This is a genomic window from Stappia taiwanensis (assembly GCF_014635285.1).
Lineage (GTDB): Bacteria > Pseudomonadota > Alphaproteobacteria > Rhizobiales > Stappiaceae > Stappia > Stappia taiwanensis.
In genome coordinates this window covers 1-219,955 of the sequence record NZ_BMCR01000002.1, presented here as the reverse complement: position 1 = coordinate 219,955, position 219,955 = coordinate 1, and the positions used below count along the sequence as shown (strand labels likewise).

Below are 219,955 nucleotides of genomic sequence, written 5' to 3'. Positions count from 1 at the left end.
TGCCGGTAGACGTTTCTTGCGTGTGCCGCAGATTGGAACGCCGGTCCAAAACACGTGGGTTCTTGTTTGGGGTTGCGTTGCCGGTGCGTGAGCGCCCTATGGTGGCGGTCTGTTCTGCCGGCGCATGATGGCGTTCCGAACAGGAAGACTTCAGGGAAAGATTTTCTTTTCTGCGCAAGCGAAATTGAGAGGAATTGTCTCGCATTTGGGAGCTTGGTAAAGATTGCGAGTGTTGCGCCAAGGAGGAGCCAAGGCGCGGCGAGCTGAGAACGGCAAAAGCCACCAGCTTTTCAGAGGGATCACAGGGAAGATGGAATATTTTTTCCAGCAGCTGATCAATGGCGTCACGCTGGGGTCGATCTACGGCCTGATCGCCATTGGTTATACGATGGTCTACGGGATCATCGGCATGATCAACTTCGCACATGGGGACATCTTCATGGTCGGCGCCTTCATCGCGCTGATCCTGATCGTCGCACTGGGCATCACCGCGGCGACGCCGCTTTTGTTGCTTATCCTCGCCCTTGTGCTCGTGCTTGTCCTGGCCATGGCGCTGACGGCGATCTGGGGCTGGACGGTGGAGCGGGTCGCCTACCGGCCGCTGCGCGGGTCGTTCCGACTGGCGCCGCTGATCACCGCGATCGGTGCCTCGATCGCCTTGCAGAACTTTGTCCAGATCTCGCAAGGGGCGCGCAACAAGCCGTTGCAGCCGCTGATCTCGGGCGGGTTCTCGCTGAGCGACAGCGCGTCGGGCGGCGCGGGATTCGCGGTTCAGATCAGCTACATGCAGATCCTGATCATCGTCGTCACCGTGGTTCTGATGGCCGGTTTCACCCTGCTGATCAACAAGACCTCGCTTGGGCGGGCGCAGCGTGCCTGCGAGCAGGACCGCAAGATGGCCTCCCTGCTCGGCATCAACGTTGACCGCACCATTTCGCTGACCTTCGTGATGGGCGCGTCGCTGGCGGCGGTCGCCGGCCTGATGTTCCTGCTCTACTACGGCGTGATCGATTTCTACATCGGCTTCCTGGCCGGGGTGAAAGCCTTCACGGCGGCGGTTCTGGGCGGCATCGGCTCACTGCCGGGCGCCATGCTTGGCGGGTTGCTGATCGGCCTGATCGAGACCTTCTGGTCCGGCTATTTCTCGCTGGAATACAAGGATGTCGCGGCGTTCTCGATCCTGGCGATCGTACTGATCTTCATGCCTGAAGGCCTGCTGGGCCGGCCCGAAGTGGAGAAGGTCTAGGATCATGGCAGCGCAAAAAGACACCCTTCTCTCCGGCTCCGTGAAGGATGCCGGCATGGGCGGACTGGTGGCCTTCGGCCTGTTCTCCCTGATGATCGGCATGAAGACCGAAGTCGATATCGGCGGGTTGGCGATCGAGTATCGCTGGGGCGCCGTCGCGACCGCCGTCGCCGTCGTGTTCTTCGGGCGGCTCCTGCTCAATCTGTTCGTCTGGAAGAGCGAACGGCCGGTCACTGGCGTCGTCAGTGGCTTGATGCCGAAGGCGAGCGCCTTTTCCTCGGTCGCGCATCTGGTCACGCCGGTGCTGTTCGTGCTTGCCGTCACCCTGCCGTTCCTGCTGATGTACTGGCTGGGCGCGCGCGGATCGCGGCAGTATCTCGATCTGGCGATCCTGGTGACCACCTATGTCATGCTTGGCTGGGGGCTGAACATTGTCGTCGGCCTCGCCGGCCTGCTCGATCTGGGCTACGTCGCCTTTTATGCGGTGGGCGCCTATTCCTACGCGCTGCTGGCGCAGTATTTCGGGTTCTCGTTCTGGATCTGCCTGCCGCTCGCGGGCATCCTGTCGGCCTTCTGGGGGATCATTCTCGGCTTCCCGGTGCTGCGCCTGCGCGGTGATTATCTGGCGATCGTCACCCTGGCCTTTGGCGAGATCATCCGGGTGGTGCTGTTGAACTGGTACGAGTTCACCGGCGGTCCGGACGGGATTTCCGGAATTCCCCGACCGTCCTTCTTCGGCCTGGAGTTCACCCGGGGCGAGGGCGGTTTCGCCGCTTTCTTCGGCCTCGACTACAGCTCGATCCACCGGATCATCTTCCTCTATTACCTGATCCTGATCCTGGCGCTGGTCACCAACTTCGTCACCATGCGGCTGCGCAAGCTGCCGGTGGGGCGGGCCTGGGAAGCCTTGCGCGAGGACGAGATCGCCTGCCGCTCGCTCGGCATCAACACCACCAACACCAAGCTGACGGCCTTCGCGCTCGGGGCGATGTTTGGCGGGTTCGCCGGCTCGTTCTTCGCCACCCGGCAGGGCTTCATCTCGCCGGAGAGCTTCACCTTCATCGAATCGGCGGTGATCCTGGCGATCGTGGTGCTCGGCGGGCTCGGGTCGCAGATCGGCGTGGTCATCGCGGCGGTGGTGATGATCGGCGGCTTCGAGTTCTTCCGCGAGTTCGAGGAATACCGGATGCTGGTGTTCGGCCTGTTGATGGTGCTGATCATGGTCTGGAAGCCACGTGGTCTGATCTCGACCCGCACGCCATCCATTACCCTCAGTAAGGGCAAGGCCAAGGGCATTTCCGCAGATCTGGTACAGGAGGGCCACGGATGACCCGCTGGGACAACGATCCTGTGCTCACCGTCGAGCATGTCACCATGCGCTTCGGCGGCCTGGTGGCGGTGAACGATCTGTCGTTCAACGTTGGCCGGGGCGACATCACCGCGCTGATCGGCCCGAACGGGGCCGGCAAGACCACGGTGTTCAACTGCACCACCGGCTTTTACAAGCCGACGGAGGGTTGCATCACCATGCGCCGCAAGGCGGGGGCGCGCCATCTTCTGGAGCGCATGCCGGACTTCAAGATCTCGGCTACGGCCGGGGTGGCGCGGACCTTCCAGAACATCCGCCTGTTCGGCGGCATGACCTTGCTGGAAAACCTCTTGGTGGCGCAGCACAACCCGCTGATGGTGGCCTCGAACTACACCGTCGGCGGCCTGTTCGGCCTGTCCGGCTTTCGCAAGGCGGAAGGGGCGGCGGTGGAGCGGGCGCGCTACTGGTTGGCCCGTACCGACCTGCTTGCCCGCGCCGATGACGCGGCCGCCGATCTGCCCTATGGCGACCAGCGCCGGCTGGAGATCGCCCGGGCGATGTGCACCATGCCGGAGCTGTTGTGCCTGGATGAACCAGCGGCGGGCCTCAACCCGAAGGAAAGCGCGGACCTCAATGCCTTGCTGCATTACATCCGCGACAATCACGAAACCTCGGTGCTCTTGATCGAGCATGACATGTCGGTGGTGATGGAAATCTCCGACCATGTGGTCGTGCTCGACTATGGCGAGAAGATCTCCGACGGCACGCCGGAAGAGGTGAAGAACGACCCGAAGGTGATCGCCGCCTATCTCGGCGTTGCCGATGACGAGGTCGACCAGATCGAAGAGGAGGTGGGGCTGTGATGGAAAGGGAACCCCTTCTCAAGGTCCGGGGCGTGGAAACCTATTATGGCAAGATCGTTGCCCTGCGCGGCGTCGATATCGACGTGCATGAAGGGGAGATCGTCACGCTGATCGGCGCCAATGGCGCCGGCAAGTCGACGCTGATGATGACGATCTGCGGCTCGCCGCAGGCGCGCAACGGCAGCATCACTTATCTGGGCGAGGACATCACCAACCTTCCGACCCACGAGATCATGCGCAAGGACATTGCCCAGTCTCCGGAAGGGCGACGCATCTTTCCGCGCATGTCGGTGATGGAGAACCTGCAAATGGGCGCGGCGGTCGCCGACCCGGCGCATTTCCATGCCGATCTGGAGCGGGTGTTCACCCTGTTTCCCCGGCTGAAGGAACGTCAGGAGCAGCGCGGCGGCACCCTGTCCGGCGGCGAGCAGCAGATGCTGGCGATTGCCCGGGCGCTGATGGGGCGGCCACGGCTGTTGCTGCTTGACGAGCCGTCGCTGGGGCTTGCGCCCCTGATCGTCAAACAGATCTTCGATGCGATCGCCGAGTTGAACCGCACCGACGGGCTGACGGTCTTTCTGGTCGAGCAGAACGCCTATCATGCGCTGAAGCTCGCCCATCGCGGCTATGTGATGGTCAATGGCACCATCACCCTGTCGGGAACGGGCAGCGAGCTTCTGTCGCGGGAGGAGGTGAAGGCGGCCTATCTGGAAGGCGGTCGTCACTGAGGTTCGGGTTCGTGCTCCGCCCGGTGCCCGGGAGGATCCGGCATCGGGCGGGCGCGGCCCGGGAGCGCCCATGTGGGGGCGGCTCAAGCGATGTGCTGGAGCCACCCCGCGGCGGGCGAACACCACTGATCCACGGTCTGGCGACTGCCTGCGTTATCGCCGTCGCCGCGTGATCCTGGGAGGACGAAGATGGGTTTCCTCTACGATACGAGCCTTGCGGGCTTCATTATTCTCACGCTCGTGCTCGGCAGCATGGCTGCCTGGGCGACGGGCCGGGCCTGCGCAATGACCTGGCGGCCCTTGCGAACGTTGGTGTGGTTCACCTTCCTGCTGTCGCTGGCGGTGCGGTTCCTCAGCTTTGCGCTTTATGAGGGCACGCTGCTGTCCGTTCAGCACTGGCTGGTGGCCTTCGTGCTGCTGCTTGGCGTGTCTCTGACCGGCTGGCGGGTGACCCGCACGGCGCAGATGACCCGGCAGTATCGCTGGCTTTACGAGAAGACGAGCCCGTTTTCCTGGCGCCTGAAGCCGGGCGCGCGGGACGTGGGGGCCTGAGGGCCTTGTCATTTTCGCGAGGGGCGTTTCGCGTCTTTCGCGGAAAGCTGCCGAAGTGCTCGACTTTGACGGAAAAGGCGATACTCTTTCGGCACATGGCGGAAAAATCCGCCGACTTGCGGACAAACGGTCCGCGACCAGAGTGGTCCAGCAACCGGCCCGATGGGGGCCGCGAAATGCATCTGGAGCAAGGGGAGATTATTTTATGAAAAAGGTTCTTCTGGCGAGTGTCGCCGCCGTTGTCGGCATGGGTGTTTCGAGCGCCGCCTTCGCCGAGATCGTCATTGCCACCGCCGGTCCGATGACCGGTCAGTACGCCTCTTTCGGCGCACAAATGAAGGCCGGCGCCGAACAGGCGGTTGAAGACATCAACGCTGCCGGTGGCATCAACGGCGAAATGCTGGTTCTGGAAGTGGGCGATGACGCCTGCGATCCGAAGCAGGCGGTTGCCGTCGCCAACCAGATGGTGGGCAAGAACGTGGCGCTGGTCGCCGGCCATTTCTGCTCCGGGTCGTCGATCCCGGCCAGCCAGGTCTATGCGGAAGAGGGGATCATCCAGATCTCGCCGGCCTCGACCAATCCGAAGTTCACCGACGAGCGTCCCGGACCGGGCGTGTTCCGCGTTTGCGGCCGTGACGACCAGCAGGGTCAGGTCGCCGGTGCGTTCCTTGCCAAGAATTTCGCCGACAAGAACATCGCGGTGATCCACGACAAGACCGCCTATGGCAAGGGCCTTGCCGACGAAACCAAGAAGTACATGAACGAAGCCGGCAAGAAGGAGACCCTCTACGAGGCCTACACCGCCGGTGAAAAGGACTACACCGCGCTGGTGTCCAAGCTGAAGTCGGAGAACATCGGCGTTCTTTACGTGGGCGGCTATCACACCGAGGCCGGCCTCATCAAGCGCCAGATGGCCGAGCAGGGCATGGACACCATCCTCGTCTCCGGCGATGCGCTGGTGACCGACGAATACTGGTCGATCACCGGTGATGTCGGCTCCGGCACGCTGATGACCTTCTCTCCGGATCCGCGCAAGAACGAGATCGCCGCTCCGGTGGTGAAGGCGCTTGAGGCCGCCGGCCGGACCGCCGAGGGGTATTCGCTCTACACCTATGCGGCGATCCAGGCTTGGGCCGATGCGGTGCGTGCCGCCGGCTCCACCGATTATGACGCGGTGACCGAGAAGCTGAACGCCGGCGAGTTCGCCACGGTGCTCGGCAGCCTGTCCTTCGACGACAAGGGCGACGTGACCCTGCCCGGGTACGTGTTCTACGAGTGGAAGGACGGCAACTACGACTACCTGAAGTAAGACTGCCATTCGGGGCTGTCATGGCCCGGGACTGCGAAGCCCCGCCCGGTTTTCCGGGCGGGGTTTTTCGTGTTTGCCCCCCGCGGCGACGAGCTTGATAACCTTAACAAGAGATTTCACGAATCGTTTGTACTGCCCGTCTGCACTTTCCCGTAAACTCTTTGTCAAGGATAAGCGGGGTGTCGTCATGCACAAGGTTATCTGGGGCTTGGTGGCGATCTACGTGGTGATCGGTGTCATCTTGTGGACCGGCGCGGCCAGCGCTGCACCGGATCTGGTGGCCTTTCGCGATGCCCGGTTCGCGCCGGGAACCATTGTCGTTCACAACAGCGAGCGACGGCTCTATCTGGTGCAGCGCGGCGGTACGGCCCTGCGCTACCCGGTCGCGGTCGGCAGGCGCGGCAAGGTCTGGCGGGGCCGGACCTATATCAAGGGGATGCACGTGCGCCCGGCCTGGTCGCCGCCAGCGGAGGTCAAGCGCGATCTGCCGCATCTGCCCGCGGTCATCCCCGGCGGGGCGCGCAACAATCCGATGGGCGTGGCGGCGATGACGCTGGCCGGCGGGGAATACGCGATCCACGGCACCAACCGACCGGGCCTGATCGGCCGCGCGGTGTCCTATGGCTGTATCCGCATGAACAACGCCGATATCGCCGATCTGTTCCGCCGGGTTGGCGTGCGCACGCCCGTGGTGGCGATCAACTGACACAGCTTTTTGCGGGGCTCTGGCTCTTGGCTGGTCTCTGGCTGAGGGGGCTCTCCTGCCGCGCGTTGGGATGCGGCGGGTTTGCGGGTTTTTCCGGATATATAGAATTCATTTATTCGAATATTATTTAGTTATAAAAATCATAGGAGCCTGTCATGCTGTCGCTCTCCAAAAGACATTGGTCGCCTTACGTGGCGGGCATTGTGATCGGTTTGCTGCAAATCCCCGCCTTCCTCCTGGTCAATACGGCGCTTGGGGCGTCGTCTTCCTTTGTCACGGCCGGTGCCTGGGTGGCGAGCCTGTTCGATGCTGGGGCTGCCGACATCGCCTATTTCGCCAAATATATGAGCGCGGACAAATACATCTGGCAATCGGCGCTGGTGATCGGCATCGCCCTCGGGGCGCTGCTATCGGCCCGGGCGTCGGGCAGCCGGCGAGCGGCGTTTTCCCCTGCCTGGACCCGCCTTACTGGCGTGACGTCGCTGGGGTCGCGTCTGGCGCTGGGCTTTGTCGGTGGCTTCGTGCTGCTGCTGGGCGCACGGATCGCCGGAGGCTGCACCTCCGGTCACGGCATTTCCGGCATGGCGCAACTGGCGGTCGGATCGACCGTCGCGGTTGCGGCGATGTTCGCGGGCGGCATTCTCACCGCCGCCTTGATGAAGAAGATCTGAGGAGGCATCGACATGTCGACAATCTGGCTCGTGTTGCTCGGCCTCGCCATGGGGGCCATTTTCGGGGTCGCGCTTGAGAAAAGCCGGGTGATGGAACCGGGGGTTCTGGTCGGACAGTTCCAGTTTCGCAACTTCACCATGCTCAAGATGTTCCTCGCCGCGACCATCACCGGTCTGGTCGCGCTTGCGGTGCTGAACGGCGCCTTTGGCGTTGCCTTGCATCCCAAGACCTTCGCGCTCGGTCCGGTGCTGATCGGCGGGCTGATCCTTGGCGTGGGCATCGCGCTTGCCGGCGCCTGTCCGGGCACGGCACTGGCGCAGGCCGGTGCCGGGTATCGCGACGCCTATGCGGTGATTGCGGGCGGCATCGCCGGGGCGATCTTCTACGGCTACAACATCGACTGGATCGGCGCGGCCCTGTCCTTCGGCAGCTATGGCAAGATCACCTTTGCGGATCTGCTGCCGCTGCCGTTCTGGGGGCTGGCCCTGATCCTTGCGGCGATCCTTGCAGCCTTCCTCCTCGTGGTGCTGGAGCGGCTGGTACCCTGGCAGGCGGATATGGACAAGGCGGAAGCGCTTCTGGACGTGGACGCGGTTCAGGCCGGGCACGGCTACTCGGCCCCAGCGGAATAACGCCGGCGGGCTTGCTGCCTTTGCTCACCTGAGGATCCCTTTCCTCCTCCTTCATCTGAAGGGGAGGGAAGGGATTTTTCGTGTCCGGGGTCAACGGTCGTCGGGCTTGTCGCAGCGGGGGCGGGGCGTCACTCTCATGTCTGCCCTTTTTCAAACAAGCCATGTGGCGGGAGACAGCTTGATGCTTGGCGCGCTGACCGTGATCCTGTGTTGCCAGCTTGCCGGCGAAATGCTGGTGGCGGGCACCGGCCTGCCGGTGCCCGGGCCGGTGGTCGGCATGGTGCTCTTGTTTGTCGGGCTGGTGCTGCGCAGGGGCATTCCGGTGGCCCTTGCCAGGGTCGGCGATACGCTGCTCGGCCATCTGGCGCTGTTGTTCGTGCCCGCCGGCGTCGGCGTTGTCCTGCACATCGGCCTGCTGGGGCGGGAGGGGGCGGCGCTGTCGGTGTCACTGCTGATCAGCACCTTGCTGACCATCGCGGTCACCGCCGGGATCATGCGCCTGTGCCTGCGCGGCGGGGCAGGTGATGGTGGGGTGGGCAAGGGCAAGGCGCCGGAGGCCGGCCAATGACCGATCCACTCGCCGAAATCTGGGTTTATCTGTCGGCCAGCCCGCTGGCGGCACTGACGCTGACCCTCGTTGCCTATCAGGTCGGGCTGGCCCTGTCCCGTCGCCTCGGCGGCCATCCGCTGGCCAATCCGGTGCTGATCGCGGTGGCGCTGATCAGCGGGCTGCTGCTGGCGAGCGGTACCGATTACGCGATCTATTTCGATGGGGCGCAGTTCGTGCATTTCCTGCTCGGGCCAGCCACCGTGGCACTGGCGCTGCCGCTTTACCGTCAGCTTGCCACGGTGCGCCGCTCGGCGCTGGCGATTGGTGTCAGTCTCGTTGCCGGCTCGCTTTGCGCCATCCTGTCGGCGGTCGGCATTGCCTGGGCGATGGGGGCAGGCATGCAGACCCTTGCCTCGCTCGCACCGAAATCGGTGACGGCGCCGGTCGCCATGGGCATTTCCGAGGCGCTGGGCGGTCTGCCATCGTTGACCGCCGTTCTGGTGATCCTGACGGGCATTCTCGGCGCGGCGCTGGGGCCGTTGCTGCTCGATCTTCTGCGGGTGCGCGATTGGCGTGCGCGCGGTTTTGCCATCGGTGTTGCCGCCCATGGCATCGGCACGGCGCGGGCGCTTCAGGTCAACGAGACCGCCGGCGCCTTCGCCGGGCTGGCAATGGGGCTCAATGCCATCGCCACCGCAATCCTGCTGCCGCTTCTGTGGCAGCTCTTCGTGTCACTGTAGCCGGGCAAGGTCTTACCTGACCAAGCGGGTCAGGCGCGGGCGCGTTCGGCCCGGTCGGCGGCGCGCAGCCAGGCGCGGGGATCGGTGCTCTCGCCGCCGTCGCCGCTTTCCCCGCCGAGCGCCCGGCAAAGGTCGGCCACCGCATCGAGCGAATGCACCGCCCGGAATTCGTCCACATGCGGGAGCATCGCCCGCACGCCCTTGGCGCGGGCCTCGAAGCCATCGAAGCGCAACAGCGGGTTGAGCCAGATCAGCCGCCGGCAGGAGCGGTGCAGCCGGTCCATCTCCCGGGCCAGATCCTCATCCGTGTCCCGTTCCAGCCCGTCGGTGACGAGCAGCACCAGGGGGCCGCCGGAGAGCACCCGGCGCGACCAGTGCTTGTTGAAGTCGGCGAGCGCCGTGGCGATACGGGTGCCGCCGGACCAGTCCTCGACCCCTTGCGAACAGGCGATCAGCGCCTCATCCGGGTCTTTCATGCGCAGCTGCCGGGTGACATTGGTCAGCCGCGTGCCGAACAGGAAGGTGTGGACGTTGCGCCGCTCCTCGGTCAGCGCATGGAGAAAATGCAGGAGGATACGGGTGTACTGGCTCATGGAGCCGGAAATGTCGCACAGGGCGACGATCGGCGGGCGCCGGGTGTCGGGGCGCCGGTGCTTCAGCGCGATCATGGCGCCGCCGGTGCGCAAGGTGGCGCGCAGGGTGCTGCGCGGGTCGATGCGGCCACGGGCCGAGGCCACCAGCCGGCGCTGGCGGATCTTCTCGATCGGCATCACCATGCGCCGAAGCTCAGCTTGCGCGGCGCGGATCTCCTCCGCGTTCATCTGCGCGAAGTCCCTGTGCTGCAGCAGTTCCCGGCCGGAGACGGTGAAGCGGGCGTCGATCTCCAACTCTTCCTTTTCGCTCTGCGACCGCCGGTCCCGGGTGGCCTGAAACGCCTGGGCGACCCGGGTCTGGCCGGCCTTCGGCTTGTCCGGCTCGGCGCGCGGCGGCGCCACGGGCGAGAGGATCGACAAGAGCTTTTCCACCAGCCCGCGCGATTTCCAGTAGATGCGGAAGGCCTCGTCGAAGATCACCCGGTGGTCGTGCTTGCGCACGAAGACGGCATGCAGCGTCCAGTAAAGGTCCTCCCTGCTGCGAATGCCGGCCAGCTCGACGGCCCGCACCGCATCGACGACGCTGGCCGGTCCGACCGGCAGTCCGGCCTTGCGCAGGGTGCGGGCGAAATGGACGATGTTGTCGGCGATCCGCCCACCGGGAGAGGGGGCGCCGGAGGACGGGCCGCTGGGCGGGGGGCTGTCGAGCGGGGGCATCGCCGTCAATCCGCCGCCGCTTCCCGGTCGAATTCGGCGCGCAGCTCATCGATCATGCGCCGGGCGGTGGAGCCGCGCACCCTGTCGATGTCGTCCTGATACTTCAGGAGGACGCCAAGGGTGTCGGAGACCATGTCCGGATCGAGGGCGATTTCGTTGAGCTCGGTCAGGGCGGTGGCCCAATCAAGGGTTTCGGCGACCCCGGGCTGCTTGAACAGATCCTCCTCGCTGCGCAGTTTCTGCACGAAGGCGACAAGCTCGCGGCTGAGCCGTTCGGCGGCGCCCGGCACCTTGCGCCGGACAATTTCCAGCTCCCGCTCCGCATCCGGGTAGTCGACCCAGTGATAGAGGCAGCGGCGCTTCAGCGCGTCGTGGATCTCGCGGGTGCGGTTGGTGGTGATGATGACGATGGGCGGCGCCTCGGCATGGACAACGCCCAGTTCCGGAATGGTCACCTGATTGTCGGCCAGCACCTCCAGCAGGAAGGCCTCAAAGGCCTCGTCCGCCCGGTCCAGCTCATCGATGAGAAACACCGGCGGACCCTTGAGGGACGGTTGCAGCGCTTGCAGCACCGGCCGGCGGATCAGGAAGCGCTCGCTGAACACATCCTTGGACAGGGCCTCGTGATCGGCATCGCCAGCGGCTTCCGACACCCGGATCTCCACCATCTGTGCGGCGTAGTTCCATTCATAGACCGCGGTGGAGACGTCGAGCCCCTCATAGCATTGCAGGCGGATCAGGTCGCGGCCGAGCGCACTGGACAGCACCTTGGCGATCTCCGTCTTGCCAACGCCGGCCTCGCCTTCCAGGAACAAGGGGCGGTTCATCCGCAGCGCCAGATGCAGCACGGTGGCCAGGGCGCGGTCGCCCACATAACCCTGGCTGTCCAGAAGCTTCTGAGTGTCGTTGATGGAAGCGGGCAGGGGCTGCGAAGTCATCTGACCTCCCGAATGCTGGTAAGGATGAACAGGCGCCGTTGCGCGTTCTCCGGATCATAAAGGCCTTTTGCCCGAATTGGCAGGGCGGAGGCGGACAGGACGCGGCCTCAATCCTTCCCGGTCACGATCAAGTGTTCGGCAGGCTACTGCGACTGTCCTTTAACGTCTCGTTAACCATATTCTCAAGAGACTGAAACCTGGGAGCGATGAACGGTCTCGGGGGTGGGGAAACCTTAGGAGGTTCGATCATGAAGACTTCGGACTTTTCCCGTCAACTGGAGGGATACGGGCTGCTGACGGCGCAGATCCTGTACCATATGCCCGACCATCCGGATCTGTTGCAGAGCTTTCTCTGGCAGACCTTCGACAAGGCGCCCAGATTCCCCGAATTGAGCCGCTTCCTGCATTTTTGGCAGCGCGATCTCGACGGAAAGCTGCATTCGGTGATGGTGGCGCATCGGGACCTGATCGGTCCGACCGACTGGCGCCTGCTCGACGCGGAATTTCCGATCCACTGACTGAATCAGAGCGGTGCCCCAACCAGAGCGATGAATGGCTTCAGCGCGGCGGCAGGGAGAGCCCGGCGCCGTCGCGCATCACCGCGCGGGCTTCGCGGGTGAAGTCGGAGCCGGTGCCTTCGTGCAGTACGAAGCCCGGTAGCAGGCGCAAGGGGGCGCGACTGGCGCGGATCGCGCGGATCAGGATCCGGGTGGCCGCCGCCTCCGGGCGTGGGCGCAAGGGAATAACGTCGATGGCGCCGAACCGGCCCGGCAGCACCTCAAGCAATTCGCCAAGGCCATCGGCACGGAAGATGACGGTCAGGCTGCCGCCTTCCTTGAGGATGTCGGTCGCCACCCGGGCCCAGGGCTCCAGCCCTTCGGCCTCCAGCACATGAGCCCCGGCTCGGGCGCTTGCCGGCGAGGCACGGAATCGCCCGCCCGTGTAGTAGGGCGGGTTCATGATCACGTGATCGGCGAGGGAGGGCGTCAGGCCGGCGGCGTGCCGCTCTCGTCCCTTGGCGGCGATATCCGCCTCCAGCAGCGCTGTCCGTCCGGCAAAGGCCGCATTTTCAGGCAGCTCCTGCGCCTCGCGGGCAAGGGAAAGCGCCTGCCGGTCGCGGTCGACCAGCGTTACCCTGACATCGGGAAGCCGTGCGGCGAGGCAGAAGCCGGCCGTGCCCACGCCGGAGCCCAGGTCCACCACATGGCCTGTCGTCGTCGCCGGCACGGCGGCGGCAAGATAGACCGCATCGAGGCCCGCCCGGTGAAAGCCCTTGGCCGGCTGCAGGATCTGCACCTGTCCGCCGAGAAAGGCATCCTTGGTGATGTTTCGGGCGGCGAACGAGGCGGTCGCGGTCTCGCTGGTCGCGCTCATTTGCCAGGGCCGCCTGCTGTCGGGGCGGTGTCCGCGCCGAGCTCATGGCCAAGGCCGGCGTCGCGCAGGATGCGCCGGGCGCTTTCGAGGTCTTCCTCCTCGACCATCAGCCGGCGCGCAAGGATGCCAAGCGAGCCCTCGACCACGCTCATGTTGCCGTCGAGGACGAAATGGGCAATGCCGGCATCGGCAAGCAGCGCTTCGACAAAGGAGATCAGCACCATGTCATTGGTGCGAAGCAACGGGACCATGCTGTGTTACCATTGGGTGATTTGGTGATGGGAAGGATAGAGCGCCGCCGCCGGGAAGGAAACCGTTGCTCACGTGGCTCTTGCCGGACCGGTCGGGTGCGGCAATTTACTCCACCGGTTGTCTTCCGGGGTGGGTGCAGCGAAAGATGGCTTGCCCGACGTTGATGCCGGACCTATTGTCCCGGCGAACCGTCAAGCAAAAAAGGTTTTCAAGGTGGGTGTTGTCGTTCCTCTCCGCGAGACGCGGTCCGACGCGGCGAGTATTCAACGGTTGGTCGATCTGACCTCCGGAGGAATGTCCGCCGTGAACGAGCTCATCCTGTCGAAGGCCGGCTCGAATGTCGACCTGATACCGGAAATCGCGCGCCACCTGATCTCCTCCGGCGGCAAGCGGCTTCGGCCGATGCTGACGCTGGCGATGGCGGAGCTGTGCGGCTATCGCGGCGACGGGCATGTGGGGCTGGCGGCGAGTGTGGAGTTCATGCACACCGCGACGCTGCTGCATGACGATGTGGTCGATGAAAGTGACATGCGGCGCGGCAAGCTGGCGGCGCGCAAGCTCTGGGGCAACCAGGCCAGCGTTCTGGTCGGCGACTATCTGCTGGGCCAGGCCTTCAAGATGATGGTCGATGTGGGCTCGCTGGATGCGCTGCGCATCCTGTCCGGCGCTTCGGCGGTGATCGCCGAAGGCGAGGTGATGCAGCTTGGCGCGGCGCAGGATATCGGCACCACCGAAGCGCGCTACATGGATGTGATCGAGGCGAAGACGGCGGCGTTGTTCGCCGCTGCCGCCGAGGTCGGGCCGGTGATCGCCGAGGCTGATGCATCGGTGCGTGCTTCGGCGCGCAACTATGGCATGGCGCTGGGGCTGGCCTTCCAGCTTGTTGACGATGTGCTGGACTATGGCGGCTCGGCGAGCGATCTGGGCAAGGATACCGGCGACGATCTGCGCGAGGGCAAGATCACCCTTCCGGTGATTCTCGCCATTCAGCGCGGTCAGGAGGCGGATCGTGCCTTCTGGCGCCGCTGCCTGGAAGAGCGGGACGTGCGCGATGGCGATCTGGAGCAGGCGGTGGCCTTGATGCGGTCGACCGATGCGCTGGCCGATACGGTGACCCGTGCCCGTGACTTCGGCGCCGAAGCGCTGGCGGCGCTGGACGGTGTTCCGGCGGGTGCCCATCGCGATGCCCTGGCCGAAGCGGTCGATTTCTGCATCGCCCGGATCAGCTGACCGGCTGACACGCGCTTCCTGACAAAAAACGAGAGAGGCGGCGGCCTGCCGCCTTCGTCAGGTGCCGTCGGCGGTGCCTTGGCTTGAGGTGGCCGGGGCCGAGCGAATCCACCAGGTCGGGTGTTGCGCGGCGAGGCGCGTGGCGATTTCCCCCGCCTCTACCGGGTTATCCACAATCGCGAAACAGGTCGCGCCGGAGCCGGACATACGCGCCAGCCGGATCGGTTGATGCTGGCGGAGTGCCGCAAGCACCTCGCCGATCACCGGGGCGGTGTCGATCGCCGGCGGTTCGAGATCGTTGCGGGTTTCGCCGAGCCAGTCGACAAATTCCTCCAGAGAATCAAACCCGCCGCGTGGCAGATCCGGCAAGGGCGGATTGTCGCGCTGCGTCAGCGCCTTGAAGATGGTTGGCGTGGCGACGCAGGTGCCCGGATTGACCAGAAGCAGGGTGTGATCGGGCAGCGGCGGAATGGTGGTGACGGTTTCGCCGATGCCGGTGATGCGCGCCGGCCGGCCGTTGAGGCACATGGGCAGATCCGCGCCGAGGGCAAGACCGATCCGGGCGAGTTCCGCATCGGCAAGGGCCGGTGCCCAGAGATCGCGCAAGAGCTTGAGCGTGGCGGTGGCGTCGCTGGAGCCGCCACCGATGCCGGCGGCGATGGGCAGGCTCTTTTCAAGGGTCAGATGCAGCCCCTGCGGTGCGATGCCAGCATGGTGTGCCAGCGCGCGCGCGGCCTGCAGCACCAGATTCTCCGCCATGTTGCCGGCCTCTGCCAGCGTTTCGGCAAAGGGGCCGGTGACCACAAGATCGAGCCCCTCTGTGGCCGGGCGGGCAGTCACCGTATCGCCGATCGCGGGAAATCCGACGAGACTGTCGATCAGGTGATAGCCATCGGCGCGCCGGCCGGTGACATGCAGGGCGTAGTTGACTTTCGCAGGCGCAAGACGGCGGCGTTCGGCGGAGGAAGGTGCCATCGGTTGACCCTTTCCGTCAGCCGCCACTTCCCGACGGGTCCGCCTTGGTGGTCGGCAGCGGCTCCGCCTCGGCCATGCCCTTTTCGATCTTTTCCAGGATCAGTGGCAGGATGTCCTCTTCCGGGTTCAGATCGCGCGCATGGTTCCATTGGAACCGGGCTTCGAGCCGGCGGCCGACCTGCCAGTAGGCATCGCCCAGGTGATCGTTGATCACCGGGTCTTCCGGGCGCAGTTCCACCGCCTTTTCCAGCTCGCGCACCGCATCGTCGTACCGACCGAGCCGGTAATAGGCCCAGCCGAGGCTGTCGACGATATAGCCATCCTTGGGGCGCAGTTTGACGGCCTTGCGAATCATTTCCAGGGCCTCGTCGAGCTTCTTGCCCTGATCGACCAGCGAATAGCCGAGATAGTTGAGCACCAGCGGCTGGTCGGGCCAGAGGTCGAGGGAGAGGCGGAAGTCGGCTTCCGCCTCGTCCCACATCTTCAGCCGTTCCCGGCAGATGCCGCGATAATAGAACAACGTCCAGTGCTTGCCTTCCGGCTTTGCCAGGGTGGCGATGCCGGTGCTGTAGGTCTCCTCCGCCTCCTTGAACATCTTGCGGGCGCGGAACACGTTGCCGAGGGCGGACACCGCCTCAATATCGGACGGGTCGCTCTTGACCAGAGCTTCCAGATGGGCGCGGGCGTCCTCGAGCCGGTCAAGGGCGTTGTAGTTCAGGCCGATCTGGATCTCCGCATCGCGCTTCAGGGGCGAATCCTCGCGCACCCCCTCCAGCACGTCGATGGCGCGCTGCGGATTGCCGAGCCGGTCGAACAGCGCGGCCAGAGCGATGGAGGCTACATCCGCATCCTCATCGAGATACAGCGCCAGTTGCAGGAACACCGCCGCCAGTTCCTCGCCGCCGTCGCGGCCAATCGCGGCGCCAAGGCCGTAAAGCACCTCCGCCGCTCCGGCGGCCGGGGTGGCGGCCATGCGGGCGGGCGTTTCGCCGTTTTCGATCAGCTTTCGGGTCGCCGTGAGGGAAGGGTGATCGGGCACGATCTTGTCGTATTCGGCCAGCACCTCGAGCGCGGCCTGAGGCTCGCCATTGGCCGCCAGGGAGCGGGCATAGGCCTCGATCACCCGCAGCGCGCCGCGATCGGTCTCGTAGGCGTCGCGGAAATTTTCCAGCGCCGCCGCGCTTTGCCCCACCTGCTCCTGGATCAGGCCGGTGTGATAGCTCTTGAACACGGTGTACCAGCTCGGCCCTTCAAGTCGGGCGATGACATCGAGCGCGCGCGACGATTCGCCGGTCGCCGCCAGCGCCCAGGCGCGGATCAGTCCGGAGGAGAGCTCCGCCAGCGGACCGCGTGCCTCGCTGTCCAGCAGCGTGTTCGCGGTTGTATATTCGCCCGCGCGGAAGGCGTCGGTGGCCAGGAGCAGCCGGGCGATGAAATGATCGGACTGTTCGATCTGCAGCCGCTGCGCCAGTTCCAGCGCTTCCTGAATGTCGCCATTGGCCAGTTGCAGCACGAAGGCGCGGTCGAGCAGGAACGGGTTGCCCGGATCCGCGCTCAGCGCCTCGGCAAAGAAGGCGGCGGCATTGGCCAGGTCATTGGTCTGGCCCGCATAGCGGCCGGACAGATAGCTGCCGCTCAGCGTGACCGGCAGATCCTCGGCGGTCCCGGTTTGTTGCGGAGCAGCTTCCGTCCAGCCCGACGCGGGGGCGGCAAGAAGGGCAAGAGCGAGGCCGGTCGCGACGGCGCGGGCGGCCCGTGCGCGTCTGGTGACCTCACGTTTGTGAGGCGCGGGGCACACGGGGCGGCGGAAAACGGGGCATCGCATCATGATAGGGGACTTGCTGACCTTTGCTGCCGTGAGCGCGGAACCGACTCATTTGCATCAATACGAGACCTGAGGATGGCCTCATTGTGACCGCGCCGCAAGACGGCGGTCCGCCCTTGCGGAATGCCGACCTCCCTCGCTCCCGGACCGTTCCCGGTGCGGCAGAGGGAAGGGGGAGCCAAAAATGTCATAAAACCGCGACGTTCACTTCCCCTGAACCGCAACGTTCACTCCCTCTGGATATGGGCACGCGGGGGGCGGTGGCAATGTCTCGCGCCCGCCTTTTGTGCGAAAAACCTTTGTTTCCCGCAGCGCATCATTTAAGTGGGGGCCCATCCGGGGCGGGAGTGGGCCCGGGCGAAGCGGTGCGTGCGTGCCGTCAGGACAAGAGGATGCAGGCAATGACCAAGTGGGTCTACGGCTTTGGCGACGGCAAGGCCGAGGGAACCGCCGGGATGAGGAACCTTCTCGGTGGCAAGGGCGCTAATCTCGCGGAGATGAGCAATCTCGGACTGCCGGTTCCTCCCGGATTCACGATCACCACTGAAGTCTGCACCTATTACGATCAGAACGGCCAGACCTACCCGGACGGGCTCCAGGGGGAGGTTGACGCGGCGCTGGAGACGATCGGCCGGATCACCGGCAAGCGGTTCGGCGACACGCAGAACCCGCTCCTGGTGTCGGTGCGCTCCGGCGCGCGGGTGTCGATGCCCGGCATGATGGACACGGTGCTCAATCTCGGCCTGAACGATGCGACCGTGCCGGCGCTGGCGGAGGCCTCCGGCGATCCGCGCTTTGCCTATGACAGCTACCGCCGTTTCATTCAGATGTATTCCGACGTGGTGATGGGCCTCGACCACCACGCCTTCGAGGAGATCCTCGAAACCTTCAAAGGTGAAAACGGCCATTCGCTCGACACCGACCTCAGCGCCGAAGACTGGGGCCAGCTGATTACGCGCTACAAGGCGCTGGTGGAGGAAGAGCTCGGCCGGCCTTTCCCGCAGGATCCGCACGAGCAGCTCTGGGGCGCGATCAGCGCCGTGTTCGCCTCGTGGGAAAGCGCCCGGGCGATTACCTATCGCCGGCTGCACAATATTCCCAATAACTGGGGCACGGCGGTGAACGTGCAGGCCATGGTGTTCGGCAACATGGGCTCCGACTCGGCCACCGGCGTTGCCTTCACCCGCAACCCGTCCACCGGCGAAAAGGCGCTCTACGGCGAGTTCCTGATCAATGCCCAGGGCGAGGACGTGGTCGCCGGCATCCGCACCCCGCAGGATATCACCGAGGCCGCGCGGATCGCCGCCGGCTCCGACGCCCTGTCGCTGGAGCGGGCGATGCCGGAGGCCTTTGCCCAGTTCACCGAGATCTGCGAGCGCCTTGAGGCGCACTACCGCGACATGCAGGATCTGGAATTCACGATCGAGCGCGGCCGGCTGTGGATGCTGCAGACCCGGGCGGGCAAGCGCACCGCGAAGGCGGCGCTTAAAATCGCCGTGGACATGGCGGACGAGGGGCTTTTGACCCAGGCCGAGGCCGTGATGCGCGTCGATCCGGCGGCGCTCGACCAGTTGCTTCATCCGATGATCGACCCGAAGGCGGCGCGCGATATCCTCGCCAGCGGTCTGCCGGCCTCGCCCGGTGCGGCCTCCGGCGAGATCGTGTTTTCCTCCGACGACGCGGAAGAGGCGAAGGCGGCGGGTCGCGCTGTCATCCTGGTGCGGGTGGAAACCAGCCCGGAAGACATCCACGGCATGCATGCGGCGGAAGGGATCCTGACCACGCGCGGCGGTATGACCAGTCACGCGGCGGTGGTCGCGCGCGGCATGGGCAAGCCCTGCGTCTCCGGTGCGGGCATGCTGCGCATCGACTATCGCTCCGGCACGGTGATCGCCGCCGGTCGCAAGTTCTCCCAGGGCGATGTGATCACCATCGACGGCACCACCGGCCAGGTTCTGGCCGGCGAGGTGCCCATGCTGCAGCCGGAAATGTCGGGCGAGTTCGGCCGGCTGATGGAGTGGGCCGATGGGGCCCGCCGCATGGCGGTGCGCACCAATGCGGAGACGCCGGCGGATGCGCGCGCGGCGCGGGCGTTCGGCGCGGAAGGCATCGGCCTGTGCCGCACCGAGCACATGTTCTTCGATGGCGACCGGATTCTCGCCGTCCGCGAAATGATCCTGTCGGACAGCGAGGAGGGCCGGCGGGCGGCGCTTGCCCGGCTCCTGCCGATGCAGCGCGGCGATTTCTCCGAGCTGTTCGAGATCATGCAGGGGCTGCCGGTCACCATTCGCCTGCTCGATCCGCCGCTGCATGAGTTCTTGCCGCATGGCAGTGAGGAAATCGCCGAGGTGGCCGAGGCGATGGGCATCGACGCGGACCTGTTGCGGGACCGGGTCGCCAGCCTCAACGAATTCAACCCGATGCTCGGTCATCGCGGGTGCCGGCTGCTGGTGAGCTATCCGGAAATCGCCGAGATGCAGGCACGGGCGATCTTCGAGGGGGCGGTTGCCGCGGCCAAGGCCACCGGCGCGCCGGTCACCCCGGAGATCATGGTGCCGCTCGTTGGCATGAAGGCCGAGCTGGATCTGGTGCGGGCCCGCATCGACGCGATGGCCGAGGCGGTGTCGCGCGAAAGCGGCGTGACCATCGAGTATCAGGTGGGCACGATGATCGAGCTGCCGCGCGCCGCACTGCGTGCCGGACAGATCGCCGAATCCGCCGAGTTCTTCTCCTTCGGCACCAATGATCTGACCCAGACCACCTTCGGCATCTCCCGCGATGATGCCGCCTCCTTCCTCGGTGCCTATCAGCGCCTGGGGCTGGTCGAGCGCGATCCGTTCGTGTCGCTCGATCAGGAAGGGGTTGGCGAATTGGTCGAGATCGGTGCGGAGCGGGGGCGCGTGACCCGGCCCAACCTGAAGCTCGGCATTTGCGGCGAGCACGGCGGCGATCCGGATTCGATCTCCTTCTGCGAGCGGGTTGGCCTCGACTACGTGTCCTGTTCGCCTTTCCGCGTGCCGATTGCCCGGCTGGCGGCGGCGCAGGCCGCCCTTGCCCGTGGCGACGCGCAGCAGCGAGACGTATGAGCCGCCGGCCCGCCACCATCAATGCACTGCGCCAGGGCGGCAAACCCGCTCTGGCGCGGGCGCTGTCCGCGATCGAGACCGAACGCGGCTCCATGATGCTTGCCGGGTTTCTCGACGCGGCGGCGCGTGCGGCCCGGGCAACGGTGCTGGGGCTGACCGGCCCACCCGGCGTGGGCAAATCCACCCTGACCAATGCACTGATCCAGGCGTGCCGGGCGCGCGGCGAGCGCGTCGGCGTGATTGCCGTCGATCCCTCCTCACAGATTACCGGCGGGGCGCTGCTCGGCGACCGCACCCGTCTTGCCACCGATCCGGAAGACGACGGCGTGTTCGTGCGCTCGATGGCGGCGCGCGACCGGCTTGGCGGCCTGTCGGACGATGCCATCGCCGCCGTGGTGTTGATGCGCGCCGTGATGGACCGGGTGATCGTTGAGTCGGTCGGCATCGGTCAGTCGGAAGCGGATGTGGCGCAGGTCGCCGATACTCTGGCCCTGTGCATTCAGCCCGGCTCCGGCGACAGCCTGCAATTCATGAAGGCCGGCGTGATGGAACTGCCGGACATCGTTGCCGTGACGAAAGCCGACATGGGCGCCCTGGCGACCCGCGCAAGGGCTGATGTGGCGGGCGCGCTGACCCTGACCCGGCCGGTCGGCGCAAGCGATCTGCCCGAGGTGGTGCTTGTTTCGGCGGCGAGCGGCGAGGGGATCGCTGAATTCGTCGATCACTGTGACCGGCTTGGCGCGGAGACTGTCCGCTGCGGTGCGCGCGACAGACGGCGGGCGGAACAGCAGCGTCACTGGGTGCGCGATGCGATCACCCGCCGTTTTGGATCGGTCGGGCTGTCGCTCTGTGCTGTCGACGAGATGATGGCCGAATGTCCGGGACCGTTCAGTGCCATTGGCGCGCTGGATCAGAAGATGCGTGAACGGCTCGGCCTGGTGGCGCCGATCGACTGATCCTCACGGCCCCGGGGCGCGAGTGTTCCGACGGCTCAGGCGCTGATGGTCAGGGCGGGGCCGGTGGCGGCATCCGGCTGCGCGGCTGCCAGTCGGTCCTCGACCCCACGGATCTGTTCCGGTGGTACCGGCCGGGACATGAAAAATCCTTGCAGCTTGTCGCAATTGGTGCGCTGCAGGATCGCCACCTGGTGCGCCGTTTCAATGCCTTCCGCGACCACCTTCATGCCAAGCGCCTCGCCCAGGTCGATGATTGTCGACAGGATCGAATGGGCATGGGCGCCGATTTCGAGATCGGCGATGAAGCTGCGGTCGATCTTGAGCGTGTCGAACGGAAACCGGCGCAAGTAACTGAGGCTGGAGTAACCGACGCCGAAATCGTCGAGTGCCACGCGCACGCCCATCTCCTGCACCCGGGTCAGGGTTTCCATGACCTCCGGGCTGCTGGTGGCGAAGACCGTCTCGGTCACCTCGATTTCCAGCCGCGCGGGGTCGAAGCCTGCCTGCTCCAGCGTTTCCCGCAGGTCGTCGATGAAGCGGGGATGGCGGAACTGGGTCGGGGAGACGTTGACGGCAAGGCCGAGATGCGGCCAGGCCCTTGCGTCGGTGCAGGCCTGACGCAGCACATAAAGGCCAAGGTCGTTGATCAGGCCGGTTTCCTCGGCAATCGGCACGAACACGCTGGGGCTGATCGCGCCCATGTCCGGATCGGTCCAGCGCAGCAGCGCCTCGACGGACAGCACGGTGCGCCCGTCGATGGTGGTTTGCGGCTGGTACAGCACATGCAGACTTTCGGTGTCGATGGCGCGGCGTAGCGCGTGGGCGAGGTTCTCGCGGGTGCGTACCTGCTCTTCCATGCTCTGTTCGAAGAAGGCCCAGCGGCCGCGCCCGTCCGCCTTTGCCGCGTAAAGGGCGATGTCGGCCTTGCGCAGGAGCTCACCCATCGACAGGCTGTCCTCCGGCGCGATCGCGGCGCCGGCGCTGAGGCTGATGTAAAGATGGCTTCCGCCGATGTACATCGGCACGGCGAAGCGGCTCTGCATGCGCTTCAGAACCGCCTCCAATGCCTTGCGGCCGGGGCAGCCGGGCAAGAGCAGGGCGAATTCATCGCCGCTGATACGGGCGATGGTGGCATTGTCGGGAACGAGAATGCGAAGCCGCCGCGCCGCCTCGCGAATGACCTCGTCGCCGGCGGCATGGCCCAGGGTGTCGTTGATGTCCTTGAAGTGATCGAGATCGACGTAGATCACGCCAATCGCGCCATTGGCTTTCTGCCATTCGGCCAGTTCCTCGCGAAAGCGGACGGCGAAGAAATCCCGGTTTGCGAGACCGGTCAGGCCGTCATGCATCGCCGCGTGCTGGGCGCTGGCCTCGCTGCGGGCAAGGCGGCGGGTGGTCTGGCGGATGTAGAACAGCACCAGCCCGGTGAGCGTGGCGATGGCGGCGGCGAGCAGCAACAGAACCGGGCCGACACCGGACAGGATCGCCGAACCGGGCGTTGCCGAGCGCCAGACCAGCCGGCCGGCGATCTGTCCCCGGGGATCTTTCAGTATATATGTGCCGGTCTCGTGCGGGACGGAGGGGAGTGAGGAAGCCGCCGAGGAGGCAACCTGAAGCCGGTCGATGCTCGACATGCGGGCCAGGGCTTCCAGGCGGCTTGCGTCCAGCTTCTTGATGCTGACCAGCACGGCGGGCGGGCGGCGGCTGGCGACGAAGCGTTTCACCTCCGGGGCAATGGCCGTCACGGAGACGAGGGCGGGGGCGTCATCGAGTGCGACGAAGCCCATCTCGTGGATCGAGCGGGTGAAGCCGGCGGCGGGGCGTTCCAGAACCTGCATGCCAGAGGAAAGCCGGGTGTAGCCATTGATGTAGCGGGCCCGCGTGCGGGCGATCAGCGGCCAGATCGCCTCAACGAGTTTGCCAGTGTCCGCGGGGCGCTGCCACAGGCCGTTGGCGGCGCTGTAGATCACAGACCGGTCCTCTCCAATCACCAGCGTGCGTTCATGGCCGTGGTTCTGGAACAGCCAGCGGCCGATGTTGATGTCGAGCCAGGCGCTGTCGAGGCTTTCGGGCCGGGAATGAACAAAGGTCTGATCCCAGATAGCGACCCCTTCCTGCTCCTTGGCCATCTTCTGGAGCTGCAGGCGGGTGCTGCCGCGCAAGAGGTCCCGTTCGCTGTGCATGGCAGCGATATCGGCCGATCGCGACGTGTAGATGATCAGTGTCACGGAAAACGCGATGGCGACGAACACCAGTCCCACAACCGGGAACAGGATGGTATTCGCCAGGCGCGTGCCGTCATTTGCAAACTTGGGCGTCATCCAGACCTCACCTGAGTGTCGGCAAGGTTGCATGGTAGTTTTAACAATTAGCGTGGAGGCGTGGTTAACCTCTGTTTAGGGTCCAGACTCATAAATGAGCTCGAAATGGTTTGAGGCGGATTGCTTCTGATCAAGAAGCGGAAGCGCAGGAAATGTGGTTCATTTTCAAGCCTTTCGCGACGTGAGAGCAGGCGCAATCCGGTCAAATCCTGCAGGACATGGAAATGGCTTCACCCTGCGTCGTCAGCGCGTTTGACCGGGCAACAAGCCCGCTGCGCACGCCCTTCCTCGCAATCTCTTGCCATTTCCCATGCCATGTCAGCCTCATCTATGGGTCTGGACCCTAAAAAGGCGGGTGCTTTTCCGGCGGTGCGTGGCGGGAGAAGGCCGGTCGCTTCCCTTGGGGGGAATTCGGTTTGCGCCTCGCAGGGTCTGGCATTCGCGGCCGTGAGCGATTAGTGCAACAACGAGATGAGTTTCAGCCATGTTCTCCCGCGTGGGCAGCAGGTTGCGCCTTTCCCACGAGCTTGGTCAGGTGAGGGGCGCGCCGGGCAGGTCAGCTCAGAGCAGGTCTGGCATTGCCGGGGCGGGAGCACGCAGACAGGAGAATGGTGTGTCGAGCGCCGTCGATGAAATCCTTGCCGGACGGGAACCTGGTGGCCACGAACAGCCGGCGCACCATCGGTATATCGTGACGGTGTTCGGCCTTTACGGCCGGCCCGCTGGCAAGGTCATACCGGTTGCCGCATTGGTGCGGCTTCTTTCCGAGCTCGGCTACGAGCCCGCCAGCGTGCGCTCCTCGATTTCCCGGCTGAAGACGAAAGGGGTGCTAGCAAGCCAGAAGATCGGCGGAGCCAATGGCTACATGCTCTCAAGCGATCTTGAGCCGCACATGGTGGCGGGCGACGAGCGCATCTTCTGTCCGCGCGCGGCGAGTATCGGCGATCCGTGGCTGTTGGCCTCGTTTTCGGTTCCGGAAAGCGAGCGTAGGAAACGCCACAAGATTCGTGCCGGGCTGGCGCGGATGGGCTTCGGCACGGTTGCCCCCGGTCTGTGCATTGCCCCCATCCGCCTGCGCCGGGAAGCGCTCGAATACATGCGGGAGCATGATCTGGCCGACTATGTCGAATTCTTCGTCTCCGAGCCGATCGGCTCCGGCGATTTGCGGGCCAAGGTTGCCCGGTGGTGGAATCTCGACGAACTGGCCAGCGACTACCGGGCTTTCCTCGATGCGTTTGAGCCGGAGGTGGCGCGCTGGACGTCGTTGCCGCCCGATGGCAAGGAGGCCCAGCGCGAGGCCTTCCGCCTTTATGTGCCGATGGTGACCCAATGGCGCCGCCTGCCGTTTCTCGATCCCGGCCTGCCGCCCGAGCTGTTGCCCTCCGACTGGATCGGCATAACCGCCCGCAGGGTTTTCGCCGATCTCAACCGGGTGCTGAAGCCGATGTCGGAACGCTATGTCGATGAGGTCATCGGCGCCTGATCGCGCGGCGCCTCTCCCGTGACGAAGGCAACCAGGCTGCCGATCAGCCGGCGGGAGATCGCTTCGAATCGTTCCGCATCACACCCTTGCAGCATCGGGGCATCGTCCCAGGCACATCGCCGGCCGAACTGAAACGGCAGATCGAGGCAATGGCCGCTGTGCAGGCCCGGCATGGCGCTCTCTTCCGTGAAGATCTCCAGCTGGGAGCGACGGCCCTTTTCGCGCAAGGCCGCGTGGTACTGTGCCGGAAACCGCTGGAACTGGCGCCAGGAGGAGGCGGCGACAAGCTGGCGATAGGGTGAAAGGCCGCTTGCCGCGCCGGCGTAAGCCCCATCAGGGCAAAGCGCGGCAGGCAGATCTTCAGGCGCCCAGGCCGACAGGGCTTCGTTGACCTGCGCTTGGGTCGCGTTTTTGTGGTTCGGCGATGTGAAGAGGAACATGGCGCTCTCATCCGCCGTCGTGCGCAGACTGACCGCCTCGGCATGGCACGCCTTGGCGGCCCATGCCGGGTTGAGCAACCGGTCCGGAACCGCCGCGCTGGCGACGGGCAGGAAGGCGGAAGGGGCGTGCCCGAGGGCAGGGGGCGCGGCTGTGGCGGCGAGCGCCTGAAGTCCCGCGCGCATCACCTCGTCCACGGGCGCATGGGCGATCTCCGCCGCGCCGAGGTATTTTGATGCCTTGCGGGTGACATCCGCCTGCCGTCGCGGCGACCACGGGCGCCGCGTCCCCATGCTCATCAGGCTGACGCGATGGAGCAATCCGTGCGCTTGCGGCAGAACCGAGAGCAGATGGGCGTACCAGCCACCCGCCGATTGTCCGGCCACGGTGACGCGATCCGGATCGCCGCCGAAGCTGTGAACGCGGTCCCGCAGCCAGAGCAACGCCTGTAGCAGATCGGCGGCCGGCAGCGGCAGCGCATGGGCATCGCTTCGCCCCAGGTGGCCGAGCGCGCCCAGGCGATAATTGACCGTGACAACGACAAGGCCTTTGGAAGCCAGAACCTGGCCATCGTACCAGTCCATCGCGCCGCCACCGGTCATCCAGGCACCGCCATGGACAAAGAGCAGGACCGGCAAGCCTTGCGCGTCCGAGGGCGCCCAGACATTGGCAAAGAAGGCGTCTTCGGCTTGCGGGTTGGGGCGTCCGGTCCCCATGGCCGCCGCCAGCCGGCTGGGACGCTGGGGGAAGATGGGGACCTCACTCAGCGTCTCCACCTCCAGTCGCCCCCCCGCTGGTGCGGGGGGCGCGAACCGGGCAGGCGTTTGCGCGTATCTCAGCCCGTACCACGCATCGACTTTCACGCCATCGTGTTGCAGGCGCGCGGAGGGACGTCCGGGACGGTCAGCCATTAGAGCTTCAGGGAAATGTAGTCGGTGCCGGTCTGTCCGTTGCCGTGCAACTCGTAGCCCATCGGTGCGGTGATCGAGGCGTGGCGGGTCCCGGTGTTGATGTCGCGCCACATGCGGCCAAGCAGGCTGTTCTCGGCGAAGGCGGCGGTGCCATGGAGCCAGCACAGGTCATTCACCGCGTCGACGAGCTCATGTCCGGCGTGGCCGATCCCGGCGCGGTGACGGGCGCGCACCGCAAGCGGAATGGGGTCGGTGCCGGATGCGGCGGCGTCGATCTGGGCTGCCGCCCGCTCCAGCAAGAGCCGTGCGCCATCGATCTTGATGCTGGCGGCTCCAAGGTTCTGGACGAATGCGCCGGAGTCGGTCTGCTTGGCGTAGCAGGTGTAGGTGATGCCGCGTTTGTGGGACATCTCCGTCACGTAGTCGAGGGCGGCATAGGCGGCGCCGAGCGACGGAGACTGGATTGTGGTCGACATCGCCAGATGCGGGGTCAGTCGGCGGCCGAAGGTGGCGTGCGGGTCACGCTCCGGCCCGGTGCCCATGAGATCCTCGAAGGTGATCACGCGGTTGTTGGCAACCCACAGATCCTCCGCAACCATGGTGTTGGAGCCGGTGCCGCGCATGCCGAGGGTGAACCAGGTGTCGTTGACCTCGTACTCGCCGCGCCGCATCAGGACAAAGCCGACCTGGGGCTCGCTTTCCGCATCGCGTTTGATGAAGAGAATGCCGAGCGCCCATTCGGAATGGGAGCTGTTGGAGGCGAAGGGCCATTTCCCGTTGATCCGCCATCCATCGCCGTCGGGGACGGCCGTCCCCTGGGGCTGGGCGAAGATCGAGGCGGCTCGGACCGGGCCATCGGCGAAGACCTCGTCCAGCGCCTCGTCGCTGAAACGATTGGCCAGCATGACGGAGCCGTTGGAAATCACCACGCACCAGGCTGCCGCCGGGTCGTAGTAGCCAACCGCCCTTGCCACCTCAAGAAGCATGGAGGCGCCGCCCTCTTCCCCGCCATAGCGCTTCAGGGTCGAGATGCGCCAGGCGCCGGTCGTTTCCAGCGCGTCGACGCTCTCCTGAGGCAGGACCCGATTGCGATCGGCGAGCAGCGCGTTTTCACGCAGCAGCGGGCCGATCCGATGGATGTTCTCGACAATACGGGCGGTGTCCTCAGCCGAGGGGGCGTGCCGCATGGTCACAGGGCTGAGCTGGGAAGCAAGAGCGTGAGACATTGTGTTCCTCCTGTCGCAACGTCTCCGGCGCCAAGCGCCGGGTTTGATGAAAATGGCTGGGGGCGACGGTCCTTCGCCGCGATGCGGTCCTCTCCCCGAGGCCCCCGGTCACAGTGGTTTGGAAATGTCGGTCCAGACCCTAGGGCGCCGGGGCGGTCGCGGCATCGCAGACGATGAGCCCGTCGATGTAGCGCTCCATGAAGTCCTGAATTCTTCGGTGCATCCGAGACGCCTGATAGCGCTCATGGTCCGCCGCCGTGTCGAAGCTGGACAGGATCGCCCAGTCGTATCCTGACGACCGGCGCGCCTCGTTCCTCACGAAAGCGTAGCTACGGACGAAAGGAAGCTCTTCTTTCAGCTCTGAGATGAGCGCCTCGGTCTTGCTGTGAAAATCCGCGTCCAGTCCGGACAGCTGCAGCAGGACGATATGGGTGTACATGAGATCGAACCCGTCTTTGGCGTGGGGCCTCCGTCGGGAGGACGTGCCACGACATCCTCCCAAGATGCAGCGCGCCGGAGGTCGCTCCCCCGGCGCGCTGATGTTTTCCGGAGCGATCAGATCGCCTGGGGGCGGGTGCCGGGAGGGCCGATCAGCGTGATGCCAAAGCGATCGCAGGCATCGGCAAGGCGCTTTTCCGTGGCCTCGTCCATCTTCCATCCCGCCTGCGGTGCGGCGTAGTCGGCGGGGATGGCCACCGCCCGGAAGAACTCGTCAAGGCCTCCGGGGGCGGACATGACCAACCATTTCGCTTCCGAATCCGGGTCGACCTGGAAGACGTGCGGCACGTCCTTGGGCATGAGAATGCAGTCGCCCGGCCCCAGCGTGACGGCGGCATCGGCCGACCAGAAGGAGATCTTCCCTTCCAGAAGGTAGAAGATCTCATCCTCTCCATTGTGTTCATGCAGCGGCGGTTCCGACCCGACCTTCGAGCGAGTCAGGGCGAGCTGAAAACGGCCCTCTGTCATCTGCGTCGTGATGATCGGCTGGATGAGATCGCCAAGGAACCAGAGGTTTTCTCGCTCCGCCTCGCGGATCACGAAGATTCGGTTTTCCGGCTTTGTGGGGTCGGTGGTCATGGCTTCTCCTCTCCTCCGCCGCCAATCGGCGTCCGTTTTTAATATGTCAAAAATATTGCGAACGCAAATTAAATGATATATTAGACTTAAACTATCGAACGTTCGGCTTGCCAGGCTGCTCTTGAGGAGGGGCGGGTTGCAAGGCGTTCCGTAGGCAGATCCAGGAATTCGCTTCTGCGATGCAGCTCGCGAAGATGCGGGTGCGGAGATCATCTTGCCGGGTGAGCTTTTTGGATCTGGCGTTCCAAGTCGTCCTGCGCTCCGTGGAACGGGACACGCAGGAGTGGGTTGTAGGGTTGTAAAAATCTGACGCCCGCAAAAACTTCGGAGTGAATTTTGACTGCTCGCGGGGGCGGCTTGGCGCCGGGAGCATGGGAGTTCGAGGAGGAGGAAATTCATCATGACTGTCGCGTTGGTGTCTGCCATTGGGCAGCAGAGGTTGCGGGAGGCGTTCAGCCATTTCCCGTCCGGGGTCGCGGCCCTGGCGGCGGAGATCGACCGGGAACCACAGGTCCTGGTGGCATCGAGTTTCACGGTCGGGGTTTCGCTGGACCCGCCGCTTGCCGCAGTTTTCGTTCAGAAATCGTCGTCCACGTGGTCCTTGTTGTCCCGGGCCGAGCGCATTGGCGTCTCGATCCTCGGTGCGGATCATGCGGAAACCTGCCGGCAACTGGCGGGGCGCGACAGATCGGAGCGTTTTTCCGGCGTTGAGAGAGTTGCAAGCCCGACAGGGGCGATCCGCATCCTGGGGTCTGCCGCCTATTTCGAATGCAGTGTCCATGATGTGCATGCGACGGGCGATCACGATGCCGTCCTGCTGTTCATTCACGACCTTCACGTGGCAAGAGAAACCGCGCCGCTGGTGTTTCACGGCTCCCGGTTCACGCAACTCGCCATGGAACCGGCGGGGATGACGGCGCAGTAGCGTCACGCGCGCGTGGGAGAAGGCGTGACGCGCGCCGGCGGGCGGCAAAGATCTGCCTGACAGGCATCCCGGAGTATCCGTTTCCGGGGCGGTTGCCTGACCGGCTTTGTCGTCTTTGGCACCAGCGTGCGCTGGGCGGTGCGTCGCCTGTTTTCCCACCATCACGTCAATCGGATTTCCGCGCGCCTGTGTGCCGCGCGTCACCTGCCTTTGGCGGGAGCGCTGTCGCTCGGCTGTCCGGTGCCCCGCCGCCTATCGCTTGCGGGACCGGGGAGCGCTCGTGGTCCTTTGCCTTCAGGTCATGGAGACATGCTATGACAACAGCTACTTCACGCACTCAGACCTCTGTTTCGTCCGCGCCGCCGAGCGGCCGCGAGAAGCGCAAGATCATTGTCGGCGTCGGTGTCGGCAACGCGCTCGAATGGTACGATTGGGCGGCGTATTCGATCTTCGCGCCGTATTTCGCGCGTCAGTTCTTCCGCAGTGACGATCCGCTGACGGATCTGCTGGGAACGCTGGCGATCTTCGCCGCCGGATTTTTCATGCGCCCGCTGGGCGGGGTGTTTTTCGGCTGGTTCGCCGACCGTCGCGGACGCCGTCCCGCGATGACCTTCGCCATGCTCCTGACGGCGGCGGGAAGCCTGCTCATCGGCATCTCGCCCACCTACGGCAGCATTGGTGCCACTGCGGCCGTTTTCCTTCTCCTGGGCCGTCTGCTGCAAGGGTTTGGACACGGCGGTGAGGTCGTCTCTTCCTTCACCTATGTCACCGAGATGGCGCCGGCGAACAGGCGGGGGGCGTGGTCCTCGACCGTGTTTGTCTTCGTGACCATCGGCGTCATGTCCGCCACCGCGCTCGGCGCGGGGCTGACCAGCACCGTCGGGGCGAGCGGGGTCGAGGAGTGGGCCTGGCGTATCCCGTTCGTGATCGGCGGCGTTCTCGGGGTCTATGCGCTTTACCTGCGTCGCCATCTGGATGAGACGCCCATGTTCCGCGCCAAGGCCGAGGCGGCCGAGCGGGCGGCGGCCGTACCGGGGCGCGCCGCGCGTCAAGGAGGCTGGGCCAATGTGTGGAAGTATCGCCGGGCGTGTCTGCGCATCTTCGCGCTTTCCGCCGGCGGTACGGTTCTCTACTACGTGTGGGCGGTGATGGCTCCGACCTTCGCCATCGGGGCCCTCGGCATGGATCCCGGGCCGGTGATGTGGGTCGGCGTGGCCGCCAACATCTTCTTCATTCTCTGCCTTATGGCCTGGGGCCGCATCTCGGACCGCTATGGCCGGAAGCTGAACTGGTATGTCTTCTCGATCGGGTCGATGATCGCCATCATCCCGCTGTCGCTGATCCTGTCGGGCGGCGAGGGTGAGATCTGGCGCCTTGCCGTTTACATGGGCGTCGGCATGCTGCTGATCTCGGCGCCGACCGCAATCATGCCGGCATTTTTCCCCGAGCAGTTCCCAACCCATATCCGCGCCGTGGCAATGGGGCTGCCGTTCTCGGTCGCGGGCGCCGTGACCGGCGGAACCGCGCCCTACCTGCAGGCATGGCTCTATTCCTCAGGGCAGCCCTGGCTGTTTGAAATCTATCTGATCGTGCTCTGTTTCCTGGTTCTGGTCGCCACCGTGGTGTCGCCGGAAACCAACGGCAAGGATCTGAGCGATGACAGCGTGGAGGAGGCCGATCTCTCTGGCGTCAGCCTTGCCGAGCGCCCCGCAGCCTGACGGCGGGCGGGAAACGCAACCGAACTGATGGCTCGGTGTGGGCCGGCCGGTTCTTCGGAGCCGGCCGGTCTTCCTACAGCAGTTGCAGCCCGCGGAAACTGGCGTGGCCCTCGCGTCCGACGATGATGTGGTCGTGCAGGACGATGCCGAGCGGCTTGGCGATCTCGGCGATTTGATTGGTCATCTGGATGTCGGCACGCGAGGGCGTCGGGTCGCCGGATGGATGGTTGTGGACCAGCACGATGGCGCTGGCGGACAGCTCCAGCGCCCGCTTCAGCACCTCGCGCGGATAGACCGGCGTATGGTCGACCGTGCCGCGCTGCTGCACCTCGTCGGCGATCAGCGCGTTCTTCTTGTCCAGGAACAGGATGCGGAATTCCTCGCGATCGGAAAAGGCCATGGCCGTGCGCACATAGTCCAGCACGGCGGACCAGGAGGAGAGCACCCGCTTGCCCTGGACCTTCACCCGCAGGAAACGCTCCGCCGCCGCATGGGCCAGCTTCAGGTCGTGAACCACCCGGTCGCCGACACCGCGCACCTCCTTGAGCCGGGCAGGCGGGGCGGCGAGTACCTCGGCGAAGGAGCCGAAGCGGGCGATCAGCGCCTTGGCGATCGGCTTGGTGTCCGCCCGCTTGATCGGCGCGAACAGCAAGAGCTCCAGCAGTTCGTAATCCTGCAAGGCCTCGTGCCCGCCATCGCGAAACCGCTGGCGCAGCCGGTCGCGATGGCCATGGTAATGCGGCTGACCGGCGGCTTCGGCAAATCCGCTGTCATCCTCGCTCATGGCCGGTCTCCGTGAGGCAGGGCTGGGCGGGGACATCCTTCTCGGAAGGGCCAGCCGGAGGTGATGCCCGCATCTGGATCATCATCCGCAGCGGGTCCTCAGCTTGCCGGGCGATCTACCGGATTGTCCAGCCCTGCCGGCGACAGGGTGAAAATCTGGCAGCCATCGGCGGTGATGCCGATCGAATGCTCGTATTGCGCCGTCAGCGAGCGATCACGGGTGACCGCCGTCCAGCCGTCGGACAGAACCTTCACATGCGGCCGGCCGAGATTCACCATCGGCTCGATGGTGAAGATCATGCCCGGCTTCAGCTCCACGCCCTCGCCCGGGCGCCCGTAATGCAGGATGTTCGGCATGTCGTGAAACAGCCGCCCGACCCCATGGCCGCAGAAATCGCGCACCACCGAGCAGCGCTCCGCTTCCACATAGGTCTGGATCGCCGCGCCGATGTCGCCGGTGGTGTTGCCCGGGCGGGCGGCCTCGATGCCGCGCAGGAGCGACTGGTAGGTCACGTCCATCAGCCGTTCGGCGGCGCGCTTCGGCTTGCCCACGGCATACATGCGGCTGGAATCGCCATGCCAGCCGTCGAGGATGTAGGTGACGTCGATGTTGACGATGTCACCTTCCTTCAGCGGCTTGTCGTTGGGGATGCCATGGCAGACCACATGGTTGATCGAGGTGCAGCAGGACTTGGTATAGCCGCGATAGTTCAGCGTTGCCGGGATCGCGTTGTGCTGGGCGCCGAAGTCGAAGACGAAGGCGTCGATCTGGTTGGTGGTGACGCCGGGGACGACGAAATCCACCAGCGCATCGAGGCACCTGGCCGTCAATTGTCCGGCCCGCTGCATGCCCTCGAAATCCTCCGGTCCGTAAAGCCGGATCTGCCCGGTGTTCTTCAGCGGTGCCGTCGCGGCGTCAATGTAAGTGACCATCGTGATCCCGTGTGCTGTCTGTTGCCTGGCGAGCGCTTGCGTTCCGCAAAAAGGCGTGCCGCCTTCGGTGGAACCGCGTTCCTTCACCCGGTTATCGGGCCTTCACCCGGATTTCGGGCGCGGACCTCGTGTCGCGAGGCCGCTGCGAGCGCGTTGCGGGAGCGCCAGAGTGTCCCTTCTATATAGCCATAAATCGGCGATGCGGGAGGTGCAATCGGGTTGAAGGGCGGTGCGGCCTTATTTCCTTGTCGCGGACGTGGTGCTCCTGCCTCTTGCGCGGGGGGCGTCCTGCGGGTAGGCAGGAGACGCGCGGACGTGGTGGAACCGGTAGACACAAGGGACTTAAAATCCCTCGGCCATGCGCCGTGCGGGTTCGAGTCCCGCCGTCCGCACCAGGTGCCCGCCCAGCCGGGCGGACAGTTTCAACAGCCACGCTGGTGGCAATGGCAATCGGTTCGGGCGACATGCTTCGCTTGGCGGCATGTAGACGACGAGGGACGATCCGGACGTGATTTCATTGCGCCCTGTGCTGAACGTTCTCGGCTTCCTTTATGTGGGGCTGGCGACCGCCATGCTGATTCCGGCGATTGTCGACGTCGCCGCCCGCAATGCGGACTGGCAGGCCTTCGTCATGTCGTCGCTGGTCACCGGACTGGTCGGCCTGTTGCTGTCGGTCGCGGTCGGCGGTGCGCTGGCCGAAGGCCTCAACATGCGGCAGACCTTTGTGTTGACGACCCTGGCGTGGATGTCGCTGCCGGCCTTCGGCGCGCTGCCGTTTCTCTGGCTCGGCGTCGGCTATGCGGACGCGGTGTTCGAGGCGGTGTCCGGCTTCACCACCACCGGTTCCACCGTGCTCTCCGGTCTCGACGGCTTGCCGCCCGGGCTTCTTGTCTGGCGCTCGCTGATGCAGTGGATGGGCGGGGTCGGCATCATCGTCATGGCGATCGTGCTGTTGCCGTTCCTGCGGATCGGCGGCATGCAGCTGTTCCAGACCGAGAACTCGGACCGGAGCGAGAAGATCGTCGCCCGCTCCATCGAGCTGGTGCGGCTGATCGGCGTGTCCTATCTGTTCCTGACCGTGATGTGCGCGCTGGCCTTCTGGGGCACCGGCATGAGCGTCTTCGACGCGGTCAATCATGCCTTCACCACCATCGCCACCGGCGGCTACTCGACCCATGACCTGTCCTTCGGCTATTTCGCCAATCCGGTGACGGCCTGGGTCGCCATCACCTTCATGCTGATCGGCTCGCTGCCGTTCGTGCTGATCATCCAGGCGCTACGCGGTCAGCCGATCGCCCTGTGGCGCGATCCGCAGGTGCGCGCGTTTCTCGGCTTCGTGGCACTGGTTTGCATGGTGGTGACCGTCTATCTGGGGCTGCAGCACCGGGTGCCGTTCGGCGACGCGTTGCGAATGGCCACCTTCAACATGATCTCGGTGGTGACCGGCACAGGCTACGCCTATGGCGACTACACCACCTGGGGGCCGCCGATCATCGTTCTGGCCCTGCTTTTGAAATTCGTCGGTGGCTGTACCGGATCGACCACCGGCGGCATCAAGGTGTTCCGCTTCCTGGTGTTCTTCGGCACCGTCCGGGCGCATCTGCGTCGCATGGTCCGGCCGAACCGGGTGCTGGCAGAGGAATACGGCAAGACCCGGCTGACCAGCGAACTGTCCTTCTCGGTGCTGGCTTTCCTGGTGGTCTACATGGGCACGGTCGGGGTGATCACCCTGATGCTCGCCAGCTTCGATCTGGACCTGGTGACCGCGCTGTCTGCCGCGGCGACCGCCGTCGGCAATGTCGGGCCGGGGCTGGGCCCAATCATCGGTCCGTCGGGGAATTTCGCCTCCCTACCGGACGGCGCCAAATGGATCCTGTCCTTCGCCATGCTGATGGGCCGGTTGGAGCTGTTCACGGTGCTGGTGCTGCTCGACCCGGATTTCTGGTCGCGCTGATCGTCTCCCGGAAACCTCTCCGGGGCGGCGGCGATTGCCGCATCAACCGGCCGGCAAACGCCGTAAGGTGGGCCTTGGCCGGTCGCGATTCGGCGATGTTTCCCACTGGAGGTTCCCGCACGTGCTGTTTCCCGCTCCCCTGATACCCGGGCGGCTGTTGCGCCGCTACAAGCGGTTCCTCGCCGATGTGGTGCTCGACGGGACCGGTGAGGAGGTCACCGCCCATTGCGCGAACCCGGGCGCGATGCTGGGGCTGAAGGACGAGGGCGCGCGGGTTTTTCTGTCGCAATCGGACAATCCCAAGCGCAAGCTGAAATACTCCTGGGAGATCGTCGAGGCGGATGGGGCCTTCGTCGGCATCAATACGGCCCATCCCAACCGGCTGGTGGAGGAGGCGCTCCACGCCGGGTTGATCCCCGAGCTCGCCGGTTTCGCCGGCCTGCGCCGGGAGGTGAAATACGGCCGCAATTCCCGGATCGACATCCTTTTGGAGGATGAGACGGGTGGCGTGACGTATGTGGAAGTGAAGAACGTGCACCTGATGCGCACGCCCGGCCTTGCCGAATTTCCCGATTCGGTGACGGCACGCGGGGCCAAGCATCTGGATGAGATGGCCGATATGGTCGACCAGGGCGCGCGGGCGGCGATGGTCTATCTGGTACAGCGGCCCGATTGCGAGCGGCTATCGCTGGCGCGGGACATCGACCCGGCCTATGGCGCGGCCTTCGATGCGGCGCGGCGGCGCGGGGTGGAAGCCTATGCCATCGGCTGCCGGGTCACGCCGCAGGAGATCGTCGCCGACCGGCTGGTCAGTGTCGCCGCCCTTTGACGAAACGTCTCGGGGCGGCGTTTGTCATGAACGGATGACGTCAGGCGGCGCCGCCCTGGATGACCACGATCGGCGAGTTGTTCGGCACGCGGGAGGCCAAGTCGATCACGTCCTGGTTCAGGAGCCGCACGCATCCGGAAGAGACCGCCTTGCCGATGGTCCATTCCTCCAGCGTGCCATGCACCCGGTAGATCGTGTCCTTGCCACCCTGGAAGATGTAGAGGGCGCGTGCCCCCAACGGGTTTTGCAGGCCCGGCTCCATGCCGTTGCGGTACTTCTCCAGCTCCGGCTGACGCTGGATCATGTCGGCCGGCGGGGTCCAGCGCGGCCAGGCGCGCTTGTAGGCGATCCGCGCCCGTCCGCCCCAGGAGAAGCCGGCGCGGCCGATGCCGACGCCATAGCGCAGGGCCTTGCCGTTTTCCTGAACCAGATAGAGAAACCGGTTGGGGGTATCGACCACCAGCGTGCCCGGCCGCTCGGAGGTGGCGTAGTCGACCACCTGGCGATAGTAGATTGGGTCGACGCGGCGCAGGTTGACGGCCGGCACAGGGAATTTCTCTTCCGGCATCGGCCCGTACATCGACAGGTAGTAGGGGTCCTTGGGGCTGAGGACCGGGCCGGCCGGTTCGGCCGGCAGCAGGCGGCGTTCGGTGTTGGTGCAACCGGCAACCGCAAGGCTGGCGGCGGCGCCGGTGATCAGCGCGCGGCGCGAGAGACGAGGCGTGTCGGCGTCTTCGATATGGATCATCGGATCAAAGGCTCATCAAGGTAAGGGGTAGCGACGCGCAGCCGCTGGGTGTGGCGCGGGCCGGTGATGCTGGCCAGCGGGTGATTGCCCGCCGGTCTCACCGGGGAGGTGGGGTGGCAACCGGGCGGGGCAGCGCCGGGCCCGCCCGGTCGGGCCGGGCTTCGAACACGGGGGACGGAGCCAGGAATGAGATCTGGCCGGCGTCGCTCGCCGGCAGGAACGGTGCACAGAGGCCGCCATTGCAGCGCTGTGTCGTCATGGACCGCGTAAGCATTCCTTCCGGCCGCGCCGCATTGGCCCGGTCGGTGGCGTTTTCGGTGTCGCCCTCTGGGGCGATGATGAGTCCCGGCGCAGCCGCCAGCCCGTCCGTGGACCGGGCAAGCGCATGCGTCGCCCCTGCGTTCAGCAGGGCGGTCAGCACGAGCAGCAGGGTCAGGGCGCGCCAGCGGCGGCGAAGCAAGATCATCATCGCTCAGGTATAGGCGTTGCAAATGTGCCGAAATAGGGGCGCGGTTTCACCTTTGCGCGGCCTGCGGATCACCTTTGCGCCAGCCGGGAAGCTCTGTCGCTACCCTTGCGTGCTGTGCGCGATCGGCGGCTGGAATTGCCAGCCCATGTCCCAGGGGAAGTAGATCCAGGTGTCCTGGGAGACCTCGGTGACGAAGGTGTCGACCAGCGGCCGGCCCATGGGCTTGGCGTAGACGGTCGCGAAATGGGCGTCAGGCAGCATTTCGCGGACCACCCGGGCGGTGCCGCCGGTGTCGACCAGATCGTCGATCACCAGCACGCTGGCGCCCTTGCCGCCATCCAGGTTGATGACCCGGTTGTCGACGGACTTGATGACCTGCAGTTCGCCCTGTTCCTCGTAGTCGTGATAGGAGGCGATGCAGACGGTCTCGATCATGCGGATGCCCAGCTCCCGGGCAACAATGGCGGCCGGCACCAGCCCGCCACGGGTGATGCAGACGATGGCTTCCCACTTGCCCTGACCCGACAGGCGCCATGCGAGGGCGCGGCTGTCGCGGTGGAACTGGTCCCAGGAAACGGGAAAGGCCTTGGGTTGCTGGTTTTCCATGAATTTGTCCTGTTTAGGAGGCGCTGGCGGCGGCGATGGCGGTTTCGACATCGCGCGCGGCCGCGTCGAGAAGGGCGGTATCGCGAGCGCGCACCACGACTTGCGTGGAAAAGCGCCCGTCCTTGGAGCGCGGGTAGGAGCCGATCATCACGCCGGGGTGGGCGGACTGGATTTCCCGCAGGGCGGTGGCGATCCGGCTTTCCGGCAGGTCGGCATCGAGCGCGCGCGACTGAAGGCGCGGACCGGTGGTCAGCGTCGGGCGGATCGCCTCCAGCATGGCCTGCATGATCGCCGGCACGCCGGCCATCACATGCACGTTGCCGATGCGGAACCCCGGCGCCTTGGACACGCTGTTCTCGATCAGCTCGGCGCCGTCGGGAATGCGGGTCATGCGCTTGCGCGCATCGGTCATGCCGCCTGCGGGATAGAAGGCTTCGAGAATGGCGATGGCGCGCGGGTCGAAGTCGATGCCGACGCCGAAGGCGCGGGCAATCGCATCGGCGGTGATGTCGTCATGGGTCGGGCCGATGCCGCCGGAGGTGAAGACATAGGTGTAGCGCGGCCGCAGGGCGTTGACCGCCTCGACGATCCGCTCCTCGATATCGGGAACGATCCGCACCTCGCACAGGTCGATGCCGATCTCGGTCAGGAAATCGGCGAGTGTGCCGATGTTCTTGTCCTTGGTCCGGCCGGACAGGATCTCGTCGCCGATGACGACGAAACCGGCGGTGACGATTTCCTCAGTGGCGCTGGCGGTCATGGGCACGCAGGTCTCCACGGTTGCAATGAGGGCGGATGGTGACCTTCCGACCCGTGATCTCCGGCTTTAGCGGAAGCGGGCGGCCTGCTCAAGATGTCACGGCGCATCGTCATTCCGGCGGGCGCCAGCCGTAGAGCCAGTCGAAGCGGGCGAGAAGCCGTTCCGGCGGCAGGGAGCGCATCACCGCGTCGCGGGCAAGGGCAAGCGGGCCGCCCAGGTGATAGACCCGGTCGTTGGAGCGGGCGAGCCGCAGCACCCGTTCCGCCCGGTCCTGGCGCTCTGACTGATAAGCGTGGAACGCTTTGACGGGATCTTCGGCGCGGGCGAGGTTGCGGGCGATGGCCGCGCCATCCTCGATCGACATGGCCGCGCCCTGGGCGGCGAAGGGCAGCATCGCATGGGCCGCGTCGCCGAGCAGGGCAAAGCGGCCGTTGATCCAGCTCATGCCCGGATCCATGCCGCACAGCGCCCACTTCAGCCAGCTTTCGGGCTGCTCCAGCAAGGTGCGGCAGGCCGCCGGCCAGCCTTCGAAGCGGGCCAGCAGATCGGCGCGGGCGGCCGGGGCCGACCAGGTTTCCTCGTGCCAGTCTTCCTTGACGAGGGCGACGATGTTGAACTGGCGACCGCCGGAGAGCGGGTAATGCACCACATGGGCATCGGCGCCGAGCCACAGGCCGGTGACCTTGCGCCATTCCTCGGGGATGGTGTCGATCGGGATCACCGCCCGGTAGGCGGTGCGGCCGGAAAACACCGCTTGCCGCAGGCCCATGATCCGCCGCCGGGTCACGGACCAGACCCCATCGGCGCCGATCAGCGCGGCGCCGGAGAGATGATCCTTTCCATGGGCGGTCTCGATGTCGAGGGTCACACCGTCCGGGCTTTGCCGGGCGTCACGCAGGTCCGCGCCGAGGCGCAAGGTGATGTCGGGGCAGGCGCGGGCTGCTCGCAGCAGCGTTTCCTGCAGGTTGCCCCGGTGAATGACCAGATAGGGCGCGCCGTAGCGGGCCTCGGCATGGGCTCCGAGCGGAATGCGGGCAAGGTCCTTGCCGCTGCGGGCGGAGAGGATGCGGATCGCTTCGGGCGCGACGGCGTGGCGGCGCAGCTCCTCTTCCAGTCCGAGGCCGCGCAGCACATGCATGGCATTGGGAGAAAGCTGCAGGCCGGAGCCGACCGGGGCGAGGCTCTCCGCCCGTTCCAGCACGGTGACGGCGCGGCCTTCGCGCGCAAGGCAAAGGGCTGCGGTCAGCCCGCCGATGCCGGCACCGGCGATGAACAGCCGATCGTGAGGATCTGCCGTATCGGCGTGTCGGGACGGGCTGGTTTCAGGTGCTGACATCTGGTGACGGTTCCCGGCCGCTGCGCGCAGGAGAAATCCCCCGCGCGGGAGTGTCCGGCGTCGTCAGGCCGCCTTCGGCGTCCAGACGCAATCGGCCGGCTCGGCCGCGCCCGCGTCCAGCTTCGGATTGAAGCGGTAGAGGGTCGAGCAATAGGGGCACACGATCTCGGTCTCATGACCCATGTCGAGAAAGACATGAGGATGATCGAACGGCGGGCGCGCGCCGATGCACTGAAACTCCTTGGCGCCAACCTCGATCATCTCGATGCCGCGATCGTTCTGGAAATGTGGGACGACACCGTCTGCCATCGGACCAACCCGTGTTGCTGATGTTGATTGTCTGATGGCGCGGACCATACGCAGGAAGTCGCGGTTTGAGAAGAGCCAAGCGGCGCTTTTTGCCGTGGGAAATCGGTGCCGCAGGCGCCCGGATGCCCGCAGCGCCGGCAACCGGCCACGGGAAGGGCCCCCGCAGGCGGGGCTTTCCTTGCCGGCGGGTTGGCACTATCGTATGCGACCTGTCATTTTACGTTTACGTCAAGGTCATACACGAAATGCCGTATTTCGACTCCAACGGGTTGCGTCTCGCCTATCTCGACGAGGGGGAGGGCGCGCCGATCCTGCTGATCCATGGCTTCGCCTCCAACAAGGATGTCAATTGGGTCTATCCCGGTTGGGTCGATCTGATGGTCAAGAACGGGCGCCGGGTGATCGCGATCGACAATCGCGGTCATGGCCAGAGCGAGGGCAGTCACGACCCGGACGATTACGGCGCCCCGGCGATGGCCGAGGATGCCCGCCGGTTGCTGGATCATCTCGGCATCGAACGCACCGATGTGATGGGCTATTCGATGGGCGCGCGCATCACCGCCTTCTTGACGCTGAACCACCCGCAGCGGGTGCGCAGCGCCATCTTCGGCGGGCTTGGCTACGGCATGATCACCGGCGTCGGCAATCCGGAGCCTATCGCCCTGGCGCTGGAGGCGGCGCGGCTGTCCGATGTCACCGACCGGACCGGTCGTGCCTTCCGGGCCTTTGCCGAGCAGACCAAATCCGACCGGCTGGCGCTGGCCGCCTGCATGCGCTCCTCGCGGCAGCGCATTTCCGAAGAGGAAGTGGCGCGCATCGTCCAACCGGTGCTGGTTGCGGTCGGAACCCGGGACGATATTGCCGGCTCGCCGCAGAAGCTGGCGGAGCTGATGCCCAATGCCAAGGTGCTGGAGATCCCCAATCGCGACCACATGATTGCGGTCGGCGACAAGGTGTACAAGGCGGGGGTTGTCGACTTTCTGGAGGAGAGAGCATGAGTGCGACAACGGTGGAACTGAGCGGGGCGGATGGCAATCGCCTCGTCGCCGATGTCTATGGACAGAGCGGACGGCCGGCGTTGCTGCTGCATGGCGGCGGGCAGACCCGTCATGCCTGGGATGCGGCCGGTCAGCGCCTCGCGGCCCTTGGCCTGCGGGCCTGGAGCCTCGATCAGCGTGGCCACGGCGACAGCGCCTGGGTCGAGGATGGGCGCTATGAGTTCCGCGACTATGGCCGTGACGTTGTTGCCGTTTCCGATGCGCTGGCCGCCGAGGGCGGGGAGCGCCCGGTCGGCATTGGCGCCTCGCTCGGTGGCATTGCCTCGCTGCTGGCGGAAGGGCACTTGCGGCCCGGCACCCTGTCGGCGCTGGTGCTGGTCGATATCACGCCGAGGGTTGATCCGGGCGGGGTGAACCGTGTCATCTCGTTCATGGCCGAGCGGATGCATGAGGGCTTTGCCAATGTGGAGGAGGCGGCGGACGCGATCGCCGAATACCTGCCGCACCGGGCGCGTCCGTCCAGCCTCGATGGGCTGGCCAAGAACCTGCGCCTGCACGACGACGGTCGCTATCGCTGGCATTGGGATCCGCGTTTCCTGACCCAGCGCGATATCCGCGAGGCGGAACCCAGGCATATCGAGGAGCAGCTGATGGCGGCGGCGCGGGCGCTGGAGATCCCGGTGCTGTTGGTGCGCGGCGCCCGCTCCGAGCTCGTTGCCGACGAGCATGTGGAGGAGTTTCTGTCGCTGGTGCCCCATGCCGAATACGCGGATGTGAAGGGAGCCGGACATATGGTGGCCGGTGACCGCAATGACGCTTTCGCCGGCGCCGTGGAGACATTTCTGTCGAAGCTGAAGGCGGCCTGATCGGCTGCGTCCGCCTGCCGACAAGGGGCGAAGGTGCCCCCCCCCGGCGTCATCCCAGGCAAGCTTTGGCGTGCCCTAGGGTCGGGGAGCCGAAAGACGAACATTTGCAAGCGGTTGGAGCCGGCAGTTGGTGCGTCCTCGGTCCCGGATTGCGGCGCGGCAGTGTTCGGGAGGACGCCCCTTCCTTCTGAGGCTAAGGGGCTTTGTCATCACACTTAGGCAGCCTGACCAGTGGCCCGCTTCAGGCGTTGCATGAGTTGGCCTCGCGCGGCGCTTTAAGTGCGCGCGGAAATGCGAGTCCCGTCAGAGGGTTGCGCTGGCGTGTTGAAGTTCATGTAAAGAATGAGGGTTCCGTTCATCTGTTGGATGAACGGCTTCACGCAAAATCTGAGCGGCGGTCCGGGCGCGGGGCGCCGGGCCGGAAAAGACGCAAGGGTGAGAATCACTTGCCGCGCCGTTTCGATACCGAATCATTTCGCTCCGGTGTCGTCAAGCGTGGATGGCGGCGGCGAGCGCCGCGCCTGTGCCCCCTCAAGCAACCTGATGTTGCACGCTGAGGGTTAACAAATCGCTTTCGCAGGGCGGATCGGTTGCAGTTTCCGCCGGGGCGCGGGCGCTGCACCCCGGCTGTGACCTGCCGCCTCCCGGGCGCCGCTACCGCCCCTGGAAGACCGGATCGCGCTTTTCCATAAAGGCCGTCCGTCCTTCGGCGAAGTCGGCGCTGTCGAAACAGGCGTTGGCGAGGGCTTCGCAGCGGACCAGATCCGCCGGGGCGAGGCTTGCGGTCAGCGCGTCGATGGCGGTCTTGGAGGCCTTGATCGTCAGCGGCGCTCTGGTGGCGATTTCCCGGGCGAGGGCGGTGGTTTCCTCTTCCAGCGCGCCATCGGCGGCGAGCAGGTCGATCAGGCCGAAATCCAGAGCGGTTTCGGCGGCGATGCGGCGGGCGCTGAAGTAGAGCAGCTTGGCCCGGGAGGGGCCGATCAGCCGGGTGACGTCGGCGATGGCGCTCGGTGGGTAGCCCACGCCCAGCCGGGCGGCGGGAATGCCGAAGCGGGCGGTGCTGTCCGCGATCCGCATGTCGCAGGCGGCGGCGAGGCCGAGGCCGCCGCCGAGGCAGAAGCCGCGGATCATGGCGAGGGTCGGCAGCGGGCAGTTGCGAAGAGCGGCGAAGGCGGCGGTGTTGGAGGCCTCATAGGCGCGGGCGGAGGCGGGCTCGCGGTGGGTGGTCTCGAACTCGGAAATATCCGCACCGGCGACGAAGATGCTGTTCCCTGCGCCGCGCAGCACGATGATGCGGGTCTCAGCTTGCGCGCAGAGCTGGTCCACCGCCTTGGGAAGCGCCTTCCACATGGCCAGGCCGACAGCATTGCGACGTGCCGGATTGTCGATGGCGATCCAGCCGATCGGCCCCTCCCTCCACACGGAAATCTTGCCGGGGGCGGTCGCATTGGCGGCGGTGTCGGTCGTGGATGCGGTGGACATGGTTCCTCCAGTCATGTGGCTGCAGTGTCGGCGAAAATACACGCAATGGTGGTTTTGTCAGCCCGAAGCCGGGTTGTCCATCCGTGCCGGTGGCGCCGATGCGCGCGTCTGGCGCGGGAGAAAATCCCGAAGCGGGACGGCGCCAGTGCCTTGATACCATTTTCCGGCGGGGCGAACCTATGGTCATTTGGGGGGCAATCGCTATATCATCCGCTGAACGTTGCTGGCCCGCCGGCGGTCCCTGAGAGGGGGCACGAGGGCGGCTGCGACACATCACAGGTCGGACCGGACATGCCGTGACAGGGCGGGCCGGTCCCAGAATGCGAACGGCCCGCCGCCTGCGAAACGAGAGCGCGGGGACGGCGAACAGGAGGCCAGTATGCCGCAATCCACCCCTTTGACGGACGCGGCGACGTTGCCGCGCCATGACCCTGTTTGGGAGCGCCTGCGCGCCGAAGCCGAAGCGATGGTTCATTGCGAGCCGGCGCTTGCGTCCTTTGCCTATGAAACGGTTCTGAACCACGACCGGCTGGAGGAGGCGGTGGTCCACCGCCTTGCCGACAGGCTCGGCCACGTGGTGGTTTCACCGTCGTTGATCCGCCAGACTTACCTGGAGGCCTTGGCAGATGCGCCGGAGATCGCCGACACCTTCCGGGTCGATCTGGTTGCCGTGTATGATCGTGATCCGGCCTGCACGCGGTTTCTGGAGCCGTTGCTCTATTTCAAGGGCTTCCACGCGCTGCAGACACATCGGCTGGCCCATTGGCTGTGGCAGCGCGGGCGCAAGGATTTCGCCCTCTACCTGCAAAGCCGTTCCTCGGAGATCTTCCAGGTCGACATTCATCCGGCGGTGCCGGTCGGGCGCGGGGTGTTCATGGACCATGCGACGGGCATCGTCATCGGCGCCACGGCGCAGCTGGAAGACAATGTCTCCATCCTGCAGAACGTGACCCTGGGCGGCACCGGCAAGGAGGGGGGCGATCGCCATCCGAAGATCCGCGCGGGCGTTCTGATCGGTGCGGGTGCCAAGGTGCTGGGCAATCTGGAGATCGGTCATTGCTCCAAGGTGGCGTCCGGCTCGGTCGTGTTGAGCGACGTGCCGCCGAACTCCACCGTGGCCGGGGTGCCGGCACGGGTGGTGGGGCAGGCGGGCTGCGACGAGCCGTCACGGACCATGAACCAGTTGATCGCCGAGAACGGCGAGAGCAAGGAAAGCTGACCCGGCGCGGGAGGCTTTTGCCGCCGCGCCGTTGGTGTGGGGATAGGCAAGGCATTTGCCTTGGCAGCGCCTTTTGAATGTGTAGGGTGCGGTCACGCGCCGGGCCCTTATCCGCGAGCGCGGGCAAGGCGGCGATCCCCGTTCGGATCGCCGCTTGTCTTTGATGGCCATCAGTTGGCCGCGATCGGGACGCAAGGGTGCTTGCCCGCCCGATCTCCGGGTCCGGATCTTTTCGCGCCGTCGCCAGGCTGCGGCGGCCAGGATGCAACAGGAGGCGCATGTGAAGCCCGACGAAATCCGCAAGCTCGAAGCTTACCTGCAGAAGAAGTTCGAACTGTCGACGCTGACTGTCCGGGCGCGTCCGAAGAAGGACGATTCCGCCGAGGTCTATATCGGCGATGAGTTTATCGGTGTGATCTACCGGGATGACGAGGATGAGGACCTGAGCTGGAATTTCCAGATGGCCATTCTCGAATTCGATCTCGAAGAGGCCTGATCGGGTCTTTTCCTGCGACCAGCGCGGGTTTCGCCTTTCTCGACGAGGCGGCCCGCCGTCGCCGGCGACATTGTCGCTTTCAGGTGTCCCCCCCCACGCTCAGGCGCGGGATGTGCCGCTCAGAGCGGCGCGCCGAAGGACGTCACCAGCGCCGAAATGCGCGCGTCCAGGGCCTGCCAATCCGCCAGATGGGCCTGGCGGAACCGGTAGGTCAGCAGCAGCTCTTCTCCCAGCCGTACCGTTCTTTCGCAATTGGCTGCCAGCGCCTTGTCGCGCGGTGTGAAGCAGCGGGCCGCGTAGGCCGGACCGCTGGCGCCGGTGGTGGTATGGGCGACGAAATCGGTTCCGGCGGTGCCATCGCCGGACAGGGGCAGCAGGGACAGGCCGCCCGGTCCGGGCAGCGCCTCGCCGGCGGCGAGCGAGCGCAGGACCCGGGCGAAGCGCTCGTCCGTATCCATCGACTGATCGTCCGCCTGCAAGGTGACCAGAATCACCGGTGAGGTATCGCCGGTGTTGCTGAAGTCGCGGGCGGCCGCGGCCGAATAGCCTTCGCCGGAGGGCCAGAGCATGGCGAGGTCGAGCCGGTCGAGCCGCGCGCCGGGCTTGCGCTGCTCCGGATGGCGGATCAGGTTGGCCGGGACGTTGAGCGTGGTATTCGCCAGTTCCAGAGAAATGGTTTCGGCGCTGCCGCTCCAGCGCGAGCTGTCGCCCGTATAGGCGATCCAGCCGCCGATGATGTGAAACAGAAATGCGACCCCGGCAAGCGCAAGCGCCACGACCATCGGCGTGAAGTGCCGAGCGCGCATCCCCGTGCTTTCCGGAAGGGTCAGAGGCATCATGCGGCGCCTCCCGGGCGACGAGCGCGAACGGGAGGGCGCTTGATCCGCCCGCCTTGCCGCGTGTCCCGTCGCGGGACATCGATCCCACAACGATACGTCACGCGGGACATGTTGCTCGCCATTTATGGTTACCAGTTCGTTATCGGTCCGACCTGCCCGGCACGCAAATTGCTGGAGCCCCCGTAGCGTAATTGATCAAGCATTCCTGCTGAATGGTTAACGGGGGGTTAACGCGCGATGAGCGAATTGGCAATCGCCGCCTATATCGGGTGTGCCGGCTTTGTGGCGGCCGGCATTCTCGGCAGCTTCTATCAGCTTGTCACGGGGGAGCCGCCGAGGTTCTCGATTTCGGTGGAGACCTGGCTGAAAGGGCTGGCGACCTGCCTGATGTGCCTTTTCGCCGGGCCCTTTATCATCATGCGGCATGCGATTCGCGGCCGGCGGATCGAGCAGCGGCCGCTGGGCTGGCTGGTTGCGTCCTCCACCATCGCCGGAATGTGGAGCGTCTGCTCCGGGGTGCTGGTGATGCATCTGGCGCTCATCATTCTGCTATAACGGCGGCTGGCGGGCGGTGTGCCGGCCAGATTTCGTCAGTTTCACGGACGTGAGGAGTTGCCCGATGCCGCTTTACCGCCTCGATGACCGCCAGCCGGCGTTGCCCGAAGAGGGCGACTACTGGATCGCCCCGGATGCGGTGCTGATCGGCAATGTCATTCTGGAGGCGGAAGCCAGCGTCTGGTTCGGCGCGGTGCTGCGCGGCGACAATGAGGCGATCACCATCGGCGCGGGATCGAATGTCCAGGACGGCTGCGTTCTGCATACGGACATGGGCTATCCGCTGACGATTGGCCGCAATTGCACCGTCGGCCACAAGGCGATCCTGCATGGCTGCACGATTGGCGACAACAGCCTGGTGGGCATGGGCGCGACCGTGCTCAACGGCGCCCGGATCGGCCGCAACTGCATCATCGGCGCCAATGCGTTGGTCGCCGAAGGCAAGGAAATTCCCGACAATTCCCTGGTGGTCGGCATGCCGGGCCGCGTCGTGCGGACCCTTGACGATCCGTCGGGCGAAGGAACGGCGGCATCCGCGCGCGGCTATGTGCGCAACTGGCGGCGCTACCGGGCCGGCCTTCAGCCCGTTACCCCCTGATCGGTCGTCGCAAACCGGGACGTTGCAGGCCGTCAATCCCCAGTCAAGACAAGAGCCGGTCCCGAAGGACCGGCTCTTCAACCCGGCCCGATTGGGGTGGGGAGGGGACGTGGCCGGGTCGATATCGAAGCGGTGGCGGCCGGGCCGCCTCCGGGGTGCTTATTCGCTGATGCTCGCCACGGTGCTGACGCGCTCGTCACTGATCGCGGCCCACCGGGCCGGGTTGGTTGACGATTGGCGTTTGACGAAGCGATAGGGGGCCGAATACCAGGGAAGGACCGCTTCCATCTGGTTGTCGAGGATGATGTCGCCCTGATCGGTCCGCACGGTCAGCACCGCATGGCCCGCATTGTTGGTGTCCTTGACCACGGTGATCAGAAGAGCGCTTTCCGGCCAGCCTCGGGCCTTCAGAACCCGTTGCTTTTCAAGAACATATTCTTCGCAGTCACCGGCGCCCCGGTCCGGGTAGGTCCAGTATTCCTCGACGCCGAACAGCTCGATGTCGGTGACCGGACGAACCCGTTCGTTCACCTCGGCATTGACCGCCAGAAGTTCGTCCCAGCGCGAGCGGTCGAGCTTGACGACGACGGGCTTGTTCGTGCCGCCGCGACAGGCGCTCGGGTTTTCCGAACAGAACCCGGTGTGCCCGACCGGAGCGCGGGCACCGCCGGAAATGGTCATGAAACGGCCGGTGCTTTGGTCCGCGAGAGCGGTTCCAGCGGCCCAGAGTGTCATGGCGGCAAAAGCAAAAGTCAGTGCGAATTTCGAGTTTCTCATGTTGAAGCCCTCCCCAAGGCTGGCTTCACTATGTCTTTCTCGATTTTATCGCGATCTAAGCGGCGTCATTGCATTTAGTTCAAAGTACGCGAGAAGTAGAGATAAGTTTTATTCAAATTGAATTCTGATTTTAATAAAATTTGACTCAATTTTTTATGGCAATGGGAGGCCGCGCCGGCACGCGCCTCACAGGGTTCGTCGCGGGTTCTAAAAAATATTGTGAATCAATGGATTGCCGGATTTACGTCATGGGGCGGACGCCGCCGCGATGACATCCCGGGTCGCGGCAGGGCAGGGCCGCGCGCGGCCATCTCCCGGCGGTCAGGCGCGTGCGCGCTCTGTTTTGTGGAGCTGGAAGGCTGTGCAAATTTTCGAAAAATTGTTCCTGGCGCCGGACAATATCCGGGCAGGCGGTGCCAATTCTGCGTCAAGACGGCGGCTCTGGCGCATCGCGGTCTCAGCTGTGGCGACCGGGGATAAGCGCTGGCGGGAAACGCAGGGGAGAAACGCCTTGGCGGGCCTCAGGAGATGTGCTGCTCCAAGAGGTCCCGATTCTGGATATGTGCGAATTCCACGGCGATGCCATCCTCGAAATGGCGCACGACCCGGGCCCGCATCTTGCCGAGCTGGATCGACATGCCGATCTCCGGTTTGACCTCTGCCTTGAGCGAGGCGCCGGACAGGGAGACGTCGACGATCCGGCAGCGGTAGCTGCGGCCATCGGCCAGGACGATCTGGGTGACCGGGTTCTTCGGCGTGAACCGCTCGTGCCGGCGATCTTCCTCAAGATTGAGGCTGTCGCGGTTGGCCAGCCAGGTCAGCACATTGGCGAGCTTGTCGCGCTTGCGCAGCGGTGCGTTGATGCGCATGGCGAAGCCGCCCTGGATCTCACGCACCACCTCACCCTCGATCCGGCCGATATGGTCGAGATAGGCAACCACCCGCTCGCCGAGCTTCGCCTGGACCGGAGCGATCAGGGCCGCGCCGCCGGGCGACATGTTGATGACCTGACAGGGATACTCCCGCCGGTCTTCCAGCATGAAACGGCCGAGAACATTGACGGCGACGCGGCTGTGACGGCGTCGATCGAACCGCTTGGCGGGCGTCTCTTTGTCAGGTTGTGTTGCTGTGGCGTGTGCCATCCATGGTCAGCCTTGTTCCCGGTGCCAACGGCAGGATGCACCGCGCGGACACTGCGAGATCAAAAATACGCAAGGAGGGTTAACAGAGGGTAATATCGCCCGGCGCGCAAGGCACGCCAACCCACCACTTCGGAAGGGATAGGGGGGATTGGCCGCTTGCCGTGCCAGGGTCGGCGGACGCCTGGCCCGCTGGCTACTCCCGGTGAGGGGGCGCTACTGCTTGCCGCCGTCGATCACGGTCAGATGCTGGACCTGCCGGGCGCCGAACGTCGGGAGCATGGCGCTTGCCGCCTCGGCGGCGGTGACGGCGGGCACGACGCCGGACCGGGGCAAGTGCGACTGCGGCGCGGACGTGCTGAGGAAGGCGGGCCGCTCGTCCGGCCACAACAGGCGCACGCTCCTGATGGTCTGCGACAGGATCGGATGCATCCCGGCCCAGTAGGGCTGTTCCAAAGCGACACAGGAGCCGAGCACCCGGCTGCACCCCTCGCCGGGAATGTGCAGCGGCAGCAGCAGCATTTCCATGTCGACCGATTGACGGCGCTCGGTGTAGCCGGTCAGGCCGATGACGGCGGCGGCGGCATCCTCGCTGGTCGCGGCCAGCAGGGTGCTGAGCGCTTCATGGTCTTCCTCGGACCAACCCCGCAGAATATTGCGGTTTTTCAGCTCGCGGCAGTGCAGCGCGCACAGCCGGGTGCCGGCAAGGCGGAAGCGATAGGTGTCCTGCCCCAGCACCTCCAGAATGAAGGTGTCGCCGAGAATGTTGCGGATCCGGCTCGGCTCGATCTCGCTGCGGTCCGGGGCGGGGCGGGCACCGCGCAGACCGTCCCAATATTCATAGAGCCGTTGCGTCACTGGATGTTTCATCGTCCCTGTCCCCCGGAAGTTTCGGTCTGTTGCGCCCCGCCTGTCCCGCAACGGGACAACAAACGGGACGAAAGAGGTTCTGCCGCTCTACGAAGCAGGGGACGTGCCAGCCCGGGCGGAGAGGGGGCGTTTAACCCCTTGTTAGGGTTAACGAAGGGTGAAGATGGCCTCTTGGGCCGGTTCGCGCCGGGCCGAGGCGCTTATCTCTTTGAAGACGGCGGCAAATCCGGGGAGCCCGTCCGTTGGGCACCGTGGGCGAGGAGGCGGCCGCCGACGGGGCGGGTGAACGGCCCCGGCTTGATCGGCCCGGCGGAGTTGCGTAAGGGAGACTGTCCTCAGCTCTCAGGCAGGCCCATGACCGATCCCGTTTCCGCCGATCCGCAACCGCCCGCACCGGCTGGCCCCGACGCGCCGGAGCCGGTGTTCAATCTTCCCGGCGTGGTGACGGCGCTGGCCGTCTTGCTGATCGCGATCCATGCCATCGATGGCTGGTTGCCTATCGGTCTGTCGCGGGAGGTGCTGCTCACCTTCGCCTTCCTGCCGATCCGCTACGACCCGGCGCTGATGGGCGGGATGACGCTGCCCGGCGGCGCGGCGGGCGATGTCTGGACCTTCCTGACCTACGCCTTCCTGCATGGAAGCTGGTCGCATGTGTTCGTCAACGTACTCTGGATGACCGTCTTTGGCAGCGCGGTGGCCCGCCGGTTCGGCCCCTTGCGGTTTCTCCTGTTGTCGGCGGTCTGCGCGATTGCCGGTGCACTGGTGCATCTTCTGGCGCATTTCGGCGAGGCGGTGCCGATGATTGGCGCCTCGGCGGCGATCTCCGGCCAGATGGCGGCGGCGACGCGGTTCGTCTTTCAGATGGGCGGGCCGCTTGGCGCGATACGGCGCACGGATGCGGCCGCCTACCGGGTGCCGGCGACCGGGCTTGTCGCCTCGCTCGCCAATCCCAGCGTGATTGCCTTTCTGGGGGTGTGGTTCGCCATCAATCTTTTGTTCGGCCTGTGGTCGGTGCCGCTCGCCGGAGAAGGCGGCAGCATCGCCTGGGAAGCGCATATCGGCGGTTTTCTCGCCGGCTTCCTGCTGTTCCGGCTGTTCGACCCGGTGCGCGCCGGCCGCGGGTGAGCGACGCCCGCGTGTCGCCGGCCCGCGCGATACACATCGCCAATGCGGTCTTTGCGCATTGCGAACGCACGCAGATTTGTCATGATGGGGCATTGGAGCCCTGTTCGCATGCGGGTGTTCGCGGCAACGGGGGGGAGCAGGCGAGGAGGCGCGTATGACGGTCGCATCGATACTGAACGAGAAGGGGCGTGAGGTAACCACCGAGCAACCGGCGACACCCTTGCGGGAGATCTGCGCCATTCTTTGCACCCGGCGGATCGGTGCCATCGTGATCACGGACGACAAGGATAGGATCGTCGGCATCATCTCGGAGCGGGACGTGGTCCGGGCGGTGTCGAAGGATGGAGTCGAGGCGCTCGACAAGCCGGTGTCGGCCTATATGACGAAGAATGTGGAGACCTGCGAGGGGCAGGAGACGGTCAACTCGGTGATGGCGCGGATGACCGGCGGGCGGTTCCGCCACGTGCCGGTGGTGCAGGACGGCAGGCTTGCGGGCCTGGTGTCCATCGGCGATGTGGTCAAGCACCGGATCGCGCAGATCGAGCGTGAGGCGGAGGACATGCGCAATTATATCGCCATGACCTGACCAGGCCATGACCTGACCGGGCGTCGCGCCGGCCGGGGCAACTCCGGCCAGCGCGCGTTCTCAAGCGTTCGGAGCGGAAACGCGGTGGCTCTCCGGTCCCGGATCTTCGCTTGCGCTTACGTAAGGGAGGACGCGGAGCGTGAGGCGATGTCAGGAGCAAAACAGTCCTTGCCCCGCGCCTCGGCGTCATCCCGGCCCCGAGCCGGGATCGGAGAGCCGAGGGGCAATCGTTTTGGTGGATTGACGCCGAGCAGCCGTGCGCGCCAGATCTCGATCAGCCGGCGCCGTAAACGGTCGCCGGATCGTAGACCCGCTGCGCGCCGGTCGATTCCAGCGCGGGTTCTCCGTCCGGACCTTGCACCACCTTGCGGTAGAAGCACGAGCGATAACCCACGTGGCAGGTGGCGCCATTGCCGGCGACCCGCACCTTCATGACCAGCGCGTCCTGATCGCAATCGGTGAGGAGTTCCACCACCGACTGGACCTGCCCGGAGGTGCCGCCCTTTTTCCAGTATTCCTGGCGCGAGCGGCTCCAGTACCAGGCCTCGCCGGTGTCGATGGTCCGGCGCAGCGCTTCGGCGTTCATGTAGCCGACCATCAGCACGGTGCCGTCATCCGCATCAGTGACAACACAGGCGATCAGCCCATCGGCGTCGAACTTGGGTTGGAAGGCCGTGCCCAGTTCGATCTCGGTCTTGCTGGTACGCGGGGCGAAATGGGTGTGTTCGGTCATGGATTCGGCGGTCGTTTTCGGTCGGGTCAGGCGCGCCGGGGATCCCGAACCAGGCTCATGAAGCGCGCCTGTTCGTTCGGGTCGTCCTGGAAAACGCCGGTGAAGCGGGTGGTGATGGTGGAGACGCCGCGCTTCTGCACGCCGCGCATGGTCATGCACTGATGCTCGGCTTCCAGCATCACGGCGATGCCGCGGGGCGCAAGGTGGGTGTCCAGCGCGCCGACGATCTGCGCGGTCAGGTTTTCCTGGGTTTGCAGGCGCTTGGCGAAGATATCGACCACCCGGGCGATCTTCGACAGGCCGACCACGCCTTCGGACGGGTAATAGGCCACATGGGCCTCGCCAACGAAGGGCAGCATGTGGTGTTCGCAATGGGAGAAGAAGGGAATGCCGCGCACCAGGACGATGTCGTCATAGCCGCCGACCTCCTCGAAGGTGCGCTTCAGATGCTCGGCCGGATCCTGCGTGTAGCCGGAGAAGACTTCCTCCTGCGCCTTGACCACCCGCTTGGGCGTGTCGAGCAGCCCTTCACGGGTGGGGGATTCGCCGATCCAGGCCAGAAGTGTCCGCACGGCGGCTTCCGCTTCTTCGCGGGAAGGGCGCGCGGGCGTGGTTGCCGCAGGCTCGCCTTTTTGCGCGAGTGGCTTCAAGATGGCATCCATTGCGGGCTCTCCCGTTTTGACTTTCTGTGGCATTCTCTACGCCATCCCCGCCATTTCGGACCATTTCTATCGTGTCTGACGCGCGACCTGGCGCGAAGGCCGAGTGACATGCCAGTCTGGCTGAATTGCGGCGCCGTATCCCTTATCCCCGCGTCTTGCGAACGGCAAGTTGAGGGCAGACCGTTTCATTCCCGCATGTCTCCCTATATAAGGAAGCGGTGAGGGCTGTGAAGCCGGTTATCGGAATTCACGCGTTCTCGAAGAGGCGCATATGCTTGATGACATCTACAATTCCCGGATTCTCGAGTTGGCCGGCAACATTTCCCGCCTTGGCCGATTGGACGATCCCGACGCCACCGCCAAGGCCCACTCCAAGCTGTGCGGCTCGACGGTGGTGGTCGATCTGAAGTTGCAAGATAAAGTTGTGACGGATTTTGCGCACGAGGTCAAAGCCTGCGCACTCGGTCAGGCGGCTTCGGCGATCATGGCCAGGCATGTGATCGGTGCCACGGTGGAGGAATTGCGGGCGCTGCGTGACACCATGCGGGCCATGCTGAAGGAGGGCGGACCGCCGCCGGAGGGACGGTTTGCCGAATGCGCCTGTCTTCAGCCGGTGCGCGACTATAAGGCCCGGCACGCCTCCACCTTGCTGACCTTCGAGGCGGTGGTCGACGCCATCGACCAGATCGAGGCGAAACGGACGGCCGCTGCCTGACGGGAGCGCCTGACAGAAGCACCCGAAAAGATCGCCTCAATTGACGGTCCGAGCCTCCGGCGCACCGGGGTCCGGCTTCGGTAGAAAGCATTGCCATGTGCCCGCCGCAACAATCGCGAAACGCCGGCCGCCCCGGCCCGGTGGCGTTGATCGCCCTCGGGCTGATCCGTCTTTATCAGCTCACCTTCTCCATGTTCCTGGGACGGACCTGTCGCTACGCGCCAACCTGTTCGGAATACACCGCCGATGCGATCCGGCGGTACGGGCTGTGGCGCGGCGGCTGGGTCGGTCTTGCCCGGGTGCAGCGTTGCCGTCCGGGGGGCGGCAGCGGCTATGATCCGGCGCCGGAGGCCCTGCCGAAACAGGCGCGCTGGTATGCGCCCTGGCGCTACGGGCAGTGGAAAAGCGATCATATCGACCCGAAGACGCGGCTGGACTGAGCCGGGCGGGCCGGCGGCTTGCCCCTGGCGCGCAAATCCCCTACATGAGGGCCTTCCCACGACAGCATTGCTTACCTGCCTCGTTTGCAGGAGTGAGCCGGAGACAGACATGATTCATCTGACCTTCCCTGACAATTCCGTGCGCGATTTTGCCGCTGGCACCACCGGCGCGGAGATCGCCGCCGGCATTTCCAAGTCGCTGGCCAAGAAGGCGGTTGCCGTTGCGCTCGACGGCGCGCTCGCCGATCTGTCGGAGCCGATCACCGGAGACGCCCGGCTGGAGATCGTCACCCGCGACGATCCGCGCGCGCTGGAGCTGATCCGCCATGACGCGGCCCATGTGATGGCCGAGGCGGTGCAGGAGCTGTGGCCGGGCACCCAGGTCACCATCGGCCCGGTGATCGAGAACGGCTTTTATTACGACTTCAAGCGCGACGAGCCCTTCACCCCCGAGGATCTGCCGGTCATCGAGAAGAAGATGCGCGAGATCATCCAGCGCGGCGACGCCTTCACCAAGGAGGTCTGGTCGCGCGAGGAGGCCAAGCGGTTCTTCCTGGAGCGCGGCGAGACCTACAAGGTGGAACTGGTCGACGCGATTCCCGCCGGCGAGGATGTGAAGATCTACCGCCAGGGCGACTGGCTCGACCTGTGCCGTGGTCCGCACATGGCCTCCACCCGGCAGATCGGCGACAGCTTCAAGCTGATGAAGGTGGCCGGCGCCTATTGGCGCGGCGACAGCGACAACGAGATGCTGACCCGCATCTATGGCACCGCCTGGGCCAATGACGCGGAACTGAAGGCTTACCTCCACATGCTGGAGGAGGCGGAAAAGCGCGATCATCGCCGCCTTGGCCGGGAAATGGACCTGTTCCATTTCCAGGAAGAGGGGCCGGGCGTCGTGTTCTGGCACGCCAAGGGCTGGAGCCTGTTCCAGAGCCTGGTGTCCTACATGCGCCGCCGGCTGGCGGAGGACTACGACGAGGTCAACGCGCCGCAGATCCTCGACAGCTCCCTGTGGGAGACCTCCGGTCACTGGGGCTGGTACAAGGAGAACATGTTCTCCGTGCAGTGCGCCGACACGGAAGCGGAAGATACCCGCCTGTTCGCGCTGAAGCCGATGAACTGCCCCGGTCACGTGCAGATCTTCAAGCATGGGCTGAAGAGCTACCGCGACCTGCCGCTGCGCATGGCCGAGTTCGGCGCGGTGCACCGCTATGAGCCCTCCGGCGCCATGCACGGCCTGATGCGGGTGCGCGGCTTCACCCAGGACGATGCGCATATCTTCTGCACCGAAGAGCAGATGGCCGAGGAATGCCTGAAGATCAACGACCTGATTCTGTCGGTCTACGAGGACTTCGGCTTCCATGAGATCGTCGTCAAGCTGTCCACCCGGCCGGAAAAGCGGGTTGGTTCGGACGAGCTTTGGGATCACGCCGAAAGCGTGATGGAGAAGGTGCTGCAGCAGATCGCCGACCAGTCGGGCGGGCGGATCAAGACCGATATCCTGCCGGGCGAGGGTGCGTTCTACGGGCCGAAGTTCGAATACACCCTGCGCGATGCCATCGGCCGTGAATGGCAGTGCGGCACCACCCAGGTGGACTTCAACCTGCCGGAGCGCTTTGGCGCCTTCTATGTGGACAAGGACGGCGAGAAGAAGACCCCGGTGATGATCCACCGGGCGATCTGCGGCTCGATGGAACGTTTCCTCGGCATCCTGATCGAGAACTTCGCCGGCCATTTCCCGTTGTGGCTGGCGCCGCAGCAGGTGATCGTCACCACCATCACCTCCGAGGCGGACGAGTATGCCCGTGAGGTGCTGGCGGAGATGAAGGCGGCGGGTTTGCGGGCGGACATCGATCTGCGCAACGAGAAGATCAACTACAAGGTCCGCGAGCATTCGCTGGCCAAGGTGCCGGTGATCGTCGTCTGCGGCAAGCGCGAGGCGGAAGAGCGCACGGTCAACATTCGCCGTCTGGGCTCCAAGCACCAGACGCCGATGGCGCTGGCCGAGGCGGTGTCCTCGCTGGCCGAGGAAGCGGTGGCGCCGGACCTGCGGCCCGCCGCCGAGTGATCGGCCTCTGACGACAGGCAAGGCAGACCCCAGGCCGGCGCGAGGACAGACCTTCGCGCCGGCCGTTTTGTGTCTTCTTGCTCGCTCCAAGAGCGCTGCTGTCGTCTTCCTGTCACAAGGACGGAGGCAGGGTGCGGCCCGAAAAAACTGATGACATGCGAACGGAACCAGCGGTGCAGGACACGGAACTCAGTTATGCCAACGCGGATCATCCGCCGGTCAAGCGCTGGCTGATCTCGGCGATCGAGCGGCTGTCCGGCCGGGAGCACCTGCTCGGCTATTACCGATCCTGGCGCGACGCGCTCATCGCCGGGTCCTCCTGCATGTGGAGCGATCTTTTGGCGCTGGTCGGCATCTCCGTGGTGGTGGAAGAGGGGGTCTGGCCGCCTGCGGAGTTGCCCGAGGGGCCGCTGGTGATGATCGCCAACCATCCCTACGGTCTTGGTGACGGGCTGGCGATCCTGTCGCTGGCCGAGCGGCTGGGCCGGCCTTTTCGCATCCTGATCAACAACGAATTGATGAAGGCGCCGGAAATCCGCCCCTTTGCGCTGCCCATCGATTTCGAGGAGAGCGCGGAGGCGCTGCGCACCAACATGGCGACCCGGCGCGAGGCGCTGCGCCTCATCGGGGAGGGGGTGACGATCATCGTCTTTCCCGGCGGCGGGGTCGCGACCGCGTCGCGCCCGTTCGGCCCGGCGCGGGAACTGCCGTGGAAGACCTTCACCGCGAAGATGATCCGCGCATCGCGGGCGACCGTGTTGCCGCTTTACTTCGAAGGGCAGAACTCAGCGCTGTTCCATCTGGTCTCGCGCCTGTCGCTCACCCTGCGGCTGTCGATGTATGTGCATGAATTCCGGCGCATCATCGGCTCGGAGCTGAAGGTGCGGATCGGCGCGCCGATTCCCTATGGTGAGCTGGCCGCACTGCCGGATCAGCAGGCGGTGATTGGCCATCTGTACCGGCGCGTGATGACGCTGGCGCCGGCGCGCGCGCGGGATCAGTTGCTGAGCGGTTCCTGAGCGATCACCTCGACCTCGCCATGGCGGCCGGTCACCACGTTAAACTCCCGGGAATAGATCGCCGCGTTGTTGCGGGCAAACACCTGGTATTCGCCATTGGCCAGCACGAAGGAGGGGAAGGCACCGTTGCCTTCCGCCACCACGTCGCCGCCGGGGGTGAGAATCGACCAGGCGGTGTTGGCGATGGCTTCGCCGCCGGGCTGGTTGACCAGCTTCAGGGTCACCCGCGCGGCATTGTGGTAGACGGTCGCCTCGGTCAGCTTGCCCGGTTCGACGTGAATGTCGGCGCGAACCGTGGCGTTGACCGAGCCATAGCGGCTGACCACATGGTAGGTGTCCGCGTTCAGGCGGACGATGGCGCCCGGGGCGATGTTTCGGGCGACGATCCGGCGCTCGCCCCGGCTGTCGAATTCCCGCTCATAGATATCGAACACCACCTTGCCGGTCTTGATCGGCTGGTGGCCGGCGAATTCCGCATCCAGCTTCATGCCGCCGGCATTGAGCAGGACCGTCTGGCTGGTGGGTTGTCCACCGACGGTGATGCGGGTGGTCCTGCCGGCAAAGCCATAGCCGGTGTGTACAAGGTAGTTGCCGGGGGCGAGACGGAAATCGGCGTCGCCGCCCTTGGCGGTCGCCACCAGCTCCAGCTTGCCCTTGTCGCCGGGGCGGTCGGAGTAGACGCGCCAGGCAACGCCATCGGTCAGGGCCGGACCGCCGTCGCTCAGCCGGGCCACCAGATAGACCGGAAGGTTTTGCTGCGGGCCGGGCATGCCGGTCTCCGGCAGGGAGGAGGGGGCGTAGGGGACCGCAGCGACACCGCCATCGGGGGCCAACCCCTCAAGAAGCGGATCGAGCGCCGGTTCGGCCGGCTGGTCAGCCAGAAGGTCGGTGGCGGCGCCTTCGCCGCCGATCAACGGGCCAAGCGGATCCTCCGCCGCCGGAGCGGCAGGGGCGGCGGAGGGGATGTCGGGCTTGGCCGTCGGGACGACCGAAACCTGCGCCAATGCCGCCGGGCCGTTCAGAACAAGGCCAAGGCAACCTGCTGCCATCAGGAGCATTCCGCGCATCAAAAACTCTCCGCCATGGGTGTGCCGGTTCGCAAAGCGCGAACCATCCCCCTGCAAAGACCAAAACTGGGGCGATTTCAAGTCTCCTTGCTGTCAGCGGCCGCAAGGTGAGGCGACGCGCGGCGGGGGGCGGAGGATTGACAGCAGCGAAATTGTGATTAGGTCAGGTGTCCAGACGCTGGAGCATCCCACGGTCGCCAAACCCAGATACGGTGCTCTCCCACTCCACACCGAGATGACGATCATCAGCCCTGGCCCGGTCGGTCGCGACCCGGCGAGGCGCCGATCCGACAAGGACAGCCATGACCGCGGACCTCTCCCCGACGCTTTCTTCCGAAGCGCTTCCCTCGCCGATGCTGCAATTGCTGCTGACCCGCCGTTCCCATCTCGCCCTGACGCTGGCGGAGCCGGCCCCGTCGGACGAGACGTTGCGCCTGTTGCTCACGGCCGCCGCCCGGGTGCCTGACCATGGCAAGCTGGCGCCCTGGCGCTTCATCGTGCTGCGTGGTGCGGCGCGGCAGACCTATGGCGACCGGCTGGTGGCGCTGCTGGAGGCGCGCGAAGGGCCGCTTTCGGACGAGCGCAAGGCCCAGGAAGCCGGGCGGTTCGTGCGCGCGCCGCTGGTGGTGGCCGTGGTGAGCTGCGCCGCCGAGCATCCGAAGATCCCGCTGTGGGAACAGGAGCTTTCCGCCGGTGCCGTCTGCATGAACCTTTTGACCGCCACCCATGCGGCGGGCTTCGCCGGCCAGTGGCTCAGCGAATGGATGGCCTTCGATGATGAAGCGGCGGCGCTGCTTGGCGTTGAGGGGACCGAGCGGATCGCCGGCTTTATCCACATCGGCAGCCCGACGCACACGCCCGCCGACCGGGCGCGGCCGGACCTCGACAGCCTGATCACCGAATGGACCGGAGCATGAGCATGTATTCCTATGAGGTCGCCGACGGCCATGGCCTGAAGCACAATCCGTTCAAGGCGATCGTCTCGCCGCGCCCGATCGGCTGGATCTCCACCCGGGGGGCGGATGGCACCGTCAATCTTGCGCCCTACAGTTTCTTCAACGCCGTGTCGGACACGCCGCCGATCGTGATCTTCTCCTCCTCCGGCTACAAGGACACGGTGAGCAACGCGGAAGCCACCGGCGCCTTCGTGTTCAACCTGGCGACCGAGGATCTGAAGGACCAGATGAACCTGTCTTCCGCGCCCTATCCGCACGGGATCTCGGAGTTCGAGAAGGCCGGTCTGACCCCGGCGGCGTCGAAACTGGTGGACGTTCCTCATGTGGCGGAGGCCAAGGCGGTGATGGAATGCCGCTACCTGCAGACCGTGCGTCCGACCGGGCTCAACGGTCAGCCCGCCGACAACTGGGTGGTGTTCGGCGAAGTGGTCGCGGTGCATCTGGCCGAGGACGCGCTGGTCGATGGCCGGTTCGATGTGACGGTGGCCCGGCCGCTCTCGCGCCTTGGCTACAAGGATTACGCGGTGGTCGACAGCGTGTTCGAGCTGGACCGGCCTCGGGGCTGAGGCCCGACCGACGCGCCGTTAACCGGCCTGACGTTTTTTCCCGCTAGAAGAGATCCGCGCCGGCGGCCGCCGGTGCGGATCTTTTTTTCAGGGGGATTTCATGTCGCACGCCAGCCATGGCTCCATTCCGCGCTGGTCCTGGCTGGTGCCGGCGGCGGCTGCTCTCGTCCTTGCGCTCATCATGACAGATGTGCTGCCGGAGGACTCCGGCGCGGTGCTCGGGCTCGTCACGCTGTTGCTCGGCGGCGCGGTGTTCGCCTCCGTGCATCATGCGGAGGTGCTGGCGGCGCGGGTCGGCGAACCCTTCGGTTCGATCATTCTTGCGGTCTGCGTCACCGTGATCGAAGTGGCGCTGATCGTCTCGATCATGCTTTCGGGTGCGGAGGGCAACGAGGAGGTGGCGCGTGACACGGTGTTTTCCGCCATCATGATCGTGCTCAACGGGGTGATCGGCCTTTGCCTGGTGCTCGGCGGTCGGCGCCATCACGAGCAATCCTTCCAGCTCAATGCCGCCTCCGCCTCTCTGGCCGTTCTCGGCACCCTGGCCACGGTCTCCTTTGTGCTGCCGAATTTCGTTCTGGCCGGCGGCCAGGGGCAGTTTTCCATTTTGCAGCTTCTGGTGATCGGCGTGGTGTCGCTCGGGCTCTACGCCACCTTCGTTTTCGTGCAGACCGTGAGCCACCGCGACTATTTCATGGAAGTGGAGCGTGGGGCGCTCGTTGATCCGGAGGCGGAGCCTGAGCTTTTGCATGGGGTGGCGGATGAGGTTCCCTCGCGGGCGGTGACGCTGGTCAGCGTGGTTCTGCTGCCGGCGGCGCTGCTGATCGTGATCCTGCTCGCCAAGATCCTGTCCCACCCGCTCGACACGGCGGTCGCACATGCCGGATTGCCCCAGGCGGTGGTCGGCGTGGTGATCGCTGCCATCGTGCTCTTGCCGGAAGGCATCGCCTCGGTGCGGGCGGCCCTGCACAATCAGTTGCAGAACAGCGTCAACCTGGTGCTCGGCTCGGCGCTGGCCAGTATCGGCCTGACCATTCCGGTGGTGGCGGCGGTGTCGGTCACCATGGGCAAGCCGCTCGTTCTCGGCCTGGTGGCAGAGGACATCGTGCTGCTGGTGCTGACGCTCTTTGTCAGCACCCTGACGCTGGGCACCGGGCGCACGACCATCCTGCAAGGGGCCGTGCACCTCAGCATTTTCGCGGTCTTCCTGCTTCTCTCCGCGATTCCCTAAGGCGCGGGAGCTGCGGCCATCCGGGCGCGGGCGATCACCTTTTCCGCCCGGCGCAGATGCGGGCGGTCCAGCATCTCGCCGTCGAGACCGACAACGCCCGGGTCGCCGGCGGCGCGGAACGCCTCAATGATCCGTTCCGCCCGGGCCACCTCCTCCTCGGAGGGGGTGAAGACCGCATTGATCACCGGCACCTGCGCCGGGTGGATCGCCATCTTGGCGGTGAAGCCGTCACGCAGGGCATCGAGCGCTTCAGTGCGCAGGCCCTCCATGTCGCGGAAGCCGGTGAAGACCGAATCGATCGGCATGACGCCGGCCGCCGCCGCGCCGAACAGGCACAGGCTGCGCGCAAGGCGATAGGGATCGGTATAGGCACCGGAGGCGTCCCGGTTGGCCAGCGCGCCGATATCGGCCGAAAGGTCCTCGCCGCCCCAGGTCAGCCCCTCAAGACGCGGGCTGGCGTCCTGATAGCTGCCCAGATTGAACAGGGACGCGGCGGTTTCCGTCGCCACGACCAGGATGCGGGTGGCGCCATCGGCAAGGCCGCACTCGGCCTCGCGCACCGCCAGCTTGGCATCGAGGTGCTGTACATCGCGGCCGGAGATCGACTTGGGCAGCATGATGCCGTCCGGGGCGCCGGCCATCACCGCATCGAGATCGCCGTCGGTCAGGCCGGTGTCGAGGGCGTTGACCCGCACATAGAGCCGTGGCCGGCTGGCGGTCTTGACGTTGGCGGCGAGAAACGCGGCGGTCACCGCGCGGGCGGTGTCCTTGTTGTCGAGCGCAACGGAATCCTCAAGGTCGATCAGCAGGCAATCGGCGCCGCTGGCAAGGCCCTTGGCGAGCTTGCGCTCGCTGTCGCCGGGCACGAAGAGCAGGGACCGCATGGCTCAGGCTTCCGGCGACTTGCGGCGCATGAAGGCCTGGCGGCGGCACACGGCGACCAGATCGTTGTGCTGGTTGAAGGCCTTGTGCTCGAACTCGACGATGCCGGCATCCGGGCGGGAGCGGGACTCGCGCTTGCCGATCACCTCGGTGGTGCAATGGACGCTGTCGCCCTGAAACAGGGGCTTGGGGAATTTCACGTCGTTCATGCCGAGATTGGCGATGGTGGTGCCGACCGTGGTGTCATTCACCGAAATGCCGATCAGCAGCCCGAGGGTGAACAGGCTGTTGACCAGCGGCTGGCCCCATTCGGTTTCGGTCTCGCAGAAATGCCGGTCGATGTGCAGCGGCTGCGGATTGAGGGTCATGTTGGAAAACAGCATGTTGTCCATCTCCGTCACTGTCCGGGTGAGGCTGTGATGGAACACGTGACCGACGTCGAATTCCTCGAAATACAATCCTGGCATCTGCGCTGTCCTCCCGCGAGTCGCGCCGGGATGTGTCAATTCCGGCGCCTCCTGTCTCCGGCTTAACGCCGGAAAATGCAGTGTGCAACGGATGTTGGCAGGCGTTAACCACTCGTTAACCACTTGCACCGGATTGTTAACCAAATCCTAAGGGTCCTGTCTTCAGGGAGAGCGGAGCATGAAAGTCGGCGAACCGTTCTCGATCGCGTCCCGGATCGAGCAAGCGTTCCAATCCGCCAGCACGACCACGGGAACCTCCTTCGACTATCTGGTGCGCACCGCCCGGCGGGAATCGAATTTCGATGAGGATGCCAAGGCCGGCACGTCCAGTGCGTCCGGCCTGTTCCAGTTTATCGAAAGCACCTGGCTGGAGACGGTCAAGCAGTCGGGCCACAAGCATGGCCTTGGCCACTATGCCGACCAGATCAGCCGCACCTCCAGCGGCCGCTACAAGGTGAGCGATCCGGCCATGCGCCGGGAAATCCTGGCGCTGCGCGACAACGCGGAAGTCGCCTCGGTGATGGCCGGGGAACTGACCCGGAAGAACAGTGACTATCTCACCGCCAAGCTCGGCCGCCAGCCAAATCAGGGCGAGCTGTACATCGCCCATTTCCTCGGCGCGGGCGGGGCGAACAAGCTGATCCGGCTGGCGGAGAGCCAGCCGACCCTTGCGGCCGATCAGGTGTTTTCCCGCCAGGCGAAGGCCAACCGTCCGATCTTCTATGAGCGGGACGGGAGCCCGCGCTCGGTCGCGGCGGTCTATGCCAATCTCGTTGCCAAACATGGCGGCACCAGCGTGCCTGTCACCGGCACGACACAGGTTGCCGTGCTGCCGACCGCCAAGTCGGATGCGCTTTCGGGGCGGATGGAGGCGCGCGCCGGTGCGAGCGTCCCGGCCAATCTCGATATCCCGGCAAGCGGGCTGTCGATGGGCGATCCGACCCGCCGGGTGCTGAATGCCTGGTCGGCGACCGATGACGTTTCCTCGCCGTTTCATGCCCTGTTCCGCAACGGGGTGGAGGCGAAACGTGCCTCGATGAATGCGACCTTCCTCACCGCCTTCGCGGCGCAGGAGGCAGGGCAGCGGGACGTTGCCCGGCAAGCGTTCAGCCGCGAGGCCAACGCGGGGGAAACCGATGCCTACAGCGCACGGCGCATGCAGATCCTGGCCCAGGCCAATACGGCGCCGGTACCGGTGGCCCGCGAAAGCCGGCCGATGGACCTGACCGGCTTCCTCAGCTACCGGCCGGCGCTGCAGCAAAAGGACCTGCTGCCGCCCGCCTGATCCGCCCCGTTTTATGGTGAACGAAACATTAAGCGTTTCCCCGGCATACTTTCCCCTTGAATGCGGAAAGTGCCGTGAGTTGGGAAGTCGCACCATGATCGTTCAGCAGTTCCTGCGGTGGATGGCCGATGCGCCGGCGCCGCGCCGGGCGGAGGCCACCAGTGCGCTGGCACGGGCCTATCTTTATTCCGATCTGGACGAAAGCGAGCGCGAGGCCGCGCTGTCGGCGATGATCTTCCTGCTGGACGATCCGGCTCCCGGCGTTCGCCGCGCTATGGCCGAGGCGCTGGCGCGCAGCGAAGCGGCGCCGCGCGAGGTGGTGCTGGCGCTGATGTCGGACCTGCCGGAGGTGGCAACCATTGTGTTCAGGCATTCGCCGGTGCTGCTGGATGCGGAACTGGTGGACGCGGTGGCCGGGCTTGCCGATCCGATCCCGGTGGCGGTTGCCCGCCGGGTCGGCCTGTCGGCGCCGGTTGCTGCCGCCATCGCCGAGGTCGGCTCGTTGCCCGCCTGTCTGGCGCTCCTGGAAAACGAGCATGCGGAGATTGCCACCTTCAGCCTGACGCGGCTGGTGGAGCGGCACGGCCACGCGGCGCCCCTGCGCGAGGCCTTGCTGCGGTGGCCGCAAACGCCGATCGAGATCCGGCAGATGCTGTTGCAGGCGGTCGGCGATGTCCTGCGGGATCACCCGCTGGTGCGCCGGGGCCTTGCGGGCAATCGGGCCGAGGCGGTGGTTGCGGACGCGCGCGAGCGGGCGACCGTGGCACTGGCCCGGGCGGCGGACAATGGCGAAATGGCGGCGCTGGCCGAGCATTTGCGCCAGTCCGCGCAACTGACCCCGGCCCTGTTGCTGCGCGCGGTCTGCACGGGCAACATCCTTCTGTTCGAAGCGGCGCTGTCGCTGCTCTCCGGAATGGCGCCGCCGCGCGTCTTCACCGTGCTCGCCACGGGGCGGGCGGCCTCCGTGCGCGCCTTGCTCGCCCGGGCGAAGGTGCCCGCGCGAATGCACACCCTGTTCGTCGTTGCCGTCGAGGTGTGGCGCGAGGTGGAAGATGAGGGCGCCGATTTCACCGATCCGGCGACCGCCCGGCAGGTGATCGAGCAGGTGCTGGCGCGCTACCAGGCGGCGAACGGGGCCGAGGTGGACGACCTTCTGGTCATGCTGCGGCGGGTGTCCTCGGAGACCGCCCGCGAGGCGGCGCGGGCCTATGTCGCGCGGGCGCTGGCGGCCTGACCGGCGCGCGCTGGCAGGTCGTCGCGCCTATTTGGCATCCGACTGGCGGGTGATGAAATCATCGGTCACGTCGGCGAGCCGGTCGACCAGCGCGCGGGCGGTCGGATTGTCCTCCTGACGCGCCTTTTCCTGCACCATCGCGCGAATCGCATCCACATGCTGGGCAACGAGCGTGAGCGGCAGGGTGGGCGTGTCCACATGCTCCATCAGGTGACAGAGATTGCCGGCGACCGCGCCCACCAGCGGGTAGCCCAGCGTGCTGGCTTGACCCTTGATGTCATGGGCGGCGCGAAACAGCACCTGACTTCTGTCTTCGTCAAGGCCATCGGACTGGATGTCGGCCCAGGCCGAGGCCAGCGTGCGGACCTCGTCCTCCATCCAGTTCTCGAAATCGCCGGACAGGCGCTCAAGCGCCGCTTCGGCCGATTTGACCGGGTCGAACTGGGCCGCCTCGCGTCCGCTCAGCACCCGAACCTTCGACCGCAGGTCGCGCGGCGGCTTGACCACCTCGTTGCGGCCATCGGGATCGATTGGTTCTCTCGCCATCTTCAAACAGTTCCCTGACCTGATGTCCTGACCTGTCGCACGGCAGCGGCGCCGCGCCGTGACGGGTCGGACGCGCCGGCTCGCCCGGTGGCGACGGCCGCGTTTTCCTGACTTTGTGACAGTTCCCCGGTCTCGTCCAGTGTATATCCGTCGGCGATACCGGTGCCGCGTCGCTCGGTCCCGTTGTGCAGCGGCGCCTGGAAGCGGCGCCGGTCGGGGCCGAAGAAGGAGGGGCTACGCACGAAGTCGCGCGGGTTCAAGATACAATTGGCGATTCTGAGGTAGAGCCCTCGGGCGGAGACCGGCTTGCACATCACCTCGGTAATGCCGCTGTCGCGGGCGGAGAGGATCCGGCGCTTTTCCGTGTGGGCGGTGATGGCGATGATCGGCAGGAAGCAGGCCGGAGCAGGCATCTGGCGAATCATCCGCGTCAGCTCGGCGCCATTGACGATCGGCATCAGCCAGTCGGTCAGCACCAGGTCCGGGGCACTGCTGGCGACCAGTTCCAGCGCCTCCGCGCCGTCCTCGGCTTCGAACACGGATCGCACCCCGTAGCCGGTCAGCATCATGCGCAGGATCTGGCGCATGTACGGGTTGTCCTCGACGATGAGAACCCGAAGCTCGCTGAGATCGAGGGGGGGGAGTGGCATGGCGGGTGTCCCTGGGGCTGGTCGGGGGCAGTGAAAACAAGCGGACGCGAAGCGTCTGCCGGCGAACCGGCGGTGGAGATGTCAGTAGCGGAACATCTCCGTCAGGATTCGTTCTTCCCAGTTGTGATCCGCATCGAACAGAATGAGACTGCTCGACGTTTTGTCCTCATGGATCTCGACCTCGGTCACGTCTCGGATTTCGGTGTAGTCGGCGGCCGCGCTCACCGGCCGCTTGCCGTTTTCCAGAACGGAGATCCGCACCTTCACATGATTGGGGACCAGCGCGCCGCGCCAGCGCCGGGGGCGGAAGGCGCTGATCGGGGTGAGGGCCAGAAGCTGCGCGTCGATCGGCAGAATCGGGCCGTGAGCGGAGAGGTTATAGGCGGTGCTGCCGGCAGGTGTCGCCACCAGAACCCCGTCGCAGATCAGCTCTTCCATGCGCACCCGCTCATCGACGGAAATGCGCAGCTTGGCCGCCTGATGGGTCTGGCGCAGCAGCGACACCTCGTTGATGGCGAGGGCGGAATGAATGTGGCCGGAGGTGTCGGTGGCGTCCATCACCAGCGGGTGAATGCGGCTGACCACGGCGGTGCGGATCCGCTCGACAAGATCACCCTCGCCAAACTCGTTCATCAGAAAGCCAACCGAGCCGCGGTTGAGGCCATAGATCGGCTTTCCGGTGTTCATGTAGCGGTGCAGGGTCTGCAGCATCAAGCCGTCGCCGCCGAGGGCGACGATCACATCCGCCGTTTTCGGATCGTGGGCGCCGTAGCGGCGCTCGAACATGTCGCGCGCGTCATCCGCCTCGCAGGTCTCGCTGGAGACAAACGCCAGTTTTTCGATGTTGCCCAGTTGCAAGTCCATGCCGCCCCCTTGCTGTTGGCCTAGCACGTCCCGGGACGGCAGGCCATCCGCAGGCGAATTGTCGCCGATCATCCCGCGACTACGGCTGCTTCGGCAGCGCCGGCAAGGATTTCAGATAGGCGGCGACCGCCTCCCGGTCGCTGGCGGCAAGATTGTGCCAGTTTTCCTGGACCGCTGTCATGCTGCCGCCGACCGAATCGAACTCCGGCGTGAAGCCGCTTTCCAGGAAATAGGCGATGTCCGCCGCGCTCCAGCTGCCGATGCCGTCGCTGGAAGGGGTGATGTTCGGCACCCGGCCGTCGCCGCCTTCGGGATCGGGCGCGCCGGCCATCCAGCGGTCGTGCTTCAAACCGCCGAGCAGGCTGCGCGGGGTGTGGCATTCGGCGCAATGGCCCGGACCTTCGGCGAGATAGGCGCCAAGCGCCACGGTCTCATCGGCGCCGGCGGGCGGGGTGAACGGCTTGCCATCGAGATACAGCAGCTTCCAGAAGCCGAGGCCGCTGCGGAACGAGAAGGGGAAGGCCAGATCGTGAGCGGCGACTGCGTTGTCGGAGGCGGGCAGGGTGTCGAGGAACCCCTTCAGGTCGATGACGTCTTCCACCCGCATCCGTTGATAGGAGGCATAGGGGAAGGCGGGGTAGTAGTGCTGGCCCTCCGGCGAGGTGCCGCGCAGCATGGCGTTGATGAAATCGTCGCGGCTCCAGTCGCCGATTCCCGCTCCCTTCGCCGGAGAGATGTTGGGCACGCGAAAGACCCCGAAAGGCGTCTTCAGCTCCACGCCGCCGCTGAGAATCAGCTTGGCCTCGCCCTTGGCGCCGGGCGCGGCGTGACAGGAGGCACAGCCACCGGCCCAGAACATGCGCTCGCCGTTGGCCAGATCGGGAGTGTGGTCCGGAATGGTCTCCGGCGCCACGCGGTCGGGTGTCGTCAGGTAGAGACCGGCCGCGATCAGCAGCAGGAAGACACCAAGGGAACGGCGGATGGTCCGGCGGGACATAGAGGCCTCCAGGTCAGCATGAGGCCCGCCGGGGGCGCCGGAAGAAACCGGCGCTGGCGGGCCATTCCCTTGATAAATCAGTTTTTCTGGATGCGGTAGCCTTCGTGACAGGCCTTGCAGTTGCGCGCCACCGAGCCAAACGCGCCTTTCAGCTGGTCAAGCCCGCCGGACGCGGCCGGAATGGCGGCAAGCGCGGCCATCTCCATGTCGGCGGCGATTTTCTCGAAGCCGGCGCGGTCTTCCCAGATCTTCGGGCTGGCCTCGGTCTTGCCGCCGGTCTGCGTGCCGTCGGGAAACTGATGGACGAAGCCGGAGGGCGCGGTGAACAGCACCCGCATGGCCATGTTGGCGGCGGTCGCATCGTAGGGAATCTCGCCCTTGATCATCTTGCCGAGCGTCCCGGTGGCCGCGCCCACGGATTTCATGATGTTCTGCCGGGTTTCGATCGGGTCGGCAGCGGCGGGGCCAGCCAGCAGGGCAAGGGGGAGGGCGATCGCCAGACCGCGTGCACAAAGCTTCAGCATCAGTTTCTCCTTCGACTGCGGCGCGATGCCGCGAACTGGGGACGATCCACACTTCCCCGCGCGCACTCAAGGCAGGAATTGTCACGAATATGTGACGGGTACAGTGTCGCGCACCGAAATCGCAGGTCAAGAGGCGCGCGTTAAAACACGCATGACGGGAAATGGTGGGCGGCGCGCGACGCCGGGGCGGGCCCGTCAGGTCGCCCGGGGAGGCGAAGAGGCAGGAAGGTGAAGCGTCGGGATGGTTGCGCGCCAGCCGCTGTGCCGCGCTGGCGAAGAGCCTTCCGGCGACGTCGTCATGTGCGATGCCGCCGGAGGAGAAACGGCAGGTGCCGGGATCAGACCGAGATTCGGTCGACCCCGCCATTGGCGCCGGACCAGGCGAGCGGATCGTTGAGGAATTCCTCCACCGCGGCGAGGGTCTCGGGCGGGAAGTGGTTGCCCTCGCGCGCGGCGGCCAGCACATCGCGCCAGGTGGCGAGATAATGCAGGCGCAGGTCATGCTTGGCGAGCGCCTCGCGGGTGTCGGGGAAGATGTCGTAGAAGAAGATGACGATTGCGTCGGTGACGTTGGCGCCGGCGGTGCGCAGGGCCTCGGCGAATTTCACCTTGCTGCCGCCGTCGGTGGTCAGGTCTTCCACCAGAAGTACCCGGTCGCCCTCGCTGAGCACGCCCTCGATCTGCGCGTCGCGGCCAAAGCCCTTCGGCTTCTTGCGCACATACTGCATGGGCAGGCCCATGCGTTCGGCGATCCAGGCCGCGAAGGGAATGCCCGCGGTTTCACCGCCGGCCACCGCGTCGAGCGATTCGAAGCCGACCTGGCGCAGGATGGTCGCGGTGGCGAAATCCATCAGGGCGGCGCGCAGGCGCGGGTAGGAAATCAGCCGGCGGCAGTCGATGTAGACCGGGCTTACCAGGCCTGAGGTCAGCTTGTAGGGCTCGTCGGAGCGAAAATGCACCGCCTTGACCTCCAGCAGCATCTTCGCGGTTTGCCGGGCGATGAAATCGGGGTCCGGGAAGCTGATCGGGGTCATCTGCCTGTCCTTTGCTGCGCCATGTGCCAGTCTGGTCCGTCGGTCTGCTCCGTGGGAGCGGGTCGTCTGCCGTCTGGCCTGCCGCGGCGGGGGCCGCTGGTTGTGCGCGTTCGCGCCTTGCGGGCAGGCATGCCCGCCGGGCGGCGGCTTCAGGGGCAGTGTCCGGTGCCCATGAGTCAAAGGCGGCAACCGGCGCAACGAGGCCAATCGGGGGAACTGTGGTGCCGGCAGCAGGATTCGAACCCGCGACCCCCTGATTACAAATCAGGTGCTCTACCAGCTGAGCTATACCGGCAAACGGGGCGCTTCTAACACAGGTTCGCTGCGTGCGCATCCCTGTTTTGTCATGCAATCGGCGGTGAATTGCATGGCCTGTGGCTTATCCCGTCGGCGACAGGGCGCGGCGCACCACATAAAGCGCAAGAGCCGCCGCATTCGAGACGTTGAGCGACTGGATCGCGCCGGGCATGTCGAGCCGGGCAAGGGTATCGCAGGCCTCGCGCACGCCCGCGCGTACTCCCTTGCCTTCGGAGCCGAGCACCAGCACCACCTTGTCGCCGAAGGCGGTGGCCTCCAGGGTCTCCGGTCCGGCGCTGTCGAGGGCGACGCACTGGAAGCCGGCTTCGCGCATCTCGCCAATGAAGCGGGCCATGTTCTTCACCCGCACGTGACGAATCATGTCGAGAGCACCGGAGGCGGATTTCGCCAGCACCGGGCCTTCCTCGGGCGCGTGCCGTTCGGTGGTCACCACCGCATCGGCGGCCAGGGCCACGGCGGAGCGCAGAATCGCACCCACATTATGCGGATCGGTGACCTGATCGAGGGCAAGCACCAGCCGGGCGCGGCCCAGGTCCTCCGCGCCATAAGGGGGGAGGGGATCGGCCTCCAGCACCACACCCTGATGCACCGCATCGCGCCCGACCATGCCGTCGAGCCGGCGCGGGGTGACGCTTTCCACAGGAACATCGGGGCGCACGCCGCGCTCAGCGAGGCGGTTGAGCGCATTGTCGGTGGCGAACAGACGGTGCCGGCGGCGGTCCGGATTGGCGAAGGCCGCTTCGACGGTGTGCAGGCCATAAAGGAGAATCGGCCCGTCGCTCCCGCCCTGCGCGCCGCCGCGCCGGCGATAATCCCCAGGTCCGCGTCCGCCGTTTTTGCCGAAGCCGCCTTTGCGCGCTCGCGCGCCCGCGTTAGTCTTGAGTGCTGGTTTTGTCATGTTGCTGCGCATATCCCGGCCTTGCCGGGCGGGCAAGCGGAAAGGCAAAAGCGTGGAGAAACCGATTTTGTGTCAATGAACGGCAAATGGGCGTTGACACCCATAATCGGGTTCTGCATAAACGCGCCACGGAAGCGGCCTCGCGATTGTTTTGCGGGGCGTTTTCGTGAAGCCATCCAGAACGCTTCGGCGACGGGGACGGTGACTCGGAGGAGTGCCCGAGTGGTTAAAGGGGACGGACTGTAAATCCGTTGGCTTAGCCTACGTTGGTTCAAATCCAACCTCCTCCACCATCCCCCCGGCCGGCGGCGGGTGTAGCTCAATGGTAGAGCAGCAGCCTTCCAAGCTGACGACGAGGGTTCGATTCCCTTCACCCGCTCCACTTGTCGAGTTCAATGCCCGTAAGGCGATGGCGGCGCGAAAGCAGTGTGCTTGCCGGGCCAGAGATATCCGCCGCCCTGAGGTGGTCGGGTCTTTATCGAGTTTGATAGACTTAACCGCAAGTTGGACAGAGAGCGACGCCGATGGCGAAAGCAAAGTTTGAGCGGACGAAGCCGCACGTGAACATTGGCACGATCGGCCACGTCGATCATGGCAAGACGACGCTGACGGCTGCGATCACGAAGCAGTTCGGCGATTTCAAGGCGTATGACGAGATCGACGGCGCGCCGGAAGAGCGTGCGCGCGGCATCACGATCTCGACGGCGCACGTTGAGTACGAGACGGAGAACCGTCACTACGCTCACGTGGACTGCCCGGGTCACGCCGACTACGTGAAGAACATGATCACCGGTGCGGCGCAGATGGATGGCGCGATCCTGGTTTGCTCGGCGGCCGATGGCCCGATGCCGCAGACCCGCGAGCACATCCTGCTGGCGCGCCAGGTTGGCGTTCCGGCGCTGGTGGTGTTCCTGAACAAGGTCGACCAGGTCGACGACGAGGAGCTCCTGGAGCTGGTCGAGATGGAAGTGCGCGAGCTGCTTTCGTCCTACGAGTTCCCGGGCGACGACATTCCGATCATCGCCGGTTCGGCGCTTGCGGCTCTGGAAGGCCGTGACGATGCGATCGGTTCGGAGAAGATCGCCGAGCTGATGGCTGCGGTCGACGAGTACATCCCGACCCCGGAGCGTCCGGTTGACCAGCCGTTCCTGATGCCGATCGAGGACGTGTTCTCGATCTCCGGTCGTGGCACGGTCGTGACCGGCCGCGTGGAGCGCGGTGTCGTCAAGGTTGGCGAGGAAGTCGAGATCGTCGGCATCCGCGACACCAAGAAGACGACGGTGACCGGCGTTGAGATGTTCCGCAAGCTGCTCGACCAGGGCGAGGCTGGCGACAACATCGGCGCGCTGATCCGCGGCATCGGCCGTGAGGACGTTGAGCGTGGTCAGGTGCTTTGCAAGCCGGGTTCGGTGACGCCGCACACCAAGTTCAACGCCGAGGCGTACATCCTGACGAAGGAAGAGGGTGGCCGTCACACGCCGTTCTTCACCAACTACCGTCCGCAGTTCTACTTCCGCACGACCGACGTGACGGGTGTGGTTGAGCTGCCGGAAGGCACGGAGATGGTGATGCCGGGCGACAACGTGTCGGTTGTGGTGACGCTGATCGTGCCGATCGCGATGGAAGACGGTCTGCGTTTCGCCATCCGCGAAGGTGGCCGCACCGTTGGCGCCGGCGTCGTCGCCTCGATCATCGAGTAACAAAGCGAGACCCGCGGAGCCGGATACCCGGCACCGCGGCCCGCATCGAAATTTGAACGCGCGATCGGGCGACCGGTCGCGCGTTTTTTGTGTCAGGCGTTGCGTCATGCGTCGCGGGTGGTCTGTTCTCGGTCGGCGATGCGGATCGCGGCGCATCTTGTGCGGCGCCGGGGCGGGCAGTGTCCTGGCGAGGGGGGCGCGCGAATCGGCGCTGCCGCCGGGCATATGCGCCGCCGAATCAATGGGATAGGCAGCCGGCGAATCATCCGAGAGGTCGGGAATCGGGGCCGGAGGCGTCTGCTCAGGCGAGGCGGAGTGGGGTGGTGCGGGCTGGCGGATCGGAATCCGCCGCAAGGTGTCGATGATTTTCGCGTTTTACCGCGCTTCCGCATGTCGTGACCGGCTGCGGTGTGTTCTGCGTCCTTCTAAAGCAAGGGCGCACACAGACAAATTCGGCAGGAAACCGGCAAAAAATCTCAGGCCTGTGAATTTCTTTTCATTCGGGCGACTTCGCGCTTGATGCGGGAGGGGTTTTTCTCTAAGACGTCCCCATCCAGAGAAGGTCTAGGGGTGTAGCTCAGTTGGTAGAGCATCGGTCTCCAAAACCGAGGGCCGGGGGTTCGAGTCCCTCCGCCCCTGCCACCTTTGCTCTTGATCGACGGGCCATTCGGCCTTAATTAGGACTTCCGACCAAGGCGCGTGGATACGTCCGCGCGCCCGCGCGTCGTGAAAAGACCGGCAATTGAATGGCGAAGACAAATCCTTTCACGTTCATCCAGCAGGTGCGGTCCGAAACGTCGAAGGTGACGTGGCCGACGCGCCGGGAAACCGCTGTGACCACCGTCATGGTGTTCATCATGGTGTTTCTCGCCGCCATCTTCTTTCTGCTTGCTGACTGGCTGATGGGCCAGGGAGTCGGCTTGCTCCTCGGTCTCGGCAATTGAGCCGGACCGGATCACAAACGGATTGAGAGGCTATGGCAAAGCGCTGGTACATCGTCCACGCCTATTCGAACTTCGAGAAGAAGGTCGCGGAAGCTATCCGCGAGAAGGCGGCGCAGCAGGGGCTTGAAGACCTGTTTGAGGAAATCCTCGTTCCGACCGAGAAGGTCGTCGAGGTGCGTCGCGGCCGCAAGGTCGACGCGGAGCGGAAGTTTTTCCCGGGCTATGTCCTGGTGAAGATGGAGATGACCAACGAAGGGTTTCATCTCATCAAGAATACCCCGAAGGTGACGGGTTTCCTCGGAGCGGATCAGAAACCGATCCCGATTTCCGAGGCCGAGGCGCACCGCATCCTGCATCAGGTGCAGGAAGGCGTCGAGCGCCCGAAGCCGTCCGTCAGCTTCGAGATCGGCGAGCAGGTTCGTGTGTCCGATGGGCCGTTCGCGTCCTTCTCCGGTCACGTCGAGGAAGTCGACGACGAGCGGGCCCGCCTCAAGGTGGCGGTTTCGATCTTCGGTCGGGCGACGCCGGTCGAGTTGGAATACGGTCAGGTCGAAAAGCTCTGACTTGCCGGAACCTGGTTGGCGTGTCCCTGAGGGGCGGGCGGGCCGGGTTTGAAGCGATTTCCGGCGAGTGATCGTCGGATGTCACCTCGCAAGAGGTGAAACCAGGAGCTTCGGCTCCGCTCCCGGGTGGGAGGTGAGGCGCGTATCCTTCGCCGGACGCGCCAGGCCGAACCACCTGATCTGAAAAGCCGGTTCGCCGGCAACGCCAGTTTGGAGAGATTCATGGCGAAGAAGATTGAAGGCTACATCAAGTTGCAGGTGCCGGCCGCCTCGGCGACGCCGTCGCCCCCGATCGGTCCCGCGCTCGGTCAGCGCGGCCTGAACATCATGGAGTTCTGCAAGGCGTTCAACGCGCAGACCCAGGATGTGGAAAAGGGCGCTCCGTGCCCGACCATCATTACCTACTACTCCGACCGCTCGTTCACCTTCGAGGTGAAGACGGCGCCGGTGGCTTTCTTCCTGAAGAAGGCGTCGGGCGTGAAGTCGGGCCACAAGACGCCGGGCAAGGGCGGCTTTGTCGGTAAGGTCACCCGTGACCAGGTTCGCGAGATCGCGGAAGCGAAGATGAAGGACCTGAACGCAAACGACATCGATTCGGCCATGCTGATGGTTGAAGGGTCCGCCCGGTCGATGGGTATCGAGGTCACGGAGTAAGACGATGGCGAAGGTAGGAAAGCGCATCCGGGCCGCTCGCGAGGGCCTTGACCGGAACAAGCTGTACGCACTGGATGAGGCGCTGGCTCTCGTCAAGGAGCGGGCAACCACGAAGTTCGACGAGTCCGTCGAGATCGCCCTGAACCTGGGTGTCGACCCGCGTCACGCCGACCAGATGGTCCGCGGTGTCTGCTTGCTGCCGAACGGCACCGGCAAGACGGTGCGCGTGGCGGTGTTCGCCCGTGGCGACAAGGCCGATGAAGCCAAGGCCGCCGGCGCCGATATCGTCGGTGCGGAAGAGCTGGTGGCGGAAGTCCAGGCGGGGAAGATCGATTTCGATCGCTGCATCGCCACGCCGGACATGATGCCGCTGGTTGGCCGTCTGGGTAAGGTTCTGGGTCCGCGCGGCCTGATGCCGAACCCGAAGATCGGCACGGTGACCCCGGACGTGACGACGGCTGTCAACGACGCCAAGGGCGGCGCCGTGCAGTTCCGCGTCGAGAAGGCGGGTATCGTCCACGCCGGCGTCGGCAAGGCTTCGTTCGACACGGACAAGCTGAGCGAAAACATCAAGGCGATTGTCGATGCGGTCATCAAGGCCAAGCCGACGGGCGCCAAGGGCACCTATCTGAAGCGGGTTGCGATCAGCTCGACGATGGGGCCCGGCCTGAAGATCGATCCGTCGACCGTCAGCGCCTGATTTGCTGCGGCGCCGGTTTCAGCGCCGCCCAAGAATTCCGTCCGGCCGAGCCGGGCGGATCGCCTGCCGGAAACGGCAGGTGTCCTGTCCGAGACTGCAGGTGCAGGCCGGTGGCTGGTCCATCGGTCGGTTTAAGCCTCAAGGGGCCTGCATAGACGGGTGCGAACCGATCATTGCGGCTTGCCGCACGGTTCGAACCGTTTGTCCTTGCCGCGCCGTATGGCTCGCGAGGGGGCAGGATCCTCGGTGTTGTCCGCCGGAGTTCCTGATCGTCAGGGGCGCCGACGGGCGGCAAAGACAAACCGGCGGCATTTGCCGCCAGATGGAGTAGGCAAGTGGAAAGAGCGGAAAAGCGCGAGTTCGTTGCGTCGTTCAACCAGGTGCTCGGTAGCACCGGTGTTGTCGTCGTTGCGCACTACGCTGGCCTTTCGGTGTCGGACATGACGGCCCTGCGGGCCAAGGTTCGTGAAGCCGGCGGGTCGGTGAAAGTCGCCAAGAACCGTCTTGTGAAACTTGCCCTTCAAGGCACCGAGCTCGAACACATCGCTGATCTTTTCAGCGGCCCGACCGTGATCGCCTATTCGGAGGATCCGGTTGCCGCTGCCAAGGCAACGATGGCGTTCGCCAAGACCAACGACAAGCTCGTGGTTCTGGGCGGCGCATTGGGCTCGACCAACCTGGACGCAGACGGGGTGAAGGCGCTTGCCGACATGCCGTCGCTGGACGAGCTGCGGGCAAAGCTGGTGGGCATGATCTCCACCCCCGCAACCCGTATCGCCCAGGTTGTCAACGCACCGGCCGGGCAGCTCGCCCGGGTGTTCGGCGCGTATGCCAAGAAGGACGAGGCCGCATAAGGCGGAATATCAACACACTGTCGAAACCGATTCCGGTTCGAACCAGAAGGTACTTGTAAAATGGCTGATCTCGAAAAGATCGTTGAAGAACTGTCCTCCCTCACCGTCATGGAAGCTGCTGAGCTGTCCAAGATGCTCGAGGAGAAGTGGGGCGTGTCCGCCGCAGCTCCCGTCGCCGTGGCCGCTGTCGCCGGTGGCGATGCCGGTGGCGCCGCTGCCGAAGAGAAGACCGAGTTCGACGTCGTGCTGGTGGACGCCGGTGCGAAGAAGATCAACGTCATCAAGGAAGTCCGCGGCATCACGGGTCTTGGCCTGAAGGAAGCCAAGGACCTCGTCGAGGGTGCTCCGAAGACCGTCAAGGAAGCTGTGGCCAAGGACGAAGCCGAAGAGCTGAAGAAGAAGCTCGAAGAGGCCGGCGCCAAGGTCGAGCTGAAGTAAGCGGAGCTTTGCTCCCTGCGGCTCCGGTTTTTGCCGGAGCCGCTTTCCCTGACCCCGGCGGGAGTTCCTGTCCGGGGTGTCCGTCCCTACAAGGGACGGTTCTCCGAAGGGCCGCGTCGACGGTTGTCGTCAGGCAGTTGAGCCGGTTCCGGCTTTTCGGAGAGCCGTGTTTGATCGAAACGAGGAGCGACAATGGCGCACACGTTCAACGGTCGCAAGCGGGTCCGTAAGGTCTACGGATCGATCCGCGAAGTCGCCGCGATGCCCAATCTCATCGAGGTGCAGAAGGCGTCCTATGACCAGTTCCTGCAAGTCGACCGGCCCGAGGCCGGGCGTCTTGCCGAGGGGCTTGAAGCGGTGTTCAAATCGGTGTTCCCGATTTCGGACTTCGCCGGGACCGCGCTGCTGGAGTTCGTCAGCTACGAATTCGAGGCACCGAAATACGATGTCGAGGAATGCCGCCAGCGCGGCATGACCTTCGCCGCGCCGCTGAAGGTGACGCTGCGCCTGATCGTATTCGATGTCGACGAGGACACCGGCGCCAAGTCCGTCAAGGACATCAAGGAGCAGGACGTCTACATGGGCGACATGCCCTTCATGACGGACAACGGCACCTTTGTGGTCAACGGCACCGAGCGCGTCATCGTTTCGCAGATGCACCGGTCGCCGGGCGTGTTCTTCGATCACGACAAGGGCAAGACCCATTCGAGCGGCAAGCTGCTGTTCGCCGCGCGCATCATTCCGTATCGCGGTTCCTGGCTCGATATCGAGTTCGACGCCAAGGACATCGTCCATGCGCGTATCGACCGCCGGCGCAAGATCCCGGCAACCTCGCTGCTGAAGGCGCTCGGTCTCGACGGCGAAGAGATCCTCAACACCTTCTACAATCGGATCGAGTACACCCGCGCACAAGGTGGCGGATGGCGTGTTCCGTTCGACGGCGATCGTCTGAAGGGCAGCAAGGCCTCCTTCGACCTGATCGACGCCGACAGCGGCGACGTGGTGGTCGAGGCCGGCCGCAAGATCACCGCCCGCACCGTGCGTCAGCTCGGCGAGAAGGGCGTCACCGCGCTGAAGGTCACCGACGAGGACCTGCATGGTCAGTATCTGGCCGAGGACATGGTCGATCCGGCGTCGGGCGAGATCTATGCGGAAGCCGGTGACGAGATCACCGAGAAGATGCTGATCGAGCTGGTCGATCGCGGCTATGACGAGATTGCGGTTCTCGACATCGACCACGTCACCACCGGTGCCTACATTCGCAACACGCTGGCCGTCGACAAGAACGAAAGCCGCGAGGATGCGCTGTTCGACATCTACCGGGTGATGCGCCCGGGCGAGCCGCCCACGCTGGACACGGCCGAGGCGATGTTCCAGTCGCTGTTCTTCGATTCCGAACGCTACGATCTGTCCGCGGTTGGCCGCGTGAAGATGAACATGCGCCTCGACCTTGAGTGCGAGGACACGGTGCGGACCCTGCGCCGGGAAGACATCCTGGCGGTGATCCGTCTGCTGCTCGACCTGCGCGACGGGCGCGGCGAGATCGACGACATCGACAACCTCGGCAACCGCCGGGTGCGTTCGGTCGGCGAGCTGATGGAAAACCAGTACCGGGTCGGCCTGCTGCGCATGGAGCGGGCGATCAAGGAGCGGATGTCCTCGGTCGAGATCGACACGGTGATGCCGCAGGACCTGATCAACGCCAAGCCGGCGGCCGCGGCCGTGCGCGAGTTCTTCGGATCCTCGCAGCTGTCGCAGTTCATGGATCAGACCAACCCGCTGTCGGAAGTCACCCACAAGCGGCGTCTGTCGGCGCTTGGCCCGGGCGGTCTGACCCGCGAGCGCGCCGGCTTCGAGGTGCGCGACGTGCACCCGACCCACTACGGCCGTATCTGCCCGATCGAGACGCCGGAAGGCCCGAACATCGGTCTGATCAACTCGCTGGCCACCTTCGCCCGCATCAACAAGTACGGCTTCATCGAAAGCCCGTATCGCCGGGTGAAGGACGGGGTGGTTACCGCCGACACCGTCTATCTTTCGGCGATGGAAGAGGCGAAGTACCACATCGCCCAGGCCAACGCCGAGATCGGCGAGGATGGCCGTTTCGTCAACGACCTGATCACCTGTCGCCATGCGGGCGAGAACATGCTGCTGCCGCCCGAGCGGGTGGAGTTCATGGACGTGTCGCCGAAGCAGCTGGTGTCGGTTGCCGCCGCACTGATCCCGTTCCTTGAGAACGATGACGCCAACCGCGCCCTGATGGGCTCGAACATGATGCGTCAGGCGGTGCCGCTGGTGCGTGCCGAGGCGCCGTTCGTCGGCACCGGCATGGAATCGGTGGTGGCGCGGGACTCGGGCGCGGCCATCGGCGCGCGCCGGACCGGTGTGGTCGACCAGGTGGACGCCACCCGTGTGGTCATTCGCGCGACCGAGGATCTCGATCCGTCGAAGTCCGGCGTCGACATCTATCAGCTGATGAAGTTCCAGCGGTCGAACCAGAACACCTGCATCAACCAGCGTCCGCTGGTGCGGGTCGGCGACATCGTCCAGAAGGGCGACATCATCGCCGACGGCCCGTCGACGGATCTGGGCGATCTGGCCCTGGGTCGGAACGTGCGCGTCGCGTTCATGCCGTGGAACGGCTACAACTTCGAGGATTCGATCCTGCTTTCCGAGCGGATCGTGCGCGACGACGTGTTCACGTCCATTCACATCGAGGAATTCGAGGTGATGGCCCGTGACACCAAGCTCGGCCCGGAAGAAATTACCCGGGACATTCCGAACGTGTCGGAAGAGGCGCTGAAGAACCTCGACGAGGCCGGTATCGTCTACATCGGTGCGGAGCTGCACCCGGGCGATATCCTGATCGGCAAGATCACGCCGAAGGGCGAAAGCCCGATGACGCCGGAGGAAAAGCTTCTGCGCGCCATCTTCGGCGAAAAGGCTTCGGACGTGCGCGACACCTCCCTGCGGCTGCCGCCGGGGGTTGCCGGCACGGTTGTCGAAGTGCGCGTCTTCAACCGCCACGGGGTGGAGAAGGACGAGCGCGCGATGGCGATCGAGCGCGAGGAAATCGAGCGCCTGGCCAAGGACCGCGACGACGAGCAGGCGATCCTGGACCGCAACGTCTACGGTCGTCTGGCCGAGATGCTGCTGGGCAAGGTGGCCATTGCCGGACCGAAGCAGTTCAAGAAGAACGCCGAGGTCACCGGCGATGTGCTGAACGAGTTCCCGCGGTCCCAGTGGTGGCAGATTGCCGTCGAGGACGAGAAGTTGATGAGCGAAGTGGAAGCGCTTCGCGGTCAGTATGACGAGAGCCGTCGCCGGCTTGAGCAGCGCTTCATCGACAAGGTGGAGAAGCTGCAGCGCGGCGACGAGCTGCCGCCGGGCGTGATGAAGATGGTCAAGGTCTTCGTCGCGGTGAAGCGCAAGATCCAGCCGGGCGACAAGATGGCCGGCCGGCACGGCAACAAGGGCGTGGTGTCGAAGATCAATCCGATCGAGGACATGCCGTTCCTTGAAGACGGCGAGCATGTGGACATCGTCCTCAACCCGCTCGGCGTGCCGAGCCGCATGAACGTCGGCCAGATCCTGGAGACCCATCTGGGCTGGGCCTGCGCGGGCATGGGCAAGCGCATTGGCGCGCTCTACGAGGAGTACAAGCGGTCGGGCAAGCTCGATGCGCTGAAGCAGGAGATCGTCGAGGTCTTCAGCGACACCACGAAGAGCGAGCCGGTCGCCGACTATGACGACGAGTCGATGCTGCGGCTGGCGGATCAGTTGAAGACGGGCGTGCCGATCGCGACGCCGGTGTTCGACGGTGCGCGCGAACCGGACATCGTCACGATGCTGGAGCAGGCCAGGTACAACGGATCGGGTCAGTCGACCCTGTTCGACGGCCGGACCGGCGAGGCGTTCGATCGTCAGGTGACCGTGGGCTACATCTACATGCTCAAGCTTCACCACCTGGTCGACGACAAGATCCACGCCCGGTCGATCGGACCGTACTCGCTGGTGACGCAGCAGCCGCTTGGCGGCAAGGCCCAGTTCGGTGGCCAGCGTTTCGGCGAGATGGAGGTCTGGGCGCTGGAAGCTTACGGCGCGGCCTACACGCTGCAGGAGATGCTGACGGTCAAGTCGGACGACGTGGCCGGCCGGACGAAGGTCTACGAGGCCATCGTGCGCGGCGACGACACCTTCGAGGCAGGCATTCCGGAGAGCTTCAACGTTCTTGTGAAGGAAATGCGTTCGCTCGGGCTCAATGTTGAGCTGAAGGACGAGAAGACGGACCTGCCCGACGACCAGGGCGTGCCGGCTGTCGATGCGGCGGAATGATCCGCGCTCTATGACGGTTGGCGACACCAGATGCTGCATTGCCGGAGAGGGGAGTGGGACACGATCCACACTCCCCGTCCGCGCATTCGAGGAGAGAGCCCATGAATCATGAGGTCATGAACCTGTTTAATCAGCAGGCTCCTGCGCAGACCTTTGATCACATCAAGATTTCGATCGCGAGCCCTGAGAAAATCTTGTCGTGGTCGTTTGGCGAGATCAAGAAGCCGGAAACGATCAACTATCGTACGTTCAAGCCTGAGCGCGATGGTTTGTTCTGCGCGCGCGTGTTCGGACCGATCAAGGACTATGAATGTCTTTGCGGTAAGTACAAGCGCATGAAGTACAAGGGCGTCATCTGCGAAAAATGCAGTGTCGAGGTCACCTTGTCGCGCGTGCGCCGCGAGCGCATGGGCCATATCGAGCTTGCTGCCCCGGTGGCGCATATCTGGTTCCTGAAGTCGCTGCCCTCGCGCATCGGCCTTCTGCTGGACATGACGCTGAAGGATCTGGAGCGGGTGCTCTACTTTGAGTACTACGTGGTGATCGAGCCGGGCCTTACGCCGCTGAAGCCGAACCAGCTTCTGTCGGAAGAGGACTTCATCCGCGCCCAGGATGAGTATGGCGAGGATGCCTTCACCGGCATGATCGGCGCCGAAGCCATCCGCGAATTGCTGATGGCGCTCGACCTGGAAAAGGAACGGGACCAGATCCGCAAGGAAATCGCCGAGGCGACGACCGAGCTGAAGCCGAAGAAGCTGGCCAAGCGCCTGAAGATCGTCGAGGCGTTCATCGAATCCGGCAACCGTCCGGAATGGATGATCATGACGGTGATCCCGGTGATTCCGCCGGACCTGCGCCCGCTGGTGCCGCTGGATGGCGGCCGCTTCGCCACCTCCGATCTGAACGATCTCTACCGCCGCGTCATCAACCGGAACAACCGCCTGCGGCGGCTGATGGAACTGCGCGCGCCGGACATCATCATCCGTAACGAAAAGCGGATGTTGCAGGAATCGGTCGATGCGCTGTTCGACAACGGCCGTCGCGGCCGGGTCATCACCGGTGCCAACAAGCGTCCGCTGAAGTCCCTCAGCGACATGCTGAAGGGCAAGCAGGGCCGCTTCCGTCAGAACCTTCTGGGCAAGCGCGTCGACTATTCGGGCCGTTCGGTGATCACCGTGGGTCCGGAGCTGAAGCTGCATCAGTGCGGCCTGCCGAAGAAGATGGCGCTGGAGCTGTTCAAGCCGTTCATCTATTCGCGGCTCGACGCCAAGGGCTTCTCCTCGACCGTCAAGCAGGCGAAGAAGCTGGTGGAGAAGGAGCGTCCGGAGGTCTGGGATATCCTCGATGAGGTGATCCGCGAGCATCCGGTGCTGCTCAACCGCGCGCCGACGCTGCACCGTCTCGGCATTCAGGCGTTCGAACCGACCCTGATCGAGGGCAAGGCGATCCAGCTGCATCCGCTCGTCTGCGCGGCGTTCAACGCCGACTTCGACGGTGACCAGATGGCCGTGCACGTGCCGCTGTCGCTGGAAGCGCAGCTCGAAGCGCGCACGCTGATGATGTCGACCAACAACATCCTGCACCCGGCCAACGGCTCGCCGATCATCGTGCCGTCGCAGGATATCGTTCTCGGCCTCTACTACCTGTCGCTGATCGCCGATGGCGAGCCGGGCGAGGGGATGGTGTTCGGCAACATCGGCGAGCTGCATCACGCGCTCGAAACCAAGACGGTGACGCTGCACAGCAAGATCAAGGGGCGGGTGCATTCGGTCGATGCCGAGGGCAACCCGGTCAGCCAGATCGTCGAGACGACGCCGGGCCGGATGTTGATCGGCGAACTGCTGCCGATGCACCACGAAGTGCCGTTCGACGTGTGCAACAAGCTGATGACCAAGAAGGACATCAGCCGCATGATCGATGCGGTCTACCGTGCCTGCGGGCAGAAGGAGACCGTGATCTTCTGCGACCGGATCATGGGTCTGGGCTTCGGCCATGCCTGCCGCGCCGGCATTTCGTTCGGCAAGGACGACATGGTGATTCCGGACACCAAGGCGGGCTTGGTCGACGAGACCGCCGCCCTGGTGAAGGAATATGAGCAGCAGTACAATGACGGCCTGATCACCCAGGGCGAGAAGTACAACAAGGTCGTCGACGCCTGGGCCAAGTGCACCGACCGCGTCGCCGACGAGATGATGAAGCGGATTCAGTCCGTGCAGCGGGACGAGGAAACCGGCCGGCAGAAGCAGATCAACTCGATCTACATGATGTCGCACTCCGGTGCCCGTGGTAGCCCCGCGCAGATGAAGCAGCTCGCCGGCATGCGTGGCCTGATGGCCAAGCCGTCGGGCGAGATCATCGAGACGCCGATCATCTCGAACTTCAAGGAAGGCCTGTCCGTGCTGGAGTACTTCAACTCCACCCACGGTGCGCGTAAGGGGCTGGCCGATACCGCGCTGAAGACGGCGAACTCGGGGTATCTGACCCGGCGTCTCGTCGACGTGGCGCAGGATTCGATCATCCTTGAGGAGGATTGCGGCTCGGAGAACGGCATCACCGTTCAGGCGATCGTCGATGCCGGTCAGGTCATTGCCTCGCTCGGACATCGGGTGCTGGGCCGGACCGCGGCCGAGGACATCGTCAATCATCAGACGGGCGAGGTGATCGTTCCGCGCGGCACGCTGATCGAGGAGAAAGAGGTCGAGCTCATCGAGGCGGCCAACGTCCAGATGATCAAGATCCGCTCGGTGCTGACCTGCGAGACCAAGCGCGGCGTCTGCGCGACCTGCTATGGTCGCGACCTGGCACGCGGCACGCCGGTCAATATCGGCGAGGCGGTGGGTGTCATCGCGGCGCAATCGATCGGCGAGCCGGGCACCCAGCTCACCATGCGTACCTTCCATATCGGTGGTACGGCGCAGGTGGTGGACCAGTCGTTCATCGAATCCAACTTCGATGGCAAGGTGCAGATCCGCAACCGCAACGCCGTGCGCGACTCGGAGGGCAACCTCATCGCCATGGCCCGCAACATGGCCGTCGTGATCATTGATGCCGACGACAACGAGCGGGCGGTGCATCGGATCGCCTACGGTTCGAAGCTGCATGTGGACGATGGCGACCAGATCAAGCGCGGCCAGCGGATCGCCGAGTGGGATCCCTACACCCGGCCGATCCTCACGGAGGTCGATGGTATCGTCGATGCCGAGGATCTGGTGGAGGGCGTGTCGGTTCAGGAGACCACCGACGAGGCGACCGGTATCACCAAGCGCGTGGTCATCGACTGGCGCACCTCTCAGCGCGGCAACGATCTGAAGCCGGCGATGGTGGTCAAGGACGCCTCAGGCGGAATTGCCAAGCTGCCGCGTGGCGGTGAGGCCCGGTCCCTGCTGTCGGTGGATGCGATCCTGTCGGTGCAGATCGGGGCCGAGGTCAAGGCCGGTGACGTTCTGGCGCGTATTCCGCTGGAAAGCGCCAAGACCAAGGACATCACCGGTGGTCTGCCGCGGGTGGCCGAGCTGTTCGAGGCCCGTCGTCCGAAGGACCACGCGATCATCGCCGAAATCGACGGCACGATCCGGTTCGGACGCGACTACAAGAACAAGCGTCGGATCATCATCGAGCCGCATGACGAGAGCCTGGAGCCGGTCGAGTACCTCATCCCGAAGGGCAAGCACTTCCATCTGCAGGAAGGCGATGCCATCGAGAAGGGTGAGTACATCCTCGACGGCAACCCGGCACCGCACGACATCCTGGCCATTCGCGGCGTGGAGGCTCTGGCGGCTTATCTCGTCAACGAGATCCAGGAGGTCTACCGGCTGCAGGGCGTGGTAATCAACGACAAGCACATCGAGGTGATCGTTCGCCAGATGCTGCAGAAGGTCGAGATCACCGACGCAGGCGAGACCGAGTTGCTCAACGGCGAGCAGGTCGACGGTCTGGAGCTGGACGAGATCAACGAGCGGGCGATCGACAATGCGCGCAAGCCGGCTTCCGGCGTGCCCGTGCTGCTCGGCATCACCAAGGCCAGCCTGCAGACCCGGTCCTTCATCTCCGCTGCCTCCTTCCAGGAGACCACGCGGGTGCTGACGGAAGCCGCGGTCAACGGCAAGCAGGACACGCTCGAGGGTCTGAAGGAAAACGTGATCGTCGGTCGGCTGATCCCGGCCGGTACCGGCGGCATGATGACCCGGATCCGCCAGGTGGCGCAGCACCGCGACGACCTGATCCTGGAGGCGCGCAGGGCCGCGTCGACCGCGGCTCAGGCGGACCCGATGCTGGAGGATCTGTCCGGGGTTGCCGAGTAACCCCGGTCATTACGAGTGTCGATACGGACGGGGCCGCCATTGTGCGGCCCCTTCTTTTTGAGAAGGCGGCTTGGCCCCGCAGGATGCGGCCGGTCAGCAAGGAGCGAGAAATCATGTCGAACGAGAGCATCTTCGATGAGGGCGACGCCCCGGTGGTCTACATCATTCTTGGTCAGGCCCGGGAAGAGGCGGACGGGGAGCCGGCGCCTGATGTGGCGGTCAACATCCTGTTGTGCGCGCCGGACGAGGACAGCGCGGTGCGCGCCGCGCTGGAGGCGTTGGCCGGGCAGGGGTTCGTGGAGGCGGACCTCGACCGGATCGGTGTTCTGACCGAGATGCCGGAGGATCCGACCTTCGAAAGCGCCTACAGCGACGCGCTCGACGGTGAGGTCGCGGTGATCACCTATCGGGACTAGCTCCTCTCCGGCGAATCCCGCCGCGCCGGAGAATCGAAGGGGCTCGGAATCATTGATACTTTCTGAAGATTCCCGTTCTGATGCGTTTGCTTGACGCCGGACAGGCGTAAGGTAGGAAACCGGTCGGAGGCCTGTCGGTTGATCCGGCAAGAAATCACCCGCCAGTCTTTCCGAAAATTACCAAAATCGGCGCGCTGGCCATGGATTTCTCCTGGTCGGTGTGCCCGAGGGCCGGGAGGCAGAAAATTCCACGCCGCACTTGACGGAAGGCGGGGGTATCTGTAGGTTCCGCGCATCCCGAAGGCAGGCGGTAAGTACCAGTCAGATCCGACGCGACAGGCATTGGATCCATCCGGACTTAAACGCTGCCGGGATTGCGAGGCGAAGAAACGTCGAATGGACGACCGCTGAAAAGTGGTCCTCTCGGTCTGCAGCGCCTTTCCCGCTTGATGTGCGGGAAGCGGCGCGATTTCGCATGTGGATGCGAGGTCGCTGTGTTCCAGGGGGTGGTGAAGGCTCCACTCTTGGCCGCTGCGCTTCGTCTGGCCCGGTTCTTCCGGGCAACCAAAGGTTTGCATCCGCCGAAAGGCTGGATGCGTGAAGGTTCAGGGTGGTCCTTTCGGGCTGCCGGGTTAGCGCAAAAAGGCCAGCCCCAGGTTGGTACTTTGGGAATTCAAGGTCTGAGGATCTGCCATGTCACGCCGTCACAGGGCTGAAAAGCGCGAAATCATCCCCGATCCGAAGTTCGGAGATGTTGTCGTAACGAAATTCATGAACTCCATCATGTATGATGGACGGAAGTCGGCCGCCGAAGGCATTGTCTACGGCGCGTTCGATATTATCGAGGACAAGGCCCGGCAGAATCCGGTCGAGGTCTTCCACAATGCGCTCGACAATGTCATGCCGCAGGTGGAGGTTCGCTCGCGCCGTGTTGGTGGTGCCACCTACCAGGTTCCCGTCGAGGTCCGTGCGGACCGCCGTCAGGCGCTGGCCATTCGCTGGCTGATCGCCGCCGCGCGCGGTCGGAACGAGACGACGATGGTTGATCGCCTGTCCGGCGAGCTGCTGGACGCGGCCAACAACCGTGGTTCCGCTGTCAAGAAGCGCGAAGACACGCACCGGATGGCGGAAGCCAACCGTGCCTTCTCGCACTATCGCTGGTAATCGGACCGCAAGAGGCTGGCACGATGTCACGCACGCACAAAATCGAAGACTACCGCAATTTCGGTATCATGGCCCACATCGATGCGGGCAAGACCACGACGACCGAGCGGATTCTGTTCTACACCGGTAAGAACCACAAGATTGGGGAAACCCATGACGGTGCGTCGACCATGGACTGGATGGAGCAGGAGCAGGAGCGTGGTATCACCATCACCTCCGCTGCGACGACTGCGTTCTGGCGCGAGAAGCGTCTGAACATCATTGACACTCCGGGTCACGTCGACTTCACCATTGAGGTGGAGCGCTCCCTGCGCGTGCTGGACGGTGCCGTTGCGCTTCTCGATGCCAACGCCGGTGTCGAGCCGCAGACCGAGACCGTGTGGCGTCAGGCGGACAAGTACAACGTCCCGCGCATGATCTTCGTCAACAAGATGGACAAGCTCGGCGCCGACTTCTTCCGTTGCGTCGACATGATCAAGAAGCGTCTCGGCGCTACGCCGCTGGTGCTGCAGGTGCCGGTCGGTGTCGAGAGCGACTTTGCCGGTCTGGTCGATCTTCTGAAGATGAAGGCGCTGATCTGGCGCGACGAGGCGCTCGGTGCCCAGTGGGACGAGGTCGAGATTCCGGAAGACCTGGCCGACAAGGCTCAGGAATACCGCGATCTCTTGATCGAGACCGCCGTTGAGGCCGATGAGGCCGCGATGGAGGCTTACCTGGAAGGCAACGAGCCGACCGAGGAAGAGCTCAAGGTGCTGATCCGCAAGGGGACCATTGCTGGCGATTTCGTCCCGGTGATGTGCGGTACCGCGTTCAAGAACAAGGGCGTGCAGCCGCTGCTCGACGCGGTTGTCGATTACCTGCCGAGCCCGGTCGATGTGCCGGACATCAAGGGCATCGACGCCAAGTCCGAGGAAGAGGTTACCCGTCGTTCCGACGACGATGAGCCGCTTGCTCTGCTCGCGTTCAAGATCGCCAACGATCCGTTCGTCGGCTCGCTCACTTTCTGCCGCATCTACTCCGGTGTGCTGAACAAGGGCGTGTCGCTGCTGAACACGGTCAAGGGCAAGCGCGAGCGTATCGGCCGCATGATGCAGATGCACTCCAACTCGCGTGAGGACATCGAAGTCGCCTATGCCGGTGACATCGTGGCCGTCGCCGGGCTGAAGGACACCACCACGGGCGACACGCTGTGCGACGCCAACAAGCCGGTGATCCTGGAGCGTATGGAGTTCCCGGACCCGGTGATCGAGATCGCCGTGGAGCCGAAGACCAAGAGCGACCAGGAGAAGATGGGCCTGGCTCTCAACCGTCTGGCCGCCGAGGATCCCTCCTTCCGCGTCAAGACCGACGAGGAAAGCGGTCAGACGATCATCGCCGGCATGGGCGAGCTGCATCTCGACATTCTGGTCGACCGCATGAAGCGGGAGTTCAAGGTCGAGGCCAACATCGGCGCGCCGCAGGTGGCTTACCGCGAGACGATCACCCGTCAGGCTGAAGTGGATTACACCCACAAGAAGCAGACCGGTGGCTCGGGCCAGTTCGCCCGGATCAAGATCGTCATCGAGCCGAGCGAGCCGGGCGAGGGCTTCTCCTTCGAGAGCACCATCGTCGGTGGCGCGGTGCCGAAGGAGTACATCCCGGGCGTCCAGAAGGGCATCGAGAGCGTCATGACCTCCGGTCCGCTGGCAGGCTTCCCGATGGTCGACATCAAGGCAACGCTCATCGACGGTGCCTACCATGACGTCGACTCCAGCGTGTTGGCCTTCGAGATCGCCGGCCGTGCCGGCTTCCGCGAGGCGATCGCCAAGGGGGCGCCGAAGCTTCTCGAGCCGGTCATGAAGGTCGAGGTGGTGACGCCGGAAGACTACATGGGTGACGTGATCGGCGATCTGAACTCCCGTCGTGGGCAGATCACCGGCACCGAGAACCGGGGCGTGGTGACCGTCGTCAATGCGATGGTGCCGCTGGCCAACATGTTTGGCTACGTCAACAACCTGCGCTCCATGTCGCAGGGCCGGGCACAGTACTCGATGGTGTTCGATCATTACGAACAGGTTCCGCAGGCCGTCGCGCAGGAAGTTCAGGCGAAATTCGCCTGAGTGCTGTCAACGCCACATCAATTGAAGAACGAAGGTACGGAGAAATCCGATGGCGAAAGCAAAGTTTGAGCGGACGAAGCCGCACGTGAACATTGGCACGATCGGCCACGTCGATCATGGCAAGACGACGCTGACGGCTGCGATCACGAAGCAGTTCGGCGATTTCAAGGCGTATGACGAGATCGACGGCGCGCCGGAAGAGCGTGCGCGCGGCATCACGATCTCGACGGCGCACGTTGAGTACGAGACGGAGAACCGTCATTACGCTCACGTGGACTGCCCGGGTCACGCCGACTACGTGAAGAACATGATCACCGGTGCGGCGCAGATGGATGGCGCGATCCTGGTTTGCTCGGCGGCCGATGGCCCGATGCCGCAGACCCGCGAGCACATCCTGCTGGCGCGCCAGGTTGGCGTTCCGGCGCTGGTGGTGTTCCTGAACAAGGTCGACCAGGTCGACGACGAGGAGCTCCTTGAGCTGGTCGAGATGGAAGTGCGCGAGCTGCTTTCGTCCTACGAGTTCCCGGGCGACGACATTCCGATCATCGCCGGTTCGGCGCTTGCCGCTCTGGAAGGCCGTGACGATGCGATCGGGTCGGAGAAGATCTCCGAGCTGATGGCTGCGGTCGACGACTACATCCCGACCCCGGAGCGTCCGGTTGACCAGCCGTTCCTGATGCCGATCGAGGACGTGTTCTCGATCTCCGGTCGTGGCACGGTCGTGACCGGCCGCGTGGAGCGCGGTGTGGTCAAGGTTGGCGAGGAAGTCGAGATCGTCGGCATCCGTGACACCAAGAAGACGACGGTGACCGGCGTTGAGATGTTCCGCAAGCTGCTCGACCAGGGCGAGGCTGGCGACAACATCGGCGCGCTGATCCGCGGCATCGGCCGTGAGGACGTTGAGCGTGGTCAGGTGCTTTGCAAGCCGGGTTCGGTGACGCCGCACACCAAGTTCAACGCCGAGGCGTACATCCTGACGAAGGAAGAGGGTGGCCGTCACACGCCGTTCTTCACCAACTACCGTCCGCAGTTCTACTTCCGCACGACCGACGTGACGGGTGTGGTCGAGCTGCCGGAAGGCACCGAGATGGTGATGCCGGGCGACAACGTGTCGGTTGTGGTGACGCTGATCGTGCCGATCGCGATGGAAGACGGTCTGCGTTTCGCCATCCGCGAAGGTGGCCGCACCGTTGGCGCCGGCGTCGTCGCCTCGATCATCGAGTAACAAAGCGAGACCCGCGGAGCCGGATACCCGGCACCGCGGCCCGCATGGGGACTGAGACATGAACGGTCAAAACATTCGGATCCGTCTCAAGGCGTTCGACCATCGCGTACTCGATGCGTCGACCCGCGAGATCGTCAACACGGCGAAACGGACCGGTGCACAAGTGCGCGGCCCCGTGCCGCTGCCCACGCGGATCGAGAAGTACACCGTGCTTCGCGGCCCGCATATCGACAAGAAAAGCCGTGATCAGTTCGAGATGCGCACGCATAAGCGCCTCCTCGACATCGTTGATCCGACGCCGCAGACGGTGGACGCGCTGATGAAGCTCGACCTCGCCGCTGGTGTCGACGTCGAGATCAAGCTGTAAGGCGCTCACAAGGGGACACGTCGATGCGTTCTGGAGTGATCGCACAGAAGGTGGGCATGACCCGCATTTATAATGATGCGGGAGAGCATGTGCCGGTAACGGTGCTGAAGCTCGAAAACTGTCAGGTTGTTGCTCACCGGACGGAAGAGAAAAATGGTTACACCGCGCTGCAGGTCGGCGCTGGTCTGGCCAAGGTTAAGAATACGCCGCGGGCAATGCGGGGCCACTTCGCGATCGCGAAGGTGGAGCCGAAGCGCAAGCTGGCCGAGTTCCGGGTCTCCGAGGAGAACCTGATCGAGGTGGGTGCCGAAATCACGGCCGACCACTTCGTCGAGGGACAGTTCGTGGATGTCACGGGGACCTCGATCGGTAAGGGCTTTGCCGGTGCCATGAAGCGTCACAACTTCGGTGGCCTGCGCGCCTCGCACGGTGTGTCGATTTCGCACCGTTCGCATGGTTCGACCGGTCAGTGCCAGGACCCCGGCAAGGTGTTCAAGGGCAAGAAGATGGCCGGCCACATGGGTGCCGAGCAGGTGACGACGCAGAACCTGAAGATCGTCCGCACCGACGTGGAGCGCGGCCTGATCATGATCCAGGGCGCTGTCCCGGGATCGAAGGGTGGCTGGATCGTCATTCGCGACGCCGTCAAGAAGGCGCTGCCGGAAGGCGTGCCGATGCCCGGCGGGTTTCGCGCTGCTGAAGCAGCCGTGGCGGTCGAGAAGGAGAGCGAGTGATGGAACTTGAGGTAAAGACCCTCGAAGGGGCTGCCGCCGGTTCGATCACGGTGTCGGATGAGATCTTCGGTCTCGAGCCGCGCACCGACCTGATCCACCGCGTGGTGCGCTGGCAGCTTGCCAAGCGCCAGGCGGGCACGCACAAGGCGCTGCAGCGTTCGGAAATCAGCGGCACGACGAAGAAGTTCGTCCGCCAGAAGGGTACCGGCGGCGCACGTCACGGTAACAAGAAGGCTCCGCAGTTCCGCGGCGGTGGCAAGGCGCACGGACCGGTGGTCCGCAGCCATGCCCATGATCTTCCCAAGAAGATCCGCGCGCTCGGCCTGCGTCATGCCCTCTCGGCCAAGGTGAAGTCCGAAGGCCTGATCATCGTCGACGAGGCGAAGGCGACCGAAGCCAAGACCAAGGCGCTGAGCGCCCGTCTGGACAAGCTCGGCTTCTCCAACGCGCTGGTGATCGATGGCAGCGAGATCGACGGCAACTTCCGCCTGGCGGCTCGCAACATCCCGGCATTCGACGTGCTGCCGATCGAGGGCATCAATGTCTTCGACATCCTGCGGCGCGAGAAGCTGATCCTGACCAAGGCTGCTGTGTCGGCTCTGGAGGAGCGGTTCAAATGACGACGCTGAAGCACTTCGACACGATCGTCTCGCCGGTGATCACCGAAAAGGCGACCTTCGCATCGGAACAGAACAAGGTTGTGTTCAACGTTTCCGACACCGCGACCAAGCCTGAGATCAAGGCAGCGGTCGAGGCCCTGTTCGGGGTCAAGGTGACGGCCGTGAACACGCTGGTCCGCAAGGGCAAGCAGAAGCGGTTCCGCGGGCGCCTCGGGCAGCAGTCCGACGTCAAGAAAGCGGTTGTGACGTTGCAGGACGGTCAGTCCATCGACGTCACCACGGGCCTTTAAGGGCGGGGTAAGGAAACATGGCACTCAAGACCTTTAATCCGACATCGCCCGGTCGCCGCCAGCTGGTTCTCGTCGACCGCGCGGCGCTCTACAAGGGCAAGCCGGTCAAGACGCTGACCGAAGGACTTTCCAAGTCCGGCGGTCGTAACAACACCGGTCGCACCACCTCCCCGAACCGGGGCGGTGGTCACAAGCGGCGGTACCGGGTGATCGATTTCAAGCGCACCAAGGTGGATGTCTCCGCCACGGTGGAGCGGATCGAATACGATCCCAACCGGACCGCGTTCATCGCCCTCATCAAGTATGAGGACGGCGAGTTGTCCTACATCCTGGCTCCGCAGCGGCTCGCCGTCGGGGACAAGGTTGTGGCCGGCAAGTCGGTCGACGTGAAGCCGGGCAACGCGATGCCGCTGGCGTCCATTCCGGTCGGCACCATCGTCCACAATGTGGAGATGAAGCCGGGCAAGGGCGGTCAGATCGCCCGCTCCGCCGGCGCCTACGTTCAGATCGTCGGTCGCGACCAGGGCTACACCACCATCCGGCTGATGTCGGGCGAGCAGCGCCGGGTTCTCGGCACCTGCATGGCCACCATCGGCGGCGTGTCCAACCCGGACCATGGCAACGTCAATCTGGGCAAGGCCGGTCGGTCGCGCTGGGTTGGCCGTCGCCCGCATGTTCGCGGTGTGGCCATGAACCCGGTCGATCACCCGCATGGTGGCGGTGAGGGTCGTACCTCCGGTGGTCGTCATCCGGTTACCCCGTGGGGCAAGCCGACCAAGGGCAAGCGCACACGGCGCAACAAGGCCACGGACAAGTACATCGTCCGCAGCCGCCACGCGCGCAAGAAGTAAGAGGGGCCGGTCATGGCACGTTCTGTTTGGAAAGGCCCGTTTGTCGACGGCTTTGTGCTGAAGAAGGCAGATAAGGTCCGCGCCTCCGGGCGCAACGAGGTTATCAAGATCTGGAGCCGGCGGTCGACAATTCTGCCGCAGTTCGTTGGTCTGACCTTTGGCGTCTACAACGGCCAGAAGCATATCCCGGTTCTGGTGTCCGAAGACATGATCGGTCACAAGTTCGGTGAGTTCTCGCCGTCCCGGACCTATTACGGCCACGGCGCCGACAAGAAGGCGAAGAGGAAGTAACGATGGGCAAGCCGAAGGGCGAGCGCGCGCTCGCCGACAACGAGGCAAAGGCGGTCGCCCGCATGCTGCGCGTCTCCCCGCGCAAGCTGAACCTTGTCGCGGCATCGATCCGCGGCATGAAGGTCGAAAAGGCTCTTTCCGACCTGACGTTCTCGCGCAAGCGGATTTCCGGGGATGTCAAGAAGGCGCTGATGTCTGCGGTCGCCAATGCCGAGAACAACCATGATCTCGACGTCGACAACCTGGTCGTCGCCGAGGCACATGTGGGCAAGGCATTTGTTATCAAGCGGTTCCAGGCCCGCGCCCGCGGCCGTGTCGGTCGGATCGAAAAGCCGTTTTCGAACCTGACCATCGTCGTCCGCGAAGTCGAGGAGACTGCCTGATGGGACATAAAGTCAATCCGATCGGCCTGCGTCTCGGGATCAACCGGACTTGGGATTCCCGCTGGTACGCCGACAAGGGCGAGTACGGTCAGCTGCTGCACGAGGACTTCCGCATTCGGGAGTACATCCTCAAGGCGCTGAAGCAGGCGGCGGTCTCCAAGGTCGTGGTCGAGCGTCCGCACCGCAAGTGCCGCGTCACCGTTCATTCCGGTCGTCCGGGTGTGGTGATCGGCAAGAAGGGCGCGGACATCGAGAAGCTGCGCAAGGCTCTGTCGCAGATCACCAACTCGGATGTGCACATCAACATCGTTGAAGTGCGCAAGCCGGAGGTGGACGCTCAGCTGGTGGCCGATTCGATCGCACAGCAGCTGGAACGCCGCGTGGCTTTCCGCCGGGCGATGAAGCGTTCGGTGCAGTCGGCGATGCGCATGGGTGCCCAGGGCATCCGCATCAACTGCGGCGGCCGTCTCGGCGGTGCGGAAATCGCACGGACCGAGTGGTATCGCGAGGGCCGGGTGCCGCTGCACACGTTGCGCGCCGACATCGATTATGGCACAGCAACCGCACACACGGCCTATGGCACCTGCGGCGTCAAGGTCTGGATTTTCAAGGGTGAGATCCTGGAGCACGATCCGATGGCGTCCGAGCGGCGCGCGGTCGAGGGCGATGGGTCGAACCAGGGCGGCGGACGCCGCGAGCGCGGCCGCGCAGCCTAACGGCGCCGGTCGGGTCTTGGACAAGAGAGAAGCGAGAGAAGAGCGATGCTGCAACCAAAGCGAACAAAGTTCCGCAAGCAGCACAAGGGCCGGATCCATGGCACTGCCAAGGGTGGCACCGATCTCAATTTCGGCGCCTTCGGCCTGAAGGCCGTTGAGCCGGAGCGGGTGACCGCTCGTCAGATCGAGGCGGCCCGTCGTGCCATGACCCGACACATGAAGCGTGCGGGACGTGTCTGGATCCGCATCTTCCCGGACGTGCCGGTGTCGTCGAAGCCGACCGAAGTGCGTATGGGTAAGGGTAAGGGTTCGCCGGACTATTGGGCCGCCAAGGTCAAGCCCGGTCGGATCATGTTCGAAATCGACGGAGTGCCGGAAGACACGGCACGCGAAGCGATGCGCCTGGCGGCTGCGAAACTGCCGATCAAGTGCCGTTTCGTTCAGCGGATCGCCGACTAGGCGTGACGAGGAGATAAGTGCCATGAAGGCAACGGACGTTCGGGCAAAGACCCTGGACGAGCTGGGAACCGATCTGGAAAGCCTGAAGAAGGAGCAGTTCAATCTGCGCTTCCAGCGGGCGACCGGCCAGCTTGAGAATACGGCGCGTGTGCGCCAGGTGCGGCGCGATATTGCCCGCATTCAGACGATCATGCGCGAAAAGCGCGTGGCGACTAGCGCGTAAGGAGACCGAGATGCCGAAACGCGTGCTGCAGGGCGTCGTGGTGAGCAACGCCAATGACAAGACGGTAACGGTTCGTGTGGAGCGTCGCTTCACCCACCCGTTGTTCAAGAAGACCGTTCGCCGCTCGAAGAAGTATCGGGCGCATGACGAGACCAACGCACATCAGGTCGGGGACACCGTCTCCATTCAGGAATGCGCGCCGATCTCGAAGAACAAAACCTGGACCGTTGTCGAAGGCTCGACTGCGGACTGACGTGACGTCCGGCGTCCGGTCACGGACGCGGTGAAAGAAGAACAAGGCGGCCAGTCATGATTCAGATGCAAACAAACCTCGACGTGGCGGATAATTCCGGCGCCCGTCGTGTCATGTGCATCAAAGTGCTCGGCGGCTCGAAGCGGAAATATGCCAGCGTTGGCGACATCATCGTCGTCAGCGTCAAGGAGGCAAATCCGCGCGGGCGCGTCAAGAAGGGCGACGTGATGAAAGCGGTCGTCGTGCGTACGGCGAAGGATATCCGCCGGGCCGACGGCTCAGTGATCCGATTCGACCGCAATGCGGCGGTTCTGGTCAACAACAACAAGGAACCGATCGGGACCCGTATTTTCGGGCCGGTTCCGCGGGAACTGCGTGCGAAGCAGCACATGAAAGTGATCTCGCTCGCACCGGAGGTGCTCTAATGGCCGCTAAGATCAAGAAGGGCGACAAGGTCGTCGTGCTGACCGGTCGCGACAAGGGCAAGACCGGCGAGATCGTGCAGATCCTGCCGAAGGAAGACAAGGCGCTGGTTCGTGGCGTCAATGTCGTCCAGCGGCACCAGCGCCAGACCGCTCAGGCGGAAGGCGGTATCATCAGCAAGGAACTGCCGGTTCATATCTCGAACCTGGCGCTTGCCGATCCCAAGGATGGCAAGCCGACCCGCGTCGGGTTCCGTGTCAACGACGACGGCACCAAGGTGCGCGTGGCCAAGCGCTCGGGAGATCTGATCGATGGCTGAGACCAAGACCGCGCCGCGGCTGAAGACGGAATACGTTGAGAAGATCCGTCCGCTGTTGCAGGAAAAGTTCAACTACAAGAATCCGATGCAGATTCCCGCGCTTGAGAAGATCGTTCTCAACATGGGTGTCGGCGAGGCCGTCGCGGACAGCAAGAAGGCGAAGATCGCCGCTGAGGACCTGGCGATGATCGCCGGTCAGAAGCCGGTCATCACCACCGCGCGCAAGTCGATCGCGACCTTCAAGGTGCGCGAAGGCATGCCGCTCGGCGCCAAGGTGACGCTGCGCGGCGAGCGGATGTATGAGTTCCTCGACCGGCTCATCACCATCGCCCTGCCTCGGGTGCGTGACTTCCGCGGCCTGAACCCGAAGAGCTTCGACGGGCGCGGCAACTACGCGACGGGCATCAAGGAACACATCGTTTTCCCGGAAATCAACTACGACAAGGTTGATCAAATCTGGGGTATGGACGTGGTGGTTTGCACCACTGCCGACAACGATGACGAGGCGCGCGAGCTTCTGCGCGCGTTCAACTTCCCGTTCCGCAAATAATCGAGCGGGAAAGAACGAGGACAGACGATGGCGAAGAAGAGCGCGATCGAGAAGAACAAGCGGCGCGAGCGGCTCGTTAAGAAATACGCGGACAAGCGTGCTGAGCTGAAGGCGCAGTCGAAAGACGAGACGCTGACGCTGGAAGAGCGCTATGCGGCGCGGCTGAAGCTGGCGAAGCTGCCGCGCAACTCCGCACCGATTCGTGTGCGGAACCGTTGCGAGGTGACCGGGCGTCCGCGTGGTTTCTATCGCAAGTTGAAGATGTCGCGCGTGGCGCTTCGCGAACTGGGCTCCAAGGGCTTGATCCCTGGCCTGGTCAAGTCGAGCTGGTAAGGAGACGTTAGATGGCGCTTTCCGATCCCTTGGGCGATATGCTCACCCGGATCCGCAACGCTCAGATGCGGCGCAAGAGCAAGGTCTCGACCCCCGCGTCAAAGTTGCGTGAACATGTACTCGACGTTTTGGCTGCTGAAGGGTATATCCGCGGTTACTCTACCGTGGAATACGAGGGCGGCAAGTCCGAGCTCGAGATCGAGCTGAAGTACTTCGACGGCGAGCCGGTGATCCGCAGCATCGAGCGGGTCTCGAAGCCGGGTCGGCGGGTGTATTCTTCGGTGAAGAATATTCCGCGGGTTTCGAACGGTCTCGGGGTTTCGATCCTTTCCACGCCGCGTGGCGTGATGAGCGATCACGATGCCCGGGAAAACAACGTGGGTGGCGAGGTCCTCTGCCGCATCTTCTGATGCGGCCCTAGAGGACTCGCGGAACGAAAACTGGACAGGTTGGTCATATGTCTCGAATTGGCAAGAAGCCAGTCCCCGTGCCGAGCGGGGTAACGGCAACGATCAACGGTCGGAATGTTGAGGTCAAGGGCCCGAAGGGACAGATGTCCTTCGTGCTGAACAGCCTCGTTCTGGCCGAAATGACGGATGAGGGGATCAAGGTCGATCCCAGCGTCGACAGCAAGCCGGCGCGTGCGATGTGGGGTATGTCCCGCACCATGATCGCGAACCTGATCACCGGCGTGAGCGACGGCTTCGAAAAGAAGCTGGAGATCACCGGTGTCGGTTACCGCGCTCAGGTGCAGGGCAAGAACCTGCAGCTCGCGCTTGGCTTTTCGCACGACGTCGTCTACGCGGTGCCGGAAGGCATCGAGGTGAAGTGCCCGAAGCCGACCGAAGTCATCGTGTCGGGCATGGACAAGCAGCGTGTCGGTCAGGTCGCGGCGGAAATCCGCGCCTACCGTCCGCCGGAGCCCTACAAGGGCAAAGGCATTCGCTATGCGGACGAATTCATCGTTCGCAAGGAAGGCAAGAAGAAGTAACGGACCGGATCATGGCGAAGACAAATTCAAGCTTCGAGCGCCGCCGCGACCGCGTCCGTCGTTCGATCAAGAAAGTGATGAACGGCCGCCCGCGTCTGTCGGTGTTCCGCTCTTCCAAGCAGATTTACGCGCAGATCATCGACGATGCGAAGGGGCACACGCTGGCCTCCGCCTCGACGATCGAGAAGGACGTCCGCGAGGGTCTGAAGACCGGCGCCGACTCGGCCGCTGCCGCAGCGATCGGCAAGCTGATCGCGGAGCGCGCGAAAGCCGCCGGTGTCACCCAGGTCGTGTTCGACCGCGGTGGCTACATCTATCATGGGCGTGTCAAGGCGCTGGCTGATGCCGCGCGCGAGGGCGGGCTGGAATTCTGATCGTCCCCCTGCGAGACGCTCACAGATAAACGGAAGCGAAAATTATGGCGAGACAGGACACACGGGATCGCGGCGGCGAGCGTGACAGCGAGTTTGTCGACAAGCTCGTTCACATCAACCGCGTCGCGAAGGTCGTGAAGGGTGGTCGCCGGTTCGGATTTGCCGCACTGGTCGTTGTTGGCGATCAGAAGGGCCGGGTCGGCTTCGGCCATGGCAAGGCGCGTGAAGTGCCGGAAGCGATCCGCAAGGCGACGGAAGCTGCCAAGCGGTCGATGATCCGGGTTCCGCTGCGCGAAGGCCGGACCCTGCATCACGATGTCGCCGGACGGCATGGCGCGGGCAAGGTTTTCCTGCGTGCGGCCCCGGCCGGTACCGGTATCATCGCGGGCGGCCCGATGCGCGCCGTGTTCGAGACCCTCGGGGTCCAGGACGTGGTGGCGAAGTCGATCGGCTCGGCGAACCCCTACAACATGGTGCGTGCCACCTTCGAAGCCCTGAAGAAAGAAGACAGCCCGCGCTCGGTTGCTGCGCGTCGCGGTCTCAAGGTTTCGCAGATCCAGGCCCGTCGCCGTGACATCGACGATGGGGCACAGGCCGCTGCCGAGGCTTGATCCTCGGCACGTTTGACCCCAGCTTAGAAAGGCTTGGTTTGATGGCGAACAGCGAAAAGACCGTCACGGTCGAGCAGATCGGTAGCCCGTTGCGGCGCCCGAAGGACCAGCGGGCAACGCTCGTCGGCCTCGGCCTGAACAAGATGCACCGCCGCTCGACGCTGAAGGACACGCCGGAAGTGCGTGGCATGATCCGCAAGGTTCAGCATCTCGTGCGCGTCGTCGAAGACGCGTAAGGGATCGGGAGACAGAACATGAAACTCAATGAACTCCGGGACAATCCGGGCGCGACCAAGGAACGCACGCGCGTCGGTCGCGGTATCGGTTCGGGCAAGGGCAAGACCGGTGGCCGTGGTGTCAAGGGTCAGAAGTCCCGCTCGGGCGTCGCGATCAAGGGCTTCGAGGGCGGCCAGATGCCGCTGCATCGTCGCCTGCCGAAGCGCGGCTTCACCAACATCTTCGCCAAGTCCTTCAACGCCGTGAGCGTTGGTCGGGTGCAGAAGGCGATCGATGCTGGCAAGCTCGACGCCTCGCAGACCGTGACGGTCGAAGCGCTCAAGGCCGCCGGTGTCGTCCGCCGGGTGAAGGATGGCGTCCGCCTCCTGTCGAACGGCGAGCTGACCGCCAAGGTGACCTTCGAGGTTGCCGGCGCGTCCAAGGCGGCCATTGCCGCGGTCGAAAAGGCCGGCGGCAAGGTTGCGATTATCGGATCCCAGGCTGAATAAGCCTGGGGTTCCCCCTTTTCTGCCTGCACATAGTGACCGGAGCCCGGAATGGCATCAGCGGCCGAACAGCTTGCGGCTAATCTGAATTTTTCAGCTTTCGCAAAAGCCGAGGAATTGAAGAAGCGTATCTGGTTCACACTGGGTGCGCTTCTTGTGTATCGGTTCGGCACCTATGTGCCGCTGCCCGGAATCAACCCGGAGGCCTTCGCACAGGCCTTCGGCCAGGCGCAGCAGGGCATTGTCGGGCTGTTCAACATGTTCACCGGCGGTGCCGTGGAGCGCATGGCGATCCTGGCGCTCGGCATCATGCCGTATATCTCCGCCTCGATTATCATCCAGCTTCTGACCTCGGTCGTTCCCTCGCTTGAGCAGCTCAAGAAGGAAGGGGAACAGGGCCGCAAGGTGATCAACCAGTACACCCGCTACGGTACGGTGGTTTTGGCGACCTTCCAGGCCTACGGCATTGCCGTCGGGCTTGAAGGGGCGACCAATGTGGTGGTCGACCCGGGCTGGTTCTTCCGCATTTCGGCAGTGATCTCGCTGGTTGGCGGCACCATGTTCCTGATGTGGCTGGGTGAGCAGATCACCGCGCGCGGCATCGGCAACGGCATCTCGCTGATCATCTTCGCCGGCATCGTCGCCGGTCTGCCGGCCGCCATCGTCTCGACGCTGGAGCTGGGACGGCAGGGCGCTCTGGCGACGCCGATCATCCTCGGCATCATCCTGTTGTCGGTGGCGGTGATCGCGTTGATCGTCTTCATGGAGCGGGCGCAGCGCCGGCTGCTGATCCAGTATCCGAAGCGGCAGATGGGCAACCGCATGTTCGAGGGCAACACCTCGTTCCTGCCGCTCAAGCTGAACACCGCCGGTGTGATTCCGCCGATCTTCGCCTCGTCGCTGCTGTTGGTTCCGGCCACCATTTCGGGCCTTGGCACCACCGGTGGGGAAGACAGCATGCTGACGACTGTGACGGCATTGCTCGGCCATGGCCAGCCGCTGTACATGCTGCTCTACGCGGCGCTGATCGTCTTCTTCTGCTACTTCTACACGGCGATCGTGTTCAATCCGACCGATACGGCCGACAATCTGAAGAAGCACGGCGGCTTCATTCCGGGCATCCGTCCGGGTGAGCGGACCGCGCAGTACATCGATTACGTGCTGACCCGGATCACCAGCGTTGGCGCGATCTACATCGTCCTGGTCTGTCTATTACCCGAATTCCTCATTTCCGCGACTGGCGTTCCGTTCTACTTCGGTGGCACCTCGCTGCTGATCGTCGTCAGCGTGACCATGGATACGGTTTCCCAGATCCAGGGCCATCTGCTTGCGCATCAGTATGAGGGACTGGTGAAGAAAGCGAAGCTCAGGGGGAAGCGTAGATGAGGCTGATTTTTCTTGGCCCGCCGGGGGCCGGAAAAGGGACGCAGGCCACGCGCCTGGTGAAGAAGCACGGTATTCCGCAGCTGTCGACGGGCGACATGCTCCGCGCGGCGGTGGCGGCGGAAACGCCGATCGGGCTCCAGGCCAAGGCGGTGATGGAATCCGGCGGGCTGGTCTCCGACGAGATCGTGATCGGTATCGTTGCCGACCGCATCGAGGAGCCGGACGCGGCCAAGGGGTTCATCCTCGACGGGTTCCCGCGGACGGTGGCCCAGGCCGAGGCGCTGGACAAGATGCTGGCCGAGAAGGAGCTGAAGCTCGATCTCGTGCTGGAGCTGCAGGTCGACCAGACCGCGCTCGTCGACCGGATCGTCAAGCGGGCGGAAGAAGCCCGGGCAAACGGCGAACCGGTGCGCAAGGACGACGATCCGGAGATCTTCCGGCAGCGGCTCGATGCCTACAACCGGGATACGGCGATTGTCGCGCCGTACTACCGGGAGCGCGGCCAGCTTAGCGCCATTGACGGCATGCAGTCGATCGAGGCGGTGGCCGCCCAGATCGACGCCGCACTTGACGCATGTGTCGTGACCGGCTAAGGGTCGCGGCCTGCTAGACAGATTGCCGCCGTTTCCGCGTCCCCGGACGCGGGGCGGCATTTGTTGTGCATGAATTTCCTTCCCGCAGGGGCCGGGCTCCACCGGACGCGGGAGCAACCCAGGTGGCCGCCAATCGTGGCGCCACAAGACATGGAGACGGCAGTGGCCCGTATCGCAGGTGTAAACATTCCGACCAACAAGCGCGTTGTGATCGCGCTTCAGTACATTCACGGCATTGGCCCGAAGTTCGCCCAGGAGATCATCGAGAAGGTGAACATCGCTCCGGAGCGCCGGGTGAACGAGCTTTCGGACGCCGAAGTGCTGGCGATGCGCGAGACCATCGACCGCGACTATATCGTCGAGGGCGACCTGCGCCGTGAAACCGCAATGAACATCAAGCGTCTGATGGACCTTGGCTGCTACCGCGGCCTGCGCCATCGTCGCGGACTTCCGGTGCGCGGCCAGCGTACCCACACGAACGCCCGTACCCGCAAGGGTCCGGCGAAGCCGATTGCCGGCAAGAAGAAGTAATTCATCGGAAATCGGCCCGGTGGAGCCGCCGAGATACGGCGGTGACGAGATCGAGCGAAGGAAAGCAAAATGGCAAAAGATACCACGCGCGTCCGGCGTCGCGAACGGAAGAACATTTCGTCCGGCGTTGCGCATGTGAACTCCACGTTCAACAACACCATGATCACCATCACCGATGCCCAGGGCAACGCGATCTCCTGGTCGTCCGCTGGCGCGATGGGGTTCAAGGGCTCGCGCAAGTCGACGCCCTACGCGGCGCAGATTGCTGCGGAAGACGCGGCGAAGAAGGCTGCCGAGCATGGCATGCGCACCCTCGAGGTTGAGGTTCGCGGTCCGGGTTCGGGACGTGAGTCGGCTCTGCGCGCGCTGCAGGCTGCCGGGTTCATGGTCACCTCGATCCGCGACGTGACGCCGATCCCGCACAACGGTTGCCGTCCGCGCAAGCGTCGCCGCGTCTGATCGACCGGTCCATTCACCCTGATTTCCCAGGCATAGCATGGCCGGTCCGGTGGGGCTGGCGGGACAGCCGGAGGAAGACATTTGAGCATTCACAAAAACTGGCAGGAACTCATCAAGCCGACCAAGCTTGAGGTGAAGCCGGGTCATGATGCGCGCTTTCAGGGCGCGGTCGTCGCGGAGCCGCTGGAGCGTGGGTTCGGCCTGACGCTTGGCAACGCGCTGCGTCGTATTCTGCTGTCCTCGCTTCAGGGCGCGGCGGTCACGGCGGTGCAGATCGACGGTGTCCTGCACGAGTTCTCCTCGATTCCGGGCGTTCGCGAGGACGTGACCGACATCGTGCTGAACGTGAAGGAAATCGCGCTGCGGATGCAGGGCGAGGGACCCAAGCGGATGGTTCTGCGCAAGCAGGGTCCGGGCGCGGTGCTGGCCGGTGACATCCAGACGGTGGGCGATGTCGAGGTTCTGAACCCCGATCTCGTTCTTTGCACCCTCGACGAGGGCGCGGAGATCCGCATGGAATTCACCGTCAACACCGGCAAGGGCTATGTTGCGGCCGAACGCAATCGCCCGGAAGACGCCCCCATCGGGCTGATCCCGGTCGACAGCTTGTACTCGCCGGTCAAGAAGGTGTCCTACCGGGTGGAAAACACCCGCGAGGGGCAGGTTCTCGACTATGACAAGCTGACGCTGACGGTGGAAACCGACGGCTCGGTCACGCCGGAAGACGCGGTCGCTTTCGCTGCCCGCATCCTGCAGGATCAGCTTTCGATCTTCGTCAACTTCGAAGAGCCGCGCCGCGAAGTGAAGGAGGACACCGTCCCCGAGCTCGCGTTCAACCCGGCGCTTCTCAAGAAGGTCGACGAGCTGGAACTGTCGGTCCGTTCGGCCAACTGTCTCAAGAACGACAATATCGTGTATATTGGCGATCTGATTCAGAAGACCGAAGCGGAGATGCTGCGGACGCCGAATTTCGGACGCAAGTCGCTGAACGAGATCAAGGAAGTTCTCGCCCAGATGGGTCTCCATCTCGGCATGGAGGTCGCCAACTGGCCGCCGGAGAACATCGACGATCTCGCCAAGCGCTACGAGGATCACCAGTACTAGGACGCGGCCCTTCGCGTCTTCCAAAGGCAAAAGGCGGATCGGTCCGCCGTGATACGAGAAGGAGAGAGCCATGCGCCACGGCAATCGCGGCCGCAAGCTCAACCGTACATCGAGCCATCGCAAGGCGATGTTTGCGAACATGTCGGCATCGCTGATTCAGCATGAGCAGATTGTAACGACGCTTCCGAAGGCCAAGGAACTGCGGCCGATCATCGAGAAGCTGATCACCCTGGGCAAGCGCGGCGACCTGCACGCCCGCCGTCAGGCGATCGCGCAGGTTCGCGACGTCGCCATGGTCGGCAAGCTGTTCGACGCCCTGGCCGAGCGCTACAAGGACCGCAACGGCGGCTACACCCGTGTCCTCAAGGCCGGGTTCCGCTATGGCGACAACGCGCCGCTGGCCGTGATCGAATTCGTCGACCGCGACGTTTCGGCCAAGGGTGCGGCTGACCGCGCCCGCACCGAGGCGGAAGCCGAGACGGAAGCGGCTGCCTGATCCAGTCGGGCAGACGTGAAGAATTGGAAAAGGCGGCCTTCGGGTCGCCTTTTTTGTTACGTTTCTGATGGTTGAGGGATGCGCCGCGAGTCGCGGCTCAAGCGGCGCGATCATCGGCAAGGCGGGTGCGAAGGTGGAGTTGTTCATGAGAGGGTATGGTGTCGCGGGGCGGTGTTTCGCCGTTGCGGTGGCCGCGCTGGCGCTTTCGGGGCCGGTAACCGGCACTGCACGCGCCGAGGATCGGGTGGCGCCGCGCAGCGCGGCGGAGCTTCGGCTGTCCTTTGCGCCCATCGTGCGCGAGGCGGCGCCGGCGGTGGTCAATGTCTATGCCAAGCGCACGGTGTTGCAGCAGCCGGTCTCGCCCTTCTTCAACGATCCGTTCTTCCGGCGCTTCTTCGGCGCTCCGGGACAGAACTTCGGCCGGCCGCGCGAGCGGGTGGAATCCTCGCTCGGCTCCGGGGTGATCGTCTCCGCCGACGGGGTGATCATCACCAACAACCACGTGATCGAGGGGGCGGACGAGGTGCGCGTGGCGCTCGCCGACCGGCGGGAGCTGGACGCGGAGATCATCCTCAAGGACGAGCGCACCGATCTGGCGATCCTGCGGGTTCGCGATCTCGACGAACCGTTGCCCCATCTCGCTTTTGCGGACTCCGATGAGCTGCAGGTGGGTGATGTGGTGCTGGCGATCGGCAATCCGTTCGGCGTCGGCCAGACGGTGACCCAAGGGATCGTGTCGGCGCTTGCCCGGACCCGGGTCGGAGTGACCGACTACCAGTTCTTCATCCAGACGGACGCGGCGATCAACCCGGGCAACTCCGGCGGTGCGCTGGTGGACATGAAGGGGCGGCTGGTCGGCATCAATACTGCAATCTTCTCCCGCTCCGGCGGGTCCAATGGCATCGGCTTTGCGATTCCCTCCAACATGGCGCATTTCGTGGCCATGGCGGCGGAGGGAGATGGTATCATTCGCCGGCCCTGGCTGGGGGCCGGGGTGCAGGCGGTGAGCGCGGATATCGCCGAGGCGATGGGGCTGGACCGGCCGCGCGGGGTGCTTGTCACCAGCATTGCCGAGGACAGCCCGGCGGATCGGGCCGGCCTGAAGGTCGGCGACCTGATCACCCGGGTGGGGGAGGCGACCGTCGCCGATCCGGATGGCTTCGGCTATCGCTTCGCCACCCGGCCGATCGGCGGCAGCACCTCCTTCACCGTGCTGCGCCAGAGCGGCGAGGTGGAATTGACGGTGACGCTGGAGGCCGCACCGGAGACCGTGCCGCGGGATGCGCGGGTGATCGGCGGCCGGTCGCCCTTTGCCGGGGCGACGGTGGTGAACCTGTCGCCGGCGGTGGCGGAGGAGATGCGTCTCGACGCCTTTGACGAGGGTGTGGCGATCCGTGAACTGGAGCCGCGCTCGACTGCGGCGCGCGTTGGCCTGCAGGTCGGGGACATCATTGTCTCGGTCAATGGCCGCAAGGTGAAGACGACGCGGGGGCTGGAGCGGATTGCGGCCGGGGATCCGGGCGTCTGGCGCTTGGAGATCCAGCGCGGCGGGCGGATCCTGCGGATCGCGCTGCGCGGCTGACGGGAACGAACGGAACGGGAATGGTCGATCTTTTCGAAAGCGCGGGCCTGGACAAGGACGGCGTCCGGCCTCTGGCCGACCGGCTGCGTCCGGCGGCGATTGCCGACGTGGTCGGGCAGGATCACCTGCTCGGTCCGGACGGAGTGCTCGCGCGTATGCTGGAGACCCGCAGCCTCGGCTCGCTGATCTTCTGGGGGCCACCGGGCACGGGCAAGACCACGGTCGCCCGGCTTCTGGCCGATGCCACCGATCTGCATTTCGAGCAGATCTCGGCGATCTTCACCGGGGTCGGCGATCTTCGAAAGGTGTTTGAGGCGGCGCGGGCGCGGCGGATCGGCGGCCGGGGCACCTTGCTGTTCGTCGATGAGATCCACCGCTTCAACCGGGCGCAACAGGACGGGTTCCTGCCGGTGATGGAGGATGGAACGGTCACGCTGGTCGGTGCGACCACGGAAAACCCCAGCTTCGAGCTCAATGCGGCGCTGTTGTCGCGGGCACATGTGCTGACGTTCCACTCCCTCGACGATGAGGCGGTGGCGCGGCTGCTGACACGGGCGGAAGAGGAGGAGCGGCGGGCGCTGCCGCTCGACGAGACCGCCCGGGCGAGCCTGGTGCGCATGGCCGATGGCGATGGCCGCTCGGCGCTGACGCTGGCAGAGGATGTGTGGCGCGCGGCACGTGGCGGCGAGGTCTTCGATGCGGACCGGCTGCAGGCGATGATCCAGCGGCGCGCTCCGGTCTATGACAAGTCGCGGGACGGGCACTACAATCTGATCTCGGCGCTGCACAAGTCGATCCGGGGATCGGATCCCAATGCGGCGCTCTACTGGTTCTGCCGGATGCTGGACGGCGGCGAGGATCCGCTGTTCCTGGCCCGCCGGCTGATCCGCATGGCGGTGGAGGACATCGGCCTTGCCGATCCGCAGGCATTGGTTCAGGCCAATGCGGCGCGTGATGCCTATCAGATGCTCGGCTCGCCGGAGGGGGAGCTGGCGCTGGCGCAGTCGGTGGTCTATCTGGCGACCGCGCCAAAATCCAACGGCGTCTACACCGCCTACAAGGCGGCCGTGCGGTCGGCCAAGCAGAATGGCTCGCTGCCGCCGCCCAAGCATATCCTCAACGCGCCGACCAAGCTGATGAAGGCCGAAGGCTACGGCGAGGGCTACGCCTACGACCATGATGCGCCGGACGCGTTTTCCGGGCAGGATTATTTTCCGCAATCCCTTGGCCGGGAGGTCTATTATGATCCTCCCGACCGGGGGTTTGAACGGGAGATCCGCAAGCGGCTCGATTACTGGGAGCGTTTGCGGCGCAGCCGGCGGGGCGAGGGCTGAGGTCAACGAGGGACCGGCGTTTCCGGCCGGCCCCGGCAATCGCGGAACGGGAAGGGATGTTGCAAGCCGCATCGTCAGCCACAAGGACGAAACAGGTGGAGGTGCGGCTGGCGCTGGTGCTCTACGGCGGCGTGTCACTCGCCGTCTACATGCATGGTGTTTCGCGGGAATTCCTGAATATCGTGCGGGCCTCCCGGCGGCTCGAACAATCCGTCGATCTTGAGCCGGGCAGCTGCATCGAGGCCTATGCGCATGTCTTGAAACTGTTCCGGCCCGAACTCGATCTGCGCGTGGTGGTCGACGTCATTTCCGGCGCCTCGGCCGGTGGCGTCAACGGGGTGATGCTGGCGCGCGCTCTTGCCCATGACCTGTCCATCGACCGGCATCGCGAGTTGTGGCTCGACAATGCGGATGTGACCCGGCTGGCCAACGAGCCGGTCGGTCTGACGCGCTATCTGAAAAGCTCGATCGCGCCGGTGCTTGACCGGTTGGTGTCGATGGGCCTGAAATCGGAACTGACCGATCCGGAAACCCGCACCAAGCTGCGTCAGTTCATGCAGGCGCGTTGGTTCACCCCGCCCTTTTCCGGTGAACGCTATGTGGGCTGGATGCTCGATGCTGCCCGCCAGATGGAGCCGGAGGAAAAGGAGGACGTTGAGGGACGCGACTGTCCGCCAACCCTTATCCCGCAAGGCCAGTCGCTCGACCTGTTCGTCACGCTCACTGATTTTCACGGTGCCCGCCGCCGCTTCGAGATCGACGACCCGCCCGAGGTGGAGGAGACCGAGCATCGGCTGATCCTGCATTTCGCGGCCACCTGCCGGGGCGGAGGCGAGTTGCAGTCGCAGTTCACCGACCGGGAAATTCCCGATCTCGTGTTCGCCGCGCGCGCCACCTCGGCCTTTCCCGGGGCCTTCCCGCCGATGACCCTCGGCGAGATGGATCGGGTGATGGGTTTGCGGGGGGCGCCCTGGGCGGGCCGCGGCGCGTTTGTCGCGCGCGCCCTGTCGGTGCCGGGGCATAAGCCGGAAAACCGCGTCTTCGTCGATGGCAGCGTTGTCATGAACAAGCCGTTCCAGCCGGTGCTGGACGCGATCAATGGCCGGCCAGCGGCGCGGGAGGTGGTGCGCAAGGTGATCTATGTGGATCCGCTGATCCCCGAGCCGGAAGAGGACGAAGCGGCGATAGAAGCGGAAGAGGCGGAGACGCTGACGCAGGTTACCAATGGGGAACCGGGGTTCTTCCGGGTGATCCTCGCCTCGCTGGCGCATATTCCGCGCAATGAGCCGATTGGCGACGCGCTCGACCAGGTGCAGGACTACAATCGCGAAATCCGGCAATTGTCCGACGTCATCGCCGCGGCGGAGCCGGTGGTGGAGCGAGAGGTGGGGGCGATCCTGCGTCCCGTGATCGACCAGCCGATGACCCTTCGTGAACTCAGCCGATGCCGGGTGATGGCCAATGAGCGGGCGCATTCGGCGGCCGGCTACGCCTATCTTGGCTACCAACGGCTGAAGCTGGCGAGCATCGCGGAGAGCCTTGGCGGGCTGCTGGGACGTCTGCGCGGGCCGGAGCGGCAGTCGCGCCTGGCGACGCTTGCCCTGACGCGGCGGATCAATGCCCTGCACAACAGGCTGCTCGCGGGCGCGCGGGCGAATGGCGCGCAAGGGTATTATCCGGAGGTGTCGAGCGAGCCGGTGATCTCGTTCCTGCGCGGGCTCGATGTGGACTACCGGATTCGCCGGCTTCGCTTCGTTATCAGCCGGCTCAATCGGCTCTATCGCAGCGCCGCGCCGGAGGCGGATACCGAGCCGAAGGAAATGGATGAGCTGAAAAGCACGCTCTATGAGCAGATCGACCATCTGCTGATGCGCTGGTCGCCGTCATTTTACGGGGACGAAACGGTGGCGGCTCTGGAGCGGGTGCTGGCGAGCGAGCCGGCCGATCCGGCGGCCGACGATCCGGAGCTGGAGGCGCTGCTCTCCGGCCTTGCCACGCGCATGGGGCTGGGCGATCTCGACCGGCTGGCGGACGATGCCTTTTCGGTGATGGCCTATAATTACCTGCCACCGCGCCTGCGCATGTCGCTGGTCAGCGCCTATATCGGCTTTGCCTATTACGACCTGGTGACCCTGCCGGTATCGCAGCGCCAGGATGTGACCGAAATCAACGAAATCCGCGTTGACCGGATCAGCCCGAACGATACCCATATCCTGCGTCCGCACGGGGTGCGGCTGAAGGGCCGCAATCTCAACGCCTTTGGCGCGTTCTTCAACCGCCGCTGGCGCGAGCATGACTATCTGTGGGGGCGGCTTGGCGCGGCCGACCGTCTGATCACCATGACCCTGCGGGCGGCGCGGGGCATGTCGGCCCCCGATCCGGAGGCGGTGCGCGCCGCCCGGCGCAAGCTGCTTCTGGCGATCCTGCGGGAGGAGGAGCCTCATCTCCTCGCCGATCCGGAGCTGGTGCCGGACCTGATCCAGGAGGTGGAAGCCGCGCTCGACACGGTGGAGCCGGAGTAGCACCCGGCGCCCCGCTGGCAGCGGCACCCTCAGGGGCGGTCGCGCGTCAACTCGACGCTGACCTTGCCGGCGGCGATCGGCAGCGGCGCGCCCGGCTTGTACACCCGCACCCGAACCCGCTGCACCTTGGGCGCGGCAGCGAACACGGCTTCGCAAACCGCACCGGCGAGCCGTTCGATCAGCTTGAAGCGGGATGTGGTGACGACTTCCTCCACCGCGCGCACCAGGCTGGCGTAGCAGACCGTCTCGGCATAATCGTCGGAGCTGGCGGCGGCCGAGAGGTCGAGCCAGCAGCTCAGGTCGATGTGAAAACGCTGGCCGAGGCGCGCTTCTTCCTCGTGCAGCCCGTGAAACGCATAAAAGGCGAGGTCTTCAAGGTGGATGGCGTCCATCGCGGCGTTCCGTTTCTTCTGCGACAGGAAGGGGCCGCCGGTCTGCCCAGCGGGCAAAGCTCCAGCGGTATTCTGGCTCATAAAGCAGATCGGTGCAGGCGTTGAAACCGGAAAAAGCGGGCCGAATGGCCGCTATCCGCGCTGCGCGCGGGTAGGGCGCGGGACGAAACCCGGAAGGGTTGTGCAAAGGCTGGCCGCCGGCGCGTCGAAGTCCGTTTTCGCTTCCTCAATCGGGCGGCGCGACCTGAACGGTCGGGCCGAACCGCTCCTCGAAGGTGCGCTTCAGCACCAGATCGACATCGGCAAGGGTCACCGGCAGGCCGAGATCGACCAGGCTGGTCACCCCATGCTGGGTCACGCCGCAGGGCACGATCCCGGAAAAATGCTCAAGGTCCGGCTCGACGTTGAGCGACATGCCGTGAAAACTCACCCATTTGCGCATGCGAATGCCGATGGCGGCGATCTTGTCTTCCCGGTCGATCCCCTTGTCGGGACGGCGCACCCAGACGCCGACCCGGTCCTCGCGCCGCTCGCCGCGCACATGATGCTCCCACAGGGCGCCGATCAGCCAGTCTTCGAGACTGGCGACGAAGGCGCGCACGTCCGGCCGGCGCCGCTTCAGATCGAGCATGACATAGACGACCCGCTGTCCGGGGCCATGATAGGTGTACTGGCCGCCGCGCCCGGCCTTGAACACGGGGAACCGGTCGGGGGTGAGAAGGTCTTCGATCCGGGCGCTGGTGCCGGCGGTGTAAAGCGGGGGATGCTCCAGCAGCCAGACCAGCTCGGCGGCCCGGCCCTCCGAGATCGCCGCGACGCGCTCTTCCATCCTTTGCAGCGCCACGTCATAGGCGACGGGCTGGTCGCTGACCGTCCATTCCACGGGCGGAGCGCCGGCATCGGCATGAAACGCGAGGGGAAGGTCCGCGCGGTCTGTCATTTTGCAAATCCGTTAGCGGTTTGTTAACCATGCGCCCGCGATCCTTTTCACAGGATCCGGCACGGTGTGCCTTGGCGCCCGTATAGACCGGAACGTGGCGGCTTGCCATCTTCTTAACGCCGACCTTGGATGGATGCATGGGTGTTTTCGACAATATCGCCGTCGATATCTCGGTGGTTCTCGGCACGGCCGAAATGCCGATTCATCAGCTTTTGCGCATGGGGCGCGGCGCGGTCATCGAACTGACCTCTCGCGAGGACGATGACGTCAAGATCCTGGCCAACAACATTCCGATTGCCCGGGGGCAGGTGGTGTTGCAGGGCGAGCGGGTCGGTGTGTCGGTGACGGAAATCCTGATCCGTGCGCCCGAAGCCCGGCCGGTGCGGCACGACGGACCGGTGTGATCCGTCAGAAATTCTCCTCGATGAACAAAATTCTCCGTTGCCTGTGAATATCCTGATGCAAATCGCTTGCGCCGCAAAAACCGATTTGTTAGACGATGGCACCGCCGCGCTGAAGGGCGCGGAGACACGATATGCGGTCGTGGCGGAATTGGTAGACGCGCAGCGTTGAGGTCGCTGTGGGGTAAAACCCGTGGAAGTTCGAGTCTTCTCGACCGCACCATATCGAACAAGAAGCCTGGCTCTGCCGGGCTTTTTTGTTGCCTGCAGTCCGGTGATCCGCCACTGCAAGGACGTTTCGAAGCAGATGAGATTTCCGTTGTCCGCAAGGTGACGTGGCGCTAGATCTCATGCAGTGTCGTCGTTGCGGCCCAGGGGCCGCGAGAACATCCAACGAATTGAAGCCGGTTGCCTTTTCTGCGCAGAATTGGTTCTCGCCGCACCCCGGGGTCTGACCCGGCGGGCGAAGGCGGCGACGGCGCGCGGGACCGGTGTCGACTGTCGAACAGGGAGGGGATCGTGACCGAAGCCGAACGCATCGACAGCCCCGACACCGACGATCAGGTGCCCACCGTTCGCGACGAGGAAGGCCGGCTTTCCGGCGAATTCCTCACTCTGGTCGAAACGGCGATTGCCGATGGCGACGCGGCGCAGCTGAAAGAGCTGGTCGGCGATCTGCATGAGGCGGATGTCGGCGACCTGATCGAGACGCTCGATGCGGATGAGCGCGGACCCTTCGTCCAGTTGCTCGGCGAGGACTTCGATTTCGCCGCCCTGACCGAGCTGGACGAATCGGTTCGCCTGAAGCTCCTTGAGGAACTTCCCGCCGAAGCGCTTGCCGAGGGTATCGGCGAGTTGGAATCCGATGACGCGGTCTACATCCTTGAGGATCTGGACGCGGAGAATCAGGCGGCGATTCTCGACCAGCTCCCGTATTCCGACCGGGTTCAGCTGCAGCGCTCGCTCGACTATCCGGAGGAATCCGCCGGCCGGTTGATGCAGACCGACTTCATTGCGGTGCCCCCGTTCTGGAGCGTCGGCCAGACCATCGACTATATGCGCGAGGCGGAGGAACTGCCCGACACCTTCCACGAGATCTTCGTCGTGGATCCGGGGTTCCGTTTGCTGGGCTCGGTGCCGCTCGACAAGATTCTGCGCACGAAGCGGGCGACCAAGATCGCCGAGATCATGAACGAGGACGCGCAGCCGTTCGAGGCGACGGAAGACCGGGAGGAGGTCGCCCGCAGTTTCGAACGCTACAACATGGTGTCCGCCGCCGTGGTCGATGATGCCGGGCGGCTCGTGGGCATGCTGATGGTCGACGACATCGTCGACGTCATCCAGGAGGAAGCGGAGGAAGACCTGCGCGCGCTCGCCGGTCTGGGCGATGAAGAAATCTCCGACGATTTCATCGTGACCGCCCGGTCCCGGTTTACCTGGCTGGTGGTCAATCTGGGCACCGCCATTCTCGCCTCGCTGGTGATTTCCCTGTTCGAGGGCACCATCGAGGCGATGGTGGCGCTTGCGGTGCTGATGCCGATCGTCGCCTCGATGGGCGGCAATGCCGGCACCCAGACCATGACGGTGGCCGTGCGGGCGCTGGCGACCCAGGAGCTGGATGCGCGCAATCTGTGGCGGGTGCTGCGCCGTGAGGTGCTGGTCTCGCTGCTCAACGGCTTCGGTCTGGCGGTGCTGATCGGCGTCGCCTCGGCGATGTGGTTCTCGAACACGGCGCTTGGCGCGGTGATTGGCGTGGCCATCGTCATCAACATGATTTTCGCCGGCCTGTCCGGCCTGATGATTCCCGTGGTGCTGGAGAAGGTGAAGGTTGATCCGGCGATTGCCTCCAGCGTCTTCGTGACGACGGTCACCGATGTGATCGGCTTTTTCGCGTTCCTGGGGATCGCCGCCCTGTGGTTCAATCTGCCACTATAAGGCAGGCATTGACCCGGCTTGGCGGAGACGATCATGACATCAGCGCCCCCCATTGGCGGCATTCTGGAAACCGCTGTCTATGTGGACGATCTCGAGCGCGCCCATGCGTTCTACGCCGGCACCCTGGGGCTGGAACGGATGGTCGCGGGCGAGCGGCTTTACGCCTATCGGGCGGCGCCGGCGGAGACCTTGCTGGTGTTCCTGCGCGGAGCGACGGCGGAGGATGTGGCGACGCCGGGCGGGATGGTGCCGGGGCATCACAGCGCCGGACCAAGTCACTTCGCCTTCAAGATCGCAGCCGCCGACGTGGCGCGCTGGCGGGCTTACTTGCGCGCCAAAGAGGTGGCGATCATCAGCGAGGTGCGATGGCCGGCGGGCGGCACCAGTCTTTATTTCCGCGATCCGGATGGCAATGTGCTGGAGTTGGCCTGCCCCGGGCTCTGGCCGAATTTCACCTGAACCGCATCGGACCGAATTGCGGGACAGGGCAGTGCTCTTTATGAAGGAGGCATGAGCCATCTTCTGATTGTCGCCCTTGGCGGCGGGGCAGGCGCTGCCCTTCGTCACCTTGTCAATCTCGCCTCGCTGCGCTGGATCGGCCCCGGGGTGCCGGCGGGCACGCTGACGGTCAATATTCTCGGCTCCTTCCTGATGGGCGCACTGATCGGCTGGCTGGCCGCGAGAATCAGTGGCGGGTCGGAGTTGCGGCTGTTGCTGGCGACCGGGTTTCTCGGCGGCTTCACCACCTTTTCCGCCTTCTCGCTGGAGGTGGTTCTGATGTGGGAACGGGGGCAGGCGCTGCATGCACTGCTTTATGTGCTGGTGTCCGTGCTGGCCTCGGTGCTGGCACTGGTCGCCGGTCTGTGGCTGACGCGCAGCGCCTTCGCCTGATTGCATGCCTGAACGCATCCTGGCGCGCTTGCTCTTGCGGCCAAGCGGGACTAGGTAGTCAGCGCGCGCGGCGCCTCCACTCACTGGGAAAGCGAATGTCCGGAATAGAACAGATAACGGTGACCGCCGACGAGGCGGGGATGCGCCTTGACCGGTGGTTCAAGTCCCACTTCCCGGGGCTCGGCTTCGGCCACCTGCAAAAGCTCTTGCGCACCGGCCAGGTGCGGGTCGACGGCAAGCGGGTGGACGCGGCAACGCGTATCGCCACCGGCCAGGTGGTGCGAATCCCGCCGATGCAGACCGACGCCCGGGTTTCCGCCACCGACAAGGCGAATGCCCGGCCGCGCCCGCGCAAGCTGAACGACAGCGACCGGCAGGCGGTCGAGGCGATGGTGCTGTACGAGGACCGCGAGGTGATGGTGCTCAACAAGCCGGCGGGGCTTGCCGTGCAAGGGGGCTCGGGCCTCACGCGCCATCTCGACGGGATGCTGGAGGCGTTTCGCGATGCCAAGGGCGAAAAGCCCCGGCTGGTGCACCGGCTCGACCGGGAGACCTCCGGCATCCTGCTGCTGGCCAAGACGCGCAAGGCGGCCCAGAGCCTGACCAAGTCGTTTCGCGCGCGGCAGACCCGCAAGATCTACTGGGCGATGGTCGCCGGCGTGCCGAAGCCGCGCCAGGGGCGGATCTCCACCTATCTGGCCCGGGACGAGGCCAACGAGCGGATGCGCGTGGCCCGTCATGGCGAGGAGGATGCGCAGCATTCGGTCTCGCTTTACTCGGTGGTGGAAAACGCCGGGTCGAAGGTCTCCTGGGTGTCGCTTCGGCCAATCACCGGGCGGACCCATCAGCTGCGCGCCCATATGGCCCATATCGGTCACCCGATCCTGGGCGACCCGAGATATTTCAACATCGAGAACTGGGAAGCGCCGGGCGGGGTGCAGAACAAGCTGCACCTGCATGCCCGCCGCATCGTCATCCCGCATCCGTCGGGTCGGGGCTCGCTGGATGTGTCGGCGCCGTTGCCGGCGCATATGCAGCAGACCTGGAACCTGCTCGGATTCGATGCCGCCCAGTATGACCCCGAGACCAACGATCCGGAGGATTGAGCCCTGTATCTGGTGATTTTCGACTGCGACGGCACGCTGATCGACAGTCAGGAAACGATCGTCCACGGCCTCAAGGTAGGGTTCGAGACGGTCGGTCTTGAGCCTCCCGACCGGAGCCGCGCGCTGTCGATTGTCGGCTTGTCGCTGGATATCGCGTTCCAGCACCTGTTGGAGCCGCAGTACCATCATCTGGTGCCGCAGATGGCCGATGCCTATCGTCAGTCCCAGTTGGCGCGGCGGGCGGCCGGGCTCGATCACAATCCGCTCTATCCCGGCGCGGTGGCGGCGCTCGATGCGCTGGGTGCGCGTCCCGACGTGCTGCTCGGCATCGCCACCGGCAAGGCCATGCGCGGCGTCGTGCACATGCAGGAGGTGCATGGGCTGGAGGGACGCTTCGTGACGATCCAGACCGCCGACCGGGCGCCGTCGAAGCCGAACCCGGGGATGATCCTGCAGGCGATGGACGAAACCGGCGTTGCGCCGGAGCGCACGGTGATGATCGGCGACACTTCCTACGACATGGAAATGGCCAAGAACGCCGGTGTCGGTGCGATTGCCGTCACCTGGGGGTATCATGACCGGGCGCAGCTTGAGGCGGGCGGCGCCGATGTGCTGATCGACCGGTTCGACCAGCTCGAACAGGTGGTCGCGGACAGGTTTTGCTGGGACAGGGATCTGGTGTGATGCGCGAATTATTGTCGGATCTGGAAGCGGGCGGGCCGATCGACCCGGTGGAGCGGGCCAAGGTGCTCTCGCGCCGCACGCTGCCCAAGCGCTTCTACAAGGAGGTCAGCGTCGGCGGGGCGGAGGAGGGTGGCCATCTGGTGCTGCTCGATGGGCGCCCGGTCAAGACCGCAGGGCGGAAGACCCTGACCGTGCCGCAACTGGCCCTGGCCGAGGCCGTGGCCGGGGAATGGGCGGCGCAGGAAACCTCCATCGACCCGATGACCATGCCGCTGACGCGCATTGCCAATGTGGCGATCGATGCGGTGGCGCTGCGTCTTGGCGAGGTCGCCGACGATGTGGCCGCCTACGCGAGTAACGATCTTCTGTGCTATCGCGCCGACACGCCGCAGAGCCTGGTGAGCCGGCAGGAGACCGCTTGGCGGCCCGTGCTCGACTGGGCCGAAAGCCGGTTTTCCGGACGCTTCGTGCTGGCGGAGGGCATCATGCCGGTGCGCCAGGATCCGGCGTTGATCGGCCGGGTTCGCGACAGCCTTGAGGGCATGGCGGCGCTGCGTCTCGCCGCGCTGCATGTGGCGACCACACTGACCGGCTCCGGCCTGCTGGCGCTGGCGCTGGAAGATGGGCTCTTGCCCGCCGAGACCGTGTGGGCCGCGGCCCATGTGGACGAGGACTGGAACATCGAGCAATGGGGCGGCGATGCGGAGGCGGAAAAGGTCCGCGCCCTGCGCAAGCGCGACTTCGATGCGGCGGCCTTGATCCTGGCGGAAACGGCAAGGGGCTGACGCTCCGGGCGGGAGGACGCAGCCTTTAGGGGGCATCCCGGGCAAACCTCAAGCGCGACCCGGGATCGGAGAGGCACTGGTGCTTCAGATCTCGAAATCGGGGATCTCGGTGACCGCGTCGCGCAGCTTCTCCGACCAACTGCGCGACAGGTCGGCGAAATAGGGATCGTCCTCGCCGATCCGGGCCTGTCGTTCGGCGGAGAAGCTGTCGCTGTTGTACAGCAGCATGTCGATGGGCAGGCCGACGGACAGGTTCGAGCGCAGGGTGGAGTTGAAGGACAGGAGCACCAGCTTGGCCGCCTCACCGAGGCGCATGTCCGACTGGGTCACCCGGTCGAGGATCGGCTTGCCGTATTTGTGCTCGCCGATCTGCAGGAAGGGCGTGTCCTTCGAGGCCTCGATGAAGTTGCCGGCGGAATAGATCTGGAACAGGCGCGGCTCCTCGCCCTTGATCTGGCCACCCAGCAGCAAGGTGACGGCGAAACTCTCCGAATTGGCCGCCAGCGCATCGCCGTCGATGGCGCGCACATCGCGCACCGCACTGCCAACCAGACGCGCGGCCTGGAACATGGTGTCGACCGAATAGAGCGACGGGCTGCTGTTGTCGGTGGCCTCCAGCCGCTCCGACAACAGGCTGACCACCGATTGGGTCACCGCGAGATTGCCGGCGGACATCAGGCACAGCACCCGCTCGCCCGGTTTTTCCCAGACATGCAGCTTCTTGAAAGTGGCGATGTTGTCGAGCCCCGCGTTGGTGCGGGTGTCGGCGGCCATGACAAGACCGCGGTCCAGTTTCAGGCCAACGCAATAGGTCATCGGGGGCAGTGTCTCCGGCGTGGAAAGGCGCGGGCGGTCAGTGGGCCGCCTGAGGTCCCTTTTTACGGCAAACCGGCGTTCGCGGATACGGGATCTTGGCGGTGCGGGCAAGGGGGTCGGCCCCGACGCATCGTCGCGGCTATTGCTGGCTTTGCGCCGCTTCCCGGGTCACCGCCACCTCCACATCCATGCCCTCGCCGGCACCGCCCCGGCGAATGCCCCGGATCGGCGCGGCGGACCGGGAATCTAGCCCTTGCGTCAACCGTACATAGCGATCGGTCGGGCAGATGCCGTTGGAGACGTCGAAGCCGGTCCAGCCGAGCCCGGGCAGGCGTACTTCGGCCCAGGCGTGATGGGCCTCGGATTCCTGCTCGTCCTCCAGCAGCAGATAGCCGGAAATGTAGCGGGCGGGGAGCCCAGCGCTCCGCGCGGCGGCGATGAAGATATGGGCGTGGTCCTGACAGACACCTTCGCCGGCGGCCAGCGCCTCGGCACCCGAGGTGTCGACCTCGGTGACCCCGGTGCGATAGGCGACCTTGTCGCGGATCGCCTGCATCAAGGCGTGGCAGCCGGAAAGGGCGTCGTCGCCGGCGACAAGCCGGGCCAGCGTGCGGATCGCGGCGCTGGCTTCGGTGAGCGGGGTGAAGCGCAGAAACACCATGTCGGGCGCCGGGCAGGGGATGTCGCCGACAACACCGGCCCGGTCCTGGGTCTCGATGGTGCCCTCGACGGCGACCTCCAGTTCGCTGACCGGGTCGCGGTGGCTGACCACATGCACCAGATTGCCGAAGGCGTCGGTGTAATGGGCGGCCGTGTCCATGCCCGGCGCGTCGATCCGCCAGGACAGGACCGCCTGTCCGGGGAAGGTGGGCGGCGTCAGGCGCAACTGCTGGACCATATGCGCGAGCGGATGGTCGTAGCGGTAGCGGGTGAGGTGCTTCACGACGAGACGCATGGCGCGGCGGCCTCCGAAGGTTGTCTGACGCGATCTCTCAGGCGAAATGATAGTCTTCCGCAAGCTGGGTGCCGAGCGCATTGTTGCGGGTGATCATGTCGGTCAGGAACTCGTGCAAGCCTTCCTGAAAGATCTCGCCCATGGTCCCCTTGCCGAGCAGGGCGGCGGTCGCGGTCGCCATCTCGTGGCTTGGCGGGTGCTCGCCATAGCGCTGGGCGAGCGCTTCGGCGCTTTCCTCGATCCAGTCGTAGCAATAGGCGAGCGAGCGCGGCATCTCCTTGCGCAGGATCAGGAACTGGGCAACGTTGAACGGGCGGATATGGGCATCGCGGTAGGCGTGCCGGTAGCTGCGATGGGCGGAGACCGAGCGCAGGATCGTCGACCACTGGTAGCGGTCGAGGCTGCCGCCGATCATCTCGTTGTCCGGCAGCAGGATCCAGTATTTCACATCGAGGATGCGGGCGGTGTTGTCGGCCCGCTCGATGAAGGTGCCGAACTGGGAGAAGTGATAGCCCTCATTGCGCATCAATGTGCCGAGCAGGGCGCCGCGATAGAGCATGGAGCGCTGCTTGATCCAACTGAGGAAGTCCGGCAGCCGGTCATCGCTCATGTGCTGCGGGCGCACCTCCATGAACTCGATGTAGGTGGTGTTGATACTCTCCCACATCTCGCCGGTGATGGCGGTGCGCACGGAGCGGGCGTTGTTGCGCGCCGCCTCGATGCAGGAGCGCACCGAGGAGGGGTTGTCCGGGTCGAACAGCATGTGCAGCATGACCGCCCGCTTGTTGATCTCGTCATGCTTGGCAAAGAAACGGCTTTCGCAGCCGGCACTGACCAGGGTGGAGCGCCAGTCGTCGGCGGCGTCCTGGCCAAGACGCGGGGTCATGGCGATGCGGTAGCCGACCTCCAGCAGCCGCGCCATGTTCTCGGCGCGCTCGTTGTAGCGGGAGGTCCAGAAGAGAGAAGCGGCGGTGCGCCCGAGCATGGTCGTCAGTCCTCCAGTACCCAGGTGTCCTTGGTGCCGCCGCCCTGGCTCGAATTGACCACCAGCGAGCCCTTCTTCAGCGCAACGCGGGTGAGGCCGCCGGGGGTGATGCGCACCTTGTCGCCCACAAGCACATAGGGGCGCAGGTCTACATGGCGCGGGGCCAGCCCGGAGGCCACATGGGTCGGGCAGGCGGAGAGCGCGAGCGTCGGCTGGGCGATGTAGTTGCCCGGTCTTGCCTTCAGGCGCCGGGTGAATTCGGCAAGCTCGCGTTTGGAGGCGGTCGGGCCGATCAGCATGCCGTAGCCGCCCGAGCCATGCACCTCCTTGACCACCAGCTCCGGCAGGTGGGCGAGCACATGGGCGAGCTCCTCCGGCTTGGCGCAATTCCAGGTCGGTACGTTCTTCAGGATCGGCTTTTGGCCGGTGTAGAACTCGATGATGTCCGGCACATAGGCATAGATCGCCTTGTCGTCGGCAATGCCGGTTCCCGGCGCGTTGCAGATGGTGACATTGCCGGCGCGATAGGCATCGAACAGGCCCGGAACGCCCAGCATGCTGTCAGGGCGGAAGGTGAGAGGATCGAGGAAGGCATCGTCGATGCGCCGATAGATCACATGCACCTGTTCCGGCGCCCGGGTGGTGCGCATGAACACCTTACCGCCCTCCACGAACAGATCCCGCGCCTCGCACAGCTCCACTCCCATGGAATCGGCCAGGAAGGCATGTTCGAAATAGGCGGAGTTGAAGATGCCGGGGGTCAGCACGCAGACGGTCGGTTCGCTGTCGCAGTGGGGAGGGGCGACACTCTCCAGCGTTTCGCGCAGCAGCTCCGGATAATGTTCGATCGGCGCGACCCGGTTCTGCTGAAACAGCTCGGGGAACATCCGCATCATGGTTTCCCGGTTTTCCAGCATGTAGGACACGCCGGAGGGGGTGCGGGTGTTGTCCTCCAGAACGTAGAAATCCTCCTCGTTCACCCGCACCAGATCGGTGCCGATAATATGGGCATAGACCCGCCTTGGCGGGGTGAAGCCGATCATCTCCGGCAGGAAGGCCTCGTTCTGGATCACCAGATCGGCGGGAATACGCCCGGCGCGAATGATCTCCTGCCGGTGGTAGATGTCATGCAGGAAGGCATTGAGCGCGCGGACCCGCTGGTCGATGCCGGCGGACAGGCGGCGCCACTCGCTGGCGGACAGGATGCGGGGGATGATGTCGAAGGGGATCAGCCGTTCGGTCGCCTCGGCGGTGCCGTAGACCGCGAAGGTGATGCCAAGGCGGCGGAAGATGGTTTCCGCCTCCCGGCTTTTCTTGCGCATTACGCTTGGGCTTTGCGTCTCGAACCAGTCGGCAAGCTGGCGATAGGGGGCACGGGGCGTGCCATCGGCCGCGAGCATTTCGTTGAAGATATCGCTCTGCTCCATCGTCCCTCCGCGTGTTTGCCGCTCCTTTGGAGCAGGGTTCCGGCCGCTGGCGACTGGAAAACCCCGCACGGGCGGCAGGGGTCATGCTGGCAAGGCCCGGGCCGGGCACCAAGTCCGAATTTGCATCAAGGCGTGACCGTTTTCGCGCCATTCCTTTCCTGGCGTTGTTGTCCTTCGACCATAGCGGTGGTGGCGCCAAGGTCAAATTGCAGTGTGACGATCCCGCACGTCTGCCGTGCGGGCTGGCGTGTGCTCAGTCCCGCTCAAAAGGGCGGAACAGCGGCGTCTCGCACTCGTAACCGACCACGCATTGCGGCGTGTCGCGGGTGGCGGCCACCGCCGGCCGGATCGCCTCCCAGCGGTCGCACCAGCGGATGCCGGCGACGAACCGCTTGTAGGTGTAGCGCCCGGTGGTCATGACGACCGCGCCATTGCGGGCGACCATCGCTTGCGCCTGGGCGCAGGACATGCGGCGAAGATCCGGTCGGGCGGCCTCCGCCGGTGCGGTCATCTGCAAGAGCCCGAGGCCCAACGTCAGGGTGAGCAGGGGCGCATGGATCCATTTGCCTGCCCGTTTTGTTGCTCGTTGCCCGTCCATTGGCCGATCCTCCGATTGGGTTATCGTTGTCCGTTGTCAGCGTTCAGATGTAGCATTTTTGCAAGCGCCTGAGAACCAAACGCCTTTTGCCATGCGGTTGCCATTGGCGCGTCCCACGCCGGGGCTGGCTTGCAGGCAGGCACCGGCAGACGGTCCCGGCAAGGCCTGTTGCCACCGTCAAGATCGAGGGCTTCGGTTTCGGGAATTTGATATTATTAACCATATAAAATTATGAAATAATTATGGATTATCAATTATATTGACTGGAACGTAAACGTCATGCATCGTGATCTCGGAGGTGTCATGCAGACCTATTATACGATCACCCAGCTGACGCAGGAATTCGGCGTGACGACACGCACCTTGCGCTTTTACGAGGCGGAAGGGTTCCTGAAGCCGCAGCGGCGCGGACGGCAGCGGCTTTACCGGCCGGGCGACCGCACACGGCTGAAGCTGATCCTGCGTGGCAAGCGCCTCGGTTTCTCGCTGGCGGAAATCCGCGACATCATCACAATGTACGACAAGGCGCCGGGCGAGGCGGGGCAGTTGCACCTGTTGTTGCAGCGGATCGAGGCCCGCCGGGCGGAACTTTGCGAAAAGCGGCGCGACATCGAGTTGACCCTGTCCGAGCTAGACGAGGTGGAGGCGGGCTGCCGGGCGCGGTTGGCGCAGCTGGGGCCGACCGGCGATCTGTTCGCCCATGCCGAGGCGCCCGCCGAGGGCGAGGACACATGAGCCCGGCCGCGCTGCCCGTCGATCTGCGATTTCCCACTGAAACGGCTCAAACCGGCGCGGGGCGGCCGGCTTGTCGCCGCCGGTCCTTGCGTAGCCTTTGCGCTGGCCGGTCTCGACGATTGATCTGCCCCGGCATCTTTTTCACTGCCAGGAGATTTTTCGATGATTTGCGATGACCTTCCCGTTGCCACCTTCGAGCCGCACGATCCGGACTGGGCCGCGCGGGTGCGGACCGGCGTTGCCCGCCAGGCCTTCATGACGACCCTGGGGGCGGAGATCGCCGCGCTGGCGCCGGGGGCGGTTGATCTTCAGACCGGCTTTGCCGAGGGGCTGACCCAGCAGCACGGCTTTTTCCATGCCGGCGTGACCACCTCGCTGGCCGACAGCGCGGCGGGCTATGCGGCGCTGTCGCTGTTCGCGCCAGGGTTCGGCGTGCTGACCAGCGAGTTCAAGATGAACCTGCTCAACCCGGCCCGGGGGCGCCGGCTTGTCGCCAGGGGGCGGGTGATCAAGCCCGGCCGGACGCTGACGGTTGCCGCCTCCGACGTCTACGGGATCGACGACGACGGCGAGGTGCATGTCGCCACCGGTCTCTTCACCCTGATCGCAATGGAAGGCCTGGGCGATTGATCAGCCCCGGCGCTCCTCTCAACTCTCTGGAGTTCTTCGATGATCCGCAATGACCTTCCCGTCTTCAACTTCGATCTTGGCGACACCGCGGACATGCTGCGCGACAGCGTGCGTGCCTTCTCGCAGGATGCCATCGCCCCGCTCGCCGAGCGCATCGACAAGGAAGACTGGTTCCCGCGCGCCGAGCTGTGGACGGCGATGGGCGATCTGGGCCTGCACGGCATCACCGTGGAGGAGGAATGGGGCGGTGCGGGGCTCGGCTATCTGGAGCATTGCGTGGCGATGGAGGAGGTCTCCCGCGCCTCCGCCTCCGTGGGGCTGAGCTACGGCGCCCACTCCAACCTTTGCGTCAACCAGCTGCGCCGCTGGGGCAGCGATGCGCAGAAGACCCGCTATCTCGGCAAGCTGGTGTCGGGCGAGCATCTCGGCGCGCTGGCCATGTCCGAGCCCGGTGCCGGGTCGGATGTGGTGTCCATGAAGCTGAAGGCGGAGAAGCGCGGCGACCGCTATGTGCTCAACGGCACGAAGATGTGGATCACCAATGGGCCGGATGCGGACACGCTGATCATCTACGCCAAGACCGACCCGCAGGCGGGGCCGAAGGGCATCACCGCCTTCATCGTCGAAAAGACGTTCCCCGGCTTTTCCGTGGCGCAGAAGCTCGACAAGCTGGGCATGCGCGGTTCGGAAACCGGCGAACTGGTGTTCCAGGATTGCGAGGTGCCGGAGGAAAACGTTCTTGGCGAGGTCGGCAAGGGCGTCAACGTGCTGATGTCCGGCCTCGACTACGAACGCGCGGTGCTGGCTGCCGGCTCGATCGGCATCATGCAGGCGGCGATGGATGTGGTGGTCCCTTACGTGCATGAGCGCCAGCAGTTCGGCAAGGCGATCGGCACCTTCCAGCTCGTTCAGGGCAAGATCGCCGACATGTATGTGACCATGAATGCCGCCCGGGCCTATGTCTATGCGGTGGCGCGGGCCTGCGACCGGGGCGAGACCACCCGCGAGGATGCGGCCGGGGCCATCCTGTTCGCCTCGGAAAAGGCGACCCAGGTGGCGCTCGATGCGATCCAGCTTCTGGGCGGTAATGGCTACATCAATGAGTATGCCACCGGCCGGCTGCTGCGCGATGCCAAGCTCTATGAGATCGGCGCGGGTACCTCGGAGATCCGCCGCATGCTGATCGGACGGGAGCTGTTTGGCAAGACCGCCTGATTGGCCTTTCCGGCCGGAGGCGGCGGCGGGCCAGGGGTGAAACCTGTGCCGTTTGCCACCTCCGGCCTTGATCTTGGCGCTGCCGGCCCCCATTCAAGAGGGAACGAGGCAGTTCGGGATCCCTTTTCATGACACGCGTCAAGCGCCGGCTGGCGGCCATCCTGTGTGCCGACGTGGTGCAGTATTCCCGGCTGATGGAGCGGGACGAGGACGGCACGCTCGACCGGCTGCGCGGCTATCGCGCAGCCATCGGCGGGCTGGTGGCCGCGCGCGAGGGGCGGATCGTCAACACCTGGGGCGATGCGGTGATCGTCGAGTTTGCCTCGGTCGTCGAGGCGGTGCGTTGCGCCGCCGAGATCCAGGGCGAACTGGCCGAGCGCAATGCGGCGTTGCCGCCGGCCGAGCGCATGGTGTTTCGTATCGGCATCAACCTCGGCGACGTGATGGTCGAGGGCGATGACATCTATGGCGACGGGGTCAACATCGCCGCGCGGCTGCAGCAGGTCGCCGAGCCCGGCGGCATCGTCATTTCCGGTCCGGTTCACGATCAGGTCAAGTCACGGCTCGCCATGGGCTTCGATGCGCTGGGCGCGCAAACGGTGAAGAACATTTCCGATCCGGTGGCGACCTACAAGGTGCGCGTGGGCGGCGACAACGCCGGGGCGCAGCTGGTGCCGGCCCCGGTCAGCGATGGGCCATCGCCGCAAGAACCGGCGGCGCGGCGCCCGTTCGGAGTAGCCCTGCACGGGTTCGCCGCCTGGTATCGGGCGCAGCCTGGGCGGATCCGTATGGCGCTTGGCGGCATTGGCTTCTTCTTCCTTCTGAACGCCATGACCGGGCTGGGCACGCTCTGGTTCCAGTGGCCGTCCTTGCCCTTTCTGGCGATCCTCCTGTTCGGCGGATGGCGCCGGAGTGACCGATGAGGTCGCTTTTGCCGGGATATCCCCGCACGGAGTGGAAACCTTCTTGCGATAACCCCTTTGCCGCGCGGGCGCGCATCGCCTAAGTATGGGCAAAGGGCGTTGCCCGCTCGCGGCCGATTCCCGTCTTCACAAGGAGCAGATCTTGCGCATGACCAGCCAAACGACCAACGTGCCGAGCCGCCTCGACGAGGAGGACGACGACAAGACCAAGACGCAGCAGTCCATTCAGGTCGACAAGCATCTGTTCGAGGCACGCACGGTGCTCGTTACCGGCCCGATCAACCAGGAGCTGGCGCGCGATGTGTGCACCCGTCTTCTGGCGATGGCGCAGGTGTCGAACGATCCGATCACCGTGATCGTCTCCTCGCCCGGCGGCCATGTGGAATCCGGCGACATGATCCACGACACCATCCGCTTCATCGCGCCGGAAGTGCGGATCCTCGGCATGGGCTGGGTCGCCAGCGCCGGTGCCCTGATCTATGTGTCGGTGCCGAAGGAGCGGCGCTACTGCACGCCGAACACCCGCTTCCTCCTGCATCAACCGTCCGGCGGTGCCGGCGGTCAGGCCACCGATATCGAGATTCAGGCACGCGAGATCCTGAAGATGCGCGACCGGCTCAACAAGATCTTCGCCGAGGCCACCGGCCAGCCGATGGAGCGGATCGAGAAGGACACCGACCGCGACTACTGGATGGGTCCGGACGAGGCGATGAGCTACGGCCTTGTCGGCAAGATCGCGGCGTCGGTTTCCGAGCTGGACTGATCTCGGGCCGAGGGCCTGATAACACACCAAACCAAAGCGGGCGGACCCGGTCCGCCCGCTTTTTTCGTTTAAGCGCGGCATGGAGGCCGAGGCTGCAGGGTCGAGGAGGAAACCGATGAAGTATCTTTCGCTGAGTGGTGTCGAGATGCCGGCACTGGGCCTCGGGACCTGGCCGCTGTCCGGCGAGATCTGCCGCGATGTGGTCCGGGCCGCGCTGGAGGGCGGCTGGAGCCACGTGGACACGGCGGCGATGTATGACAACGAAAAGGACGTGGGGGCGGGCCTGCGCGCCGCCTCGCTGCCGCGCGACCGTTTCTTCCTCACCACGAAGGTCTGGCACGATCAGCTCGACCCGGAAAAGATGGTCCGCTCCTGCGAGGATTCCCTCGACCGGCTCGGCCTTGAGCATGTCGATCTCTTCCTGATCCACTGGCCCAACCCGGCGGTGCCGCTGAAGGAGCAGATCGAGGCGCTGCTGGAGTTGCGCGACCGCGGCTGGACCCGGGCCATCGGCGTGTCGAACTTCACCGCGGCGCTGGTGCGCGAGGCGCAGGAACTGGCCGGCGGCACGCTGGCGGTCAATCAGGTGGAATATCACCCGATGCTGTCGCAGCGCAGCGTCAAGGCGGCACTTGATGACGCTGGAATGGCCCTGACCGCCTATTCGCCGATCGGCAAGGGCAGCGTCCTGGCTCAGGAGACCCTTCGCGACATCGGCAAGCGCCATGGCAAGAGCGCGGTGCAGGTGAGCCTGCGCTGGCTGATGCAGCAGGACAATGTGGCGGCGATCCCCAAGACCGCCAATCCGGCGCGGCTGGTGGAGAACGCGGCGATTTTCGACTTCGAACTGACGGAGGCGGAAATGGCCGCGATCACCGCGCTGGGCAGTGCCGCCGGGCGCGGCATCAACCCGTCCTTCGCCCCGCATTGGGACGCAGACTGAGCCGGAAAGAGGGGGCGAGACAGGACTTTTTGCCCCACCCGGCTACACGATTTCGCGAATGCACCCTACATGACGTATCATCCGACCCAGGTAGGGGCAGAAGGAGTGTCGTGTGTGCGGCACATGGGGGCCCGGCGCGGTTTGCGTCGGCGGCGCTGCGGTGCCGGGCAGGAAGGAACAGGTCATGACCATCAGTGCTTCACTCATTGCCGCCGAGGTCATGGAGTGGCTGCATGGCGATGCCGTACGCCTGGGCGAGGCGCTGGATCTGGTGGAGGCACTGGCCGGGCGGCTGAATGCCGCCGGCGTGCCGGTCGACCGGATCACCACGGGCATTTCGATCCTGCATCCCAATGTGCGGGCGGAAAGCGTGCTGTGGTCGAGCGACGGCGGGCGCGAGATGCGCAGCTTCCGGGAGACGCCGGAGACGGAGCTTGCCTATGAGCACAGCCCGCTGAAGGTGGTCTATACCGAGAACCGCACCGTCCGCATCAATCTGCTGGCGAATGAGCCGCTGCCCGCCTATGGCGTTGTGGAAGACCTTCAGGCTGGCCGCTACACCGATTACGTGGCGCTGCCGATGCCGTTTTCCGACGGTTCGATCAAGGGCGTCACCTTTGCCACCCGCCATCCTGAGGGCTTTACCAGCGCCCAGATCTCCCTGTTCGAGGCGCTGGCCCGGCCGCTGGGGCTTCTGTGCGAGTTGCAGACCCTGAAGCGCACGGCGCAGACCCTGCTGGAGACCTATGTGGGCCGGCGCGCCGGCCGGCGGGTGCTGGAAGGCACGATCAAGCGCGGCGATGGCGAAACCATTTCGGCGGTGGTCGGCTTTACCGATCTGCGCGGTTTCACCCGCCTGTCCAACGAGTTGCCGGGCAAAAAGCTGATCGGCCTGCTCAACGCCTATTTCAACGCGGTGACCGAGGCGGTGGAGGCCCATGGCGGCGAGGTGCTGAAATTCATCGGCGACGAGGTGATGACCGTCTTTCCCTATGGCTGCGAGGAGACGGCCCGCGCCGCCGCGCGCCGGGCGCTGCTGGCCGCGCGCGATGCGGTGCAGACCATCCGGACGATCAATCGGCAATGCTGCGACGGCTCCTCGCCTGAATTGCGGGTCGGTATTGCCCTGCATGCGGGCGATGTGTTCTTCGGCAATGTGGGCGGCAAGTCCCGGCTCGATTTCACGGTGGTCGGCCCGGTGGTCAATCTGGCGGCGCGGCTGGCCGGGCTAACCCGCGATCTGAAGCAGGATATCCTCGTCTCGGAGCAGATCGCCGAGATCATGGGCTGTCGTCACGGCCTGCTGGGGTCGTATCAGCTCAAGGGCTTCGACGAGCCGGCGCTGGTGTTCACCCCGCCCTTGGCGGCGATTGGCGGTGATGGAAGCTGGTGCGCCGACGCGGCGATGGATCTGGCCTTGGAGACAAACTGACGGCGGATCAGCACGAACAGCACGAACAGGGTGGTGAGCGCAAACAGGCGCGGGTCGGCGAACCAGCCCAGATAGCCGATGGAGAAGAAGAAGGCGCGCTGTCCCCGGTTGAAATGGCGCCCGGCCAGGACGTTCATTTCGCCCGCCTCGATGGCGAAGGTGCGGATGTCCTCGTCGGACATCTCATCGCCGCGATCGGGCACCGCCCCCATCAGGATGGTCGCGTAGTTGAACAGCCGATAGGCCCAGCCGAACTTGAAGAAGGCATAGGCGTAGATCAGCGCCAGCCCGATCACCTTCAGCTCCCAGGCCGCCGGGCTGTCGGCACTGTTCACCCCCAGATCCGACAATAGATTGAACACCGCTTCGCGCGAAGTGAGCAAGGCAAAGCAGCCGCCGATCGCCAGAAGTGAGGTGGAGGCGAAGAACGCGGTTCCCTGCTGCAGGCCGCCGGCGATGCCCACATCCATGATCCGCACCGCGCGCCGGCTCATGCTGGTCATCCAGCCGCGCCGGTGGCGCTCCATCAGATGGGACAGGGTGTGATTGCGCAGCGGCGTCAGTTCCACCGCGATGTTGAAGACGATCCAGGCGGAGAGGAACCAGCCAAGGGCGAGAATGTCCATCGTGGAAAGGATCGTCATGGGGCGCCTTCTTCCGGGGCGGCCAAATGCCGCGCGGCGCGAAGCATGCCGACCTCTTCGGCGCCAATCAAGCCTGTGCGGGAGAAACTGGCGCTTTCGCTGGGGATGCGGGCGGCGCGGACGCCAGCCGTTTTCGCTGGCCGGCCCCCGGTTGCCGGGTTATGCATGACGCGCACGGCAGGTAGGGCGGAAATAGTCCTTGCCTAAGTGTTGCCAAATCGTTAAATCACCGCCCGACCGAACACGGCATGTGGCTGGGGCCTTTGCCGCCTTCCTTCGGACAAAGGATTTTCATGGACGAGAACATTCAGAAGTCCTGCTGGGGTGTCACGGCGTGGGCCGTGGTTCTGGCAGGCGGGGCCTTGGCGTTGCTCTATGTCTTCGGCAGCTCCGATGTGACCCAGACGGCAGTGGTCGCGATCCAGTAGACGCGAACGGCCTTTAGGTTTCAGCATTGGCTTCAGAAAAGGGCGTGGCGGTGGCCACGCCCTTTTTGCGTTCAGCCGCGCGCGCCTGTCCGGGCCTCGTCCCGAGGTTGTCCGCAGCAGAGCCAGCGGCCATGGTTTGTGGCTTGTCTTTGCCGGCGGCGGCGGCGACACTCTCGGCCGGTAGGACGGTCCCCAAGCAGGGACCGAGACAGGTCGAGGGGAGGCAGGAGTTTGTCCGCACAGATCCGCAAGGGGTACAAGGCGCTGGTCGACGAGGCCAATGCGGCGATCGAAACGCTCGGGGCCCGGGAGGCCATCGCGCTGACGGGGGATCCCGGCACGGTGCTCGTCGATATCCGCGACATTCGCGAGCTGGAGCGGGAAGGGCGGGTGCCCGGCGCCGTACATGCGCCGCGCGGCATGCTGGAGTTCTGGGTCGATCCGGACAGTCCCTATTTCAAGCCGGTGTTCGGTGAGGACAAGCGCTTCGTCTTTTTCTGTGCCGCCGGATGGCGTTCGGCGCTGGCCACCAAGACGGTGCAGGACATGGGACTGGCCCCGGTCGCGCATATCGACGGCGGTTTCGGCGCCTGGAAGGCGGCAGGCGGACCGGTAGAGGGCGGGAACGCCGGCTGAGCCGAGCGGCGGTCTGCTTTTTCCTGTTCCTTTTCGAGACAGATGGGGGTTTCGATGAAACTGGTGATTGGCAACAAGACCTATTCCTCCTGGTCGCTCAGGGCCTGGCTTGCGGCGCGCCTGACCGGTGCGCCCTTCGAGGAGGTTCTGGTACTGCTGGACACGCCGGAGTTCCCCGAGAAGGTGCGGGAGGCTTCGCCGGCCGGCCGGGTGCCGGTGCTCGTGGATGGCGACATCACCGTCTGGGATTCCCTTGCCATCATCGAGTATCTGGCTGAGCGCTTTCCCGAGGCCGGATTGTGGCCGGCGGACCGGGCGGCGCGTGCGCATGCTCGTTCGATCTGCGCCGAGTTCCATTCCGGCTTCTTCGATCTGCGCGGCAACTATCCGATGAACCTGCGCCGCAGCCCGGCACCGCACCCCAAGACGCCGGATGCGAGCAAGGATATCGACCGGATCCGCGAGATCTGGCGCGACTGCCGGGCGGCGCATGGCGCGGGCGGTGCCTACCTCTTCGGCGCCTTTTCCGCCGCCGATTGCTTCTACGCGCCGGTGGTGAGCCGCTTTCTCACCTATCGGCTGCCGATGGGGGAGGTGGAACGGGGCTATGCCGAGGCGGTGATGGCGCATCCGCTGATGCGCAAATGGTGCGAGGATGCGGCCGAGGAGAGCTGGGTCGTCACCGCAGATGAAGTCTGAATGTTTTTGTAACTACATGATATAATTATAGAAATAAGAATATATTGACTGGTACGTAAACGTCATTCAATGTCCCTGTCACTTGTCGGGACGGGGCCTTGAGGCCTTGGGACTTTGAATGCGATCGGGGGAAGAAGCACGTGGCGATCCTGCGCAGCAGTTTGACATCGCATGATCCGGATCAGGAGGCGAACCGCGCGGCCTGGGCGGAGTTGCGCACCGATCTGGAGGACAAGCGCCGGACCGCCGCCGCTGGCGGATCGGAGCGTGCCCGAGAGCGGCATCTGAAGCGCGGCAAGCTGTTGCCGCGTGAGCGGGTTGCCCGGCTGCTCGATCCGGGCAGTCCCTTCCTGGAGATCGGCGGGCTTGCCGCTTACGGCATGTATGACGAGGCGATCCATGGCGCCGGCCTGATCGTCGGCATCGGCCGGGTGTCGGGGCGCGACTGCATGATCGTGTGCAACGATGCGACCATCAAGGGCGGTACCTATTATCCGCTGACGGTGAAGAAGCACCTGCGGGCGCAGGAAATCGCCATGGAGAACCGGCTGCCCTGCATCTACCTGGTGGATTCGGGCGGCGCCAACCTGCCGAACCAGACCGACGTCTTTCCCGACCGGGACCATTTCGGGCGGATCTTCTTCAATCAGGCGACCATGTCGTCGATGGGCATTCCGCAGATCGCGGTGGTGATGGGCTCCTGTACGGCGGGCGGCGCCTATGTGCCGGCCATGTCGGATGAGACCATCATCGTTCGCCGCCAGGGCACGATCTTTCTGGCCGGCCCGCCGCTGGTGAAGGCGGCGACTGGTGAGGAGGTGTCGGCCGAGGACCTGGGCGGGGCCGAGGTGCATGCCAAGGTGTCCGGCGTTGCCGATCACTATGCCATCGACGACGATCAGGCGCTGGCTCAGGCCCGGCGCATCGTCGCCAATCTCAACACCGTCAAGAGCACCGACATCGCCCTTGCCGCGCCGCGCGATCCGCTGCTCGACCCGTCCGAGCTGGACCGGGTGGTGCCGGTGGACCTGCGCAAGCAGTATGACATTCGCGAGGTGATCGGCCGGCTGGTGGACGGCTCGGAGTTGGACGAGTTCAAGGCGACCTATGGCACCACGCTGGTCACCGGCTTTGCCCGCATTCAGGGCATCCCGGTCGGGGTGATTGCCAACAACGGCATCCTGTTCTCCGAATCCGCCATGAAGGGTGCGCATTTCGTCGAGCTGTGCTGCCAGCGGCGCATCCCGCTTTTGTTCCTGCAGAACATCACCGGTTTCATGGTCGGGCGTGATTACGAGGCCGGCGGCATCGCCAAGGACGGGGCCAAGCTGGTGACGGCGGTGGCCTGCGCCAAGGTGCCGAAGATCACCGTTATCGTCGGCGGCTCCTATGGCGCGGGCAACTACGGCATGTGCGGGCGGGCCTATGGGCCGCGCTTCCTGTTCATGTGGCCCAACGCGCGCATCTCGGTGATGGGCGGCGAGCAGGCGGCCAGCGTGCTGGCAACGGTGAAGCGCGACAACATCGAGGCCGATGGCGGAAGCTGGAGCGCGGAGGAGGAGGATGCCTTCAAGGCGCCGATCCGGGCGAAATACGAGGCGGAGGGCCATCCCTACCATGCTTCGGCCCGGCTCTGGGACGACGGCATCATCCTGCCGTCGGAAACCCGGCGGGTGCTCGGGCTGGCCTTTTCGGCAACCCTGAACGCGCCGATCCCGGAGACCCGCTTCGGCGTGTTCCGGATGTAATCGCTTGCGCCCGGCGGAGCCTGCCGGGTGACGGCCTTTCCTGCTCGACTGCCCATGACTTCGACCCAATACGAGGACCCTCCCATGCTCGACTCGGTGCTGATCGCCAATCGCGGGGAGATTGCCTGCCGGATCATCAAGACCGCGCGGCGTCTCGGACTGAGGACCATTGCCGTTTACTCCGATGCCGACCGTCAGGCGCTGCATGTGCGGATGGCGGACGAGGCGGTGCATATCGGTCCGGCGCCAAGCGCGGAGAGTTATCTGGTCGGCGAACGCATCCTGGCGGCGGCGAAGGTCACCGGCGCGGCGGCGATCCATCCAGGCTACGGCTTCCTGTCGGAAAACGCGGATTTCGCCGAGGCCTGCGCCAAGGCCGGGATCGTCTTCATCGGCCCTTCGGCCAATGCGATCCGGGCGATGGGGCTGAAGGACGGGGCCAAGACCCTGATGGAAGGGGCCGGGGTTCCGGTCGTGCCGGGCTATCACGGCGAGAAGCAGGATCCGGAGTTCCTCAAGCGCAAGGCCTATGAGATCGGTTATCCGGTGCTGATCAAGGCGGTGGCCGGCGGCGGCGGCAAGGGCATGCGCCGGGTCGACAAGGCAATTGACTTCGAGGCAGCGCTGGCCTCGGCCCGGCGCGAGGCGCAATCGGCGTTCGGCGATCCGCGTGTGCTGATCGAGAAATTCATCCTCAATCCGCGCCATGTAGAGATCCAGGTCTTCGGCGATGGCAAGGGCGAGGCGGTGCATCTGTTCGAGCGCGACTGCTCGGCCCAGCGGCGTCACCAGAAGGTCCTTGAGGAAGCGCCGGCCCCGGGCATGAGCGCGGAAACCCGCGCGGCGATGGGGGCGGCTGCGGTGGCGGCGGCCAAGGCGGTCAACTACGGCGGTGCCGGCACGGTCGAGTTCATCGCCGATGGGTCGGGCCCGCTGCGGCCGGACGGTTTCTGGTTCATGGAAATGAACACCCGGCTGCAGGTGGAGCATCCGGTGACGGAACTGGTCACCGGCGTCGATCTGGTGGAATGGCAATTGCGGGTCGCCTCCGGTGAAGGGTTGCCGCTGGCGCAAGAGGAGATCCGGCTGGCGGGCCACGCCATCGAGGCGCGGCTTTACGCGGAGGATCCGGACAACGGTTTCCTGCCCTCCACCGGCCGGCTGGAGCTGTTGATGCTGCCCGAGGGGGAGGGCATCCGCATCGACACCGGCGTCGAAGCCGGGGCGGAGGTGTCGCCCCATTACGATCCGATGATCGCCAAGGTCATTGCCCATGGGGCCACCCGCGAGGAGGCGCTGGAGCGTCTGTCGCGGCAGTTCGGCGTTACCTGGGTCGCCGGGCCGAAGAGCAATCTGGCTTTCCTTGCCGCGCTGGTGGACCACCCGGAGGTGCGTGCCGGCGGTTTCGACACCGGTCTTGTCGACCGGGATCTGGACGGGTTGACCGGCGGGGCGGTTTCAGAGGCGACCATTGCCGCCGCGGTGGCAACCCTGGTCGCCGGGCATACCCCGCATGAGGAGGCGGCAACGGGCTGGATCGACCCCTTCGCGGAGAACGATGCGTTCCAGTTGTCGGGTCCGCGTGTTTCTGGTCTCAAGGTGACGGTCGATGGCCAGATGCGCGATCTGCCGGTTCGCTGGCGGGACGGACAGCCGGTGCCGGATGGCCAGGAGGGGGACGGGGCCGATATTCCCGGCATTGCCGCCTGGTCAGGCGATGCGGTCTGGGCGCTGGAAGGCGGCCGGGCGGTCAAGGTGGCGCTGGTGGACCAGCTTGCGCGCACGGTGGAGGCGGAAGGCGGCAAGGCCGCGATTCCCGCGCCGATGCATGGCAAGGTAATCGCCGTTTCCGTTGCCGCGGGTGACGCCGTGGAGCGGGGTGACAGGCTCGCGGTGGTGGAGGCGATGAAGATGGAGCACGCCATCACCGCCCCGCGCGACGGGATCGTCGAGGCGGTTTTGGTGGCGGAGGGCGCGCAGGTCGATCAGGGCGCACCGGTGGTGCGCCTGCGCGAGGAGGCGGAGGAGGGCGCGTAAGACGTCTGCCACGTATCAGCCGCAAAGCGGCATCAGCGCCCGGACCAGCTCCGCCGGATCGGTGTGGTAAGGCCGCCAGCCGGTGAGCCGGGTGGCGCGCTCGGGCGAAAACGCCTGCGAGAGGGCATAGCCGGCACTGACATCCTGGCAAGGCGGCAGGTCCGCCGGTGGCTCTTCCTGCGCCAGGTCGAGCCGCAGTCCGAGGGTTTCGGAGACGAGCCGGACTAAACTTCCCACCGGCACGCCGGAAATCCCGCAGCCGATCACCTGCAGCCGGTAGCGGCGGGCTTCGACCACCTTCAGGTAGAGCGCGGCGAGGTCGCCCGCATCGACCAGCGGCCAGACTGTGTCGGGCGTGGCGCGGGTGGCGAAGGTCTGTCCGCTCTCGGCCGCATCGCGCATCTCGGCGAGCGGGCCGCCATCCCGGCCGCAAACGAGGGCCGGATGAACCACCGAGACGGCCAGATGGCGCTGGGCCAGCAGGGAACGGATCGCATTGGCCACATGAGCGAAGGCGGGGATGGGGGCGAAGGCGGCGGTTTCGGCGACGGGCGCGCCGCCGCTGTCGGGGAACAGCCAGACCCCGCCGGTGTAGACCACATGCAGCGGGCTGGCGCGCTCCGCCGGCAGCGCCGTCAAGGCGGCCACGAGCCGGCGCTCGGCGGCGACCGCGTCTTCATCGAAGGTGGCGGCGGTATGGACAAGGGTGTCGCAGTCCGCGACGGCGCCGATCCAGTTCTGGGGCGCGCGAATGTCGCCTTGCAGCACGGCGCCGCCGGCGGCACGCAGACGCTCCGCGCTCGCCGGGGAGCGCGCCAGAGCAAGGACGTCATGGCCGGCGCTGATAAGGCTCTGGAGGACCGGGGCGCCGATGGTTCCGGTTCCGCCTGTGAGAAAGATCCGCATGGACCCATCAGACGCGTTGCAACCGATTCGTGCAAGTCCGTCACGTATCTACCCGGGGCGGGGCGTTCGGGCGGCAAAAAGGTTCGGGACCGGGAGATGTGCAAAACCGGCGGCAGGGGAAGGTCAGGTTTGACCTTTGCCGCTGCCCTGCTAAGTCAGTCGGCATGACGCTGCATCTGCTCAAACTGTGCGTGGGCGCCGAGTCCATCGAGGATCTGCAGGCTTCCATCGACTTTCGCCTGTCCGAACAGCGCGCGCGCGGGCTGCCGGCCGAACCGTTCCACACGACACGGATGGTGCCGACCCGCAAGTACGAACTGCTGGATGGCGGATCGCTCTACTGGGTGATCAAGGGCGCGATCCAGGTGCGGCAAAGGCTCGTGGACATCCGTCCCTTCACCGATGGTGCCGGCGTCAAGCGCTGCCATTTGGTGCTGGAGCCGCTGTTGCACCCAACCCGCCCGCAGCCGCGCCGTCCGTTCCAGGGATGGCGCTATCTGAAGGCGGAGGATGCGCCGGCGGATCTGAAACGGCTGGGCGGCGGCTCCGATATTCCCGAGGCGATGCGGCGCGAGCTGGCGGAGCTGTGCCTGATCTGAGCCGGCGGCTGAACCGGCAAGGCCGTCAGTCCGGGCGTTCGAACGCCATGTTGTCGATCAGGCGGGTCTTCTCCAGCCAGGCGGCGACCAGCAACCGCAGGCGGCGACTGTCGTCGGTGGGCGGCGCCAGGGTTTCGGCATCGCGCAGGGAAAGATATTCGACGCGAAAACCGCCTTCGGTCAGCCGTGCGATGGACTTGCGCAACAGCGCTTCCTCCTGCCGATCCGCGCCGGCGCATTCGGAAAGCGCCTGCAAGGTGTCGCGCAGAACCTCCGGCAGCAGGGCGGCGCGGCGGCGGGCATCTTCGTCCAGGTAGCGGTTGCGCGAGGACATCGCCAGCCCGTCCGCTTCGCGCACGGTCGGCGCGGCGAGGATCGTCACCGGAATATTGAGATCGCGCACCAGCTGGCGAATGACGCAAAGCTGCTGGTAGTCCTTCTCGCCGAAGACGGCGATATCCGGCTGGCAGGCGAGAAGCAGCTTGGTCACCACCAGCGCCACGCCGTTGAAGAAATGCGGCCGGGAGTCGCTTTCCAGCCCGGTGGCGGGACCGCCAATGGTGATGCCGGTGGCAAATCCGGCCGGGTACATCTCCTCCTGCACGGGCAGGAAGACGCTTTCCACGCCAAGGCCGGCAAGCGCGCGAATGTCCGCCTCCGCATCCCGGGGATAGCTGGCGAAATCCTCGGTCGGGGCGAACTGGGTCGGATTGACGAAGATCGAGACGATCACATGATCGGCATTGTCCTGGGCCTTGCGCACCAGCGACAGATGCCCTTCATGCAGCGCGCCCATGGTCGGCACGAGGGCGATGCGTTGCCCCTGACCGCGGGCCGTCGCGACCGCGTCTCTGATCTCGGAAAGTGACGTGTGGCGACGTGGCAGTGTCATGATGTGCGGGCCCCTCGATCAGTTGCCATGGCTATAATATGCTTGGCGCCGGGAGAAAAGGCCTCGTCTTTTCGGCCGGGCTTTGAAAATTCGCGCCATGCCGCCATATGCGCAGGGAAAGGCGCCGCCCGGGGCGGCTGATCGGGACGCGGGAGCGAGGGACGTTGGCGGAAAAACGGGACATCGACAAACGAGGCGAGACCAGCCCGGACGCGGGAGGCGGACAGTCCTCCCGACAGGATATTTCCGCTTTTCTGACCGAGGCGCGGCAGACCCGGCCGCTGGCCGAGGCCGGGCGGCTGGTGATCGCGCTCGACGCGACCATGAGCCGGCAGCCGACCTGGGATCGGGCCTGCGCCATTCAGGGGGAGATGTTCACGGCGGCCGGTGCGGTCGGCCGGTTGACCATGCAGCTTGTCTATTTTCGCGGGTTCGGCGAATGCGCCGCCTCGAAATGGGTTGCCGATGCGCGCAGTCTGGCCGCGTTGATGACCCGGATCGATTGCCGGGGCGGGCAGACCCAGATCCGCAAGGTGTTGCGCCATACCATCGACGAGACCCGGCGCAAGAAGGTGCAGGCGCTGGTCTATATCGGCGACTGCGTGGAAGAGAGTGTCGACGATTTGTGCGCCCGCGCTGGCGAGTTGGGGCTGCTCGGCGTGCCGGCCTTCATCTTTCAGGAAGGCGGCGATGCCCACGCGCGCGTCGCGTTCCAGGAGATCGCCCGGCTGACCAAGGGCGCCTGGTTCCAGCTCTCCGATGCATCGGCGGGGGATCTTGCCGAACTGCTCAAGGCGGCGGCTGTCTATGCCGCCGGCGGGAGGCCGGAGCTGGAACGGCTGACGAAGGCAGGGGACCGGGGAGCCACCCGGCTGCTGGCGCATTTGCGCTGAAAGACGGCACAGCGCGATCCCGCGTCGCTGGGGCCGCCGCGTTCATCCATGGTTCAGCCGCTTTTCGCTACGATCCTGCCCGAAAGGCCCCGCGTCGGGCGGGGCCGTCAGCAAGAGGTGGTGGCGCGATGAAAGCCGGTCTGTTCTTTTTCTCGCTCGTCCTGCTTGGCGTCGGATGCGGCGTTGCCTTCAATCTGATCGGCTCGACCGTGGACGCCAACGGCGTTCTGCATGAGCCGTTCTTCCTGGTGCCCATCGGCTATCTGCTTGGCATTTCCGGTCTCGGCGGGTTGGCGGTTCTGGCCGCGTGGCGCGGCGGGCGGCATCTGGCCCGGCGCTAGCGGCGCGCGGCGAGGTCGCCCGCACCCGGCCCAGGTCCCCCTGGCGGGTGTGCCGCTCTGGCGCGGTGATCCGTGATCGCTATATGTGAAGGGTATCGCGCACGGCGCGCTTTGGGGGTGAGATGGGATATCTGCTGCTTGGCATCGTGTTGCTGGCGCTGCTGGTGGCGTTCGGCAATGCACTTGCAACGGCCGACACGGCGAAACTGGCGCGGCAGCTCAAGCTGGCGGGGGGCGTGGTCCTGATGCTGCTGGCGGGGGTGCTGGTGTTCGCCCGCCGCTGGGATCTCGCCATGCTGGTCGGGGCGGTGGGCCTGTCGCTGCTTGGCTGGGGCCGGGCACGGGGCTTTCGCCCGGCGGGCGGGGCAAGTGCCGGCGCCGGGCAGGTCTCGGAAGTCCGTTCGGCGTTTCTGGTCATGCGCCTTGACCACGGCACCGGGGATATGGAGGGGGAGGTGGTGGCCGGCACCTTTGCCGGGCGGGCGCTTGCGTCGTTCGCAAGCGCCGAGCTGGAGCGGCTTTACCGGGAGGTCGCTGCCGATGGCGACAGCGGGGCCTTACTGGAAGCTTATCTCGACCGCCGGCAACCCGGCTGGCGTGTAGACTTCGAGGCGAATGGCGCAGCGGGGCAGGGAGCCGCGCCGGGCCCGAGCGCCATGACCGAGGAGGAGGCCTACCAGGTTCTGGGGCTTGAGGCTGGAGCCAGCGAGGCGGAAATCCGGGCGGCGCATCGCCGGCTTATGAAACGTCTCCATCCCGATCAGGGGGGAAGCGGCTTTCTCGCCGCCAAACTCAACGAGGCGAAGGACTTGCTTGTCGGTCGTCATTGAACTCACCAATACGCATGACTTTTAGAATTTGAAGGTGCTGCTGTTCCAGCTGCCGGGGCGGGCGGGGACGCGGGCGATCCGTCCACCCCGGGGGCGATGTTTTTTTACTGATAGACGGCGTAGCAGTTGAAACGGGCCGACTTCAGCTTGCGGCAGGCGTTCCACGCCGCCGTCTTGGTTTCAAATCCGACGAAGCGTGCCCGGTAGAGGGTGGCGCCGCCCGACTGGACCGGCTCGGTGTAGGGGTCGTAGCCGCGCAGCGCCCGACCGAGCTTGCCCTTGGCCTTCTTCAGCATGGCGATGGCGCCGTCCTCGGTTTCGGCCGCGGCGATCTGCACCTGCCAGCCCGGCTCCGGATCGGCCGAGTTGTTGGCCGCCACGGTGACCGATCCGCTGGTGGTCTCCGTTTCCGCCACCGTGTTCTGGGCGGTGGCGGTGATGCCGGCGCGAATGCGTTGGGTGTTGACGCGCATCACCGGGGGCAGCGGGATCGCGGCCAGCGGCTTGGTCGCCGCCGCATAGGCCAGGGTCTTGCGGCGCAGCGCGGCGGCCAGTGCCGGCTTCTGCGGAACCGGGATGATCGAGCCGGTGAGGGTCTCCTCCTCCACGACCGGGATCGCCGGCTTGAACTGCGGCCGGGGAACGTTGCGCAGCTCCTGAACCCTGGCGACGAGTGCCGGTGCGGTACGGCGGCCACGCTTGGCCTTCGGCAGGTAGCTGGCGATCAGCTTCTTCATCTGCTTGTTGCGCGATGCACCCGTGCGGCCGCCCATGACGACGGCGACGATATGCCGGCCGTCACGCTTTACCGAGGTCACCAGGTTGAAGCCGGAAGCGCGGATGTAGCCGGTCTTGATGCCGTCGACGCCCTTGACCTTGCCCAGAAGCCGGTTGTGGTTGCCGTAGCGCCGGCCCTTGTAGGAATAGACCCGGGTTTTGAAGTATTTGTAATACTTGGGAAACCGCTCCTGAATGGCACGGCCCAGCAGCGCCATGTCGCGTGCCGTCGTCTTCTGGCGGGAGTTGGGCAGGCCCGACGGATTGCGGAAGGTGGTGTTCTTCATGCCGAGCCGGCGCGCGGTGCGGGTCATGCGCTTGGCGAAGGCCGGCACGGAGCCGGACACGTTTTCCGCCACGGTCACGGCCACGTCATTGGCCGACTTGGTCACCAACGCCAGGATCGCGTCCTTGACGCGGATGGTGCTGCCGGGACGCAGGCCGAGCTTTGAAGGCGGACGGCTGGCGGCATGCCTGGAGACCTTGAGCCGGCTGTTCAGCGACTTTCGGCCTGCTTCCAACTCCTCGAACAGGACATAGAGCGTCATGATCTTGGTCAGGGAGGCCGGATAGCGCGGCGTGTCCGCCTTGTAGCTGTAGAGCGTCTTGCCGGTCTTGGCATCGACGACGATGCCGGAATACTTGGGATTGGCGCTCGCCGCCTGCGGCGTGGCCAGGGAGACCCCGATCGCCAGACCGGCGGCGATGGCGCCGCGAACGAATCCCGTGAAAACGCGCTGCGCGCGATTGACACCTTTACTCAGCACAATGTCACCCCATTCGGGCCAGGTGTTGGTGCAGCGGCGTCGCCCCGAAGCGCACATCAACTTTGTGCATGCCGGTGGTCGAGCTACCGTGAAGCCCGCGGCCAATCTGCGCGAAACAAGGTTACAAATCTCCAAACGCGAGCGTTTGACCTACCCTGTTTCCCTGAAAATCAGCCGGTTTGCCTCTGCAATTTCGTAAGGCGAGAATCGCAAATGGCAGTTAATGCGCAGTTACCGGCATCGATCGTTTTGTGATGAATTTCCCCTGGCCAACGGTCCGTGGAGCATTTGCGCCGGAGGGATTCCAGCTTGCTGGCTCGGTCTCCTGTCTCGCCTATGGGCAAGAAGCGCGGCGAAGTTGTGGCACTCTCCGGTCGCCGCGTATTAGTCCTTAGTTCATGCTGCGCTGCGGAAGCGAAGATTGACAAAATTTGTGCAGTGCATATATTGCAATCACGCAGCGCAAAATTCGGCGCCTTCATCGTGTTCTGGCCAGAAGGTCGACCGGCGGTTGGGCGTGCGATGGTTCGTATGAAATGATAGGAGTCATCATGTTCAACAATTTTGAAGACATTCAGAAGCTCGGTAAGGACAACATGGACGTCATGATGGAGAGCTTTGGCGCCATGACCAAGGGCATGCAGGCGATTGCGTCCGAGGTTGCCGACTTCCAGAAGAAGTCCTTCGAGGAAGGCTCCTCGGCGATGGAAAAGCTCGTCTCCGCCAAGTCGCTGGACAAGGCGTTCGAGACGCACAGCGAGTACGTCAAGACCGCTTATGAGGGCTTCGTCGGTGAAGTGACCAAGCTCGGCGAGATGTACACCGAAGCGGCCAAGGACGCCTACAAGCCCTATGAGGGCGTGATGGCGAAGGTTTCCAAGTAAGTCCCTCCCAGGACAAGACCGGCTGCGACGATCCGCAGCGGTTCTCTAAGCCCGGCCTCGCGCCGGGCTTTTTTTGTTTTCCGGCCGATCTTTTTGCCAGAACCGGGCTTCCGGGCGGCTCGGGGATTGAGCCTCGGCTTGGATGACATACATAGGAAAGAGAAGAGCCGGGCGAGGAGCGGCGTTTTGGGTTGGCTGTGCCGGTGTGAGGGCCGTGCCGGCCTCTCCCATGCCTGTTCTGACCCGACCTGCCGCGCCAACCAGGGTCGTGCGGAGCACGAACAATGGGTATAGGCTTGGCCATCAAGCGCCGGGCCGGCGCGGATGGAAACCGGATGAGAGCGATCGCGCAGCCGGACAAACCGGCGCGCAGGACGAGGGCTTTGGGCGGCAATGACGAAGAAACCACAGCATGGCAATGGGGACGACACCGGAAGCCTGGTGGCCACAAAAACACGCACCGTCGTGAAAAGGCCAAATCTTTATCGTGTGCTGCTGTTGAACGATGATTACACGCCCATGGAGTTCGTGATCCACGTGGTGGAGCGTTTTTTCCAGAAAAACCGCGAAGAAGCCACCCGGATCATGTTGCATGTTCACCACCATGGCGTTGGGGAATGCGGTGTGTTCACCTATGAGGTGGCGGAAACCAAGGTTACGCAGGTCATGGACTTTGCGCGCAAACACCAGCATCCTTTGCAATGCGTAATGGAAAAAAAATAGGGGTCGCTCGTGCCGTCATTCTCTCGAAGTCTCGAAAAGGCGCTGCATCAGGCTCTTTCCTATGCGAATGAGCGGCAGCAGGAATACGCGACCCTGGAGCATCTGCTCCTGGCGCTGATCGATGATCAGGACGCGGCCGCGGTGATGCGCGCGTGCAACGTGGATCTGGATATCCTCCGGCGCAATCTGGTCGAATACATCGATACCGAACTCGACAATCTGGTGATCGAGGGCGACGACGATTCCAAGCCAACGGCGGGGTTCCAGCGGGTCATCCAGCGCGCGGTGATCCATGTGCAATCCTCGGGCCGGGAAGAGGTGACCGGCGCGAACGTGCTCGTCGCGATCTTCGCCGAACGCGAGAGCCACGCCGCCTATTTCCTGCAGGAGCAGGACATGACCCGCTACGACGCGGTCAACTACATCTCCCATGGCATCGCCAAGCGGGCCGGCATGTCGGAGACCCGCCCGGTGCACGGTGCGGATGAGGAGGCTGCGGCCGAAGAGGGTGTCGGTCCTGGCGAGAAGCCGAAGCAGAAGACCGACGCGCTGGAAGCTTATTGCGTCAACCTCAACGACAAGGCGCGGGCCGGCAAGATCGATCCGCTGATCGGCCGTGAGGCGGAGATTTCGCGGACCATTCAGATTCTCTGCCGCCGGTCGAAGAACAACCCGCTGTTCGTCGGCGATCCGGGGGTCGGCAAGACCGCGATCGCCGAGGGGCTGGCGCGGCGGATCGTCGATGGCGATGTGCCGGAAGTGTTGCAGGATGCGACGATCTTCTCGCTCGACATGGGCGCGCTGCTCGCCGGCACCCGCTATCGCGGCGACTTCGAGGAACGCCTGAAGCAGGTGGTGAAGGAGATCGAGGACTATCCCGGCGCGGTGATGTTCATCGACGAGATTCACACGGTGATCGGCGCCGGCGCCACATCGGGCGGGGCAATGGATGCCTCCAACCTGTTGAAGCCGGCGCTCGCCTCCGGCACGATCCGCTGCGTCGGTTCGACCACCTACAAGGAGTACCGTCAGTTTTTCGAAAAGGACCGGGCGCTTCTGCGCCGGTTCCAGAAGATCGACGTCAACGAGCCGACGATCCCGGATGCGGTGGAGATCCTGAAGGGGCTGAAGCCGTATTTCGAGAATTTTCACAAGGTGCGCTACACCAATGACGCCATCAAGACGGCGGTGGAGCTGTCGGCGCGCTACATTAACGATCGCAAGCTGCCGGACAAGGCCATCGATGTGATCGACGAATCCGGCGCCTCGCAGAAGCTCATTCCCGAAGGCCGCCGGCGCAAGACCATTGGCGTCAAGGAGATCGAGAACACCATTGCCACCATGGCGCGGATCCCGCCGAAGTCGGTGTCCAAGTCGGACGAGGAGGTGCTGTCGAACCTCAACGCCACCTTGAAGCGGATGGTCTATGGCCAGGATACGGCCATCGAGACGCTGGCCTCGGCCATCAAGTTGTCGCGTGCGGGCCTGCGCGAACCGGACAAGCCGATCGGCAACTACCTGTTCTCCGGTCCGACCGGCGTCGGCAAGACCGAGGTCGCGCGCCAGCTCGCCGCCTCGCTCGGGGTGGAGCTTTTGCGCTTCGACATGTCGGAGTACATGGAGCGGCACACGGTGTCGCGGCTGATTGGCGCGCCTCCGGGCTATGTCGGCTTCGACCAGGGCGGCCTGCTGACCGACGGGGTCGACCAGCATCCCCATTGCGTGCTTCTGCTCGACGAGATCGAGAAGGCCCATCCGGATCTGTTCAACATCCTGTTGCAGATCATGGATCACGGCAAGCTGACCGATCACAACGGCAAGCAGGTCGATTTCCGCAATGTGATCCTGATCATGACCACCAACGCTGGCGCCGCCGATATGGCCAAGCCGCCGATCGGCTTCAACCGCGCCAAGCGTGAGGGCGAGGATCAGGAGGCGATCAAGCGGCTGTTCACGCCGGAGTTCCGCAATCGGCTGGATGCTGTGATCGCCTTCGGCAGCCTGCCGACCGAGGTGGTGCACCGGATCGTCGAGAAGTTCGTCATGCAGCTTGAGGCGCAGCTGGCCGAGCGCGGCGTGACCTTCGAACTGACTCCGGAAGCCATCGCCTGGCTGGCGGACAAGGGCTATGACGAGCAGATGGGCGCCCGGCCGCTGGCCCGGGTGATTCAGGAGCACATCAAGCGCCCGCTTGCCGACGAGGTGCTGTTCGGCAAGCTGAAGAAGGGCGGTATGGTCAAGGTCTCGGTCAGCGAGGACGAGGCCGGGCTGCTTCTGGAAAGCATCGAGGATGCTCCGGTCAAGCCCAAGGCGACCGCCACCGACAAGCCGAAGGCGGCGCGGCCGAAGCGCAAGCGCAAGCCCGCAGCCAAGAAGGCGCAGGCATCGCCGCCGGCCCGCAAGGACGACGGCGGGCCGAAGAAGAGCCTGGTGCCGAAGGTGCCTTTGGCGGATTGAGGCTAGCGAGGGAAGAGCGGTGCTGTCGCCGTTCTTCCCGTCCGCCGTCCGGCGATTTGCTTTTCACGGATCTGCTGCTAGGTAGGGGTATCTCTTCCCTTCCGCCATCCGGGCGTCCGCCCCGGGTGTGCCGCCCACATTGCCAGACAGATCCATCATGCCCGCCGCTTCTTCCCGCTTGCCGGAGCCATCCTCTCCCGAGCAGATCCGCCCCTTGAGCTGGATGCTTCGCGGCACCCGTGCCGCAGTGTCGATCCCGGCGCTGATCCTGTCCGCCGCCTTCGTCGGCTATGCCGGGCTTGCCCGGGAAAGCGGGCTGTCCCTGTCCGAAACCCTGATGCTGACCGGGCTGGTTTGGGCCTTGCCGAGCATCGTGGTGCTGACGGGGGCGATTTCGGCGGGGATGGGCATGATCCCGGCGGCGATTGCCGTGGCGCTGGCTTCGGTGCGGCTGATGCCGATGACCATGGCCTTGATGCCGCTGTTGCGGGTGGAGGGCAAGACCCGGCGCTGGCACCTTCTGGTTTCGTCGCATTTCGTCGCCGTCACTGCATGGGTCTTTGCCATGCGCAACCTGGAAGACCTTCCACGCGAAGGGCGGTTGCCGTTCTTTTTCGGCTTTGGCGCCAGCCTGACCAGCTTCGTCTTTTGTGTCACCGGCGCGTCCTATCTGCTGGTGGAGCGGATGCCGATGATGGTGGCCGGCGCGCTGTTCATGCTGACGCCGGTCTATTTCCTCTGTTCGCTCTGGGGCGCGGCGCGGGTTGCGGCGGACAAGGCGGCGCTGCTGGCCGGCCTGGCGCTGGGGCCGGTGTTCTTTCTGTCACTTCCGGGGCTCGACCTTTTGTGGACCGGACTGGTCGGCGGGACGCTCGCCTATCTGGGGACGCGATTTGCGCGCCGGGGATTTCGCTGATGGCTGAGCAGGTGTGGTGGTGGCCCTATGCCATGATCCTGGTCGCCGGCTGGCTGGCGACGGACGTCTGGCGCTGGCTTGGGGTGCTGCTCAGCGGCCGGCTGCGCGAGGACAGCGAGCTGCTGCTCTGGGTGCGGTCGGTGGCGACCGCGCTTGTCGCCGGGGTGATCTCCAAGCTGATCCTGTTTCCCGCTGGGGCGCTGGCCGATGCGCCGGTGGCGCTGCGGCTCGCCGCCGCCGCCAGCGGCTTTGCCGCCTTCCTGGTCGGCGGGCAGCGGGTGGTGGTCGGTGTTCTGGCGGCCGAGGTGGTGCTGATCGGTGGCTGGCTGCTGGTCGGTCTCGGCTGAGGACAAAGTGCGGGACAGGACGGGTTGCTGACAGGGCGCTGTCAGCAGGGGGCTGCTACGCCACCGCCTCGATGGCGCGATAGCGCGCCGTTCGCAACGCCCCGAAGGAGAGACCCCGATGTCCGACATCAGTTCCGCCGACAAGCTGACGCTCTACTATATGCCCGGCAGCCGCGCCAGCACCGCCCGCGTGCTGCTCGATGAGCTCGGCGCGCCCTACGACCTTCACGTGCTGAACATGCGGACCGGTGAGTTGAAGTCGCCCGACTATCTGGCGATCAATCCGCTCGGCAAGGTGCCAGCGCTGACCCATGGCGACACGGTGGTGACCGAATCCGTTGCCATTGCGCTTTATGTCGGCGACCTCTTCCCGCAGGCGGGGCTGACGCCGGCCATCGGCGATCCGCGCCGGGGCGCCTATCTGCGCTGGATGACGTTCTCTGCCGCCTGCTTCGAGCCGGCCCTGATTGACAAGTCCCTCGGCCATGATCCCGGTTCGCAGTCGCCCTACGGCAGCTATGACCAGGTGATGGAGGTTTTGGCCGACCAGCTTGGCAAGGCGCCCTACCTCTTCGGTGACAGGATCACCGTCGCGGACATCCATTGGGGATCGGTGCTGTATTGGACGCTGATGCTCAAGCTGGTCCCGGACCTGCCGGTTTTCACCGACTATGCCGAGCGTATCGCCGCCCGGCCGAGCTTCCAGCGCGTCTTTAAAGATGAGGTGCGGCTCCAGGCGGAGCATGAAGCCGCCGCCGCTGCGAAGGCGAGCGGCGGCACCTGAGGTCGGCCCGGCCCGTCAGGCCAGCGCTGCGCGGATCTTCTCCGCATGGGCTGCGAGCACATCGCCATCGGCCATCTCGCCGCTGTGCGGGCGCAAGGGGACGCCATCGAAGCGCGGGATCACATGCACATGGGTGTGGAACACCATCTGCCCGCCGGCGGTTTCGGAGAACTGCTGCACGGTGCAGCCATCCGCGTCGAACACCTCGACCAGGGTGCGGGCCAGCTTCTGGACCGTTGCCATCGTCGCATTGAGGTCCGCCTGGGGAATGTCGAGGATGTTGCGCGAGGGGGCTTTCGGGATCACCAGCACATGCCCATCGCCGCGCGGCATGATGTCCATGATGGCGATGGTCTGATCGTCCTCGTAGACCTTGTGGCTCGGCAATTCGCCGCGCAGGATCTTGGCGAAGATGTTCTGGTCGTCATAGGCGGAAGGCGTGATGGGCATGGTCAGCTCGATCTCCGATAACGGGCGAGGGGCGGCAGGGCCGCTTCCCGTCGCGTAAAAGGTGCATTCGGGCACCGGGTGCATCCTTGTCCTTGGCACCACAAAGACGGCCCGGCTTCAAGTTCTGATTCAACACCTGCTTCAGAAAGTGATTCAACTACGGGAAAGGGGCGGTGGGTCGGGTGCCTCGGGAACTGATTCAAGTGGCGCGAAATTGATGAGTCGGAAGAATCGCTTGCGCGGGGATGTTCACCCTTTTCGGAAGGGAGAGTGTTCGGCGATGGCGGCGCTTTCCATGGCAACCGCCGTCCGCTCTTCCTCCAGATAATCGGCCACCGCCTGGCGGAATCCCGGGTGGGTGATGAAGTGAGCGGAGTAGGTCGGCGTGGGCAGGTAGCCGCGTGCCAGCTTGTGGGCGCCTTGCGCGCCAGCCTCGACGAGGTCGAGCCCCGTGGCGATGGCGAAATCGATGGCCTGATAGTAGCAGACCTCGAAATGCAGGAACGGCTGGTCCTCGATACAGCCCCAGTTGCGCCCGAACAGGGTGTTGGAGCCGATCAGGTTGAGGGCGCCGGCGATCATCCGTCCCTCGCGCCGGGCGATGATCAAAAGCACCCGGTCCGCCAGTCGTTCACCCAGCAGCGAAAAGAACGTCCGATTGAGATAGGGGCGGCCCCATTTGCGGCTGCCGGTGTCCATGTAGAAGGCGAAGAACGCGTCCCAATGGGCTTCGGTCAGGTCGTTGCCGGTGACCCAGTCGATGGTGATGCCCGGCGCCAGCGCGGCGCGGCGCTCCTTGCGGATCTGCTTGCGCTTGCGTGAGGAGAGATCGGCGAGGAAGGCGTCGAAATCGGCGTAGCCGCGATTGGCCCAGTGAAATTGCTGATCCATGCGCAACAGGTAGCCATCCTCACCGAGGAGTTCCCATTCACGTTTGGTCAGGAAGGTGATGTGGCCGGAGGAGGCGTCGCGCAGGCGGCAAAGCTCGCGCAGGCCCGCGCCAAGGGCGGAGATGGCCGCCTCGCGCCGGGGCGAGGTGCCGGTGAGAAAGCGCCGTCCGGTGGCCGGGGTAAAGGGGACCGAGCATTGCAGCTTGGGGTAATATTCGCCGCCGGCACGATGAAAGGCGTCGGCCCAGGCGTGATCGAACACGTACTCGCCCATGGAATGGGTCTTGAGGTAGCAGGGCAGGGCGGCGAGCGGCGCGTTGTCCGGGCCTTCCAGAAGGAGATGCTGCGGCAGCCAGCCGGTGCGGGCCTCGACGCAGCCGGCCTCTTCGAGGATTGAAAGAAAGTCGTGTGATATGAAGGGGTTGAAGGCGGTTTCCTGAGAATCTGATTCCTTTGCCTGACATGATGATTCAAGCGTGGGATTTTCGCGCAGGGCACCGCCGGAACCCAGTTGCCAGCCCGGATTGGCAAGCGCGTCCCATTGCGCGCGCGGAATGTCGCTCAGCCGGTCGATGATCCGGATGCGGAAGGTCTCGTTCGGGTCGTCGCTGGCGGTCACGGAACGGTGCCTCTCGGTTGTTGCGGGGCTCTGTCTTCCTGTGGTGCGTGGTCCGCCCCGCACTGTCATGACCTAGGGCGTGGGCAGCGAAAATGCACCCCCATGGGAGGGCGCGTCCGCCGGTCGCCGTGCCGGTTAGGTTGCCGCGCTGTCCTGCGCGTCCGGGTCGAAGCCCTCGAACACCATCTGATCGGCGAAGAGCTCGGCGCGCTTCCGGTCTTCGGGCGTGCGCACGGTCCAGGTGATCAGGGGCAGGCCGAACAGCCGGCGCAGCAGCGACGGGGCCAGGGCCGGCAGGTCCTTGACCCAATAGGAGACGAAGCTTGGCCGGGTGCGCGGCGCGTGCAGCATGTGGCGCAGGGCGAACCGCTCCACCCGGGAGGCACGGCCCCATTCCTTGAGGTCGCGAGCACCATCGCCAAGGGCGCCGCGCGGGATTTCCGGCGCGGCCTGCCGCATCAGGGCCAGCATGTCCGGATCGAACGACTTGACCGCCGCCGGGCCGTCGTAGCGCTGCAGGCTGGTGGCGATGGCGGCGATGAAGTCGCGCGATGGCGTGCGACGGAAACGCGACTTGATCTCGATGCACAGGCCGACGCGGCCGCCGACCAGCGCCAACAGGTCATCGAGCAGCCACATGGGGTCGTCGGTGCCACGCATACGCACGGCACGCAGCTCCGCCGCCGTGCGGGCAATCACCGGACCGCTGTCGAAGGTCAGCCGGTCGAGCGTGTCGTCGTGAAAGACGATCGGCTGGCCGTCCGCGCTTTCCTGCAGGTCGACCTCGATGGAGAAGCTCTTGTCGAGCGCCGCGGTCACCGCGCTTGGGGTGTTTTCAATGCAGCCGCGGGCGGCATCGTGATAGCCCCTGTGGGCGATCGGCCGGGCGGTCAACCAGGAAAGGTCGCGCATGTCGGTGGTATCTGTCCTTGAAAGGGAGCGAAGGCGTGTCAGGCGATTTCGAAGATCGCCTCGACTTCGACGGCAACGCCGAAGGGAAGCGAGGCGGCACCGACGGCGGAGCGGGCGTGCGGGCCTTTCTCCTCGCCGAGCGCGGCAACGAAGAAGTCCGAGGCGCCGTTCACCACCTTCGGCTGATCGCCGAAATCGGGCGCGCAATTGACGAAACCGACGATCTTCACCAACCGGACGATGCGGTCGAGGTCGCCAAGCGCGGCCTTGGCCTGGGCGAGCAGGTTGATCGCGCAAAGCCGCGCGGCCTGCTGGCCGTCTTCAACGCCATAGCCGTCGCCGAGCTTGCCCTGGAATTCCAGCCCGTTCGGTCCCATCGGGATCTGGCCGGAGATGAAAAGCTGATTGCTGCTGCGGGTGAAGGGCAGGTAGTTGGCGGCCGGCGCCGCCGCCTGCGGAAGGGTGACCCCGAGTTCGGCCAAGCGTGCCTCGATCTGTCCCGACATGTGCAGTCCTTTCAATCGCGTTGTGGCGGCGACCTTGGCGCAATTCGCCGGGCGCTTCAAGCGAAGCGGTGAACATTCGCCGGCGGCCTGTCCGCAAGGGCTGGATGCGGCGGGCCGGATGGGGGAGAATGGGCGAAGGTATTGGGGGTAAAGGCATTGGGGCGAGGAGTATGAAATGAATGACGTGCGAGACGGAACTCCCGGAGCCCATGCCCTGGACAGACGTGTTTTGAACAGAGCGACCGGCGGGGCGCTCCGACGGACGGGGGCGGCGATCCTGAGCCTCTGCGGTGTGGCGGCCCTGCCGCTGGGCGCGAGCGGCGGGGAAGCTCAAGCCCTTGCTGGGCTGCAGCCGCACCGGGCGGTCTATGACGTGACGCTGGCCGAGACCTCCAGCGCTGCCGGCGTGTCCGGCGTGCGCGGGCGCATGGTCTATGAGCTGACCGGCAGCGCCTGCGATGGCTACAGCGTCTCCTTCCGCTTTGTCACCCAGGTCGCCGACGACAATGGACAGGTGCGGATCACCGATCTGCAGACCAGTTCCTTCGAGGAGCCGGCGGGCAAGGCCTATCAGTTTCTGTCCAAGACTTTCATCAACCAGAAGCTCAGCGAGGAAACCCGCGGGCGGGCCCGGCATGAGAAGGCGGCAACGGAAGTCGAGTTGCAAAAGCCGGCCGAGCGCAAGGTGAACCTTCCCGCCTCGGTGCTGTTTCCCACCCAGCACATGAACCTGCTGCTGGAGAGCGCGGCGAAGGGCGAGGTGATCTTCACCGCCGATGTGTTCGACGGCTCGGAGAGCGGCGACAAGCTCTATGGCACCTCCTCGGTGATCGGTGCTCGCCGCGAGGGCGCCGGCGCGCCCGAACGCGACAATGCGGAGGCGGTGGCGAAGATCGGCAACGTGCCGCACTGGCCGGTGACCATCGCCTATTTCGATGATCAGGCGAACCAGACCGGCGAGCGCACCCCGGTCTATCAACTGGGCTTTCTGCTTTATGAAAACGGCATCAGCCGGCGGTTGTTGCTCGACTATGGTGATCTGGAGCTGCGCGGCAATCTGGTGGAGCTGACCCCGTTCGACCCAAGCGCCTGCGACCGCTGAACGCGGGGCGGGCTACTGGTCGCGTTGGCGGCGGCGGTCGCCGGCGCGGGTGAGCCCCAGCTCCACCGCCGATTTGCCGAACTTGTCCCTGAGCGCGTCGACCGCCCGTTCCGCCTTGGCGCGGCGGGCGGCCTCCGGATCGACGAGGTCATCGGGATCGGCCTGGGCCGGATCGCTGAACTCGCTGACGCCGATGCCGATCAGCCGGAAGCGGCGGCCATTGGCCTCTCCGGCCAGAAGACTGTCGCCGGCGCGGAAGATCCGGTCGGCAAGCTGGGTCGGGTCGGAGAGGGTGCGCGAGCGGGTGATCGTCCGGAAGTCGGCGGTCTTCAGCTTCAGGGACACGGTGCGTCCGGCCAGATCCGCCGCCTTCAGCCGCCGGGACACCTCCTCGCTCAGCCGGCGCAGCACCGCCCGCAGCCGTTCGGGTGAGGAAATATCCTCATTGAAGGTGGTTTCGTTGCTGACGCTCTTGGTCTCCCGGTCGGGGGAGACGCGGCGCTCGTCCTTGCCATGGGCAAGGGTGGCGAGGCGAAGGCCCATCGCCCCGTAGCGTTTGGCCAGTACCACCGGATCCTGCCCTTGCAACTGGCCGATGGTGGTCAGCCCGTCGCGGGCAAGCTTTTCCTGCAACACCTTGCCCACGCCCCAGATCATTCCGACGGGCTTGTCGGCGAGAAAACGGGCGGCCTCCGCCGCGCCGATGACGGAAAAGCCGCGCGGCTTTTCCAGATCCGAGGCGATCTTGGCGAGAAACTTGTTGGGCGCGAGACCGATGGAGACGGTGATGCCGATCTCCGCCTCGATCTCGCGGGCGAAGCGGGCAAGGGTTTCCGCCGGGCTCGCATGATGCAGCTTCCGGGTGCCGGTGAGGTCAAGAAATGCCTCGTCGATCGACAGCGGCTCCACCTGGGGCGTGAGCGCGGTCATGCGCGCGCGAATCTCGTGGCCGACCCGGGCGTATTTCGCCATATCCGGCTTGATGATCACCGCATCCGGGCAGGCCTGCCGGGCCTTGAACATCGGCATTGCGGAACGCACCCCGTGAATGCGAGCGATATAGCAACAGGTGGAGACCACGCCGCGCTGTCCGCCGCCGACGATCACCGGCCGGTCGGCCAGCCCCGGGTTGTCGCGCTTTTCCACCGAGGCGTAGAAGGCATCACAGTCGATATGAGCAATCGACAGGCTGTCGATTTCTTCATGGATCAGCAGACGCGGACTGCCGCAGGTTCGGCAGCGCGCCAGCGTCGCCGGCTGACGGGCGCCGCAGTCGCGGCACAGCGCCGGGCTCGCTTCGGTACCCGCTGTGGACGGGGCGTCAGGCTGATCGGGGGCGGGCGGCTGTGTCATGATCCTTGGGTCCCGGTCCGGGCGGCGGACCGGTGCGACGCCAAACCTTCGGCGCCCCATTCCGGCCCCGTCCCGGCGTCAAGCCTCAGCTTGCGATCCGCTGGCGAATATACGCCTCGGCACGGGACCAGTCACCGGTTTTCAGATCCGCCTCCGCCAGTTCGCCCGCCTGATCGCGAAAGCGCTGGTCGGCGATGAACTGGATCAGGATGCAGTTTTCCACCGTGGCGGCGACGGAGCGAATGTTCACCGGGCTGTCGTCGATGAAGACGAGCGGCCCGGTCCGCCCGGCGGCAAGGGTCGCGGCGGCATCGCCCTTGGGACCCGAATTGGTGACAAGTGGGAAATCCATGCCCAGCCGGCGCAGGGTCGCGACGCGGGGCTCGCGATTCTGCGCGCCCGGCAGGTTGGTCAGGAACATGACATCGGCATGGCGGGACAGGGAGGCAAGGGCGGTGGCGGCGCCGGGTACCGGCGTCTGCCTGTCGCACCAGCCATCGAAGAACCCGGCGAGCAGGGCGGGAATCGCCTCCGCGCCAAGAAGCTGACCGTCGTCATCGGCGATGTTGCCGGCCAGGCGGTACTCGTGGCTGACAAAACGCAGGCCCGAGCGGCCCATGTAATCCTCGAAATGGGGGATGAAATTGAGCACCACTTCATCCACATCGCACAGGATCAGGGCCCGGGCGCTGTGGCCGGCGGTGGGGCGGCCCGGCTCAGCCATCCTGCGGCGTGGCTCCGTCCAGAGCGAAGCGGGCGGCGGCAAAAAGGGTCGGACGAATGGCGCGCGTCTCGCAGAAAGAAAGAAGCAAGGGTTCGTGTGCCATATAAAACTCCAAAACGCCGACCAGAAAACCGGGCTCTTCGGCGGCCTCACGCAGTTCCGCCGGACCGATTCCGCTAAGAGCGAGGAAACGACCGAGATGTTCCATATCGCCGGCGAGATAGGCCAGCGCATCGGCGGCCAGCGCCTCGGCGTTTTCGGCGGTCAGGCGCGCCTCTTTTTGCGACATCATTTGTGTTTGCCTTTCCGAAACCAATTCCGTCTACGATATATGGTACCTAACGTGGGAGTGGGGCCAACGCCAGTGACGCCTTCGTGCTTGCTGATCGCGGGCATTGATCCGGCGCGAGGGAGTTGGGCCACGCGCGGGGACGAAGGCGAGAACAATGGCTAAGACCGTGCTGATTGTTGAGGATAACGAACTCAACATGAAGCTGTTTCATGATCTGCTGGAAGCGCATGGCTACCAGACGCTGCAAACCCGCACCGGCATGGAAGCGCTGGAGTTGGCGCGCGCGCATGGCCCGGACCTGATTCTGATGGACATCCAGTTGCCGGAGGTTTCCGGGCTGGAGGTCACCAAATGGATCAAGGAAGACGACGATCTCAAGACGATCCCGGTGATCGCCGTGACCGCCTTCGCAATGAAGGGGGATGAGGAGCGGATTCGTCAGGGTGGCTGCGAGGCGTATATTTCCAAGCCGATCTCCGTGGCGAAATTCCTTGAAACCGTTCGTTCGTATCTGGGCGACTGAAACCAGGTCGGGGGCATGACAGGGCGCGTTCTGGTCGTCGACGACGTCAAGGCGAATATCCGTCTTCTCGAGGCGCGGCTGGCGGTCGACTATTTCGAGGTGGAGGCGGCGACGAGCGGCGAGGAAGCGCTGGCGCTGGTCGAGGAATGGCCCTGCGACATCGTGCTGCTTGATGTGATGATGCCGGGGCTCGACGGGTTCGAGGTCTGCCGGCGGCTCAAGGCCAATCGGCGCACCGCGCATATCCCGGTCATCCTGATCACGGCCCTCGACCGCGCCGAAGACCGGATCGAGGGCTTCCGGGCCGGTGCCGACGACTTTCTGACCAAACCGGTGAACGACCTGGCGCTGATCGCCCGGGTGAAGAACCTTGTCGGCCTGAAGCGAGCCACGGACGAATTGCGGATGCGGGCGCTGACCGGATCGCAATTTGGCGGCGGCTCCGGCTTCGAAGAGCCGGAACAGGGGCGCAAGACCCTGCTTCTCGTCGATGACAACCCGCAGACACGCGAGCACCTGCTTGAGATCCTGCGACCGGAATTCCGGGTGGAGGTGGAAAGCTCCGCGCCGCAGGCCCTGATTCGTGCGGCCGAGCAAGATTTCGATACGCTGATCGTCGATCTGGCGCTGGGCGGCTACGATGCGCTGCGCCTGTGTTCGCAGCTCCGGGCGCTGGAGCGCACCCGCCTGGTGCCGATCATGCTGCTTACCGGGCCACAGGATGGGGTTCGGGTGATCCGCGCGCTTGAACTGGGCGTCAACGACCATGTCGCCCGTCCGATCGAGAAGACCGAGTTCCTTTTGCGGGTGCGGGCACAGGTGCGCCACAAGGTCGGCAATGACCGGCTCCTGAGCGATGTGGAAGAAACGATCGCCATGGCGATCACCGATCCGCTGACCGGCCTGTGCAACCGGCGCTACCTGCAGCGGCACCTGACGACCCAGATCCGGCAGGCGGAGGAACAGGGCGAGCCGCTGGCGCTGCTTCTGCTCGATATCGACCACTTCAAGGTCATCAACGATACCCATGGCCATGACGTGGGCGATGTGGTGATCCGCGAATTTGCCCACCGGCTGCGCGCGCACACCCGGGGCCTTGATCTGGCCTGCCGGTTCGGCGGCGAGGAATTCATCATCCTGCTGCCGGAGACCAATGCGGAGAATGCCGCCAACGCGGCCGAGCGGTTACGCCGGGTGATCATGGACAAGCCGTTTTCCCCGGGGACCGGGGAAGAAGGCATTGCGGTTACGGCAAGCATCGGCGTTGCCGAGTATCTGGGCGAGAAGGACGGCGGCGATGCGCTGATCCGGCGCGCGGACCAGGCGCTTTATGCCGCGAAACGCGCCGGGCGCAACCGAATCGCGCTCGACGAGGGCGCGGCGGACAAGAGAATCGGAAAGGAGGCGGTCGTGCCGCCTTTAGCGCGGAAAACCATGGGTTGAGTGTGTCTGTTTGAACACTCTCAGGTTATTTATCCATCTCGTTTACATGAAATGTAAATTATCCCTTAACAAAACGCTCGCATGAGTTGATTCGACGGTTTGATTCGCTAGTCTGCCTTCCGACGCATGCATTCTCACAGAATGCGAAGAATGGACCAGTCACTCGCCCGGCTGACGGCGGTTGTCTGGTTCATCGCGCCCTACGGAAGGTTCAGGTCCGCCGCATCTCCTGACACCGTAGGGTTTGACCGGTGTCGGCGTGGATCGGGGTGGCCTCCTCGGATGATCTGTGCTGTCACCGGTCGTCGCGTCGTCTATCGCCCCACCGATTTATTCCGGATCTTGCCCACGTGCGGCGTTTCGAGCGCGTCACGGTCTTTCCGTGCGTGCCTGCGTCGGCAAGCTGAGGCATAGCCTGAGGCCACGAAAAAAGGCCCCGGAGGGCCTTGATACGTGCCCGTCGAGGGGCAGAGCTTCGCGCCGGCCATCCGTCCGCGCGGGGCGGACGGGCCCAAGCGCTAGCTTACTTGATCTTCGCTTCGCGGAACTCGACGTGCTTCTTCGCGACCGGGTCGTACTTCCGCTTGACCATTTTCTCGGTCATGGTGCGGGAGTTCTTCTTGGTCACATAGAAAAAGCCGGTGTCGGCCGTCGACTGAAGCTTGATCTTGATGGTGGTCGCCTTGGCCATCGATTTCGTCCTTGAGCTTGTTCCGGCCGTGCGTCCAAGGCTCCGCTAACTGGGAGAAGACGTTCCACCGGGGATCTTGGGAAACTGAGGGCGCACCATACGTTTCGCGCCGTTAAAGTCAAGCGGGAAGGGTGGGGAAGGCACCGGGAAAACGCCCGTGCCGGTCCCGCCGCCGCAGGATCAGATCTCCTCGCGCACGAAGCCCTTGCCACGCCAGTGATAAAACGGCACGGGCACTGCCGGCGCCAGGTCCGGATCATCGCGCAGGCGCGCCTGCAATTCGTCGATGATGGTCAGCGTGATGGTCGGCAGCTCCAGCGACTTTGCCTCGTCGAGAGGCAGCCAGTGCACATCCTGCAATTCGCCCGAGGGGCCGGTCCCCTCCTTGAGCTGATCGGCGATGGCATCGGCGAAGACGGCGAAGAAACGGGTGTCGAAGCGCCGCGGCCGGCGCGGCGGGGTGATCGCCCGGGCAATAAGGCGCATCGGCGTCAGATCCGGAATGAGGCCGCGCTCGGAAAACGCGGCGAAATCGTCCTTGCCGGCCCAGGGTTGTTCGGCCTGGCCCGCGACGAACACGCCGGCTTCCTCATAGGTCTCGCGCACGGCCGCGACCGCGAAGGCGCGGGCACGGGCGGCGGTCTTCGGCCCCTTCATCTCATGGCGCAACTTGCGCTCCACCTCCGGATGGAACGTGCCGCGCACCGGAACGCGACTGTCGCCGGGGTCGACGCGGCCGCCGGGAAAGACGAACATGCCCGGCATGAACCGGTGCCGCTCGTGCCGCCGGCCCATCAGCACCCGGGGCACGCCGCCACCGCTGCGATCGAGGATCAGCAGGGTGGAGGCATCGCGCGGGCGCAGGTTGGGGTCGCTGGTGTTGCGTTCGGCCGCTGTCAGGCGCCGGGTCAGGTCTTCCTTTGTCGTCAAGGTCGCGGGTCTCCGCCAAAGTCGTAGGCAGGCTCGTCATCGCCAATGGCGTTGGGGTCGAACCCGTGCATGTAGTTGGCCCATTGCAGGCCGATCAGCGCGCCCTTGATCGGCGGCAGGGCAGCCAGCGTCGACAGGACGATCAGCGGCAGCCAGATCGCGAAATGCACCCACATGGGCGGGGTGAAGGCAACCTCCACGGCCAAGGCGATCGGCAGGATGACGTGGCCAACAACAAAGATGGTGAAATAGGGCGGGGCATCATCGGCCCGGTGGTGGTGCAGTTCCTCGCCGCAGGTGGCGCAGACCGGTTCGACCTTCAGATACTTGCCGAACAGACGGCCGGTTCCGCAACTGGGGCAGTGCCCCTTGGTTCCAAGCCACATGGCGCGACCGACATCGCGCTTCGGCTTGCTCTTGGCAACGACGGGCGCCTCCCCTGCTCCGGCGTAGCTGACTGTCATCTTCGTCGACCTTTCGATTTTCGGTCCCGTCCCGCTGTGCCGCTGCGCGGCTTATGTTTGCGTCGTCCGGAATGGGACCGCTCCCCACCACTCTTACGTTTGTGATAGTGGCCTTCGCTCAAAAGTTCAAACCGCAGGGATCCGGCATAGGGGGCGGCCTCGACAAGCCGGACCTCGACCCGGTCGCCCAAAGAGAAGGTTTCTCCGGTGGTTCGCCCGGACATCGAATGCGACGATTCGTCGTAGTGGTAGTAGTCGTCGCCGATGGTGGAGGCGGGCACGAACCCGTCCGCGCCGCTGTCGTCGAGCCGCACGAACAGCCCTGATTTCACAACCCCGGAGATTCGTCCGGTGAAGCGGGCGCCGACCTGGTCGGCCAGCCAGAGGGCGATCAGCCGGTCCACGGTGTCGCGTTCGGCCAGCATCGCCCGGCGCTCGGTGGCCGACACATCGGCGCCGATTGCCTCCAGCTTGCCTTCCATGCCATCGGGCAAGCCGTCGTCGCCAAGCTTCAGCGCGCGGATCAGTCCGCGATGGACGATCAGATCGGCATACCGGCGGATTGGCGAGGTGAAATGGGCATAGCGGCGCAGGTTGAGACCGAAATGGCCGATGTTCTCCGGTGCGTATTCCGCCTGGGCCTGGCTGCGCAGCACCACCTGGTTGACCAGCTCCGCGTCGGGCCGGTCCTGCACCTTGTGCAGGATGGCGTTGAACATCGCCGGCCGCAGGCCGCCGGGCGCGGACAGGCGAATGCCGATGGTGGAGAGAAACTCCTTCAGCGCTTCCAGCTTTTCCGGGCTGGAGGCATCGTGCACCCGGTAGAGCAGCGGCACGCTGGCCTTTTCCAGCGTTTCGGCGGCGGCGACATTGGCCTGGATCATGAACTCCTCGATCAGCCGATGGGCTTCGAGGCGCTCGGGCGTGTAGACATCGTCGACGGTGCCGTCGTCTTTCAGGCGGATCTTGCGCTCCGGCAAATCTAGATCGAGCGGTTCGCGCGCCTTGCGTGCCTTGCACAGGCTGTCATAGGCGGCCCAGAGCGGCTTCAGGATAGTGTCGAGCACCGCCTCGCTGACCGCCTCGACCGGCTTGCCGTCGATGGCAGCCTGGGCTTCGGAATAGGACAGCTTGACCGCCGAGCGCATGGTGATGCGGTGGAAGCGGTGGCTCTTCTTGTTGCCCTTGGCGTCGAACACCATGCGCACGGCCATCGCCGGCCGGTCTTCGCCCTCTTTCAGCGAACACAGGCCGTTGGAGAGCTGTTCGGGCAGCATGGGAATGACGCGGTCGGGGAAATACACCGAGTTGCCGCGCAGGTGTGCCTCGCGGTCGAGCGGTTCGCCCGGGCGCACGTAATAGGCGACATCGGCAATGGCGACCGTAACGATATGGCCGCCGGGATTGGCCGGATCGGGATCGGGGGCGGCGTGCACCGCATCGTCGTGATCCTTGGCGTCCTGTGGGTCGATGGTGATCAGCGGCAGGTCGCGCCAGTCGTCCCGTCCCGCCCGGGTGGCCGGCACCGCCTTTTCCGCCGCTTCGATCACCGAGGTGGGGAAGCTGTGCGGGATGCCGTGGGTGTGCAGGGCGATTTCCGAAATCGCCATTTCCGAATGCATCGCGCCGATGCGCCGGGTGATGCGCGCCCGCGAGGTGCCATAGCGCCCGCTGCGTCCGGTCAGGCTGACCGCGACGAGATCGCCGTCGCTGGCTTCCTTCAGGTCGCTGGTGTCGATGTCCAGCTCCCGCTGGCGCCGGTCGATCGGCTCCAGAAAGGTGCGCCCGCCGCCAATGCGCAGGATGCCGAGGACGGAGGCGGCCTGTCGCTCCAGCGGCTTGATGATGCGCGCGGCGTGTTTGGCCTCCGCGCCCGGTGCATCGCCGGTGATGCGCACCAGTGCGCGGTCACCCAGTCCGGTGGCGCGGCCCGGTGCCTTGTGGCGCTCCGGCAAGAGCAGGATCTTGGGCGGTGCGCCCTGTTCGTCCTCGTTCCAGTTGCCCGGCTCGGCGAGCAATTCGCCGTCGGCATCGCGGCCGACGACGGTCACCACCAGCACCGGCGGCAGATCGCCGGCGCGGATCAGGCGTTTCTGGCGCTTCTCGATCAGGCCATCCTCGGCCATCTCGCGCAGCACCTTCTTCAGATAGATGCGGGCACCGCCGGTGATGCCGAAATGCCGGGCGATCTCCCGCTTGCCCGCCATGCCGGGATTGGCCGCGACAAAGGCCATGATCTCATCCCGGCCCGGCAGATCGGCCGCCGCCTTGGCCTTGGCCTTGACCTTTGGATGTCGCGGCTTCTTCGTCGGCTTGCGGGTCAAGATCCGTCATCCGCTGCGGTGGTCGCGGCCTTTCGCGTTGCCGGTTTCTTGGCCGCCGTCTTGGAGGCCGCCGTCTTGGAGGCCGCCGTCTTGGAGGCCGCCGTCTTTGTGGTTGCAGCCTTCTTCGTCGGGGCTTTTTTCGCGGTCGTGGCCTTTTCCGTGGCGGTCTTGGTCGCGGTCTTCTTGGCGGCCGGTTTCTTGGCAGCAGTTTTCTTCGCCGCCGGCTTCTTGGCGGCGGTCTTGCCCTTGCCGCTCTTTTCCAGCTTGGCGGCAATCAGCGCCAGCGCCTGGTCCATCTCCACCGTCTGCGGGTCGGTGCCCTTGGGCAGGGTGGCATTGACCTTGGCCCATTTCACGTACGGCCCGTAGCGGCCGTCCTGAACGGTGACCGGTCCGCCATCGGGATGCTCGCCCAGCTCCTTCAGCGGCGTGGCCGTGGCCCGACCGCCGCGCTTGGCGCGCTTTTGCGCCAGGGCGTCGACCGCTCGGTTGATGCCGACCGAGAACACCTCGTCCGGGCTTTCCAGATTGGCGTAGGTGCCGTCATGCAGCACGAAGGGGCCATAGCGGCCGATGCCGGCGCTGATCATCTTGCCGTCTTCGGGGTGCGGGCCGACCTCGCGCGGCAGCGACAGGAGCTGGAGCGCCTTTTCCAGATCCATCTCGCCGACCTGCCAGCCGCGCGGCAGCGAGGCGCGCTTGGGCTTGGCTTCCTCGCCAAGCTGCACATAGGGGCCGAACCGGCCGCTGCGCAGGGTGACGTCGAGGCCAGTTTCCGGATCCTGGCCCAGGAGCTTGGGCCCATCGGCGATTTCCGCATCGCCGCCGGAGCCGTTCGCCGTGAGCTGGCGGGTATAGCCGCAATGGGGCGGGTCCTCGTTCGGCACCTTGCCGTCGAGTTTTTCCTTGTTGTAATTGGAGCAGCCGACGAAGGCGCCGAAGCGGCTGACCTTCAGCGACAGGCGGCCAATGCCGCAGGCCGGGCATTTGCGCGGATCCTCGCCATCGCCCTTGTCGGGGAAGACATGGGCGGCGAGAATCTCGTTCAACGCGTCGAGAACTTCGGAAACGCGCAGATCCTTGATCTCGTGAACGCTGTTGGAGAAATCCTTCCAGAAATCGCGCAAGACATCCTTCCAGGACAATTCGCCGGCGGAGATGCGATCGAGCTTTTCCTCCAGCGCGGCGGTGAAGTCGTATTCGACATAGCGGTCGAAGAAGCTTTCCAGGAAGGCGATGACCAGCCGGCCCTTGTCCTCCGGGATGAGCCGCTTGCCGTCGAGCTTCACATATTCCCGGTCGCGCAGGGTCTGCAGCGTCGAGGCGTAGGTGGAGGGGCGGCCAATCCCCAGCTCTTCCATCTTCTTCACCAGCGTCGCCTCGGTGAAGCGGGCGGGCGGCTCGGTGAAATGCTGGGCGGTCTCGACCGACACCCGGGTCAGGGCATCGCCACCTGCCACGGCGGGAAGACGGCGGCTTTCCTCGTCTTCCTCGTCGTCGCGGCCTTCCTGATAGAGCGACAGGAAGCCGGCGAAGCGAACCACCGAGCCGGTGGCGCGCAGACCCGCCTTGCCGGAAGCGGCCGTTGCGTCGATGTCGATGGTGGTGCGCTCCAGAACGGCGGATTCCATCTGAGAGGCGATGGTGCGCTTCCAGATCAGCTCATAGAGCTTGGCCGCGTCCGGGTCGAGGAAGCGGGCGACATCGCGGGGCAGGCGCGAGAGGTCGGTCGGACGGATCGCCTCGTGCGCCTCCTGGGCATTCTTGGCCTTGGAGGAATAGTGGCGCGGTTTTTCCGGCACGAACTCAGAGCCGAATTCGGCGCCGATCACCGTGCGCGCCTGGGCCACGGCCTCGCCGGCGATCTGCACGCCGTCGGTACGCATATAGGTAATGAGGCCGCCGGTCTCGCCGCCGGTCTCGGCACCCTCATAGAGCTTTTGCGCCACCTGCATGGTGCGGGCGGCCGAGAAGCCGTGTTTGCGCGAGGCTTCCTGCTGCAGGGTCGAAGTGGTGAAGGGGGCGGAAGGGTGGCGGCGCTGCGGCTTGGATTCCACGCTGGCAACCGAGAGGGTCGCGGCATTGAGCAGGGCGGCGATTTCCTCCGCCTCGGCCTTGGAGCCGATGTCGAGGCGGCCCAGCTTTTTGCCGTTGTAGGTGGCGATCCGCGCCTGGAAGCCGGCGCCGGCGGCGGTCTGCAGGTTGGCCAGGATCGACCAGTATTCCTGTTTGACGAAACGCTCGATCTCCGCTTCCCGGTCGCAGACCAGACGGAGCGAGACCGACTGCACCCGGCCGGCGGAGCGGGCGCCGGGGAGCTTGCGCCACAGCACCGGGGACAGGGTGAAGCCGACCAGATAATCAAGCGCGCGGCGGGCGAGATAGGCATCGACCAGCGGCACGTCGATGGCGCGCGGCGCGGCCATGGCCTCCAGCACCGCCTTCTTGGTGATGGCGTTGAACACGACCCGCTCGACCGGCTTGTCCTTCAGCACCTTCTTTTTCTGGAGCACTTCCAGAACGTGCCAGGAAATCGCCTCTCCCTCGCGATCCGGGTCAGTGGCGAGGATCAGGCGGTCGGCATCCTTGACGGCGCGGGCGATCTCGTTGAGCCGCTTCTGCGATTTGGCGTCGACATCCCAGCTCATCGCGAAGTCGTCGTCGGGCTGTACGGAACCGTCCTTGGCCGGCAGGTCGCGGACATGACCGTAGGACGCCAGGACCTGATACTCCGATCCCAGATACTTGTTGATGGTCTTGGCCTTGGCCGGCGATTCGACAATGACGATATTCATTAGACCCCAGATGGAAAACGACGTCTCAGAGCGAGAAATGGCGGCTGCACGAGAGCGGAGCCGGCATTGATGAATGTCGCGGGACGATCCTCAATTGCGCGACAGCTGTCAAATGACCTTTCGGCTGCGTCAGGTCAAGGGGAGGCGACGCAAGGGGAGTTTTGCACGGGATGAAGCGCGCCTGCGCCTTTGGCTTCTTGCACACCAACATTCGATGCGTGTAGGATGATTATAGAAAACCAAAGGTTGCATAAAACCGTATCGCCGGTTTCATCGGCCAGATCCCGGGTCACAAAATGTCGCTTGAACCCCCCAAAGACAGGTCCGAAGCCGCCCGCTACTGTGCTCAGATGTGCCGGGAGCTTCGCGATTTGGCTATGCATAACGACTTGTCTTTTCTTGCATATTTGTTCGAAATGGCTCGTGTCGAGGCGTTTGAAAGGCACTGTGAGATGGAAGCAGCTCGTGAAGGCGAGTCGGTGGAAAATATGCCGTAATTCTGGGTTGTATTTTCATATTTATGCATATGGATAACTGGATTTCCCTGGGAGATTTTAGTTCAGGTTGTATCGGGTGATTCAAACACCCTGTTTTCCCGGGCCGGATATGACCGGCGATTGGCAGCCAGCGGGAGGTCGCCGCCAGACCCTGGCCGGAGGGGGATCGCCTGACGCGGGAAAGCTGCAAGGGGGAACGTTGCCGGCGGCGCGTGGGCTGACCTTGGAACTGCGGCAAGAGGGCGCGGATCGCCGGTATCGGCGGGAGTGCCTTTCGAGGAAGTGGAGGCGGCGTCAGCCGTAGCGGCTGTCGATCAGCGAGACCGTGTTGCCGCGATGGCGTTCAAGCCGGCCGGCGAGTTCCAATTCCAGCAGTACCACGTTGACCGCCCGGGTATCGAGACCGGTGAAACGGATCACTTCATCCACGTCGACCGGCGTCGAGCCGAGGGCTGAGAGCAGCGCGGCACGGGTGCCGTCGTCGACTGTGAGCGGCTGCCGGGGCGCATCGCGGCTGGGCTCTTCAATGTCGATTGGCAGGAACGGGTCGCCATGATGGTGGGGGCCGAGGCTCTCGATCACATCGGCGCCGCTGCCGACCAGGGTGGCGCCATCGCGGATCAGCTTGTTGCCACCCTCGGAGCGCGGGTCGAGCGGCGAGCCGGGCACGACGAACACCTCCCGGTTCTGTTCGGCGGCAAAGCGGGCGGTGTGCAGCGACCCTGAGGCCCGGGCCGCCTCGATCAGCACCGTTGCCAGCGATATTCCCGAGATCAGCCGGTTGCGGCGGGGGAAGTCGCGCGCGCGGGGCTTCCAGCCGAGCGGCATTTCGCTGACGAGTGCGCCACCGGCGGCCAGCAGATCCTCCAGCAATTGCCGGTTCTGCGGCGGGTAGAGAATATCGACGCCGCCGGCCAGCACCGCCACCGTACCACCGGCAAGGGACGCCCGGTGGGCGGCGGTGTCGATGCCGCGGGCCAGGCCGGAAATGACCCGATAGCCGGCGTTGGACAGATGCGCGGCGATCTCGCCGGCGATCTTCTGGCCGGCCAGCGAGGCGTTGCGGGCGCCGACGATGGCAATGGCGGCGGGATCGGCAAGCGGCGCGTCCGCGCCGCGCACGGCGATCAGGGGCGGGGCGCCGTCCACCTGGCGCAGGAGCGGCGGATAGCCATATTCGCCCAGGGCCCGGAAATGGCCGCCAAGCCGGTGCAGCGCCTCGACTTCCGCTTCCGCCTCCTCAAGCGGGTGGATGCGGATGCGGCGCTTGCCGCCCCGGCGCGACAGTTCCGGCAGGGCATCAAGGGCGGTTTCCGCCGAGCCGGTGTGATTGACCAGTTCGCGAAAGGTGATCGGTCCGACGTTTTCCGAGCGGATGAGCCGCAGCCATGCAAGGCGCTGCCGATCCGTCAGGGCCCTGTGGCCAGGCGGGACGGCGGCGTCGGCGCTCATCCCTTGCTGCCGATCCGGCTTTCCGTGCCCGTGAGCAGGCGGCGGATGTTCTCGTGATGCTTGGCCCAGAGCAGCAGCGTCAGAAGCGCCATCATCTCCGCCATCTGCACCCGGTCGAACATCCAATAGAGCAGGGCCGGGCTGAACAGGCTGGCAACCAGAGCCGACAGCGACGAATAGCGCAGCGCGAGGGCCATCCCGATCCAGACGCCGATGAAGCAAAGGGCCGCCGGCCAGAACAGGCCGAAGAGGATGCCGAGATAGGTGGCCACCCCCTTGCCGCCGCGAAACCGCAGCCACAGCGGGAAAAGGTGGCCGAGGAAGGCGCCGAGCCCGGCGATCAGGGCGATATCCGGTCCGCCGTATCGCCCGGCGATCAGCACCGCCACCGTTCCCTTCAGCATGTCGCCGACAAGGGTCAGGGCGGCAAGGTGCTTCTTGCCGGTGCGCAGCACATTGGTGGTGCCGATATTGCCGGAGCCGATCTGGCGGATGTCGCCTTCACCGGCAAGGCGGGTGATCAACAGCCCGAATGGAATGGCGCCGAGCAGATAGCCGAAGGCCAGGGCGGTCAGGTAATAGGGCCAGTCGAACCCCCAACTGATCGGGTCGGGCAATGTGCAGCCTCCGGTTGCGCTTTGGCGGCAAGACTAGGGCGAGACCTCGCGTCCCGCAACAATGGTGTGAAGGACCTTGCCGGAAAAACGGGCGCCCTCGAACGGCGTGTTTTTCGACCGGGAATGGATCTCGCTCTTTTCCAGAATCCAGGGCCGGTCCGGGTCGAACACGACGAGATCGGCCGGCGCCCCGGCGGCAAGCCGTCCGCTGGCAAGACCAAGCCGGCGCGCCGGGTTGCAGGTCATCGCCGCCAGCAGGCGCGTCAGGGACAGATCGCCCGAGTGCACCAGCCGCAGGCCGGCGGAGAGCAGGGTTTCCAGGCCGATGGCGCCATCGGCGGCCTCGGCGAAGGGGTGCCGCTTGGTCTCCACGTCCTGCGGGTCATGATTGGAGGTGATCACGTCGATGGTGCCATCGGCAAGGCTTGAGACCATCGCCTGGCGTTCCTCCTCCGACCGCAGCGGCGGCGACATCTTGAAGAAGGTCCGGTAGGGGCCGATGTCGTTTTCGTTGAGCGTCAGGTGGTTGATGGAGATGCCGCAGGTGACGTCGAGCCCGTCGTTCTTGGCCCGGGCCATCGCCCGGGTGCTGTCGGCGCAGGAGATGAGTTGGGCGTGGTAGCGGCCACGGGTCAGCGCGGCGAGGCGCAGGTCCCGTTCCATCATGATGATCTCCGCCTCGCGCGGGCTGGCGGGCAGGCCCTTCCAGCTGGCGATCAGCCCCTCGTTCAGCACCCCGTCTCCGGCCAGATCCGGATCCTCGGTGTGATGGACGACGAGGGCGTCGAAGTCGCGCGCATAGGTCAGCAGGCGGCGCATGATGCCCGAATGGGTGACCGAGCGATGGCCATTGGCGAAGGCGACCGCCCCGGCCTCCTGCAACAGGCCCATCTCGCTCATCTCGGTGCCGTGCAGCCCCTTGGTGAGCGCGGCCATCGGGTGAACGCGCACGCAGGCGGTGTCGCGCGCCCGGCGCAGGATGAAATCGACCAGCGCCGGATCGTCGATCACCGGTTCGGTCTGCGGCGAGGTGACCATGGTGGTGACGCCGCCGGCGGCGGCCGCCTGGCTAGCGCTGGCAAGTGTTTCCCGGTGCTCGCCGCCCGGTTCGCCGACGGTGACGCCCATGTCGATCAGCCCCGGAGCGACGACCGCCCCGGCGACATCGAGGACCCTTGCGCCATCCGGCGCGCCTTGATTGATCGCCTCGGGGCCGGCGGCGCGGATGACGCCGTCTTCGACGATCACGGCGCCGGGGGCGTCCAGATCGCGGGCCGGGTCGATGACCCGGGCATTGGTGAGAACGAGCGGGGTCGCGGGTGTCGCCATATCCGGTGTCCTCATCGGGTGGGCAGATGCGCTGCGAGGGCTTCCAGGACGGCCATGCGCACGGCGACGCCCATTTCCACCTGTTCGCGAATGAGGCTTTGCGGCCCGTCGGCGATCTCCGGGTCGATCTCCACACCCCGGTTCATCGGCCCGGGGTGCATGACCAGCGCGTCCGGCTTGGCGGCGGACAGCTTTTCCCGGTCGAGACCGTAGTAGCGGAAATACTCGCGCACGGAGGGGATGAAGGCGCCGGACATGCGCTCGCGCTGCAGCCGCAGCATCATGACGATATCGGCGCCGTCGAGGCCCTGGCGCATGTCGCGGCAGACTTCCACGCCCATCTGTTCGATGCCGGAGGGAAGCAGTGTCGCAGGCGCCACGACCTTGACCCGCGCGCCGAGCGCATTGAGCAGGATGATGTTCGACCGGGCAACCCGCGAATGCAGGATGTCGCCGCAGATCGTCACGGTCAGGCGGGCGATCTTGCCCTTGTGCCGGCGGATGGTCAGCGCATCGAGCAGCGCCTGGGTCGGGTGTTCATGGGCGCCGTCACCGGCGTTGATCACCGAACAGCCAACCTTCTGCGCCAAGAGATGCACCGCGCCGGCGGCATGGTGGCGCACGACGATGATGTCCGGGTGCATCGCGTTCAGTGTCGCCGCCGTGTCGATCAGCGTCTCGCCCTTCTTCACCGAGGAAGAGGAGACGGACATGTTCATCACGTCGGCGCCAAGGCGCTTGCCGGCGATCTCGAAGGAGGATTGGGTGCGGGTCGAGGCTTCGAAGAACAGATTGATCTGGGTGCGGCCACGCAGCACCGATTTCTTCTTCTCGACCTGACGGCTGATCTCCACGGCCGCTTCGGCGCGGTCGAGAAGCATGAGGATGTCCTGCGGCTGGAGACCTTCGATCCCGAGCAGGTGACGATGCGGATAGACGTCCGCGGCGGGGGGAATGGATGCGCTCATTAAAGGCAACCCTATAGGCGGATCTTCGGCGTTTCTCAAGCACGGCGCATCAGGGGCGGCCGATTTCTCCACCGCGCTTCTTGTCCGCGCGAGGGGCGGAGGCTTCCTTCGCGTGACCGTGGGGGGGCTTTGCGTGACCCGTGCGGGGGCTCAGACCGCGAGCAACAGCACCAGCGGCATGGTGAGGGCGGCGGCGAGGGTTTGCAATGTCAGGATTTCCGCCATCAGCTTGGCGTCGCCGCCCATCTGCCGGGCGAGCAGGAAGGAACCGCCGGCGCTGGGCACGGAAAGGGCGATCAGGACGGCGATGCGGGCCGGTCCGTCCAGCCCGATGAGGCTGGCGAAGAGGACGCCGAAGGCGGGCATCACCAGGAGTTTCAGAAGCGTAGCGGTGGTGAGCGCCGGGCCGGGCCGGCGCAGGGCGTTGAGGTCGAGCCCGGCGCCGACGCAGACGATGCCGATCGGCAGGGCGGCGCTGCCGAGGATTGTCAGGGTCGACCAGGCGAAGCCAGGCAGCGGCAGGCCGCTGACATTGAGGGCAAGGCCGAGGCCGGTCGACCAGATGAACGGGTTCTTCAGAAGGTCGAGGATCAGCTTGCGCGCGCCGGGCGCGCTGCCGCTGGCGAATCGGGACAGAACCAGCACGCAGATGACGTTGAGCAGCGGCACCATGGCGACGATGGCAACCGCGAGCAGGGCCACGCCATCGGCGCCGAGCAGCTCATCGGCGATGGCCAGCGCGACGAAGGTGTTCCAGCGGATCGCCCCTTGAAAGATGGAGGTGAAGCGCGGACCGTCGATGGCGAAGGCGCGTTTCAGCAGCGGTTGCAGCGCCAGACCCAGCACCGCCATGGCCAGGATCGACAGCACCAGGGTGGCGCTCATGCCGAAGGCGGGCAGTGCCATGAAGTCGGTGCGGGCGACATTGGAAATGATGATCGCCGGAAACAGCAGGAAATAGGTGATCTTCTCGATGCCGCGCCACTGATCGCCGGTGATCAGCCCCATGCGGGCGACCACATGGCCGGCGGCGATGACCAGAAGGACCGGGATCAGGGCGTTGAGGACACCGCTCATGGCCGGTCGGTCGGCTCGGTGCTGGCGGCCCTGCGCATATGGGCGAACCGGTCGAGCAGCCCTTGCAGGATGTAGGAGGCGGCCATCTTGTCCACGAGTTCGGCCCGGCGCGCGCGCGACCGGTCCGCCTCGATCAGGGTGCGGGTGACGGCGGCGGTCGACAGCCGTTCGTCCCAGGCGGTCATCGGCAGGTCGGTGAGGGGGGCGAGGTTGCGGGCAAAGGCGCGGGTCGCCTGCACTCGTGGGCCTTCGCTGCCATCCATGTTGAGCGGCAGGCCGATCACCAGACCGCACACCTGATGCTGGGTGCAGATTTCCAGCAGCCGGGCGGCATCGACGCCGAATTTCTTGCGCCGGATGGTCTCCAGCGGCGTGGCGATGCCACGCCCCAGGTCGGACAGGGACAATCCGATGGTCTTGGTGCCAAGGTCGAGGCCGATCAGCCGGCCGGTGGCCGGCAGCAGGGCGGCGAAGTCCTCATGGGACAGGAGCGGGTCATTTGCCATTCTGGCGCTTTAGCATGGGTTTGCCCGATGGAACAGATCGCGGCATTGTCGAAGCTGGTTGCGGACTCAGAGCGTCCGCCAGTCGGACCTGTCACAGGGAGTTGCCCCACCATGAAAATCACCTTCTTCGGACACTCGGCCTTTCGCGTCGACATCAAGGATGCGTCGATCCTGATCGACCCGTTCATGACGGGGAACCCGTCCTTCCCCGCAGGGCTCGACGTGGCCACCGCCAGCGCCGGCGTCACCCATATCCTGATCACCCATGGCCACGACGATCATATCGGCGATGTGGTGGAGATCGCCCGCAGCACCGGCGCCCAGGTGACGGCGAATTTCGAGATCGTGAGCTGGGTCCAGTCGCAGGGCATCGAGGCGGTCAATCCGATGGGCTGCGGTGGCACCGTCGATGTCGGCCCGTTCCAGGTGTCGCTGACCCAGGCCCAGCACAGCTCCTCCTCTCAGGCGAACGGCTGGCCACCGGTCTATCTCGGTACCGCCAACGGCATCGTGGTTTCCGCGCCCGGCGAGCCGACGCTGCTGCATATGGGCGACACGGACATCTTCAGCGACATGGCGCTGATCCACGATCTGCATGCGCCCAAGATCGGCATCGTGCCGATCGGCGACCGCTTCACCATGGGGGCACGCTCGGCGGCGCTTGCCTGCCGGCGCTATTTCGACTTCGACACCGTCATTCCCTGTCATTTCGGAACCTTCCCGATTCTGGCGGCCTCCGCCGATGCCTTCGTGGAGGAAATGGGCGACAAGGCGGAGACGGTGCGGGTGATGACCCCGGGGGCTGCGCTGGAGGCCTGAGCGCGGGGCGCATCGATAGGAGCGGAAACGCGGTGGACAAGCGGCAAATGTTCACGTAATGTTCTTGATGTTGCCGTTGGTCTTGCGTTTCCGTTTTCACCTCGTGTTCCGCCGGAGCTCCCATGTCGCCTCCGATCCATTTCCGTTCCAGTGTCGATGCGTATCTGGTCCATCTTGCCGCAGGCGATCTTGGCGCGGCGGCGCGGGAGTTCCACGCGTCGGCCATCCGCGTCTTCGAAAACGATGTGCTGGTGGCCCGCGACGCGGAGACCTATTTCCGCAAGCTGCAACCGATCCTGCGGCGGGCGGTGATGATGCGCGGCACGATCGACCGGCTGTGCCGCGACCGGCCGGGGGAGACAGCGGCCGTTCTGTGCCGGTTCGATGGGGTCGACACCGACGGCAAGCTGGTGCGCGATGAGGTGCTTTACCAGCAGCGCTGGTCGGGCGGACAGGTGGTGGAGGAGCGGCAGTATCGCGGTGCGGCTCTGGCTCCGGCGATCTCGGCGGCGCTGGAGGCGGGGATGCTGGCGCCGGAGCCTGGCACGGTCCGGTTGATGCAAAGTGGCGGGACCGCCGCTTGTCTTGCCGGGACGAACCAGGCGCGGATCTGCGCCTGAGGTCGGGCGCCAATTTCCGGGGGCAGGGCTTAAATCGGGTATCGGGGCGCCGATCTCCGGCCTGTGGCTTGCCGCCGGGCAAAGGCAGGTGATATAGGCCGGGGACAGTTCAAGGATCGGCCGTTTGCCCGATCCCCACAGCCCGGAGAACCAGATGTCCGTCGATATCGACACTGTGAAACGCGTCGCGCATCTCGCGCGCATCAAGGTCACGGACGACGAGGCCGGTCAGATGACCGGAGACCTCAACAACATCCTCGCCTTCGTCGAGCAGCTTGATGAGGTCGACGTGTCCGATGTGGAGCCGATGACCTCGGTGGTCGAGCAAAGCATGAAGAAGCGCGCGGACGAGGTCACCGACGGTGATTATGCCGCCGACGTGGTCGCCAATGCGCCGGCCTCGGAAGACAATTTCTTCATGGTCCCGAAGGTGGTGGAATAATCCATGCCCGTGTCGATCGGCGTGGAAAGCCCGCTGACCGACGAGATGCGGGAGCTGATTGCCGAACTCAACGCGGCGCTTCTGGCGCTGACCCCCACTGAGCATTGCTATCACATGTCGGTGGAGGAGATGGCGGGGCCTGCGACGAGCGTTTTCGTCGCCCGCGAAGAGGGGAGGGCAATCGGCTGCGGCGCGTTGCGGCGCCATCCGGCCGGTATCGGCGAGTTGAAGCGGATGTTCACCCGCCCGGAGGCGCAGGGGCGCGGCATCGGCGGTCTGATCCTGGAGCGGGCCTTGAAGCGGATGGGGCGCTGGCGCAGCAGGAGGGCCTTCTTCGGCTGGTGCTGGAGACCGGTCACCGCCATCCGGCCGCCTGGCGCGTCTATGAGCGGGCCGGGTTCGTTCGCTGCGCTGCCGTGCTTGACTATCCCGAGACCGAATATTCGGTTTTTTACGAAAAGCCGCTGAATCCAAAGCCTGAAGAGAATAGCCCATGAGCGAGTTGACCAACCTGACCCTGGCCGAGGCGCGTGACAAGCTGTCGGCGCGCGACATCAGCGCGAGCGAGCTGACCGGCGCCTTTCTGGACGCGATTGCCGCCGGCAATCCGGCGCTGAACGCCTATGTGGCGGTGACCGGCGACGAGGCGCGGGCAATGGCGGCGCGGTCCGACGAGAAGCTGGCCAATGGCACCGGCGGGGCGCTGGAGGGCATTCCGCTCGGCATCAAGGACCTGTTCGCCACCCGGGGCGTGCATACCCAAGCGTGCAGCAACATCCTCAAGGACTTCAAGCCCCATTACGAATCGACCGTCACCGCCAACCTCTGGGCCGATGGCGCGGTGATGCTGGGCAAGCTGAACATGGACGAATTCGCCATGGGCTCCTCCAACGAGACCTCCTGCCACGGCAAGGCGATCAACCCGTGGCGGCGCAAGGACTCCGATCAGGCGCTGGTGCCTGGCGGTTCCTCCGGTGGTTCGGCGGCGGCCGTGGCGGCCGGGCTGTGCCTCGGGGCAACGGCGACCGACACCGGCGGCTCGATCCGCCAGCCGGCGGCGCTGACCGGTACCGTCGGCATGAAGCCGACCTACGGGCGCTGCTCGCGCTGGGGCGTGGTGGCCTATGCCTCCTCGCTCGATCAGGCCGGGCCGATCACCCGGACCGTGCGCGACAACGCGATCCTGTTGCGGTCGATGGCTTCGGTCGATCCCAAGGATACCACCTCGGTGGACCGGCCGGTGCCGGACTACGAGGCGGCGGTGGGCCGTTCGGTCAAGGGGCTGAAGATCGGCATTCCGGCCGAATACCGGGTCGAGGGCATGCAGGGCGCGGTCGACAGCCTGTGGCAGCAGGGCATTGCCTGGCTGAAGGACGCAGGCGCGGAGATCGTCGAGATTTCCCTGCCGCACACCAAATACGCCCTGCCGGCCTATTACATCGTCGCGCCGGCGGAAGCCTCGTCCAACCTCGCCCGCTATGACGGCGTGCGGTACGGGCTTCGCGTCGACGGCACCGACATTGCCGACATGTATGAAAACACCCGGGCCGCCGGATTCGGCACCGAGGTCAAGCGCCGGGTGCTGATCGGCACCTATGTGCTGTCGGCGGGCTATTACGATGCCTATTACCTGAAGGCGCAGAAGGTGCGCACGCTGATCAAGCGCGACTTCGATCTGGCGTTCCAGGCCGGCGTCGATGCGATCCTGGCGCCGGCGACGCCGGACGCGGCCTTCGCCCCGGGCGAGTTTTCCGATCCGGTCTCCATGTACCTCAATGACATCTTCACGGTGACGGTGAACATGGCCGGCCTGCCGAGCCTTGCCGTGCCGGCGGGGGTGAATGGCGATGGCCTGCCGCTCGGCCTGCAGTTGATTGGCCGTCCGTTCGACGAGGAAACCCTCTACAGCCTCGGCTCGACCATCGAGCAGGCTGCCGGCCGGTTCGAGCCGACCCGCTGGTGGTAGGAGCCGGTCGGCTCCCTCAGAAAATGTCTTGATGACAAGGCCGCCGCCGGAGCGATCCGGCGGCGGTTTTTGCATGTGTTTACAAGGGCGTATCCTAGCGATTGTCCGGTTCGGCGCGTACGCGATAAAGGCCGAGCCGGGTGATGCGATAGGGCCCGCCGCCGCGCGAGGCGATCAGCCTGCGCCGTTTCAGCTTCTTGAAAAGCGGCAGCGGACAGCCGTTGTGGTGCCAGCCATCGCGGGTGATGCAGGTGCTGTCGATGATGCGGCCGCGATCGTCCTTTTCGACGTCGATCCGTCCGCCCTGCGCCAACAGGTGCAGCACCCGCTGTTCGGGTTTGGAAATGTCCATGGAAGTCCGAAAATTGCGCGCACGAGACCGGTGCCGCGCCGCAGGATGTGGCGCCGGCAGGAACTGGTCTGTGGTCGTGCGTCATGTCCGTTTCGGGGTGCCCTTTAGGGAGGCCGGTCGTTGCGCAATGCGCCGCCGGCGGGCAACCTCGATGATGAAGGAACGGCAGGGTGCTCCGCTCACACCCCATGCTGGGGTGCCGGTGTGCCTTCTGTGTTCCTCGTCCGGTCCGCTTTCGGACCGGCCGTTACCGGGACTCGCGATTTCCGCGCATCAAAACTCCATTGGATCGACGGGGCAAATCTGATGCCTGGCTGGAAAAGGCGCAAGGGGCGGGGAGCGGTTTGCCGAAAACGGGCTGCCGGGTGTTGCCGCAAGGACGCAGACCCCGGGGGGCGAGGGATGGCAGGCGAGAACGGCAATGCGCCGGTCCGCTCAGGGCCATCTCATGCGTTTCAGGTGATTTCGCATTCGCGCAGGTTGATTTAGAAGAGAGGCATGACCCTAGCCGAATCTCTTCCCGTCCTGTTTGGCCTTGCCGGCCTCGTCAATCCATTCACCCTGCTGATCGGCGCCGCGCTTGGTTGGTATGCCGATGCCCGGGTGAAGCTGATTGTCGCTGGCTTTGCCGCCGCCGCGCTCTCCGTCTTGCTCGATGCCGCGCTCAACCTGAGCGGCATGTCGCCGGTGGGGGGCTATGAGGGCGGGCCGCTTGCGGTCTTCCCGTTCCGCTTCGTCGGCGGCGGGTTGGCAGCCGCGCTGACCTATGGCCTGCGCGGCAAGTCCCGTCGCCGCTGATATTGGGGTTGGTCGGCCGGTCTACTTCGCCCGTCTACTTCGCTCGCTGGCCGCTCCAGTCGGCAAACAGGTTCGCATTGGGGCAGTAGTCCGGCGCGTGATCGGCGCCGGTGTTTTGGTGCGCGTCAAGCCAGCCGGCGCATTCCTCCGGCCTGTCGCAGCCAAGGCACTTCTGTGCGGCGCTGTGGAGCGCCAGACCCAGGCCCATGTCTGCCGACATGCCTTCGTCGGCGCCGACCGTGCGCATCATCCGGCCCATCAGGGTGGCGCGCTCGTCCATCCGTTGCAAGATCCCCATGTCGCGTCTCCTTCCGCCCATCCGCTGGACGCGCCGTGCGCGTCTTCAATCGGCACAAGTATGAGATGGTTGCGTTCGCAACGAATTGATCAAGATCAATTCGGGCTGCAGCCTTCGGTTGATCCGGGGCGCGCAATCGTTCCCGAAGGGCGAATCTGCTAATCTTCTCTTCTCAGAGCCCGGTACGATCGGGAGAGGGCCAAATACGGTGGGGAGGGGATGGTCTCGCGCATTTCGACACCGGCCGGAATAGTGGCGGTCACGCCGGTGACGCGCCTGCCGCCGATCAATGTCGGCGATGTCATTGCCGTGCGCGTTGCCCGCCATCTCACCGATTCTGTCATGCGGCTTGTCGCCGGATCCCATCAATTCGATGTGGAGGGCCAAACGATGCTGCCCGTGGGCGCGCGGGCGCGGTTGCATGTGGCGCAGGGGCCGGATGGTCCGCGCTATCATGTTGAGCCTGAGACGCCCGCCCCGACGACGGCGGCGAGCCGGGAGGCGGCGGCGCTGCAGCGGATTTCTGATCTGGCCACCCGGCTTGCCACCGATCAGGACGGGCTGGCGCCGCTTTATGCCGGGGCCACGGCGACGCTGGCCGGGTTCCCGGCCTCGCTGGCGGCCAGCCTGTTGCCTCCAGCGGTACAGGCGGCCATCGTCGCCCTGTTCGGCCTGCGGCTCAGGGGCGATGGAGCGCTCGACGGGCCCAAATTACAGCAAGCGCTGTTGCGTGCCGCAGCCCCCGCCGGTGTGGTGCCCGCGGAAGGCGGGGGATCTCTGGAGGGCGCGCTTGCGACCTTGCGCGCGCTGCTGCGCGATCTTGCCGGCGGTCGGCCTCCGGTTCCCCGACAGGCGGCGCCGCCGGCTCCGCCGGGGCTTTCCCGCCATCCGCGTGGCCAGGCAGGGCTGGCGGCCAGTCCGGAGCTTGCCGCCGCTCTCAGCCGGGGCGAGGCCGGGGAGATCGCCGCCTTGCTGCTTGGCAAGGTGGAGGCGGCGCTGGCCCGGGGGCGGCTCGCGGCGCTTGCCTCGCGCGGACTTCTTGCCGATGCGGAAGGGGCACCGGAGACCGCCCTGTTCGACCGGGTGCTGGAGTTGCCGCTTGCCATTGGCCGGGAAACCGGTGTCCTTAGCCTGCAGATTGGCCGGGACGATACGGAAGGCCATGAGGGCGAAGGGGCCCACCCGGCCTGGCGGGTGCGGTTCGGCCTCGATTTGGCCTGGACGGGGGCCGTGGAAGCGGCGGTCGGCCTCGATGGCCCGCGCCTCTTTGCCACGGTCTGGGCGGAGCGGGAGGCGACCTGTCAGGCCTTGCAAGGCCGGCTCGACGCCTTGCGCGCGGACTTGTCCGCGCAGGGGCTTCAGGTGATGGAGTTGCGGGTGCTGTTTGGTCTGCCTGGCGATCCGCCGGCGCCGTCCGGGCAATATGTGGACCGGGTCTCATGAGCGATGACAGCGATTGGCCCGGCGGGCAGGCGGATGCCCCGCCTCTGGTGCCGGGGCGCAAAACCACACCGCTGGCGGTGGCTCTGCGCTACGACAGTGCCGGCACACGGCGGGTGACGGCCCGGGGGCGCGGCGAGGTGGCGGCGCAAATCCTGGAGCTTGCCGCCGCGCACGGGGTGCCGGTGGAAGAGGATGAGGCACTGGCGGAGGCACTTTCCGGCGTGGAGCTGGACCGGGAGATTCCCGCCGAGCTCTACGAGGCGGTGGCGGCGATCCTGCGCTTCATCCTGCAGGAGCCGGACGCACTAGGCTGACAGAGTGCCCTGTTTCGCCGGCGAAAACGGAACTTCGCGCGGATTGCGCGGCCTACCCTCTTGCGGGCGCGGGCAAGACCCACTACCCAACGCTTTACGACATTTTCTCGCTTTATCGTCGGACGCACCGGGTCTCCGGGCGTACGGCCAATCGGGCGCGCCGCCGATGCGGTGCCAGCCTCGCGGCAGGCTGGCCCCGGATCGTGTCCCGCGCGCAGCAACAGGACCTGATCGTTATGACGCTTGTCGACACCCGCACCCCCGATCCGAAGAAGTTCATCAAGGGCGCCACCGGCGACTGGGAAATCGTGATCGGTATGGAAGTCCATGCGCAGGTGACCTCGAACGCCAAGCTGTTCTCCGGCGCCTCGACGGCGTTCGGCAAGGATCCGAATGCCAACGTCAGCCTGGTGGATGCGGCGATGCCGGGAATGCTGCCGGTGATCAACGAGGAATGCGTGCGTCAGGCGATCCGCACCGGCCTCGGGCTCAAGGCGCAGATCAACCTGAAATCCGTGTTCGACCGCAAGAACTACTTCTATCCGGACCTGCCGCAGGGCTACCAGATTTCCCAGTTCAAGCAGCCGATCGTTGGCGAGGGGGAAATCCTGCTCGACATGCCGGGCGGCGAACAGGTCACCGTCGGGGTCGAGCGGCTGCATCTGGAGCAGGACGCGGGCAAGTCGCTGCACGACCAGCATCCGACCATGTCCTTCGTCGATCTCAACCGCTCGGGCGTGGCGCTGATGGAGATCGTCTCCAAGCCGGATATCCGCTCCGCCGACGAGGCCAAGGCCTATCTGACCAAGCTGCGCATCATCCTGCGCTATCTGGGCACCTGCGACGGCAACATGGATCAGGGCTCCATGCGCGCCGACGTCAACGTTTCGGTGCGCGCGCCGGGTGGAGCCTTCGGCACCCGCTGCGAGATCAAGAACGTCAACTCGATCCGCTTCGTCGGCCAGGCGATTGAATACGAGGCACGGCGGCAGATCGGCATTCTGGAGGATGGCGGCACCATCGATCAGGAGACCCGCCTGTTCGATCCGGTGAAGGGCGAGACCCGCTCCATGCGCTCCAAGGAAGAGGCGCATGACTATCGCTACTTCCCCGATCCGGACCTGCTGCCGCTGGAATTCGAGCAGGCCTATGTGGACGGTCTCGCCCACGACCTGCCGGAGCTTCCGGACGACAAGAAGGCGCGGTTCATCAACGACTATGGCCTGTCGGCCTATGACGCGGATATCCTCGTTGCCGAACGGGCCTCCGCCGATTTCTTCGAAGAGGTGGCCAAGGGGCGCGATGCCAAGCTCTCCGCCAACTGGGTGATCAACGAGTTCTTCGGCCGGCTCAACAAGGAAGGGCACGACCTTTCCGAAAGCCCGCTGACGGCGGCGCAGCTCGGCGGCCTGGTCGATCTGGTCAAGGACGGCACCATTTCCGGCAAGATCGCCAAGGAGCTGTTCGAGATCCTGTGGACCGAGGGCGGCGACCCGGCGGAGATCGTCGAGGCACGCGGGATGCGGCAGGTCACCGACCTGGGCGCCATCGAGGCGGAGGTCGACAAGATCATCGCCGCCAACCCGGAAAAGGCCGCGCAGGCGGTGGAAAAGCCGGGTCTGCTCGGCTGGTTCGTCGGCCAGGTGATGAAGGCCACCGGCGGCAAGGCCAACCCCAAGGCGGTCAACGACCTCTTGCGGGCGAAGATCGGCATCGAATAAGGCGCGGGAACACCCTGTCATCATCCCGTAACGGAACGGGCTTACCCGGCTCATCTTGAGACGAACGTTCTTGAGCCGGGAGATGATGGCATGACCTCTGAGCGCAACACCATGGGCAGGCGCGAACTACTCGGGCAGGCTGTGCATCGCAACAGCGCGCTTTCAGGCGAGGGCGCGCTGGAGCGGCTTTTCACCTGGGCGTTCAAGGGGCTGGTCTATCCGCAGATCTGGGAAGACCCGGAGATTGACATGGAAGCGCTCGCCATCGAGCGCGACCACCGGGTCGTCGCCATTGCCTCGGGCGGCTGCAACGTCCTCAGCTATCTGACCGCGGATCCGGAACAGATCACCGCCGTCGACCTCAACCAGGCGCATGTGGCGCTGACGCGGCTGAAGCTCACCGCCGCCCGCCGGCTACCTGGCTACGATGCCTTCTACCGCTTCTTCGGCAAGGCGGATGAAAAGGCGAATGTCGAGGCCTATACCCGCTTTCTGCGCGATGGGCTCGATGCGGACAGCCGCGCCTATTGGGAACGGCGCGGGGTGACCGGCCGGCGCCGGATCTCGCTGTTCGCCCGCGATCTCTATCACCACGGCCTGCTTGGCTATTTCATCGGTGCCGGGCACAAGGTGGCGCGGCTTTACGGCATCGATCCGAAGGACATCCTGCGCGCCCGCTCGCTCGAGGAGCAGCGCAGCTTCTTCGACAGCGCGCTGGCACCTCTGTTCGACAAGCGGATGGTGCGCTGGGCCACTTCAAAGCGGGTGTCGCTCTACGGGCTCGGCATTCCGCCGGCACAGTATGAGGCGTTGGCCTCCAGCGGCGGCAGCATGGCCGGTGTGTTGCGCCAGCGGTTGGAAAAACTCGCCTGCGATTTCCCGCTTTCGGAGAACTACTTCGCCTGGCAGGCCTTTGGCCGCTCCTATGCCAACGATGAGGCCGGACCGCTGCCGCCCTATCTGCGGCGCGAGCATTTCGAGAAGATCCGCGCCCGCGCCGACCGGGTGACGGTGGTCAACCGCTCCTTCACCGATCATCTCGCCGACCAGCCGGCGGAGAGCGTCGACCGCTACGTTCTGCTCGACGCTCAGGACTGGATGTCGGACGAGACACTGAACGAACTTTGGGCGCAGATCACCCGCACCGCCCGTCCGGGCGCGCGGGTGGCGTTCCGCACTGCCGCCGCGCCGAGCCTGTTGCCGGGCCGGGTCGATCCGGGGCTCTTGGGGCAATGGCATTATGAGGCGGAGGCTTCGGAGGATTATGGCCGCCGCGACCGGTCGTCGATCTACGGCGGGTTCCATCTTTATGTCCGGGCGGCGTGATGAGCGCGCCCGTGCCTGTGCCTGAGGCCACTCCGGGGACGTCCGGCGAGCTGATGGACCGGATCTATCGCTGGCAGCGGCATATCTATGACGCGACCCGCAAATACTATCTGTTCGGCCGGGACCGGCTGATTGCCGATCTGGCGCCGCCTGCCGGCGGTACGGTGTTGGAACTGGGCTGCGGCACCGCCCGCAATCTCATTCTGGCGGCGCGGCGCTATCCGCAGGCACGGTTCTTCGGCGTCGATATCTCGGCGGAGATGCTGGCAAGCGCCCGGGCGGCGATCACCCGGGCCGGGCTGTCGGACCGGGTCTTTGTGGCCGAGGGCGATGCCTCCGACTTTGATCCCGCGTGGCTCTTCGGGGAAGCGCGGTTCAACCGGGTGTTTCTGTCCTACAGCCTGTCGATGATCCCGCCCTGGCGTGCGGTACTGGAGGCCGGTATTGGCGTTCTCGCCCCGGACGGGCAGATGCATGTGGTCGATTTCGGCCAGATGGAGCGATATCCAGCTTTCCTGCGTGCGCCGATGCGCGCCTGGCTGGCGGCCTTTCATGTCAGCCCGAGGGCCGATCTTGCCGAGGCGCTGGGCGAGGCTGCCGCGCGGGCGGGGCGGACGGCGGAGCTTGTCCCGCTTCATGGCGGCTATGCGGTGTATGGGCGCGTCAACGGGGGTATGCTGCCGGCCTGAGACTCACCCCGCGCCGGAGAGCATGCCTCGCATGGAAAAGAAAATCGCTGCGCCCGCTTTGAAGATCCGGCTGGCGACGGAGGCGGATCTTGCCGCCGTCGTTGCGCTGATGTCGGCCAATGCCGCAGGCGTGCGGGTCGGAGCGGAGACGGCTGACCTTGCGCCCTATCGCCGGGCCTTCCGGCGGATGATGGACGGGGCGCGCGCGACGCTCTATGTCGCCCGGCTCGACGACGATCCGGCGCGCCTTGCCGGGTCCTTCGAGTTTTCCCTTCTTTACGGATTGAGCTTTCAGGGGCGACCGCGGGCGCAGGTCGAGAGCGTGCATGTGAACCCTGAGGTCCGACGCATGGGGATCGGCGCGGCGATGATGCGCTTTGCCGAGGCGCGGGCGCGGGAGGAGGGGTGTGCGCTGGTGCAGCTCACCTCAAACAAGGCGCGGCAGGTCTCACACGATTTTTACCGCGCGCTGGGCTATGAGGCGACCCATGAGGGCTACAAGCTGATGCTGTGAACCCGTCCGGCCATTGTCTTCGCGCTGAAGTGTCTTACGTGCAGGGGCATACAAGCCGTGGGGCGTCTCTCGCGGCTTTTTCCTTGAAGACCGCTTCTCGTGGAGATGCATGCATGAGCGCTGCACAGACCAAGCCGATCGAGCTGTTCTACTGGCCAACCCCAAATGGCTGGAAGATCACCATCATGCTGGAGGAACTGGGCGTTCCCTACAAGGTCACCTATGTGGACATCGGTGCCGGTGACCAGTTCAAGCCCGATTTCCTGAAGATCTCGCCCAACAACCGGATGCCGGCGATCATCGATCCAGAGGGCCCGGATGGCGCGCCGATCTCGGTGTTCGAATCCGGGGCGATCCTGCAATATCTCGGCCGCAAGTTCGGCCGGTTCTATCCGGAGGATCCACGTGCCCGGGTCGAGGTGGAAGAATGGCTGATGTGGCAGATGGGCGGCTTTGGCCCGATGCTCGGCCAGAACCATCATTTCCGCGTCTATGCGCCGGAAAAGCTGCCCTATGCGATGGACCGCTACCTCAACGAGACGCACCGGCTCTATGGTGTTCTCAACAAGCGGCTGGAAGGGCGCGACTTCGTGGCGGGCGACTATTCCATCGCCGATATGGCGCTGGTGGGCTGGGCCACCGGCTGGGAGCGACAGGGAATGGACCTTGAAAAGGACTTTCCCAATGTGGCGCGCTGGCTGGAGCGGATGAAGGCACGCCCGGCCGTTCGGCGCGGTCTTGCCGTGGGCGAGGACAGGCGTAGGCAACTCGATCTGTCCAGCGACACCAAGGCCCAGGCGGTGCTGTTCGGTCAGCGCGCAAGCTGATCGCGCGGCCCCTGTCTGGGGCCTGATACGTCCCCCGCGCGGACCTCCCATCCGCGCGGGGCGCACCGTCACAGTGGCATCAGCGCACGCGCGACCAGGTCTCGCCCTTGCAGATCAACCCGCCGAGCACGCAGCCCTCAAGCTTCAGCTTGTTGTTGCCATCCATGGTCATGAAGCCGGTATAGGTCTTGCCATCCTCGGCATTGTAGACCTTGCCCTTCCACTGACCCGCCTTGCCGCTGGGCTTCATGCCGAGCACCGTGCGGCTGCCGACCAGCGGCCGGCTGCGCTTTGCCGGGTCTGGGTTCTTCACATCCTTGCGCGGCGATTTCAGCCACACCAGGGTGCCGCAGAGCGCCCCGCCGCAGCTTGCGATCTTGATGCGTGACGACCCGCTCGGGCGGGCCCATTCGCCGCGTGCATCCGCAGCCTGGGCGGGTAGGGTCAGCATGAGGGTGAGACCGGCGGCCAGGCCGGCAACGGTGATCTTCATGAAGCGTCTCCTCCTATCGGGCGTCAATGGACACCACATTCCCTTTACGCAAACGGAAGCTACACGCTTTGGTGGAAGTTGACCAGCCGTGCCCCTAGGGCACCTGGCGGGTGGTTTCGCGGTATTTCCGGTCGGACGTAGCGGGGGATTGGGAAGGGGGCGCGGCGCACAATTGGTGCGGCCTGCTCTTTGGCGGAGTGTGCCCCGTAAAGGCCTTACGCAAGAGGTGACGTAACGATATCGGCCATCCGGCCTATGGACAAGCGCGCCAGGTCTCCTACCATCAGGGGTCGTGCGACTGTTTTGTTTTCCTCTTTTGAGAGACGCAGATGGACCGAGAGAAAACGCATTCCCCCGCCCGATCCGAATTTCAGATGCGGGAGTGGCCGTTTTTCTGGGTTCTGCGCATCAACGCCCGCTATCTCCAGGTGATGGAATCGGTGTTGAAGCCGGTCGGTCTCGATGTGCCGCGCTGGCGCGTGCTGATGGTCCTTTACGACGGCGAGCACATGAGCGTTTCGGAAATCGCCGAAATCTGCGTGATCAAGCTCAACACCACCACCAAGATCATTCAGCGCATGGTGGCCGATGGATTGGTGGTGACCCGTCCGCGCGCCTCCGATGGGCGGGTGACTGAGGTGACCCTGACCCGGGCCGGCGTGGCGTTGCGTCATCGGGGCTGGGCGGAGGCCGAGAAAGTGCGCGAGCGGGTCTATAAGGGGCTCGACGAGGCGGAGCGCAAGGAGATGACCGAGATGCTCAAGGGGATGTTCGAACGGCTCGCGGACTGACGCCTGGTTCTGATCTCGGTATCCGGCTTTCGGGCGGGGGTGGCTCCCAAAGGCATGACGCGGGTGACGGGAAGGGGGAGAGGTCCCGGCATTGCATGGGTTGGTGGTTGCGCTTTACGGTGATGATCTATTTCCTTGAGTGCTGGTGAGCGCTGGTTATCTGGAGGGGCCGGCCGAAGGGCGCGCCGCGCGGCGCAATCCCCCATTCTGAGAACTGATGAGGACAAAACTGTTCGGGTTTTGTACGAGAGTTTCTGCAAATCTCTCTTTGTTCACTGCACGTTCCTGCAAGGAATTGCAGGGGAGAGCTCCACCGGAAATCATCCACAGGGGCAAGAAAGCCCTTGAACTGCGAGGCTTTGCCGCGTAAACGAAACCGGACGGAGAGGTGGCCGAGTGGTCGAAGGCGCTCCCCTGCTAAGGGAGTATACCGGAGACGGTATCGAGGGTTCGAATCCCTTCCTCTCCGCCACTTGCCTCCGCGAAAGCGTTCTCCCGATCCGGCTGCGGCCGGATTTTTCCGTTGTTTTTGGGGGGTATGCGGGTGGGGCTGAGCACCGGCCCTCGCGCGAGGAGGCTCGGAAGCAGTCTCTCGGGGGCGATATTCTCCGGACCTCATGACTGCGTGGATTTGGTGAATAGGTTGCAAGCCTCTGAAATAAAATCGCTTTCCGGAGTTCCCGGCTAAACACTTCGACGCCAGTGGCGTGCGCAAGAAGACACTCGGATCGAACATTCAACAGGCGCATCATGCCCTGCCGGGTTGAACCAATAAGCTGCACGAGCTGACATCCTCGCCTTTTCCTGTAGGTGACGAGACCTCACGTTCGCCGAGCTCGAGCGTCTCCGTTTCGGAGAACAACCATGTCGAAAGCTGGTCGGCCGCTGCCGCGACCTTTTCCGGTTTTCGAAGGGCACACTCCCAGATCGTCGCTACGCGCCAGCCCGCCGCAAGCAGCGCGTCCCGAACGGTACTGTCTCGCGCAACGTTCGCGTCGAACTTTGCCTGCCAGAACGCTACGCGCGTCGCGGGAGTGGTAGCGTAGCGACACCCCTCATGCCGATGCCAGAAACACCCGTGCACAAAGATGACCGCTCGGTGCTTCGGAAGGACGAGGTCAGGCCTGCCGTGGACGTTCTTTGAGTGAAGCCGGTAGCGGAACCCGCGAGCGTGCAGAGCCCGCCTAAGCGCCAGTTCAGGCTTCGTGTTCTTTCCCTTGATCCCTGCCATCATGCGAGATCGGGTCTGCTGATCCACAATATCTGTCACTTGCATCCTGGTTTTCGTCCCTGAACCTGGTATACACCGCCTGACTGAAGATCGTCAGGAGCGTGATTTGCCTTCCACTTTCGGCATCGTTGATCTGTTCGCCGGCCCAGGCGGACTTGGCGAGGGATTTGCGTCCTTCGTCGCGGACGGCCACTCACCGTTCCGGATCGGCATTTCAGTCGAGAAGGAGGCCTCGGCTCACCGGACACTGACGCTGCGTGCATTCCTGCGTGAGTATCGGTCGCGGCACGGCGCCTTGCCGGTGCAATTCATTAATTTCCATGCAGGACACGCTCCCGAACCGGACTGGTCAGAAGTTGACGCCGACGCGTGGCGACTCGCTATCGAGGAAGCGCGTGCCCTCGAACTCGGAACCGAGACAGCCGCGGACGCAATTGACGCCGCCATCGACAGCCTCAAGGCTAGTTTCGACGATACGATCCTGATCGGTGGGCCGCCCTGTCAGGCCTATTCCCTCGTCGGTCGTGCGCGTTCGAGGGGCAAGGTCGGCTACGTGCCTGAGCAGGATGAGCGGCACTACCTGTTTCGCGAGTACATTCGGGTGCTTGATGAACTTCGTCCTGCCGCGTTCGTCATGGAGAACGTCAAGGGCATGCTGTCCTCGACGGTCGAAAGCCGCCTCGTGTTCGAGATGCTGATGGAAGACCTCTCCTCGCTTGGGACGGGCCACGGCCATGAGTACGAGATACGCGCCATCCTTATCCAGGATGGCAGGGCCAGCTTGCGGGAGGCCATGCGACCATCGGATTTCATCGTCCGTGCGGAAGAGTTTGGCATTCCCCAGAAACGGCATCGAGTGATCATCATCGGGATCCGTTCCGACCTCGCAGATCGGGCTGCTCGAGCCGAAGTGGACGTGCCTCGTAACGTCAGGACCGTCGGCAGTACCATCCTGACTCTACCGGCATTGCGCAGTGGAATTAGCCGCGGCGGAGACGACGTTACGGTTTGGCGACAAGAGGTGGTCCAAGCAGCCGAGTTGCTTTCAGAGCTCACGAAGGAAAAAGACGACGTTCGACTCCATGAAGCGTTTGCCTCCTTGATTGAACGGCTGGAGGCGGAGATGCCCAGTCTCCGGGATTCGTCGGCTCTACCAGACCAGTATGGTCACTCAAACGACGAACTGCTGAACTGGATTGAACGGCTCGAGCTGCGTGCAGTTGCCCAGCACGAGACTCGAGGGCACATGAAGTCAGACCTTGGCCGCTATCTTTTCGCATCGGTGTTTGGCTCAGTGCACGGTTACAGCCCCAAGGCCGCAGACTTTCCCTCAGCCATCAGCCCTGACCACCGCAACTGGCACACCGGCGTCTTCAATGACCGGTTCCGCGTCCAGGTTGCGGGGCAGCCTTCGAGCACCGTGACCAGCCACATCTCCAAGGATGGCCACTACTTCATCCACCCCGACCCGGTCCAATGTCGCAGCCTGACTGTCAGGGAAGCCGCCCGTCTTCAGACGTTTCCGGATGACTACGTCTTCCTTGGCAATCGCACTCAGCAGTATGTACAAGTCGGGAATGCCGTGCCGCCGTTCCTCGCGCGCCATATCGCGGCATTGCTACATGAGGTTCTGGTGCCAGAAATAGGGGAAGAAAACGATCTCGACGGCGATGCTTCTACTTTGAAACCGGTTCCGGATGCCTCAGAGCTTGAACTCCTCGAGCAAAACGAGGCCAAGGGTTGAAGGATCAGGCAGCCTTTTTCGCCATGTGAGCCTGTGCTCGGGAGGCACAGGTATCCATGAGTGCGTCGGCCTCGTCGTCAGAGAGAGCCTCGAACAGGATCCCTCCGCCGTCTCGATTGAGAGCGATCATGAATTCCCTGAAGGCTCTCTCGCTGGACGTGATCCATGGCTCCCGTCGCATTGCGCGGACGACGGCTCTCGCAAGCGGCTTTCGAGCGGCGGTGTTCGTGCGTTCGACAAAGTTGCTCCGAATGTCCGCGGTCTTGAGTATTAGTCGCAGCGCACCCTCGGGATCATCCGGATCTGCAATGCTCGCGATGTGCATGTTCCACCAGAGACGGGATAATGCATTGTCGTCGCGGATCGCGGTAAGTCCGGGAGCGAACATGTGGATACGGACCTGGGCGTCGAGCTGCTCGCTTTTGTTCCCTGAGAGCCACCTTTCCCGCGAATAGCCAAGGCATTCGATGTGCGTCAGTCTGGCCCAGACACGCTCTTCCCGCGCGAGAGCAGGCGTCATCCCCTGAAGGGCCTGGAACAGGATCAGGGAGTTGTCGATGTCGGCAGCTGCAGTCCTCGCTGTGCCATCGAGCTTCGCCAGCAGGTCATGATCAACCTGTACAGTGCCGGTCTCAACTGCCCAGCCGTTATCATGCTCGAGATCAAGGAAGTCTCCTGCCTCATACCGGTCGCGGTTGGCGACAATGCTCTCCTTGAGCTCGGAAAGCTTCTTTTCCGAGAGATACTTGAGCGGCGATTCCGTCATCTGTCTGCCTCCGCCACCAACTGCTCCAATCCGCTTGCCGGGCTATCGAGGAGTTTCTGAGCGCTCTCGAGGATTGAAGTATCTGTTTTTGGATCAACGCCCCGGGCGTCGCAGCGAGCCGTGAAAGGAGCATGCCAGCGATATGGCTCGTATTGGTCCGCGCCACTTTGCAGCGCATCAAGGACTTCCATTACAGCCGGAAGGTAGACGGCGTTCATGACGACCGGCTTGCCGGCCTTCTGCTCGCGCAAGAGCATGATGGTCTCGTGTGTCTTCTCTCCGGCGAGAATCGTGATGCGGTCCCGCTCCAGCTCAACCTGCAACGTTCCTTCCGGAATGTCCGGCGATCGGTCGAGTTCGAAAATGCTCTCGATGGGAGCAAGCTTCGCCTGTCCGACCGAGATGATGTGCTCCTCTCCGATTGCGATGATGTCGCCGCGGCTCAGGTCCACCGGCGGTGAAAACTCCGGGTGAATGGTCCCCGGGTCCCAAGCAGACAATTCGTCGTTCAACCAGACGATCGGTCGCAAGGATACCCTGTTCAGCAGAACTCCGGCGGCGAAGTCGGTGCGGCCTGAGGGCCAGGCCAGTGTCCGCAGTTCAGTATGATACGTGTCCGCGCAGCGGACAAAGCAGCCCACCGATGCCCTTCCGGTCTCGACGAGTTGCCGGATCCCGTCTTCCGTCAGGGTGGTTTCGTGCTGAATGGATAGTGCTCCAGTTGCGATGTCTTCGCTCAGGGTGAAGACCATGTCGAATTCACCAGTGGTGAAATCCCCTGTGTCCTGCGCCAGGACCGGATGTGGATAGCGCGTTTCTTCTGAAAACCTCATGCCGGCGTTTCCTCGACTGCCGCGCGGCTTATGGCGATCAACTCGATCGGGCCATCGTATGGTTCATCGAACGAAACGGTGACCTTGCACCGTTCGCCTTTTTTCACGTCAACAGTAAGCACACCAGAGCCGGGAGTGCCCGCGTCCGCCGCCGTTACGTTGAGGCCCTCGGGCGCATTCACACCCGTGGCCTGAACCATCAACTCGATCGGTCCCGAGGCTTCCGGCGTGAAATGCAGTTCACGGGATGTGGCTGCTCCAGAGCCGTCTGAGCGGATGAGATTGCGTACCTCGCGCAGAACAACTGGCTCTCGGTCTCCTGCACTGCCGCGGCCGCCCGTGCCGCCACCGGTTCCGGAGCCGCTACCACCTCCTTTACCGCCAGAACCCGTCCCGGTCTGGCTTCGACCGCCTCGTTCGCCTCCAGCAGGGCTGGGTGCCTTTCGAGACTTTGATTTCCGTCGCTTGGACTCGTAGGTGTACCGTTCGGGATCATGTTCTGCATTCGGATCGTCGGGCTTGTCGGTCTTGCCGGTCTCCGAGAAGAAACGACCAAGTTCGTCGAGGACGACGGAGCCCTCGTGCTTGACGCCGGTTGTGGCCTTGATGATCTCCCGGAGCTCCTTGCCGAGTTGTTTCATCGCGGTCGAGGCATCAGCGCGTTTGGCAGCATCGGGGAGCCGTTCCGCCGAGAAGCCATCATGTGCCGGATTCTCAAGCTTCTTCAACAGCACGCCAGCCTCCAGATCGGCTGGTTCCACTACGACCACGAAGTCGCGGGAGCCCCGGAATTGCTGGAGAGGGTGTCCAAAGTGTCGAAGATTATCAGTGATCAGCATTCCGTTTCGTATGAAACCGACACGGCTGGGCATTCCCTCTTCGATCAGCACTCTGACACGTAACTGCCCAAGCTTCGGGATGGTCAGAACATGCTCTTCCGCGCTGTCCGAAACGAGGCAACGATAGAGCTGCCCTGCGAAGGTAAGATCGGCTTGGTGCCCTGTACGCTCCGCTGCATCGATGATGTCCTGCCTGGAGAAAAGGCTCTCGAGCGTGTTTCGGTTGATATTGATCCTGCCATCATCGACTTCAAAAACCATCTCTTCGCGATGAACAGCGCAGAAGAAATTCGAGACGAGCGAATAGGTCATCCGTTCCGCCCAGTCCTCAGCGGCCCGGAAACCCATGCAGAAGATTGAGGTTCCGGTCTCGGTGCGCTTCATCCATTCCGGCACCAAGGCAGGGTCGGTCACGGCCCGAAAGCCATCGGGGTCACCCCAATAGCCGGTTGCCCTGTGTTTGGTGCCGTCGGACGCAGTGTGAGAAACCAGCTTCACCTTTCCCTGAGCAGCAAAAGCTTCCGCGTCTCCGTCCTTGTACGTCGTCGCGTAAAAGACGGTCTGAAGATCCGATACGGCAAAGGACGCGTTCTTTCCGATCCCAAAAGAGCCGCCTGAGTCGGCGGTGTCCTTTGCTGTCACCCCCGAAGCCTTGACGAGTGAATGGAAGGGAGTGCCATCCTTGTCGGGCGGGCCAACAAGGCCAGTCGTATTGTGATCGGCTATCTCGAGCACCGGAATGAAACTTGCGCCGATTACTTTGGAAGCATTCGAAAAGAATTCCTTCTCGCGATCCTGTTCTGCCTCGGCGCTGCAAGCGGAGATCGTATCACTGAGCAGGTCGTGTGACGGAAAGCTTGAGGGATCGAGCTTCAAGACATTGAAGGACATTCGAACGGGCTCCGCGGGCAGGCCCGTCGCTGCGTCACGACTGTTCTGCCCTGCTTCCCGAGCGCAGCTGGCATAAGGCGCATCACGAAACGTCTCGATTCCGGCGTCGCCGAGGCCCTCCTTCTCGCCTGCTTCGTTGGTCAGGAATCTCAGAACAGGTTCAACCATCCTTCCACGCGCTCCTTCTATAGAATTCTCTGAAATGGCTGCGTTTACAGCTTGAAATCACCTGAACCGCTGCTTTCACCGTCGCCGAAGCGTGATCGAGCAAGCTCGAGCTCCCGCTGCAGAGCCCTGAAGATCTTCTTCACGTCTTCGTCGGAGTAGCTGTACGCAGACCGATTCGAGAGGTTGCCAATCAGCCGGATGTCCTTGAGGGCTCGGTTCACACGCCCCTCCGCCAACCTCACGAAGCTCTCTCTCTTGTCCTTCATGTCCTGTATATAGCAACAGAACGCTTATGTTGCAATATAGCGTCAACATACGTGAAATGTTGCGGCTATGTGCGAGCGGATCGGGACGACAGCGCCAGCCTCTGCGACGCCCGACGAGTTGTTCGGCCGATATCGAGCAAGAGGTTGGAGCCTTGTCGCGGCGGTACTGTCGCCGCTTCACTGCGCCTGCTTCAACGGCATCGACACCAAGATCCGGCCAAGGGTTCCGTTTTCAGCAAAGTCCGGATGGACCAAACACTCCACGCCGTTACCGGCGCGCAATGCTGAAATGTGCTTCTTGTCTGCTCCGCTCCAACGGAAACGGCTCAAGCACCTTCCTCAGCGTCAACTCCGGCCCCTGCTTCCCGTCCAGGATCGCCTCGATGATGTCAGGCGCGAGCAGCGTGAGCCGCAGGACGCGGGTCATGTAGGAGGGCGCGATGCCCTCTCGTTCGCCCAGTTCAGCGATGGTGGCGTATTCGCCCGACTCGAGCATCCGCTTCCATCGGAACGCACGGGCCAGCGCCTTGACCAGCGTGTTGTCAGTCCGCGGCGAGTGCGTGGCGCCTTCGGGCATCTGCATCTCCTTCTTTCCGCCGCGCTTCGCGATGCGGAACGGGACGTGAAGTGTCACGGTGTCGGGGATCGGTGCGCCGTGTGTCACGCTGCGGCCTCTATGCCACCGGCCAGCATCTCGCGGGCCAGACCGCCAAGGCCATCGACGCGCAAGCGCACGTTGAGCCCGTCGGTGCCGATGTCCACGCGCTCGATCAGCAGCGCCACGATGCGGGCTTGCTCTGCGGGGAACAGTTCGTCCCACAGCGGGTCAAGCTGCTGCAGGGCCGTACGGGCGTCGGCTTCGGTGAAGTCGTCGGCGTGGGCGCGCGCCGCCTTCCACGTCCCCGCCACGATCTCGGGCTGCCGGAAGACTGCGCGGAGCTGGTCGATGACGGCCGCCTCGATCTCGCCCGCGGGCACGCGGCCCACGGGGCAGGATCCGGCACCGTGTTTCAGTACCGTCTGGCTGACGTAGTAGCGGTAGAGCCTGTCGCCTTTGCGCGTATGGGTCGGCGAGAACGCGGCGCCGTCCGGTCCGAACAGCAGACCTTTCAGCAGCGCCGGCGTCTCGGCGCGGGTCCGGGCGGCGCGCTTTCGGGGGCTCTCCTGCAGGATGGCGTGGACGCGGTCCCACGTCTCGCGGTCTATGATCGCGTCATGCTCGCCGGGGTAGCTCTCGCCCTTGTGGACCGCCTCGCCGATATAGGCGCGGTTGTTCAGCATCCGGTAGAGGTATTTCTTGTCGATCCGGTTGCCGCGCGGCGTGCGGATCCCGCGCTTCGCCAGCTCCCGCGCCAGTTCCGTTCCCGAGCCGATCTCGAGGAACCGGGCAAAGATCCAGCGGACATGTTCGGCGCGCGCGTCGTCGATCACCAGCTTCCGGTTCTCGACCCGGTAGCCGTAAGGCGGCACGCCACCCATCCACATCCCCTTCTTGCGGCTGGCGGCGACCTTGTCGCGGATGCGCTCGGCCGTCACCTCCCGTTCGAACTGCGCGAAGGACAGCAGAATGTTCAGCGTCAGCCGCCCCATCGACGTGGTCGTGTTGAAGGACTGCGTGACGGAAACGAAAGTCACGTCATTGCGGTCGAACACCTCGACCAGCTTGGCGAAGTCGGCCAGCGATCGGCTGAGGCGGTCGATCTTGTAGACGACAACCACGTCGACCAGCCCGTCCTCGATGTCGACCATCAGGCGCTTCAGTCCCGGGCGTTCCAGCGTGCCGCCCGAGATGCCGCCGTCGTCATAGCGGTCGCGCACCAGCACCCAGCCTTCGGACCGCTGGCTGGCGATAAAGGATTCACACGCCTCCCGCTGGGCATGGAGCGAGTTGAACTCCTGCTCCAGCCCTTCCTCGGAGGATTTCCGGGTGTAGATGGCGCAGCGCTGTTTGCGTACGACCGGCTTCGTCACGTCCGCGCCCTCCGGTTCTTCAGCCCAAAGAAGACCCAGCCATTCCAGCGCGTGCCGGTGATCGCGCGTGCGATGGCGGACAGCGACTTGTAGGGCCGCCCCTGCCACTCGAAGCCGTCAGCGGTCACTGTGACGGCGTGCTCGACGCCCTGCCACTCGCGGATCAACCGCGTGCCGGCGATGGGCATGGTGTCGGCGCGGATGCGGCTCTTCGTCCGGTCGCCGCCGTCGAGGTCTTCGCCCAACCGCTCCAGCCGCCGGATCGTCTCCGGCTTCAGCCCACCATAGGCCAGCTCCTGGATGCGGTAGGCCAGCCGGCTCTCAAGGTAGCGCCGATTGAACGGTGGCGGCTCGCTGTCGAACAGGTCACGCCACTGCTGCTTCAACTCCGGCGTTGTCGCGGTCTTGAGTGCTGCCAGGCGCGCGGGAATGGGATCAGGTTTGTTCATGCGGTTCTCCGGTGAGTTGGAGTTGCATGACGGCATTGGTCGGCCGAAGAGTGTAGGCGAATTTCTCCAGTATCGACAGACGCTTCGTCGCGTTCGCGCAGCTTCAGACGGACCAGCCCGAGCGCCAGAAGACCGCACAGTTCGGCGCGGCGCTCGGCTGGGGTCATCATGTCGGGTGGCAAGGGATTGGGACGTTTCATGTCGGAGGCGGTCGTGAATTGCGTTGTCGTCACCGTTCAAAAGCCACCCGAAGCCCCGCGATGAGACATCGAACTCCGACGCGCGGACCCTATGGGAACAGTTGCGGAACATCGGGGCTTGCCCCTCGCGGCAATTTCACGATTATCGCCGGTTGAATCAGTCAATTGCAGGTGTTCGCAGAGGTGAGTCCATGGCGCGGAAAGCATCCCCGATCGGTCCCAACATTCACGCCCTGATCGAGGATGCGCGGATCGACCTTGCCAGAGCGGTGCTCGCCGCCAGGGAAGGAGAAAACGAGCCCGATTTCGCCCTGCCCGAGGGTGTCCCCGATTTCTCGGACGACGAGGCCATTGAAACCTTTCGACAGGAGCTTGTTCGCGTCCTCGCCGAATTCGATCAGGATGAATTGCGCCCGGCGGAGCAGCGGTCCCGCAGAATTCTTTCCCTGGCCGAAGGCAAGGGCATCGATTCGCTTTCGGCCATTGCGGACCAGCAGCTCACGGACGAGCAATCGGTCGAATTCGAGCGACAGCCGGATCCGCTTTGCAAGAGTATCTGGGCCTTCCTGAATGCCCGCCGAACATTCGAGGATGCCGAGAGTTTCCACTTCGCCCGGAAATTCAGGGATTACGGCAAGCTCTACGATGCTTTCGAGGTGGAACTCGAAAAGGCGATCGACCTGGATTCGGGCGCGGTGGACGAGAATGCGCTGGCAAGGAAGATCACCGAAGTCCTCCAGCTCAAGACCGCCTGCACCGTCAAGGCGATCGATCTGCCTGCGACCGCCGCACATCCGGCATCGATCATGCTGATCGTCCGGCACGGCGGGCCGCTGTCGAGCGTTCATGACCACCGCGACGATGGGCGCCGGGGCACGATCTATTATCGCCCGCCGAACGAAGCGACCCTCATCTACACGCCGGCGATCCGCCAGATCGAGGTCTGCGCGGACAGTCCGGTCGTGCGTCAGGGCGTGGCCGGCGCGTTTGCGGAACAGGCGCTCGGCCACGATGTCTCGCAGAAACCGCTGACCTGGAAGCGCTACAACCTGTCGCGCTTCCGCTCGTCCCTGCGGCTCGATCTGCCGCGGATCGACGGATACGAGATCACCGACGCCCGCGTGCTCGAGGCCGAGATCCGCCTCGGCAACTGGCGGCGCAAGCTGCTCCTGAAGGTCGCATCGGACGACGATATCGAGGAGGTGGCCGACTGCTACCTCAGGCCGAACAACATCTTCCGCCGCGCCGACGGTTTCAGCCGCATCGGCATCGCGGTCGCCTACAATCGCGTGGGCGACGACAGGGAGCGCACGCTCAACATCACCATCTCCGGCTCGAAAAGCTGCAACCTGCAGAGCAACAAGGATCCCGACGAGCGCACTCTCGGGTTCGCGCTGCTCGACGCATGGGGCATCCTGAGCGCCTTCAGGCAGATCGATCCGGGCGATCTGCGCGCGATGTTCCGGCAACTGGTGATACTCCACAACCGGACCGAGGACGAGGTCAGCGGCGAGCATCTGCGTGAACTGGGTCTCGATCCCGACCAGTTGATCCAGGGCGGGCTGCTCGATCGGCGCGGACGCCAGGACATCGTGCTGATCAACGAGGACGACACGGGCGGCGAGGCGGCGGTCAAGCCGTCCGGGATCGAGGGCATGTCGCGCACGGTCGACGCCTTCGGCAAGGACGGGGGCCTGCGGCCGACGGCCGATCTCGAGATGTTCGAGATCAACCGCGACTGGCTGCATGAAACCGTGGTCGGGATGCTGAAACCGCTTTTGATCAGGTCCACCGCCCATGTGATTGACCCGGATCTGTCGCTGCTGGGATCCACGCGGATCGACGGCGCCGAGGTTCCGATCTTTTTCGCCCGTCGGCTCTACGATCTGAAGACCGTCACGCGGCTGGATCAGCTCATGCGTGCCCGGAACAGCGCGGGCGTCGGCATCGTCCTGTCAGCCAGCGGCGAAGGGCCCGGCTATCTCGGTCCCAACGTGGTCCTGCCGATGCTGCGGAACCTGTCGTTGGAAGCGGAGGGCCCGGTGATCCCGCACGCCGCACTCGAGCTCGCCTACCGCACCAACCTGCCGCTGGCGCGCGGCGGCGCGACGCCGCAGGTCCTCCGCTCGGGGCCGCAATCGGCGACCGTGCACATCCCGGGCAAGGCGCCGCTTGCCCTGACGGGCGCCGACCAGATCACGATCTTCGACCGGCTCGTCGCCGCCTGGAAGTCCGGCAGCCCCGATGTGCAAGTGAAACAGCTGATGGACGGCCTCGGCTCGCGCAGCCCGCAGCAGGCGTTCCGCACAAAGACCTGGGAGAGCATTCTGAACGTCTACATCGCCAGGGGTGAAAAGCGCGGATACTGGCGCCTGGTCACCGGGGAAAGCTCCACGGAAGACGTCTTCGAGGCGCTGGTCGAAGAGCGCGTCTGACGACGGTCTAACATGCTGTGCGGGACGGTCGAACAATCCGCTGATTATTGGAAAGGCTCCACAACAGAGGAGCATTTCCATGCCGACTCCCGATCCATCGCGTCATCCGGCGGCAGGCAGCCGGACCGTCGCCGAAAAGAACACCCCCAAAGCCTCGGGCGCTGACTGGCGCTGTACGCGGTGTGACAAGCTGCTTGGCGTCCGCCGCGACGGGCAGCTTCACCTGCGTTTCGCGCGCGGCCACGAATATCTCGTGAGCCTGCCGGCCGTCGCCACCTGTCGGGGCTGCGGCACGCTGAACAAGGCATCGGCCCCCGCGCACTGACGCGGACGCCCACCCAATCCCCTGAAACCGAAGAGACGCGCGACGTCCTGACCTGGCCACGACAAGGCGCCGGACGCCTGGCCGAAAGGCAGACGTTCGATGTCCTTCAAATGGCACGAGATTCACGACAGCCTCGTGATGACCTCCACAACACTTCAGTTCCAGAAATCCTTCGAGACCATCCGGTGCAGCGATCCGGCGCTCGCCGGTTTCACGGATCCGGCGGCGCTTCTTGACGCGCTGCATGGCCGCGACGGCTGCGCCGAGCGCAAGAACCGCATCCTGATGGCGTTGATTGGCGCGGCCCACGGCGGTGGTGCCGCGTCCGACTGCGCCCTGACCCTTGTGCTTCTCGCGCTCTGGCCGGGCCTCGATGCAGTGCGCCGGCGGCTCCTCTGGCGCAAGGCCGGACGCCCGGAGGACATTTCCTCCGAGATCCTCGCGCGCGCCACCGAAACCGTCCGGGGGCTCGATCTGCGGCGCGTCAACCGGGTCGCCGCGACGGTGCTGCGCAATGTCGAGCGCGACGCCATTCGCGCGCATTGCCGCGAGGCCGCCTGGTGGACCTCCGTGGACGACGCCGACCCCGACACGATCGACGATTGCGCGACCGGCCCGATCTGCGGAGTGGAAGGGATTTTCCTGCGCCGGGACGTCGAACGGCTGGTCGGCCGCGATGGCGATCTTGTCCTGCGCGTGGCGATCGACGGCTTCACGCAAGGCGAGACCGCCCGGGCTCTCGGGTTGTCCGAGGCGGCCGCGCGCAAGCGCTACCAGCGCGCCACGCGGCGGCTGCGGGAGGCCTTCCATGAATTTGCCTGACCCGATGTCCCGTTCCGTGCCTCCGGACGGCTTTTCCCACGTGACTGGCCCGCAAAGGTCGCTGGCCGCCACGAAGGATGACCCGATGAAGGAACACGATCCGGTCTCGTCAGGCGAGATGTTCCGCATTCCCGGCCTCTACCGCCGTTGGGAACTGCCCGAGATCCTGAAGAACCACCGCACCTATCGCATCGAGAAGGCCGGCGCCCACCAAGACGGAACGCCGCTCGTGGCGATCTACGCCGACCGGAAATGCGCGCCGGGGACGTCTTCCGGAACCGATGCGTAGAGGCGGGAAATGGAGATGATCGTCATGCCCGATAGCGCCTTCGCCGCGGTCGCCCGCGCCGCGCGTCCGCTCACCGATATCGAGTTCTGCGCCTGGATCGGTCAGGCCGCGCCGGGCGACCGGCTGGACTATCACCGGGGCTTTCTCGGCATCGACGCAATGCCGGGGATCTCGAAGTTCCCGGACAAGGATCGCCAGCGGTTGGCCGGGCTCGCCGCAGCCGCCTTCCGCGCCTGCGAGTCGGGGCTTGTGCACCTCGTCCAGCAGCGCCTTGGCCCGGACCGCTTCATCTATCTCGCAATCGCCCGGCCCAAACCCAGCGCAACCCAAATACCGCTCGACCGGCTGCTGGTCGAGCAGAAGGCCGCCTGATGGCCCGCCTGACCGACCACTTCACCGAACACGGAGACCCGTTCATGCCCTATCCCGAAAACGCGCCCACGCCGGACGATCTGACCGGGCTCGACCCGGCCGAGATTGCGCAATTGCCTGTGGATCTGCTCGCGATCCTGCAGCGAGAGGTGGACGAGCGTCTGAAACAGGCAAAAGCCGCGAAGGCCCGCCTCGATGGCGCGCTGACCATCCGCTACGCAACGCGCGCGGCCGAGATGCGCGAGGCGCAGGAGAAGGATACCGGCACCGTCCGCTTCTATGACGGCGATTTCATCATCGTCGCGGACCTGCCGAAACGCGTCGAGTGGAACCAGGACCAGCTCGCCGCCATGGTCGAGCGCATCCGCACCGCCGGCGACGACCCCGCGCAATATGTCGACGTCACCTACAAGGTGGCCGAGCGCAAATACGCGGCGTGGCCGGATGCGATCCGCGCCGGTTTCGAGCCCGCCCGCACCGTACGGCCCGGCGCGCTCAAGATCGAGATCAAGCCAGAGGGAGGGGCGCAATGACCCTCCCCATCATAAGCGCCGACGAGCGTCTGGCCGAGCCGCGCGGCATCAAGGGCTGCATCTTCGGGGCCAGCGGGATCGGCAAGACCTCGCTCCTGTGGACGCTCGACGCCTCCACCACGCTCTTCTTCGATCTCGAGGCCGGCGATCTCGCCATCGAGGGCTGGTCTGGCGACACGATCCGCCCGCGCACCTGGACCGAATGCCGGGATTTCGCGGTGTTCATCGGTGGACCGAACCCTGCACTGCGCGACGACCAGCCCTACAGCCGGGCGCATTTCGAGGCGGTCTGCGAGAAATTCGGAGACCCTGCCGCGCTCGATCGCTTTGACACGATCTTCGTCGACTCGATCACCGTCGCCGGACGGCTCTGCTTCCAGTGGTGCAAGGGCCAGCCGGAGGCGCATTCGGACAAGACCGGCAAACCCGACGTTCGCGGGGCCTACGGGCTGCACGGCCGCGAGATGATCGCCTGGCTCACCCATTTGCAGCACACGCGGGCCCGGAACGTCTGGTTCGTCGGCATCCTCGACACGAAGCTCGACGACTTCAACCGCAAGGTCTTCGCACCCCAGATCGACGGCTCCAAGACCGGGCTCGAACTGCCGGGGATCGTCGACGAGGTCATCACCATGGCCGAACTCAAGGCCGACGGCGGCGAGCCGTATCGCGCCTTCGTCTGCCAGACGCTCAACCCGTGGGGCTATCCGGCCAAGGACCGCTCCGGCCGGCTCGACATGGTGGAAGAGCCCCATCTCGGCCGGCTGATGGAGAAGATTCGTGCCCCCGGCCGTCCCGCGCCCGAGCGTCTGACCTACGCCCCGCCGGCCGATCCCGCCGGCGCCGCCGCTTCCCAATCCTGAACCGAAAAGGAGAGACCCCATGGGTTCCTGGAACGATTTCAACGACGCCCAGTCCAACGCCAATCTCATCCCCAAAGGCACGCTGGCCAAGGTGCGGCTCACCATCCGCCCCGGCGGCTTCGACGACCCGTCGCAGGGCTGGACCGGGGGCTATGCCACCCGTGGCTCCACCGGCGCCGTGTATCTCAACGGGGAGTTCACGGTGCTCGAGGGGCCCTATGCCCGGCGCAAGATCTTCACGCTGATCGGGCTCCACAGCCCGAAGGGCCCGGACTGGGCCAACATGGGCCGCAGCCTCGTCCGCGGCATGCTGAACTCGGCGCGCGGGATTTCCGACAAGGACACCTCGCCCGAGGCACAGGCTGCGCGCAGGATCAACGGCCTTGCCGATCTCGACGGGCTCGAGTTCGTGGCCCGCATCGACATCGGCACCGATGCCATGGGCGAGGAGAAGAACGAGATCCGCGCCGCGGTCACGCCGGACCATCGCGATTACGCCGCGCTTATGGGGACGGTCGCGCAGCCGCCTTCCTCGGCCGCTCCGTCCGGCCAGCCCACCTCCGCCCCCGGCGTCACCGGTCGGCCGAGTTGGGCGCAGTAAGGGGGGAGACCGGCCATGCGCCTGCGCCCCCGCCAGAAGACCTTCGTCGAGCGCAGCGTGGCTGCGCTCGCTTCCCGCGGCAACACGCTGGGCGTGGCGCCCACTGGCGCCGGCAAGACCATCATGCTGTCGGCGGTCACCGGCAAGATGATCGGCGACGGCGCCAAGGCCTGCGTGCTGGCGCACCGCGACGAGCTGACGGCGCAGAACCGCGCCAAGTTCCAGCGCGTGATGCCGGGCGTCGCCACATCGGTCATCGACGCCGCGGAAAAGTCTTGGGGCGGCCAGGTCGCCTTCGCCATGGTGCCGACGCTGGCGCGGGCCTCGAACCTCGCCGACATGCCGCGCCTCGACCTGCTCGTCGTGGATGAGGCGCACCATGCCGTCGCCGACAGCTACCGCCGCATCATCGACCGGGTGCGCGCAGCCAATCCCGACGCCTGGATCTTCGGGGTCACGGCGACGCCGAACCGGGGCGACAGGAAGGGTCTGCGCGAGGTCTTCGACAATGTCGCCGATCAGATGCGGCTGGGCGAGCTGATCGCCTCGGGCCATCTGGTGCCGCCGCGCACCTTCGTCATCGACGTGGGCGTGCTGGACGAGCTGCGCTCGGTCCGCAAGACCATGTCGGATTTCGACATGGCGGAGGTCGCGGGCATCATGGACCGCGCCCCCGTCACCGATGAGGTGATCCGGCACTGGAAGGAAAAGGCGGGCGACCGGCAGACCGTGGTGTTCTGCTCTACCGTCGCGCACGCCGAGCATGTCACCGAGGCGTTCAGGGCCGCTGGCGTTTCCGCCGCGCTGATCCACGGCGATCTGGCGGCCGAAACCCGCAAGGCGATCCTCGCCGACTACGCCGCGGGCGACATCCGCGTCGTCGTCAACGTGGCAGTGCTGACCGAGGGCTGGGACTACTCGCCCACCTCCTGCGTCGTGCTGCTGCGGCCCAGCTCCTACAAGTCCACCATGATCCAGATGGTCGGGCGCGGGCTGCGCACCATCGATCCCGAAGAACATCCCGGCATCGTCAAGACCGACTGCGTGGTGCTGGATTTCGGGACGTCGAGCCTGATCCACGGCACGCTGGAGCAGGACGTCGATCTGGACGGCAAGACCGAGACCGGAGAGGCGCCGACGAAGACCTGCCCGGCCTGCGAGGCGGAGATCCCGCTCGCCGCCACCGAATGTCCGCTCTGCGGCGAGGCATTCCCGCGGGAGGACGAAGATACCGGTGAAGGCGACGGTGCCGCGCCGCTCTCGGGCTTCATGATGACCGAGATCGACCTGCTGAAGCGGTCCAGCTTCGCGTGGGTCGACCTTTACGGCACGGACGATGCGCTGATGGCCACGGGCTTCGCAGCCTGGGGCGGCATCTTCTGGCTGGACGGGGTCTGGTACGCCATCGGCGGGGCGAAGGGCGAACGCCCGCATCTGCTAGGCGTTGGTGAACGCACTGTCTGCCTCGCGCAGGCGGACGACTGGCTGAACACCCATGAGACCGACGAGAGCGCCTTCAAGACGAGGGGATGGCTGCGCCAGCCGCCGACTGAGAAGCAGCTTCAGTACCTGCCGCCTGAGTGCCGGCACGACTTCGGCCTGACGCGCTATCGCGCGTCTGCGCTGATGACCTTCGGTTTCAACAAGCGCGCCATCCGTCAGCTGATCGAGACGGCAGCCGGGCCGGAACGGAGGGCGGCGTGAACCATGTCGCGCAAATCCCATCCCCGTCAGCAGCGGCTCCGGATCGACAGGGCCGTGATCGCCTCTGGCATCCGCGCCGTTCGCCGGGAAAACGGTCCCCCGGACCGTTTTCTGGCCCGGCTCGCCACTGCGCCGTCTGCCTGCGCCCGGCGCAGGGCTTCGGCTTCTTCGACCCAAACAAACCGCGCCCGCGCAAACACCACTGGTTCTGCTCAATGTCCTGCCAGCGGTGGTTCGCGGCCCGTCACAGAAAAGGACTGACCATGATCGGAACGACCGATGAAGAGCGTCTTGCCATCACACTGGTGATGAAACGGCTGGGCCGGTTCATGGATGAAATTGGCTGGCAGAAGCGCCTCTGCGACCTATCCGAGACCGAGGTCACGGCCCTGATCGAGGAGGTGCTGGAAGGCTACGGCGCCGAGATGTCCCGCATCGCCCAAAAGGCGGAGATCCCGTTCTAATGCTGGACTACAACCACCGCCCCGGCATCGCCGAGCGCATCAATGCGGCCGTGGACGCCGCGCTTGAGGCCGAACGCGCAGAGACGCCACCTCGTGACTATCTGGGCGCATCCCGGCTGGGCCATGCCTGCGAGCGCGCGCTGCAGTTCGAGTTCGCCGGCGCGTCGAAGGACGAGGGCCAGGACTTTTCCGGCCGCTCGCTCCGGATCTTCGCGATCGGACATGAGCTGGAGGATCTCGCCATCCGCTGGCTGCGGGCGGCGGCGCTCGATCTGGTCACCCGGAAACGTGACGGCGGGCAGTTCGGCTTCTCCGTCGCTGGCGGGCGCATCCGCGGCCATGTCGACGGGATCGTCGCCGAGGCCCCCGCGGCGTTGGGGCTACGCACCCCGGCGCTCTGGGAATGCAAGACCATGAACGCGAAGAACTGGCGCGAGACGGTGGCCAAGGGCGTCACCGTCGCAAAGCCGGTCTACGCCGCCCAGATCGCGCTCTACCAAGCCTACATGGAAGCGATGGTGCCGGGCATCTCGGCCAACCCCGCGATCTTCACCGCGATCAACAAGGACACCGCCGAGCTGCACCATGAACTGGTGCCCTTCGACGCCGATCTCGCGCAGCGCATGTCCGACCGGGGCGTGCGGATCCTGCGGGCGACCGACGCGGGCGAACTGCTGCCGCGCATCGGGGCCAATCGCGACTTCTTTGAATGCCGCTTCTGCCCTTGGACCGAGCGCTGCTGGAGCCTTCCCGCATGACCGATGCCCCCCAAGACCCGCCCGAACCACCCGAGGACACCGACATGCGCGACGACAGCACGACCGACCATCCCGAGGCCAACCTCGTCCATTTCAACCCCTGGCGCGACTTCAACGACGCAGCACCGCAAATCGACCCGTTCGGCGACGAGCCGGACCCTGCGCAGATCGCCTCTTTCATGGAGGTGGTGTTCGGCTACTGCGATGGGCTGATCCCGGTGCGCAGCTTCATTGACAAGGGCCAGGGGATCGACGGGCGGCCGCACAACATCTGGATCGCGGCCGACGAGACCGCGCCCGAGAAGATGGCCACCTTCGCCAACTGGGCCGCGCGCGAGGGAGCCGCGGTCTACGTCATTCCCGGAACGGTAGCGGAAACCGGCCAGGCCAAGGCCGCGGACGTGGCGCAGATGCAGGCCGTCGTCGTCGACATCGACAGCGGCGACATCGCCGCCAAACGCGCCCATCTCGAGCGCCATCTCGGCCCGCCCACCATGGTCGTCGAAAGCGGCGGTATCACGCCCGAGGGACAGCACAAGGCCCACGTCTGGTGGAAGCTCACCGAACCCGCCGAGGGCGACGATATCCGGCGCCTCTGCCGGTTGCGCGGCGACATCGCCGGCAAGGTCGGGGGCGACATGCATTTCCGCTCGGCGCATCAGCCGATCCGGGTGGCGGGCTCGGTCTACTACAAGAATGGCCTCAAGACGCTGGTGCGGATCGTGGAGTTGAACGCTGGCCTCGAGCGCGATCTCGACGAGTTCGCCGAGGCCGTCGCCGACATGCCACCCGCGCCGGGCGTCAACCTGACGCCGGACTTCGCCACGCCCGATAAACCGGCGGTGGACGATGTCCTGGTCACCCCGGTGCGCGAGGGCGGCACCGACGACTGGTCGCGCTTCGAGGGCGCGTCCGCCGCGATCGGGTACTTCATCCGGATGGTCCACGAGGGCCGCTTGTCCAGGAGCGAGGGCTGGGAGGCGATCTGCGGCTACAACGCGGCCATGTTGCGGCCTCAGTGGCCGGTGGAGCGGCTCAAGCGTGAATCCGAACGCCTCTGGGCGCGCCATGTCGAACGCCACGGGCCGCCGCTCGTTCGGCTCGACAGCGCCGCGCCGGTGCCCGACGAGATGCCCACCTTCACGCTGGGCGCGCTGCTCGACGATACCAGCCCGATGCCCGACGATATCATCGGCCCGCGTGTGCTTACGCCGGGCGGGCTCCTCGTGCTGGGCGGCGCGCCCAAGGTGGGCAAGAGCGATCTGCTGATCGCCTGGCTCGTGCACATGGCCGCCGGGGTGCCCTTTCTCGGTTTCACCCCGCCGCGGCCCTTGCGGATCTTCTACCTGCAGGCCGAGATCCAGTATCACTACCTGCGCGAGCGGATGCAGCAGATCGGCCTGCCAGCGGACCTGATCGCCGCCGCGCGCGACAACCTCGTCGTTACCCCGAAGCTGAAGATGCTGCTCGATGCCGAGGGCAGCACGCGCGTGGCCGCCGCAATCAGAGCTGCGTTTCCGGACGCGCCCCTCGACATCCTCTGCATCGACCCGATCCGCAACCTCTTCGACGGCGGACCGGATGGCGGCGGCGAGAACGACAACGCAGCGATGATGTTCTTCCTGAAGGACCGCGTCGAGGTGCTGCGCGACCACGTCAATCCCGACTGCGGCGTGATCCTCGTCCATCACACCAAGAAGCTCTCCAAGCACCAGGTGAAGGAAGATCCATTCCTCGCACTCTCGGGCGCCAGCGCGCTCAGGGGCTTCTACACGACCGGGCTGATCCTGCACCGGCCGGAGGAGGACGCATCCGAACGCCGGCTCGAAATCGAGCTCAGGAACGGCCCGGCGCTGCCGGCGAAGCTCGTCGACAAGGTCAAGGGGGAGTGGGTCGAGGTCAACCCGATGAACGAACGGCTCGTGCGGGCCGAACAGGGCGCGAAGTTCGATGCCGAGCGCGTTCGGAAACAGGACGTGATCCTTGCCCTGTTGCTCGACGAGGCGGCCGAGGGGCGGCTCTACACGTCCACCCAGTTCGGGGCGGCCTTCGAGAACCAGAACGGGCTGGGCAGTCAATACACCATCCGCGACCGGCTGAGCGTGCTGGCGACCAAGGGCTTCGCGAAGTTCCGTCGCGACCTGGCCGAACATGGCTACCCCGCCACGCGATCACACTTCGGCTACCTCTGCGTGGAGGGCATGCGGTTCGGCCGCGATCCGGTGGTCGATGCCGAGACCGGGGAGGTCCTGGCGGAGGGCGAACCGGTCCTGCCGACCCACTTCAAATGCCCTCATTCCGGGCGTGCCAGAGAGGTCGAGAACCCCGCCGTCTGGGTCTATCCGGAGGGGCTCGATGAGTGACTTCGTCATATGACAAAGGCCTTTGTCATCCTCATGCCTTTACCATGAATCCAATGAAATCAACAACTTGGCGATGACGATGACAAAGGCCTCTGTCATGCACCTTTGTCATCGAAAACGGGAGAAAGAAACGTGAAAACAGATACTTGTCAGGATCCGATGAAGAAGAGTGGAAACCCCCATACTCCGTATGGGGGCCAACCTGAGGGTTTGGCCCCCATCCATACGGAGCAAAGCATCCGCGCGCGTGGGCTTTGACCTTCCCTGAACCCCAATCCGACGACGGCGGCCGGTACCGCCAAGCATCAACCGCCGTCGTCTTCCACCCGAGCAGCCACCAGAAAAGGAGACCACCCATGGCTGATACAACTCTGTCCGGCGACGTGCCGGGCGCAACCCTGAATCCGCCGACGGGCGCCGTCCTCGCCCTCGACCTCGGTACAACGACCGGCTGGGCGCTGCGTGGCCATGATGGGCTGATCACCACGGGAACGGTCTGCTTTAAGCCCGGCCGTTTCGATGGGGGCGGCATGCGGTATCTGCGCTTCACCAACTGGCTGTCCGAGATCGATCGGCTCTCGGGGCCGGTGGAAGCGATCTGGTTCGAGGAGGTGCGCCGCCACGCCGGGACCGACGCAGCCCATGTCTACGGCGGCCTCATGGCCACGCTGACCGCATGGGCGGAACTGCGTGGCGTGTCTTACGAGGGCGTCCCTGTCGGCACGATCAAGCGGCACGCCACAGGCAAGGGCAATGCGCCGAAACACGCCATGATCGACGCCGCCCGTGCCCGGGGCTTTAGCCCGGCCGACGACAACGAGGCCGATGCTATCGCGATCCTGATGTGGGCCATCGAGACCAAGGGAGGGCTGGCATGAGAACCATGCGCTTCACCCCGCCGGGCTATGGCGGGCGCCGCCGCGATCCCGAACAGGTCAAGCGTGACGGTTGGCACGAGCAGGGCGTTCTGGCGGTCTCGGTCAACGACGACCGGCTTAGCTGGCCGGAACGGGAACTCGTGCGGCAACTGGGGGAGAAACTCTACGGAAAGAAACAGGAGGAGCGAGATGGCTGAATGGACCACGGGAACGGTGCAGGACCGGCTGGAACTCGCCGCAGACGTGTTCGCGCAGATGCCGGCCGTGAAGCCGCAGGGCTACTTCAACGCCTGGCCTGAGTACTTCCATAGCTTCGCGGACCAAGTCGGCCAGGAGCCGCGGATGCGCCGGCCGCGCCCGAGTCCGCGTCAGATCACGCAGGCCGAGGAGGCGATGCTCTGGCTGCGGTGGCTGGAGAAGGACGACGCCCGCATCGTCTGGCTGAGGGCCAACCGCAAGCCGTGGAAGCCGATCTGCTGGGAGGTGGGGCTGAGCCGTCCCGCCGCCAACCGCCACTGGGAATACGGGATCGCGCTGATCACCTGGCGGCTCAACGGGCGGGTGCCGTCGCGCAAGCGATCGAAGCGTTTCGTGATCGAGAACGCCGACCGGCTGTCAAGAAAAATCCTCCTGTGACTGAATTTTCGGAGAGACATCGGGAAGGGTTTCACGAAGGGGCGCTCAGGGTTAGAAAACGGATATACTCGGGAGAGGCGCGCGCGGGACGGACGGCGCATGTGGACTCCCGGATCCCGCGCGGTGTCCAGCCGGTGCCCATGCCGCCAACCCATTGAAGTCAATGGTTCCTTCCTGGCGACTATGTATGCTGGCGGGCTTGGCTCGGCATTTCGCCAGCGACAGGGCCGGTTTTTTGGGAAGCCACCGGAGTCCAGCGTCCAACCGCGACGCCTGAAACCCTCGTGAACTCAAACATCTGACCGGCCGCGTGGGGTGGATACCCGGTGGATGCCGGAGTCCAGCCGGAAGCCGGTGGACACCGCTGTGCCGGAGGCCACCCTGCCAATGCCGATCGATCATCGACAGGAACCTGCATGACCCTCGCCTTCGCCCCCGAGCGGATCGAGACCTGGCCGCTTGCGCGCCTGCAGCCCTACGCGAAGAACGCGAAGGTGCACGGGGCCGACCAGGTCGCGAAGATCGCTGCCAGCATGGCTGAGTTCGGCTGGACCGTGCCGTGCCTCGTCGGCGAGGACGGCGAGCTGATCGCGGGCCATGGGCGCGTGCTCGCGGCGACGCAGCTCGGGCTGACCGAAGCGCCGGTGATCGTGCTGGGCCACCTGACCGAGGAGCAGCGCCGGGCCTACCGCATCGCGGACAACAAGCTGACCGAACTCGGCAGCTGGGACGAGGCTATGCTCTCGGCCGAGTTGCAGGACCTGCTCGTTGACGACTACGACCTCTCGCTGGTCGGCTTCTCCGACGGCGAACTGGACAAGCTGCTGGCCTTCGATCCGGACGGGGGCGGTGAAGAAGAAGGTGGCGCCGGGGGCTCCGTGCCTCCGGTGACCATCCCGGAGCCGCCGCGCAACCCGGCAACGCGGACGGGCGACCTGTGGATTCTCGGCGACCACCGGCTGCTCTGCGGGGACTCGACCAGCCACGACGACGTGCGCCGCCTGATGAACGGCGAGCGGGCGGTGCTGTTCGCGACCGACCCGCCGTATCTGGTCGATTACGACGGCTCGAACCACCCGACCCGGAACAAGGACTGGTCGGCGTCCTACGGCACGACCTGGGACGACAGTTCGCAGGGCGCGGAGCTCTACGACGGCTTCATCGCCGCGGCGGTCGCCGAGGCGATCACGGAGGACGCAGCCTGGTACTGCTGGCACGCCTCTCGCCGGCAGGCGATGCTCGAGACCTGCTGGGAGAAGGCCGGCGCCTTCGTCCATCAGCAGATCATCTGGGTGAAGGACCGCGGGGTTCTGACCCGGTCCCATTACCTCTGGAAGCACGAGCCCTGTTTCATGGGCTGGCGCCGCTCGAACCGCCCGCCGAAGGTGGCCGAGCAGACGCTGCCGTCCACTTGGGAGATGCCCAGCTTCGCTAAGGACGACCGCCCCGACCACCCGACGCCGAAGCCGCTCGACGCCTTCGGGATTCCGATGCGCCAGCACGTCGCCCGCGGCGGGCTCTGCTACGAACCCTTCTGTGGTTCCGGGTCGCAGATCATGGCAGGCGAGGCCAACGGCCGCCGCGTCTTCGCGATGGAGATCAGCCCGGCCTATGTCGACGTCGCCGTCGAGCGCTGGCAGGCCGAGACCGAGCGCGACGCGATCCTCGACGGCGACAGCCGGGCCTTCGCCGAGGTGAAGGCCGAGCGGCTGGGCGACAGGGCCGATGCCGCCTGATGGCCGTCTACTACAACGATGCCGACCCCGCGGCCTGTGCATGGCTGCGGGAACTGATCGCGGCCGGGCTGCTGCCGGCCGGCGATGTGGACGAGCGTTCCATCCTCGACGTGGAACCCGCGGACCTGCGCGGTTTCGCGCAATGCCATTTCTTCGCCGGGATCGGCGGCTGGCCCTATGCACTGGGCCTCGCTGGCGTGGCCGAGAGCCTGCCGGTTTGGACCGGCTCGCCGCCCTGCCAACCCTTCAGCCAGGCCGGGCAGCGCAAGGGACAGGACGATGACCGCCATCTCGCTCCGGCATTCCTGCGGCTCGTCGCGGCCTGCCGGCCGGAGTTCGTATTCGGCGAGCAGGTGGCCAGCGCGGCAGTGCTCGGACCGGTTGGCGGCGCGGCTCGAACAGCGGCTGAGGATCCAGCTGGCTGGGCGTGGTTCGACGCTCTGGCGGCTGACCTGGAAGCCGCATCTTACGCCGTCGCGGCGGCCGATCTGCCGGCTGCGGGCATCGGCGCGCCGCACATCCGTCAGCGCCTGTTCTTTGGCGCAGTCGCCCTCGATAGTAGCGGGCTGGGCGACGGCCTCGGCGCGGGATCACAAGGACGGATCGGAATGCCGGGCGGTGCCGATCAATGCGCTGCTCGGTCGGCAGGTCTGGCTGGCGGGCTGGCCGACGGCGATGGCAGGCTCGCCCGCGACGGCAGCGTACAACGCGGCCGGCAACACGGATGCGAGCCGCAGGACGGTGAAGCTGGTGGACTGGTCGAAGGCGCCGACCCCGCCTGGACCAATGCGACGGACGGCGTCTGGCGAGATCCGGACTGGCTCCTCTGCCGGGATGGCCGCTGGCGGCCCGTTGAACCCGGAACATTCCCGCTGGCTGATGGGATATCCGGCCGCATGGGGTTCCTGCGGGGCTACGGCAATGCAATTGTGCCGCCGCTCGCGGCGGAGTTCGTGACGGCGTTTCTGGAGAGCCTGCGATGAAGCAGAGCCGGACCATGTCGTTGGTCGAGGCCGCGGCAAACGTTGTCGTCGGCTACGTTTTGGCCATCGCCACGCAGATCGTCGTGTTCCCATGGTTCGGGATAGAAACGGGTCTCGCGGAGCATCTGAGCATCGGCCTCGCCTTCGTCGGCGTCTCGCTGGCGCGTGGCTACTTGCTAAGGCGGCTGTTCGAGGCGATCCGGATGCGGAGCGTGGAATGAAGGACCGCCGCCCAGCGTTGGGCAGCGGCATCGGGAGTGTGGTGTTGCGCCGTTAGTCCTCTGCGATCATGTAGGCCCGGTCACGCCCCTCGACCTTCTCGGAGGTGATCGTCAGGCCCAGCTTCTTCTTCAGCGCGCCTGACATGGCACCTCTGACGGTGTGCGGCTGCCATCCCGTTTCCGCGACGATCTCGTCGATGGTCGCGCCACCCTCGGCGCGGAGCATGTCGATCAGCTTGGCCTGCTTGGTGCCCGTGCGCGTTGTGCGCGCCTTGGGCGCGGGGTCGGCCGCGGCCGGAGCGTTCTGCGGAGGCTTCGCATTCGGAGCATCGTCGGCGCCCTTGGGCGCGGGATCGGGGCTCTCCGGCTCGACGCCGATGGCGGCGAGGCCCGCGTCGGTGATATGCAGGAGTATAGCGTTGCCGTCTTCGTCGTTTCGCCAGATGCGGTTGAGGGCGGCGTCGGCCTTGGCCCGGCTGTCGGTCGCGGTCTCGGCGATCAGCCCGCGCTTCAGCAGCGCGCCGACAACCTTGGCGGCGGCGCCACCGCGGAGCGAGCCGGGGAGCGGCAGGACGTTGCGGTCCTCGCGCTGAGCAGCCGCGCTGAGGATCACGAGCTGGGTGTCGGAAAGCTTGGTCATCTGGGGTATCCGTGTTCGAGGCCCGCGTCATGCGGCGCCTTCTACGACCCCGAGCCGCGCAGGGCGCGGCAGGAGTTCCGGCAGTGCCGGAGATCAGCGGGCGTGTTCGCCCTCGCCGAAGGCGCTGTCGGTGATGCGCTTCAGCAGGCTGGCGTAGTGTTCGAGGGTGCCGACATGGCCCCAGTTCACTTCGTCGGGGTGGGTGTTGAAGTGGTCGTCGCTGAGCGCCTGCAGCCGGGCGAGCATCTCGTCGATCTCGGCCTTCTTGCCGATGAAGGCGCCGAGTGCGGCTTCCTTGTTCCGGCGCGCCTTCTCGGCGCGGGCCTCAAAGCGCGGGGTGGTGATCGGGTTGAGGCGCGTGGTCATCGTGGTGGCTCCATGGTGAGTTGCATCGTCCTTGTGATCGGACGTTCGCTCTGTCCGCGAGGCTTATCAACTCGATAAGCAGCTGACTTTGAATGATAATCGGGGCTGGCAATGCAGGGCATGAGCGAGCGCCAGTACGCCGCCCATGTCGGGCTGTCGCGCGGCGCGATCCAGAAGGCGAAGGCCGCCGGCCGGCTCGTCCTGCACGAGGATGGCAGCATAGACGCCGCGGCGTCCGACAAGCGGCGAGCCGAGACGACGGATCCGTCGAAGACCAGGAAGCCGGCGTCGCCGAAGCTGAAACCCGTGCCCGAGGCGGCCGTCTCGGCGGTCGGCGACACGCTCAAGGAACAGGGTCTCGCAGCTCCGGCTACTGGCGGCGGCACGACCTTCCTGCAGGCGAAGACGGCGCATGAGGTGCTGAAGGCGCAGGAGCGGCGCATCCGGCTCGCCAAGCTGAAGGGCGAGCTCGTCGATCGCGACCGCGCCACGGCGCTGGTCTTCCGGCTCGCGCGCGAGGAACGCGACGCGTGGGTGAACTGGCCGGCGCGGGTGGCTGCGCTGATGGCGGCGGAGTTGGGAACGGAGACGGCGGCCATGCAGAAGGTTCTGGAGGCCCATGTCCGCGCCCATCTCGAGGAACTCGCCCAGCCCCGGATTGCTCTCTGACGAGGTCACGCAGTTCGACGGCGCGGAGGCGCTGCTCCGGGCCTGGGGCCGCGGCCTCACGCCCGATCCCTGGCTGACCGTCTCGGAATGGTCGGACACGCATCGCTGGCTGAGCTCGCGCGCGAGCGCCGAGCCCGGCCGCTACCGAACAGAGCGCACGCCCTACATGCGCGCGATCATGGACGCGCTCTCGCCCGGCGATCCGACGCAGCGGGTCGTGTTCATGAAGGCCGCGCAGGTCGGCGCGACGGAGGCCGGCAACAACTGGATCGGCTTCGTGATCCATCACGCACCGGGCCCGATGCTCGCGGTCCAGCCGACGGTGGAACTGGCCAAGCGGAACTCGCGCCAGCGGATCGACCCGCTGATCGAGGAGAGCCCGGCGCTGAAGGAACGCGTCCGCCCGGCGCGGGCGCGCGACAGCGGCAACACGCAGCTGTCGAAGGATTTCCCGGGTGGCGTGCTGGTGATGACCGGCGCGAACTCGGCGGTGGGCCTGCGCTCGATGCCTGCCCGCTACGTCTTCCTCGACGAGGTCGACGCCTATCCCGCCTCGGCCGACGAGGAAGGCGACCCGGTGGGCCTCGCCGAGGCGCGGTCGCTAACCTTCGCGCACCGGCGCAAGGTGTTCCTGGTCTCGACGCCGACGATCCGCGGCGTGAGCCGGATCGAGCGGGAATACGAGGCGAGCGATCAGCGGCGCTTCTTCGTGCCGTGCCCGCATTGCGGCGCGATGCAGTGGTTGCGCTTCGAGCGGCTGCGCTGGGAAAAGGGCAAACCGGAGACGGCGGCGTATCACTGCGATGCCTGCGACGAGCCCATCGAAGAACACGACAAGCCGGCGATGCTGGCCGCTGGCGAATGGCGGGCGACCGCCGAGGCCCGCGATGCGCGGACGGTGGGGTTTCATCTCTCGGCGCTCTATTCGCCGCCGGGGTGGAAGAGCTGGGCCGACATCGCGCGCGACAAGGAAACGGCGGCGGGCTCGGACGAGGCCGAGCGGGTGTTTCGCAACACGGTGCTCGGCGAGACCTGGATCGAGACCGGCGATGCGCCCGACTGGCAGCGGATCGCGGAGCGGCGCGAGGACTGGCACGCCGGCACGGTCCCGGACAAGGGTCTGTTCCTGACCGCCGGCGCCGATGTGCAGAAGGATCGGATCGAAGTCGATGTCTGGGCCTGGGGCCGCGGGCTGGAAAGCTGGCTCGTCGATCACGTGGTGATCGAAGGCGGCCCTGCGCATCCCGAGTGCTGGGACGCGTTGACGGATCTGCTGGGCCGCAGCTGGCGGCATGCCGGCGGTGCGGAACTCGGCCTCGCGCGGCTGGCCATCGACACGGGCTACGAGACGGCCGCGGTCTATGGCTGGGCGCGCTCGGTCGGCTTTGCGCAGGTAGCGCCGGTGAAGGGCCTCGAAGGCTTCAACCGGGCGAGCCCGGTCTCGGGGCCGACCTTCGTCGACGCGACCGCGGGCGGCAAACGCCTGCGGCGCGGCGCGCGGCTCTGGACCGTGGCGACCTCGACCTTCAAGGCCGAGACCTACCGCTTCCTGCGGCTGGCGCGACCGACGCCCGAGGAACTGGAAGCCGGCGCGGAGTTCCCGCCTGGCACGGTGCATCTGCCGGGCTGGGCCGACACCGAGTGGATCCGGCAGCTGACGGCGGAGCAGCTGGTGACCGTCCGCAACCGCCGCGGCTTCGCGAAGCTCGAATGGCAGAAGATCCGCGAACGCAACGAGGCGCTGGACTGCCGGGTCTACGCCCGCGCCGCCGCCTGGATCGCGGGCGCGGATCGCTGGCCCGAAGCGACGTGGGCCGATCTTGAGGCGCAGCTCGGTGTCCCGAGCGGCATGGACAGCCCCGCCGGCATGATCGGGCGGCCTGATGTAAGCCCGCAGGGCAAGCGCCGCTCCGACTGGCTCGGGCGGCGGGAAGGATGGTTCTGACATGGCCGACTGGACGGAAGCGGAGCTCGCAGCGCTCCGGCGCGCCTATGCGAGCGGGACGTCGCGGGTGAGCTATGACGGCAAGACCGTGGACTACGGCTCGGCCGAGGACCTGCTCGGGCGCATCCGCACCATCGAGCGCCAGATCGCCGGGACCAAGGCGCGGCCCACAGCGGGCTTCGCCGGCTTCTCGCGCGGGGATCGCTGATGGTCTCCTGGCTCGACAGGGCCATCGCGAGCGTCGCCCCGCGCACGGCCACGCGCCGCGTGCTGGCGCGGCAGGCCTTCGAGGGGCTCGCCCGCTCCTACGAGGGCGCGGCGCGGGGACGGCGCACGGATGGCTGGCACGCGCCGGGCTCCTCCGCCGACGCCGAGATCGGCCGGGCCGGTGCGCTGCTGCGCGACCGGATGCGAGACCTGGTCCGGAACAACCCGCATGCGGCCAAGGCCGTGTCTGTGTTGGTGAACAACATCGTCGGCGCGGGCATCATGCCCCGCGCCGCGAGTGGCGACGCCGCCCTCGACCGCGAGGTGGACCGTCTCTTCGAGATCTGGGCGCGTGGCTGCGACGCCGACGGCCAGCTCGACTTCTACGGGCTGCAGACGCTCGCCTGCCGCGAGATGGTCGAGGCCGGCGAGGTGCTGGTGCGCCGCCGCCCCCGACGCCCCGGCGACGGCGTCATGCCGCCCGTCCAGCTGCAACTGCTCGAGGCCGACTTCCTCGACGCCACCCGCAACGGCGCGCTCGGCGCGGGCCAGGCAGTGCAGGGCATCGAGTTCGACGCGCTCGGGCGGCGGCGGGCCTACTGGCTCTTCGGCGCGCATCCGGGCGACGCGACGCTCAGTCTGACCGGCGGTCTCACCAGCCGGGCGGTGCCGGCGACAGAGATCGCCCATGTCTACGAAAAGCAGCGCACGCAGGCGCGCGGCGTGCCCTGGGGCGCGCCGGTGATCCGGGCCCTGCGCGATCTCGACGACTACGAGGTGGCCGAGATCGTCCGCAAGAAGACCGAGGCCTGCGTCACCGCCATCGTCTTCGGCGACGAGGAAGCGCAGCAGGGCATCGCGCCCGCGGTGGTCGACGCTGACGGCAACCGGGTCGAGCAGTTCGAGCCGGGCCTCATCGCCTATGCCCGCGGCGGCAAGGACATCCGGTTCAACCAGCCCGCCGCCACCGGCGGCTATGGCGAATACAAGCGCGCGAGCCTGCACACGATCTCGGCCGGGTTCCGGGTGCCCTACGAGCTGCTGACGGGGGACCTCAGCCAGGTGAACTACTCCTCGATCCGCGCGGGGCTCGTCGAGTTCCGGCGCATGATCGATGCGGTGCAATGGCAGCTGTTCATCCCGATGTTCTGCGCGCCGGTCTGGCGCTGGTTCACGGAGGCCGCATGGGCGGCGGGGCGCATCCCGACGCCGGACGTGCCGGTGGAATGGTCACCGCCGAAGTTCGAGGCGGTCGATCCGCAGAAGGACGCGATGGCCGACCTGCTCGCCATCCGTTCCGGCACCATGACGCTCGCCGAGGCCATCGCCCGGCAAGGCCGCAACCCAAACGCTGTGCTGGCCGAGATCGCGGCCACGAATGCCAAGCTCGATGAGCTGGGCCTCGTGCTCGACAGCGACCCGCGCCGGGTCACCAAGACCGGCAGTGCGCAAGCAAATGCGCCGGCCGACCCCGCGACCGATCCGGACGATCCGGAAACGGACGCGGTCTGACGAGGATCCATTCATGGAGCAGACGATCGAACTGCCGGCGTTCCGCCGGGCGGCGGAGCTTGCGCCGAACAGCATCGACCCCGAGACCCGCAGCGTCGAGGTGATCTGGTCGACCGGCGCCCGGGTGCGGCGCGCCGCGCTCTTCGGCGAGCCGCATGACGAGGAACTCAGCATGGCGCCCGAGCATGTGCGGCTCGAGCGGCTGAACGCGGGCGCGCCGTTCCTGAAGGTGCACGAGGCGCACGATCTCGATGCGGTGATCGGCTCGGTCGTGCCGGGCTCGGCACGGATCGAAAACGGTCAGGGCATCGCCCGCATTCGGCTCTCCGAGCGCGACGCGGTGGGCGACATCTGGCGCGACATCGAGGCCGGGCACATCCGCGCGGTCTCCATCGGCTACCAGGTCCACCGCTTCGAGATCTCGAAACCTGACGGCCAGCGAGAGCTCTGGCGGGCGGTCGACTGGACGCCGTTCGAGATCTCCGCCGTGCCCGTGGGCGCCGATCCCGCCGCCGGCTTCCGCGCCAAGGGCGAACATCACGACTGCGTCCTCCACCGCCGGGACGCCACCACCGAGCAAGGAGCATCCCCGATGACCGACAGGACCGAGACTACGGCCGAGACGGCCGAGCAGAGCAAAACCACGGCAGCGCCCGAGGAGACCACCATGACCGACAACACGATCGGCGCTGCCGAAACGCAGACCCGCGCAGCCGACACCAAGCCCACGGCCACGAAACCCGCGTCCGAGCCGACACCCGAGGACCGCAGCCGCGGCGTCGACACCGATGCGCTGGTCAGCGAGGCCCGCGCGCAGGAACGCGAGCGCGTCTCCACGATCCATGGTCTCGCCGACAAACTCCAGCTCGAGCGAGGCTTCGCGGACGACCTCATCAAGCGCGGCGTCTCCATCGACGAGGCGCGCCGGCTGATCCTCGACCAGGTCGCGGCCAAGGCCGACGAGACCCGGACCTTCCCGCATGTCTCGATCCCGCTCGGCGGGCGCGACGCCACGGTCACCCGGCGCGAGGCGATCTCGAACGCGCTCCTGCACCGCTACAGCCCGACGCTGTTCCCGCTGGAGGAATCCGCCCGGGAGTACCGCGGCATGACGCTGATGGAACTCGCCCGCGAAAGCCTCGAAACGGCAGGCGCCAGCACGCGCGGCCTGTCGCGCGACGAGGTGGCGACGCGCGCGCTGCACTCGACCTCGGACTTCCCCGAGATCCTCGCCGCCGTCACCAACAAGACGCTGCGGCAGGCCTACGAGGCCTATCCGCGGACCTTCCCGCTCTTCTGCCGGCAGGTGCTGGCGACCGACTTCAAGGCGATGCACCGCGTCCAGCTGGGCGAGGCGCCGCAGCTCCTGAAGGTCGGCGAAAGCGGCGAGTTCAAGCGCGGCACGCTCGGCGAGAGCAAGGAGAGCTACCGCATCGAGACCTACGGCCGCGTCGTCGCGATCACCCGACAGGTGCTGATCAACGACGACCTCGACGCCTTCACGCGCATCCCGGCGATGTACGGCAACTCCATCGCCCAGCTGGAGTCGGACGTGGTCTGGGACATCGTGACGTCGAACCCCGCGATGGCCGACGGCACGGCGCTGTTCCACGCGACCCACAAGAACCTCGCCGGCAGCGGCGCGGCGCTCGGTGTGGACAGCGTCGGCTTGGCACGCGCGGCGATGCGCAAGCAGACCGGCCTCGACAAGAAGACCGTGCTGAACATCCGCCCCGCCTTCCTGATCGTGCCGGCGGCGCTGGAGCTCAAGGCCGAGCAGTTGGTCGCCCAGAACCTCGTGCCCGCCCAGAGCGGCAACGTCGTCCCGCAGTCGATCCGCACGCTCTCACCCATCGCCGAGCCCCGGCTCGATGCGGCGAGCGAGACGGCCTGGTACCTGGCGGCGAGCCCGAACCAGATCGACACCATCGAGTACGCCTATCTCGAGGGCCAGCAGGGCGCCTATATCGAGACGCGCAACGGCTTCGACGTCGACGGCGTCGAGATCAAGTGCCGCCTCGACTTCGGCGCCAAGGCCATCGACTGGCGCGGCCTCTACAAGAACCCCGGCGCGTAATCCGGGCCATCCCCTGAACCCTGATCCCTGACGCACGGGCGGCCTTCGCGCCGCCCGTCGTCGTATCCAAGAGGACCCCGCGATGAAGAACTACGTCCAGCCCGGCAACACGCTCACCCTGACCGCACCCTACGCCGTGACCTCCGGCGACGGCCTGCTCGTCGGCGCCATCTTCGGCGTGGCCGCCGGCGATGCCGCCAGCGGCGCCACGGTCGAGGCCGCGCTCACCGGCGTCTTCGACCTCACCAAGATCGGCTCGCAGGCCTGGACCGTCGGCGCGAGGGTCTATTGGGACGACAGCAACAAGCGCTGCACCACGGTCGCGACCGACAACACCCTCATCGGCGTGGCCGTAGAGGCGGTGGCGGGCGGGGCGGGCGACACCATCGGCCGAGTGCGCCTGAACGGCAGCTTCTGATGACCGCCTTCGCCGCCGCCCTCGACGCGCTCTTCGCGGACGCGCATCTGGCGCGCGATGTGGTCTACACCGCCGACGGCGGTGCGCCATCGCTGGTTCGCGCGATCCTGCGCCGGCCGGACGACATCAGCAGCTTCGGCGAGGCGCGCATCTGGTCGGAAACCACCCGGCTGGATCTGCGCCTCGCCGAGGTGGCGAACCCGCGGCCCGGCGATCGCATCGAGATCGACGGCGAGGCCTTTCTCATCCAGGGCGAGCCTGTCCGCGACCGCGAACGGCTGGTCTGGACCGTGGACCTGCGCCCGGCATGAAGCTGAAGCTCGACATCACGCCCGACCTCGTCGCCGCCATGGCCGCCGAGGTGAAGGCGGGCGAGAAGGCGGTCTCCGCCGCCATGCGCGAGGCCGGGACAGGGCTCAAGACCGCCTGGCGCGGCCAGATCACCGGCGCGGGCTCGGCCGGCGGCTCGCCAACTCGATCCGGAGCCAGACCTACCCGAAGGCGGGAGAGAGCCTGAACGCGGCGGCGCTGGTATGGTCGAAGGCGCCGGTCATCGTCGGCGCCCATGACACCGGCCCGCTGATCCGCTCGAAGGACGGATTCTGGCTCGCAATACCGACCGAGGCGGCCGGTCGTGGTCTCCGAGGCGCCAAGCTCACCCCTGGCGAATGGGAACGCCGCCGCGGGCTGCGCCTGCGCTTCGTTTATCGCCGGAGAGGTCCGAGCCTGCTTGTCGCCGACCGCGCCCGGATCAACACGCGCGGCCAGGCGGTGGCATCGCGTGCGAAGACCGGCCGCAACCAGGTCACCGCACCGATCTTCCTGCTGGTGCCACAGGTGAAGCTGCCGAAGCGGCTGAACCTCGCCCGGGATGCCGAGCGGGCGCAAGACAGTGTGTCCGGGCTGATCGTGGCGAATTGGGTGGAGGGGCGGTTGGGATAAAGCCAGCGAAAATGGGCCGAATCCTTGCTCGTTGCGTTCGCCAACTTTCGTGGCTTTTTCTTCACGCTCGTCGAAGTCTACATTTATGGCTTGCAACACCAGATCAACTGAAAGACCATCCCAGGAACACAAGATGCTGATTTGAGGGATGATATGGGTAGCACTGGCTCTGGAAGCTTCTCGGACTACCCTGGCTCGCGTCCGAAAGACGGTGGTGAGGGAGCCGGGGGTGGCGGCGCAAGTGGGGAAGATCGCTGCGCCCGGGCATTCTCCTGTGCCCTCGAAGAGGTTGAACAGTGTGACTACTTCACCGCGAGCGGCGGCGTTCCTCCGGCCAACACTGCGCTAACCATCGAGCAGCGTGGCCGGTTGTTCGCCGTCGACCCGAGCGGCCAGACCGTGGGGGCGCTGCCAACCAGCTTCAACTATCTCGCGGACTGCATGGCCGCGGGCTTCACCTATGAGGGGCGCGTCAACTCCTCGGCATCGACTCCAGTTGCATCGGTCAACGTGGACTTTGCGCCGCGCACGCCATGAACCCTAGGCAAGACCTTCTGCTGGTCGGCGAGGTATACGTAGATTTCACCCTGCCAAAGGCAGCCGCTGAAAGTAAGCTACGGCTCGGCGGCATCGTTCACGCGGCCCGGGGGCTGTGGGCAATAGACGCGAACTTTTCCGTGGCCGCGGTATGCCCCGGCTATCTGGTCGATCAGGCGCGAACTTACCTCGAACGCTTGGGATGCAGCGAATTCATCTGGCTGGCAGAGGTCAAGGGCGCGCCCAACGTCATGGCGATTGGCGATCCGACCGAACTCGCAGACCAAGCCTATCAAGACATCCTGAGGGACGAAAAGTCTGTCGAATACCGCGGTGAAGTTGAGGCACTAAAGACCTTCAAAACATGTCTGATTTTCCCTGGAAAGTACGATCTCACGGTCCTGAGATCCCTACTTGCCGAGGATGTTCAGGCAAGCTTCGATATCGCTTATGATCTCCCGGACCTTCAATCGCTCTCATCGTTCAAGGGAAACACTGCCGCCGTAGTGACTTCCACATCCTCTCCAATGTTCCTGGAGAAAGCGTCGGAGGATATGTCCAGCCTGCTGGCTGATCTGCGCGATCTGTCGCCGCAAGCCATTCTTCTGAAGGAGAATCGCGGCGGCAGCCGTGTGTTTGATCTGCGAGGTGACCAATTCGACGAGATTCCGGCGCTCCTCGGCGAAACCGTCAACTCGGTCGGTGTCGGTGACGTGTATTCAGCGGTTTTCGTGTCCATGCTGGATGGCGCCGTCTTTGATGCCGGATGGAGGGCAGCGCGCGCTGCAACATGCTATTCCCAGACGACCTACCCGGACGACTTCAAAAGAGATGTCCAGCGCAGCCTTGCGCTCTCCGTCGAGCAAATGCGCGGCTTGGGCGGAACATTTCTGCCTTGGCATGCACGGCCGGACTTTCAGATCTACTTCGCCGCTCCCGATTTTTCCTACGTCGACCGCACGCACCTCGAAGAAGCACTTCGGGCGCTCACCTATCATAATTTTCGGGTTCGCCGCCCGGTACAAGAGAACGGAGAGCTAACACCGCAAAGCTCGATGCATGAAATGCGAGCCGCATATCTGGGTGATTTGGGCCTTCTCGAGGAGTGTGATCTTGTTTTTGCACTGCCGCTGGAGCGCGATCCAGGCACACTCGTTGAAATTGGCCTGGCTCTTGCCCTGAAGAAGCCCGTGATCACCTTCGATCCGCTCAAAGAGAATACCAACACCATGGTGATGGCGGGTAGCGCGGTCTATTCGGACAAGCTCGATAGCTGCCTAAACGGCCTCTTCGAAGTTATTTCGAGACTAAGGGCGACGCGTTCATGAAGAAGGCTGTCGTCATGGTCTCTGGCGGACTCGATTCGACAACGGTCTGCTATCTGCTGGTCAACGAAGGGACAGAAGTTCATCCCATCTTCTTCGATTACGGCCAACACTGTGTTGAGACAGAATGGGCGAAAGTGCAGGAAGTCCTCCCGCAGGAGGCGATGCCGCCAGAACGGCTGAATATCTCGGACGTCTTCAAGGGCTCGCCATCACGGATGATCGTGGAAGCGGACCTCTGGAAAGAAGCCGTCTCAGATGATGACCTGTACCTCCCGTACCGGACGATGCTGTTCGTCGCTGTGGCCGCAGCTCGCGCCCAGACGCTTCGGATCCTCGACGTGTATTCGGGCTTCATCAACAGCAATCATGCCAAGGAAATAGACTGCAGCACCGAGTTCATGAACGGCCTCGAAGAGCTCTCACGTGGTGTCGGCGCCGTACGCTTCCATGCGCCCTTCCGCGAGAAAGCCAAGGTCGACGTCGTCCGACAAGCGCTGGACCTCGGGGTCCCTATCGGCCGCACCTTCTCTTGTCAGGCGTCAAGTTCCTTTCCTTGCGGGGCCTGCGCCAACTGCGTAGAGAGGCTGAATGCCTTGGTGGAAGCTGGCATTGCGTAGATGGAAAGAATAGAAGTGGCGGAAAACCGGAACAGTTCAGACGCTCTGCATGCCGCCCGGCGCGTTGCCGACCATGCTGTTCGGACCGGTGTTCTGGGACCGCGCGTCTCTTGCAGGCCGGTCTATCAGCACATGGGCGCGGTACTTGCTGACTCGGTCCTACAAGCCGGGCTGAACTACGCGAAAGTTGTGAAGCCCCGCATTGCCACTATTCTTAGAACCTTCCCGAACGCCACAACCATGAGCAACTTGGTCCCGGTGATCGAGCAAGAGGGAAGCCCAAAGTTCCTGCAATGGGAGCATCGGGAGAAGGTGTCACGCTTTGACAATCTGGTCGGCTTCATGGCCGAGGCGGAAATTGACAGTACATCCGAGCTGAGCAGAGCGCTACGCGACAAGAGCTTTCGGATGGACATCCGGCGAGTCAGAGGTGTCGGCCCAAAAACCGTTGACTACATGGCCTGCCTGGTGGGGGTGGATTGCATCGCTGTAGATCGCCACATCCGGGGCTTTGCCGAACTCGCGGGATTGGAAGACGACAGCTACGATTATCTCCGCGAAGTGTTTAGCTTTGCGGCAGACTTGTTATCCGTCTCTCGACGTGAATTCGATGCGAGTATCTGGCGCTATCAGTCAGAACAAACCGCTCGACAACTATCACTTGAGTTCATGCAGTAACGCATGGTGTCTGCGCCTAGCTAAGCGTGTTGTTGGGTCAAGCCGCCCCTCAACCTCCGGAATTCCAATTGCCCACCCCTCGTGAAACCATCCTCGCCGCGCTGCACGCGCGGCTCTCGGCGCTGCCCGCCACCGCGCTGCGCGGCGACATGCTGCCCGAGCGTGTGCCGGCCGATGGCCTGTGACCTGCTCCCCTGAATGTACCCGTTCATAGGCTAGCGCCGTTCACGTTGTGGTCC

Annotated in this window: 235 protein-coding genes, 7 tRNA genes and 1 pseudogene; 164 read left to right on the top strand and 79 right to left on the bottom strand. The window is 65.2% G+C overall.

Features of this window, described 5'->3' with window-relative positions:
• Window positions 1–310: 310 nt before the first annotated feature.
• The 11 genes from IEV83_RS04905 to IEV83_RS04855 all read left to right on the top strand — a co-directional run bounded on the left by IEV83_RS04905 (window position 311) and on the right by IEV83_RS04855 (window position 9,307).
• Window positions 311–1,246, top strand: coding sequence for an ABC transporter permease subunit (locus IEV83_RS04905; protein ID WP_181758720.1), 936 nt, complete (start codon window positions 311–313; stop codon window positions 1,244–1,246).
• Between the two features lie 4 nt (window positions 1,247–1,250).
• Window positions 1,251–2,576, top strand: coding sequence for a high-affinity branched-chain amino acid ABC transporter permease LivM (gene livM, locus IEV83_RS04900; protein WP_181758721.1), 1,326 nt, complete (start codon window positions 1,251–1,253; stop codon window positions 2,574–2,576).
• The gene (locus IEV83_RS04895) at window positions 2,573–3,418 is read left to right on the top strand and encodes an ABC transporter ATP-binding protein (protein WP_181758722.1); all 846 of its coding nucleotides are present in this window, start codon (window positions 2,573–2,575) and stop codon (window positions 3,416–3,418) included. The genes livM and IEV83_RS04895 overlap by 4 nt, the downstream gene beginning before the upstream one ends.
• Window positions 3,418–4,146: an ABC transporter ATP-binding protein gene (locus IEV83_RS04890; protein WP_181758723.1), complete on the top strand. Its 729-nt coding sequence runs from the start codon at window positions 3,418–3,420 to the stop codon at window positions 4,144–4,146. Before IEV83_RS04895 ends, IEV83_RS04890 begins: the two co-directional genes overlap by 1 nt.
• 189 nt (window positions 4,147–4,335) lie before the next feature.
• Window positions 4,336–4,698 carry a DUF6867 family protein gene (locus tag IEV83_RS04885; protein ID WP_181758724.1) on the top strand — a complete coding sequence of 121 codons (363 nt, stop codon included), beginning with the start codon at window positions 4,336–4,338 and terminating at the stop codon, window positions 4,696–4,698.
• A gap of 205 nt (window positions 4,699–4,903) precedes the next feature.
• Window positions 4,904–6,007, top strand: coding sequence for a branched-chain amino acid ABC transporter substrate-binding protein (locus IEV83_RS04880; RefSeq protein WP_181758725.1), 1,104 nt, complete (start codon window positions 4,904–4,906; stop codon window positions 6,005–6,007).
• Window positions 6,008–6,194: 187 nt separating this feature from the next.
• Entirely contained in the window at window positions 6,195–6,713 is a 519-nt protein-coding gene (locus IEV83_RS04875; RefSeq protein ID WP_181758726.1) for a L,D-transpeptidase, read from the top strand.
• 155 nt (window positions 6,714–6,868) lie between these two features.
• Entirely contained in the window at window positions 6,869–7,384 is a 516-nt protein-coding gene (locus IEV83_RS04870; protein WP_181758727.1) for a YeeE/YedE thiosulfate transporter family protein, read from the top strand.
• Window positions 7,385–7,396: 12 nt separating this feature from the next.
• Window positions 7,397–8,017: a YeeE/YedE thiosulfate transporter family protein gene (locus IEV83_RS04865; RefSeq protein WP_181758728.1), complete on the top strand. Its 621-nt coding sequence runs from the start codon at window positions 7,397–7,399 to the stop codon at window positions 8,015–8,017.
• A 181-nt stretch (window positions 8,018–8,198) separates the two neighbouring features.
• Complete coding sequence (locus tag IEV83_RS04860) at window positions 8,199–8,585, top strand: CidA/LrgA family protein (protein WP_181758729.1); 387 nt, start codon at window positions 8,199–8,201, stop codon at window positions 8,583–8,585.
• Complete coding sequence (locus IEV83_RS04855; protein ID WP_181758730.1) at window positions 8,582–9,307, top strand: LrgB family protein; 726 nt, start codon at window positions 8,582–8,584, stop codon at window positions 9,305–9,307. Before IEV83_RS04860 ends, IEV83_RS04855 begins: the two co-directional genes overlap by 4 nt.
• A gap of 29 nt (window positions 9,308–9,336) precedes the next feature.
• Here IEV83_RS04855 and IEV83_RS04850 read toward each other — a convergent pair whose 3' ends face one another.
• Complete coding sequence (locus tag IEV83_RS04850) at window positions 9,337–10,617, bottom strand: vWA domain-containing protein (protein ID WP_181758941.1); 1,281 nt, start codon at window positions 10,615–10,617, stop codon at window positions 9,337–9,339.
• A 5-nt stretch (window positions 10,618–10,622) separates the two neighbouring features.
• Complete coding sequence (locus IEV83_RS04845) at window positions 10,623–11,555, bottom strand: AAA family ATPase (RefSeq protein ID WP_181758731.1); 933 nt, start codon at window positions 11,553–11,555, stop codon at window positions 10,623–10,625.
• A 248-nt stretch (window positions 11,556–11,803) separates the two neighbouring features.
• Between IEV83_RS04845 and IEV83_RS04840 the strand changes: the two genes are divergently transcribed.
• Window positions 11,804–12,073 carry an usg protein gene (locus IEV83_RS04840; RefSeq protein ID WP_181758732.1) on the top strand — a complete coding sequence of 90 codons (270 nt, stop codon included), beginning with the start codon at window positions 11,804–11,806 and terminating at the stop codon, window positions 12,071–12,073.
• Window positions 12,074–12,113: 40 nt separating this feature from the next.
• On the opposite strand, the gene IEV83_RS04835 is transcribed toward IEV83_RS04840, so the two are convergent.
• Together IEV83_RS04835 and IEV83_RS04830 are read right to left on the bottom strand one after the other, a co-directional pair.
• Window positions 12,114–12,929: a tRNA1(Val) (adenine(37)-N6)-methyltransferase gene (locus IEV83_RS04835; RefSeq protein WP_181758733.1), complete on the bottom strand. Its 816-nt coding sequence runs from the start codon at window positions 12,927–12,929 to the stop codon at window positions 12,114–12,116.
• The gene (locus IEV83_RS04830) at window positions 12,926–13,180 is read right to left on the bottom strand and encodes a putative signal transducing protein (protein WP_181758734.1); all 255 of its coding nucleotides are present in this window, start codon (window positions 13,178–13,180) and stop codon (window positions 12,926–12,928) included. The genes IEV83_RS04835 and IEV83_RS04830 overlap by 4 nt, the downstream gene beginning before the upstream one ends.
• A 214-nt stretch (window positions 13,181–13,394) precedes the next feature.
• Between IEV83_RS04830 and IEV83_RS04825 the strand changes: the two genes are divergently transcribed.
• The gene (locus IEV83_RS04825; RefSeq protein WP_371873406.1) at window positions 13,395–14,411 is read left to right on the top strand and encodes a polyprenyl synthetase family protein; all 1,017 of its coding nucleotides are present in this window, start codon (window positions 13,395–13,397) and stop codon (window positions 14,409–14,411) included.
• 57 nt (window positions 14,412–14,468) lie between these two features.
• Here IEV83_RS04825 and IEV83_RS04820 read toward each other — a convergent pair whose 3' ends face one another.
• Both IEV83_RS04820 and IEV83_RS04815 read right to left on the bottom strand, forming a co-directional pair.
• Entirely contained in the window at window positions 14,469–15,386 is a 918-nt protein-coding gene (locus IEV83_RS04820; RefSeq protein WP_181758736.1) for a 4-(cytidine 5'-diphospho)-2-C-methyl-D-erythritol kinase, read from the bottom strand.
• A gap of 16 nt (window positions 15,387–15,402) precedes the next feature.
• Entirely contained in the window at window positions 15,403–17,214 is a 1,812-nt protein-coding gene (locus IEV83_RS04815; RefSeq protein WP_209002977.1) for a tetratricopeptide repeat protein, read from the bottom strand.
• Window positions 17,215–17,612: 398 nt separating this feature from the next.
• On the opposite strand from IEV83_RS04815, the gene ppdK reads away from it, so the two are divergent.
• Both ppdK and IEV83_RS04805 read left to right on the top strand, forming a co-directional pair.
• Window positions 17,613–20,297, top strand: coding sequence for a pyruvate, phosphate dikinase (gene ppdK / locus IEV83_RS04810; protein ID WP_181758737.1), 2,685 nt, complete (start codon window positions 17,613–17,615; stop codon window positions 20,295–20,297).
• A complete protein-coding gene (locus IEV83_RS04805) occupies window positions 20,294–21,253 on the top strand; it encodes an ArgK/MeaB family GTPase (protein ID WP_181758738.1) in 960 nt (319 codons plus the stop codon). The genes ppdK and IEV83_RS04805 overlap by 4 nt, the downstream gene beginning before the upstream one ends.
• Before the next feature lie 35 nt (window positions 21,254–21,288).
• Here the strand turns inward: IEV83_RS04805 and IEV83_RS04800 are convergent, their stop codons facing one another.
• Window positions 21,289–23,574 (bottom strand): putative bifunctional diguanylate cyclase/phosphodiesterase, encoded by a 2,286-nt coding sequence (locus tag IEV83_RS04800; RefSeq protein ID WP_181758739.1) that lies wholly within the window; start codon window positions 23,572–23,574, stop codon window positions 21,289–21,291.
• 613 nt (window positions 23,575–24,187) lie between these two features.
• On the opposite strand from IEV83_RS04800, the gene IEV83_RS04795 reads away from it, so the two are divergent.
• Window positions 24,188–25,057 (top strand): PaaX family transcriptional regulator, encoded by an 870-nt coding sequence (locus IEV83_RS04795; RefSeq protein ID WP_209002976.1) that lies wholly within the window; start codon window positions 24,188–24,190, stop codon window positions 25,055–25,057.
• Here the strand turns inward: IEV83_RS04795 and IEV83_RS04790 are convergent.
• The 4 genes from IEV83_RS04790 to IEV83_RS04775 form a co-directional block, all read right to left on the bottom strand.
• Window positions 25,030–26,406 carry a carboxylesterase family protein gene (locus tag IEV83_RS04790; RefSeq protein WP_181758741.1) on the bottom strand — a complete coding sequence of 459 codons (1,377 nt, stop codon included), beginning with the start codon at window positions 26,404–26,406 and terminating at the stop codon, window positions 25,030–25,032. The genes IEV83_RS04795 and IEV83_RS04790 overlap by 28 nt on opposite strands.
• Window positions 26,406–27,632, bottom strand: a complete 1,227-nt coding sequence (locus IEV83_RS04785; protein ID WP_181758742.1) for an acyl-CoA dehydrogenase family protein — start codon at window positions 27,630–27,632, stop codon at window positions 26,406–26,408. Before IEV83_RS04785 ends, IEV83_RS04790 begins: the two co-directional genes overlap by 1 nt.
• Window positions 27,633–27,771: 139 nt before the next feature.
• The gene (locus tag IEV83_RS04780) at window positions 27,772–28,071 is read right to left on the bottom strand and encodes a Dabb family protein (protein WP_181758743.1); all 300 of its coding nucleotides are present in this window, start codon (window positions 28,069–28,071) and stop codon (window positions 27,772–27,774) included.
• Window positions 28,072–28,187: 116 nt separating this feature from the next.
• On the bottom strand, window positions 28,188–28,709 hold the full coding sequence (locus IEV83_RS04775) for a cupin domain-containing protein (protein WP_181758744.1): 522 nt from the start codon (window positions 28,707–28,709) through the stop codon (window positions 28,188–28,190).
• A gap of 400 nt (window positions 28,710–29,109) precedes the next feature.
• On the opposite strand from IEV83_RS04775, the gene IEV83_RS04770 reads away from it, so the two are divergent.
• The gene (locus IEV83_RS04770) at window positions 29,110–29,634 is read left to right on the top strand and encodes a flavin reductase family protein (protein WP_181758745.1); all 525 of its coding nucleotides are present in this window, start codon (window positions 29,110–29,112) and stop codon (window positions 29,632–29,634) included.
• Between the two features lie 314 nt (window positions 29,635–29,948).
• Window positions 29,949–31,352 (top strand): MFS transporter, encoded by a 1,404-nt coding sequence (locus IEV83_RS04765; RefSeq protein WP_181758746.1) that lies wholly within the window; start codon window positions 29,949–29,951, stop codon window positions 31,350–31,352.
• Window positions 31,353–31,425: 73 nt separating this feature from the next.
• Here IEV83_RS04765 and radC read toward each other — a convergent pair whose 3' ends face one another.
• Both radC and map read right to left on the bottom strand, forming a co-directional pair.
• Window positions 31,426–32,172 carry a RadC family protein gene (gene radC / locus IEV83_RS04760; RefSeq protein ID WP_209002975.1) on the bottom strand — a complete coding sequence of 249 codons (747 nt, stop codon included), beginning with the start codon at window positions 32,170–32,172 and terminating at the stop codon, window positions 31,426–31,428.
• Between the two features lie 62 nt (window positions 32,173–32,234).
• Window positions 32,235–33,068, bottom strand: a complete 834-nt coding sequence (gene map / locus IEV83_RS04755; RefSeq protein ID WP_181758748.1) for a type I methionyl aminopeptidase — start codon at window positions 33,066–33,068, stop codon at window positions 32,235–32,237.
• Window positions 33,069–33,377: 309 nt separating this feature from the next.
• Here map and IEV83_RS04750 point away from each other — a divergent pair.
• The 3 genes from IEV83_RS04750 to sfsA all read left to right on the top strand — a co-directional run bounded on the left by IEV83_RS04750 (window position 33,378) and on the right by sfsA (window position 35,851).
• A tRNA-Leu gene (locus IEV83_RS04750) sits at window positions 33,378–33,463 on the top strand.
• Window positions 33,464–33,576: 113 nt separating this feature from the next.
• A complete protein-coding gene (locus IEV83_RS04745) occupies window positions 33,577–35,022 on the top strand; it encodes a TrkH family potassium uptake protein (RefSeq protein WP_244628070.1) in 1,446 nt (481 codons plus the stop codon).
• Between the two features lie 121 nt (window positions 35,023–35,143).
• Window positions 35,144–35,851, top strand: a complete 708-nt coding sequence (gene sfsA / locus IEV83_RS04740) for a DNA/RNA nuclease SfsA (RefSeq protein ID WP_181758749.1) — start codon at window positions 35,144–35,146, stop codon at window positions 35,849–35,851.
• Between the two features lie 40 nt (window positions 35,852–35,891).
• Here the strand turns inward: sfsA and IEV83_RS04735 are convergent, their stop codons facing one another.
• The 6 genes from IEV83_RS04735 to IEV83_RS04710 all read right to left on the bottom strand — a co-directional run bounded on the left by IEV83_RS04735 (window position 35,892) and on the right by IEV83_RS04710 (window position 40,079).
• Window positions 35,892–36,599, bottom strand: coding sequence for a L,D-transpeptidase (locus IEV83_RS04735; RefSeq protein ID WP_181758750.1), 708 nt, complete (start codon window positions 36,597–36,599; stop codon window positions 35,892–35,894).
• A gap of 97 nt (window positions 36,600–36,696) precedes the next feature.
• The gene (locus IEV83_RS04730; protein ID WP_181758751.1) at window positions 36,697–37,065 is read right to left on the bottom strand and encodes a hypothetical protein; all 369 of its coding nucleotides are present in this window, start codon (window positions 37,063–37,065) and stop codon (window positions 36,697–36,699) included.
• Between the two features lie 102 nt (window positions 37,066–37,167).
• Entirely contained in the window at window positions 37,168–37,674 is a 507-nt protein-coding gene (gene gpt, locus IEV83_RS04725; protein WP_181758752.1) for a xanthine phosphoribosyltransferase, read from the bottom strand.
• Window positions 37,675–37,687: 13 nt separating this feature from the next.
• On the bottom strand, window positions 37,688–38,434 hold the full coding sequence (locus IEV83_RS04720; protein ID WP_181758753.1) for a competence/damage-inducible protein A: 747 nt from the start codon (window positions 38,432–38,434) through the stop codon (window positions 37,688–37,690).
• A 109-nt stretch (window positions 38,435–38,543) separates the two neighbouring features.
• Entirely contained in the window at window positions 38,544–39,770 is a 1,227-nt protein-coding gene (locus IEV83_RS04715; RefSeq protein ID WP_181758754.1) for an FAD-dependent monooxygenase, read from the bottom strand.
• Between the two features lie 63 nt (window positions 39,771–39,833).
• Entirely contained in the window at window positions 39,834–40,079 is a 246-nt protein-coding gene (locus IEV83_RS04710; RefSeq protein WP_181758755.1) for a zinc-finger domain-containing protein, read from the bottom strand.
• A 245-nt stretch (window positions 40,080–40,324) separates the two neighbouring features.
• On the opposite strand from IEV83_RS04710, the gene IEV83_RS04705 reads away from it, so the two are divergent.
• Together IEV83_RS04705 and IEV83_RS04700 are read left to right on the top strand one after the other, a co-directional pair.
• Window positions 40,325–41,077 carry an alpha/beta fold hydrolase gene (locus tag IEV83_RS04705; protein ID WP_181758756.1) on the top strand — a complete coding sequence of 251 codons (753 nt, stop codon included), beginning with the start codon at window positions 40,325–40,327 and terminating at the stop codon, window positions 41,075–41,077.
• A complete protein-coding gene (locus IEV83_RS04700) occupies window positions 41,074–41,943 on the top strand; it encodes an alpha/beta fold hydrolase (RefSeq protein WP_181758757.1) in 870 nt (289 codons plus the stop codon). Before IEV83_RS04705 ends, IEV83_RS04700 begins: the two co-directional genes overlap by 4 nt.
• Before the next feature lie 654 nt (window positions 41,944–42,597).
• On the opposite strand, the gene IEV83_RS04695 is transcribed toward IEV83_RS04700, so the two are convergent.
• The gene (locus IEV83_RS04695) at window positions 42,598–43,425 is read right to left on the bottom strand and encodes an enoyl-CoA hydratase (protein ID WP_181758758.1); all 828 of its coding nucleotides are present in this window, start codon (window positions 43,423–43,425) and stop codon (window positions 42,598–42,600) included.
• Window positions 43,426–43,804: 379 nt separating this feature from the next.
• On the opposite strand from IEV83_RS04695, the gene cysE reads away from it, so the two are divergent.
• Together cysE and IEV83_RS04685 are read left to right on the top strand one after the other, a co-directional pair.
• Window positions 43,805–44,644, top strand: a complete 840-nt coding sequence (gene cysE, locus IEV83_RS04690) for a serine O-acetyltransferase (protein ID WP_181758759.1) — start codon at window positions 43,805–43,807, stop codon at window positions 44,642–44,644.
• Between the two features lie 280 nt (window positions 44,645–44,924).
• Window positions 44,925–45,140: a DUF3126 family protein gene (locus IEV83_RS04685; protein WP_181758760.1), complete on the top strand. Its 216-nt coding sequence runs from the start codon at window positions 44,925–44,927 to the stop codon at window positions 45,138–45,140.
• Window positions 45,141–45,259: 119 nt separating this feature from the next.
• Here IEV83_RS04685 and IEV83_RS04680 read toward each other — a convergent pair whose 3' ends face one another.
• Complete coding sequence (locus tag IEV83_RS04680) at window positions 45,260–45,979, bottom strand: hypothetical protein (RefSeq protein ID WP_181758761.1); 720 nt, start codon at window positions 45,977–45,979, stop codon at window positions 45,260–45,262.
• A gap of 237 nt (window positions 45,980–46,216) precedes the next feature.
• Here IEV83_RS04680 and IEV83_RS04675 point away from each other — a divergent pair, with 237 nt between their 5' ends.
• Complete coding sequence (locus IEV83_RS04675; RefSeq protein ID WP_181758762.1) at window positions 46,217–46,534, top strand: DUF6949 family protein; 318 nt, start codon at window positions 46,217–46,219, stop codon at window positions 46,532–46,534.
• Window positions 46,535–46,598: 64 nt separating this feature from the next.
• Entirely contained in the window at window positions 46,599–47,132 is a 534-nt protein-coding gene (locus IEV83_RS04670; protein WP_181758763.1) for a gamma carbonic anhydrase family protein, read from the top strand.
• 159 nt (window positions 47,133–47,291) lie between these two features.
• Here IEV83_RS04670 and IEV83_RS04665 read toward each other — a convergent pair whose 3' ends face one another.
• The 3 genes from IEV83_RS04665 to IEV83_RS04655 form a co-directional block, all read right to left on the bottom strand.
• A complete protein-coding gene (locus tag IEV83_RS04665; protein WP_181758764.1) occupies window positions 47,292–47,909 on the bottom strand; it encodes a transglutaminase-like cysteine peptidase in 618 nt (205 codons plus the stop codon).
• A 521-nt stretch (window positions 47,910–48,430) separates the two neighbouring features.
• Window positions 48,431–49,051 (bottom strand): PilZ domain-containing protein, encoded by a 621-nt coding sequence (locus tag IEV83_RS04660; RefSeq protein WP_181758765.1) that lies wholly within the window; start codon window positions 49,049–49,051, stop codon window positions 48,431–48,433.
• Window positions 49,052–49,264: 213 nt separating this feature from the next.
• Entirely contained in the window at window positions 49,265–49,918 is a 654-nt protein-coding gene (locus tag IEV83_RS04655; protein WP_181758766.1) for a PAS domain-containing protein, read from the bottom strand.
• 354 nt (window positions 49,919–50,272) lie between these two features.
• On the opposite strand from IEV83_RS04655, the gene IEV83_RS04650 reads away from it, so the two are divergent.
• Window positions 50,273–51,043 (top strand): rhomboid family intramembrane serine protease, encoded by a 771-nt coding sequence (locus IEV83_RS04650; protein WP_181758767.1) that lies wholly within the window; start codon window positions 50,273–50,275, stop codon window positions 51,041–51,043.
• Between the two features lie 154 nt (window positions 51,044–51,197).
• A complete protein-coding gene (locus tag IEV83_RS04645; RefSeq protein ID WP_181758768.1) occupies window positions 51,198–51,629 on the top strand; it encodes a CBS domain-containing protein in 432 nt (143 codons plus the stop codon).
• A 274-nt stretch (window positions 51,630–51,903) separates the two neighbouring features.
• On the opposite strand, the gene hisI is transcribed toward IEV83_RS04645, so the two are convergent.
• Both hisI and folE read right to left on the bottom strand, forming a co-directional pair.
• Window positions 51,904–52,362: a phosphoribosyl-AMP cyclohydrolase gene (hisI, locus tag IEV83_RS04640; RefSeq protein WP_181758769.1), complete on the bottom strand. Its 459-nt coding sequence runs from the start codon at window positions 52,360–52,362 to the stop codon at window positions 51,904–51,906.
• Between the two features lie 26 nt (window positions 52,363–52,388).
• Window positions 52,389–53,024, bottom strand: a complete 636-nt coding sequence (gene folE / locus IEV83_RS04635) for a GTP cyclohydrolase I FolE (protein ID WP_181758770.1) — start codon at window positions 53,022–53,024, stop codon at window positions 52,389–52,391.
• 271 nt (window positions 53,025–53,295) lie between these two features.
• On the opposite strand from folE, the gene IEV83_RS04630 reads away from it, so the two are divergent.
• The 4 genes from IEV83_RS04630 to IEV83_RS04615 all read left to right on the top strand — a co-directional run bounded on the left by IEV83_RS04630 (window position 53,296) and on the right by IEV83_RS04615 (window position 57,269).
• Window positions 53,296–53,739, top strand: coding sequence for an iron-sulfur cluster assembly scaffold protein (locus IEV83_RS04630; RefSeq protein WP_181758771.1), 444 nt, complete (start codon window positions 53,296–53,298; stop codon window positions 53,737–53,739).
• Between the two features lie 95 nt (window positions 53,740–53,834).
• Window positions 53,835–54,179, top strand: a complete 345-nt coding sequence (gene yidD, locus IEV83_RS04625) for a membrane protein insertion efficiency factor YidD (RefSeq protein ID WP_181758772.1) — start codon at window positions 53,835–53,837, stop codon at window positions 54,177–54,179.
• 109 nt (window positions 54,180–54,288) lie between these two features.
• Complete coding sequence (gene thrS / locus IEV83_RS04620; RefSeq protein ID WP_181758773.1) at window positions 54,289–56,250, top strand: threonine--tRNA ligase; 1,962 nt, start codon at window positions 54,289–54,291, stop codon at window positions 56,248–56,250.
• 155 nt (window positions 56,251–56,405) lie between these two features.
• Window positions 56,406–57,269, top strand: a complete 864-nt coding sequence (locus tag IEV83_RS04615; RefSeq protein ID WP_209003287.1) for a lysophospholipid acyltransferase family protein — start codon at window positions 56,406–56,408, stop codon at window positions 57,267–57,269.
• Here the strand turns inward: IEV83_RS04615 and IEV83_RS04610 are convergent.
• Complete coding sequence (locus IEV83_RS04610; RefSeq protein ID WP_209002973.1) at window positions 57,248–58,318, bottom strand: RgsD C-terminal domain-containing protein; 1,071 nt, start codon at window positions 58,316–58,318, stop codon at window positions 57,248–57,250. The two genes, IEV83_RS04615 and IEV83_RS04610, sit on opposite strands and share 22 nt — an antisense overlap.
• 320 nt (window positions 58,319–58,638) lie before the next feature.
• On the opposite strand from IEV83_RS04610, the gene IEV83_RS04605 reads away from it, so the two are divergent.
• The 3 genes from IEV83_RS04605 to IEV83_RS04595 all read left to right on the top strand — a co-directional run bounded on the left by IEV83_RS04605 (window position 58,639) and on the right by IEV83_RS04595 (window position 61,089).
• Window positions 58,639–59,253, top strand: a complete 615-nt coding sequence (locus IEV83_RS04605; RefSeq protein ID WP_181758774.1) for a nitroreductase family protein — start codon at window positions 58,639–58,641, stop codon at window positions 59,251–59,253.
• A gap of 2 nt (window positions 59,254–59,255) precedes the next feature.
• Complete coding sequence (locus tag IEV83_RS04600) at window positions 59,256–59,858, top strand: flavin reductase family protein (RefSeq protein ID WP_181758946.1); 603 nt, start codon at window positions 59,256–59,258, stop codon at window positions 59,856–59,858.
• Window positions 59,859–59,958: 100 nt separating this feature from the next.
• Window positions 59,959–61,089 (top strand): calcium:cation antiporter, encoded by a 1,131-nt coding sequence (locus tag IEV83_RS04595; RefSeq protein ID WP_181758775.1) that lies wholly within the window; start codon window positions 59,959–59,961, stop codon window positions 61,087–61,089.
• Here the strand turns inward: IEV83_RS04595 and IEV83_RS04590 are convergent.
• Window positions 61,086–61,973: an HpcH/HpaI aldolase/citrate lyase family protein gene (locus IEV83_RS04590; protein WP_181758776.1), complete on the bottom strand. Its 888-nt coding sequence runs from the start codon at window positions 61,971–61,973 to the stop codon at window positions 61,086–61,088. The genes IEV83_RS04595 and IEV83_RS04590 overlap by 4 nt on opposite strands.
• 3 nt (window positions 61,974–61,976) lie before the next feature.
• Complete coding sequence (locus IEV83_RS04585; protein WP_181758777.1) at window positions 61,977–62,438, bottom strand: MaoC family dehydratase; 462 nt, start codon at window positions 62,436–62,438, stop codon at window positions 61,977–61,979.
• 178 nt (window positions 62,439–62,616) lie between these two features.
• Here IEV83_RS04585 and IEV83_RS04580 point away from each other — a divergent pair, with 178 nt between their 5' ends.
• Together IEV83_RS04580 and IEV83_RS04575 are read left to right on the top strand one after the other, a co-directional pair.
• Window positions 62,617–63,723 carry a lytic transglycosylase domain-containing protein gene (locus tag IEV83_RS04580; RefSeq protein ID WP_181758778.1) on the top strand — a complete coding sequence of 369 codons (1,107 nt, stop codon included), beginning with the start codon at window positions 62,617–62,619 and terminating at the stop codon, window positions 63,721–63,723.
• A gap of 94 nt (window positions 63,724–63,817) precedes the next feature.
• Window positions 63,818–64,957, top strand: a complete 1,140-nt coding sequence (locus tag IEV83_RS04575) for a DUF2336 domain-containing protein (protein WP_181758779.1) — start codon at window positions 63,818–63,820, stop codon at window positions 64,955–64,957.
• Window positions 64,958–64,984: 27 nt separating this feature from the next.
• On the opposite strand, the gene IEV83_RS04570 is transcribed toward IEV83_RS04575, so the two are convergent.
• The 8 genes from IEV83_RS04570 to IEV83_RS04535 all read right to left on the bottom strand — a co-directional run bounded on the left by IEV83_RS04570 (window position 64,985) and on the right by IEV83_RS04535 (window position 70,788).
• Entirely contained in the window at window positions 64,985–65,503 is a 519-nt protein-coding gene (locus IEV83_RS04570) for an Hpt domain-containing protein (RefSeq protein ID WP_181758780.1), read from the bottom strand.
• A gap of 2 nt (window positions 65,504–65,505) precedes the next feature.
• Window positions 65,506–66,153, bottom strand: a complete 648-nt coding sequence (locus IEV83_RS04565; protein ID WP_181758781.1) for a response regulator — start codon at window positions 66,151–66,153, stop codon at window positions 65,506–65,508.
• 81 nt (window positions 66,154–66,234) lie between these two features.
• The gene (locus IEV83_RS04560; protein ID WP_181758782.1) at window positions 66,235–67,017 is read right to left on the bottom strand and encodes an NAD kinase; all 783 of its coding nucleotides are present in this window, start codon (window positions 67,015–67,017) and stop codon (window positions 66,235–66,237) included.
• 79 nt (window positions 67,018–67,096) lie between these two features.
• Window positions 67,097–68,014, bottom strand: coding sequence for a c-type cytochrome (locus IEV83_RS04555; RefSeq protein WP_181758783.1), 918 nt, complete (start codon window positions 68,012–68,014; stop codon window positions 67,097–67,099).
• Between the two features lie 77 nt (window positions 68,015–68,091).
• Window positions 68,092–68,538: a c-type cytochrome gene (locus IEV83_RS04550; RefSeq protein ID WP_181758784.1), complete on the bottom strand. Its 447-nt coding sequence runs from the start codon at window positions 68,536–68,538 to the stop codon at window positions 68,092–68,094.
• Window positions 68,539–68,876: 338 nt separating this feature from the next.
• On the bottom strand, window positions 68,877–69,572 hold the full coding sequence (locus tag IEV83_RS04545; protein ID WP_181758785.1) for an orotate phosphoribosyltransferase: 696 nt from the start codon (window positions 69,570–69,572) through the stop codon (window positions 68,877–68,879).
• Between the two features lie 219 nt (window positions 69,573–69,791).
• Window positions 69,792–69,867, bottom strand: a tRNA-Thr gene (locus IEV83_RS04540).
• An 84-nt stretch (window positions 69,868–69,951) separates the two neighbouring features.
• Window positions 69,952–70,788: a TrmH family RNA methyltransferase gene (locus IEV83_RS04535; RefSeq protein WP_181758786.1), complete on the bottom strand. Its 837-nt coding sequence runs from the start codon at window positions 70,786–70,788 to the stop codon at window positions 69,952–69,954.
• A gap of 208 nt (window positions 70,789–70,996) precedes the next feature.
• Here IEV83_RS04535 and IEV83_RS04530 point away from each other — a divergent pair.
• The 46 genes from IEV83_RS04530 to IEV83_RS04305 all read left to right on the top strand — a co-directional run bounded on the left by IEV83_RS04530 (window position 70,997) and on the right by IEV83_RS04305 (window position 109,698).
• A tRNA-Tyr gene (locus IEV83_RS04530) sits at window positions 70,997–71,081 on the top strand.
• A gap of 15 nt (window positions 71,082–71,096) precedes the next feature.
• A tRNA-Gly gene (locus IEV83_RS04525) sits at window positions 71,097–71,170 on the top strand.
• Between the two features lie 142 nt (window positions 71,171–71,312).
• Complete coding sequence (gene tuf, locus IEV83_RS04520; RefSeq protein WP_181758787.1) at window positions 71,313–72,488, top strand: elongation factor Tu; 1,176 nt, start codon at window positions 71,313–71,315, stop codon at window positions 72,486–72,488.
• 566 nt (window positions 72,489–73,054) lie between these two features.
• Window positions 73,055–73,130, top strand: a tRNA-Trp gene (locus IEV83_RS04515).
• Window positions 73,131–73,234: 104 nt separating this feature from the next.
• Window positions 73,235–73,432 carry a preprotein translocase subunit SecE gene (gene secE / locus IEV83_RS04510; protein WP_181758788.1) on the top strand — a complete coding sequence of 66 codons (198 nt, stop codon included), beginning with the start codon at window positions 73,235–73,237 and terminating at the stop codon, window positions 73,430–73,432.
• Between the two features lie 32 nt (window positions 73,433–73,464).
• The gene (gene nusG, locus IEV83_RS04505; protein WP_181758789.1) at window positions 73,465–73,995 is read left to right on the top strand and encodes a transcription termination/antitermination protein NusG; all 531 of its coding nucleotides are present in this window, start codon (window positions 73,465–73,467) and stop codon (window positions 73,993–73,995) included.
• Between the two features lie 222 nt (window positions 73,996–74,217).
• Window positions 74,218–74,649 (top strand): 50S ribosomal protein L11, encoded by a 432-nt coding sequence (gene rplK / locus IEV83_RS04500; protein WP_181758790.1) that lies wholly within the window; start codon window positions 74,218–74,220, stop codon window positions 74,647–74,649.
• A gap of 4 nt (window positions 74,650–74,653) precedes the next feature.
• Window positions 74,654–75,349 carry a 50S ribosomal protein L1 gene (gene rplA / locus IEV83_RS04495; protein WP_181758791.1) on the top strand — a complete coding sequence of 232 codons (696 nt, stop codon included), beginning with the start codon at window positions 74,654–74,656 and terminating at the stop codon, window positions 75,347–75,349.
• A gap of 335 nt (window positions 75,350–75,684) precedes the next feature.
• The gene (gene rplJ / locus IEV83_RS04490; protein WP_181758792.1) at window positions 75,685–76,203 is read left to right on the top strand and encodes a 50S ribosomal protein L10; all 519 of its coding nucleotides are present in this window, start codon (window positions 75,685–75,687) and stop codon (window positions 76,201–76,203) included.
• Window positions 76,204–76,263: 60 nt separating this feature from the next.
• A complete protein-coding gene (rplL, locus tag IEV83_RS04485; RefSeq protein ID WP_181758793.1) occupies window positions 76,264–76,641 on the top strand; it encodes a 50S ribosomal protein L7/L12 in 378 nt (125 codons plus the stop codon).
• A 192-nt stretch (window positions 76,642–76,833) separates the two neighbouring features.
• Window positions 76,834–80,976 (top strand): DNA-directed RNA polymerase subunit beta, encoded by a 4,143-nt coding sequence (gene rpoB, locus IEV83_RS04480; RefSeq protein ID WP_181758794.1) that lies wholly within the window; start codon window positions 76,834–76,836, stop codon window positions 80,974–80,976.
• A gap of 101 nt (window positions 80,977–81,077) precedes the next feature.
• On the top strand, window positions 81,078–85,277 hold the full coding sequence (gene rpoC / locus IEV83_RS04475) for a DNA-directed RNA polymerase subunit beta' (RefSeq protein ID WP_181758795.1): 4,200 nt from the start codon (window positions 81,078–81,080) through the stop codon (window positions 85,275–85,277).
• 113 nt (window positions 85,278–85,390) lie between these two features.
• Window positions 85,391–85,693, top strand: a complete 303-nt coding sequence (locus IEV83_RS04470; protein WP_181758796.1) for a regulator — start codon at window positions 85,391–85,393, stop codon at window positions 85,691–85,693.
• 693 nt (window positions 85,694–86,386) lie between these two features.
• Window positions 86,387–86,857: a 30S ribosomal protein S7 gene (rpsG, locus tag IEV83_RS04465; RefSeq protein ID WP_181758797.1), complete on the top strand. Its 471-nt coding sequence runs from the start codon at window positions 86,387–86,389 to the stop codon at window positions 86,855–86,857.
• A gap of 23 nt (window positions 86,858–86,880) precedes the next feature.
• Complete coding sequence (gene fusA / locus IEV83_RS04460) at window positions 86,881–88,956, top strand: elongation factor G (RefSeq protein WP_181758798.1); 2,076 nt, start codon at window positions 86,881–86,883, stop codon at window positions 88,954–88,956.
• A gap of 49 nt (window positions 88,957–89,005) precedes the next feature.
• Window positions 89,006–90,181, top strand: a complete 1,176-nt coding sequence (gene tuf / locus IEV83_RS04455) for an elongation factor Tu (protein WP_181758799.1) — start codon at window positions 89,006–89,008, stop codon at window positions 90,179–90,181.
• 58 nt (window positions 90,182–90,239) lie between these two features.
• On the top strand, window positions 90,240–90,548 hold the full coding sequence (gene rpsJ / locus IEV83_RS04450; RefSeq protein ID WP_067216522.1) for a 30S ribosomal protein S10: 309 nt from the start codon (window positions 90,240–90,242) through the stop codon (window positions 90,546–90,548).
• Window positions 90,549–90,571: 23 nt separating this feature from the next.
• Window positions 90,572–91,282 carry a 50S ribosomal protein L3 gene (rplC, locus tag IEV83_RS04445; RefSeq protein ID WP_181758800.1) on the top strand — a complete coding sequence of 237 codons (711 nt, stop codon included), beginning with the start codon at window positions 90,572–90,574 and terminating at the stop codon, window positions 91,280–91,282.
• Entirely contained in the window at window positions 91,282–91,902 is a 621-nt protein-coding gene (gene rplD, locus IEV83_RS04440) for a 50S ribosomal protein L4 (protein WP_181758947.1), read from the top strand. Before rplC ends, rplD begins: the two co-directional genes overlap by 1 nt.
• Window positions 91,899–92,192 (top strand): 50S ribosomal protein L23, encoded by a 294-nt coding sequence (locus IEV83_RS04435; protein WP_181758801.1) that lies wholly within the window; start codon window positions 91,899–91,901, stop codon window positions 92,190–92,192. Before rplD ends, IEV83_RS04435 begins: the two co-directional genes overlap by 4 nt.
• A 17-nt stretch (window positions 92,193–92,209) precedes the next feature.
• Window positions 92,210–93,043 (top strand): 50S ribosomal protein L2, encoded by an 834-nt coding sequence (gene rplB, locus IEV83_RS04430; RefSeq protein WP_181758802.1) that lies wholly within the window; start codon window positions 92,210–92,212, stop codon window positions 93,041–93,043.
• A 12-nt stretch (window positions 93,044–93,055) separates the two neighbouring features.
• Entirely contained in the window at window positions 93,056–93,334 is a 279-nt protein-coding gene (gene rpsS, locus IEV83_RS04425) for a 30S ribosomal protein S19 (protein ID WP_181758803.1), read from the top strand.
• 2 nt (window positions 93,335–93,336) lie between these two features.
• Window positions 93,337–93,717, top strand: coding sequence for a 50S ribosomal protein L22 (rplV, locus tag IEV83_RS04420; RefSeq protein ID WP_181758804.1), 381 nt, complete (start codon window positions 93,337–93,339; stop codon window positions 93,715–93,717).
• The gene (gene rpsC / locus IEV83_RS04415; protein WP_181758805.1) at window positions 93,717–94,433 is read left to right on the top strand and encodes a 30S ribosomal protein S3; all 717 of its coding nucleotides are present in this window, start codon (window positions 93,717–93,719) and stop codon (window positions 94,431–94,433) included. Before rplV ends, rpsC begins: the two co-directional genes overlap by 1 nt.
• A gap of 45 nt (window positions 94,434–94,478) precedes the next feature.
• The gene (gene rplP / locus IEV83_RS04410; RefSeq protein WP_029057575.1) at window positions 94,479–94,892 is read left to right on the top strand and encodes a 50S ribosomal protein L16; all 414 of its coding nucleotides are present in this window, start codon (window positions 94,479–94,481) and stop codon (window positions 94,890–94,892) included.
• A gap of 22 nt (window positions 94,893–94,914) precedes the next feature.
• A complete protein-coding gene (gene rpmC, locus IEV83_RS04405; RefSeq protein WP_181758806.1) occupies window positions 94,915–95,115 on the top strand; it encodes a 50S ribosomal protein L29 in 201 nt (66 codons plus the stop codon).
• 10 nt (window positions 95,116–95,125) lie between these two features.
• Window positions 95,126–95,368 (top strand): 30S ribosomal protein S17, encoded by a 243-nt coding sequence (rpsQ, locus tag IEV83_RS04400; protein ID WP_181758807.1) that lies wholly within the window; start codon window positions 95,126–95,128, stop codon window positions 95,366–95,368.
• A gap of 56 nt (window positions 95,369–95,424) precedes the next feature.
• Window positions 95,425–95,793 carry a 50S ribosomal protein L14 gene (gene rplN / locus IEV83_RS04395; protein WP_181758808.1) on the top strand — a complete coding sequence of 123 codons (369 nt, stop codon included), beginning with the start codon at window positions 95,425–95,427 and terminating at the stop codon, window positions 95,791–95,793.
• Complete coding sequence (rplX, locus tag IEV83_RS04390; RefSeq protein ID WP_181758809.1) at window positions 95,793–96,110, top strand: 50S ribosomal protein L24; 318 nt, start codon at window positions 95,793–95,795, stop codon at window positions 96,108–96,110. Before rplN ends, rplX begins: the two co-directional genes overlap by 1 nt.
• On the top strand, window positions 96,103–96,660 hold the full coding sequence (gene rplE, locus IEV83_RS04385; RefSeq protein WP_181758810.1) for a 50S ribosomal protein L5: 558 nt from the start codon (window positions 96,103–96,105) through the stop codon (window positions 96,658–96,660). Before rplX ends, rplE begins: the two co-directional genes overlap by 8 nt.
• 27 nt (window positions 96,661–96,687) lie before the next feature.
• Window positions 96,688–96,993, top strand: coding sequence for a 30S ribosomal protein S14 (gene rpsN, locus IEV83_RS04380; protein WP_181758811.1), 306 nt, complete (start codon window positions 96,688–96,690; stop codon window positions 96,991–96,993).
• A gap of 11 nt (window positions 96,994–97,004) precedes the next feature.
• Complete coding sequence (gene rpsH, locus IEV83_RS04375; RefSeq protein ID WP_181758812.1) at window positions 97,005–97,403, top strand: 30S ribosomal protein S8; 399 nt, start codon at window positions 97,005–97,007, stop codon at window positions 97,401–97,403.
• 47 nt (window positions 97,404–97,450) lie between these two features.
• Window positions 97,451–97,984 carry a 50S ribosomal protein L6 gene (gene rplF / locus IEV83_RS04370; protein ID WP_181758813.1) on the top strand — a complete coding sequence of 178 codons (534 nt, stop codon included), beginning with the start codon at window positions 97,451–97,453 and terminating at the stop codon, window positions 97,982–97,984.
• Window positions 97,985–97,995: 11 nt separating this feature from the next.
• Complete coding sequence (rplR, locus tag IEV83_RS04365; protein ID WP_181758814.1) at window positions 97,996–98,358, top strand: 50S ribosomal protein L18; 363 nt, start codon at window positions 97,996–97,998, stop codon at window positions 98,356–98,358.
• A gap of 44 nt (window positions 98,359–98,402) precedes the next feature.
• A complete protein-coding gene (rpsE, locus tag IEV83_RS04360; protein ID WP_181758815.1) occupies window positions 98,403–98,969 on the top strand; it encodes a 30S ribosomal protein S5 in 567 nt (188 codons plus the stop codon).
• A 41-nt stretch (window positions 98,970–99,010) separates the two neighbouring features.
• A complete protein-coding gene (gene rpmD, locus IEV83_RS04355) occupies window positions 99,011–99,205 on the top strand; it encodes a 50S ribosomal protein L30 (protein WP_181758816.1) in 195 nt (64 codons plus the stop codon).
• 18 nt (window positions 99,206–99,223) lie between these two features.
• Entirely contained in the window at window positions 99,224–99,694 is a 471-nt protein-coding gene (gene rplO, locus IEV83_RS04350) for a 50S ribosomal protein L15 (RefSeq protein ID WP_181758817.1), read from the top strand.
• Between the two features lie 48 nt (window positions 99,695–99,742).
• Window positions 99,743–101,077 (top strand): preprotein translocase subunit SecY, encoded by a 1,335-nt coding sequence (gene secY, locus IEV83_RS04345; protein ID WP_181758818.1) that lies wholly within the window; start codon window positions 99,743–99,745, stop codon window positions 101,075–101,077.
• Entirely contained in the window at window positions 101,074–101,670 is a 597-nt protein-coding gene (locus tag IEV83_RS04340; RefSeq protein ID WP_181758819.1) for an adenylate kinase, read from the top strand. Before secY ends, IEV83_RS04340 begins: the two co-directional genes overlap by 4 nt.
• A 162-nt stretch (window positions 101,671–101,832) precedes the next feature.
• On the top strand, window positions 101,833–102,201 hold the full coding sequence (rpsM, locus tag IEV83_RS04335; RefSeq protein WP_181758820.1) for a 30S ribosomal protein S13: 369 nt from the start codon (window positions 101,833–101,835) through the stop codon (window positions 102,199–102,201).
• Window positions 102,202–102,270: 69 nt separating this feature from the next.
• On the top strand, window positions 102,271–102,660 hold the full coding sequence (gene rpsK, locus IEV83_RS04330) for a 30S ribosomal protein S11 (RefSeq protein WP_181758821.1): 390 nt from the start codon (window positions 102,271–102,273) through the stop codon (window positions 102,658–102,660).
• A gap of 81 nt (window positions 102,661–102,741) precedes the next feature.
• Complete coding sequence (locus IEV83_RS04325) at window positions 102,742–103,764, top strand: DNA-directed RNA polymerase subunit alpha (protein WP_181758822.1); 1,023 nt, start codon at window positions 102,742–102,744, stop codon at window positions 103,762–103,764.
• 70 nt (window positions 103,765–103,834) lie between these two features.
• Entirely contained in the window at window positions 103,835–104,260 is a 426-nt protein-coding gene (gene rplQ / locus IEV83_RS04320) for a 50S ribosomal protein L17 (RefSeq protein WP_181758823.1), read from the top strand.
• 145 nt (window positions 104,261–104,405) lie between these two features.
• The gene (locus IEV83_RS04315) at window positions 104,406–105,842 is read left to right on the top strand and encodes a DegQ family serine endoprotease (protein WP_181758824.1); all 1,437 of its coding nucleotides are present in this window, start codon (window positions 104,406–104,408) and stop codon (window positions 105,840–105,842) included.
• A 20-nt stretch (window positions 105,843–105,862) separates the two neighbouring features.
• The gene (locus tag IEV83_RS04310; RefSeq protein ID WP_181758825.1) at window positions 105,863–107,176 is read left to right on the top strand and encodes a replication-associated recombination protein A; all 1,314 of its coding nucleotides are present in this window, start codon (window positions 105,863–105,865) and stop codon (window positions 107,174–107,176) included.
• Window positions 107,177–107,232: 56 nt separating this feature from the next.
• The gene (locus IEV83_RS04305) at window positions 107,233–109,698 is read left to right on the top strand and encodes a patatin-like protein (protein ID WP_181758826.1); all 2,466 of its coding nucleotides are present in this window, start codon (window positions 107,233–107,235) and stop codon (window positions 109,696–109,698) included.
• A gap of 29 nt (window positions 109,699–109,727) precedes the next feature.
• Here the strand turns inward: IEV83_RS04305 and folB are convergent, their stop codons facing one another.
• Window positions 109,728–110,171 (bottom strand): dihydroneopterin aldolase, encoded by a 444-nt coding sequence (gene folB, locus IEV83_RS04300; RefSeq protein ID WP_308683727.1) that lies wholly within the window; start codon window positions 110,169–110,171, stop codon window positions 109,728–109,730.
• A 145-nt stretch (window positions 110,172–110,316) separates the two neighbouring features.
• On the bottom strand, window positions 110,317–111,030 hold the full coding sequence (gene lipB / locus IEV83_RS04295) for a lipoyl(octanoyl) transferase LipB (RefSeq protein WP_181758827.1): 714 nt from the start codon (window positions 111,028–111,030) through the stop codon (window positions 110,317–110,319).
• Window positions 111,031–111,167: 137 nt separating this feature from the next.
• Between lipB and IEV83_RS04290 the strand changes: the two genes are divergently transcribed.
• The 8 genes from IEV83_RS04290 (at window position 111,168) to IEV83_RS04255 (ending at window position 116,832) form a co-directional block, all read left to right on the top strand.
• Complete coding sequence (locus tag IEV83_RS04290; RefSeq protein ID WP_181758828.1) at window positions 111,168–111,434, top strand: FliM/FliN family flagellar motor switch protein; 267 nt, start codon at window positions 111,168–111,170, stop codon at window positions 111,432–111,434.
• A gap of 133 nt (window positions 111,435–111,567) precedes the next feature.
• Window positions 111,568–111,654, top strand: a tRNA-Leu gene (locus IEV83_RS04285).
• Between the two features lie 293 nt (window positions 111,655–111,947).
• Window positions 111,948–113,366 carry a magnesium transporter gene (mgtE, locus tag IEV83_RS04280; RefSeq protein ID WP_371873416.1) on the top strand — a complete coding sequence of 473 codons (1,419 nt, stop codon included), beginning with the start codon at window positions 111,948–111,950 and terminating at the stop codon, window positions 113,364–113,366.
• 33 nt (window positions 113,367–113,399) lie between these two features.
• Complete coding sequence (locus tag IEV83_RS04275) at window positions 113,400–113,825, top strand: VOC family protein (protein ID WP_181758830.1); 426 nt, start codon at window positions 113,400–113,402, stop codon at window positions 113,823–113,825.
• A 51-nt stretch (window positions 113,826–113,876) separates the two neighbouring features.
• Window positions 113,877–114,257: a fluoride efflux transporter CrcB gene (gene crcB / locus IEV83_RS04270; RefSeq protein WP_181758831.1), complete on the top strand. Its 381-nt coding sequence runs from the start codon at window positions 113,877–113,879 to the stop codon at window positions 114,255–114,257.
• 95 nt (window positions 114,258–114,352) lie between these two features.
• The gene (locus IEV83_RS04265) at window positions 114,353–115,363 is read left to right on the top strand and encodes an RluA family pseudouridine synthase (RefSeq protein ID WP_181758832.1); all 1,011 of its coding nucleotides are present in this window, start codon (window positions 114,353–114,355) and stop codon (window positions 115,361–115,363) included.
• Window positions 115,364–115,375: 12 nt separating this feature from the next.
• Window positions 115,376–116,047 carry an HAD-IA family hydrolase gene (locus IEV83_RS04260; RefSeq protein ID WP_308683726.1) on the top strand — a complete coding sequence of 224 codons (672 nt, stop codon included), beginning with the start codon at window positions 115,376–115,378 and terminating at the stop codon, window positions 116,045–116,047.
• On the top strand, window positions 116,047–116,832 hold the full coding sequence (locus IEV83_RS04255) for an ATP12 family chaperone protein (RefSeq protein WP_181758833.1): 786 nt from the start codon (window positions 116,047–116,049) through the stop codon (window positions 116,830–116,832). The genes IEV83_RS04260 and IEV83_RS04255 overlap by 1 nt, the downstream gene beginning before the upstream one ends.
• Before the next feature lie 84 nt (window positions 116,833–116,916).
• On the opposite strand, the gene IEV83_RS04250 is transcribed toward IEV83_RS04255, so the two are convergent.
• The 5 genes from IEV83_RS04250 to IEV83_RS04230 form a co-directional block, all read right to left on the bottom strand.
• Window positions 116,917–117,648, bottom strand: a complete 732-nt coding sequence (locus tag IEV83_RS04250) for a proteasome-type protease (RefSeq protein ID WP_181758834.1) — start codon at window positions 117,646–117,648, stop codon at window positions 116,917–116,919.
• 139 nt (window positions 117,649–117,787) lie between these two features.
• Window positions 117,788–118,603, bottom strand: a complete 816-nt coding sequence (locus IEV83_RS04245; RefSeq protein ID WP_181758835.1) for a transglutaminase family protein — start codon at window positions 118,601–118,603, stop codon at window positions 117,788–117,790.
• A 37-nt stretch (window positions 118,604–118,640) separates the two neighbouring features.
• Window positions 118,641–119,588: an alpha-E domain-containing protein gene (locus tag IEV83_RS04240; RefSeq protein WP_181758836.1), complete on the bottom strand. Its 948-nt coding sequence runs from the start codon at window positions 119,586–119,588 to the stop codon at window positions 118,641–118,643.
• 5 nt (window positions 119,589–119,593) lie between these two features.
• On the bottom strand, window positions 119,594–121,015 hold the full coding sequence (locus tag IEV83_RS04235) for a circularly permuted type 2 ATP-grasp protein (RefSeq protein ID WP_244628069.1): 1,422 nt from the start codon (window positions 121,013–121,015) through the stop codon (window positions 119,594–119,596).
• A gap of 253 nt (window positions 121,016–121,268) precedes the next feature.
• On the bottom strand, window positions 121,269–121,613 hold the full coding sequence (locus IEV83_RS04230) for a hypothetical protein (protein WP_181758837.1): 345 nt from the start codon (window positions 121,611–121,613) through the stop codon (window positions 121,269–121,271).
• 303 nt (window positions 121,614–121,916) lie between these two features.
• Here IEV83_RS04230 and IEV83_RS04225 point away from each other — a divergent pair, with 303 nt between their 5' ends.
• From IEV83_RS04225 to IEV83_RS04195, 7 genes are all read left to right on the top strand, one after another.
• Window positions 121,917–122,348, top strand: a complete 432-nt coding sequence (locus IEV83_RS04225) for a MerR family transcriptional regulator (protein WP_181758838.1) — start codon at window positions 121,917–121,919, stop codon at window positions 122,346–122,348.
• Window positions 122,349–122,510: 162 nt separating this feature from the next.
• On the top strand, window positions 122,511–122,978 hold the full coding sequence (locus IEV83_RS04220; protein WP_181758839.1) for a PaaI family thioesterase: 468 nt from the start codon (window positions 122,511–122,513) through the stop codon (window positions 122,976–122,978).
• A gap of 39 nt (window positions 122,979–123,017) precedes the next feature.
• Window positions 123,018–124,193 carry an isovaleryl-CoA dehydrogenase gene (locus tag IEV83_RS04215; RefSeq protein ID WP_181758840.1) on the top strand — a complete coding sequence of 392 codons (1,176 nt, stop codon included), beginning with the start codon at window positions 123,018–123,020 and terminating at the stop codon, window positions 124,191–124,193.
• A 128-nt stretch (window positions 124,194–124,321) separates the two neighbouring features.
• Window positions 124,322–125,116, top strand: coding sequence for an adenylate/guanylate cyclase domain-containing protein (locus tag IEV83_RS04210; RefSeq protein WP_181758841.1), 795 nt, complete (start codon window positions 124,322–124,324; stop codon window positions 125,114–125,116).
• 148 nt (window positions 125,117–125,264) lie between these two features.
• Entirely contained in the window at window positions 125,265–125,879 is a 615-nt protein-coding gene (locus tag IEV83_RS04205; protein WP_181758842.1) for an ATP-dependent Clp protease proteolytic subunit, read from the top strand.
• A 115-nt stretch (window positions 125,880–125,994) separates the two neighbouring features.
• Window positions 125,995–126,822, top strand: coding sequence for an aldo/keto reductase (locus IEV83_RS04200; protein ID WP_181758843.1), 828 nt, complete (start codon window positions 125,995–125,997; stop codon window positions 126,820–126,822).
• Window positions 126,823–127,006: 184 nt separating this feature from the next.
• Complete coding sequence (locus IEV83_RS04195) at window positions 127,007–128,254, top strand: adenylate/guanylate cyclase domain-containing protein (RefSeq protein WP_181758844.1); 1,248 nt, start codon at window positions 127,007–127,009, stop codon at window positions 128,252–128,254.
• Here the strand turns inward: IEV83_RS04195 and IEV83_RS04190 are convergent.
• Entirely contained in the window at window positions 128,137–128,898 is a 762-nt protein-coding gene (locus IEV83_RS04190; RefSeq protein WP_181758845.1) for a DUF599 domain-containing protein, read from the bottom strand. The genes IEV83_RS04195 and IEV83_RS04190 overlap by 118 nt on opposite strands.
• 293 nt (window positions 128,899–129,191) lie before the next feature.
• Here IEV83_RS04190 and IEV83_RS20335 point away from each other — a divergent pair, with 293 nt between their 5' ends.
• The 5 genes from IEV83_RS20335 (at window position 129,192) to IEV83_RS04170 (ending at window position 134,446) form a co-directional block, all read left to right on the top strand.
• On the top strand, window positions 129,192–129,326 hold the full coding sequence (locus IEV83_RS20335) for a hypothetical protein (protein WP_263625793.1): 135 nt from the start codon (window positions 129,192–129,194) through the stop codon (window positions 129,324–129,326).
• A 231-nt stretch (window positions 129,327–129,557) separates the two neighbouring features.
• Entirely contained in the window at window positions 129,558–129,962 is a 405-nt protein-coding gene (locus IEV83_RS04185) for a rhodanese-like domain-containing protein (RefSeq protein WP_181758846.1), read from the top strand.
• 54 nt (window positions 129,963–130,016) lie between these two features.
• Window positions 130,017–130,661: a glutathione S-transferase family protein gene (locus IEV83_RS04180; protein WP_181758847.1), complete on the top strand. Its 645-nt coding sequence runs from the start codon at window positions 130,017–130,019 to the stop codon at window positions 130,659–130,661.
• A 146-nt stretch (window positions 130,662–130,807) separates the two neighbouring features.
• Window positions 130,808–132,409: a carboxyl transferase domain-containing protein gene (locus IEV83_RS04175; protein ID WP_209003021.1), complete on the top strand. Its 1,602-nt coding sequence runs from the start codon at window positions 130,808–130,810 to the stop codon at window positions 132,407–132,409.
• An 84-nt stretch (window positions 132,410–132,493) separates the two neighbouring features.
• On the top strand, window positions 132,494–134,446 hold the full coding sequence (locus IEV83_RS04170) for an acetyl/propionyl/methylcrotonyl-CoA carboxylase subunit alpha (protein ID WP_181758849.1): 1,953 nt from the start codon (window positions 132,494–132,496) through the stop codon (window positions 134,444–134,446).
• Window positions 134,447–134,461: 15 nt separating this feature from the next.
• On the opposite strand, the gene IEV83_RS04165 is transcribed toward IEV83_RS04170, so the two are convergent.
• Window positions 134,462–135,352, bottom strand: coding sequence for an NAD-dependent epimerase/dehydratase family protein (locus IEV83_RS04165; RefSeq protein WP_181758850.1), 891 nt, complete (start codon window positions 135,350–135,352; stop codon window positions 134,462–134,464).
• Window positions 135,353–135,516: 164 nt separating this feature from the next.
• Here IEV83_RS04165 and IEV83_RS04160 point away from each other — a divergent pair, with 164 nt between their 5' ends.
• Window positions 135,517–135,951, top strand: coding sequence for a DUF1489 family protein (locus tag IEV83_RS04160; RefSeq protein ID WP_181758851.1), 435 nt, complete (start codon window positions 135,517–135,519; stop codon window positions 135,949–135,951).
• A gap of 25 nt (window positions 135,952–135,976) precedes the next feature.
• Here IEV83_RS04160 and panC read toward each other — a convergent pair whose 3' ends face one another.
• Window positions 135,977–136,843: a pantoate--beta-alanine ligase gene (gene panC, locus IEV83_RS04155; RefSeq protein ID WP_181758852.1), complete on the bottom strand. Its 867-nt coding sequence runs from the start codon at window positions 136,841–136,843 to the stop codon at window positions 135,977–135,979.
• Between the two features lie 164 nt (window positions 136,844–137,007).
• Here panC and IEV83_RS04150 point away from each other — a divergent pair, with 164 nt between their 5' ends.
• The 3 genes from IEV83_RS04150 to IEV83_RS04140 all read left to right on the top strand — a co-directional run bounded on the left by IEV83_RS04150 (window position 137,008) and on the right by IEV83_RS04140 (window position 138,907).
• Window positions 137,008–137,736: a VWA domain-containing protein gene (locus IEV83_RS04150; protein ID WP_244628068.1), complete on the top strand. Its 729-nt coding sequence runs from the start codon at window positions 137,008–137,010 to the stop codon at window positions 137,734–137,736.
• 128 nt (window positions 137,737–137,864) lie between these two features.
• Window positions 137,865–138,077 carry a DUF3955 domain-containing protein gene (locus IEV83_RS04145; RefSeq protein ID WP_181758853.1) on the top strand — a complete coding sequence of 71 codons (213 nt, stop codon included), beginning with the start codon at window positions 137,865–137,867 and terminating at the stop codon, window positions 138,075–138,077.
• Between the two features lie 122 nt (window positions 138,078–138,199).
• Window positions 138,200–138,907, top strand: coding sequence for a DnaJ domain-containing protein (locus tag IEV83_RS04140; protein WP_181758854.1), 708 nt, complete (start codon window positions 138,200–138,202; stop codon window positions 138,905–138,907).
• 104 nt (window positions 138,908–139,011) lie between these two features.
• On the opposite strand, the gene IEV83_RS04135 is transcribed toward IEV83_RS04140, so the two are convergent.
• Complete coding sequence (locus IEV83_RS04135; protein ID WP_244628067.1) at window positions 139,012–140,451, bottom strand: D-alanyl-D-alanine carboxypeptidase; 1,440 nt, start codon at window positions 140,449–140,451, stop codon at window positions 139,012–139,014.
• A gap of 551 nt (window positions 140,452–141,002) precedes the next feature.
• Between IEV83_RS04135 and IEV83_RS04130 the strand changes: the two genes are divergently transcribed.
• The 6 genes from IEV83_RS04130 (at window position 141,003) to IEV83_RS04105 (ending at window position 146,562) form a co-directional block, all read left to right on the top strand.
• Window positions 141,003–141,335, top strand: a complete 333-nt coding sequence (locus IEV83_RS04130) for a phasin family protein (RefSeq protein ID WP_181758856.1) — start codon at window positions 141,003–141,005, stop codon at window positions 141,333–141,335.
• A 393-nt stretch (window positions 141,336–141,728) separates the two neighbouring features.
• Complete coding sequence (gene clpS / locus IEV83_RS04125; RefSeq protein WP_181758857.1) at window positions 141,729–142,058, top strand: ATP-dependent Clp protease adapter ClpS; 330 nt, start codon at window positions 141,729–141,731, stop codon at window positions 142,056–142,058.
• 9 nt (window positions 142,059–142,067) lie between these two features.
• Entirely contained in the window at window positions 142,068–144,515 is a 2,448-nt protein-coding gene (gene clpA, locus IEV83_RS04120) for an ATP-dependent Clp protease ATP-binding subunit ClpA (protein WP_181758858.1), read from the top strand.
• A 157-nt stretch (window positions 144,516–144,672) separates the two neighbouring features.
• Entirely contained in the window at window positions 144,673–145,431 is a 759-nt protein-coding gene (locus tag IEV83_RS04115) for an AzlC family ABC transporter permease (RefSeq protein ID WP_181758859.1), read from the top strand.
• On the top strand, window positions 145,431–145,778 hold the full coding sequence (locus IEV83_RS04110) for an AzlD domain-containing protein (RefSeq protein WP_181758860.1): 348 nt from the start codon (window positions 145,431–145,433) through the stop codon (window positions 145,776–145,778). Before IEV83_RS04115 ends, IEV83_RS04110 begins: the two co-directional genes overlap by 1 nt.
• A gap of 127 nt (window positions 145,779–145,905) precedes the next feature.
• Window positions 145,906–146,562, top strand: a complete 657-nt coding sequence (locus IEV83_RS04105) for a glutathione S-transferase family protein (protein WP_181758952.1) — start codon at window positions 145,906–145,908, stop codon at window positions 146,560–146,562.
• Window positions 146,563–146,577: 15 nt separating this feature from the next.
• Here IEV83_RS04105 and IEV83_RS04100 read toward each other — a convergent pair whose 3' ends face one another.
• From IEV83_RS04100 to IEV83_RS04085, 4 genes are all read right to left on the bottom strand, one after another.
• A complete protein-coding gene (locus IEV83_RS04100; RefSeq protein ID WP_181758953.1) occupies window positions 146,578–147,006 on the bottom strand; it encodes an HIT family protein in 429 nt (142 codons plus the stop codon).
• 255 nt (window positions 147,007–147,261) lie between these two features.
• Window positions 147,262–148,521, bottom strand: coding sequence for a GNAT family N-acetyltransferase (locus IEV83_RS04095; protein WP_244628066.1), 1,260 nt, complete (start codon window positions 148,519–148,521; stop codon window positions 147,262–147,264).
• 135 nt (window positions 148,522–148,656) lie between these two features.
• The gene (locus IEV83_RS04090) at window positions 148,657–149,433 is read right to left on the bottom strand and encodes a glycerophosphodiester phosphodiesterase family protein (protein ID WP_181758862.1); all 777 of its coding nucleotides are present in this window, start codon (window positions 149,431–149,433) and stop codon (window positions 148,657–148,659) included.
• A 38-nt stretch (window positions 149,434–149,471) separates the two neighbouring features.
• Window positions 149,472–149,939, bottom strand: coding sequence for a RidA family protein (locus IEV83_RS04085; protein ID WP_181758863.1), 468 nt, complete (start codon window positions 149,937–149,939; stop codon window positions 149,472–149,474).
• Between the two features lie 229 nt (window positions 149,940–150,168).
• Between IEV83_RS04085 and IEV83_RS04080 the strand changes: the two genes are divergently transcribed.
• The gene (locus IEV83_RS04080; RefSeq protein WP_181758864.1) at window positions 150,169–151,041 is read left to right on the top strand and encodes a cell envelope integrity EipB family protein; all 873 of its coding nucleotides are present in this window, start codon (window positions 150,169–150,171) and stop codon (window positions 151,039–151,041) included.
• Between the two features lie 12 nt (window positions 151,042–151,053).
• Here IEV83_RS04080 and IEV83_RS04075 read toward each other — a convergent pair whose 3' ends face one another.
• The 3 genes from IEV83_RS04075 to IEV83_RS04065 form a co-directional block, all read right to left on the bottom strand.
• Window positions 151,054–152,394 (bottom strand): DNA polymerase IV, encoded by a 1,341-nt coding sequence (locus IEV83_RS04075; protein WP_181758865.1) that lies wholly within the window; start codon window positions 152,392–152,394, stop codon window positions 151,054–151,056.
• Between the two features lie 85 nt (window positions 152,395–152,479).
• On the bottom strand, window positions 152,480–153,118 hold the full coding sequence (locus IEV83_RS04070; RefSeq protein ID WP_181758866.1) for a hypothetical protein: 639 nt from the start codon (window positions 153,116–153,118) through the stop codon (window positions 152,480–152,482).
• A complete protein-coding gene (locus IEV83_RS04065) occupies window positions 153,111–153,434 on the bottom strand; it encodes a DUF3572 domain-containing protein (protein WP_308683725.1) in 324 nt (107 codons plus the stop codon). Before IEV83_RS04065 ends, IEV83_RS04070 begins: the two co-directional genes overlap by 8 nt.
• A 130-nt stretch (window positions 153,435–153,564) precedes the next feature.
• Between IEV83_RS04065 and IEV83_RS04060 the strand changes: the two genes are divergently transcribed.
• Together IEV83_RS04060 and IEV83_RS04055 are read left to right on the top strand one after the other, a co-directional pair.
• The gene (locus IEV83_RS04060) at window positions 153,565–153,933 is read left to right on the top strand and encodes a response regulator (protein WP_181758867.1); all 369 of its coding nucleotides are present in this window, start codon (window positions 153,565–153,567) and stop codon (window positions 153,931–153,933) included.
• 15 nt (window positions 153,934–153,948) lie between these two features.
• Complete coding sequence (locus IEV83_RS04055) at window positions 153,949–155,376, top strand: PleD family two-component system response regulator (RefSeq protein ID WP_181758868.1); 1,428 nt, start codon at window positions 153,949–153,951, stop codon at window positions 155,374–155,376.
• Between the two features lie 523 nt (window positions 155,377–155,899).
• On the opposite strand, the gene rpmG is transcribed toward IEV83_RS04055, so the two are convergent.
• The 11 genes from rpmG to ruvX form a co-directional block, all read right to left on the bottom strand.
• Window positions 155,900–156,067 (bottom strand): 50S ribosomal protein L33, encoded by a 168-nt coding sequence (rpmG, locus tag IEV83_RS04050; RefSeq protein WP_181758869.1) that lies wholly within the window; start codon window positions 156,065–156,067, stop codon window positions 155,900–155,902.
• 180 nt (window positions 156,068–156,247) lie between these two features.
• Window positions 156,248–156,997: an NUDIX hydrolase gene (locus IEV83_RS04045; RefSeq protein ID WP_244628065.1), complete on the bottom strand. Its 750-nt coding sequence runs from the start codon at window positions 156,995–156,997 to the stop codon at window positions 156,248–156,250.
• The gene (locus IEV83_RS04040) at window positions 156,994–157,461 is read right to left on the bottom strand and encodes a DUF983 domain-containing protein (RefSeq protein ID WP_181758870.1); all 468 of its coding nucleotides are present in this window, start codon (window positions 157,459–157,461) and stop codon (window positions 156,994–156,996) included. The genes IEV83_RS04045 and IEV83_RS04040 overlap by 4 nt, the downstream gene beginning before the upstream one ends.
• The gene (rnr, locus tag IEV83_RS04035) at window positions 157,458–159,785 is read right to left on the bottom strand and encodes a ribonuclease R (protein WP_371873399.1); all 2,328 of its coding nucleotides are present in this window, start codon (window positions 159,783–159,785) and stop codon (window positions 157,458–157,460) included. Before rnr ends, IEV83_RS04040 begins: the two co-directional genes overlap by 4 nt.
• Window positions 159,782–162,580, bottom strand: a complete 2,799-nt coding sequence (gene topA / locus IEV83_RS04030; protein WP_181758871.1) for a type I DNA topoisomerase — start codon at window positions 162,578–162,580, stop codon at window positions 159,782–159,784. The genes rnr and topA overlap by 4 nt, the downstream gene beginning before the upstream one ends.
• Before the next feature lie 791 nt (window positions 162,581–163,371).
• Complete coding sequence (gene dprA, locus IEV83_RS04025) at window positions 163,372–164,529, bottom strand: DNA-processing protein DprA (protein WP_181758872.1); 1,158 nt, start codon at window positions 164,527–164,529, stop codon at window positions 163,372–163,374.
• On the bottom strand, window positions 164,526–165,146 hold the full coding sequence (gene plsY / locus IEV83_RS04020; protein WP_181758873.1) for a glycerol-3-phosphate 1-O-acyltransferase PlsY: 621 nt from the start codon (window positions 165,144–165,146) through the stop codon (window positions 164,526–164,528). The genes dprA and plsY overlap by 4 nt, the downstream gene beginning before the upstream one ends.
• A gap of 33 nt (window positions 165,147–165,179) precedes the next feature.
• Window positions 165,180–166,475 carry a dihydroorotase gene (locus IEV83_RS04015; protein ID WP_181758874.1) on the bottom strand — a complete coding sequence of 432 codons (1,296 nt, stop codon included), beginning with the start codon at window positions 166,473–166,475 and terminating at the stop codon, window positions 165,180–165,182.
• Window positions 166,476–166,486: 11 nt separating this feature from the next.
• Entirely contained in the window at window positions 166,487–167,443 is a 957-nt protein-coding gene (locus tag IEV83_RS04010) for an aspartate carbamoyltransferase catalytic subunit (protein ID WP_181758875.1), read from the bottom strand.
• Between the two features lie 150 nt (window positions 167,444–167,593).
• Window positions 167,594–168,520 (bottom strand): AEC family transporter, encoded by a 927-nt coding sequence (locus IEV83_RS04005; protein WP_181758876.1) that lies wholly within the window; start codon window positions 168,518–168,520, stop codon window positions 167,594–167,596.
• Entirely contained in the window at window positions 168,517–169,026 is a 510-nt protein-coding gene (ruvX, locus tag IEV83_RS04000) for a Holliday junction resolvase RuvX (protein ID WP_181758877.1), read from the bottom strand. The genes IEV83_RS04005 and ruvX overlap by 4 nt, the downstream gene beginning before the upstream one ends.
• Before the next feature lie 111 nt (window positions 169,027–169,137).
• Between ruvX and IEV83_RS03995 the strand changes: the two genes are divergently transcribed.
• The 5 genes and pseudogenes from IEV83_RS03995 to gatA all read left to right on the top strand — a co-directional run bounded on the left by IEV83_RS03995 (window position 169,138) and on the right by gatA (window position 172,873).
• Window positions 169,138–169,845, top strand: coding sequence for a metal-dependent hydrolase (locus IEV83_RS03995; protein ID WP_181758878.1), 708 nt, complete (start codon window positions 169,138–169,140; stop codon window positions 169,843–169,845).
• Window positions 169,846–169,967: 122 nt separating this feature from the next.
• Window positions 169,968–170,465: a hypothetical protein gene (locus IEV83_RS03990; protein ID WP_181758879.1), complete on the top strand. Its 498-nt coding sequence runs from the start codon at window positions 169,968–169,970 to the stop codon at window positions 170,463–170,465.
• Window positions 170,466–170,619: 154 nt separating this feature from the next.
• Entirely contained in the window at window positions 170,620–170,907 is a 288-nt protein-coding gene (gatC, locus tag IEV83_RS03985; protein WP_181758880.1) for an Asp-tRNA(Asn)/Glu-tRNA(Gln) amidotransferase subunit GatC, read from the top strand.
• Between the two features lie 3 nt (window positions 170,908–170,910).
• Window positions 170,911–171,404, top strand: a pseudogene (locus tag IEV83_RS03980) (GNAT family N-acetyltransferase).
• Window positions 171,401–172,873: an Asp-tRNA(Asn)/Glu-tRNA(Gln) amidotransferase subunit GatA gene (gatA, locus tag IEV83_RS03975; protein ID WP_181758881.1), complete on the top strand. Its 1,473-nt coding sequence runs from the start codon at window positions 171,401–171,403 to the stop codon at window positions 172,871–172,873. The pseudogene IEV83_RS03980 and the gene gatA overlap by 4 nt, the downstream one beginning before the upstream one ends.
• A 94-nt stretch (window positions 172,874–172,967) precedes the next feature.
• Here gatA and IEV83_RS03970 read toward each other — a convergent pair whose 3' ends face one another.
• On the bottom strand, window positions 172,968–173,225 hold the full coding sequence (locus tag IEV83_RS03970) for a YjhX family toxin (protein ID WP_181758882.1): 258 nt from the start codon (window positions 173,223–173,225) through the stop codon (window positions 172,968–172,970).
• A 498-nt stretch (window positions 173,226–173,723) separates the two neighbouring features.
• Between IEV83_RS03970 and IEV83_RS03965 the strand changes: the two genes are divergently transcribed.
• Window positions 173,724–174,023 carry a phosphatidylglycerophosphatase gene (locus tag IEV83_RS03965; protein WP_181758883.1) on the top strand — a complete coding sequence of 100 codons (300 nt, stop codon included), beginning with the start codon at window positions 173,724–173,726 and terminating at the stop codon, window positions 174,021–174,023.
• Between the two features lie 34 nt (window positions 174,024–174,057).
• On the opposite strand, the gene IEV83_RS03960 is transcribed toward IEV83_RS03965, so the two are convergent.
• Window positions 174,058–174,321, bottom strand: coding sequence for a DUF6455 family protein (locus IEV83_RS03960; protein WP_181758884.1), 264 nt, complete (start codon window positions 174,319–174,321; stop codon window positions 174,058–174,060).
• Window positions 174,322–174,540: 219 nt separating this feature from the next.
• Between IEV83_RS03960 and fliK the strand changes: the two genes are divergently transcribed.
• From fliK to IEV83_RS03925, 7 genes are all read left to right on the top strand, one after another.
• The gene (fliK, locus tag IEV83_RS03955; protein ID WP_181758885.1) at window positions 174,541–175,764 is read left to right on the top strand and encodes a flagellar hook-length control protein FliK; all 1,224 of its coding nucleotides are present in this window, start codon (window positions 174,541–174,543) and stop codon (window positions 175,762–175,764) included.
• The gene (locus tag IEV83_RS03950) at window positions 175,761–176,078 is read left to right on the top strand and encodes an EscU/YscU/HrcU family type III secretion system export apparatus switch protein (RefSeq protein WP_181758886.1); all 318 of its coding nucleotides are present in this window, start codon (window positions 175,761–175,763) and stop codon (window positions 176,076–176,078) included. The genes fliK and IEV83_RS03950 overlap by 4 nt, the downstream gene beginning before the upstream one ends.
• Window positions 176,079–176,314: 236 nt before the next feature.
• On the top strand, window positions 176,315–177,799 hold the full coding sequence (gene gatB, locus IEV83_RS03945) for an Asp-tRNA(Asn)/Glu-tRNA(Gln) amidotransferase subunit GatB (protein ID WP_181758887.1): 1,485 nt from the start codon (window positions 176,315–176,317) through the stop codon (window positions 177,797–177,799).
• Window positions 177,800–177,889: 90 nt separating this feature from the next.
• Window positions 177,890–179,125, top strand: coding sequence for a BtaA family protein (locus tag IEV83_RS03940; protein ID WP_181758888.1), 1,236 nt, complete (start codon window positions 177,890–177,892; stop codon window positions 179,123–179,125).
• Window positions 179,125–179,814 carry a class I SAM-dependent methyltransferase gene (locus IEV83_RS03935; RefSeq protein ID WP_181758889.1) on the top strand — a complete coding sequence of 230 codons (690 nt, stop codon included), beginning with the start codon at window positions 179,125–179,127 and terminating at the stop codon, window positions 179,812–179,814. The genes IEV83_RS03940 and IEV83_RS03935 overlap by 1 nt, the downstream gene beginning before the upstream one ends.
• A 31-nt stretch (window positions 179,815–179,845) precedes the next feature.
• Window positions 179,846–180,328: a GNAT family N-acetyltransferase gene (locus tag IEV83_RS03930; protein ID WP_181758890.1), complete on the top strand. Its 483-nt coding sequence runs from the start codon at window positions 179,846–179,848 to the stop codon at window positions 180,326–180,328.
• Between the two features lie 113 nt (window positions 180,329–180,441).
• On the top strand, window positions 180,442–181,155 hold the full coding sequence (locus IEV83_RS03925) for a glutathione S-transferase N-terminal domain-containing protein (protein WP_181758891.1): 714 nt from the start codon (window positions 180,442–180,444) through the stop codon (window positions 181,153–181,155).
• Window positions 181,156–181,234: 79 nt separating this feature from the next.
• On the opposite strand, the gene IEV83_RS03920 is transcribed toward IEV83_RS03925, so the two are convergent.
• Window positions 181,235–181,648: a DUF2147 domain-containing protein gene (locus tag IEV83_RS03920; protein ID WP_181758892.1), complete on the bottom strand. Its 414-nt coding sequence runs from the start codon at window positions 181,646–181,648 to the stop codon at window positions 181,235–181,237.
• 374 nt (window positions 181,649–182,022) lie between these two features.
• Here IEV83_RS03920 and IEV83_RS03915 point away from each other — a divergent pair, with 374 nt between their 5' ends.
• Entirely contained in the window at window positions 182,023–182,439 is a 417-nt protein-coding gene (locus IEV83_RS03915) for a MarR family winged helix-turn-helix transcriptional regulator (protein ID WP_209002969.1), read from the top strand.
• A 382-nt stretch (window positions 182,440–182,821) separates the two neighbouring features.
• Window positions 182,822–182,911: transfer RNA gene (locus IEV83_RS03910), tRNA-Ser, on the top strand.
• A gap of 276 nt (window positions 182,912–183,187) precedes the next feature.
• Here IEV83_RS03910 and IEV83_RS03905 read toward each other — a convergent pair.
• Entirely contained in the window at window positions 183,188–183,715 is a 528-nt protein-coding gene (locus IEV83_RS03905; RefSeq protein WP_209003289.1) for a very short patch repair endonuclease, read from the bottom strand.
• A 61-nt stretch (window positions 183,716–183,776) separates the two neighbouring features.
• Between IEV83_RS03905 and IEV83_RS03900 the strand changes: the two genes are divergently transcribed.
• Window positions 183,777–185,414, top strand: coding sequence for a DNA cytosine methyltransferase (locus tag IEV83_RS03900; protein ID WP_181758894.1), 1,638 nt, complete (start codon window positions 183,777–183,779; stop codon window positions 185,412–185,414).
• Window positions 185,415–185,418: 4 nt separating this feature from the next.
• On the opposite strand, the gene IEV83_RS03895 is transcribed toward IEV83_RS03900, so the two are convergent.
• The 7 genes from IEV83_RS03895 to IEV83_RS03865 all read right to left on the bottom strand — a co-directional run bounded on the left by IEV83_RS03895 (window position 185,419) and on the right by IEV83_RS03865 (window position 191,597).
• Window positions 185,419–186,180 carry a DUF6339 family protein gene (locus tag IEV83_RS03895; protein WP_181758895.1) on the bottom strand — a complete coding sequence of 254 codons (762 nt, stop codon included), beginning with the start codon at window positions 186,178–186,180 and terminating at the stop codon, window positions 185,419–185,421.
• Window positions 186,177–187,013 (bottom strand): hypothetical protein, encoded by an 837-nt coding sequence (locus IEV83_RS03890; protein WP_181758896.1) that lies wholly within the window; start codon window positions 187,011–187,013, stop codon window positions 186,177–186,179. The genes IEV83_RS03895 and IEV83_RS03890 overlap by 4 nt, the downstream gene beginning before the upstream one ends.
• Window positions 187,010–188,911 carry a hypothetical protein gene (locus IEV83_RS03885; RefSeq protein ID WP_181758897.1) on the bottom strand — a complete coding sequence of 634 codons (1,902 nt, stop codon included), beginning with the start codon at window positions 188,909–188,911 and terminating at the stop codon, window positions 187,010–187,012. Before IEV83_RS03885 ends, IEV83_RS03890 begins: the two co-directional genes overlap by 4 nt.
• A 44-nt stretch (window positions 188,912–188,955) precedes the next feature.
• Window positions 188,956–189,132, bottom strand: coding sequence for a hypothetical protein (locus tag IEV83_RS03880; RefSeq protein ID WP_244628064.1), 177 nt, complete (start codon window positions 189,130–189,132; stop codon window positions 188,956–188,958).
• A gap of 313 nt (window positions 189,133–189,445) precedes the next feature.
• Entirely contained in the window at window positions 189,446–189,841 is a 396-nt protein-coding gene (locus IEV83_RS03875) for a hypothetical protein (protein ID WP_181758899.1), read from the bottom strand.
• Window positions 189,838–191,148: a recombinase family protein gene (locus tag IEV83_RS03870; protein ID WP_181758900.1), complete on the bottom strand. Its 1,311-nt coding sequence runs from the start codon at window positions 191,146–191,148 to the stop codon at window positions 189,838–189,840. The genes IEV83_RS03875 and IEV83_RS03870 overlap by 4 nt, the downstream gene beginning before the upstream one ends.
• Complete coding sequence (locus IEV83_RS03865; RefSeq protein ID WP_181758901.1) at window positions 191,145–191,597, bottom strand: DUF2924 domain-containing protein; 453 nt, start codon at window positions 191,595–191,597, stop codon at window positions 191,145–191,147. The genes IEV83_RS03870 and IEV83_RS03865 overlap by 4 nt, the downstream gene beginning before the upstream one ends.
• A gap of 391 nt (window positions 191,598–191,988) precedes the next feature.
• Here IEV83_RS03865 and IEV83_RS03860 point away from each other — a divergent pair, with 391 nt between their 5' ends.
• The 18 genes from IEV83_RS03860 to IEV83_RS03775 all read left to right on the top strand — a co-directional run bounded on the left by IEV83_RS03860 (window position 191,989) and on the right by IEV83_RS03775 (window position 207,780).
• On the top strand, window positions 191,989–194,232 hold the full coding sequence (locus tag IEV83_RS03860) for a hypothetical protein (protein ID WP_181758902.1): 2,244 nt from the start codon (window positions 191,989–191,991) through the stop codon (window positions 194,230–194,232).
• A 79-nt stretch (window positions 194,233–194,311) separates the two neighbouring features.
• Entirely contained in the window at window positions 194,312–194,557 is a 246-nt protein-coding gene (locus tag IEV83_RS03855) for a hypothetical protein (protein ID WP_181758903.1), read from the top strand.
• A 99-nt stretch (window positions 194,558–194,656) separates the two neighbouring features.
• Window positions 194,657–195,379 carry an RNA polymerase sigma factor gene (locus IEV83_RS03850; RefSeq protein WP_181758904.1) on the top strand — a complete coding sequence of 241 codons (723 nt, stop codon included), beginning with the start codon at window positions 194,657–194,659 and terminating at the stop codon, window positions 195,377–195,379.
• Window positions 195,366–195,668: a hypothetical protein gene (locus IEV83_RS03845; RefSeq protein ID WP_188478589.1), complete on the top strand. Its 303-nt coding sequence runs from the start codon at window positions 195,366–195,368 to the stop codon at window positions 195,666–195,668. Before IEV83_RS03850 ends, IEV83_RS03845 begins: the two co-directional genes overlap by 14 nt.
• A gap of 24 nt (window positions 195,669–195,692) precedes the next feature.
• Window positions 195,693–196,040: a hypothetical protein gene (locus IEV83_RS03840; RefSeq protein ID WP_209002968.1), complete on the top strand. Its 348-nt coding sequence runs from the start codon at window positions 195,693–195,695 to the stop codon at window positions 196,038–196,040.
• Window positions 196,040–196,573 carry a hypothetical protein gene (locus IEV83_RS03835; RefSeq protein ID WP_244628063.1) on the top strand — a complete coding sequence of 178 codons (534 nt, stop codon included), beginning with the start codon at window positions 196,040–196,042 and terminating at the stop codon, window positions 196,571–196,573. The genes IEV83_RS03840 and IEV83_RS03835 overlap by 1 nt, the downstream gene beginning before the upstream one ends.
• Window positions 196,570–197,436, top strand: a complete 867-nt coding sequence (locus IEV83_RS03830) for an ATP-binding protein (RefSeq protein ID WP_181758907.1) — start codon at window positions 196,570–196,572, stop codon at window positions 197,434–197,436. Before IEV83_RS03835 ends, IEV83_RS03830 begins: the two co-directional genes overlap by 4 nt.
• A gap of 19 nt (window positions 197,437–197,455) precedes the next feature.
• Window positions 197,456–198,037 (top strand): hypothetical protein, encoded by a 582-nt coding sequence (locus IEV83_RS03825; protein WP_181758908.1) that lies wholly within the window; start codon window positions 197,456–197,458, stop codon window positions 198,035–198,037.
• Between the two features lie 15 nt (window positions 198,038–198,052).
• Window positions 198,053–199,741: a DEAD/DEAH box helicase gene (locus IEV83_RS03820; RefSeq protein WP_181758909.1), complete on the top strand. Its 1,689-nt coding sequence runs from the start codon at window positions 198,053–198,055 to the stop codon at window positions 199,739–199,741.
• Between the two features lie 263 nt (window positions 199,742–200,004).
• Complete coding sequence (locus IEV83_RS03815) at window positions 200,005–200,205, top strand: DUF6511 domain-containing protein (RefSeq protein ID WP_181758910.1); 201 nt, start codon at window positions 200,005–200,007, stop codon at window positions 200,203–200,205.
• Window positions 200,205–200,963: a PD-(D/E)XK nuclease family protein gene (locus tag IEV83_RS03810; protein WP_181758911.1), complete on the top strand. Its 759-nt coding sequence runs from the start codon at window positions 200,205–200,207 to the stop codon at window positions 200,961–200,963. The genes IEV83_RS03815 and IEV83_RS03810 overlap by 1 nt, the downstream gene beginning before the upstream one ends.
• On the top strand, window positions 200,960–203,326 hold the full coding sequence (locus IEV83_RS03805; RefSeq protein WP_181758912.1) for an AAA family ATPase: 2,367 nt from the start codon (window positions 200,960–200,962) through the stop codon (window positions 203,324–203,326). Before IEV83_RS03810 ends, IEV83_RS03805 begins: the two co-directional genes overlap by 4 nt.
• A 356-nt stretch (window positions 203,327–203,682) precedes the next feature.
• Entirely contained in the window at window positions 203,683–204,204 is a 522-nt protein-coding gene (locus IEV83_RS03800) for a crossover junction endodeoxyribonuclease RuvC (protein ID WP_181758913.1), read from the top strand.
• Entirely contained in the window at window positions 204,201–204,401 is a 201-nt protein-coding gene (locus IEV83_RS03795; RefSeq protein WP_244628062.1) for a hypothetical protein, read from the top strand. The genes IEV83_RS03800 and IEV83_RS03795 overlap by 4 nt, the downstream gene beginning before the upstream one ends.
• Window positions 204,394–204,840, top strand: a complete 447-nt coding sequence (locus IEV83_RS03790) for a DUF6362 family protein (RefSeq protein ID WP_181758914.1) — start codon at window positions 204,394–204,396, stop codon at window positions 204,838–204,840. Before IEV83_RS03795 ends, IEV83_RS03790 begins: the two co-directional genes overlap by 8 nt.
• A gap of 416 nt (window positions 204,841–205,256) precedes the next feature.
• Window positions 205,257–206,576 (top strand): site-specific DNA-methyltransferase, encoded by a 1,320-nt coding sequence (locus IEV83_RS03785; protein ID WP_181758915.1) that lies wholly within the window; start codon window positions 205,257–205,259, stop codon window positions 206,574–206,576.
• On the top strand, window positions 206,576–207,559 hold the full coding sequence (locus tag IEV83_RS03780; RefSeq protein ID WP_181758916.1) for a DNA cytosine methyltransferase: 984 nt from the start codon (window positions 206,576–206,578) through the stop codon (window positions 207,557–207,559). The genes IEV83_RS03785 and IEV83_RS03780 overlap by 1 nt, the downstream gene beginning before the upstream one ends.
• A complete protein-coding gene (locus IEV83_RS03775) occupies window positions 207,556–207,780 on the top strand; it encodes a DUF7220 family protein (protein WP_181758917.1) in 225 nt (74 codons plus the stop codon). Before IEV83_RS03780 ends, IEV83_RS03775 begins: the two co-directional genes overlap by 4 nt.
• Before the next feature lie 52 nt (window positions 207,781–207,832).
• Here the strand turns inward: IEV83_RS03775 and IEV83_RS03770 are convergent, their stop codons facing one another.
• Together IEV83_RS03770 and IEV83_RS03765 are read right to left on the bottom strand one after the other, a co-directional pair.
• Window positions 207,833–208,420, bottom strand: coding sequence for a DUF3489 domain-containing protein (locus tag IEV83_RS03770; RefSeq protein ID WP_181758918.1), 588 nt, complete (start codon window positions 208,418–208,420; stop codon window positions 207,833–207,835).
• 93 nt (window positions 208,421–208,513) lie between these two features.
• Complete coding sequence (locus IEV83_RS03765) at window positions 208,514–208,786, bottom strand: hypothetical protein (RefSeq protein ID WP_181758919.1); 273 nt, start codon at window positions 208,784–208,786, stop codon at window positions 208,514–208,516.
• Between the two features lie 120 nt (window positions 208,787–208,906).
• Here IEV83_RS03765 and IEV83_RS03760 point away from each other — a divergent pair, with 120 nt between their 5' ends.
• From IEV83_RS03760 to IEV83_RS03705, 13 genes are all read left to right on the top strand, one after another.
• Window positions 208,907–209,455, top strand: coding sequence for a hypothetical protein (locus IEV83_RS03760; RefSeq protein ID WP_244628061.1), 549 nt, complete (start codon window positions 208,907–208,909; stop codon window positions 209,453–209,455).
• Window positions 209,406–211,400: a phage terminase large subunit family protein gene (locus IEV83_RS03755; RefSeq protein WP_181758921.1), complete on the top strand. Its 1,995-nt coding sequence runs from the start codon at window positions 209,406–209,408 to the stop codon at window positions 211,398–211,400. The genes IEV83_RS03760 and IEV83_RS03755 overlap by 50 nt, the downstream gene beginning before the upstream one ends.
• A gap of 1 nt (window position 211,401) precedes the next feature.
• On the top strand, window positions 211,402–211,608 hold the full coding sequence (locus IEV83_RS03750; protein ID WP_181758922.1) for a phage head-tail joining protein: 207 nt from the start codon (window positions 211,402–211,404) through the stop codon (window positions 211,606–211,608).
• Entirely contained in the window at window positions 211,608–213,119 is a 1,512-nt protein-coding gene (locus IEV83_RS03745) for a phage portal protein (protein WP_244628060.1), read from the top strand. The genes IEV83_RS03750 and IEV83_RS03745 overlap by 1 nt, the downstream gene beginning before the upstream one ends.
• Window positions 213,120–213,132: 13 nt before the next feature.
• Window positions 213,133–215,196 carry a prohead protease/major capsid protein fusion protein gene (locus IEV83_RS03740; RefSeq protein WP_181758923.1) on the top strand — a complete coding sequence of 688 codons (2,064 nt, stop codon included), beginning with the start codon at window positions 213,133–213,135 and terminating at the stop codon, window positions 215,194–215,196.
• Window positions 215,197–215,278: 82 nt separating this feature from the next.
• Window positions 215,279–215,614 carry a DUF2190 family protein gene (locus tag IEV83_RS03735; RefSeq protein ID WP_181758924.1) on the top strand — a complete coding sequence of 112 codons (336 nt, stop codon included), beginning with the start codon at window positions 215,279–215,281 and terminating at the stop codon, window positions 215,612–215,614.
• Window positions 215,614–215,925, top strand: a complete 312-nt coding sequence (locus IEV83_RS03730) for a head-tail joining protein (protein WP_181758925.1) — start codon at window positions 215,614–215,616, stop codon at window positions 215,923–215,925. The genes IEV83_RS03735 and IEV83_RS03730 overlap by 1 nt, the downstream gene beginning before the upstream one ends.
• The gene (locus tag IEV83_RS20150; protein ID WP_244628106.1) at window positions 215,922–216,131 is read left to right on the top strand and encodes a hypothetical protein; all 210 of its coding nucleotides are present in this window, start codon (window positions 215,922–215,924) and stop codon (window positions 216,129–216,131) included. Before IEV83_RS03730 ends, IEV83_RS20150 begins: the two co-directional genes overlap by 4 nt.
• Entirely contained in the window at window positions 216,041–216,556 is a 516-nt protein-coding gene (locus IEV83_RS03725) for a DUF6441 family protein (protein ID WP_244628087.1), read from the top strand. The genes IEV83_RS20150 and IEV83_RS03725 overlap by 91 nt, the downstream gene beginning before the upstream one ends.
• Window positions 216,557–216,709: 153 nt before the next feature.
• Window positions 216,710–217,093 carry a hypothetical protein gene (locus tag IEV83_RS03720; RefSeq protein WP_181758926.1) on the top strand — a complete coding sequence of 128 codons (384 nt, stop codon included), beginning with the start codon at window positions 216,710–216,712 and terminating at the stop codon, window positions 217,091–217,093.
• Window positions 217,090–218,421, top strand: a complete 1,332-nt coding sequence (locus IEV83_RS03715; RefSeq protein ID WP_181758927.1) for a nucleoside 2-deoxyribosyltransferase — start codon at window positions 217,090–217,092, stop codon at window positions 218,419–218,421. Before IEV83_RS03720 ends, IEV83_RS03715 begins: the two co-directional genes overlap by 4 nt.
• Window positions 218,418–219,038 (top strand): 7-cyano-7-deazaguanine synthase, encoded by a 621-nt coding sequence (locus tag IEV83_RS03710; protein ID WP_181758928.1) that lies wholly within the window; start codon window positions 218,418–218,420, stop codon window positions 219,036–219,038. Before IEV83_RS03715 ends, IEV83_RS03710 begins: the two co-directional genes overlap by 4 nt.
• Complete coding sequence (locus tag IEV83_RS03705; protein WP_181758929.1) at window positions 219,039–219,716, top strand: DUF8548 family protein; 678 nt, start codon at window positions 219,039–219,041, stop codon at window positions 219,714–219,716.
• Window positions 219,717–219,955 lie beyond the last annotated feature (239 nt).

Bases quoted from the DNA above. Each gene is read 5' to 3' on its own strand.
- IEV83_RS04905 (WP_181758720.1), top strand. From the start codon at position 311: ATGGAATATTTTTTCCAGCAGCTGATCAATGGCGTCACGCTGGGGTCG.
- livM (WP_181758721.1), top strand. From the start codon at position 1,251: ATGGCAGCGCAAAAAGACACCCTTCTCTCCGGCTCCGTGAAGGATGCC.
- IEV83_RS04895 (WP_181758722.1), top strand. From the start codon at position 2,573: ATGACCCGCTGGGACAACGATCCTGTGCTCACCGTCGAGCATGTCACC.
- IEV83_RS04890 (WP_181758723.1), top strand. From the start codon at position 3,418: ATGGAAAGGGAACCCCTTCTCAAGGTCCGGGGCGTGGAAACCTATTAT.
- IEV83_RS04885 (WP_181758724.1), top strand. From the start codon at position 4,336: ATGGGTTTCCTCTACGATACGAGCCTTGCGGGCTTCATTATTCTCACG.
- IEV83_RS04880 (WP_181758725.1), top strand. From the start codon at position 4,904: ATGAAAAAGGTTCTTCTGGCGAGTGTCGCCGCCGTTGTCGGCATGGGT.
- IEV83_RS04875 (WP_181758726.1), top strand. From the start codon at position 6,195: ATGCACAAGGTTATCTGGGGCTTGGTGGCGATCTACGTGGTGATCGGT.
- IEV83_RS04870 (WP_181758727.1), top strand. From the start codon at position 6,869: ATGCTGTCGCTCTCCAAAAGACATTGGTCGCCTTACGTGGCGGGCATT.
- IEV83_RS04865 (WP_181758728.1), top strand. From the start codon at position 7,397: ATGTCGACAATCTGGCTCGTGTTGCTCGGCCTCGCCATGGGGGCCATT.
- IEV83_RS04860 (WP_181758729.1), top strand. From the start codon at position 8,199: ATGCTTGGCGCGCTGACCGTGATCCTGTGTTGCCAGCTTGCCGGCGAA.
- IEV83_RS04855 (WP_181758730.1), top strand. From the start codon at position 8,582: ATGACCGATCCACTCGCCGAAATCTGGGTTTATCTGTCGGCCAGCCCG.
- IEV83_RS04850 (WP_181758941.1), bottom strand. From the start codon at position 10,617: ATGCCCCCGCTCGACAGCCCCCCGCCCAGCGGCCCGTCCTCCGGCGCC.
- IEV83_RS04845 (WP_181758731.1), bottom strand. From the start codon at position 11,555: ATGACTTCGCAGCCCCTGCCCGCTTCCATCAACGACACTCAGAAGCTT.
- IEV83_RS04840 (WP_181758732.1), top strand. From the start codon at position 11,804: ATGAAGACTTCGGACTTTTCCCGTCAACTGGAGGGATACGGGCTGCTG.
- IEV83_RS04835 (WP_181758733.1), bottom strand. From the start codon at position 12,929: ATGAGCGCGACCAGCGAGACCGCGACCGCCTCGTTCGCCGCCCGAAAC.
- IEV83_RS04830 (WP_181758734.1), bottom strand. From the start codon at position 13,180: ATGGTCCCGTTGCTTCGCACCAATGACATGGTGCTGATCTCCTTTGTC.
- IEV83_RS04820 (WP_181758736.1), bottom strand. From the start codon at position 15,386: ATGGCACCTTCCTCCGCCGAACGCCGCCGTCTTGCGCCTGCGAAAGTC.
- IEV83_RS04815 (WP_209002977.1), bottom strand. From the start codon at position 17,214: ATGATGCGATGCCCCGTTTTCCGCCGCCCCGTGTGCCCCGCGCCTCAC.
- ppdK (WP_181758737.1), top strand. From the start codon at position 17,613: ATGACCAAGTGGGTCTACGGCTTTGGCGACGGCAAGGCCGAGGGAACC.
- IEV83_RS04805 (WP_181758738.1), top strand. From the start codon at position 20,294: ATGAGCCGCCGGCCCGCCACCATCAATGCACTGCGCCAGGGCGGCAAA.
- IEV83_RS04800 (WP_181758739.1), bottom strand. From the start codon at position 23,574: ATGACGCCCAAGTTTGCAAATGACGGCACGCGCCTGGCGAATACCATC.
- IEV83_RS04790 (WP_181758741.1), bottom strand. From the start codon at position 26,406: ATGGCTGACCGTCCCGGACGTCCCTCCGCGCGCCTGCAACACGATGGC.
- IEV83_RS04785 (WP_181758742.1), bottom strand. From the start codon at position 27,632: ATGTCTCACGCTCTTGCTTCCCAGCTCAGCCCTGTGACCATGCGGCAC.
- IEV83_RS04780 (WP_181758743.1), bottom strand. From the start codon at position 28,071: ATGTACACCCATATCGTCCTGCTGCAGCTGTCCGGACTGGACGCGGAT.
- IEV83_RS04775 (WP_181758744.1), bottom strand. From the start codon at position 28,709: ATGACCACCGACCCCACAAAGCCGGAAAACCGAATCTTCGTGATCCGC.
- IEV83_RS04770 (WP_181758745.1), top strand. From the start codon at position 29,110: ATGACTGTCGCGTTGGTGTCTGCCATTGGGCAGCAGAGGTTGCGGGAG.
- IEV83_RS04765 (WP_181758746.1), top strand. From the start codon at position 29,949: ATGACAACAGCTACTTCACGCACTCAGACCTCTGTTTCGTCCGCGCCG.
- radC (WP_209002975.1), bottom strand. From the start codon at position 32,172: ATGTCCCCGCCCAGCCCTGCCTCACGGAGACCGGCCATGAGCGAGGAT.
- map (WP_181758748.1), bottom strand. From the start codon at position 33,068: ATGGTCACTTACATTGACGCCGCGACGGCACCGCTGAAGAACACCGGG.
- IEV83_RS04735 (WP_181758750.1), bottom strand. From the start codon at position 36,599: ATGATCCATATCGAAGACGCCGACACGCCTCGTCTCTCGCGCCGCGCG.
- IEV83_RS04730 (WP_181758751.1), bottom strand. From the start codon at position 37,065: ATGATCTTGCTTCGCCGCCGCTGGCGCGCCCTGACCCTGCTGCTCGTG.
- gpt (WP_181758752.1), bottom strand. From the start codon at position 37,674: ATGGAAAACCAGCAACCCAAGGCCTTTCCCGTTTCCTGGGACCAGTTC.
- IEV83_RS04720 (WP_181758753.1), bottom strand. From the start codon at position 38,434: ATGACCGCCAGCGCCACTGAGGAAATCGTCACCGCCGGTTTCGTCGTC.
- IEV83_RS04715 (WP_181758754.1), bottom strand. From the start codon at position 39,770: ATGTCAGCACCTGAAACCAGCCCGTCCCGACACGCCGATACGGCAGAT.
- IEV83_RS04710 (WP_181758755.1), bottom strand. From the start codon at position 40,079: ATGGCAGACGGTGTCGTCCCACATTTCCAGAACGATCGCGGCATCGAG.
- IEV83_RS04705 (WP_181758756.1), top strand. From the start codon at position 40,325: ATGCCGTATTTCGACTCCAACGGGTTGCGTCTCGCCTATCTCGACGAG.
- IEV83_RS04700 (WP_181758757.1), top strand. From the start codon at position 41,074: ATGAGTGCGACAACGGTGGAACTGAGCGGGGCGGATGGCAATCGCCTC.
- IEV83_RS04695 (WP_181758758.1), bottom strand. From the start codon at position 43,425: ATGTCCACCGCATCCACGACCGACACCGCCGCCAATGCGACCGCCCCC.
- cysE (WP_181758759.1), top strand. From the start codon at position 43,805: ATGCCGCAATCCACCCCTTTGACGGACGCGGCGACGTTGCCGCGCCAT.
- IEV83_RS04680 (WP_181758761.1), bottom strand. From the start codon at position 45,979: ATGATGCCTCTGACCCTTCCGGAAAGCACGGGGATGCGCGCTCGGCAC.
- IEV83_RS04675 (WP_181758762.1), top strand. From the start codon at position 46,217: ATGAGCGAATTGGCAATCGCCGCCTATATCGGGTGTGCCGGCTTTGTG.
- IEV83_RS04670 (WP_181758763.1), top strand. From the start codon at position 46,599: ATGCCGCTTTACCGCCTCGATGACCGCCAGCCGGCGTTGCCCGAAGAG.
- IEV83_RS04665 (WP_181758764.1), bottom strand. From the start codon at position 47,909: ATGAGAAACTCGAAATTCGCACTGACTTTTGCTTTTGCCGCCATGACA.
- IEV83_RS04660 (WP_181758765.1), bottom strand. From the start codon at position 49,051: ATGGCACACGCCACAGCAACACAACCTGACAAAGAGACGCCCGCCAAG.
- IEV83_RS04655 (WP_181758766.1), bottom strand. From the start codon at position 49,918: ATGAAACATCCAGTGACGCAACGGCTCTATGAATATTGGGACGGTCTG.
- IEV83_RS04650 (WP_181758767.1), top strand. From the start codon at position 50,273: ATGACCGATCCCGTTTCCGCCGATCCGCAACCGCCCGCACCGGCTGGC.
- IEV83_RS04645 (WP_181758768.1), top strand. From the start codon at position 51,198: ATGACGGTCGCATCGATACTGAACGAGAAGGGGCGTGAGGTAACCACC.
- hisI (WP_181758769.1), bottom strand. From the start codon at position 52,362: ATGACCGAACACACCCATTTCGCCCCGCGTACCAGCAAGACCGAGATC.
- folE (WP_181758770.1), bottom strand. From the start codon at position 53,024: ATGGATGCCATCTTGAAGCCACTCGCGCAAAAAGGCGAGCCTGCGGCA.
- IEV83_RS04630 (WP_181758771.1), top strand. From the start codon at position 53,296: ATGCTTGATGACATCTACAATTCCCGGATTCTCGAGTTGGCCGGCAAC.
- yidD (WP_181758772.1), top strand. From the start codon at position 53,835: ATGTGCCCGCCGCAACAATCGCGAAACGCCGGCCGCCCCGGCCCGGTG.
- thrS (WP_181758773.1), top strand. From the start codon at position 54,289: ATGATTCATCTGACCTTCCCTGACAATTCCGTGCGCGATTTTGCCGCT.
- IEV83_RS04615 (WP_209003287.1), top strand. From the start codon at position 56,406: ATGCGAACGGAACCAGCGGTGCAGGACACGGAACTCAGTTATGCCAAC.
- IEV83_RS04610 (WP_209002973.1), bottom strand. From the start codon at position 58,318: ATGGCAGCAGGTTGCCTTGGCCTTGTTCTGAACGGCCCGGCGGCATTG.
- IEV83_RS04605 (WP_181758774.1), top strand. From the start codon at position 58,639: ATGACCGCGGACCTCTCCCCGACGCTTTCTTCCGAAGCGCTTCCCTCG.
- IEV83_RS04600 (WP_181758946.1), top strand. From the start codon at position 59,256: ATGTATTCCTATGAGGTCGCCGACGGCCATGGCCTGAAGCACAATCCG.
- IEV83_RS04595 (WP_181758775.1), top strand. From the start codon at position 59,959: ATGTCGCACGCCAGCCATGGCTCCATTCCGCGCTGGTCCTGGCTGGTG.
- IEV83_RS04590 (WP_181758776.1), bottom strand. From the start codon at position 61,973: ATGCGGTCCCTGCTCTTCGTGCCCGGCGACAGCGAGCGCAAGCTCGCC.
- IEV83_RS04585 (WP_181758777.1), bottom strand. From the start codon at position 62,438: ATGCCAGGATTGTATTTCGAGGAATTCGACGTCGGTCACGTGTTCCAT.
- IEV83_RS04580 (WP_181758778.1), top strand. From the start codon at position 62,617: ATGAAAGTCGGCGAACCGTTCTCGATCGCGTCCCGGATCGAGCAAGCG.
- IEV83_RS04575 (WP_181758779.1), top strand. From the start codon at position 63,818: ATGATCGTTCAGCAGTTCCTGCGGTGGATGGCCGATGCGCCGGCGCCG.
- IEV83_RS04570 (WP_181758780.1), bottom strand. From the start codon at position 65,503: ATGGCGAGAGAACCAATCGATCCCGATGGCCGCAACGAGGTGGTCAAG.
- IEV83_RS04565 (WP_181758781.1), bottom strand. From the start codon at position 66,153: ATGCCACTCCCCCCCCTCGATCTCAGCGAGCTTCGGGTTCTCATCGTC.
- IEV83_RS04560 (WP_181758782.1), bottom strand. From the start codon at position 67,017: ATGGACTTGCAACTGGGCAACATCGAAAAACTGGCGTTTGTCTCCAGC.
- IEV83_RS04555 (WP_181758783.1), bottom strand. From the start codon at position 68,014: ATGTCCCGCCGGACCATCCGCCGTTCCCTTGGTGTCTTCCTGCTGCTG.
- IEV83_RS04550 (WP_181758784.1), bottom strand. From the start codon at position 68,538: ATGCTGAAGCTTTGTGCACGCGGTCTGGCGATCGCCCTCCCCCTTGCC.
- IEV83_RS04545 (WP_181758785.1), bottom strand. From the start codon at position 69,572: ATGACCCCGATCAGCTTCCCGGACCCCGATTTCATCGCCCGGCAAACC.
- IEV83_RS04535 (WP_181758786.1), bottom strand. From the start codon at position 70,788: ATGACAAAACCAGCACTCAAGACTAACGCGGGCGCGCGAGCGCGCAAA.
- tuf (WP_181758787.1), top strand. From the start codon at position 71,313: ATGGCGAAAGCAAAGTTTGAGCGGACGAAGCCGCACGTGAACATTGGC.
- secE (WP_181758788.1), top strand. From the start codon at position 73,235: ATGGCGAAGACAAATCCTTTCACGTTCATCCAGCAGGTGCGGTCCGAA.
- nusG (WP_181758789.1), top strand. From the start codon at position 73,465: ATGGCAAAGCGCTGGTACATCGTCCACGCCTATTCGAACTTCGAGAAG.
- rplK (WP_181758790.1), top strand. From the start codon at position 74,218: ATGGCGAAGAAGATTGAAGGCTACATCAAGTTGCAGGTGCCGGCCGCC.
- rplA (WP_181758791.1), top strand. From the start codon at position 74,654: ATGGCGAAGGTAGGAAAGCGCATCCGGGCCGCTCGCGAGGGCCTTGAC.
- rplL (WP_181758793.1), top strand. From the start codon at position 76,264: ATGGCTGATCTCGAAAAGATCGTTGAAGAACTGTCCTCCCTCACCGTC.
- rpoB (WP_181758794.1), top strand. From the start codon at position 76,834: ATGGCGCACACGTTCAACGGTCGCAAGCGGGTCCGTAAGGTCTACGGA.
- rpoC (WP_181758795.1), top strand. From the start codon at position 81,078: ATGAATCATGAGGTCATGAACCTGTTTAATCAGCAGGCTCCTGCGCAG.
- IEV83_RS04470 (WP_181758796.1), top strand. From the start codon at position 85,391: ATGTCGAACGAGAGCATCTTCGATGAGGGCGACGCCCCGGTGGTCTAC.
- rpsG (WP_181758797.1), top strand. From the start codon at position 86,387: ATGTCACGCCGTCACAGGGCTGAAAAGCGCGAAATCATCCCCGATCCG.
- fusA (WP_181758798.1), top strand. From the start codon at position 86,881: ATGTCACGCACGCACAAAATCGAAGACTACCGCAATTTCGGTATCATG.
- tuf (WP_181758799.1), top strand. From the start codon at position 89,006: ATGGCGAAAGCAAAGTTTGAGCGGACGAAGCCGCACGTGAACATTGGC.
- rpsJ (WP_067216522.1), top strand. From the start codon at position 90,240: ATGAACGGTCAAAACATTCGGATCCGTCTCAAGGCGTTCGACCATCGC.
- rplC (WP_181758800.1), top strand. From the start codon at position 90,572: ATGCGTTCTGGAGTGATCGCACAGAAGGTGGGCATGACCCGCATTTAT.
- rplD (WP_181758947.1), top strand. From the start codon at position 91,282: ATGGAACTTGAGGTAAAGACCCTCGAAGGGGCTGCCGCCGGTTCGATC.
- IEV83_RS04435 (WP_181758801.1), top strand. From the start codon at position 91,899: ATGACGACGCTGAAGCACTTCGACACGATCGTCTCGCCGGTGATCACC.
- rplB (WP_181758802.1), top strand. From the start codon at position 92,210: ATGGCACTCAAGACCTTTAATCCGACATCGCCCGGTCGCCGCCAGCTG.
- rpsS (WP_181758803.1), top strand. From the start codon at position 93,056: ATGGCACGTTCTGTTTGGAAAGGCCCGTTTGTCGACGGCTTTGTGCTG.
- rplV (WP_181758804.1), top strand. From the start codon at position 93,337: ATGGGCAAGCCGAAGGGCGAGCGCGCGCTCGCCGACAACGAGGCAAAG.
- rpsC (WP_181758805.1), top strand. From the start codon at position 93,717: ATGGGACATAAAGTCAATCCGATCGGCCTGCGTCTCGGGATCAACCGG.
- rplP (WP_029057575.1), top strand. From the start codon at position 94,479: ATGCTGCAACCAAAGCGAACAAAGTTCCGCAAGCAGCACAAGGGCCGG.
- rpmC (WP_181758806.1), top strand. From the start codon at position 94,915: ATGAAGGCAACGGACGTTCGGGCAAAGACCCTGGACGAGCTGGGAACC.
- rpsQ (WP_181758807.1), top strand. From the start codon at position 95,126: ATGCCGAAACGCGTGCTGCAGGGCGTCGTGGTGAGCAACGCCAATGAC.
- rplN (WP_181758808.1), top strand. From the start codon at position 95,425: ATGATTCAGATGCAAACAAACCTCGACGTGGCGGATAATTCCGGCGCC.
- rplX (WP_181758809.1), top strand. From the start codon at position 95,793: ATGGCCGCTAAGATCAAGAAGGGCGACAAGGTCGTCGTGCTGACCGGT.
- rplE (WP_181758810.1), top strand. From the start codon at position 96,103: ATGGCTGAGACCAAGACCGCGCCGCGGCTGAAGACGGAATACGTTGAG.
- rpsN (WP_181758811.1), top strand. From the start codon at position 96,688: ATGGCGAAGAAGAGCGCGATCGAGAAGAACAAGCGGCGCGAGCGGCTC.
- rpsH (WP_181758812.1), top strand. From the start codon at position 97,005: ATGGCGCTTTCCGATCCCTTGGGCGATATGCTCACCCGGATCCGCAAC.
- rplF (WP_181758813.1), top strand. From the start codon at position 97,451: ATGTCTCGAATTGGCAAGAAGCCAGTCCCCGTGCCGAGCGGGGTAACG.
- rplR (WP_181758814.1), top strand. From the start codon at position 97,996: ATGGCGAAGACAAATTCAAGCTTCGAGCGCCGCCGCGACCGCGTCCGT.
- rpsE (WP_181758815.1), top strand. From the start codon at position 98,403: ATGGCGAGACAGGACACACGGGATCGCGGCGGCGAGCGTGACAGCGAG.
- rpmD (WP_181758816.1), top strand. From the start codon at position 99,011: ATGGCGAACAGCGAAAAGACCGTCACGGTCGAGCAGATCGGTAGCCCG.
- rplO (WP_181758817.1), top strand. From the start codon at position 99,224: ATGAAACTCAATGAACTCCGGGACAATCCGGGCGCGACCAAGGAACGC.
- secY (WP_181758818.1), top strand. From the start codon at position 99,743: ATGGCATCAGCGGCCGAACAGCTTGCGGCTAATCTGAATTTTTCAGCT.
- IEV83_RS04340 (WP_181758819.1), top strand. From the start codon at position 101,074: ATGAGGCTGATTTTTCTTGGCCCGCCGGGGGCCGGAAAAGGGACGCAG.
- rpsK (WP_181758821.1), top strand. From the start codon at position 102,271: ATGGCAAAAGATACCACGCGCGTCCGGCGTCGCGAACGGAAGAACATT.
- rplQ (WP_181758823.1), top strand. From the start codon at position 103,835: ATGCGCCACGGCAATCGCGGCCGCAAGCTCAACCGTACATCGAGCCAT.
- IEV83_RS04315 (WP_181758824.1), top strand. From the start codon at position 104,406: ATGAGAGGGTATGGTGTCGCGGGGCGGTGTTTCGCCGTTGCGGTGGCC.
- IEV83_RS04310 (WP_181758825.1), top strand. From the start codon at position 105,863: ATGGTCGATCTTTTCGAAAGCGCGGGCCTGGACAAGGACGGCGTCCGG.
- IEV83_RS04305 (WP_181758826.1), top strand. From the start codon at position 107,233: ATGTTGCAAGCCGCATCGTCAGCCACAAGGACGAAACAGGTGGAGGTG.
- folB (WP_308683727.1), bottom strand. From the start codon at position 110,171: ATGAGCCAGAATACCGCTGGAGCTTTGCCCGCTGGGCAGACCGGCGGC.
- lipB (WP_181758827.1), bottom strand. From the start codon at position 111,030: ATGACAGACCGCGCGGACCTTCCCCTCGCGTTTCATGCCGATGCCGGC.
- IEV83_RS04290 (WP_181758828.1), top strand. From the start codon at position 111,168: ATGGGTGTTTTCGACAATATCGCCGTCGATATCTCGGTGGTTCTCGGC.
- IEV83_RS04275 (WP_181758830.1), top strand. From the start codon at position 113,400: ATGACATCAGCGCCCCCCATTGGCGGCATTCTGGAAACCGCTGTCTAT.
- crcB (WP_181758831.1), top strand. From the start codon at position 113,877: ATGAGCCATCTTCTGATTGTCGCCCTTGGCGGCGGGGCAGGCGCTGCC.
- IEV83_RS04265 (WP_181758832.1), top strand. From the start codon at position 114,353: ATGTCCGGAATAGAACAGATAACGGTGACCGCCGACGAGGCGGGGATG.
- IEV83_RS04255 (WP_181758833.1), top strand. From the start codon at position 116,047: ATGCGCGAATTATTGTCGGATCTGGAAGCGGGCGGGCCGATCGACCCG.
- IEV83_RS04250 (WP_181758834.1), bottom strand. From the start codon at position 117,648: ATGACCTATTGCGTTGGCCTGAAACTGGACCGCGGTCTTGTCATGGCC.
- IEV83_RS04245 (WP_181758835.1), bottom strand. From the start codon at position 118,603: ATGCGTCTCGTCGTGAAGCACCTCACCCGCTACCGCTACGACCATCCG.
- IEV83_RS04240 (WP_181758836.1), bottom strand. From the start codon at position 119,588: ATGCTCGGGCGCACCGCCGCTTCTCTCTTCTGGACCTCCCGCTACAAC.
- IEV83_RS04235 (WP_244628069.1), bottom strand. From the start codon at position 121,015: ATGGAGCAGAGCGATATCTTCAACGAAATGCTCGCGGCCGATGGCACG.
- IEV83_RS04230 (WP_181758837.1), bottom strand. From the start codon at position 121,613: ATGGACGGGCAACGAGCAACAAAACGGGCAGGCAAATGGATCCATGCG.
- IEV83_RS04225 (WP_181758838.1), top strand. From the start codon at position 121,917: ATGCAGACCTATTATACGATCACCCAGCTGACGCAGGAATTCGGCGTG.
- IEV83_RS04220 (WP_181758839.1), top strand. From the start codon at position 122,511: ATGATTTGCGATGACCTTCCCGTTGCCACCTTCGAGCCGCACGATCCG.
- IEV83_RS04215 (WP_181758840.1), top strand. From the start codon at position 123,018: ATGATCCGCAATGACCTTCCCGTCTTCAACTTCGATCTTGGCGACACC.
- IEV83_RS04210 (WP_181758841.1), top strand. From the start codon at position 124,322: ATGACACGCGTCAAGCGCCGGCTGGCGGCCATCCTGTGTGCCGACGTG.
- IEV83_RS04205 (WP_181758842.1), top strand. From the start codon at position 125,265: ATGACCAGCCAAACGACCAACGTGCCGAGCCGCCTCGACGAGGAGGAC.
- IEV83_RS04200 (WP_181758843.1), top strand. From the start codon at position 125,995: ATGAAGTATCTTTCGCTGAGTGGTGTCGAGATGCCGGCACTGGGCCTC.
- IEV83_RS04195 (WP_181758844.1), top strand. From the start codon at position 127,007: ATGACCATCAGTGCTTCACTCATTGCCGCCGAGGTCATGGAGTGGCTG.
- IEV83_RS04190 (WP_181758845.1), bottom strand. From the start codon at position 128,898: ATGACGATCCTTTCCACGATGGACATTCTCGCCCTTGGCTGGTTCCTC.
- IEV83_RS20335 (WP_263625793.1), top strand. From the start codon at position 129,192: ATGGACGAGAACATTCAGAAGTCCTGCTGGGGTGTCACGGCGTGGGCC.
- IEV83_RS04180 (WP_181758847.1), top strand. From the start codon at position 130,017: ATGAAACTGGTGATTGGCAACAAGACCTATTCCTCCTGGTCGCTCAGG.
- IEV83_RS04170 (WP_181758849.1), top strand. From the start codon at position 132,494: ATGCTCGACTCGGTGCTGATCGCCAATCGCGGGGAGATTGCCTGCCGG.
- IEV83_RS04165 (WP_181758850.1), bottom strand. From the start codon at position 135,352: ATGCGGATCTTTCTCACAGGCGGAACCGGAACCATCGGCGCCCCGGTC.
- IEV83_RS04160 (WP_181758851.1), top strand. From the start codon at position 135,517: ATGACGCTGCATCTGCTCAAACTGTGCGTGGGCGCCGAGTCCATCGAG.
- panC (WP_181758852.1), bottom strand. From the start codon at position 136,843: ATGACACTGCCACGTCGCCACACGTCACTTTCCGAGATCAGAGACGCG.
- IEV83_RS04145 (WP_181758853.1), top strand. From the start codon at position 137,865: ATGAAAGCCGGTCTGTTCTTTTTCTCGCTCGTCCTGCTTGGCGTCGGA.
- IEV83_RS04140 (WP_181758854.1), top strand. From the start codon at position 138,200: ATGGGATATCTGCTGCTTGGCATCGTGTTGCTGGCGCTGCTGGTGGCG.
- IEV83_RS04130 (WP_181758856.1), top strand. From the start codon at position 141,003: ATGTTCAACAATTTTGAAGACATTCAGAAGCTCGGTAAGGACAACATG.
- clpS (WP_181758857.1), top strand. From the start codon at position 141,729: ATGACGAAGAAACCACAGCATGGCAATGGGGACGACACCGGAAGCCTG.
- IEV83_RS04115 (WP_181758859.1), top strand. From the start codon at position 144,673: ATGCCCGCCGCTTCTTCCCGCTTGCCGGAGCCATCCTCTCCCGAGCAG.
- IEV83_RS04110 (WP_181758860.1), top strand. From the start codon at position 145,431: ATGGCTGAGCAGGTGTGGTGGTGGCCCTATGCCATGATCCTGGTCGCC.
- IEV83_RS04090 (WP_181758862.1), bottom strand. From the start codon at position 149,433: ATGCGCGACCTTTCCTGGTTGACCGCCCGGCCGATCGCCCACAGGGGC.
- IEV83_RS04085 (WP_181758863.1), bottom strand. From the start codon at position 149,939: ATGTCGGGACAGATCGAGGCACGCTTGGCCGAACTCGGGGTCACCCTT.
- IEV83_RS04075 (WP_181758865.1), bottom strand. From the start codon at position 152,394: ATGACACAGCCGCCCGCCCCCGATCAGCCTGACGCCCCGTCCACAGCG.
- IEV83_RS04070 (WP_181758866.1), bottom strand. From the start codon at position 153,118: ATGGCTGAGCCGGGCCGCCCCACCGCCGGCCACAGCGCCCGGGCCCTG.
- IEV83_RS04060 (WP_181758867.1), top strand. From the start codon at position 153,565: ATGGCTAAGACCGTGCTGATTGTTGAGGATAACGAACTCAACATGAAG.
- IEV83_RS04055 (WP_181758868.1), top strand. From the start codon at position 153,949: ATGACAGGGCGCGTTCTGGTCGTCGACGACGTCAAGGCGAATATCCGT.
- rpmG (WP_181758869.1), bottom strand. From the start codon at position 156,067: ATGGCCAAGGCGACCACCATCAAGATCAAGCTTCAGTCGACGGCCGAC.
- IEV83_RS04040 (WP_181758870.1), bottom strand. From the start codon at position 157,461: ATGACAGTCAGCTACGCCGGAGCAGGGGAGGCGCCCGTCGTTGCCAAG.
- topA (WP_181758871.1), bottom strand. From the start codon at position 162,580: ATGAATATCGTCATTGTCGAATCGCCGGCCAAGGCCAAGACCATCAAC.
- dprA (WP_181758872.1), bottom strand. From the start codon at position 164,529: ATGAGCGCCGACGCCGCCGTCCCGCCTGGCCACAGGGCCCTGACGGAT.
- IEV83_RS04015 (WP_181758874.1), bottom strand. From the start codon at position 166,475: ATGGCGACACCCGCGACCCCGCTCGTTCTCACCAATGCCCGGGTCATC.
- IEV83_RS04010 (WP_181758875.1), bottom strand. From the start codon at position 167,443: ATGAGCGCATCCATTCCCCCCGCCGCGGACGTCTATCCGCATCGTCAC.
- IEV83_RS04005 (WP_181758876.1), bottom strand. From the start codon at position 168,520: ATGAGCGGTGTCCTCAACGCCCTGATCCCGGTCCTTCTGGTCATCGCC.
- ruvX (WP_181758877.1), bottom strand. From the start codon at position 169,026: ATGGCAAATGACCCGCTCCTGTCCCATGAGGACTTCGCCGCCCTGCTG.
- IEV83_RS03995 (WP_181758878.1), top strand. From the start codon at position 169,138: ATGAAAATCACCTTCTTCGGACACTCGGCCTTTCGCGTCGACATCAAG.
- IEV83_RS03990 (WP_181758879.1), top strand. From the start codon at position 169,968: ATGTCGCCTCCGATCCATTTCCGTTCCAGTGTCGATGCGTATCTGGTC.
- gatC (WP_181758880.1), top strand. From the start codon at position 170,620: ATGTCCGTCGATATCGACACTGTGAAACGCGTCGCGCATCTCGCGCGC.
- gatA (WP_181758881.1), top strand. From the start codon at position 171,401: ATGAGCGAGTTGACCAACCTGACCCTGGCCGAGGCGCGTGACAAGCTG.
- IEV83_RS03970 (WP_181758882.1), bottom strand. From the start codon at position 173,225: ATGGACATTTCCAAACCCGAACAGCGGGTGCTGCACCTGTTGGCGCAG.
- IEV83_RS03965 (WP_181758883.1), top strand. From the start codon at position 173,724: ATGACCCTAGCCGAATCTCTTCCCGTCCTGTTTGGCCTTGCCGGCCTC.
- IEV83_RS03960 (WP_181758884.1), bottom strand. From the start codon at position 174,321: ATGGGGATCTTGCAACGGATGGACGAGCGCGCCACCCTGATGGGCCGG.
- fliK (WP_181758885.1), top strand. From the start codon at position 174,541: ATGGTCTCGCGCATTTCGACACCGGCCGGAATAGTGGCGGTCACGCCG.
- IEV83_RS03950 (WP_181758886.1), top strand. From the start codon at position 175,761: ATGAGCGATGACAGCGATTGGCCCGGCGGGCAGGCGGATGCCCCGCCT.
- gatB (WP_181758887.1), top strand. From the start codon at position 176,315: ATGACGCTTGTCGACACCCGCACCCCCGATCCGAAGAAGTTCATCAAG.
- IEV83_RS03940 (WP_181758888.1), top strand. From the start codon at position 177,890: ATGACCTCTGAGCGCAACACCATGGGCAGGCGCGAACTACTCGGGCAG.
- IEV83_RS03935 (WP_181758889.1), top strand. From the start codon at position 179,125: ATGAGCGCGCCCGTGCCTGTGCCTGAGGCCACTCCGGGGACGTCCGGC.
- IEV83_RS03930 (WP_181758890.1), top strand. From the start codon at position 179,846: ATGGAAAAGAAAATCGCTGCGCCCGCTTTGAAGATCCGGCTGGCGACG.
- IEV83_RS03925 (WP_181758891.1), top strand. From the start codon at position 180,442: ATGAGCGCTGCACAGACCAAGCCGATCGAGCTGTTCTACTGGCCAACC.
- IEV83_RS03920 (WP_181758892.1), bottom strand. From the start codon at position 181,648: ATGAAGATCACCGTTGCCGGCCTGGCCGCCGGTCTCACCCTCATGCTG.
- IEV83_RS03915 (WP_209002969.1), top strand. From the start codon at position 182,023: ATGCGGGAGTGGCCGTTTTTCTGGGTTCTGCGCATCAACGCCCGCTAT.
- IEV83_RS03905 (WP_209003289.1), bottom strand. From the start codon at position 183,715: ATGCAAGTGACAGATATTGTGGATCAGCAGACCCGATCTCGCATGATG.
- IEV83_RS03895 (WP_181758895.1), bottom strand. From the start codon at position 186,180: ATGACGGAATCGCCGCTCAAGTATCTCTCGGAAAAGAAGCTTTCCGAG.
- IEV83_RS03890 (WP_181758896.1), bottom strand. From the start codon at position 187,013: ATGAGGTTTTCAGAAGAAACGCGCTATCCACATCCGGTCCTGGCGCAG.
- IEV83_RS03885 (WP_181758897.1), bottom strand. From the start codon at position 188,911: ATGGTTGAACCTGTTCTGAGATTCCTGACCAACGAAGCAGGCGAGAAG.
- IEV83_RS03865 (WP_181758901.1), bottom strand. From the start codon at position 191,597: ATGAACAAACCTGATCCCATTCCCGCGCGCCTGGCAGCACTCAAGACC.
- IEV83_RS03860 (WP_181758902.1), top strand. From the start codon at position 191,989: ATGGCGCGGAAAGCATCCCCGATCGGTCCCAACATTCACGCCCTGATC.
- IEV83_RS03855 (WP_181758903.1), top strand. From the start codon at position 194,312: ATGCCGACTCCCGATCCATCGCGTCATCCGGCGGCAGGCAGCCGGACC.
- IEV83_RS03850 (WP_181758904.1), top strand. From the start codon at position 194,657: ATGTCCTTCAAATGGCACGAGATTCACGACAGCCTCGTGATGACCTCC.
- IEV83_RS03845 (WP_188478589.1), top strand. From the start codon at position 195,366: ATGAATTTGCCTGACCCGATGTCCCGTTCCGTGCCTCCGGACGGCTTT.
- IEV83_RS03840 (WP_209002968.1), top strand. From the start codon at position 195,693: ATGCCCGATAGCGCCTTCGCCGCGGTCGCCCGCGCCGCGCGTCCGCTC.
- IEV83_RS03835 (WP_244628063.1), top strand. From the start codon at position 196,040: ATGGCCCGCCTGACCGACCACTTCACCGAACACGGAGACCCGTTCATG.
- IEV83_RS03830 (WP_181758907.1), top strand. From the start codon at position 196,570: ATGACCCTCCCCATCATAAGCGCCGACGAGCGTCTGGCCGAGCCGCGC.
- IEV83_RS03825 (WP_181758908.1), top strand. From the start codon at position 197,456: ATGGGTTCCTGGAACGATTTCAACGACGCCCAGTCCAACGCCAATCTC.
- IEV83_RS03820 (WP_181758909.1), top strand. From the start codon at position 198,053: ATGCGCCTGCGCCCCCGCCAGAAGACCTTCGTCGAGCGCAGCGTGGCT.
- IEV83_RS03815 (WP_181758910.1), top strand. From the start codon at position 200,005: ATGATCGGAACGACCGATGAAGAGCGTCTTGCCATCACACTGGTGATG.
- IEV83_RS03810 (WP_181758911.1), top strand. From the start codon at position 200,205: ATGCTGGACTACAACCACCGCCCCGGCATCGCCGAGCGCATCAATGCG.
- IEV83_RS03805 (WP_181758912.1), top strand. From the start codon at position 200,960: ATGACCGATGCCCCCCAAGACCCGCCCGAACCACCCGAGGACACCGAC.
- IEV83_RS03800 (WP_181758913.1), top strand. From the start codon at position 203,683: ATGGCTGATACAACTCTGTCCGGCGACGTGCCGGGCGCAACCCTGAAT.
- IEV83_RS03795 (WP_244628062.1), top strand. From the start codon at position 204,201: ATGAGAACCATGCGCTTCACCCCGCCGGGCTATGGCGGGCGCCGCCGC.
- IEV83_RS03790 (WP_181758914.1), top strand. From the start codon at position 204,394: ATGGCTGAATGGACCACGGGAACGGTGCAGGACCGGCTGGAACTCGCC.
- IEV83_RS03785 (WP_181758915.1), top strand. From the start codon at position 205,257: ATGACCCTCGCCTTCGCCCCCGAGCGGATCGAGACCTGGCCGCTTGCG.
- IEV83_RS03780 (WP_181758916.1), top strand. From the start codon at position 206,576: ATGGCCGTCTACTACAACGATGCCGACCCCGCGGCCTGTGCATGGCTG.
- IEV83_RS03775 (WP_181758917.1), top strand. From the start codon at position 207,556: ATGAAGCAGAGCCGGACCATGTCGTTGGTCGAGGCCGCGGCAAACGTT.
- IEV83_RS03770 (WP_181758918.1), bottom strand. From the start codon at position 208,420: ATGACCAAGCTTTCCGACACCCAGCTCGTGATCCTCAGCGCGGCTGCT.
- IEV83_RS03765 (WP_181758919.1), bottom strand. From the start codon at position 208,786: ATGACCACGCGCCTCAACCCGATCACCACCCCGCGCTTTGAGGCCCGC.
- IEV83_RS03760 (WP_244628061.1), top strand. From the start codon at position 208,907: ATGAGCGAGCGCCAGTACGCCGCCCATGTCGGGCTGTCGCGCGGCGCG.
- IEV83_RS03755 (WP_181758921.1), top strand. From the start codon at position 209,406: ATGTCCGCGCCCATCTCGAGGAACTCGCCCAGCCCCGGATTGCTCTCT.
- IEV83_RS03750 (WP_181758922.1), top strand. From the start codon at position 211,402: ATGGCCGACTGGACGGAAGCGGAGCTCGCAGCGCTCCGGCGCGCCTAT.
- IEV83_RS03745 (WP_244628060.1), top strand. From the start codon at position 211,608: ATGGTCTCCTGGCTCGACAGGGCCATCGCGAGCGTCGCCCCGCGCACG.
- IEV83_RS03740 (WP_181758923.1), top strand. From the start codon at position 213,133: ATGGAGCAGACGATCGAACTGCCGGCGTTCCGCCGGGCGGCGGAGCTT.
- IEV83_RS03735 (WP_181758924.1), top strand. From the start codon at position 215,279: ATGAAGAACTACGTCCAGCCCGGCAACACGCTCACCCTGACCGCACCC.
- IEV83_RS03730 (WP_181758925.1), top strand. From the start codon at position 215,614: ATGACCGCCTTCGCCGCCGCCCTCGACGCGCTCTTCGCGGACGCGCAT.
- IEV83_RS20150 (WP_244628106.1), top strand. From the start codon at position 215,922: ATGAAGCTGAAGCTCGACATCACGCCCGACCTCGTCGCCGCCATGGCC.
- IEV83_RS03720 (WP_181758926.1), top strand. From the start codon at position 216,710: ATGGGTAGCACTGGCTCTGGAAGCTTCTCGGACTACCCTGGCTCGCGT.
- IEV83_RS03715 (WP_181758927.1), top strand. From the start codon at position 217,090: ATGAACCCTAGGCAAGACCTTCTGCTGGTCGGCGAGGTATACGTAGAT.
- IEV83_RS03710 (WP_181758928.1), top strand. From the start codon at position 218,418: ATGAAGAAGGCTGTCGTCATGGTCTCTGGCGGACTCGATTCGACAACG.
- IEV83_RS03705 (WP_181758929.1), top strand. From the start codon at position 219,039: ATGGAAAGAATAGAAGTGGCGGAAAACCGGAACAGTTCAGACGCTCTG.